This is a genomic window from Klebsiella sp. PL-2018 (assembly GCF_019048985.1).
Lineage (GTDB): Bacteria > Pseudomonadota > Gammaproteobacteria > Enterobacterales > Enterobacteriaceae > Klebsiella > Klebsiella michiganensis.
The window spans coordinates 5,622,748-5,825,435 of record NZ_CP077673.1; the positions used below are offsets into that span (position 1 = coordinate 5,622,748).

Genomic DNA, 202,688 nt, shown 5'->3' on the forward strand with positions numbered 1-202,688 from the left:
GGGCGTAACGAGCAAAGCGCTCGGCATCAGGACGATGAGCCTGTTCCAGCGGGAGCTGAGGAAGTAGATCGGAAAACGCGATATTTTGATGCAACGCCAGCTGGGCCAGCCGCGCCGCGCCAAGCGCCGGGCCGACGTCACCGCCGGTGCGGAAATCCAGCTGCTGGCCGCTAATATCCGCCAGCATTTGCCGCCAGTAGGCGCTGCGCGCGCCGCCGCCGATAAGCGTGACGCTCTCGGGCTTCACGCCGCAGGCGTGAACCACATCCATACCGTCCGCCAGCGCATAACCGACGCCCTCCAGCACCGCCCGCGCCAGTTCCGCCGGACCATGTTGATGAGTCAGGCCGAAAAAGACGCCTTTGGCCTGCGGATTATTGTGCGGCGTACGTTCACCGGAGAGGTAGGGCAGGAACCAGACCGGATCGGCATCGTCGTTCGCCGCTTCCGCCGCCGCAATCAGCGCCGGAACCGTGCCGAGGCCGGTTAATGTCGCCGCCCAATCGAGGCAGGAAGCTGCGCTCAGCATGACCGACATCAGATGCCAGCGCCCGGGCAGCGCGTGGCAGAAACTGTGTACGGCGCTTTCCGGCTTGCTAAGAAAGCCGTCGCTGACGGCAAAGTAGACGCCGGAGGTCCCCAGCGACAGCATCGCCTGGCCCGCATCCGCCATGCCAACACCCACCGCCCCCGCCGCGTTGTCGCCGCCGCCGGCTACCACCAGCGCTTCCGGCATATTCCACGACTGCGCGACGGCCGGGCGCAGCGAACCCGTCACTTCACATCCTTCGAACAGCGCCGGCATGTTATCGCGGCTCAGACCGCAGGCGGCGAGCATCTCATCGCTCCAGTCGCGGCGCGCCACGTCCATCCACATCGTTCCGGCGGCATCGGACATATCGCTGGCAAACTCACCGGTCATGCGCAAACGTAAATAATCTTTTGGCAGCAGGACTTTATCGACCTGTTTGAAGATCTCAGGCTCGTGACGTTGTACCCACAGCAGCTTCGGCGCGGTAAATCCCGGCATCATCAGGTTGCCGGTTATCTGCCGCGAACGGCTGACGTTCGCTTCCAGCAGCGCGCACTCTTCACCGCAGCGGCCATCATTCCATAAAATCGCCGGGCGCAGGACGCGCTGTTGCTTATCCAGCAGCGTCGCGCCGTGCATCTGGCCCGCAATACCTAACGCTTTGACTTCGCGCAGCGAGTGCTGCGCGCCCAGCGCTTTCATCGCGCGGTCCGTCGCCAGCCACCAGTGCTCAGGATCTTGTTCAGACCATAAAGGGTGCGGACGCGACACGTTGAGCTTTTCGGTATGCGAAGCCACGACCTCGCCCTGCTCGTTGAGCAGAATAGCCTTGACGCCCGAGGTGCCCAGATCAATCCCGATATACATACAGCCTCTCCTTACTGACGCGCCACGGCTAAGCGTGGCGCGAATAAAGCATCGGTTATCGTCAATGCCCGGGCTCGCCGGGCATCATCGCCCTCATTAGCGATCAAAGAGGTAACGGTTAACCACGTTTTCCAGCAGTTCCTGATGGCCGCTCTGGTGCTCCGGCGCCAGGTTATGCTGAGTGGCATACTGGGCAATGTCCGCCAGGTTCATCTGGCCTTTCAGGATCTGCTGACCCAGCTCGCCGTTCCAGCCGGCATAGCGCCTGGCGACGCGTTTATCCAGCTCGCCGTCTTCAATCATACGAGCAGCGACTTTTAACGCCAGCGCCATGGTGTCCATCGCGCCAATGTGGCCGTAGAACAGGTCGTATTTGTCGGTGCTCTGACGACGCACTTTAGCATCAAAGTTCAGGCCGCCGGTGGTGAAGCCGCCCGCTTTCAGGATTTCGTACATCACCAGCGCATTCTCTTCAACGCTGTTCGGGAACTGGTCGGTATCCCAGCCCAGCTGCGGGTCGCCGCGGTTAGCATCAACGGAACCAAACAGGCCCAGAGCAATGGCGGTCGCAATTTCGTGGTGGAAAGTGTGGCCGGCCAGCGTCGCGTGGTTCGCTTCGATGTTCAGTTTGATCTCTTTTTCCAGGCCGAACTGTTTCAGGAAGCCATAGACGGTAGACGCGTCGTAATCGTACTGATGCTTGGTTGGCTCCTGCGGTTTAGGTTCAATCAGCAGCGTGCCCTGGAAGCCGATTTTATGTTTATGCTCCACGACCAGCTGCATAAAGCGGCCAATCTGCTCGCGCTCCTGGCGCAGGTCGGTATTGAGCAGAGTTTCATAGCCTTCGCGGCCGCCCCACAGGACGTAGTTTTCCCCGCCGAGTTTGTGGGTCGCATCCATCGCGGTCACCACCTGAGTGGCCGCCCAGCTGAACACTTCCGGATCCGGGTTGGTTGCCGCACCGGCACCGTAACGCGGGTTCGTAAAGCAGTTTGCCGTACCCCACAGCAGCTTGACGCCACTCTGCTGCTGTTTTTCCGCCAGCACATCCACCATCTGCGCGAAGTTATTGGCATACTCTTTCAACGACGCCCCTTCCGGAGAAACGTCAACGTCGTGGAAGCAGTAGTACGGTACGTTCAGTTTGTGGAAAAACTCAAACGCGACATCGGCTTTGCGTTTCGCCATTTCCAGCGCTTCGCCCGGCTGCTGCCACGGGCGGTTAAAGGAGCCCACGCCGAACATATCAGCGCCGTTCCAGCAGAAGGTGTGCCAGTAGCAGGCCGCAAAGCGCAGGTGTTCTTCCATCCGTTTGCCCAGGACCAGCTCATCCGGATTGTAATGACGGAAAGCCAGTGGGTTAGCGGATTTCGGGCCTTCATAACGAACGCGATCGAGCTGATCAAAATAGGTCTGCATAATGAACTCCATATTCAGGGATGCGGCGAGTAATAAGTCATAAGCCAATATAGAATTCTCTTTTTAGTTTCCTCAATTACGTTATTTCACACTGTGATTGAGAGAATCCACAAACGTGCGCCAGGTCGCAAAAACAATAGAACAACGCCCTCACTTCGCTGCTTACGCCACGAGAGATCAATGAAATACGATGAGAACTAATTATTAAAGTACGATCGCGGTCATAAATTAACAAATAAACAAAATTTCATAACGGCAAAATAAGCATAGATAATTGCCAGCGCTCCTTTCCGCGTTAAAAATCTGCTACGTATCAGGCCGTTTATTTTTATCGTTCGTCTTATCCTGCACTTTACAAAAAAGGTGTTATTATTATGAAGATAAAGAACCTTTGCCTAACGCTCTGTGCTTCACTCCTCCTCACCAGCCTGTCGGGCATTGCGAAAGAAGTCAAAATTGGCATGGCGATTGACGACCTGCGCCTTGAGCGCTGGCAAAAAGATCGCGATATTTTTGTCAATAAAGCTGAATCATTAGGTGCAAAAGTATTCGTCCAGTCAGCCAATGGCAACGAAGAAACGCAAATGTCGCAAATCGAAAATATGATTAATCGCGGCGTCGACGTTCTGGTTATTATTCCCTATAACGGTCAGGTGCTGAGTAATGTGATAAAAGAGGCTAAACAGGAGGGAATTAAAGTTCTCGCCTACGATCGTCTCATCAATAATGCCGACATTGATTTCTATATTTCGTTTAATAATGAGAAAGTTGGCGAAATGCAGGCGCAAAGCCTGGTCAATAAAGTGCCTCAGGGCAACTATTTCTTAATGGGCGGCTCGCCGGTAGACAATAACGCCAAGCTTTTCCGCGCCGGCCAAATGAAAGTTCTTAAGCCCTATATTGATGAAGGAAAAATTAAGGTCGTCGGCGATCAGTGGGTCGACGGATGGCTGCCAGAAAATGCGCTGAAGATTATGGAAAACGCCCTGACCGCCAACAATAACAAAATTGATGCGGTCGTCGCCTCTAACGATGCCACCGCCGGCGGCGCCATTCAGGCGTTAAGTGCCCAGGGGCTCGCAGGCAAAGTGGCGATTTCCGGCCAGGATGCCGACCTCGCCGGCGTGAAGCGCATTATCGCTGGCACTCAGACGATGACCGTTTACAAACCGATCGCTGACCTTGCCACCACCGCAGCAGAGATCGCCGTCGAACTGGGCAACGATAAACAGCCGAAGGCCGACGCCACGCTCAACAACGGCCTCAAAGATGTGCCTTCCCGGCTGCTGACGCCCATTGAGGTCAATAAAGACAACATTGACCAGACGGTGATCAAAGACGGTTTCCACAAAAAAAGCGAGCTGTAATCTCTGACGCCCTCTCCCGGGGGCGTTGCCCCATCCAGCCGGATATCGCTTATGTGGAGTCTCTATGTCCTGGTTACTCGAAATGAAAAACATTACTAAAACCTTCGGTACGGTGAAGGCGATTGATAATGTCAGTCTGCGGCTTAACGCCGGAGAAGTGGTCTCGCTGTGCGGCGAAAACGGCTCCGGTAAATCCACGCTCATGAAGGTCCTTTGCGGAATATATCCGCACGGTAGCTATGAGGGAGAGATTATTTTTTCCGGGGAAACGTTGCGGCCGGGCCATATACGCGATACCGAGCGCAAAGGGATTGCCATCATTCATCAGGAGCTGGCGCTGGTAAAACATCTGACCGTTCTGGAGAATATTTTTCTCGGCGCGGAGATCTCCCGCCACGGTCTGCTGGATTACGAAACCATGACCTTACGCTGCGAAAAGCTGCTGGCCCAGGTCAATTTAGCCATATCACCCGATACCCGCGTCGGCGATTTGGGCCTTGGCCAGCAGCAGCTGGTCGAAATAGCAAAAGCGCTGAATAAACAGGTACGGTTGTTAATTCTCGACGAACCCACCGCCTCGTTAACGGAACAGGAGACGGCAATTCTGCTGAATATTATTCGCGATCTGCAAAATCACGGTATTGCCTGTATTTACATTTCCCACAAGCTCAATGAAGTCAAAGCCATCTCCGACACCATCTGCGTGATCCGCGATGGGCAGCATATCGGTACCCGTAACGCTGACGGCATGAACGAAGATGACATTATCACCATGATGGTCGGCCGCGAGCTTACCGCCCTCTATCCGAGCGAAGCCCACAGCTGCGGCGAGGAAATCCTGCGGGTGGAAAACCTGACGGCCTGGCACCCGGTGAATCGCCATATTAAGCGGGTCAATGACGTCTCCTTTTCGCTGCGGCGCGGTGAAATACTGGGGATCGCCGGGCTGGTCGGCGCGGGCCGTACCGAAGCGGTCCAGTGCCTGTTCGGCGTCTGGCCGGGCCGCTGGCAGGGAAAAATCTTTATTGATGGCCAGCAGGTGACGATTCACAGCTGTCAGCAGGCTATTGCGCAGGGCATCGCCATGGTACCGGAAGACAGAAAGAAAGACGGTATTGTGCCGGTCATGGCGGTGGGTAAAAACATCACCCTCGCCGCGTTAAACCAGTTTACCGGTCCGCTGAGCAGCCTTGACGATGCCGGAGAGCAGCACTGTATTCAGCAATCCATCCAGCGTTTGAAGATCAAAACCTCATCGCCGGAGCTGGCGATCGGTCGCCTGAGCGGCGGCAATCAGCAAAAGGCGATCCTCGCCCGCTGCCTGCTGCTGAACCCGCGCATTCTGATACTCGATGAGCCCACCCGCGGCATCGACATCGGCGCCAAGTACGAAATCTACAAGCTGATTAATCAGCTGGTGCAGCAGGGGATCGCCGTCATTGTCATTTCATCCGAACTACCCGAAGTGCTGGGGCTAAGCGACCGGGTGCTGGTGATGCATGAAGGTAAATTGAAGGCTAATTTGATCAACCAGGGCCTGACCCAGGAACAGGTGATGGAAGCCGCACTGAGGAGCGAACGCCATGTCGAAGAACACGTCGTCTGAAATGAAACTCACCCCACCTGCCGCTGGCGCGCTATCGGGGCTGAAGGGGATGAACCTCCAGGTATTCGTGATGATCGCCGCTATCGTGGCCATTATGCTGTTTTTCACCTGGACCACCGAAGGCGCTTATCTGAGCGCGCGTAATATCTCCAACCTGCTGCGCCAGACCGCCATTACCGGCATTCTCGCGGTCGGCATGGTGTTTGTGATTATTTCCGCCGAGATCGATCTCTCCGTCGGCTCAATGATGGGGCTGCTCGGCGGCGCAGCGGCAATATTTGATGTCTGGCTGGGCTGGCCGCTACCGCTGACCATTGTGGTCACCCTGGCGCTTGGCCTGCTGCTGGGGGCCTGGAACGGTTGGTGGGTTGCCTATCGTAAAGTCCCCTCGTTTATCGTGACGCTCGCCGGCATGCTGGCATTTCGCGGTATTTTGATAGGCATTACCAACGGGACCACCGTCTCTCCCACCAGCCCGGCGATGTCGCAAATCGGCCAGAGCTATCTGCCTGATGGCATTGGCTTTGGTATCGGCGTGGCGGGCATGGCGGCCTTTATCATCTGGCAGTGGCGCGGCCGTATGCGACGTCAGGCTCTCGGCCTCTCCACGCCCGCCTCCGCTTCAGCCGTTGGCCGCCAGACGATTACCGCCGTTATTGTGCTGGGCGCCATCTGGCTGTTAAACGACTATCGCGGCGTCCCGACGCCGGTACTGATTCTCACCGCGCTGCTGCTGGCGGGCATGTTTATGGCCACCCGTACCGCGTTTGGGCGCCGCATCTACGCCATCGGCGGCAACCTGGAGGCCGCGCGTCTATCCGGCATCAGCGTGGAACGCACCAAGCTGGCGGTGTTCGCCATTAATGGCCTGATGGTGGCGATTGCCGGGTTGATTCTCAGCTCGCGTCTTGGCGCCGGTTCCCCTTCCGCCGGCAACATCGCCGAACTGGACGCCATCGCCGCCTGCGTGATCGGCGGTACCAGCCTCGCCGGCGGCGTCGGCAGCGTCGCGGGCGCGGTCATGGGCGCTTTTATCATGTCCGCGCTGGACAACGGCATGAGCATGATGGACGTCGCCACCTTCTGGCAGTACATCGTTAAAGGGGTCATTTTATTGCTCGCGGTATGGATGGATTCCGCCACGAAACGCCGAAGCTGAGGGCTGTGAAAAAAAATGCCCGAATTATTTGCGCTACCGCCAAACTTAGGCACAAGTAGCTTGAAAAAATCCGGGCATTGGCCGGTATTGTATGGCCTGCAAGAGAGACCAGGAACAACACTATGTTTGAAAAGCGTCACCGTATTACGCTGTTATTCAATGCCAACAAAGCCTACGATCGCCAGGTCGTTGAGGGCGTCGGCGAATATTTACAAGCATCGCAACTGGAATGGGATATCTTCATTGAGGAAGATTTTCGGGCACGAATTGAAAACATCAAAGAGTGGTTAGGCGACGGCGTTATTGCCGATTACGACGACCCGGAAATTGAAAACCTGCTGATCGACGTGAATGTTCCGATTGTCGGCGTCGGCGGCTCCTTCCACCGCCCGGAGTGCTATCCGCCGGTTCACTATATCGCCACCGACAACGCCGCGCTGGTTGAGAGCGCCTTCCTGCATCTGAAGGAAAAAGGCATTAACCGCTTCGCCTTTTACGGCCTGCCCGCTTCCAGCTGTAAAGGCTGGGCCGCCGAGCGCGAACACGCGTTTTGCCAGCTGGTCGCCAGAGAGAAATATCGCGGCGTGGTCTATCAGGGGCTCGAGACGGCGCCGGAAAACTGGCAGCACGCGCAAAACCGCCTCGCCGACTGGCTGCAAACCCTGCCGCCGCAAACCGGCATCATCGCCGTTACCGACGCCCGCGCGCGCCACGTATTACAGGCCTGCGAGCGGCTGCATATCCCCGTCCCGGAAAAGCTGTGCGTTATCGGCATAGATAACGAAGAGCTTACCCGCTACCTGTCGCGCGTGGCGCTCTCCTCCGTTGCGCAGGGCACCCGTCAGATGGGCTACCAGGCGGCAAAGCTGCTGCATCGCCTGCTGGAGAATGAAGAGCTGCCGCTTCAGCGTCAGCTTATCCCGCCGATGCGCGTGGTAGAACGCCGCTCCACCGACTACCGTTCGCTCACTGATCCTTCGGTCATTCAGGCGATGCACTATATCCGTAACCACGCCTGTAAAGGGATTAAAGTTGAGCAGGTGCTGGACGCCGTGGGGATTTCCCGCTCGAATCTGGAAAAGCGCTTCAAAGAGGAAGTCGGCGAAACCATTCATACGGTGATCCACAGCGAGAAGCTGGAAAAAGCGCGCAGTCTGCTGGTATCAACCACCCTATCGATTAACGAAATCTCCCAGATGTGCGGCTATCCATCGCTGCAGTATTTCTATTCGGTGTTTAAGAAAGAGTACGACGTGACGCCGAAGGAGTACCGCGACCGGCACAGCGAAGTCATGATGTAGCGCGCAAAGAAAAATGCCCGGGCTTACGCACCGGGCATCAATGATGACATGTAAGAGCAATTACATGTGCGCGGCTATCAACCGCTGGTTATCCTGATACATCGCGAAGAGATAGTTGTTATAGCTCGACCCTTTGGTCGAATAGCCCTTCAGCTTATGAATCATCGTGCTGGCGGTCACTTCCTGATCGGCTTTACGCAGCTGCGCACGCGATTTACGGAACGACGAGTAGGCCGGATGCGTATTCAGATTTCGGACATAGGCCTGAACGGACTCTTCCACCGAATCAAACTGGGAGTAGCCCTTCACCGCACCGCGGCAGTTTCCACCGCCACACTTCATACCAAATAAATTGTTGTTCACCCGCGCCAGCTTTGACGTTCCCCAGCCGCTTTCCGCCGCTGCCATGGTAGCGACCATGCTATTCGGGATAATGTCGACGCGCTCAAGCAGCGAGTTCCATGGAATATGGCGAGTATTGCCGGACCACTTCACTTTATAACGAGAGGCGATCTCTTTCAGCCGCGTACGCTCGCTCGGCGACCAGCGCGCATCGTACTGCTTGGAAACAAGCCAGTTACGATCGGCGGTAATCACCTGATTCTGTTTCGTAATGTAAGGCATTACCGTCCGGAGAAACGCTTTTTTCCTTGGTGTCCCGGAAGGGTATTTTCGCAAATCAGGAAGTGAACTGCTCTTTACACTATTGCGAGAATACTCTTGTTTACTGCTTACCTTGCTTACTTTAACGGTGTTTTTCTTCTTAACTATTGGGGCTTTATGACTCGTTGTTGCTGTGTGTGTTGTTGCCAGCACACTACCTGAAAATATGCAGGTAAGTAACATGAGTATCGCGGCCCCATATCGTCGAATGGGAGTCGATATCATTAGGTCTCCTGGTCGGATGCAATCATTCCAACGCCTTGTTTTTCACAAAAAATCGATAGTTGAATCGCGAATAGTATCAAAAATACCCAGATGACGCACCCACAGAAATAGTCCAATTCCGAAAAGCTGTCATCTGAAATCGGTTTCCGCCCCATGACAACAGTACAAAAATGCGACAACCCTCGCATTTTTTGCTTGTTTTTTGAACGCGATCACTCACCCTTTTTCATCCTCCCTGGAAAAGCGCCGGTGGGATGAGTTCATTAGACAGCCAGACGCGCAAACTGAACAAAAAACCGCACACAGGACTCCGGAATGAAACTCGCTGCGCTTGCGTCGCTGCTGTTGCCTGGGATGGCCTTCGCCGCCTGGACTACCGCAGATTTCCCCGCCTTTACCGAAGAAGGCACCGGCAGATTTATCAGTCAAAACGAGGTAGCAAAGGGTACGCGCCCTCTGCGGATTAATTTTGACCAACAGTGCTGGCAGCCTGCCGGTGCGATCAAGCTCTACCAGATGCTGTCTATGGAGCCTTGCCGCGATCCGGCGCCGCAGTGGCGCGTATTCCGCGATGGCCGCTATACCCTGGAAGTCGATACCCGTTCAGGTACGCCAACCATGATGGTCTCTCTGGAGGAGAAACAGACCGCCGCCGCCGCGCCGCAGATGAAGCAGTGTCCGAAATGGGATGGCAAGCCGCTTACCATTGACGTCAGCAAATCCTTCGCCGAAGGCAGTAAAGTTCGCGATTTCTACAGCGGTAATATCGCGACCGTCAGCGGCGGTAAAGTTACCCTCCAGCCGGCGTTTAACAGCAATGGTCTGCTGCTGCTTGAACGCGCGGAAACGGAAGCCGCCGCGCCGTTCAACTGGCATAACGCCACCGTCTATTTCGTGCTGACCGATCGCTTTGTCAACGGCAACCCGGCCAACGACAATAGCTATGGCCGCCACAAAGACGGCATGCAGGAAATTGGCACCTTCCACGGCGGCGACCTGCAGGGCCTGACCAGCAAACTGGATTACATCCAGCAGCTCGGCGTTAACGCGCTCTGGATCAGTTCGCCGCTGGAACAAATCCACGGCTGGGTCGGCGGCGGTACGAAAGGCGATTTCCCGCACTACGCCTATCACGGCTATTACACCCAGGACTGGACGAAGCTGGACGCCAATATGGGAACGGAAGACGATCTGCGCCGCCTCGTCGATGAGGCCCACAAGCGCGGGATCCGCATTCTGTTCGACGTGGTGATGAACCATACCGGCTACGCGACCCTGGCCGATATGCAGGAGTTTCAGTTTGGCTCGCTGTACATCCAGGGTGATGAGCTGAAAAAGACCCTCGGAGAGCGCTGGACCGACTGGAAGCCCCGCGCGGGACAAAGCTGGCACAGCTTTAACGACTACATTAACTTCAGCGACAAAGCCGGTTGGGAAAAATGGTGGGGTAAAAAGTGGATCCGCACCGATATTGGCGATTACGACAACCCTGGATTTGATGACCTGACGATGTCGCTGGCTTTCCTGCCGGATCTGAAAACCGAATCCACGGCGCCATCCGGCCTGCCAAACATCTATCGCCATAAGCCGGATACCGCGGCCAAAGCGATCCCCGGCTATACGCCGCGCGATTATCTGACCCACTGGCTGAGCCAATGGGTGCGCGACTACGGCATCGACGGCTTCCGCGTCGATACCGCCAAGCACGTCGAGCAGGCCGCCTGGCTGCAGTTAAAAACCCAGGCCACTGAAGCGCTGGCGGAATGGAAAAAAGCCAATCCGGATAAAGCGCTGGATAACGCGCCGTTCTGGATGACCGGCGAGGCCTGGGGCCACGGCGTGATGCAGAGCGACTACTATCGCCACGGTTTTGACGCAATGCTGAATTTTGATTATCAGGATCAGGCTGCGAAAGCGACAAGCTGCCTGGCGAATATCGACCTGACCTGGCAACATATGGCAGAGAAGCTTCAGGATTTCAATGTGTTAAGCTATCTTTCCTCGCACGATACCAGCCTGTTCCGCGAAGGCGGCAGCACGGCGGCGGAATTGCTGCTGCTCGCGCCTGGCGCAGTGCAGATCTTCTACGGCGATGAATCCTCGCGGCCGTTCGGCCCGACCGGCTCCGATCCGCTGCAGGGGACGCGCTCAGATATGAACTGGCAGGACGTCAACGGCAAAGCCGCGCGCAGCGTGACCCACTGGGAGAAACTGGGCCAGTTCCGCGCCCGTCATCCGGCGATTGGCATGGGTAAACAAACCACCCTATCGATGGCGAAAGGCTACGGCTTTATTCGCGAGACCGGCGATGACAAAGTGATGGTGGTATGGGCAGGTCAGCAGTAGCCTTCTGACCCAAGGCTCCCCTGACACTCGGGGGAGCCGCTTCAGAACAAAAATCCAAAATATCTTCCTTTAGCAGCATAAAAACAAAATATCTCACTGATACCTCGATTTGCACCCTGTCTGCGCTGGCGTTATGGTTACCCACTTTCCTGGAATACCGACAGACTAATCGCGATGACATTTTCACTTTTTGGCGACAAATTTACCCGTCATTCGGGCATCACCCGCTTGATGGAAGACCTCAATGACGGCCTACGTACCCCGGGCGCCATCATGCTGGGCGGCGGCAATCCCGCGCAGATTCCGGAAATGAATGATTACTTCCATAGCCTGCTGGCCGACATGCTGAACAGCGGCAAAGCCCTTGATGCGCTTTGTAATTATGACGGTCCTCAGGGTAAAAGCGAGCTGCTGGCCCTGCTGGCGCAGATGCTGCGTGATGAACTGGGTTGGGAGATCGAACCACAGAATATTGCACTGACAAACGGCAGTCAGAGCGCGTTTTTCTACTTGTTTAACCTCTTCGCAGGCCGTCGCGCGGATGGAACCACCCGTAAAGTGCTGTTTCCGTTGACGCCCGAGTACATCGGCTACGCCGATGCCGGCCTTGAAGAAGATCTGTTTGTCGCCACTCGCCCGAACATTGAGCTGCTGCCGGAAGGCCAGTTTAAATACCACGTGGATTTCGAACATTTGCAGGTCACGGACGAGACGGGAATGATCTGCGTTTCCCGCCCCACCAACCCGACGGGCAACGTGATCACCGACGATGAGCTGATCAAGCTGGATGCGCTGGCCAACCAGCACGGCATCCCGTTGGTGATTGATAACGCCTACGGCGTTCCGTTCCCGGGGATTATTTTCAGCGACGCCAGGCCGCTGTGGAATCCGAATATCGTGCTGTGCATGAGCCTCTCCAAGCTGGGCCTGCCGGGTAGCCGCTGCGGGATTATCATCGCTAACGAAAAAATCATCACCGCCATCAGCAATATGAACGGCATTATCAGCCTCGCCCCCGGCGGAATGGGGCCGGCCATGATGTGCGAGATGATTAAACGCAACGATCTTCTGCGCCTGTCGGAAACGGTGATTAAGCCGTTCTACTACCAGCGCGTTCAGGAGACTATCGCCATTATTCGCCGCTATTTGCCGGAAGATCGCTGCCTGATTCATAAACCGGAAGGCGCGATTTTTCTCTGGCTATGGTTTAAGGATCTGCCGATTTCTACCGAGCTGCTGTACCAGCGCCTGAAAAAGCGCGGCGTTCTGATGGTGCCGGGCGACTATTTCTTCCCTGGCCTGGATAAGCCGTGGCCGCACACGCATCAGTGCATGCGCATGAACTATGTGCCGGACCCGGAGAAGATTGAAGCAGGCGTGAAGATTCTCGCCGAAGAAGTTGAACGCGCATGGGGTGAACAGGGCGCGTAAACGGGCGCCAGAATCCTGAATAATCCAGATATATTCCCGGCTCGCGCTGCGCTCAGCCGGGCTACAGGCTTCAAGCGTTCTGCGGACAGACAGCCCGGACAAGGCGCGCCAGCGCCGCCTCCGGGAACACGCCGTAAGAAGGCATCATCGCTACATCGCCAGCGCCATCCGCTGGCGACGTTCAGCGGCTATTCTCTCCAGCTCCATCGGTTCGATGCAGCGCAGCGCCTGCGTCGGGCATGCCGCCACGCAGGCCGGGCCTTCTTCCCGATGGCTGCACAAATCGCACTTCAGCGCCTGTACGCCCTCCTCCACCCGCATCACCGTCATCGCGCCATAGGGGCACGCCACCATGCAGCTTTTGCAGCCGATACAGCGGCGCTGATCCACGCGCCAGACCGAATTTTCCCGGCGGATAGCGCCCTCGGGGCAGACGTTGGCGCAGGGCGCATCTTCACACTGGCGGCAAAGCGTCGCCGTCGAGAGTTCGTCATTTTTCACCACGCGGATCCGCGGCGCAAAGCGCATGGCGGAAACGCCAGAACAGTCCTGGTCCCGCTGATGGGATACCACGCAGGCGACTTCACAGGTACGGCAGCCGATGCACTTTTGCGCATCCGCGATAATAAACCGGTTCATCCTTGCTCCACTGGGGATAAAAATGCAGAGTGCCAGAAAAAACCGCTTCCGCGCCTTGATCCTGAATGGAGTCAGCGGCGTTTTCTCTCAGATGCCCGGGACAATTTGGTCATCTGCCTTACCCTTCCCGCACGGAAAAGCCCAGTTCGCGGGAAATCGCCTCTGCCGTATCGCGCAGCGGCTTGAGTAAATTCTTCTCTCCTACCTGCTTGAGGCGCGATGTTGATAAGGAGATAGAAATGGCATAAGGCACGCGTCCATGAATATCGAAAACCGGGACCGCCAGGCAGGACACGCCCAACTCGTTCTCTTCCCTGTCCATCGCCATATTACGCTCGCGGATCTGCGCCAGCTCATCATGCATCGCAGGTAAGCCTGTAATGGTATTCCGGGTCAGCGGCTGAATAATATCCTGGTGTGAATTCCAGTAGCTCTCAACGTAGTCAGGATGGCCAAACGCCATATAAATCTTGCCCATTGCCGAGCAGTACAGCGGCATATGCTGGCCAATATAGGCGCGCGTACGCAGCATGCCGGTGGTCGGCTCCAGCTTATAAATCAGGATAGCGTGGTCATCTTCACGGCTAGAGAAGTTCACCGTCTCGCCGGTGGCCAGGTTGAGCGCCTCAAGATGCGGCGCCGCGACGTGGATGATATTGAGCGACGACAAAGCCTTTTGGCCAACGGCGATAAACTTTGTCGTCAGACGATAGCTCCCCGCCGCCGGGGCTGGCGTCACGTAGCCGCAGGATTGCAGCCCCTGCAATAAGCGATGAACGGTGCTTTTGTTCAGGCCCGCCAGTTCCGACAGATGCGCCAGCGGGCATCCGTTTGGGTAATTACTCAGGATCTCAATCAGCATCAACCCACGAAAAAGGCTCTGGCTTCCGGCAGGCCTCTCTTTGTCTTGCGTTACATCGCTCTCTTTTGTGCCCATCGTTTCCGCTCCCCGTTTTTGTCGCGTTCAGATGGTAGCGCAAAGTGTGTTTCAGTTCACGATCTGAACCAAAAAAACACAACTTTATGATTTTTATGATTTTTAAAAATAACGCTGCCCGTTGATCTGATAAAAATTGATCGCTATATTTGAAATCAGATTTCGTATAGTGAAATTTAGAGATAAAAAAGCGATCAACTCTGACCAGGGAAACAGGAATGAAAGTAACGTTTGAGCAGTTAAAAGAGGCATTCAATCGAGTACTGCTGGCGCGGGGTATCGCCGCAGAAACCGCCGATGCCTGCGCAGAAATGTTTGCCCGCACCACCGAATCCGGCGTCTATTCTCACGGCGTGAACCGCTTTCCTCGCTTCATCCAGCAGCTGGACAACGGCGACATCATCCCCGAGGCTAAACCGCAGCGGGTGACCAGCCTCGGCGCCATCGAGCAGTGGGATGCCCAGCGCTCCATCGGCAACCTGACGGCGAAAAAGATGATGGACCGGGCCATCGAACTGGCTTCCGATCACGGTATCGGCCTGGTGGCGTTACGTAACGCCAACCACTGGATGCGCGGCGGCAGCTATGGCTGGCAGGCGGCGGAAAAAGGCTACATCGGCATCTGCTGGACCAACTCCATCGCCGTTATGCCGCCATGGGGCGCTAAGGAGTGCCGTATCGGTACCAATCCGCTGATCGTCGCCATTCCGTCAACGCCGATCACCATGGTGGATATGTCGATGTCGATGTTCTCCTACGGCATGCTGGAAGTTAACCGCCTTGCCGGCCGCGAGCTGCCCGTGGACGGCGGATTCGACGATGAAGGTCATTTGACCAAAGAACCGGGGGTTATCGAGAAAAACCGCCGTATTTTGCCGATGGGCTACTGGAAAGGTTCCGGCCTGTCGATCGTGCTGGATATGATTGCCACCCTGCTTTCCAACGGCTCTTCCGTTGCCGAAGTGACTCAGGAAAACAGCGATGAATATGGCGTTTCGCAGATCTTCATCGCCATAGAAGTGGATAAGCTGATCGATGGCGCAACCCGCGACGCCAAGCTGCAGCGAATTATGGATTTCATCACCACCGCCGAACGCGCCGATGAAAATGTGGCGGTCCGCCTGCCCGGCCATGAATTTACCCGACTGCTGGATGAAAACCGCCGCAACGGTATTACCGTCGATGACAGCGTATGGGCCAAAATTCAGGCGCTGTAAGGAGCTCACCCATGATTTTTGGCCATATTGCTCAACCGAATCCGTGTCGTCTGCCCGCGGCCATTGAACAGGCGCTTGATTTCCTGCGCACGACGGATTTTCACGCGCTGGAACCCGGCGTCGTGGAAATCGACGGCAAGAACATCTTCGCGCAGGTTATTGACTTAACCACCCGCGATGCCGCTGACAATCGTCCGGAGGTTCACCGTCGCTATCTGGATATCCAGTTTCTGGCGTGGGGTGAAGAAAAAATCGGTATCGCCATTGATGCCGGCAATAATCAAATCAGCGAATCGTTGTTAGAACAGCGCGATATTATTTTCTATCACGACAGCGAACATGAATCGTTCTTTGAAATGACGCCAGGCAACTATGCGATATTTTTCCCGCAAGATGTGCATCGTCCTGGATGTAATAAAACTGTAGCCACCCCGATCCGCAAAATAGTCGTTAAGGTCGCTATTTCAGTTTTATAATAAGGAGCACAAAATGAATTCGAATAATACCGGTTACATTATCGGTGCGTACCCCTGTGCACCCTCATTTCACCAAAAGAGTGAAGAGGAAGAGACGGAATTCTGGCGGCAGCTCTCCGACACCCCGGATATTCGCGGGCTGGAGCAACCCTGCCTTGAACATCTTCATCCGCTCGGCGACGAGTGGTTATTGCGCCATACCCCGGGACACTGGCAGATTGTCGTTACCGCCATCATGGAAACCATGCGCCGCCGCGGTGAAAACGGCGGCTTTGGGCTGGCATCCAGCAACGAAGAGCAGCGCAAAGCCTGCGTGGAGTACTATCGTCACCTGCAGCAGAAGATCGCTAAAATCAATGGTAAGACCGCCGGAAAGGTCATTGCCCTTGAGCTTCACGCCGCCCCGCTGGCGGGCAATGCCAACGTGGATCAGGCTACCGATGCCTTTGCCCGTTCATTAAAAGAGATTACCCGCTGGGACTGGTCCTGCGAGCTGGTGCTGGAGCACTGCGACGCGATGACCGGCACCGCGCCGCGCAAAGGATTTTTGCCGTTAGAAAACGTGCTGGAAGCCATTGCCGACTACGACATCAGCATCTGTATCAACTGGGCGCGCTCTGCCATTGAAGGGCGGAATACCGTTCTACCGCTCACCCATACGCAGCAGGCAAAACGGGCAGGGAAGCTCGGCGCGCTGATGTTTTCCGGCACGACGCAAACCGGCGAGTACGGCGAATGGCAGGATTTACACGCGCCGTTCGCGCCTTTCTGCCCGCAGAGCCTGATGACCACCGACCACGCTCGTGAATTATTTGCCTGCGCAGGAGCCGATCCCCTGCAATTCTCAGGTATCAAATTACTGGAAATCACTGCCAGCGCAAACGTTGACCATCGCATCGCGATATTACGCGACGGCATCTCAGCGCTAAAACAAGCACAATAATAATAACCACCTTCATCGCCAGAATATTTTTTAATATTACGAGACTATAAAGATGAATATAACCTCTAACTCTACACCCAAAGATATACCGCGCCAGCGCTGGTTAAGAATTATTCCCCCAATACTGATCACCTGTATTATTCCTTATATGGACCGGGTCAATATTGCCTTTGCCATGCCCGGCGGCATGGACGCCGACTTAGGTATTTCCGCCACCATGGCGGGGCTGGCGGGCGGTATTTTCTTTATCGGTTATCTATTTTTACAGGTTCCCGGCGGGAAAATTGCCGTTCACGGCAGCGGTAAGAAATTTATCGGCTGGTCGCTGGTCGCCTGGGCGGTTATCTCCGTGCTGACGGGGTTAATTACCAATCAGTACCAGCTGCTGGCCCTGCGCTTCTTACTAGGCGTGGCGGAAGGCGGCATGCTGCCGGTCGTTCTCACCATGATCAGTAACTGGTTCCCTGATGCGGAACGCGGTCGCGCCAACGCGATTGTCATTATGTTCGTGCCGATTGCCGGGATTATCACCGCCCCGCTCTCAGGCTGGATTATCACGGTTCTCGACTGGCGCTGGCTGTTTATTATCGAAGGTTTGCTCTCGCTGGTTGTTTTGGTTCTGTGGACCTACACCATCTATGACCGGCCGCAGGAAGCGCGCTGGATCTCTAAAGCAGAGCAGAACTATCTGGTCGAGACGCTGGCCGCAGAGCAACGGGCCATTGCCGGCACCGAGGTGAAAAACGCCTCTCTGAGCGCCGTTCTCTCCGACAAAACCATGTGGCAGCTTATCGCCCTGAACTTCTTCTACCAGACCGGCATTTACGGCTACACCCTGTGGCTGCCCACCATTCTGAAAGAATTAACCCACAGCAGCATGGGGCAGGTCGGGATGCTCGCCATTCTGCCGTACGTCGGCGCCATTGCCGGGATGTTCCTGTTCTCTTCTCTTTCAGACCGAACCGGTAAACGCAAGCTGTTCGTCTGCCTGCCGCTGATTGGCTTCGCTCTGTGCATGTTCCTGTCGGTGGCGCTGAAAAATCAAATATGGCTCTCCTATGCCGCGCTGGTCGGCTGCGGATTCTTCCTGCAATCGGCGGCTGGCGTGTTCTGGACCATCCCGGCACGTCTGTTCAGCGCTGAAATGGCGGGCGGCGCGCGCGGGGTTATCAACGCGCTTGGCAACCTCGGCGGATTTTGTGGCCCTTATGCGGTCGGGGTTCTGATCACGCTGTACAGCAAAGACGCCGGCGTTTATTGCCTGGCGATCTCCCTGGCGCTGGCCGCGCTGATGGCGCTACTGCTGCCGGCGAAATGCGATGCCGGTGCTGCGCCGGTAAAGACGATAAACCCACATAAACGCACTGCGTAAAATCGAGCCCGGCGGCGCTGCGCCTGCCGGGTCTGCGAAATATGCCGGGTCCTCCCGGCAAGAATGAGATGCGAAAGATGAGCAAGAAACAGGCCTTCTGGCTGGGTATTGATTGTGGCGGCACGTATCTGAAAGCCGGTTTATATGATGCCGAAGGTCATGAACATGGCATTGTGCGGCAAGCGCTACAGACGATGTCGCCCCTGCCGGGTTACGCCGAACGCGACATGCATCAGCTCTGGCAACACTGCGCGGCAACCATTGCCGGACTATTACAACGGGCAGGGGTATCCGGTGAACAGATTAAAGGCGTGGGCATCTCCGCTCAGGGTAAGGGTCTCTTTCTCCTCGATAAGCAGGATCGGCCGCTGGGTAACGCCATCCTCTCGTCCGATCGTCGGGCGCTGAATATCGTTCAGCGCTGGCAGCGAGACCGAATTCCCGAACGGCTCTATCCCGTTACCCGCCAGACGCTATGGACCGGGCATCCGGCTTCTCTGCTGCGCTGGGTCAAAGAGAATGACCCCCAGCGCTACGCGCAAATTGGCTGCGTGATGATGGGGCATGACTATCTGCGCTGGTGCTTAACCGGCGTGAAAGGCTGCGAGGAGAGCAACATCTCCGAGTCCAACCTCTACAACATGTTCACGGGCCAGTACGACCCGTGTCTGACCCAATGGCTGGGGATCGGCGAAGTGGATAGCGCGCTGCCCCCCGTTGTAGGGTCAGCCGAAATATGCGGGGAGATCACCGCTCAGGCAGCCGCTTTAACCGGTCTGGCGGCGGGTACTCCCGTCGTTGGCGGCCTGTTTGACGTGGTCTCCACCGCCCTTTGCGCCGGGATTGAGGATGAGTCGACCCTCAATGCGGTGATGGGGACCTGGGCCGTCACCAGCGGTATCGCTCACGGTCTGCGCGAACATGAGGCCCACCCTTACGTCTATGGCCGCTACGTCAATGACGGCCAGTATATCGTTCACGAAGCCAGCCCGACCTCATCCGGCAACCTCGAATGGTTTACCGCTCAGTGGGGCGATCTCTCGTTTGATGAGATCAATCAGGCCGTAGACAGTTTGCCGAAAGCCGGGAGCGAGCTGTTTTTTCTGCCGTTTCTCTACGGCAGCAACGCCGGGCTGGAGATGACCTGCGGCTTTTACGGCATGCAGGCGCTGCATACCCGCGCGCACCTGCTGCAGGCGGTTTATGAAGGCGTGGTATTCAGCCATATGACCCATCTCAACCGTATGCGCGAACGCTTTACAAGCGTTCAGGCCCTGCGCGTCACCGGCGGCCCGGCGCACTCCGACGTCTGGATGCAAATGCTGGCGGACGTCAGCGGCTTACGCGTTGAACTGCCGCAGGTGGAAGAGACCGGCTGCTTTGGCGCTGCCCTCGCGGCGCGCGTCGGCACTGGCGTATACCGCAGCTTTAGCGAAGCCCGGCGCGCCCGGCAGCACCCGGTACGCACGCTGCTGCCCGATATGACCGCCCACGCGCGCTATCAGCGCAAATACCGCCACTACCAGGATTTGATTGAAGCACTACAGGGCTATCACGCCCGTATTAAGGAGCACGCATTATGAGCCGACCATTACTGCAGCTGGCGCTGGACCACACCAGCCTTCAGGCTGCGCAGCGCGATGTCGCCCTGCTACAGGATCACGTTGATATCGTGGAGGCGGGGACCATCCTCTGTTTGACCGAGGGGCTTAACGCAGTTACAGCCCTGCGCGCCCAGTGTCCGCAGAAGATCATCGTCGCCGACTGGAAAGTCGCCGACGCCGGTGAAACCCTGGCGCAGCAGGCCTTTGGCGCTGGCGCCAACTGGATGACCATCATCTGCGCTGCGCCGCTCGCTACGGTCGAGAAAGGCCACGCCGTGGCCCAGGCCTGCGGCGGTGAAATTCAGATGGAGCTGTTCGGCAACTGGACGCTGGATGACGCCCGCGCCTGGTACCGTACCGGCGTCCATCAGGCGATTTACCATCGCGGACGCGATGCCCAGGCCAGCGGGCAGCAGTGGGGGGAGGCGGATCTGGCGCGCATGAAAGCGCTCTCCGACATTGGCCTTGAGCTATCGATCACCGGCGGGATTACCCCGGCCGATCTACCGCTGTTCAAGGATATCAACGTCAAAGCGTTTATTGCCGGGCGCGCGCTGGCAGGCGCTGCCCATCCGGCACGGGTTGCCGCCGAATTCCACGCGCAAATCGACGCTATCTGGGGAGAACAGCATGCGTAACCACCCGTTAGGTATTTATGAAAAAGCGCTGGCGAAGGATCTCAGCTGGCCTGAACGGCTGGTGCTGGCCAAAAGCTGCGGTTTTGATTTTGTCGAAATGTCGGTGGACGAGACCGACGAACGCCTTTCGCGCCTGGAGTGGACATCGGCCCAGCGGGCATCTCTGGTGAGCGCGATGCTGGAAACCGGCGTCGCTATTCCCTCAATGTGCCTGTCCGCCCATCGCCGTTTCCCCTTTGGCAGCCGCGACGAGGCGGTACGCGAGCGGGCGCGGGAGATTATGACTAAAGCCATCCGCCTGGCGCGCGATCTGGGGATTCGTACTATTCAGCTGGCGGGTTACGATGTCTATTACGAAGAGCACGATGAAGGCACCCGGCAGCGTTTTGCCGAAGGGCTGGCCTGGGCGGTAGAACAGGCCGCCGCCGCGCAGGTGATGCTGGCGGTGGAGATCATGGACACCGCCTTTATGAACTCCATCAGCAAATGGAAAAAGTGGGACGAGAGGCTTTCGTCACCGTGGTTTACCGTCTATCCGGACGTCGGCAACCTCAGCGCCTGGGGGAACGACGTCACCGCCGAGCTGAAACTGGGTATCGATCGTATCGCCGCCATCCACCTGAAGGACACGCTGCCCGTGACCGACGATAGCCCGGGCCAGTTCCGCGACGTGCCGTTCGGTGAAGGATGCGTTGATTTTGTCGGCATCTTTAAGACGCTGCATGAGCTGAACTACCGCGGTTCGTTTCTGATTGAGATGTGGACGGAGAAGGCCAGCGAACCGGTGCTGGAGATTATCCAGGCCCGGCGCTGGATTGAATCACGGATGCAGGAAGGAGGTTTCACATGTTAGAGCAACTGAAAGCCGAGGTGCTGGCGGCAAACCTGGCGCTCCCGGCGCACCGGCTGGTCACCTTTACCTGGGGCAACGTCAGCGCGGTGGATGAAACGCGCCGTCTGATGGTCATTAAGCCCTCCGGCGTCGAATATGAGGTGATGACCGCCGACGATATGGTGGTCGTAGAGATCGCCAGCGGTAAGATCGTTGAAGGCGCTAAAAAACCCTCTTCGGATACGCCAACGCATCTGGCCCTTTATCGTCGCTATCCGCAGATCGGCGGGATCGTGCATACCCACTCCCGCCATGCGACGATCTGGTCGCAGGCCGGTCTCGATCTCCCCGCCTGGGGCACCACCCACGCCGACTATTTTTATGGCGCCATCCCCTGCACCCGGCCGATGACCGTTGAGGAGATTAACGGGGAGTATGAGTATCAGACCGGCGAAGTGATTATCAAAACCTTTGAACAGCGCGGTCTGGATCCGGCGCAAATCCCGGCGGTATTAGTCCATTCGCACGGCCCGTTTGCCTGGGGTAAAGATGCGGCCGACGCCGTACATAACGCCGTGGTACTTGAAGAGTGCGCCTATATGGGCCTGTTCTCGCGCCAGCTGGCGCCACAGCTGGCGGATATGCAGTCTGAACTGCTCGATAAACACTACCTGCGTAAACACGGCGCGAATGCCTATTACGGGCAAAACTAACACCGCGGGACTCCCGGATGGCGGCTAACGCCTTATCCGGGCTACCGGCGGTCTGCGGTCTCGTAGCCCGGGCAGGCGCTTTGCGCCGCCCCCGGGGGAAGCGTGCAGGATGTTGCAGAACTTTCCCGGAGGCGATGCTGCGCATCTGTCCGGGCTACGCGTCCCCGGCGGTCTGCAGTCCCGTAGCCCGGGCAGGCGCTTTGCGCCGCCCCCGGGGGAAGCGTGCAGGATGTTGCAGAATTTTCCCGGAGGCGATGCTGCGCATCTGTCCGGGCTACGCATCCCCGGCGGGAAAACCCATCAACCCTACGCCGAATTAATATGTTCCTTGCAGTAACGACGCTTCCACGCCGCGGGCGTCAGGCTGGTATGCTTACGGAAAATCTTGCGAAAATAGCCGACATCGTTAAATCCGCATTTCATCGCCACCTCGGTGAGCGACAGGGAATCGCTGATAAGCAGCTTTTCCGCCGCCCTCACCCGCTGACGGTGCAGCGCTTCGGTTAAGGTCAGCCGGAAAACATGGCGATAAATCCGCCCCAGATAATCGGCGTTGCAGTGCAGCTCCTGCGCCAGCGTGGATGCGGAAAGGGGCAAATGAAACCGGGTACGAATGATTTGCTGCGCTCTCCACACCAGCGCATTGCCGGGGCTGTCGGCGGGCTGTTCGCCCGCTGCCGCCGAAACTTGCTGCAGAATCAGCAGCAGGATCAGCTCCAGCGCCACGCTACGATGAATATTTTCCTGCTCGCGTAAGAATTGGCGGAACAACGAAATAATATACTGCGGCTCGCTGACGCGCGTGTGCTGCGGAATCGACAGCAGCGCCTCAGGCAGCGAAACGTTTTCGCCTGAGGTCACTTCAAAATGCAGCCAGTAGAATTTTAAATCTGCCGGAAATTGCCCGATTCCGACGTGTAAACGCCGCGGCCAGAGCAATAAACTTTCCCCGGCGTTGACGCTAAAAATCTCGTTGTTTTCGCGGATCGTTAATGTTCCTTTTTCCACAAAGATTATTTCCCAGGAGTGAAGCTGACGAGCCGGATGGCTGCCGATGCCTCGGGAAATAAACAATCCACCATTTTGCACCTTAATCGGAAGTGACATGGACAATTCAAGCATAGACATTCAATATTCCGCTTTTAATAGCATTAATAACCCCTGTCACCTTTGATTATTCACGATAAAATAGTTGTCTGCTGGATCAAAATCACATTTTTACCATCAGGTCGGAATCGTCCTCTTTTTATACTTTTTCCTTCCCTTGTTGCCCCCAACATTTAGTGCAGAATAAATAACGTAATTTGCAAATAACACAATTAAAGCCCGCACTTCAGCGGGATATTATTCGCACATCATCTCCGGGAGTTATTTATGACTTCGGCTCCGATTACCACAACTGATTTGGCACAGCGTGCCCAGGACGACAAATTATCCCTTCGGGAAAAAATAGGCTACGGATTGGGCGACGCGGGCGGGACGGTGATTACCTGCCTGATCATGAACTTTTTAACTTTTTTCTATACCGATGTCTTCGGCCTGACGCCCGCGCTGGTCGGGACCCTGTTTCTGGCCCTGCGCGTTTTCGACGCCGTTTCCGACCCGATTATGGGCGTGCTGGCCGACCGTACCCAGAGCCGCTGGGGACGCTTTCGTCCCTGGCAGCTGTGGATTGCCGTGCCGATCGGCGTTATCGGCGTCCTGACGTTTACCGTGCCCGACGCCAGCATGGGGGTAAAAATCGCCTGGGCGTTCGGCACCTATCTGCTGCTGTCGGTGAGCTACACCGCGATAAACGTCCCCTACTGCGCGCTGATCAACACGATGACCACGCGTCATAGCGAGGTTATCTCGTGCCAGGCATGGCGCTTTGTCCTGTGCGGCGTGGCGGGATTCTTAGTCTCCGTTGGGCTGCCGTGGATGGTAAAAGCGCTCGGCCAGGGCGATACCGCACAGGGGTATCAGTACGGCGTCGGCGTACTCTGCGCCATCGCGGTAGCGATGTTCCTGTGCTGCTTCTTCTGGGTTCGCGAACGCGTCTCGCTGGATGTCATGGGGAAATTTACCCTGCGCGAGCACATCGCCGGGCTGCGTAAAAACGACCAGCTGCTGCTGATGCTGGTGATGTCATTTCTGCTCATCAACGTCTTCAATATCCGCGGCGGCGGCTACATGTACTTCATCACCTACGTGCTGGGCGGCTCTACCGGCTACACCTCGCTATTCTTCACCATGGTAACCTTCGCCTCGATTGCGGGCTCCGTCATCATCAACCTGCTCTCGCGCCGCTTTGATACCGTTAAACTCTACTACTACACCAACCTGGTGCTGGCCGCGCTGGCCGTGGCGATGTGGTTTTTGCCAACCGGGCAGGCGTACCAGATCCTGTGGCTGGTCGTCATTCTCGGCAACGGCATTATTCTCGGCTTTACCCTGCCGCTGCACTTTTCGCTGATGGCCTTCTCCGACGACTACGGCGAATGGAAAACCGGCGTGCGTTCTTCCGGGATGAACTTCGCCTTTAACCTGTTCTTTATCAAGCTGGCGTGGGCCTCCAGCGCCGGCATTATCAGCCTCGTGTTTATCTACGTGGCCTATCAGCCGGGCGTGGAAAACCAAACGGCATCATCACTGGCGGGTATCGCCTCCATGGAGACCCTGCTGCCCGCCCTGTTCCATCTGCTGCTGGCCCTTTCCATTCGCGCCTGCAAGCTCAACAATCCGATGATGGCGCGCATCGCCAGCGATCTGCGTACGCGTCATGTTCAGCCTTAAGGAGTCCGCCATGTCTGTTATGGAAGTCGATCTGCACAAACTGAAAATCAACGACCCGTTCCTCGGCCAGTACCAGCAGCTGGTGCGCGATGTGGTGATCCCTTATCAGTGGGATGCGCTTAACGACCGTATCGAGGAGGCGGACCCGAGCCATGCGATAGAGAACTTCCGCATCGCCGCCGGGCGACAGGAGGGCGAATTCTACGGCATGGTCTTTCAGGACAGCGACGTGGCGAAATGGCTGGAGGCGGTGGCCTGGTCGCTGTGTCAGAAGCCGGACGCCGGGCTGGAAAAAACCGCCGATGAGGTGATTGAACTGGTCGCGGCCGCCCAGTGTGAAGATGGCTATCTGAATACATATTTCACGGTCAAAGCGCCAGAGGAGCGCTGGACCAACCTCGCCGAATGCCACGAACTGTACTGCGCCGGGCACATGATTGAAGCGGGTGTCGCCTTCTTCCAGGCCACCGGCAAACGTCGTCTGCTGGATGTCGTCTGCCGCCTCGCCGACCACATCGATAGCGTGTTTGGCCCCGGAGATAACCAGCTGCACGGCTACCCTGGCCATCCGGAAATCGAGCTGGCGTTAATGCGCCTGTATGACGTCACTCAGGAGCCGCGCTATATCGCGCTGGTGAAGTACTTCGTTGAGGCGCGCGGAACGCAGCCGCATTTTTACGATATCGAATATGAGAAGCGCGGCAAAACCTCCTACTGGAACACCTACGGTCCGGCGTGGATGGTGATGGATAAACCCTACAGCCAGGCGCATCAGCCGATTTCCGAACAACCGGTCGCCATCGGCCACGCGGTGCGTTTCGTCTATCTGATGACCGGCGTTGCCCACCTCGCCCGTTTAAGTCAGGACGAGGGCAAGCGCCGGGATTGCCTGCGCCTGTGGAAAAATATGGCCCGGCGTCAGCTGTATATCACCGGCGGAATCGGTTCGCAGAGCAGCGGGGAGGCCTTCAGCAGCGACTATGACCTGCCAAACGACACGGTCTATGCCGAAAGCTGTGCTTCCATTGGCCTGATGATGTTTGCCCGCCGGATGCTGGAGATGGAAGCCGACAGCCAATATGCCGACGTGATGGAGCGCGCGCTGTATAACACCGTGCTGGGTGGAATGGCGCTCGACGGCAAGCACTTCTTCTACGTCAATCCGCTGGAAGTGCATCCAAAATCCTCAAAATTCAACCATATTTACGATCACGTTAAGCCCGTCCGTCAGCGCTGGTTCGGCTGCGCCTGCTGTCCGCCGAATATCGCACGGGTGCTGACCTCGCTGGGGCACTATATCTACACGCCGCACGGCGACGTCCTGTACATCAACCTGTATGTCGGCAACAGCGTGGAGATCCCGGTGGGCAATGAGGCGCTACGCCTGCGCATCAGCGGCAACTATCCGTGGCAGGAACAGGTGAAGATAGTCATCGATTCATCTTCACCGGTTAATCATACCCTGGCGCTGCGTCTGCCGGACTGGTGCGATAAGCCGCAGGTCACGCTCAACGGCGCGCCGGTTACGCAGGACGTGCGCAAAGGGTATCTGCACATCAGCCATCTCTGGCAGGAGGGCGACACGCTACAGTTAACCCTGCCGATGCCGGTGCGCCGCATTTACGGTAACCCGCTGGTGCGCCACCAGGCAGGCCAGGTCGCCGTCCAGCGCGGTCCGCTGGTTTACTGCCTGGAGCAGGCGGATAACGGCGAGCAATTGCATAACCTGCAGCTGCCGCGCGACGCCCGGTTTAGCACTGTCGAAGGCAAAGGGATTTTTGCCCGCAAGATACTTCTCCAGGCGCCGGGCTATAAGCAAACGGCGGAAGATGCCGAAAACCAGGCCCTATGGCACTATGACCGCGCGCCGTCCTCCCGTCAGCCGCAAGTATTAACCTTTATTCCGTGGTTTAGCTGGGCCAACCGCGGCGAAGGCGAGATGCGCATCTGGGTGAACGAAGCGGAAGCGTAAATGTGAGTGTGAGCATTCCCCGGTGGCGCTGCGCTTACCGGGGCTACAAGGTTTGTGCGTTATCGTAGCCCGGGTAAGGCGTTCACGCCGCGACCCGGGACTACCTGCTTATGCTAAAGGAACAATGCCTTATCGCGCAGAATATGATCGTTGCCGCGACGGCGGGTAAAACCGATGCGGTCGAAATATTCGAGGATCTGAATCGCCAGCTTGCGCCCGACGTTCAGCGTATCGCGGAAATCCGCCGCGCAGGTTGAGCCCCTTTCCAGATCCAGATCGCGGATCATTTTGGCAAACGCCACAATCCGATCGTTGCGATAGTAGCGATCTTTCACGATCGCGGTAATCATCCCCTGCTGCGCCGCCTGGCGTAATACCGCCCGCATTAACGACTCTTCTACGTTGGCTTCCCGCGCCAGATCGCGCACCCACCATGGCTCATCGGCAAACAGCCCGGCAACCCGCTGCCAGATGGCCTGCTGCTCGTCGGTAAAGCCCGCTTTATGCTCCGGCAGATGCAGCCAGCCGTGGTGGCTGTGAACAATGCCGCTTTCGCGCATCTGTTCAATCAACAGCAGTACCAGCGCTTCATCTTCCATCGGCAGCGCAATACGCCGCAGGCGTTCGCGGCCCGGTCCTGGCTCATCGCGATGCTGATCGTGATAGCGCGCCAGGGCATCGAGCAGCTTCCGCTGCCAGCGCGCGGCGAGCGGGGCGCTCAGCAGGCTATTTCCCGCCTGCAGATAGTCAGGGCGGTGAATCAGCGCGTTGAGGCCATCGCGGCTGAGCTGACGCGCCCAGGCGAAATCATCGAGGCGCACCGCATCGCGCTGAAGGTGAATATCCAGCGCCTGGACGTCATCGCCCTGCGCGGCGGCCAGCGCGTGCAGCCACTGTAAATACTCCGGCTTACGCTTGCCCCGGCGCGGCGGATTGAGGGTCACCACTCGCGCACCGGCCAGCGTCAGGCGCGCGGAAATATCACGCAGCACCAGACGGTCGTTATCCGCCAGCCGCAGCGGCGTATCGAGAACCAGCTCCGCCAGCGCGCCTTCGAGCAGCGACACGCGGCCGGTAATATGGCTGGCGGCGTGGTGGATATGCAGCGGCTGCCACTGGCTAAGCGGCGTATGGCACTGCAGTTCAACGATGACCCGCTCAGAGGCTTCCGGCGGCGGTACCGCCAGCAGCCAGTCGCCGCGGTTGAGCTCCTCTTTTTGCGCATCGCCGGCAATATTCAGGGCAATGCGCTGGCCGGCCCAGGCCTGCTCAACCGGCTGATTCTGCGCGTGCAAACCGCGCACGCGCATCGGTTTATCCACGCCGGTCAGCCACAGCGTATCGCCAACGTTGACCTCGCCGGATAACGCGGTCCCGGTAACCACCAGCCCCGCGCCTTTGACGGTAAATGCCCGGTCGATGGCCAGGCGAAAGCGCTGATGCTGCGGGTGTGCGCGCGCGGAGAGCTGCAGGAGATGCTCGCGCAGCTCGGCGATGCCCCGTCCTTCCGTCGCCGCGACGGCAAACAGGGTCGCGCCGGTAAAGCCGAACTCCGCCAGCACCGCGTCGATTTCCGCCTCCACCTCCTCAATCCGCGCCGCTTCTACGCGGTCCGCTTTGGTCAGCGCCACGGTTAGCGTTGGCTGCCCGGTAAGCTGGAGGATCGCCAGATGTTCGCGGGTTTGCGCCATCACGCCATCATCGCAGGCCACCACCAGCAGCGCGTGATCGATACCGCCGACGCCGGCCAGCATATTGGACAAAAACTTTTCGTGGCCGGGAACGTCGATAAAACCCAGCACCCGCCCATCGGGCTGCGGCCAGTAGGCGTAGCCGAGGTCGATAGTCATCCCGCGCGCTTTCTCTTCCGGCAGGCGATCGGCGTTGATACCGGTAATCGCCTGCAGCAGCGTGGTTTTGCCGTGGTCAACGTGTCCGGCGGTGGCAATAATCATCTCAATAACATCTCCATAAACCGGGATTCATCCTCAAGACAGCGCAGGTCCAGCCACAGGCGGCCATCGTAGATCCTGCCAATAACCGGCACGGGCAACTGACGCCAGCGTGCCGCCAGAGCTTCCAGCCGACTGCCGCGCCCATCGCGCGGAGTCAACGTCAACGCCGCGCTGGGCAAGCGGTCCACCGGCAGCGAGCCGCTGCCGATCTGCGACAGGCATGGCTCGACCCGCAGGTCAAAATCAGCATAATGTGCAGCCAGCGCGGCCCGCATGCGCTCGCCCTGCAGGCGGATCTCGTCCGCCTGGCGAGTCAGCAGACGCAGGGTCGGCAGTTCAGCGGCCAGCTTTTCCGGATGCAGATAGAGGCGCAGCGTGGCCTCCAGCGCCGCGAGGGTCATTTTATCCGCCCGCAGGGCGCGCTTAAGCGGATGGCTCTGCAAACGCGCGATCAGCGCTTTTTTACCGACGATAATTCCCGCCTGCGGGCCGCCCAGCAGTTTATCGCCGGAGAAGCTCACCAGGCTGACGCCGGCGGCAATCATCTCCTGCGGCATCGGCTCTTTCGGCAGGCCGTACTGGCTTAAATCCACCAGCGAGCCGCTGCCGAGATCGGCCACCACCGGGATATTGAGTTCGCGGCCAATCTCCGCCAGCGCCGCTTCATCGACCGCTTTAGTAAAGCCCTCAATACTGTAGTTGCTGGTGTGCACCTTCATCAGCAGGCCGGTATTGTCATTCACCGCCTGACGATAATCTTTCGCATGGGTGCGGTTGGTGGTCCCGACTTCATGCAGAACGCAGCCCGCCTGGCGCATCACGTCGGGAATACGAAACGCGCCGCCGATCTCCACCAGCTCGCCGCGCGACACCACCACCTCACTGCCGCCGGCGGTTGCCGCCAGCATCAGCAGCACCGCCGCCGCGTTATTGTTGACGATACAGGCGTCTTCCGCGCCGGTGATCTGGCAAAGCAGGTCGGCCAGCGCGCGATCGCGGTGGCCGCGTCCGGCATCGTCAAGATCGTATTCCAGCGTCACCGGCGCGCGCATCGCCTGGGTCACCGCCTCTACCGCCGCTTCCGCCTGAATCGCCCGCCCAAGGTTGGTGTGCAGCACGGTACCGGTCAGGTTGAACACCGGGCACAGCGCGCTCTGCTGTCGCTGCGTCAAACGACGCGAGGTCTCCATTAGCCATGCTTCGCACCAGTCCGGCAGCGTCTGGTTCAGGCGGATGTATTCCCGCGCCTCGTCCAGCATCTGACGCAGCTGCGCTACCGTCTGGGCGTGACCGTATTGCATCAACAGCGGTGAAAATGCGGGGTCGCGGAGTAAACGGTCGATGGCCGGAAGCCGGGTATAAAGCGCACGAATTTCGCTAGTCATGAATGAACCTATTTTCCCCCCTCCCGACGGGAGAGGGAGTCAACAAATGAGCAGCAATTGTAATGCCTCCGCGCAAAAACTGTTACCTGTCTGGGTCAACTCACCGGCGGTTCAGTGCGCGCAAAGCTGGCGCGTTGAAAGAGAGAATCCACCAGGCGCACCAGCTTCGGTCGGGTGGCGCACCAGCCCGGCGCGACGCGGCGGAAATTGAGATAAGCAATGGCGCAGGCTGCGGAAATGGTTGCCAGATTAACCTCATCAGGACGTAATGTCCCGTCACTGGCATACCCTTCCAGCGCATCAAGCCCGCGCGCAATTTTTTCACGCTGGCGCAGCAGTTCGCTTTCCGACTGCTGGGCCGCCGGGCGCGTTTTCTCCCGTACCAGCGTTTGCGCAGCCTCCATCACGCCATCAGCAAGCGCTTCAATTTGACGCAATTTCAGCGCAGCCTTCGGCGCCGCAGGCAGCATATCCGGCGCGATGCCGAGCAGCTCCAGATATTGCGCAATAATGGGCGAGTCGTACCAGCATTCACCGTCGTCGGTGACCAGCGCGGGGACTTTTCCCAGCGGATTGTACTGCGCCACGCCGTTGGTCTCGTGGTAAGGGAATTCGTTGACGAACTCGAAGGGAATCGCTTTTTCCAGCAGTATGACGGAAATTTTGCGCACAAAGGGACTGGTGTAGCTGCCGATCAGTTTCATTGCCTGCTCCTTTCGCCAACAAAGTAGTAAGTATGGCGCAGGCGCAGGCAAATAGCAGAGAGAGAAATCACCTCATGCCGGACCGACCCCGCTAATGGTCCAGATAGAGATAGTGCATCCAGCTGGTCATCCGCAGCAGCACCTTGCGCATCACCGAAACGTGGGTGAAATGATCGGAGTAGACCGCCACCTGGGCGTAAATGCCGTCAGGCAGGGCGTCTACGGCGGCATCGGGCTCCAGCTCAATGGTCGCCAGCACGCCGTCGGTGCCCGGCGTCACCGTCAGCGCCTGCAGCGTGCCCTGCGCCTGGTATGTTCCCCCCGGTACGACTGGCAGGATGCTCACCAGCTTGCCGCGAAAGACCTGTCCCGGCAGCGCGTTGAACACCGCTTCAGCATCGTCGCCCTTCTCCAGCCTGAGCAGCGAATTTTGCCGGAACTGCGCCACAATCAGCCGTTTTTGCTGGGGGATAAAGACCATCACCGGACGCAGCGGCAGCGAGGCGGCATAGGTCCCAGGACGAATTAACACCTGGGTGATATAGCCATCGCTAGGCGCGCGCACGGTCGTCTGATCGAGGTTATATTTCGCCTCCGCCAGCTGCGCGCGCAGGCTTACCACCTGCGACTGTTCGCCGTTTATCATGCTGTCGAGCTGGCTCTGAATTTGCGCCTGCTCCGCTACCGATCCTTTCACCATCGCATCCTGGGCGAGGTAGTTTTGCCGGGCATTATCGATATCGCTTTCCGAAAACGGATTGACCCGCGCCTGGCTTCCTTTCAGGTAGCGCTGATAATCCTTATACAGACGGTCGCGCTCCGCCGAAACGCGCGTGGTGTTGGCCTGAGCCTCAGAAAGCTGGGCTTTAAGGGTATTGATACTGTGCAGCGCGGTAACAAGGTCGGCCTGTAGCCGGTCCACCCGCGCCTGATATCGCACCGGATCGATGGTAAACAGCACCTCGCCCTTTTTAACCCGTTGATTTGCTTTATCAGTGACGCTGCTGACCACCCCGGTAACCTGCGGCGTAATAGGAATAGAAATAACCGCTTTTTGCGCGGTAAAGGTATACGGATGGTTGTAGTTCATTAATAAGATAAGCGCGCTAACAATAAATACGCCGCCCAGCGCCGCGGTGGGAACCGTCCATTTATTTACCGGAATCTTAAATATTTTAAATATCGACCAGGCAATCGCCACATAGGTCAAAATAATCAGCAGATCCATGAGTTATTTCTCCACCGAAGGAGGTTGAGCTGACGGTCTGAGACCGGTTATTTGCTGCTCGAGCGCGATAACCCGCTGGCGCAGTTCGCTGATGTCGTTCCCCTCTTCCGCCGCCTCAGACGGCGTCTCGTCCCGCCGATGCTGCATGCCCCAGCCGCGTTCTGGCCGGTAAAGCGTGGCCCAGATCCATAAAAACGGCCAGATGACGTGCAGCGTAAAAAGGCTCACCCAGCCCGCGACGTGAATCGCATCGGCATGCGGGTGATTACGTTTCTTCGCGATCAGGTAAGGAATATCATGGAGAATGATGATTCCATAAAAAATCACCAGAAATACAAAGATCAGAACGCCGAGCGCAAAATAATTGAGAAACATAATTTCCTCGGATTTACGCTAATTATTTTCAGGATGTGTGCCGGGCCGGATGAAAAAAAGGGCCGACAAAATGAGCATAATTCACCCGTATCATTTTCGCCATTGACGACTAAAATGTTCTTTAAGCGATTGCGTTACTGAGTGACGTATCAGCAAGCGGAACGCGGCATAACTTGCGCGAGATCACACCGGGCTAAATCCTGGTGAAAATATTTTGTGATGAACATCACAAACAAATAACAAAACGTCAAAGTAAATTTGTGATTTTCATCACATAAAAATGCATTATCCCCCCTTAAAACCCGGTCTGTTGTTTTTTTACACATCCATTTTGTGATGGAGATCACTACAAAAGACCGTCATCGCCCTATATTCATGTGATCCAAATCACATAAAAATCCACCGACTGGACAGCTTAACGATTCAGTGCCAGATTTCGCACTATCACTCAGGGCCCGGCTACCTCTGCCGCCTTATTAACAACAAGCCTCGGGCTTTCAGCCTGCCGATAGCAAAAACAGAAGAAGGGGTGTTTTATGTCATCCGATATCAAGATCAAAGTGCAAAGCTTTGGTCGTTTCCTCAGCAATATGGTGATGCCAAATATCGGCGCGTTTATCGCGTGGGGTATTATCACTGCACTATTCATTCCGACAGGATGGTTACCGAACGAAACGCTGGCGAAGCTGGTCGGTCCGATGATCACCTATCTGCTGCCGCTGCTGATCGGTTATACCGGCGGTAAGCTGGTTGGCGGCGAGCGCGGCGGCGTGGTCGGCGCGATTACCACCATGGGCGTTATCGTCGGCGCAGATATGCCGATGTTCCTCGGCTCCATGATCGCCGGTCCGCTGGGCGGCTGGGCAATTAAAAAATTCGACGTCTGGGTAGACGGTAAGATCAAATCCGGTTTTGAGATGCTGGTGAATAACTTCTCCGCGGGCATCATCGGTATGATCCTCGCCATTCTGGCGTTCCTCGGCATTGGCCCGGCGGTTGAAGTCCTGTCGAAAATTCTGGCCGCAGGCGTTAACTTCATGGTGGCGCACGAGATGCTGCCGCTGGCCTCTATCTTTGTTGAACCGGCGAAAATCCTGTTCCTCAACAACGCCATTAACCACGGTATTTTCTCGCCGCTGGGTATTCAGCAATCCCACGAGCTGGGCAAATCCATCTTCTTCCTGATTGAAGCTAACCCGGGTCCGGGGATGGGCGTCCTGCTGGCGTATATGTTCTTCGGCCGCGGCAGCGCGAAACAGTCTGCAGGCGGTGCGGCAATCATCCACTTCCTCGGCGGTATTCACGAGATTTACTTCCCGTACGTGCTGATGAACCCGCGTCTGATTCTGGCCGTTATCCTCGGTGGGATGACCGGCGTATTCACCCTGACTATCCTCAACGGCGGGCTGGTCTCTCCGGCTTCTCCGGGTTCTATCCTCGCCGTGCTGGCGATGACGCCGAAAGGCGCTTACTTTGCTAACATCGCGGCGATTATTGCGGCGATGGCCGTCTCCTTCGTGGTCGCAGCCGTGCTGCTGAAAACCAGCAAAGTTAAAGAAGAAGATGATATCGAAGCCGCGACCCGTCGCATGCAGGATATGAAAGCGCAGTCCAAAGGCGGCGCCACGCCGCTGGCCGCTGGCGATGTCGCGAACGACCTGAGCCACGTGCGTAAAATCATCGTCGCCTGCGACGCAGGTATGGGCTCCAGCGCGATGGGCGCAGGCGTGCTGCGTAAAAAAGTGCAGGATGCCGGGCTGAGCAACATCTCCGTGACTAACAGTGCGATCAACAACCTGCCGCCGGATGTTGACCTGGTCATCACCCACCGCGACCTGACCGAGCGTGCGATGCGTCAGGTGCCGCAGGCGCAGCATATTTCGCTGACCAACTTCCTCGACAGCGGCCTGTACACCAGCCTGACCGAACGTCTGGTTTCGGCGCAGCGCCACACGGATAACGAAGAGAAAGTCCGCGACAGCCTGAAAGACAGCTTTGATGCGTCTGACACCAATCTGTTCAAACTCGGCGCGGAAAACATCTTCCTCGGTCGTAAAGCGGCGACCAAAGAAGAAGCGATTCTGTTTGCCGGCGAGCAGCTGGTGAAAGGCGGCTACGTTGAGCCGGAATACGTCCAGGCGATGCTGGATCGTGAAAAGCTGACCTCCACCTATCTGGGTGAGTCCATCGCGGTCCCGCACGGCACTATCGAAGCCAAAGATCGCGTTCTGAAAACCGGCATCGTCTTCTGCCAATACCCGGAAGGCGTACGCTTCGGCGAAGAAGAGGACGAGGTGGCTCGCCTGGTTATCGGTATTGCCGCGCGTAATAACGAACATATCCAGGTGATTACCAGCCTGACCAACGCCCTGGACGATGAATCGGTCATTGAGCGTCTGGCAAAAACCACCAGCGTTGAAGAAGTTCTGACGCTGCTGAAAGCGTAATCCGTCACCCGGCGGTGCGCCGGGCAACGCCCCCCTCTCTCCTTACGCGTGGGGAGAGAGGGTTGGGGTGAGGGAAACGCCTGACCCCAGCCCTCTCAGGTAAAAACATTAATTGAAGGTTAATACTATGAAAGCATTACATTTTGGCGCAGGTAATATCGGTCGTGGCTTTATCGGCAAACTGCTGGCGGACGCGGGGATACAGCTGACGTTTGCGGATGTAAATCAGGTCGTGCTCGATGCCCTGAATGCCCGTCATAGCTACCAGGTTCACGTGGTCGGCGAGAATGAGCAGGTCGATACCGTTTCCGGCGTTGACGCCGTCAGCAGCATCGGCGACGAAGTTGTAGAGCTGATTGCCAGCGTGGATCTGCTGACCACCGCCGTCGGCCCGGTCGTGCTGGAACGCATCGCCCCGGCGATTGCCAAAGGCCTGGCCAAACGTAAGGCGCAGGGGATTACCGCCCCGCTGAATATCATCGCCTGCGAGAACATGGTCCGCGGCACCACCCAGCTGAAGGGTCACGTTTTTAACGCCCTCGCCGAAGAAGACAAAGCCTGGGTTGAAGCCAACGTCGGCTTCGTTGATTCCGCCGTTGACCGCATCGTTCCGCCGTCGGCTTCCGCCACTCACGATCCGCTGGAAGTCACCGTGGAAACCTTCAGCGAGTGGATTGTCGATAAGACCCAGTTCAAAGGCGAACTGCCGAACATCCCAGGTATGGAATTAACCGATAACCTGATGGCATTTGTCGAACGTAAGCTATTCACCTTAAACACCGGACATGCTATAACCGCCTACCTCGGAAAACTGGCGGGTCATCAGACGATTCGCGACGCGATTCTTGATGAGCACATTCGCGCCGTGGTCAAAGGCGCCATGGAAGAGAGCGGCGCGGTGCTGATCAAACGCTATGCCTTTGATGCGCAAAAGCACGCCGCTTACATCCAGAAAATTATCGGTCGTTTTGAGAACCCGTATCTGAAGGATGACGTTGAGCGCGTTGGCCGCCAGCCGCTGCGCAAACTGAGCGCGGGCGACCGCTTAATTAAGCCGCTGCTCGGTACGCTAGAATACGGCCTGCCGCACCGCAATCTGGTGAAAGGGATCGCCGCTGCCATGCACTTCCGCAGCGAAGAAGACCCGCAGGCGCAGGAACTGGCGGCGCTGATTGCCGAGAAAGGCCCACAGGCCGCGCTGGCGCAGATTTCGGGTCTGGACGCAGCAAGCGAGGTGGTGGCGGAAGCCGTTAACGACTATAACGCCACCAAATGAGGCAAGACCTGGCGCGGTCCGAACCGCGCCCATTACTCATGTCAGATATGCAGGCAATAATGGAAGAAACACAGGCATTTGAAAACCGTGTGCTTGAACGTCTGAATGCTGGCAAAACCGTAAGAAGCTTCCTGATCGCCACCGTTGAACTGCTGACGGAAGCGGTCAATATTCTGGTGCTTCAGGTATTCCGTAAAGACGACTACGCGGTGAAATACGCAGTGGAGCCGTTGCTGGACGGCGACGGGCCGCTTGGCGATCTTTCTGTACGCCTGAAGCTGATTTACGGCCTTGGGGTGATTAGCCGCGCCGAATATGAAGACGCTGAACTGCTGATGGCCCTGCGCGAAGAGCTGAATCACGACGGTAATGAGTATAGCTTTACCGACGATGAGATCCTCGGACCGTTCGGCGAGCTGCACTGCGTCGCCGCCCTGCCGCCCACGCCGCAATTTGATGAGAGCGATGCTGAACTGCTGGCAATGCAAAAGCTGCGCTACCAGCAGGTCGTACGTTCCACAATGATGCTATCTCTGACCGAGCTGATTTCTAAAATCAGCTTAAAAAAAGCCTTTCAAAAATCAACGCTCTGATTCTGGCTCTTGCTGGTCGCACGTCGGCCGATAAAGCTGACGATAATACTCAAGACGCCGCAGAAATAGCGCTTCTTTATCTGCCGGGATATCCGGCGGTATATGCTGCAAACGCGGAGATTTTTTTAGATATTCCATAAAAGCCTGACTTGAAGCCATAAAATCTACGGCTTTATCAATAATGCGCGGTACGCTGTCGCCTATTTTCGCCATCACGCTCTCCTCTTTTGGGGGAATGATCCTATTAAGGATTAGCCAAAAACAGGGTTTCAGATGAGGAAAACGTGCTGAATGGCCGTCAGGCTTCACAGAAATGAATATTCGCCAACTCTGGGTTAAAATAATTTTTATGTTCAATAAGTTATAATATGCCGCTGCGGTTGTTATGAGCAAAAAACGGCGACGTTTTGATAAATAACTACCCACAACCCAAGCGACAGCACATACTATAGTCTGATAACGCCCCTTTCTTAATAGATTAAGCCACCATGAAAGAAGTCGAAAAAAACGAAATTAAACGTCTGAGCGATCGTCTCGACGCTATCCACCACCAGCAGGCCGACCTGTCCCTGGTCGACGCCGCAGAAAAATACGCCGAGCTGGAAAAAGAGAAAGCCACCATTGAGACGGAACTCGTTCGCCTGCGTGAGGTTCAGGGCCAGAAGCTGAGCAAAGAAGCGCAAAAGCTGATGAGCATGCCGCATCGCCGCGCCATCACCAAAAAAGAGCAGGCCGATATGGGTAAGCTCAAGAAAAGCGTACGCGGTCTGGTTGTTGTCCACCCGATGACCGCGCTGGGCCGCGAAATGGGCCTCAAAGAGATGACCGGCTTCTCAAAAACCGCGTTCTGATATCTTCATCCCGTGAATCTCCCGGCTCGCGCTACGCTTAGCCGGGCTACGGGTTCACAGCCCTCTGCGAGAGGGTAGCCCGGACAGATGCGCAGCATCGCCTCCGGGACAGGCTCTGTTTCAAACGTCATTCCCCACTAATTGGCCCTACCAATGTTTTCTTAAATCGTCCAATGGTTCACATATCCATCATTTTTCGTCACAGACACATTGCTCATCAATAACATTTGATTAACCATTCGTTGTCGTTAATCCTACAATCGCAATTTGGCTGGGCCAATTTTACAAATGATGTGACCTGCTAAGAGCGCAAGACTCAGCACGGCATCATAACGGCCCGATGGAGACCTGCATGAACCTCTGGCAACAAAATTACGATCCGGCCGGCAACATCTGGCTATCGAGTCTTATCGCATCGCTACCGATTCTGTTTTTCTTTTTTGCCCTGATAAAGCTCAAGCTGAAAGGGTACGTTGCCGCGACCTGGACCGTGCTCATTGCGCTCTCCGTCGCTCTGCTGTTCTACAAAATGCCGGTTGACCACGCGCTGGCCTCCGTCATCTACGGCTTCTTCTACGGCCTGTGGCCAATCGCGTGGATTATTATCGCTGCGGTCTTCGTCTATAAAATCTCGGTGAAAACCGGGCAGTTCGACATTATCCGCTCATCGATTTTGTCGATTACCCCGGATCAGCGTCTGCAAATGCTGATTGTCGGTTTCTCCTTCGGCGCGTTCCTCGAAGGGGCCGCCGGTTTTGGCGCGCCGGTCGCCATCACCGCAGCGCTGCTAGTGGGGCTCGGCTTTAACCCGCTGTATGCGGCGGGCCTGTGTCTGATCGTTAACACCGCGCCGGTCGCATTTGGCGCGATGGGCATTCCGATTCTGGTCGCCGGACAGGTGACGGGCCTCGACAGCTTCGAAATCGGCCAGATGGTTGGCCGTCAGCTGCCGTTCCTGACCATCATCGTCCTGTTCTGGATCATGGCGATTATGGACGGCTGGCGCGGCATTAAAGAGACCTGGCCTGCGGTCATGGTCGCCGGCGGCTCCTTTGCTATCGCTCAGTACCTCAGCTCTAACTTCCTCGGTCCGGAGCTGCCGGACATTATCTCTTCGCTGGTATCGCTGGTCTGTCTGACGCTGTTCCTCAAACGCTGGCAGCCGGTACGCATCTTCCGCTTCGGCGATATGGGCGCATCGCAGGTCGATATGAACCTGGCCCGCACGCATTACACGCCGGGACAGGTGATTCGCGCCTGGTCGCCGTTCCTGTTTCTGACCGCGACGGTGACCCTGTGGAGCGTGCCGCCGTTCAAAGCGCTCTTCGCCCCGGGCGGCGCGATGTACGATTTTGTGATTAATATTTCCGTGCCGTTCCTCGACAAAATGGTGGCCCGCATGCCGCCGGTGGTCAACGAAGCCACGCCTTACGCCGCGGTCTATAAGTTTGACTGGCTCTCCGCCACCGGCACCGCCATCCTGTTCGCCGCGCTGCTTTCCATCGTCTGGCTGCGCATGAAGCCAAAAGACGCGATCTCGACCTTTGGCAGCACGCTGAAAGAGCTGGCGCTGCCGATTTACTCCATCGGCATGGTGCTGGCGTTCGCCTTTATTTCCAACTATTCCGGTCTATCCTCAACGCTGGCGCTTGCGCTGGCGCACACCGGTCATGCGTTTACCTTCTTCTCGCCGTTCCTCGGCTGGCTGGGGGTATTTCTGACCGGTTCGGATACCTCGTCTAACGCGCTGTTTGCCGCGCTGCAGGCTACGGCGGCCCAGCAGATTGGCGTCTCCGATATCCTGCTGGTCGCAGCGAACACCACCGGCGGCGTGACCGGGAAAATGATCTCTCCGCAGTCTATCGCCATCGCCTGTGCGGCAGTCGGTCTGGTAGGTAAGGAGTCCGATCTGTTCCGTTTTACCGTCAAACACAGCCTGATTTTCACCTGTATGGTCGGCGTTATCACCACGCTGCAGGCGTATGTCTTAACCTGGATGATCCCGTGATAGTGATGCCAAAACGCCTTGCCGACGACGTCGCCCGTCGCGTGCGGGCGCTGATTGAAGAACAAAAGCTGGAGGCGGGCATGCGATTGCCCGCCGAACGTCAGCTGGCGGCGCAGCTGGGCGTATCGCGCAATTCGCTGCGCGAAGCGCTGGCGATGCTGGTCAACGAAGGGGTGCTGCTCAGCCGTCGCGGCGGCGGCACCTTTGTTCGCTGGCAGCACGAAGCGTGGTCGGAGCAAAACATCGTTCAACCGCTGAAGACGCTGCTCTCCGACGACCCCGATTACAGCTTTGATATCCTCGAAGCCCGTCACGCCATCGAAGCCAGTACCGCCTGGCATGCGGCGATGCGGGCAACCGATGCCGAAAAAGAGAAAATCCGCCTCTGCTTTGAAGCCACCCAAAGCGAAGACCCTGACCTGGCCTCGCAGGCCGATGTCCGCTTCCATCTGGCGATCGCCGAAGCGTCGCACAACGTGGTGCTGCTACAAACCATGCGCGGTTTTTTTGACCTTTTACAGTCCTCAGTCAAGGAGAGCCGCCAGCGGATGTATCTCGTCCCGCCGGTCTTCGCTCGCCTGACCGAACAGCACCAGGCGGTCATGGAGGCGATTATCGCCGGTGACCCGGAAGGTGCCAGACAGGCGATGATGGCCCATTTGGGCTTTGTTCACGCCACCATCAAACGCTTTGATGAAGACCAGGCCCGCCAGGCGCGAATTACCCGCCTGCCCGGTGACCATAACGAAAATTCCAGGGAGAACTTGTGATGATTATTTCCGCCGCCAGCGACTACCGCGCCGCCGCACAGCGTATCCTGCCACCGTTCCTGTTCCACTATATCGACGGCGGCGCTTACGCCGAGCACACCCTGCGCCGCAACGTTGAGGACCTGTCCGACGTCGCGCTCCGCCAGCGCATTCTGCGCAATATGTCGGACCTGAGCCTGGAAACCACCTTATTCAACGAGAAGCTGGCGATGCCAACGGCGCTGGCGCCGGTGGGGCTGTGTGGGATGTACGCCCGCCGCGGTGAAGTGCAGGCCGCCGGCGCGGCGGATGAAAAAGGTATTCCGTTTACCCTCTCTACCGTTTCCGTCTGTCCGATTGAAGAGGTCGCCCCGACCATTAAGCGCCCGATGTGGTTCCAGCTGTACGTCCTGCGCGACCGCGGTTTTATGCGTAATGCGCTGGAGCGGGCGAAGGCGGCGGGCTGTTCAACGCTGGTCTTTACCGTCGATATGCCGACCCCCGGCGCGCGCTATCGCGATGCTCACTCCGGGATGAGCGGCCCGAACGCGGCAATGCGCCGCTACTGGCAGGCGGTGACCCATCCGCAGTGGGCATGGGACGTCGGGTTAAACGGCCGTCCGCACGATTTGGGCAACATCTCCGCCTACCTCGGCAAGCCGACCGGTCTGGAGGATTATATCGGCTGGCTGGCGAATAACTTCGATCCTTCGATTTCCTGGAAAGACCTTGAGTGGATCCGCGACTTTTGGGACGGCCCGATGGTGATCAAGGGGATCCTCGATCCGGAAGACGCCCGCGATGCGGTGCGCTTCGGCGCTGACGGGATCGTGGTTTCCAACCACGGCGGCCGCCAGCTCGACGGCGTGCTCTCTTCCGCTCGCGCCCTGCCCGCGATTGCCGACGCGGTTAAAGGCGATATCACAATTCTTGCCGACAGCGGTATTCGCAACGGCCTTGATGTGGTGCGGATGATTGCCCTCGGCGCCGATAGCGTGCTGCTGGGCCGCGCTTATCTGTATGCGCTGGCCACGCACGGCAAACAGGGCGTCGCCAATCTGCTGAACCTGATAGAGAAAGAGATGAAGGTGGCGATGACGCTGACCGGCGCGAAAACCATCGGCGAAATCAGCCGTGAATCTTTAGTCCAGAACGCCGATGCGCTGCGGACCTTTGATGCGATCAAAGCAGGAAACGCGGCGGTTATCCCTGACCCTCTCCCACAGGGAGAGGGAACCGTCCGGCAGGCGGGTTAACGTCCTCATCAGGCCATCCGGCTCACAGGCCGGCGCCGGTTTTCTCCCGCTCTCTTTCCGGGAGAGGAGCAGGGTGAGGGTTAACCAAATATCTGCTATTCTGCCCCCCGCAATTAAGGGGGCAGCATGCTTAACATCGTCTTATTCGAACCAGAAATCCCGCCAAATACCGGGAATATCATCCGCCTGTGCGCCAACACCGGCTTCAATCTGCATATTATCGAACCCATGGGTTTTGCCTGGGACGATAAGCGTCTTCGTCGCGCAGGTCTGGATTACCACGAGTTTGCTGCCGTCCAGCGCCATGGTGATTACGCCGCCTTTATTGAAAGCGCAAAGCCGCAGCGCCTGTTCGCCCTGACGACCAAAGGCACGCCGGCGCACAGCGCGGTAAGCTATCAGGACGGCGATTTTCTGCTGTTTGGCCCGGAAACCCGCGGACTGCCGGGCAGCATTCTTGATGCTCTGCCGGCAGAACAAAAAATCCGTATTCCGATGATGCCGGACAGCCGCAGCATGAACCTGTCAAATGCGGTGTCGGTGGTGGTCTATGAAGCCTGGCGCCAGCTGGGCTATCCCGGCGCGGTGCTGCGCAGCTGAGCTCGCTTTCTCCCGGAGGCGGCGCGTAGCGCCTGTCCGGGCTACCAGACAGCGCTCGGTTTTGTAGCCCGGACAGATGCGCAGCATCGCCTCCGGGAAATCAATCAAATACCGTCGCCGTACTCGAAGGTATGGTGTATGCCGTTAAAGTGCTGATCCATATCCATCGCGGGCTTATCGCTCTCCGGCTTGCCCACAATGCGGGCGGGAACGCCTGCGGCGGTAGTATGCGGCGGCACCGGCTGTAGCACCACCGAACCCGCGCCGATTTTTGCCCCGCGTCCAACTTCGATATTGCCGAGGATTTTCGCCCCGGCGCCAATCATCACCCCTTCGCGAATTTTCGGATGACGATCGCCGCTGGTTTTACCGGTACCGCCCAGGGTCACGGATTGCAGAATCGATACGTCGTCTTCAATCACCGCCGTTTCGCCGACGACGATGCCGGTGGCGTGGTCCAGCATGATCCCGCGGCCAATCTTCGCCGCCGGGTGGATATCCACCTGGAACGATACGGAAACCTGATTTTGCAGGAAGATCGCCAGCGCCCGACGCCCCTGATTCCACAGCCAGTGGCCGATACGATAGGCCTGCAGCGCGTGGAATCCTTTCAGATAGAGCAGCGGGGTGGAGTATTTATCCACCGCCGGGTCGCGCGTTCGCACCGCCTGAATATCGCAGGCGGCGGAGGCAATCATTTCCGGGTCGGCGGCGTAGGCCTCTTCCACCACTTCACGAATCGCGATGGCGGGCATGATCGGAGAAGCCAGTTTATTCGCCAGCATATAGCTCAGGGCGCTGCCGAGATTTTCGTGCTTGAGTAGCGTGGCGTGGTAAAAACTGGCGAGCATTGGCTCACAGTCAGCTAAAGCCCGAGCTTCGGCTTTAATATTATTCCAGACGATATCCAGTTCTTCACACGGCATTGCTGACTCCAGACGATATAATAATGACCGGCCAGTTCTTTGCTGGCCGGGTCATTCAGGTGATCCAGGTTCCATCGCAGTTAGTTGCTACGCTCGTCCTTGCGTGCACGACCTAATAAGGTCAATGCTGCCTCGCGCGCAATTTTTCCGCAATACAATACCTGATAAATTTCCTCGGTTATTGGCATTTCGACGCCTAAACGCTGCGCCAGAACGCGAACCTCTTTGGTATTGCGATAGCCTTCAACCACCTGGCCAATCTTCTCCTGCGCGCTTTGCACATCCATGCCCTGACCGAGCATCATGCCGAAGCGGCGGTTACGCGACTGGTTATCGGTGCAGGTGAGCACCAGATCGCCTAAGCCCGCCATCCCCATAAAGGTCTCCGGATCGGCGCCCAGGGCCTCCCCGAGGCGCGACATCTCAACCAGCCCGCGGGTAATCAGCGCGGTACGCGCGTTGGCGCCAAAGCCAATGCCGTCAGACATGCCGGCGCCGATAGCGATGACGTTTTTCACCGCCCCGCCGAGCTGCACGCCGATAAAGTCCGGGTTGATATAGACGCGGAAGCTCTTGCCGCAGTGCAGCAGGCTTTGCAAATCGTCAGCGAACTGCGGATCCGTCGACGCCAGCGAGATCGCCGTCGGCAGGCCTGCCGCCAGCTCTTTCGCGAAGGTCGGGCCGGAAATCACCGCCAGGGGGATAGCGTCGCCCAGCGCTTCACGGGCCACGTCCTGCAGCAGGCGCCCGGTTTCCGCTTCCAGACCTTTCGTCGCCCATACCAGGCGAGCGTCGGGGCGCATCAGCGGTTTAATCTGCCGCAGCACCTGGCCGAAAACGTGGCTCGGCACGACGACGAGGATATCGCGGCTGGCCGCCAGCGCGGTCGCCAGATCGCTTTCCAGATGCAGCGTGTCGGGGAAAGGAACGTCAGGAAGAAATGCGGCGTTGCAGCGGTCGTGCTGCAGCGTCGCAATATGTTTCGGGTCATGGCCCCACAGCACAACGTGGTGGCCATTTCTTGCCAGGGTGATGGCAAGAGCGGTGCCGTAAGAGCCGGCACCGATCACAGTCATTGCAGCGTTAAGCGCGTTCATCAGGCATCCTGATGTTGTTCAGCACCTTCGCCAGCCTGCTGCTGCAGATAGTTCATAAACAGCGCATCGAAGTTCACTGGCGCAAGGTTCAGTTGCGGGAAGGTGCCGCGGGAAACCAGGCTGGTGATGCACTCACGCGCGTACGGGAACAGAATGTTCGGGCAGTATGCGCCGAGGCAGTGCGCCATCTGGGTGCCGTCGATGCCTTCGATGGAGAAAATACCGCCCTGCTGTACTTCGCACAGGAATGCGGTTTCTTCGCCCAGAGAGGCGGTTACGGTCACGCGCAGCACCACTTCATACACGCCTTCAGCCAGCTGGCTGGAAGCGGTATCCAGATCAAGTTTAACTTCCGGCTGCCAATCTTTCTGGAAAACTTGCGGCGCGTTCGGCGCTTCAAAAGAAATATCTTTGGTGTAGATGCGCTGAATCTGGAAAGTCATTTCGGTGCTGTTTTGTTCTGACATAGTAAAACCCTTTCGTGTTGTCCTTAAGTACGCCCGTCCAATGGGGATGAGCGCAAAAATTAGCGCAGGAGGGGATCGAGTCCACCACGTGAATCAAGCGCGTACAAGTCGTCACAGCCGCCAATGTGCTGCGCATCAATAAAAATCTGCGGAACCGTCGTTCGACCGCTGCGCTGAATCATCTCTTCACGCTTCGCAGCATCGCCATCGATAGGCAACTCGTTGAACGTCACGCCCTTGCTGTTCAGCAGCGCTTTTGCACGTACGCAGAACGGGCAGGTCGCTTTGGTATAGATATCAATATTGGCCATGACTTCACTCCTGTTTTTACCCCCGAGAGTTTTACGCCGCAGGCGTTGTTTTCCCGCTGACGAATAGCCGCCGCAGGGAAAACCGCGCTACGCCATAAAGACGCGGGTAAATTATTTACCGCGTACCAGCGGAAGGTTCTCGCCGCTCCAGCCAGCGATGCCTTCTTTCAGTACGAAGACCTTTTCAAAACCGGCTTTGTTCAGCGCGCTGGCGGGTTCTTGCGCCTGCATACCTGAGCCGTCTACCACTATAATGGGTTGTGCTTTGTGCTTTTCCAACTCGCCGACGTTATTTGCTTTGATATCGCTCGGCAGCAGGTTAATAGAACCCGCAATGTGGCCTTTACGGAAATCGTCACGCTGACGCAGATCGACAACCACGGCATCTTCTTTGTTGATCAGGCGCGTCGCTTCACCGCGGGTGATGACTTTAACTTTCGACATCAGCCCTTTAAAGGTGGTGAACAGCACCGCCACCAGCAGCGCGACCCACGCGATGCTCAGGACGGGGTGACGGCTGATGAATTGCATAATTTCTTGCATGGGGGGTTACAACTCCCGACTAAGTGATAAAAAAACCAGGGAAGGAGTATACCTGTGCATTGCGGCAAATACAGCCAGTGAGCGCGATGTAATGTATTTTCTGCGGCCCGTCACGAAAAAAAACCGCTCTCGCCGCGGCAATGCGCTCTGGCCGCCCTCTTTCTTTGATCTTTTACGGTGATTTGATCGATTCAGCTGTAGTAAAATTACGCAAATTTTCTGTCTTTGAGCATGAGGTTGTCGCAATGTCGGTTTCTAAAAAACCTATGGTACTGGTGATTCTGGATGGCTATGGCTACCGTGAAGACCAGCAGGATAACGCTATTTACAGCGCCAAAACCCCTGTTATGGACGCACTGTGGGCGAAACGTCCGCATACCCTGATTGATGCTTCAGGCCTGGAAGTCGGTCTGCCGGATCGTCAAATGGGCAACTCCGAAGTGGGCCACGTCAACCTCGGCGCGGGCCGTATCGTGTATCAGGATCTCACCCGCCTGGACGTTGAAATCAAAGAACGTACCTTCTTCGCCAACCCGGTACTGACCGGCGCGGTCGATAAAGCCGTTGCCGCAGGCAAAGCCGTGCATATTATGGGCCTGATGTCTCCGGGCGGCGTCCACAGCCACGAAGACCACATCATGGCGATGGTTGAGCTGGCAGCCGAACGCGGCGCGGATAAAATCTATCTGCACGCCTTCCTCGACGGCCGCGATACTCCGCCGCGCAGCGCTGAAAAGACGCTGGCGAAATTCGAAGACAAATTTGCCGCGCTGGGCAAAGGCCGCGTCGCCTCGATCGTTGGCCGCTACTACGCCATGGACCGCGACAACCGTTGGGACCGCGTTGAGCAGGCTTACGATCTGATGACCCTGGCAAAAGGCGAGTTCCAGGCCGATACCGCCGTTGCGGGCCTGCAGGCCGCTTATGCGCGCGATGAAAACGATGAGTTCGTGAAAGCGACCGTTATTCGCGCTGAAGGCCAGGCCGATGCGGCGATGGAAGACGGCGATACGCTGATTTTCATGAACTTCCGCGCCGACCGCGCGCGCGAAATTACCCGCGCCTTCGTTAACGCCGATTTCGACGGCTTCGCCCGTAAGAAAGTGGTGAACCTCGATTTCGTCATGCTGACCGAGTACGCCGCGGACATTAAAGTTGCCTGCGCTTATCCGCCGGCATCTCTGGTAAACACCTTCGGCGAATGGATGGCGAAGAACGACAAAACCCAGCTGCGCATCTCCGAAACTGAAAAATACGCTCACGTAACCTTCTTCTTCAACGGCGGCGTTGAAGAGCCGTTCAAAGGCGAAGAGCGCATTCTGATCAATTCACCGAAGGTCGCCACCTACGATCTGCAGCCGGAAATGAGCTCCGCTGAGCTGACCGAAAAACTGGTTGCCGCCATCAAGGGCGGTCAGTTCGACACCATCATCTGTAACTACCCGAATGGCGATATGGTTGGCCACACCGGCGTAATGGAAGCCGCCGTTAAAGCGGTCGAAGCGCTGGATCACTGCATCGACCAGGTGAGCAAAGCCGTTGAATCCGTTGGCGGACAGCTGCTGATCACCGCAGACCACGGCAACGCCGAGCAGATGCGCGATCCGGCAACCGGACAGGCGCACACCGCGCACACCAACCTGCCGGTTCCGCTGATTTACGTTGGCGATAAAAACGTCAAAGCGGTCAACGGCGGCAAACTTTCCGACATCGCGCCGACCATGCTGACGCTGATGGGAATGGAAATCCCGCAAGAGATGACTGGCAAGCCGCTGTTCATCGTGGAATAATCCTTCCCCATGAGGGGAAAGGCGACGTATTCAACTACATGGATCGCAACGGCAGTTCGATCCGTCTTTTACGCCAGCGCGCTTAGCGCTGGCGTATTGCTGTGCGCCGCATCTGCTCACGCCGACGATCGCGACCAGCTTAAATCCATTCAGGCCGATATCGCCGCTAAACAGCGGGCGATTAAGCAGCAGCAGCAGCAACGCGCTTCCCTGGTCGCCCAGCTAAAAGCGCAGGAGGAGGCCATCTCCGCCGCCGCGCGCAAGCTGCGCGAAACCCAGGAAACGCTGAACCAGCTGAATAAGCAGATCGACGAAATGAACGCCGCGCTGGCCAAGCTGGAGCGTCAGCGCGCCTCGCAGGAGCGTAACCTTTCCGCGCAGCTCGACGCCGCGTTTCGTCAGGGGCCCCATACCGGCATCCAGATGATCCTCAGCGGCGAAGAGGGGCAGCGTAATCAGCGCCTGCAGGCCTACTTTGGCTATCTGAACCAGGCGCGCCAGGAAACCATCGCCCAGCTGAAGAAAACCCGCGAAGACGTGGCGGTGCAAAAATCGATGCTGGAAGAGAAACAGAGCCAGCAGCAAACCCTGGTGTACGAACAGCGCGCCCAGCAGAGCAAGCTGGAGCAGGCGCGCAACGAGCGTAAAAAGACCCTCGCCAGCCTGGAATCCTCCATTCAGCAAGGCCAGCAGCAGCTCAGCGAGATGCGGGCTAACGAATCACGCCTGCGCGGCCGCATCGCCCAGGCGGCGGCGGCGGCCAAAGCGCGGGCGGATCGCGAAGCCCGAGAAGCGCAGGATGTGCGCGATCGCCAGCAGGAAGCCTCGCGTAAAGGCACCACCTACAAACCTACCGAAAGCGAACGCTCGCTGATGTCCCGCACCGGCGGACTTGGCTCACCGCGCGGCCAGGCATTCTGGCCGGTTCGCGGCTCAATTCTCCATCGCTATGGCGAACAGCTGCAAGGTGAACTACGTTGGAAGGGGATGGTTATCGCTGCGTCTGAAGGCACCGAGGTCAAAGCCGTTGCCGATGGTCGGGTTATTCTCGCCGACTGGCTGCAGGGCTATGGCCTGGTGGTGGTCGTTGAACACGGCAATGGCGACATGAGTCTTTACGGCTATAACCAAAGCGCGCTGGTCAGCGTCGGCACTCAGGTCCGGGCGGGCCAGCCGATCGCTCTCGTAGGCAGCAGCGGCGGTCAGGGCCGTCCGTCGCTCTATTTCGAAATTCGCCGCCAGGGTCAGGCGGTCAATCCACAGCCGTGGTTGGGAAGATAAGTTTTGCTTCAATTTCGCAGAATTGCACTCGCGGTAACCGGTACGCTGGTTATGGCGTCCCCGGTATTTGCCGGCAAACTCTCCATTGTTATCGACGACTTTGGCTATCGTCCACAAACGGAAAACCAGGTGCTGGCGCTGCCAGCGACGATCTCCGTTGCCGTCCTTCCTAATGCGCCCCACGCCCGAGAAATGGCGACCAAAGCGCATAATCTCGGCCACGAGGTGCTCATCCACCTGCCAATGGCGCCGCTCAGCAAACAGCCGCTGGAAAAAGACACCCTCCGCCCGGATATGAACAGCAGCGAGATAGAGCGCATTATCCGCGAAGCTTACGGTAAGGTTCCGTACGCCGTGGGGCTGAATAACCATATGGGCAGCGCCATGACGTCGAATCTCTTCGGCATGCAGAAGGTGATGCAGGCGCTCGAGCGCTACAATCTCTACTTCCTCGATAGCGTCACCATCGGCAATACCCAGGCCATGCGCGCGGCGCAGGGCACCGGCGTAAAGGTGATTAAGCGTAAGGTTTTCCTCGACGATACCCAAAACGAAGCGGATATCCGCTATCAGTTCAACCGCGCTATCGCTTTGGCGCGGCGCAACGGCTCCGCCATTGCTATCGGCCACCCGCACCCGACGACGGTGCGCGTGCTGCAGCAGATGGTGTATAACCTGCCGCCGGATATCACTCTGGTTCGCCCGAGCAGCCTGCTCAACGAGCCGCAGGTGGATACCTCAACGCCGAACACCGCGCCGCCGTCCGTTCAGCCGCCGCGCAATCCGTTTCGCGGCGTGAAACAGTGCAAATCTAAGCGTCCGCCGGAGCCGGTCAACGCCAGCCGCTTCTTTACCATTCTGAGCGAAAGCATCACTCAGAGCACGCTGGTGCAGTATTACCAGCTGAAGTGGCAGGGCTGGGATAAGCCTACCAACTAAATCATCCGGGAGTCCGTGTGCTTATCCGCCGCGGATTCCGGCTTGTCCTGATGGGCATACCAGGCTTTAAAGTATTTAAGAAAGCTGTAAAAGGTCGCGTAAAGCCCGGTGACCACGCCAACCTTGCCCTTTCGCCACGCTCCGCTGAACAGATACCACTTAAAGAAAGCGCCAATCGCGCTGATCGCTCCGCGCGCAAGAGACGGCCTGATTTTCTGGTGTTTAACCAGCCGCGTGGTGTAGCTATTGAGCTTACTAAACACTTCATGCAGGGAGTAGAAGGTATCGTGGCGCACGAATCCCGGTAGCCGGGCAGAGTGCGTAAAGCCAACCACCTGATCGTCTACCGGCCGATCGTTGAACCTGGCGACGGAGCGGTTAAACAAGCGAACCGGGAAATCCGGCGATGATACCGGATAAATGGTGCGCACCTCTTCACCCAGCACGAACCAGTAGCGCGGCAGACGCCATGCGCAGGCGGGGTCCGGCTCATCGCCGGCCTTGAGCGCCAGAATTGCCGCCACCACCTCGTCGTCAAGGATCTCATCGCTGTCCACACACAGCACCCAGTCGTGGCGGGCCAGAGAGGTCGCATAATTCATCTGCGTACCGTGAGCGGTATAAGGATGATGGTGAACGGAGAGACCGAACTGTTGGCAAATCTGCAGCGTAGCATCCGTACTGCCTGAATCGACGACGATAAATTCATCAGCCACCCTGAGCAGCGGCGGTAACACCTCCCGTAATAAGCGGGATGAATTACAGGTCAATAAGCATACAGAAAGTTTAAGCATAATCTTTATAGGGTTAAACCATGGTTAAACTGACTGTATAAACGAATAGGCGAGAAAGCGATTTAGAAAAAGTGCGGAGTGGATTAAGTATCACAAAATTGTAGGATAACTCTCAAAAAAGCGCCCGTGGGCGCTTTTTTACCATCCTGACCGGGGCGGAATTAATCCCAGCTGAGAATGACTTTGCCAGACTGGCCGGAGCGCATCGCGTCAAAGCCCTGCTGGAAATCATCAATGCCAAAGCGGTGGGTGATGATCGGCGACAGATCGAGCCCGGACTGGATGAGCGCGGCCATCTTGTACCAGGTTTCGAACATTTCGCGACCATAAATCCCTTTGATAAACAGCCCCTTGAAAATCACCTTGGTCCAGTCGATAGACATATCCGACGGCGGAATACCCAGCATGGCAATACGCCCGCCGTGGTTCATGGTATCGAGCATGGTGCGGAACGCCGGCGGCGCGCCGGACATCTCCAGACCCACGTCGAAACCCTCGGTCATGCCCAGCTCGGCCATCACATCGTTAAGGTTCTCTTTCGCCACGTTCACCGCCCGGGTGACGCCCATTTTGCGCGCCAGCTCCAGTCGATATTCGTTAACGTCGGTAATCACGACGTTGCGCGCGCCAACGTGTTTCGCCACCGCGGCGGCCATCACGCCGATCGGGCCGGCGCCGGAAACCAGCACATCTTCACCGACGAGGTCGAATGAAAGCGCGGTATGCACGGCGTTGCCAAACGGATCGAAAATCGACGCCAGATCGTCAGAGATATTGTCGGGGATTTTAAAGGCGTTAAACGCCGGGATCACCAGATATTCGGCAAAACAGCCCGGACGGTTGACGCCGACGCCCGTCGTATTGCGGCACAGATGCGTACGCCCGGCGCGGCAGTTACGGCAGTGGCCGCAGGTGATATGCCCTTCGCCGGAAACGCGGTCGCCCAGCTTAAAGCCGCGAACTTCCTGACCGATACCCACCACTTCGCCGACGTATTCATGCCCCACCACCATCGGAACCGGAATGGTCTTTTGCGACCACTCGTCCCAGTTGTAGATATGCACGTCGGTACCGCAAATCGCGGTCTTGCGAATTTTAATCAGCAGATCGTTGTGGCCGACTTCCGGTTCCGGTACGTCGGTCATCCAGATGCCTTCTTCCGCCTTCAGTTTGGATAACGCTTTCATCTCACACCCTCAGGCAATGACGCCCAGTTGTTTACCGATGCGGGTAAAGGCTTCCACCGCACGTTCAATTTGTTCAGGGGTATGCGCCGCAGACATCTGGGTACGGATACGCGCCTGGCCTTTTGGTACCACCGGGTAGAAGAATCCGGTGACGTAAATACCTTCTTTTTGCAGCTCGCGCGCGAACTGCTGCGCCACGGTGGCTTCACCGAGCATCACCGGGATAATGGCGTGATCGGCGCCCGCAAGGGTAAACCCTGCCGCGGTCATTTTTTCACGGAACAGGCGCGCGTTAGCCCACAGACGATCGCGCAGCTCGCTGCCCGCTTCCACCATCTCCAGCACTTTGATGGAGGCGGCGACAATCGCCGGCGCCAGCGAGTTGGAGAACAGATACGGACGCGAGCGCTGGCGCAGCCACTCGACGACTTCTTTACGCGCGGCGGTATAGCCGCCGGACGCGCCGCCCAGCGCTTTACCCAGCGTACCGGTGATAATGTCGACGCGGCCCATCACGTCGCAGTACTCATGGGAGCCGCGGCCGTTTTCACCCACAAAACCCACGGCGTGCGAATCATCGACCATCACCAGCGCGTCGTACTTATCCGCCAGATCGCAGACGCCCTTCAGGTTGGCGATCACCCCGTCCATGGAGAACACGCCGTCGGTGGCGATCAGCACATGGCGCGCGCCGGCTTCACGCGCCTCGTTCAGACGGGCTTCCAGCTCCTGCATATCGTTGTTGGCATAGCGGAAGCGCTTCGCTTTACACAGGCGCACGCCGTCGATGATCGACGCGTGGTTCAGGGCATCGGAGATAATCGCGTCCTCTGCGCCGAGCAGGGTTTCAAACAGGCCGCCGTTGGCGTCGAAGCAGGAGGAGTACAGAATCGCATCTTCCATACCGAGAAAATCGGCCAGCTTCTTCTCAAGCGCTTTGTGGCTGTCCTGGGTACCGCAGATAAAGCGCACGGAGGCCATGCCGAAGCCGTGGCTGTCCATCCCGCTTTTCGCGGCGGCAATCAGTTCCGGGTGGTTCGCGAGGCCGAGATAGTTATTGGCGCAGAAGTTAATGACCTGGCTGCCGCCGACGGTGATATCCGCCTGCTGCGCCGAAGTGATGATCCGTTCTTCTTTAAACAACCCTTCCGCACGCGCGGTATCCAGGTCATTGGTTAACTGTTTGTAGAAATCCCCACGCATTGCAACTCTCCAGATTCGGCAAAATTTGGCACATATTACCTAAAGCTATACGCTGATACGAGATGATGCATTACTGCATGAATTATTTGCAGCATAAATCACGAGTCCCTCTCTACCTTATCGGCGAATGGCTGAAGCCTTTCCGATGTAGTGATATGATAGGAGTATTCATGTCCGGATTGTCTCTGGACTACCAACTTCAAAGGTTACAGTTATGATCATCGTTACCGGCGGCGCAGGCTTTATCGGCAGCAATATCGTTAAGGCGCTGAATGACCAGGGTATTACCGACATTCTGGTCGTAGATAATCTGAAAGACGGGACCAAATTCATCAATCTGGTGGATTTGAACATTGCCGACTACATGGATAAAGAAGACTTTCTGATCCAGATTATGGCGGGCGAAGAGTTCGGCGATATCGACGCTATTTTCCATGAAGGCGCCTGCTCTTCCACCACGGAGTGGGACGGCAAGTACATGATGGATAACAACTATCAGTATTCCAAAGAGGTACTGCACTACTGTCTGGAGCGTGAAATCCCGTTCCTGTACGCCTCTTCCGCAGCGACCTACGGCGGCCGCACCAGCGACTTTATTGAATCCCGCGAATACGAGCAGCCGCTCAACGTTTACGGCTACTCCAAGTTTCTGTTTGATGAATACGTCCGTCAGATCCTGCCGGAAGCGAACTCGCAGATTGTCGGCTTCCGCTATTTCAACGTCTACGGGCCGCGCGAAGGCCATAAAGGCAGCATGGCCAGCGTCGCTTTCCATCTGAACACCCAGCTGAATAATGGCGAAAGTCCGAAATTGTTCGAAGGCAGCGACGGCTTCAAGCGCGACTTCGTCTACGTCGGCGACGTCGCGGCGGTGAACCTGTGGTTCTGGGAAAACGGCGTTTCCGGCATCTTTAACCTCGGCACCGGGCGCGCGGAGTCTTTCCAGGCCGTTGCAGACGCAACGCTGGCTTATCACCAGAAAGGCAGCATCGAGTACATTCCATTCCCGGATAAACTCAAAGGCCGCTATCAGGCGTTTACCCAGGCGGATCTGACTAACCTGCGCGCAGCGGGCTACGATAAACCGTTTAAGACCGTTGCCGAAGGCGTAACGGAATATATGGCCTGGCTCAATCGCGACAATCATGCGAATTCATAAAATCATTCGAGCGGTATCAAGGCGGCAACTCAGTGATTCTCCGGGAGCTGACTAAAGTCAGTGACCGGAGGGAACGCAGGCAGCCAACGCAGAGACAGCTTGAAGGATGGAATGAATGAAAATATTGGTGGTTGGCCCGTCATGGGTGGGCGACATGATGATGTCGCAAAGTCTTTACCGTACGCTCAGGGCGCGCTATCCCCAGGCGATAATCGACGTGATGGCGCCCGCATGGTGCCGTCCGCTGCTATCGCGCATGCCGGAAGTCAACGAAGCGATCCCGATGCCGCTCGGCCACGGCGCACTGGAAATCGGTGAACGGCGTAAGCTTGGGCACAGCCTGCGCGAACGTCGCTACGATCGCGCTTTCGTGCTGCCCAACTCGTTTAAATCGGCCCTCGTGCCGTTCTTTGCGGGAATACCGCATCGCACAGGCTGGCTCGGCGAAATGCGCTACGGCCTGCTGAACGACGCCCGTAAGCTGGATAAAGACGCCTGGCCGCTGATGGTCGAACGCTACGTCGGTCTGGCCTACGACAAAGGCGTGATGCGCTGCGCGAAAGATCTGCCGCAGCCGCTTCTCTGGCCGCAGCTGCAGGTGCATGAAGGCGAAAAATCGCAGGCCTGCAGCGCGTTTAATCTCTCAGCCGAGCGCCCGATTATCGGCTTCTGCCCCGGCGCAGAGTTCGGCCCGGCAAAACGCTGGCCGCACTATCACTACGCCGAGCTGGCGAAACAGCTGATCGACGAAGGCTTTCAGATCGTACTGTTTGGCTCCGCGAAAGACCACGAAGCGGGCAATGAAATCCTCGCCGCGCTCACGACCGAACAGCAGGCATGGTGCCGCAATCTGGCCGGCGAAACCCAGCTTGAGCAGGCCGTTATTCTGATCGCCGCCTGTAAAGCGGTGGTCAGCAACGATTCCGGCCTGATGCACGTCGCCGCGGCGCTGGACCGTCCGCTGGTGGCGCTCTACGGGCCCAGCAGCCCGGACTTCACTCCACCGCTATCGCACAAAGCGCGCGTGATCCGCCTGATCAGCGGCTACCACAAAGTGCGTAAAGGCGACGCCGCCGAAGGCTATCATCAGAGTTTGATCGACATTACGCCGCAGCGCGTACTGGAAGAATTAAACGACCTGCTGCTGGAAAAAACGGAACAAGAGGAAGCCTGACGGATGCGGGTACTGATCGTAAAAACCTCGTCCATGGGCGACGTGCTGCACACGCTGCCCGCGCTGAGCGACGCCGCGCTGGCCTTTCCCGGCATTCGTTTCGACTGGGTGGTTGAAGAAGGCTTCGCGCAGATCCCTTCCTGGCATGAGAGCGTCGACCGGGTCATCCCGGTGGCGATTCGCCGCTGGCGCAAGGCGTGGTTTTCCGCGCCGATCAAAGCCGAGCGCAAGGCGTTCCGCGAGGCCGTGCGCGCGGAAAAGTACGACGCTATCATCGATGCCCAGGGGCTGGTGAAGAGCGCCGCTCTGGTCACCCGACTGGCCCGCGGCGTGAAGCACGGTATGGACTGGCAGACCGCCCGCGAGCCGCTGGCGAGCCTGTTTTACAACCGTCGTCACCATATCGCTAAACAGCAGCACGCCGTTGAGCGCACCCGCGAGCTGTTCGCGAAAAGCCTCGGCTACGCGAAGCCGGAAACCCAGGGCGACTACGCGATCGCCCGCCATTTTTTGCGTCAGGCTGACCCGTCCGCTGCGCCGTATCTGGTGTTCCTCCACGCCACGACGCGCGATGATAAACACTGGCCGGAAGAGAACTGGCGGGCGCTTATCGCCCTGCTTGCCGACAGCGGCGTACGCATCAAACTGCCGTGGGGCGCCCCCCATGAAGAGGCGCGGGCCGGACGCCTGGCGGAAGGGCACGATTTTGTCGACGTCCTGCCGCGCATGAGCCTGGAGCAGGTAGCCCAGGTGCTGGCCGGCGCGCGCGGGGTCGTTTCCGTCGACACGGGGCTGAGCCATCTCACCGCCGCGCTCGATAAACCGAACTTCACGCTGTACGGCCCGACCGATCCGGGGCTGATTGGCGGCTACGGTAAAAATCAGCACGTGGTGCGCCCGGAAAGCGGCAGCAGCACGGGCGATATTCCCGCGTCCCGGGTTCGGCAACTGTTGAAATCTCAGGAACTGGCTTAATGGGTTCATTATTTAAGCAGATCTATCGCTACACGCATCGACGCGCCTTTCGCCATAACGAAAATCTCTGGCCGTTTACCCATATCACGCGCGCGGCGAGCGGCGAAATCCGCACCCTGAAATACAAAGGGAAAGCGGTTCCGCTGGTCAATCTCAGCGAACTGAAGGATAGCGCTCAGGGCGAGGTGCTGCTGACCGCCACCGGCCCCTCTACGCGCCGCATCGATTTTACGCTGCTGCCGAAAAGTATTCCGGTGATGGGGGTGAACGGCGCCTGGCATCTCTCTGATAAAATTAAATTTTCGCTCTATACCATCGTGGATATGGAGTTTTACGATAAAAAACCGGACGTGATCCATTCGGTGATTAGCCAGGCTGACATTGTGCTCTTCACCACCATGCACGGTATCGCCAAAATCCTCGACCGCCACGGCGCAGAGCTTCGCTGTCGTTTGGCATTAATTGAAGACGCCTGTTATAAAATTTATCAGCCTAAAGTCGCCAAAAACGCGATACAGCAGGCCTGGCGCGGCGTCCCCGCGCTACGCTTTCATCCGCAAAGGCAGGATATTTGCTTTAGCACCGACATTCGTCACGGCATTTTCGATGCCGGAACCGTGGTCTACTGGGCACTGCAAATTCTGATGTGGCTGGGATTTAAAACCATTCTGATAAGCGGGCTGGATATGAGTAATTTCAACCAGCCGCGATTCTACGAAACGGAACAGGATAAACTCCCCTCCTGGCTGGCAAATAAGGTGGATGACCTGGTCATGCCGTCCTTTTCGCACGCTGCCAACGTGCTGCAACAAAACCATATTCGGGTCGTCAACTTCTCGTTAGAAAGCGCGGTTCCGGAAACGATTTTCGAAAAGGTTTCTTTTGATGAGTACTTTAAAAATAAGTAATTACGCCAGACAGGGCTACACCGTTTTCTTCACTTTGTTTCTGTTTTTTAGCGCTATTTTCTGCGTATCAACCCGGACAAATAACCTCCTTCATTTATCTATTTTGCTCTTTTTGCTTTCACTGCTTAACAAAGACAACCGTCAGGCAATAGCGGAAAGCATCCGCCAGCGGTGGCCGGTTTATAGCCTGCTGGTGGTATTCTGCGTGTACTATGCGCTGAGCAATATTTGGGGGCAGACGCCGCAGCATATCGATTCCCCTCTGACCCATGGCACCTATTTAATTTTCTATCTTCTGCTGCTGACAACGCTACTTGGCCATCCCCGGACCCGACATCTGGCGCTGCTGAGCGTCGTGGCCGGGATCACGGTGCTCTCCGTCTGGACGATGGCGATCGACTTCACGCTGGTCCTCAAGGAACGCCTGGTTTCGCCGGAGAATCCCGGCCCGACCAACGTGATCGACCTGGCGGGCTATTGCGGTATCGGCATCCTTATTTGCGCGATGCTGCTGAAGGAGAAAGGCAGCCACCTGCTGTATGTGCCGATGGCCATCATGCTGGTGATGCTGTTTCTGACCCAAAGCCGCGGCCCGATTATCGCGCTGCTGGTGGCGTTTATTTGCACCCTGCACCTGCACGTCTTTACCCGCCGCAACCTTCTGATTGTCGCCGCGTTAGCGTTGGTTCTGGGCGCGCTTTTCTTCTTTACGCCAACGGGAGACCTGCTGCTGGCGCGCTTTGAAGAGCTGGGCACCCAAAGCGGATTGCGCTTGAGTATCTGGCACCATACGGTACAGGAAGTGGCCAGCCAGCCGTGGCTGGGTCGGGGCTTTGACTACGAGCTGAACTTTACCAACTACAGCGGCGAGCATATCACTACCACCCACAGCGTCTATCTTGGTGCTCTGTTGAAAGGCGGCATAATCGGCCTGGCGCTGCTGCTGGCGGTGATTGCCGGAGGGTTATGGCATGCATGGCGTAAACAGCAGGATGGCCGCTACGGGCTGGCGATTTTTATCTATGCGCTGATTTTTATGGCCTCGCAGGGCATGTTTATCATCAGCAACCCTCGCGAAAGCTGGCCGCTGTTTTGGCTGCCGCTGGGCATCGCGCTGAGCGGCAGCCTGAAGGCGAAACGCTAAGAGAAGGGCCCGCAGCGGGCCCTTTTTTATGCCTGCTGGCGAGCGGCGATCAGGGCATCCACCTGCGCTTTGATGACCGGCCAGACCGCGTCAATGGTCATGTCGGCGACGTTAGTCTCTTCGCAGACAATTTGTCTGGCCTTGTCATAACCCGGCGCCCAAATGGTATAGCCCGGCAAACCGGTATCTTTGAGTTTACGTTTGTTGTAAACCGCCACCATGGGCTTGTCGAACGCGCGAGCAATATGCACGATGGCGGTATCCGCCGTAATCACCAGATCGCAGTGGCGAACAATCTCAACCGCTGAATTAATATTGCTATCTGGCAGATGCAGCGCCGTTTCCAGATTAAGCTGACGAATTTTCTCGCTATGCCCGACCATCACGACGCTGATTTTATAAGGGAGCGTATATAAGCGTTCAATCAGAGCAGAAACCTGATGACGGCAAAAGTCTTTATCCGTTGAGGCGGTAAACGGGTTTATGGCAATACAGAGCTGACTCCCCTTGTGCTGAGCCAGCAGTGTTTTGACTCTTTCCCGCTCAAAAGCATCGCCGGGCAGATGATAGTGGTAATGAGGGTGTTCTATACCAAATAGCCTGGCGACGGCTTTATAGCGCGCGGAAATATGGCTGCTGCTGTCCAGAAAAGGGATGGAGTGATCGTAAAGCTTATATTCTTGTTTATTAAAACCGATAACGCAGCCAGGGCGTAAATCAGCCAGCAGTTTAAAACGCTCGTAGGTTTTCACGTCATCAAAATCAACGACCGCGTCAAATCCTGCCGCACGCAGTGCGTTTAACGGCATCCGCGGCTGATATAAATAAACCTGCTCAAGAAAATCCGCACCGGCAAGCATCTGCTTACAAACCGGCCCGGTAAGAACCGAAACCTTATAGCCCCGGTCAGCTAAAAGCTTTGCGCAGCCGGTCGTTACGACCATATCCCCAACTTTGTCATCCAGGCGCAATAATAAAACATGCTGAATCTTCGCGGAATTAAAGGGCTGGCGTGCGCTTTTATTTCTGTAACGATAGTTAATTAAATTAAACTTAATTTCGCGGAAGAAGGCATTTTTCTTCCGCGTAAACTGCTTCACGATACGCATACGGTACCTGGTTGTGATCTTTTATCGCTGTGTGAGTTTCTGTTGGTAGTACTCCGCCAACGTCATTCCCTTCACCTGCGGCGCCAGCCAGCTGAAAAAAGCGTCCAGATCGGCATATAAGCGCTCGATATCCTGCTCGTTTTTAAACGTTGGGCTGCCGCCGGGCATGTACTCTGAAGAGTGGAGCATATATTCGACGTAGTCATTACCCTGAGTCAACGTTTGTTCGACCACTTTTTTCATCGTCTCAACGTTGCCGCCCATCGGACGCAGCCAGTGTACCGACGGCGAGCGTACTTTGCCGCGCAGGCGATCGTAGCCCTGCTTCAGGCTATTCATCCACGCGGAATGCTTGTACTGAATGCTCATCGGCACTTCCAGCAGCGATGATTGCCCTTCACGACGGATATCATTCTCGTCAAGAAAATAGGCGTGCTGCGGGAAATGACGGTAATCGGTACCGCCGTCGCCCTGCGGCGCGCCTTTCGCCGTCTTCCAGTTCACCCTCGGGGTAACCGAGCAATCCACCAGATAGCCATACTCCACCAGCAGACGCGCGTAGCGCTCGTCAAACGCCCAGCGCCCGGCGCGATGGCTGACCATTTTGGTCTGGAAGGTGTCCTCCAGCAGACGGGTCATATAGTCGACTTTTGCCCGCATCGCCGCATCGCTGTACTCGATCAAATACGGTTTATGTCGCCAGTCGTCATCGGTGAGCGGATCGGTCGGCGGGCTGTTCCACGCGTGGAGATGCATACCGATTTCCGCGGTTCCCCGGGCGATCGCATCTTTGGCAAATTCGATATAAACCGGGTCGATGGCCATTTCATAGTTGGTCAACCAGACCGGTTTAAAACCATACTTTTCGCAAAGCTGCTGAAAACGCGGTAGATAGCGCGCATTCTCGGTGGTGATGCTGTCATGTTTTTGCCAGAGGTTATCACCCTCTGTATCAATCGTGATGAGAAATGCGGGTTTGTGCACGAAAACGTCCTCAGGCCATACGTATCGGGTCATGGTAGAGCAAGACAAGGCTTCTCTCAATCTATCTGATCCCCTAGAATCGGAGCCCTGCCCCTGAATGAAGAATAGAGAATGACGCCTGAAACCCGCACTTCCGGCCGCGTGAACCCGGCGCGAATCCTGGTTATTAAGCTTCGCCATCATGGCGATATGTTATTGATAACGCCGCTTATTCACGCGCTTAAGCAGCAATATCCCGCCGCCAGCGTGGATGTGCTGCTTTATGAAGAAACCCGGGATATGCTCGCAGCGAATACGGATATCCGCCACATTTACGGCATTGACCGGCGCTGGAAAAAACAGGGCGCCGGCCATCAGCTGAAGATGGAGTGGCGGCTGATTCGCACGCTCCGCCAGCAGCGCTACGATATGGTGCTCAATCTTGCCGATCAGTGGCCCAGCGCGATCATCACCAAACTGACCGGGGCGGCCATCCGTATCGGCTTTGACTTTCCGAAGCGTCGCCACCCGGCCTGGCGTTTTTGCCATACCGCCCTCGCCTCAACCGAGCGGCATAACCAGCTGCATACCGTGCAGCAGAATCTGTCGATTCTGGCGCCGCTTGGGCTGGATATTGCTGACGCGCCGGCGACGATGGGCTACAGCGAGCAGGACTGGCGCGCCAGCCGCGCGCTGCTGCCGGCAGGATTTCAGGATAACTATATCGTCATTCAGCCAACCTCCCGCTGGTTCTTTAAGTGCTGGCGCGAAGGGCGGATGAGCGCCCTGATAAACGCGCTTTCTGAAGCAGGCTACCCGGTCGTGCTGACCTCCGGCCCTGACGCCAGAGAGAAGCAGATGATCGACACCATTATGGCGGGCTGCCCCAATGCTCGCCTGCACTCCCTCGCCGGGCTGCTCACCCTGCGCCAGCTGGCGTCCGTCATCGACCATGCCCGCCTGTTTATCGGCGTCGACTCCGTGCCGATGCATATGGCCGCCGCGCTCGGTACGCCGCTGGTGGCGCTATTCGGCCCCTCCAAGCTCACCTTCTGGCGTCCATGGCAGGCGCAGGGCGAGGTGATTTGGGCGGGTGATTTCGGAGCGATTCCCGATCCTGACGACATTGATACCAACACCAACGAACGCTTTCTCGATTTAATCCCCACCGACGCGGTTATCGCGGCGGCGAAAAAGGTACTGGCATGAGTAAATTCAGGCTGGCTCTGGTACGCCAGAAGTATCGCCCGGACGGCGGCGCGGAGCGCTTTGTCTCCCGCGCGCTGGAAGCCCTCGACGACAGCGATCTTGAACTGAACGTCATCACCCGCGAATGGCAGGGGCCGGTGAAGCCCGAGTGGAACATCCACATCTGCAATCCGCGCAAATGGGGGCGGATCAGCCGCGAGCGAGGATTTGCCGACGCCGCCCGCCAGCTGTGGCAGCGCGAAGCCTTCGATCTGGTGCAAAGCCACGAGCGTATCCCCGGCTGCGACCTGTACCGCGCCGGAGACGGCGTGCACCGCCGCTGGCTGCAGCAGCGCTCGCGCATTTTGCCCGGCTGGAAAAGCCGTCTGCTGTTTGCCGACCGCTACCATCGCTATGTGATGCAGGCCGAGCGCAACATGTACCAGGACTCGCACCTGCGCGGCGTTATCTGCAACGCGGAGATGATTAAACGCGAGATTATTGAAGACTTCGGCCTGCCGGCGGAAAAAATCCACGTCATCTATAACGCCATTGATAACCAGCGTTTTCTGCCGCCGACGGAAGAAGCCTTTGTCGCGCTGCGCGCTAAATGGAATCTGCCGATCCAGGCGACCTGCCTGATCTACGTCGGCTCCGGCTTTGAGCGCAAGGGGCTGGATGCGGCGATCCGCGCCATCGCGCCGACCAACCGCTACCTGCTGGTGGTGGGCAAAGATAAAGAGCAGGGCCGCTATCAGCAGCTGGCGAAAACGCTGAACTGCGAGGAGCGGGTGCGCTTCTTCGGCATGCAGTCGGAAACCCTGCCGTTCTATCAGATGGCCGACGGCCTGCTGCTGCCGACGCTGTACGATCCGTTTCCCAACGTCATTCTCGAAGCGATGGCCTGCGGCCTGCCGGTGATTACGACTACCGGCTGCGGCGGCGCGGAGTTTATTGTTCAGGGCAGCAATGGCTACGTTTGCGATGCGCTGGATATCCCGGCCCTGCAGGAGTCGGTTAGCGCCCTTCCCGCCCGGGCGTTAGGCTCTGCGCAAGGCGAACGCGCCCGCGAGCGCATCATGACCTGCACCAGCGAACGTCTCTCGGCGCAGCTGCTCTCCCTCTATCAGGATTTGGTGAAATAACGATGCGCATACTGTTTGTTATCGACGGCCTGCCCGGCGGCGGCGCGGAAAAAGTCGTGCTAACGCTGGCAGCGCATTTTCTTAGCCAGGGTGAACAGGTATCACTTTTTTCCCTGCGCGACGTCTGCGATTATCCGCTGCCGGAAGGGCTGGATTATCAGGTCATCGCCGATCGCTGCCGCAAGCCGTGGCGCAAGCTGACGGAGCTGTCCCGGCGCGCGCGCCAGCTTGATGCGGCAATCGAGAAGGCAGAACAGCAGGGCCGTTTCGATCTGGTGCTCTCGAATCTGCATAAAACCGACCGCATTGTCTCCCGCAGCCGCCTGCTGAACGGGCGCAACGTCTGGTTTTGCCTGCACGGCGTGTTCTCCGCGTCCTATCTCGGACACCGCAGCGGTTTTGACCGCTGGCTGAAACAGCAGAAAATCGGGCGCGTTTACCAGGGACGCAACGTCGTCGCCGTCTCCGATGCGGTAGGTCAAGACCTGGTCGAGCAGTTCGCTATTCGCCCGGCCCAGTTGAAAACCATCTATAACCCGTTTGATATCCCCGCTCTGCGCGCCGCGGCTGAAGAGCCCAGCCAGCGCCCCGACGGCGACTATATTATCCACGTGGGCCGCTTTCATCCCGGTAAACGCCACGACCGCCTGATTGAGGCCTATGCGCAAAGCGGTATCGATGCGCCGCTGGTGCTGCTGGGGCAGGGAAAACCGGAACAAGAACAGCGCCTGCGCCAGCTGGCGCAGCAGCTACAGGTTGCCGATCGCGTCCTGTTTAAGGGCTTCCAGAAAAACCCGCTGCCGTGGATTAAAGGCGCGCGGATGCTGGTCCTCAGCTCCGATAGCGAAGGCTTTGGCAACGTGGTGGTTGAGGCGCTGCTGCTGGATACGCCGGTCGCCAGCACCCGCTGCCCGGGCGGCGTGACCGAGATCCTCACCGGCGAGCTGTCGCGTGGCCTGGCGGATCTCAACAGCCCGGCGCTGGCTGAGACGATGCAAAGCATTTACTATAGCCCGCCGGCCATCGACGCAGCGGCGCTGGAGAAGTTCAGCGTGGCATCGATTTGTCAGCAGTATCGTCAGCTGCGCAGCGCCTGACGCCGTTATTCAACCAGGATCGAATGAGTTATGAGTCAAACGCCTTTACTAAGCATCGTAGCCGCCGTCTATAACGGCGAAAAATTCCTTGCGCAATTCTTTGAGTGCCTTGAGCAACAGCAGCTGGAAAGCTATGAACTGATCCTGGTGAACGACGGGTCGACGGACGACAGCCTTGCGGTTATCGACCAGTGGAAAGACCGCCTGCAAAACGTGCTCGTGCTGGAGCAGGAAAACCAGGGCGTGTCGGTGGCGCGCAATACCGGCCTCGCCGCGGCGACGGGTAAGTACCTGACCTTCCCGGATATCGACGATAAGCTTTACCCGGGCATGTACCGTACGCTTCTGGAGATGGCGGAAAAGGGCAATCTAGACGTCGCCACCTGCAACGGCCGCTACGTCTACGAGACGAAAAAAGATATCCATCCTATTTTTCCGCTGGACCGGCTGCAGTCGACCGGCGTTTTGCCCGGCCACGTCTGGTTAAAGCAGGCGCTGGATTCTCGTAAGTTCCTGCATGTCACCTGGCTGAATATCTACCGCCGGGAGTTTATCGCGAGCCACCGCTTCCACTTTGAGCCTGGCCTGCGCCATCAGGATATTCCCTGGACCACCGAAGTGCTGCTGGCGGCAGAACGCGTGCAGTACACCAGCGAACAGTTCTACGATTACTATATTCACTCGGAATCGGTGTCGCATAAGCCGGACAACGACGACACGCTGATGCGTTCAGCGCGCCACTATATGAAGATTCTTGAGATGCTGGACGCCATCAACCAGCGCTATCCGGACAAGGTTCGCGATATTTCCGCCTGCCGCTGGCAGATCGCCAAAGAGGGGCTGGGAATTATTCATACCTTCGATAGCATGAAAGATGAGTCAAAAAAGCATATTATCATTAAAGAGTTCTTTGACCGCGGTATCTGGCGCCTGATCTGGAAAAACGCCCGTACGTTCCGTCTACGCTGGCGTCTTGGACGCCGCTATCTGCGCATCAAGCGCTATCGCGACGCGGCTTAATACAGAATCCCTTAGTTTCCGCCAAAGAGATAGCTTTACGCGGGTTAAATGCTTAGAATTTGCCCGCAAAAACATAAATACGGATAAATCGCTTGGAATTGCTTTATACCGCCCTACTTTACCTCATTCAGCCGCTGGTGTGGCTGCGACTGCTGTTACGCAGCCGTAAGGCCCCTGCCTATCGTAAACGCTGGAAGGAACGTTATGGCTTCTGCCAGAACAAGGTAGAACCGGGTGGCATCCTGCTGCATTCCGTTTCCGTAGGTGAAACGCTGGCGGCAATTCCGCTGGTGCGCGCGCTACGCCACCGTTACCCCTATCTGCCGATCACCGTCACCACCATGACGCCAACCGGCTCTGAACGCGCTATGTCCGCTTTCGGCAAAGACGTGCATCACGTCTATCTGCCTTACGATCTGCCCGGCGCGATGAACCGCTTCTTCAATACCGTTCAGCCGAAGCTGGTTATCGTCATGGAAACCGAACTGTGGCCGAACATGGTCGCCACGCTGCACAAGCGTAAAATCCCGCTGGTAATCGCCAACGCCCGCCTCTCCGAACGCTCGGCGAAAGGCTATGCCAAACTGGGGAAATTTATGCGTCGGCTGCTGAGCCGCATTACCCTTATCGCCGCGCAGAATGAAGAAGACGCCAGCCGCTTTATCGCTCTTGGCCTGAAACGCAATCAGCTGGCGGTCACCGGCAGCCTGAAGTTTGATATTTCGGTCACGCCGGAGCTGGCGGCTCGCGCCATCACCCTGCGCCGCCAGTGGGCGCCGCACCGCCAGGTATGGATTGCCACCAGCACCCACGACGGCGAAGAACAAATTATTCTTCAGGCGCATAAGCAGCTGCTGGAGCGTTTCCCCAACCTGCTGCTGATCCTTGTCCCGCGCCATCCGGAGCGCTTCGGCGACGCCCGCGAGATGGTACAGAAAGCGGGAATGAGCTACACCCTGCGCAGCACCGGCGAAATCCCGTCGAACAGTACCCAGGTGGTGATTGGCGATACCATGGGCGAGCTGATGCTGCTGTACGGTATTGCCGACCTCGCGTTTGTCGGCGGTAGCCTGGTGGAGCGCGGCGGCCATAACCCGCTGGAGCCCGCCGCCCATGCGATACCGGTACTGATGGGTCCGCACACGTTCAACTTCAAAGATATCTGCGCCAAGCTGCAGCAGGACGATGGACTGATTACCGTCACTGACGCCGACTCGCTGGTAACGCAGGTGTCTAACCTGCTGACCGATGAAGATTACCGTCTGTGGTACGGTCGCCATGCGGTGGAAGTTCTGCACCAAAACCAGGGCGCGCTCTCCCGTCTGCTACAGTTATTGCAACCCTATCTGCCGCAGCGGAGCCACTAATGTCGCCTCGACTCTCGGTCGTGATGATCGCCAAAAACGCGGCGGATCTGCTGCCTGATTGTCTGGCGTCGGTAAGCTGGGCCGATGAGATAGTGCTGCTGGATTCCGGCAGCAGCGACAACACCGTCGAACTCGCCCGCAGCCAGGGCGTTCAGGTGCATGTCGATCGCGACTGGCAGGGCTACGGTATTCAGCGCCAGCGCGCCCAGGCCTACGCCACCGGCGACTACGTGCTGATGATCGATACCGACGAGCGCGTCACTCCGGAGCTTGCGCAGTCTATCCGCAGCGTGCTGGCCGCGCCGCAAACCGGCGCGATATACAGCATCGCCCGGCGCAACTATTTCCTTGGCCGCTTTATGCGCCACAGCGGCTGGTACCCCGACCGCGTGATGCGCCTGTACGAACGCGACCGTTACCGCTATAACGATAATCTGGTCCACGAATCTCTCGACGCCCAGGGCGCGCGGGTTATCGAACTCGCGGGCGACCTGCTGCATCTGACCTGCCGTGATTTCTCCGGCTTTCAGCAAAAGCAGCTGGCCTACGCCGCCGCCTGGGCGCAGGAGCGCCATCAGAGAGGCAAAAAGACCTCGCTGGCCGCTATCTTCGGCCATACGCTGGGCGCCTTTGTGAAAACGCTGCTGCTGCGCGGGGGCATTCTGGATGGGAAACAAGGTTGGCTGCTGGCGGTGGTCAACGCGCAATACACGTTTAATAAATACACCGAGCTGTGGGCCCTGAGCCGCGGCCACTCGGAGAAAGTGTCATTATGAGCACAAAAGCGATCTATCCGGGAACCTTCGACCCTATCACCAACGGCCATATCGATATCGTCACCCGCGCGGCCAGCATGTTCGATAAGGTGCTGCTGGCTATCGCCGCCAGCCCGAGCAAAAAGCCGATGTTCACTCTCGACGAGCGCATCGCGCTGGCCACCCAGGCAACGGCGCATCTGGTCAACGTTGAGGTTATTGGCTTCAGCGATTTAATGGCCAATTTTGCCCGCGCGCAGCAGGCGAATATTTTAATTCGCGGCCTGCGGGCGGTGGCGGATTTTGAATATGAGATGCAGCTGGCGCATATGAACCGTCATTTGATGCCGACGCTGGAGAGCGTGTTTCTGATGCCGTGCAAAGAGTGGTCGTTTATCTCCTCTTCGCTGGTGAAAGAAGTGGCGCGCCACCAGGGCGATGTCTCTCACTTTCTGCCGGCAAACGTTCACCAGGCGCTGCTGAGGAAGCTGTAATCCTGCGCCATCGGGGCTCTTCCCGCAGGCGATGCTGCGCATCTGTCCGGGCTACCGGACCAAGCGCAGCCCTGTAGCCCGGCTAAGCGCAGCGCAAGCCGGGTTCACGGCAACACCCGCACTTTACTTCTGGCACTGGCGACAATAAAACGTCGCCCGCTGGGCGTGTTTACTGCCGATAACCGGCGTCCCGCAAATGCGGCACGGCTCGCCCTTACGGCCATACACCTGCAGCTCCTGGGCAAAGTAGCCCGGTTTACCGTCGCTTTGCAGGAAATCTTTCAGCGTCGTCCCGCCCTGTTCGATGGATCGCAGCAGGACCAGCTTAATCACTTTCACCAGCTGCTCGCACTCCTCGCGCGACAGCGAAGAAGCCAGCCTGTCGGGGTGAATGCCCGCCGAAAAGAGCGATTCGCTGGCGTAGATATTGCCCACCCCGACCACCAGCTTGTTATCCATTAGCCAGGGCTTAATCGCGGTTTTTTTCTTCGCGCACTTCGCCTGCAGATAATCGGCGTTGAACTCATCGCTCAGCGGCTCCGGCCCCAGATGCGCCAGCACCGGATGCCCCTCCAGCGTTTTGGTCCACAGCCAGGCGCCAAAACGACGCGGGTCGGTATAGCGCAGCACCTTGCCGTTACTCATCACCAGGTCCACGTGATCGTGTTTTTCCGCGGGCAGCTCTTCGCTCAGGATACGCAGGCTTCCCGACATCCCAAGGTGGACGATAATCCAGCCGTCGGGCAGTTCCAGCAGCAGATATTTAGCGCGGCGGCGTACGCTGAGCACCGGAACGTCGCTCAGACGATAGATCTCTTCAGAAACGGGCCAGCGCAGGCGCCCGTTGCGCACAACGGCGTGCAGGATGGTGGCTCCCACCAGGTGCGGCTCAATGCCGCGGCGGCTGGTTTCTACTTCAGGTAATTCAGGCATTCTTTTCTCGAACAAAAACGGCAGGATGCACTATCTTACCGCGTTCAGCGACGAGGTTCAGGGCAATTATTGTTCAGCATGCTCTTCCGCCTGGCGCAGGGGGTAAACGTTCGCCAGCGCCAACGGTGTAGACGGTAGCGTAGTCTTGATAACAAAAAACCCCGCCGAGGCGGGGTTTTTCTTTACAAGGAATCTAAAATTATTTGATTTTAGCTTCTTTGTATAAAACGTGCTGACGGACAACTGGATCGAACTTTTTCAGTTCCAGTTTTTCCGGCTTAGTACGTTTGTTCTTCGTGGTGGTATAGAAGTGACCAGTACCAGCAGAAGAAACCAGCTTGATTTTCTCACGAATACCTTTAGCCATGACTTATTTCCTCTAAGTACTTAGTACTTTTCGCCACGGGCACGCAGTTCGGACAGAACTGTATCGATGCCTTTCTTATCAATAACACGCATACCTTTAGCAGATACGCGCAGGGTGACAAAACGCTTCTCGCTCTCAACCCAGAAACGGTGAGAGTGCAGGTTCGGCAGGAAACGGCGTTTAGTCGCGTTCAGTGCGTGGGAACGGTTGTTACCGGTCACCGGACGCTTGCCAGTAACTTGGCAGACTCGGGACATGTCTATTCTCCAAAAATCAAATTAGCTCGAGCTTCGTATGGGGTATTGGCGCCTCGTCAGGCTTTACAGCCCGGTCATCGCAGTTCTAAGCGAACTCTCGATTGCCAGGCCCAAATGCCAAACCCGAGATTCTCAAAGGTGGCGTAGTATACGCTGACTCGGCGATGTGCTCAAGTCCCGAACAGACAAAGATCCCGATGGATCGCGCGATCGGGGCTAAATCCAGCCGCGTTCAGCAAAAGATACGTACGCTCCGCGGCCAATAACAAGGTGATCCAGCACACGTATATCCATGAATCGACAACATTTTATCACTCTTTCGGTAATCAACCTGTCGGCCTTGCTCGGCTCAGGACTACCGGATGGATGATTATGTGCCAGGATCACCGCGGCGGCGTTCACTTTGATGGCTTCGCGTACGATTTCTCGCGGATGCACCTCAACGTGGCTAAGAGTACCAGAAAAAAGGCGGCTATGTTTCAATACCCGGTTCTGATTATCTAAAAAGATCACCATGAAGATCTCACGCTCTTCGTCGGCCAGCTGGCTTTGCAGAAATTCCCGCGTCATCGACGGGGTAACCAGCGAGGGTTCTTCCGTCATTCGCAGGCTAAAATAGCGTCGCGCCAGTTCAGCAATCCCTTTTAGCTGCGCATATTTCGCCAGACCAATGCCTTCCACCTCTGCAAACTGCGACTCCTCCGCCGATAGCAGGCCGTACAGCGAGCCAAAACGCTGTAGCAGCTCCCGCGAAAATGTCATCACGTCCTGCGTGCGGGTACCGGTACGTAAAAATAGCGCCAACAGCTCAATATCCGACAAAACTTCGATACCGTAGCGCTGCATCTTTTCCCTCGGCATGAGGGATTCTTGTATTTCCATCGCGGCATCTCCTTCCCACTGCGCGCTATCCTGGCACAGCCTTTTTGCGCCGCCGAGACGCAAGTTTTATCCCTGCGTAGCGCCTCGCAAAGTGTATCTGCGCGAGGCACACGATGCCGTCAGGATTGTGATAAGATGCGCGAATTCTGGTGTACCGCAACAGGAAAAAATCATGATGAGTCTGGCTGGTAAAAAGATCGTTCTTGGCGTGAGCGGCGGCATTGCTGCCTATAAAACGCCGGAACTGGTGCGCCGCCTGCGTGACCGCGGCGCGGATGTCCGCGTCGCCATGACGGAAGCCGCAAAAGCCTTCATTACGCCATTAAGTCTACAGGCGGTATCCGGTTATCCGGTTTCCGACAGCCTGCTCGACCCGGCCGCCGAAGCGGCGATGGGCCATATTGAGCTGGGGAAATGGGCCGACCTGGTCATTCTTGCCCCCGCCACCGCCGACCTAATCGCTCGCGTCGCGGCAGGGATGGCCAACGATCTCGTTTCGACGATTTGTCTCGCTACGCCGTCGCCGGTCGCCGTCGTGCCCGCCATGAATCAGCAGATGTATCGCGCCGCCGCCACCCAGCATAATCTGGACGTCATTGCCGCCCGCGGTCTGCTGGTCTGGGGCCCGGACAGCGGCAGCCAGGCCTGCGGCGATGTTGGCCCGGGGCGGATGCTGGACCCGCTGACCATTGTGGATATGGCCGCGCAGCATTTCTCGCCTGTCAAAGATTTGCAACATCTGAACATCATGATTACCGCGGGCCCCACCCGCGAGCCGCTGGATCCGGTGCGTTATATCACCAATCACAGTTCTGGTAAGATGGGCTTCGCGATTGCCGCCGCCGCCGCGCGCCGCGGGGCTAACGTCACGCTGGTGAGCGGCCCGGTTTCGCTGCCTACGCCGCCGTTTGTACACAGAATTGATGTCACCACCGCGCTGGAAATGGAAGCCGCGGTGCAAAACAGCGCGCCTCAGCAGCATATTTTTATTGGCTGTGCGGCGGTCGCTGACTACCGTGCGGTCGCCATCGCCGAAGAAAAAATCAAAAAAACAAGGTGATGAATTAACCCTGAAAATGGTTAAAAATCCGGATATCGTCGCAGGGGTCGCCGCGCTTAAGGCCAACCGCCCTTACGTCGTTGGGTTTGCCGCCGAAACAAATAATGTGGAAGAATACGCACGGCAAAAGCGAGCCCGCAAAAATCTTGATCTGATTTGCGCCAATGATGTTTCTCAGCCAAATCAGGGATTTAACAGCGACAGCAATGCATTACACCTTTTCTGGCAGGAGGGAGATAAGCGCTTACCACTTGAGCGCAAGGAACTCCTGGGCCAATTATTACTCGACGAGATCGTTACCCGTTATGATGAAAAAAATCGACGTTAAGATTCTGGACCCGCGTGTTGGTCAGCAATTTCCGCTGCCGACCTATGCCACCTCCGGCTCCGCCGGACTTGACCTGCGAGCCTGTCTCGATGACGCCGTAGAGCTGGCTCCTGGCGCAACGACCCTCGTGCCAACCGGTCTGGCGATTCACATTGCCGATCCCTCTCTGGCGGCGGTGATTCTCCCGCGCTCCGGACTGGGCCATAAGCACGGCGTCGTATTGGGTAACCTGGTCGGTCTGATTGATTCTGACTATCAGGGCCAGCTGATGGTTTCCGTCTGGAACCGCAGCCAGCAGAGCTTCAGCATCGAACCCGGCGAGCGTATCGCGCAAATGGTGTTTGTGCCCGTTGTGCAGGCAGAATTTAACCTGGTGGAAGATTTTGACGCCACCGATCGCGGCGAAGGCGGCTTCGGTCACTCAGGGCGTCAATAAGCCCGGCGATAGACAAAACTCTTTCGGGGCGCTGCCGGCAAAAGGGCTGCCTGAAGGATGAAGTGGAACCAGCATCGCAAAGCGCACTAATGCAATAACATCACCGCAGGCAACAGCTTGCGGTCGCTTTGTGGGTGCCTGCCTGACAAGTGCTTTTTTTCAGGGGTATTTTAAAACATGGCAGAAAAACAAACTGCGAAAAGGAATCGTCGCGAAGAAATACTTCAATCTCTGGCGCTAATGCTTGAATCCAGCGATGGAAGTCAGCGCATTACCACAGCGAAACTGGCGGCGTCCGTTGGCGTATCCGAAGCGGCTCTGTATCGGCACTTCCCGAGCAAGACCCGCATGTTTGACAGCCTGATTGAATTTATCGAAGACAGCCTGATTACGCGCATCAATTTGATTTTAAAAGATGAAAAAGACACCTCAGCGCGCCTGCGTCTGATTGTGCTGTTGATTCTTGGGTTTGGCGAGCGTAATCCTGGGCTGACAAGAATTCTGACCGGCCATGCGCTGATGTTTGAACAGGACCGTCTTCAGGACCGCATCAATCAGCTGTTCGAGCGCATTGAAGTTCAGCTGCGTCAGGTGTTGCGTGAAAAGAAAATGCGCGAAGGCGAAGGCTATACCGTCGATGAAGCCCTGCTGGCCAGCCAGCTATTGGCATTCTGCGAAGGGATGCTATCGCGCTTTGTGCGCAGCGAGTTTAAATATCGCCCGACGGACGATTTTGACGCCCGCTGGCCGCTGGTCGCCGCCCAGCTGAAATAATTCTCGCCGGTCTCTGTGCAGCCCGAAGGGCTGCATCTCTTCCCGCAGGAATGCCCGGCATTATCCGCATTGATACCCAGGCGCTCTTCTCGCCGCGGCTGGCCGTTTTGCCGGCAATCGCCCCGACAGACCGTTGCCTGCCGGGCAGATGTTTATACGCCGTACGCTTCGCGATAGGCGCGAACGGCAGTCAGGTGTTCAGCCATTTCCGGCTTCTCTTCCAGATAGCTAATCAGGTCTTTCAGCGTCACGATGGAAATTACTTTACAGCCGTAGTCGCGCTCAACTTCCTGAATCGCGGAGATTTCGCCGCGTCCGCGTTCCTGACGATCCAGAGAGATCAGTACGCCGGCCAGCTCAGCGCCGTTGGCCTGAATAATTTCCATCGATTCCCGAATCGCGGTGCCTGCGGTAATAACATCATCCACCAGCATAACGCGGCCCTGCAGCGCGCTCCCCACCAGATTTCCGCCCTCGCCGTGAGTCTTCGCCTCTTTGCGGTTAAAGCAGTAAGGCAGATCGCGGTCATGATGTTCCGCCAGCGCGACCGCCGTGGTCGTGGCGATAGGGATGCCTTTATAGGCCGGGCCGAACAGCAGGTCAAAATTAATCCCGGAATCCACCAGCGCTTCGGCGTAAAAACGGCCTAACAGAGCCAGATCGCGCCCGGTATTAAACAGGCCGGCGTTGAAGAAATAGGGGCTCTTGCGCCCGGATTTCAGCGTAAACTCGCCAAACTTAAGTACCTGCTTGTTAAGCGCAAACTCAATAAACTGGCGCTGATACGGTTTCATGGATTCGCTCCTCATCTTACTTTTCTACGGACAAAAAAAAGGCGACTTCTCAGTCGCCTTAAAAACTAGTTTTGCAACGCCGCTTTCTGCGTCGTGACAATGGATTCGATACCCCCCCGGGCCAATGCCAGCAGGGTGAGGAGTTCTTCATGGGTGAACGGCTCGCCTTCCGCAGTACCCTGCACCTCAATGATGCGGCCATCTTCAGTCATCACCACGTTCATATCGGTTTCCGCCGCGGAATCTTCAACGTATTCCAGATCGCAAATCGCTTCGCCATTCACGATGCCTACGGAGACCGCCGCCACCATTCCTTTCATCGGGTTGGTTTTCAGCTTACCGGCCGCGACCAGCTTATTCAGCGCATCGGCCAGCGCCACGCAGGCTCCGGTGATAGACGCGGTACGGGTGCCGCCGTCTGCCTGCAGCACATCGCAGTCCAGAGTGATGGTGAACTCACCCAGCGCTTTCAGGTCAACCGCCGCGCGCAGCGCACGCGCGATCAGGCGCTGGATTTCCATGGTGCGTCCGCCCTGCTTACCTTTTGCGGCTTCACGCGCGTTACGCGTGTGGGTAGAACGCGGCAGCATGCCGTATTCGGCGGTGATCCACCCCTGGCCCTGGCCTTTCAGAAAGCGCGGCACGCCTTCATCAATAGAAGCGGTGCACAATACTTTCGTGTCACCAAATTCGACCAGCACGGAGCCTTCTGCGTGTTTTGTGTAGTTACGGGTCAGGGTTACTGGGCGCACTTGATTAGCGCTACGGCCTGCTGGACGCATGATGTTCTCCGGCTTGAAACGAATGTGGCTGCGCATTATACGGATAATGCGCGCTTATTCCTATCCTGATAAGGCCTCGAAAGCTATAATCCACCCCACTCTCCTTTAAAAACAGGAACGTCTATGATCCGCAGTATGACCGCCTACGCCCGGCGTGAAATCAAGGGTGAATGGGGTAGCGCCGCGTGGGAACTGCGCTCGGTAAACCAACGATATCTGGAAACCTACTTCCGCCTGCCGGAGCAGTTCCGTAGCCTGGAGCCCGTGGTGCGTGAACGTATTCGCTCCCGTCTGACCCGCGGTAAAGTCGAATGTACCCTGCGTTTTGAGCAGGACCCGAGCGCGCAGGGTGAGCTGATCCTTAACGAAAAACTGGCAAAGCAGCTGGTTAACGCCGCCAACTGGGTCAAAATGCAGAGCGACGAAGGCGAAATCAATCCGGTAGATATTCTGCGCTGGCCTGGCGTGATGTCGGCCCATGAACAGGATCTGGACGCCATTGCCGCCGAAATTCTGGGCGCGTTAAACGGTGCGCTGGATGACTTTATCGTCGCCCGCGAAACCGAAGGCCAGGCGCTGAAAGCGCTGATCGAACAGCGTCTCGACGGCGTAACGGCCGAGGTGGCTAAAGTACGTGCCCATATGCCGGAAATTTTGCAGTGGCAGCGCGAGCGTCTGGTTGCCAAGCTGGAAGATGCGGAAGTGCAACTGGAAAACAACCGCCTCGAGCAGGAGCTGGTGCTGATGGCGCAGCGTATAGACGTCGCCGAAGAGCTGGATCGTCTGGAAGCGCACGTGAAAGAGACGTGGAATATCCTGAAGAAGAAAGAAGCGGTCGGTCGCCGCCTCGACTTTATGATGCAGGAGTTCAACCGCGAGTCGAACACCCTGGCGTCTAAATCAATCAATGCCGAAGTGACGAACTCCGCCATTGAGCTGAAGGTGCTGATCGAACAAATGCGCGAGCAGATCCAGAACATCGAGTAACGGTTTTTCGCTCGCCAACCCACGCACGGACAAAAGGCCATGGTAAATCATGGCCTTTTATTTTCGCTGCGTTTCAGAAGGCGTAGTTCTTATCCAATATCCGGCAGGTTAAAAATGCCCCTGCGGCGCACAGCAGCGTGGGGGCCAGATAGCTGTGATCCATGTGGGTGAACTCCATCACCAGCGCGACCGCCGTTAGCGGCATCTGCATGGATGCGGCGAGAAACGCCGCCGCGCCGACGAGAGCAAAACTGCCGTAATCTCCGCCGGGAAGCAGCTGTTGCCAGAGCATACACAGCAGCAGGCTGGTCAGGCCGCCGACCGCCAGCCCCGGCGTCAGCAGGCCGCCCTCCGCGCCGCCGCGCAGCACCGCCAGAATCACCACCATTTTCAGCGCCAGCAGCATCGCCGCCCTGGGGAAACCCAGTTCATCGCTGAGAGCCAGCTGCATAGGCCCTTTACCGTTTCCCGGAAGCTGGGGGAAATAGAGGCTGAGGGCGGCAAGCAGGGAAAACGCCAGCAGACAGAAAACCGGCATCTGCCAGTTGCTTCGAACGTGCGAGCGAGCCGTGCTGGTCGCTTTGCGAAAGAGCCAGGCCCCGGCGCCAAGAATGGGGCCGGCGATAATCGCCCACCAGAGAAATGAATGCGGCAGGATGTCGGAAGTAAAATGGTATTGCGATTCCTCGCCTAACCCGAGCGTTGCCGTCCACGCGGCAATCGCCGAGGTGATAATCGCCGCCAGCGTTTTTTCCCAGCTAAACGACAGCAGCATTACCTCAAGGCTGAATAACGCACCGGCCAGCGGAACGTTATACACCGCCGCCAGGCCCGCACCGGCGCCGCAGGCAACCAGCGTTCGGGTTTCATCCGCCAGCAGTCCCAGCTTACGCGCCACCATCCCTGCCCCCAGCGCGCCCATTTCCCGCGGAGCCACTTCGCGGCCAAGCGGAGAGCCCAGCGCCACGGTGACGATCTGCAACAGGGCATGAATCGTTGTAGTACCCGCAGGCATTGCCACCGAAGGATTTGCCACCGCTGACGCTATTGAGACTCGCTTCTGCCCATAGCGCCCAAGGAGCCACCAGCCGAATCCTGCGATGGCTCCCCCCGCGACGATTGCCGAGAGGCGACGAGGCCAGGATGAATCCGTGACGCCCTGTAGAAATGACTCCGCGCTCACGATCTGCCCGGGGCTGTAGCCAAAGGCCAGGTGCTGAATCGCGTGTAAAATCAGCGCCAGAACCATGCCTGAGATGCCGGCAAGCAGCCCCGTCAGCACAACGGCAATCAGGCGGGTGAGATAGTTTTTATTGCCAGCTGCTGCAGTCATTTTCTCAGGCCCTGAAGGAGGAAAATAAAAGGATAAAGGTCGAGAGTTAAACAACAGGTATTCATCGCGTTTTCAATATCGATACGCATCGACGGCTTTCACATTACTTTTTATAATCACTAAAAATGAATAAATGACAAAGGAACCGTTAAATTCAGCCGATTTAAACCTATCATGCATTAGTTTAATCAGGTTAAATTCATTCGCTTTAGAAAATCTCAATCGTGATCTTGCGCACAAATCGTTAACCTTCCGCCATCACCGTGGGGGATTTATGCTGCTTCATATTCTTTATCTGATTGGGATTACTGCGGAAGCCATGACCGGCGCGCTGGCTGCCGGGCGCCGCCGTATGGATACGTTTGGCGTCATTATCATTGCCACCGCGACGGCCCTCGGAGGCGGTTCAGTGCGCGATATTCTGCTCGGCCACTATCCTCTGGGCTGGGTGCAGCACCCCGAGTACGTCATTATTGTCGCCATTGCTGCGGTCCTGACCACGATTGCCGCGCCGGTGATGCCGCATCTGCGCCGTCTGTTTCTGGTGCTTGATGCGCTCGGCCTGATCGTGTTCTCTATCATTGGCGCCCAGATCGCGCTGGATATGGGCCAGGGCCCGGTCATCGCCTCCATTGCCGCCGTCATCACCGGCGTTTTTGGCGGCGTGCTGCGCGATATGTTCTGCAAGCGTATCCCGCTGGTGTTCCAGAAAGAGCTTTACGCCGGGGTGTCATTCGCCGCCGCGATTTTATACATCGCGCTTCAGCATTACGTCAGCAACCACGATGTGGTGGTGATCTCTACCCTGCTGTTCGGCTTTACCGCCCGCATGCTGGCGCTGCGCTGGAAGCTGGGCCTGCCGGTATTTAACTACAACCATAGCGCACATTAATGCTTTCAGAATCCCGGAACGCGTTGCCCGCTTAGCCACTTCGCCAGTGCGGCAACATCCGGGTGATGTAAGAGCGTCACCAGCTGCCGCGCTCTTTCCGCCCCGATCCCCGGCAGGCGCCGCCACTGCTCTTCGTTTCGCTCCTGCATCCGTCGCCAGTCATCCTCCTTCAGCCGGGCAAACGCCGTCTTCGGTATAGGGACTCCCATCGCCTGGATCCAGCGCAGAAAAGGCCGTTCGCGCGCAAGATTGAACTGGTGCCACAGCCTCTGCCCGCGCAGCGTCGAGACCCCCGGTATGGCTTGCAGCCGCTCCGGCGTAAACGCCAGCCATGAAAAGAGATGCTCCATGCTGCGCGCGTCATGCAGGGACCGCCATAGCGCTTCTCCCGCGCCGTCAATATCGAGAACCGATCGGGATGAGAGCCAGACCAGCCGCGAAAGAAACTGTTCCGCACACTCGGGCGTGGCAAAATAGCAGGTTAAAGCATTGAAACGCGCCGCCGGTGGCTGGGGTTTATTACGCTGAGCCGTGCGCCAGACGACCGAATCGATGCGCGGTATCCCCTGCCCGGCAAGGCTGATTTGCAGCTGGTCGCCAATACCGATATCCAGATTGTACCAGCGGGATACCGAACCGACGCTCACCCGCTGCACGCGCTTATCGTCCAGCATCTGCGGCTCCAGATGCGCCACCACGGCTATTTTACCACTGCGCCCGATGCTAAAGCTGATACGGCGAACCTCCATGACGCGTGAGGCGGGCGGGTATTTCCAGGCGATAACCCAATCGCCCTGACCCGGAACCCAGAAGCGCCCGGGAGATGCTTTTTCCCGCCGCACCACAACGCCATCGCTGGCAAAAGGCAGCGGTGAAGTGAACCAGCGCTGGCGCCACTGTTCAACCTGCTGCGCATCCGCGACAGGGTGCGAAAAAAGCGCGCTGTAAATAAAGCCGCCCTGCCGCAGCAGCGCCAGCCGCTGTTTCATATCCTGCGGCCCATCGGGCCATGCCCAGATAAAGAGACCCAGCTGATTAAGATCCGCCGCAGCCTGCTGGCGCATCATCATGCCGGCAACTTTTGCCCGCGCGTTCATGCCGCCCATCTGCTTTTGCACGTGCCCCTCGCGGAGCAGGAACAGCTCACCCTGTAGAACGCTATTCGCCAGTACGCCGTCAGAGACTTTAGGCACGGAGGGGATCTGCAAGACCCTGGCCGTCCAGTCTTCCCCGGCCAGGCCATTACCCCGGCTTATCGCCTGGGTCAGACGCCCCTGCCGATACACGAGCGTGACCGCGACGCCATCGACTTTAGGCTGTACCCACAGGCCGGATTGACCGCGCATCCAGCGCGCCACGTCGGCTTGATTTGCCAGTTTACGCACGCCGGTGTGCGCCACCGGATGTCTGGCCTCCCCTTTTAGGGGAGGAGACGCATCGTGAGCGGGAGCCTCGCCGGTGAAGCAGCGCCGCCAGTACGCCAGCCGCTCCGCAAGCTGGTCATAGATCTCATCGCTTACCGTACTGCTCCCCTGCTGCCAGTAGGCGTTTTTCCATTCCGTTATCTGCTGGCTGAGACGTTCAATCTCCCGATCGGCCCTGGCCTGCGGCCACGCAGGGCAGGCTGCCTGCCCGTATCCCACCAGCATCCACAGCACCAGCGCCCAGACTCCATTTTGCATCGCGATGCCCTCCTGTTTTCTCGTCGGCGATTGTGCCGCAGGCGTATTTTCGTCCGCGAGGAGGGATTTTTAACGCTGCGAGCAGGCATCCAGGTTTTCTGCATTGTTTCTGCAACGCCCGGAGAAATCAGGGAAACGGCAAGCAAAATGAAAGAAAGAACGCAAAAAGTGTGACAGGGACTGCGTCACGCGGTGCCGCCGTGTATAATAGGCTCGTATGTAAGCTCTATTTCGACCACCACATACAAAAGACACTCATGGCTCAAGGCACGCTTTATATTGTTTCCGCCCCTAGCGGCGCGGGTAAATCCAGCCTGATTCAGGCTTTATTAAAAACCCAACCGTTGTACGACTCTCAGGTTTCTGTTTCGCATACCACGCGCGCTCCGCGCCCGGGTGAAGTGCACGGTGAACACTATTTCTTTGTGAATCACGACGAATTCAGGACGATGATTGGCGAAGACGCTTTTCTTGAACATGCAGAAGTCTTTGGCAACTATTACGGCACCTCGCGCGAAGCTATCGAGCAGGTACTGGCGACCGGCGTCGACGTCTTCCTCGATATCGACTGGCAGGGCGCGCAGCAAATCCGCAACAGAATGCCCGGCGCGCGCAGCATTTTTATCCTGCCGCCGTCAAAAGATGAGCTTGATCGTCGCCTGCGCGGCCGCGGTCAGGACAGCGAAGAGGTTATCGCAAAACGTATGGCGCAGGCAGTTGCAGAAATGAGCCATTACGCGGAGTATGATTACCTGATTGTGAATGATGATTTTGATACCGCGCTGAGCGATCTGAAAATTATTATTCGCGCCGAACGTCTGCGCATGAGCCGCCAAAAGCAGCGACATGGCGCTTTAATCACCAAACTGTTGGCAGACTGAACCCACATTCAGTATCATGCCCAGTCATTTCTTCACCTGTGGAGCATTTTAAGTATGGCACGCGTAACTGTTCAGGACGCTGTAGAGAAAATTGGTAACCGTTTTGACCTGGTACTGGTCGCCGCGCGTCGCGCTCGTCAGATGCAGGTAGGCGGAAAGGATCCGCTGGTACCGGAAGAAAACGATAAAACTACCGTTATCGCACTGCGCGAAATCGAAGAAGGTCTGATCAACAACAAGATCCTCGACGTTCGTGAGCGCCAGGAACAGCAAGAGCAGGAAGCCGCTGAATTACAAGCCGTTACCGCTATTGCTGAAGGTCGTCGTTAATCACACTGCGGGTCGCCCTTGTATCTGTTTGAAAGCCTGAATCAGCTGATTCAAAACTACCTGCCCGAAGAGCAAATTAAACGTCTTCGGCAGGCTTATCTCGTTGCACGTGACGCTCACGAGGGCCAGACACGTTCAAGCGGTGAACCCTATATCACGCACCCGGTAGCGGTAGCCTGTATCCTGGCCGAGATGAAACTCGACCATGAAACGCTGATGGCCGCTCTGCTGCACGACGTGATAGAAGATACCCCCGCCACCTACCAGGACATGGAGCAGCTTTTCGGTAAAAGCGTTGCTGAACTGGTAGAGGGGGTGTCAAAACTTGATAAGCTTAAGTTTCGCGACAAGAAAGAGGCCCAGGCTGAAAACTTTCGCAAAATGATTATGGCGATGGTGCAGGATATCCGCGTCATCCTTATCAAGCTCGCTGACCGCACCCATAACATGCGCACGCTGGGCTCATTGCGCCCGGACAAGCGCCGCCGCATCGCCCGCGAAACGCTGGAAATCTACAGCCCTCTGGCGCACCGTTTAGGTATCCATCACATCAAAACCGAGCTCGAAGAGCTGGGCTTTGAGGCGCTGTATCCTAACCGCTACCGCGTCATTAAAGAGGTGGTTAAAGCGGCGCGCGGCAACCGTAAAGAGATGATTCAAAAGATCCTCTCCGAAATCGAAGGGCGCCTGCAGGAAGCGGGAATTCCCTGTCGCGTTAGCGGTCGCGAAAAGCATTTGTACTCCATCTACTGCAAGATGGTGCTCAAAGAGCAGCGCTTTCACTCGATTATGGATATCTACGCTTTCCGCGTGATTGTCCATGATTCCGACACCTGCTACCGCGTGCTTGGCCAGATGCACAGCCTTTATAAGCCGCGCCCGGGTCGCGTCAAAGACTATATTGCCATTCCAAAGGCGAACGGCTATCAATCTTTGCACACCTCGATGATCGGCCCGCACGGCGTCCCGGTTGAGGTACAAATTCGTACCGAAGACATGGACCAGATGGCGGAAATGGGGGTGGCGGCTCACTGGGCTTATAAAGAGCACGGCGGCGAGAGCAGCACCACGGCGCAAATCCGCGCCCAGCGCTGGATGCAGAGCCTGCTGGAGCTCCAGCAGAGCGCCGGTAGTTCATTTGAATTTATTGAGAGCGTGAAATCCGATCTGTTCCCGGATGAGATTTACGTTTTCACCCCGGAAGGGCGCATTGTCGAACTGCCCGCTGGCGCGACGCCGGTGGATTTCGCCTACGCGGTGCATACCGACATCGGCCATGCCTGCGTCGGCGCCCGCGTCGACCGCCAGCCGTATCCGCTGTCGCAGTCGCTCTCCAGCGGCCAGACGGTGGAAATCATCACCGCGCCGGGCGCACGTCCGAACGCCGCATGGCTGAACTTTGTCGTCAGCTCGAAAGCGCGCGCCAAAATTCGCCAGCTGCTGAAAAACCTTAAGCGCGACGACTCCGTAAGCCTCGGGCGCCGCCTGCTCAATCACGCCCTCGGCGGTAGCCGCAAGCTGGCCGAGATCCCGCCCGAGAACATTCAGCGTGAACTTGAACGCATGAAGCTGACCACGCTTGACGATCTGCTGGCCGAAATCGGCCTCGGCAACGCCATGAGCGTCGTGGTAGCAAAAAACCTGCAGCAGGGTGAAACCACCGCCGTGCCTGTACAGCCAGCGCCTGTCGGCCATAATCATCTGCCGATTAAAGGCGCGGATGGCGTGCTGATCACCTTCGCCAAATGCTGCCGTCCGATCCCCGGTGACCCGATTATCGCGCACGTCAGCCCGGGCAAAGGCCTGGTTATTCACCATGAGTCCTGTCGTAACATTCGCGGCTATCAGAAAGAGCCGGAGAAATTTATGGCGGTCGAGTGGGACAAAGAGACGGCGCAGGAATTTATCACCGAAATCAAGGTGGATATGTTCAACCATCAGGGTGCCCTGGCGAATCTTACCGCGGCGATCAACACCGCTTCTTCCAACATTCAAAGCCTGAATACGGAAGAGAAAGATGGCCGCGTTTACAGCGCCTTTATTCGCCTTACCGCGCGCGACCGCGTGCATCTGGCGAATATCATGCGCAAAATTCGCGTCATGCCGGATGTAATAAAAGTCACCCGTAACCGAAACTAGCTCTTCCACAAAATCATTCGAATTGCGTCAAGGCGGCAAGCGAATGACAAATCTGCCGGGAGCAGATTTGAACGCTGCTTACAGCGGCCCGGTAAGGGGCAAGGCCCAGGAATGGGCCGCGTAATCCGCAGCGATTAAAGAGTCATTCGAAGGATGGAAGTATCATGAATTTACAGCGTTATGCGCGTATCTGCGAGATGCTCGCCAGGCGCCAGCCTGACCTGACAGTTTGCATGGAGCAGGTCCATAAGCCTCATAACGTCTCTGCGGTCATTCGTACCGCAGACGCCGTTGGCGTGCATGAAGTGCACGCCATCTGGCCCGGTAGCCGTATGCGTACCATGGCCTCCGCGGCCGCCGGCAGCAATAGCTGGGTGCAGGTCAAAACCCACCGTACTATTGGCGAGGCTGTCACGCATTTAAAAGGCCAGGGCATGCAGATCCTGGCGACCCATCTCTCTGATAACGCCGTCGATTTCCGTGAAATCGACTATACCCGTCCCACCTGTATCCTGATGGGGCAGGAGAAAACCGGCATTACGCAGGAAGCGTTAGACCTGGCGGACCAGGACATCATCATTCCGATGGTTGGCATGGTGCAGTCGCTGAACGTTTCCGTCGCCTCAGCGCTTATCCTCTACGAAGCCCAGCGCCAGCGGCAGAACGCCGGCATGTACCGGCGCGAGAACAGTATGCTGCCGGAAGAAGACCAGCAGCGCCTGCTGTTTGAAGGCGGCTATCCGGTGCTGGCGAAGGTCGCTAAACGCAAGGGACTTCCCTACCCCCACGTCAACGAGCAGGGCGAAGTCGAAGCCGATGCCGCGTGGTGGGCCACCATGCAGGCGGCGAAGTAAACATGCAGGGCCGTCTGCTGGATGCGGTGCCGCTCAATTCCCTGACGGGCGTTGGCGCGGCCCAGAGCAGTAAGCTGGCAAAAATCGGCCTGCATACGGTACAGGATCTGCTTCTGCACCTGCCGCTGCGCTACGAAGACCGCACCCATCTGTATCACATCGGCGAACTGCTGCCCGGCGTTTACGCCACCGTTGAAGGCGAAGTCCTCAACTGCAACATCACTTTCGGCGGCCGCCGGATGATGACCTGCCAGATAAGCGACGGCTCCGGCATCCTCACTATGCGCTTTTTTAACTTCAGCGCGGCGATGAAAAATAGCCTGGCAACCGGGCGCCGCGTGCTGGCCTACGGTGAGGCGAAGCGCGGTAAGCACGGAGCGGAGATGATCCATCCGGAATATCGGGTTCAGGGCGACATGAGTACCCCTGATTTACAGGAAACGCTGACCCCGGTATATCCCACCACCGAAGGCATCAAGCAGGCTACGCTGCGTAAGCTCACCGACCAGGCGCTGGAGCTGCTTGAAACCTGCGCGATCGCCGAGCTGCTGCCGCCTGAGCTGGCGCAGGGGATGATGAGCCTGCCGGACGCCTTGCGCACGCTGCATCGTCCGCCGCCCACGTTACAGCTTAGCGAGCTGGAAAGCGGCAAACATCCGGCTCAGCGGCGCTTAATCCTGGAAGAGCTGCTGGCGCATAACCTCAGCATGCTGGCGCTGCGGGCAGGCGCCCAGCGCTACCACGCCCTCGCGCTCAGCGCTAACGACACGCTAAAAGATAAGCTGCTGGCCTCCCTCCCCTTTACGCCGACCGGCGCGCAGGCGCGCGTCACGGCTGAAATCGAACGCGATATGGCGCTGGACGTGCCGATGATGCGTCTGGTGCAGGGGGACGTGGGCTCCGGTAAAACCCTGGTCGCCGCGCTTGCCGCCCTGCGCGCCATCGCCCACGGCAAACAGGTAGCGCTGATGGCGCCGACCGAGCTGCTGGCTGAACAGCACGCCAATAACTTCCGCAGCTGGTTCGAACCGCTGGGCGTTGAGGTGGGCTGGCTGGCGGGCAAACAAAAAGGCAAAGCGCGCCTGGCGCAGCAGGAGGCTATCGCCAGCGGACAGGTACAGATGATTGTCGGCACCCACGCCATCTTTCAGGAGCAGGTCCAGTTTAACGGCCTCGCGTTGGTGATTATCGACGAGCAGCACCGTTTTGGCGTCCATCAGCGGCTGGCGCTGTGGGAGAAAGGGCAACAGCAGGGATTTCACCCGCACCAGCTGATTATGACCGCCACGCCGATTCCGCGCACCCTGGCGATGACCGCCTATGCCGACCTCGACACCTCGGTCATCGATGAACTGCCGCCGGGCCGAACGCCGGTTACGACGGTGGCCATTCCGGATACGCGACGCAGCGATATTATTGACCGCGTACGTCACGCCTGCACTCACGAAGGTCGCCAGGCCTACTGGGTTTGTACGCTGATTGAAGAGTCGGATCTGCTGGAAGCTCAGGCGGCGGAAGCCACCTGGGAAGAGCTGAAGCTCGCGCTGCCGGAGCTGAATATCGGCCTGGTGCACGGGCGTATGAAATCCGCCGAGAAGCAGGCGGTAATGAGCGCGTTCAAGCAGGGCGAGCTGCATCTGCTGGTCGCCACCACGGTGATTGAAGTCGGCGTGGACGTGCCCAACTCTAGCCTGATGATCATCGAAAACCCGGAGCGTCTGGGGCTGGCGCAGCTGCACCAGCTCCGAGGGCGCGTCGGGCGCGGTGCGGTAGCCTCCCACTGCGTGCTGCTCTATAAATCGCCGCTGTCAAAAACCGCCCAGAAGCGCCTGCAGGTTCTGCGCGATAGCAATGACGGTTTCGTCATCGCCCAAAAAGACCTGGAAATTCGCGGCCCCGGCGAGCTGCTCGGCACCCGTCAGACCGGCAACGCTGAATTTAAAGTCGCGGACTTATTGCGCGATCAGGCCATGATCCCGGAAGTTCAGCGCATCGCCCGCCATATTCACGAACGCTATCCCCAGCAGGCACAGGCGCTGATAGAGCGCTGGATGCCGGAAACCGAACGCTATTCCAACGCGTAGCGCGAACGTCATCTCGCCACGCTGCGCATAATTTTTATTCAGATGAGTGGATTATGAAACGAGAACTGGCCATCGAATTTTCGCGCGTCACCGAAGCCGCCGCGCTGGCAGGCTACAAATGGTTAGGCCGCGGTGATAAAAATACCGCCGACGGCGCCGCCGTCAACGCCATGCGCATTATGCTCAACCTGATCAACATCGACGGCACTATCGTGATTGGCGAAGGCGAAATCGACGAAGCGCCGATGCTGTACATTGGCGAGCGCGTCGGTACCGGCCACGGCGATGCGGTAGATATCGCCGTCGATCCCATTGAAGGCACCCGCATGACGGCGATGGGCCAGGCGAACGCGCTGGCGGTCATGGCGGTAGGCGATAAGGGCTGTTTCCTGAATGCGCCAGATATGTACATGGAAAAGCTGATTGTCGGCCCGGGAGCGAAGGGCACCATCGATCTGAACCTGCCGCTGGCGGAGAACCTGCATAACATCGCCCGCGCGCTGAATAAGCCGCTGAGTGAATTAACGGTCACCATCTTAGCCAAGCCGCGCCATGACGACGTCATTGTTGAGCTGCAAAAGCTGGGCGTGCGCGTGTTCGCCATCCCCGACGGCGACGTTGCCGCCTCTATTCTGACCTGCATGCCGGACAGCGAAGTTGACGTCATGTACGGTATCGGCGGCGCGCCGGAAGGCGTCGTTTCCGCTGCGGTGATCCGCGCGCTGGACGGCGATATGAACGGCCGTCTGCTGGCGCGTCACCACGTGAAGGGCGACAGCGAAGAGAACCGCCGCATCGGCGAAAACGAGCTGGCACGCTGTCAGGCGATGGGCATTGAAGCAGGCAAAGTGCTGCGCCTGGACGATATGGCGCGCAGCGACAACGTGGTTTTCTCGGCAACCGGCATCACCAAGGGCGATCTGCTGGACGGTATCACCCGTAAAGGCAATATGGCCACCACCGAAACCCTGCTGATCCGCGGTAAATCCCGCACTATCCGCCGTATTCAATCGATTCATTATCTCGATCGCAAAGACCCGGATATTCAGCTGCACATCCTGTAAAAACATTTGATCAATAGAGCTTTCCAGCCTTTTCGGGCTGGAAATCTGCTCTCGTCGCGGTGAAGATACGTTAACAGGATTGAGAGGAGAGTCGCTATGGCAAACTGGGTTACGGGCAAAGTGGTAAAAGTACAGAACTGGACTGATGCACTGTTTAGCCTCACCGTTCACGCGCCGGTTGCGCCCTTCACCGCTGGGCAGTTTGCCAAACTGGGGCTGGACGTAGACGGAGAACGCGTGCAGCGCGCCTATTCCTACGTCAACGCCCCCAGCAACCCCGATCTTGAGTTCTATCTGGTGACGGTTCCGGAGGGCAAGCTCAGCCCGCGGCTGGCGGCTCTGAAGCCGGGCGATGAAGTCCAGGTGGTCAGCGAAGCCGCCGGTTTCTTCGTGCTGGAAGAGGTGCCGGATTGCGACACCCTATGGATGCTCGCCACCGGCACGGCGATTGGCCCGTACCTGTCAATTCTGGAAGAAGGGAAGGACCTGGATCGCTTTAAAAACCTGGTACTGGTGCACGCCGCGCGCTATGCCGCCGACCTCAGCTATCTGCCGCAGATGCAGGCGCTGGAAGCGCGCTATGCGGGCAAACTGCGCATCCAGTCGGTCGTGAGCCGGGAAACCGCGCCGGGCATGCTCACGGGACGTATCCCGTTCCTGATTGAAACCGGCGCGCTGGAAGAGGCCGTCGGCCTGCCGATGAACGCCGAGAGCAGCCACGTCATGCTGTGCGGTAACCCGCAGATGGTGCGCGACACCCAGCAGCTGCTGAAAGAGACCCGGCAGATGAGCAAGCACCTGCGTCGCCGGCCGGGTCATATGACCGCCGAACACTACTGGTAATCAGGATTCCGCTTTCCAGCGCACGTCCAGCGTCTCTTTACCAAACTTATTCGCGCCCTGGGTACCGACAAACGCGCCCAGGTCGATCAGCATCATGACGATAATCAACGTCGGTATAAACCGCCCGACGCCCCACTGCCAGACCCCAGGCAGCATCGACCAGTTGCCCGCCAGCAGCATCCACGCCAGAATCATCAGCAGCGCCCAGAGCCCGGATTTACCCCGATCGTGCAGGCGTTTAATGGTCACCGCCGCCGTCGGCCACAGCAGGCACACCAGAATAAAAGCCGCCGTCTGTAAATTGAGAAGGTTACTACCGGCCAGCGTGAACAGCGCGCTCATGGTCATTATCCAGATAGCGATCCAGATCCAGAAGTCGCGACGTCCAATCCGCCCTTTAATTGAGAATAGCCACTGCTGTAGGGTCATGTTTTATTCCTTATCATCATCACCGACGTAGTTTACCCTGAAGGCGTGACTTTTTGACAAGCGTGACGGTTCTCGTTTTAATCGTCAGCAGATAAAAAAAGGGAAGATGGGCATGAAGAAGTGGGCAACCTTATGTTTAATTGGGCTGGCGGCATTATCCGTCGGCCAAAAAGCGTTGTCCGCCGAGTCAGACGCCAGCGCTACGGCGCCCTATCTTCTCTCCGGCGCGCCGGCCTTTGATATTTCCATCAGCGAGTTTCGGGAAAAATTCAACAACGATAACCCGAAGCTATCGCTCAATGAATTTCGCGCCGTCGCCGCCAGCAAAGACCAGGCAAACCTGACCCGCGCCGCCACGAAGATCAATGAGAACCTTTACGCGTCGACCGCGCTTGAACGCGGCACGCTCAAAATTAAATCGATGCAGATCACCTGGCTACCGATTCAGGGGCCGCAGCAGAAAGCGGCGAAAGCGAGAGCCCAGGAGTATATGAGCGCCGTGATGCGCGCGTTCGTACCCACGCTCAGCCTGACGCAAAGCCAGCAGAAGCTGCAGAAACTGCTGACCGCCGGAAAAGGCAAACGTTACTTCTCCGAAACGGAAGGTGCTGTGCGCTATGTGGTGGCGGACAACGGCGAAAAGGGGCTGACCTTCGCTGTTGAACCGATTAAGCTGGCGCTATCTGAAACGCTGGAAAACAACAATAAATGACAAAAAGCAAAGCCTTTCCAGTGATGAATCTCTATACTGTTTCACAGACCATGCTGCCCGCGGGGGCGGCTATATTCCTTAATTCGCTTTAAAGCGTGGAGAATAAAAATGCGACATCCTTTAGTGATGGGTAACTGGAAACTGAACGGCAGCCGCCACATGGTAAACGAACTGGTCGCGAACCTGCGTACCGAACTGGCTGGCGTAACCGGCTGTGCAGTTGCCATTGCTCCGCCTGAGATGTACATCGACCTGGCTAAACAAGCCGCTGCGGGCAGCCACATTCACCTGGGCGCGCAGAACGTTGACCTGAACCTGTCCGGCGCGTTCACTGGCGAAACCTCTGCCGAAATGCTGAAAGACATCGGCGCTGAATACATCATCATCGGCCACTCCGAGCGCCGTACCTACCACAAAGAGTCCGACGAGTTTATCGCCAGGAAATTCGCGGTACTGAAAGAGCAGGGTCTGATCCCGGTTCTGTGCATCGGTGAAACCGAAGCGGAAAACGAAGCGGGCAAAACGGAAGAAGTGTGCGCGCGTCAGATCGACGCCGTTCTGAAAACCCAGGGCGCGGCGGCGTTCGAAGGCGCAGTTATCGCTTATGAACCCGTATGGGCGATCGGTACCGGCAAATCCGCTACCCCGGCTCAGGCTCAGGCTGTACACAAATTCATTCGCGACCACATCGCTAAAGCTGATGCGAAAGTGGCTGAACAAGTGATCATCCAGTACGGCGGTTCCGTTAACGCGGGCAACGCAGCAGAGCTGTTCACCCAGCCGGACATCGACGGCGCGCTGGTTGGCGGCGCATCCCTGAAAGCTGACGCTTTCGCGGTGATCGTTAAAGCAGCAGAAGCCGCGAAAAAAGCGTAATTCGCTTTAAGGCCTTTCCCCGGTCGCACTTTGCAACCGGGGTTATCGCCCGGTTGCCCGGCCAGGTTCCGGGAAAATCACCGAGCGGTGCAGCCTACAGTTTCCCCAACGCCTGATACCACAGGTAGTCCAGCGGCAGCAGAATCAAATAGCTTACCGCCGCCAGCGCAATACACAGCAGCATTCCCGCCCTTGCAGGCACTTTCCCCAGCCCCATTGCCACCACAATCGGTGATGCCTGATACGGCAGCAGCGGCGTGGAGTATCCCAGCACCTGAATCATAATCACGCTCAGCAGCGGGAAGCCGGTCGCATCGGAGAAGCTCTGCGCGAAGGTGGTATACAGCGCCGGTACGCCGTTAGCGGTCATGATAAAGTTCAGCGCGCTGGTAATGCCGGTCAATGCGAGAAAGCTGGTGAACGGACTCTCTTTATCCAGCGGCATAATCTGCAGCAGGGCATTCCCCACCACGCCGCCGATACCGGTTTGCGTCACGGTGATAGCCAGCCCTAAAATCCCGGCGACGTAAATACAGGTGCGGATATTCACGCCGCTGGAAAACTCCTCGCCGCTGATAAAACCGACCCGCGGCAGCAGCGTTATCACCGCCGCCGCCAGCCCCGTCCAGGCCGGCCCCACGCCGTGCCAGCTCTCCGTCACCCAGAGCGTCAGCACCACCACCAGCAGCCACGCCAGGCGCTTCTCATCGCGGCTCATCGGCGGCAGCGGCGTCATGTCGCGCGGCGGGTGCGGTTTTCCGGGAAATAGCCAGCATATCAAGGCGATCAGCACAGCCCCTTTGAGCCAGCCGAGCACCGGCGTATGCAGCAGTAAATAGGGAAGATAATTCAAATGGATACCATACGATCCCTCCGCCGCGCCGCTCATCACCAGATTCGGGACGTTGGCGGGCAGGATGGTGGCAGACAGCTGGAAGGTCCCGAACCCCACTGCCAGTGCCAGGCCAAACCACGGGCGCGTCCCCTCTTCAATGCCGGCACGCCTGGCCATTGCCGCCACAATCGGCATCAGCAGCGCGATACGCCCCATATTGGACGGCATCACAAACGCCAGCGCATAGCTGAGCAGCACCACGCTGCCGACCATCAGCGGCCAGGAGTCGGTCAGCCGCGACGAGAGCGACCGGGCCGCCCTGTCCGCCAGCCCGGTTTTGCGTATGGCGATCCCCAGCACAAATCCGCTGAACACCAGCCAGAACGCCGATGAGGCAAAGCCGCCGAAAATGACCTCCGGCGGCGCGATTTTGGCGATCATCGCTGCGGCAAAAAACAGCAGCGCAGTCATAAACTCCGGCAGTAGCGAAGTCGCCCAGAGGAGAATAGTGATGCCGACGATGATAGAAGGAAGGAACAGAGGGTGGGACAACCAGAGCGACATACCTGTCTCCTGTCGATTTTTTCAGCAAGAATACGACGGACGATAAGACAGGTAAACGCCAGATATGGTGGGGTTATTGCAGGATTGCGCAGCTGTGATCCTGAATCTCTTCCGCCGATGCGCGATTAAGCGTTAGCAGGTTACGCTCGGTCGCCAGCAGCACCAGTGAGCCATCGCTCTGCTTTGCCATCGCCAGCGCAAAACGGCCCATATGTTCACGCGCTTCCGGCACCTCTTCGGCCAGCATCAGGAACGGGCTGCGCTGCGCCAGCTCCGTTTCAGTGACCCGACGCGCCAGATATTCGTGGCCCAGTAGTCCACCGGGCAGCAGCAACCAGCGGCTGCTGATAGCGGGTGCGTCCTTGTCCAGCTGGGTACGGACATCGGGACGCAGGCAGGAGATATGGATATGGAAATGATTTTGCGTGCGTCCGCTGCGCGAGTTGATGGTCAAGGAGACCGCGTCATCCGATACGGCGGAACCACGATGCTGGCTCATGATTTCGCGCCCCTGCCAGGCCTGCCAGAAGAAGTTCGGCGTCAGGGGATTAAGCAGCAGCGGACTTTCGGTGCCGTTAATACGGTAAGTCGGCATCAGCAGATACTGCAGCGGGCCATTGCGGTCTTTAAACAGCACATAGCCGCCCTTGAGGTTCACTTCCGCACAGGGCGCGGGATTCTGGTGCTGCTGTTGATTGGGGACGCACTGTTGCAGAACAATTTTGCGCAACGCATCAGGGTTGCCGGAATGAAGCCAGTAGTAGCCGCCGGCTATCGCCGCCACAACGACCACCAGCAGCGCTAATAAAAGGTATCGTACTCTTCGCATTATTTTTTCCTGTCTCAGCCAGAAACGGAAGAGTAACGCAGTTTGATGACCAAATGAAAACAGGAAGAGGTTCGGTGTGTTTTCCCGGAGGCGGCGCTACCAGACTTCTCAGCCCCGGGTCGCGGCTTACGCCTGTCCGGGCGACAAGAGTTGTATCCCCGCTAAGCGCAGCGCAAGCGGGGATAAGGGGAGGCTATTTAACGCTGGTTGATCTGGTCGAAGGTGCCGCCGTTGGAAAAGTGCTCTTTCTGCGCTTTCGTCCAGCCGCCAAACACGTCATCGATGGTGAACAGCTTCAGTTTCGGGAACTCATTCGCGTATTTTTTCGCTATCTCAGGATCGCGCGGACGATAGAAGTTCTTCGCCGCAATCTCCTGGCCTTCCGGCGAGTAGAGGTACTTCAGATACGCTTCCGCCACCTGGCGAGTGCCCTTCTTGTCGACCACTTTATCCACCACGGAAACCGTCGGCTCGGCGAGAATCGATTCGCTCGGGGTCACGATCTCAAATTTGTCTTTACCCAGTTCGTTGGTCGCCAGCAGGGCTTCGTTTTCCCAGGCAATCAGCACATCGCCGATCCCACGTTCCACGAAGGTGTTGGTCGCGCCACGGGCGCCGGAATCCAGTACTTCGACGTTCTTAAACAGCGCTTTTACGAACTCTTGCGCCTTCGCCTGATCGCCATTGTTCTGGTGCAGGGCATAGCCCCATGCCGCCAGATAGTTCCAGCGCGCGCCGCCGGAGCTTTTCGGGTTCGGGGTAATCACCGACACGCCCGGTTTAATCAGGTCGTTCCAGTCGTGAATCTGCTTCGGGTTGCCTTTGCGTACGAGGAACACGATGGTTGAGGTATACGGCGCGGAGTTATCCGGCAGACGCTTCAGCCAGTTTTTGTCGATTCGGCCACGCTCGGCAATCGCATCGACGTCATAGGCCAGCGCAAGGGTCACCACGTCGGCTTCAATGCCGTTGATCACCGAGGTCGCCTGTTTGCCGGAGCCGCCGTGGGACTGACGAATCACCACGTTGTCGCCGGTTTCTTGTTTCCAGTGCGCGCTAAAGGCTTTGTTGTACTGTTCGTACAGCTCGCGCGTTGGATCGTAAGAAACGTTTAATAGTTGAATGTCTTTTGCCAGAACGCTGGCGGATGCCAGCAACAGAGTTAACCCCACGCCCCACTTATTCATCGCACCGCTCTCTTTATGTAGTGTTGTGATGGATTAAGCGTGCCAGAAAGCGGACTGATGATTAAAGAATAAAAAAAGATTGGCTATAACTTGTGAGTATATAGAGCGGGGGAGAGTTTGCCCCCTCCCGAACGGGAGGGGGCGGGAAGCATCAGACTTCTTCCATGCGGCCCAGCAGCGCCTGCAGACGATCCTGCCAGCCCTGCTGCTGTTCTTTCAGCTGACCGTTTTCACGCTCAAGCTCTTCACGGCTGTGCTGCGCGCTCTGTACTTCCTGCGCCAGCGTGTTGTTCTTCTCTTTCAGCTCTTCGATTTCCATCTGTAACAGAGTGATGGTATCAATCGCCTGCTGAACTTTAGATTCTAATTTCTCAAACACTTCTAATGACATCGTCATACCTCTCCTGAACTTGCAAGGCGTTGATAGAAACCGTCCGTTTCGTATACGCGTTGACGCCTTAACGAAAATTAGCGCACTACAGTGGTGATGTAGTCGATTGTATGAAGCCCCGCCTCCCCTGTCCAGCGACAACCCGCGTAGATTGCGGTTTGCAACACTTTTCAGCCTTTACCTGGTCCGTTCGCCGCTTTTACCCGGTACTTTTTCGTAATTGTTAATCAACACGTAAAAAAATGTGCGGTGAAACGCTCCCGCAAAAGGCCGAACACGCGTTTATGGCGCGAAAACGCTCATTTTCTTGACGTGGTACACACATTTGAATTTCGATATTTCTCGTTTTTGTTCGTTAACGATAAATTAACACTATGCCTACATGGCAGCGTGGTCGCCTGCGACCTTCACACATACAATAATCATCACTACGCTTCAGGATTCGATTATGAGCCAAACATCAACACTAAAAGGCCAGTGCATCGCAGAGTTCCTCGGTACCGGGTTGTTGATCTTTTTCGGCGTTGGGTGCGTCGCTGCGCTTAAGGTCGCGGGAGCCAGCTTCGGTCAGTGGGAAATCAGCATCATCTGGGGTCTGGGCGTCGCCATGGCGATTTACCTGACCGCAGGGGTTTCCGGTGCGCACCTTAACCCGGCGGTCACCATCGCGCTGTGGCTGTTCGCCTGCTTTGACGGTCGTAAAGTTGTTCCATTTATCGTTGCGCAATTCGCTGGCGCCTTTTGCGCTGCGGCTTTAGTTTACGGGCTTTATTACAATCTTTTCTTCGATTTCGAACATACCCACAATATGGTGCGCGGTAGCGTCGAAAGTCTCGAGCTGGCAGGCATTTTCTCCACCTATCCGAATCCGCATATCAATTTTGTGCAGGCCTTCGCGGTAGAAATGGTGATTACCGCTATCCTGATGGGCGTCATTCTGGCGCTGACCGACGATGGTAACGGCGTGCCGCGTGGCCCGCTGGCGCCGCTGCTGATTGGTCTGCTGATCGCCGTCATCGGCGCATCCATGGGCCCGCTGACCGGCTTCGCCATGAACCCGGCGCGTGATATCGGACCGAAAGCCTTCGCCTGGCTGGCAGGCTGGGGCAACGTCGCCTTCACCGGCGGCAAAGATATTCCTTATTTCCTGGTGCCGCTGTGTGCGCCAATCGTCGGTGCTGCGCTGGGCGCATTCTGCTACCGCAAGCTGATTGGCCGCCACCTGCCTTGCGACACCTGCGTCGTCGAAGAGAAAGAAGCCGCATCCCCCTCTACGACGCAACACAAAGCTTCGCTGTAATCTGACTACGGGACTCATACTATGACCGACAAAAAATATATCGTAGCGCTCGACCAGGGCACCACCAGCTCCCGCGCCGTGGTAATGGATCACGATGCCAATATCGTCAGCGTTTCTCAGCGAGAATTCGAACAAATTTATCCGCGTCCAGGCTGGGTTGAACACGACCCGATGGAGATCTGGGCATCGCAAAGCTCTACGCTGGTCGAAGTGCTGGCAAAAGCCGATATCAGCTCCGATGAAATCGCGGCGATCGGCATCACCAACCAGCGTGAAACCGCCATCGTGTGGGAGCGCGAAACCGGGAAGCCGATTTATAACGCCATCGTCTGGCAGTGCCGCCGTACCGCCGAGATCTGCGAACAGCTCAAGCGCGACGGCATGGAAGAGTACATCCGCAAGGCCACCGGCCTGGTGGTTGACCCCTACTTCTCCGGCACCAAAGTGAAGTGGATCCTCGACCACGTCGAAGGCGCGCGCGAACGCGCTAAACGCGGCGAGCTGCTGTTCGGTACCGTAGACACCTGGCTTATCTGGAAAATGACCCAGGGACGCGTTCACGTAACCGACTACACTAACGCCTCGCGTACCATGCTGTTTAATATCCACGAGTTGGACTGGGACGACAAAATGCTCGATGCGCTGGATATCCCGCGCGCCATGCTGCCGGAAGTGCGCAAGTCGTCCGAAGTGTACGGCCAGACCAACATCGGCGGTAAAGGCGGGACGCGTATTCCGATCGCCGGTATCGCCGGCGACCAGCAGGCTGCGCTGTTCGGCCAGCTGTGCGTGAAAGAGGGGATGGCGAAAAACACCTACGGTACCGGCTGCTTTATGCTGATGAATACCGGCGAGAAAGCGGTGACGTCAACGCACGGCCTGCTGACGACTATCGCCTGCGGCCCGCGCGGTGAGGTGAACTATGCGCTGGAAGGCGCGGTGTTTATGGCGGGCGCCTCTATTCAGTGGCTGCGCGATGAGATGAAGCTGATTAGCGACGCGTTCGATTCCGAATATTTCGCCACCAAAGTGAAGGATACCAACGGCGTGTACGTCGTTCCGGCGTTTACCGGCCTCGGCGCCCCGTACTGGGACCCGTATGCCCGCGGCGCGATCTTCGGCCTGACCCGCGGCGTGAACTCCAACCATATTATTCGCGCCACCCTGGAGTCGATTGCCTATCAGACGCGCGACGTGCTGGAAGCGATGCAGGCTGACTCCGGGATCCGTCTGCACGCCCTGCGCGTTGACGGCGGCGCGGTCGCCAACAACTTCCTGATGCAGTTCCAGTCCGATATTCTCGGCACCCGCGTGGAACGCCCGGAAGTCCGCGAAGTCACCGCGCTGGGCGCAGCCTATCTGGCCGGTCTGGCGGTCGGTTTCTGGCAAAACCTGGATGAACTGCAGGAGAAAGCGGTCATCGAACGCGAGTTCCGTCCGGGGATTGAAACCACCGAGCGTAACTATCGCTACAGCGGCTGGAAGAAAGCGGTAAAACGCGCGCTGGCGTGGGAAGAGCACGACGAAGCGTAAGATGGGGGAAGTATTCCCGGCTGGCGGCGTAAACGCCTTAGCCGGGCTACCGCCCGCAGACCGCACAACCCCGTAGCCCGGCTAAGCGCAGCACGAGCCGGGGAGAAACCGCGTCGATATATGAATCCCGGGGTATCCCCGGGTTGCGGCGTAAACGCCTTACCCGGGCTACACAGCCCGCAGACCGCACAACCCCGTAGCCCGGCTAAGCGCAGCGCGAGCCGGGGGGAAACCGCGTCGATGTATAAATCCCGGAGTATCCCCGGGTTGCGGCGTAAACGCCTTACCCGGGCTACCGCCCGCAGACCGCACAACCCCGTAGCCCGGCTAAGCGCAGCGCGAGCCGGGGGGAAACCGCGTCGATGTATAAATCCCGGAGTATCCCCGGGTTGCGGCGTAAACGCCTTACCCGGGCTACCGCCCGCAGACCACAACCCCGTAGCCCGGCTAAGCGCAGCGCGAGCCGGGGGGAAACCGCGTCGATATATATATCCCGGGGTATCCCCGGGTTGCGGCGTAAACGCCTTACCCGGGCTACCGCCCGCAGACTGCACACCCCGTAGCCCGGCTAAGCGCAGCGCGAGCCGGGGGGCAACCGCGTCGATGTATAAATCCCGGGGTATCCCCGGGTTGCGGCGTAAACGCCTTAGCCGGGCTACACAGCCCGCAGACCGCACAACCCTGTAGCGCATCGCCTCCGGTTTTTTATCAGCCAAATACCGGCAGCAGCAGATAGAGCTTAATCACCAGCGCGTTAACGATATCGATAAAGAACGCGCCCACCATCGGCACCACCAGAAACGCCATGTGCGACGGACCGAAACGGTCGGTAATCGCCTGCATGTTGGCAATCGCCGTCGGCGTCGCGCCGAGGCCGAAACCACAGTGGCCGGCTGCCAGCACCGCGGCATCGTAGTTTTTTCCCATCATCCGGTAGGTCACAAACACCGCATACAGCGCCATAGCCACTGCCTGAACCGCCAGAATAATAATCATCGGCAGCGCCAGCGACGCCAGCTCCCACAGCTTCAGGCTCATCAGGGCCATCGCCAGGAACAGCGACAGACTGACGTTACCCAGCACCGACACCGCGCGGTCGAACACGCGGTACAGGCCCAGCGCCGACAGGCTATTGCTCAGGATCACGCCGATAAACAGCACGCAAACGAAGGTGGGCAGTTCAAATACGGTTCCCGCCAGCAGTTGCGCAACGATCTTCCCTACCGTCAAACAGATGGCGATCAGCGCGATGCTCTCAATCAGCACCAGCGATGTGATCATGCGCCCCATATCCGGCTTTTCAAACGCGGTCGGCGCGAGCTGATCGTCCGGCGTACCGTCCGGGGAGGAAGAGTGCTTAACCAGATAGCGCGCCACCGGTCCGCCGATCAGGCCGCCCAGGACGAGGCCGAAGGTTGCGCAAGCCATGGCCACTTCGGTAGCGTTGGCAAAGCCATAGCGTTCAACAAACAATTTACTCCACGCCGCGCCGGTACCGTGGCCGCCGGAAAGGGTAATCGAACCGGCCAGCAGCCCCATCAGCGGGTCGAGGCCAAGCAGCTTCGCCATGCCGATTCCGAGCGCGTTTTGCAGCAGCAGCAGCCCCACCACCACAATCAGGAACGTCCCCAGCACTTTGCCGCCGGAGCGCAGGCTGGCGAGGTTGGCGTTCAGGCCGATAGTGGCAAAGAAAGCCAGCATCAGCGGATCTTTGAGGCTCATATCGAAATCGATTTCGATATCCATGCTTTTCTTTAATACCAGCAGCGCCAGCGCGACCAGCAGGCCGCCCGCAACGGGTTCAGGAATGGTGTATTTCTTCAGGAAAGGGACGGTTTGAACGAGTTTTCTACCCAGTAGCAACACGAGTGTTGCGGCAACGAGCGTCGATAAGGTATCGAGATGAAACATAAAAAAGAGCTCCTTATAGGCGCATGATCCATTCACACGCGACGGTATTCCCGGTGTCGATTGCTTCTCATCATGAGTAATCGGGAAGGGATTTTAAGCAGAAGTACGGAAAAAAGGACAGGAAAAGATATTTTGTAGGGATAATGATGCGATCAAGCATACAAAATGTTAATAAATATTTGACACTTATTCCCTGCTTAAATATTTGCCGCTAAAGAGTGGCAAACGTTTGCTTTTGGTCTACAGTCCGATAAAATCCCCGCTTTGCCACCTTTGGGATTGTTGTGATGTCCGTTAACACCGCAGAATCAGAAAATGCGCAACCGGTTGCGCATAAGCAAACCAGCGAATTAATCTACCGCCTTGAAGACCGCCCGCCGCTACCGCAAACCCTGTTCGCCGCTTTCCAGCACCTGCTGGCGATGTTTGTCGCGGTCATCACTCCGGCGCTGTTAATTTGCCAGGCTCTGGGCCTTCCGGCTCAGGATACGCAACACATCATCAGCATGTCCCTGTTCGCCTCCGGCGTGGCCTCCATCATTCAAATTAAAGCCTGGGGCCCGGTGGGGTCTGGTCTGCTCTCGATTCAGGGCACCAGTTTTAACTTCGTCGCGCCGCTGATTATGGGCGGGACCGCCTTGAAAACCGGCGGCGCCGATGTTCCGACCATGATGGCCGCGCTGTTCGGCACCCTGATGCTGGCCAGCTGCACAGAGATGGTTCTCTCCCGCGTTCTGCATCTCGCCCGCCGCATTATTACCCCGCTGGTCTCCGGTGTGGTGGTGATGATTATCGGCCTGTCGCTGATTCAGGTTGGCCTGACCTCCATCGGCGGCGGCTATGCCGCCATGGCCGACCATACCTTCGGCGCGCCAAAAAACCTGCTGCTGGCAGGGATCGTGCTGGCGCTGATTATTATCCTTAACCGCCAGCGCAACCCGTACCTGCGCATCGCTTCGCTGGTTATCGCGATGGCGGCCGGCTACCTGGCGGCATGGCTACTCGATATGCTGCCGGCCAATACCGCGCCGACGGAAAGCAGCCTGATTATGGTACCCACGCCGCTGTACTACGGGCTGGGCATCGACTGGAATCTGCTGCTGCCGCTGATGCTGGTGTTTATGATTACCTCGCTGGAAACCATCGGCGATATTACCGCCACCTCTGACGTCTCCGAGCAGCCGGTTTCCGGCCCGCTATATATGAAGCGTCTGAAGGGCGGCGTGCTGGCCAACGGTCTGAACTCGTTTGTTTCGGCGGTATTCAACACCTTCCCGAACTCCTGCTTTGGCCAGAACAACGGCGTGATACAGCTGACCGGCGTCGCCAGCCGCTATGTCGGTTTCGTGGTCGCGCTGATGCTGATCGTACTCGGTCTGTTCCCGGCGGTAAGCGGCTTCGTGCAGCATATTCCTGAGCCGGTGCTCGGCGGCGCGACGCTGGTGATGTTCGGCACCATTGCCGCCTCCGGCGTGCGTATCGTCTCCCGCGAGCCGCTGAACCGCCGCGCGATCCTGATTATCGCCCTGTCGCTGGCCGTCGGCCTCGGCGTTTCCCAGCAGCCGCTGATCCTGCAATTCGCCCCTGACTGGCTGAAGAATCTGCTCTCCTCCGGCATCGCTGCTGGCGGCATCACGGCGATTATTCTGAATCTGATTTTCCCGCCAGAGAAAAACTGATCCTTTCTGACGCTCCGGCCACGCGATGCTGGCCGGAGCGTCAGCATCATCAACCTCACATCATCTCATTACACAATTCCTGTCTTGAGGATTGCGCATAATTCGGGCATAACAGCCTTATGTGCCTCGCTCAGGATCGAAGACCATGAAATTTCTCAGAAAGCTGATTCTCTGGCTGCTGATTGCCCTGCTGGTGGTGATTATTGCCGCTTACTTCCTGCTGCAAACCCAGTGGGGCGGGCGCCAGGCCAGCGCCTGGCTAAGCGACGGTACCGGCTGGAAGGTCTCTTTCAACAAGATGGACCATAATTTCTCCTCGCCACTGTACCTGCAGCTGCAAAACGTCACCCTCGGACGCGACGGCAAACCCGCCACGCTGGTGGCGCAAACGGTGGATATCGGGTTTAGCAGCCGCCAGTTTAGCGACCCGCTGCATGCAGACGAAATCGTCCTCAGCGACGGCACGCTGAACTTCTCCCCTTCTTCCGCGGCGCTGCCATTCGCCGCCGACCGTCTCCAGTTGCGCAATATGGCGTTCAATAGCCCGGAGAGCGACTGGGATCTGAGCGCGCAGCGCGTCACCGGCGGCGTCAGCCCGTGGGCGCCGGAAGCGGGCAACGTGCTCGGCAAGAAAACGCAGATTCAGATGAGCGCCGGGTCGATGACGCTCAACGGTATTGAAGCCAGCAACGTGCTGATTCAGGGGAATATTGATAACGGCGAAGTGTCCCTCTCGACCATTGGCGCGGACGTCGCCCGCGGTACGCTCACCGGCACGGCGAAACGCAGCGCCGACGGCGGCTGGCAGGTCGATAATTTGCGGCTCAACGAGATTCGCCTGCAAAGCGATAAATCACTCGCCGACTTTTTCGCGCCTCTGACCACCCTGCCGTCACTACAGATTGGTCGCCTTGATGTGACCGACGCCAGCCTGCAGGGGCCTGACTGGGCGATCGCCGGCCTCGATCTTAACCTGCGCAACCTCACCCTGAGCCGCGGCGACTGGCAAAGCCAGGAGGGTACGCTGTCGATGAACGCTAACGAATTTATTTACGGCTCGCTGCACTTCCTCGACCCGATCCTTAACGCCGGATTCTCGCCGCAGGGCATCGCGCTGCGCCAGTTCACCTCACGCTGGGAGGGCGGGATGGTGCGCACGTCCGGCAACTGGCTGCGCGCCGGCCATGCGCTGGTGTTGGATGACGCGGCGTTCGCCGGGCTGGAATATACGCTGCCAACCAACTGGAAGCAGCTGTGGATGGCGCCGCTGCCCGACTGGCTGCAAAGCCTGACGCTGAGAAAGTTCAGCGCCAGCCGCAACCTGATTATCGATATTGAACCGGCGTTCCCGTGGCAAATCACCGCGCTCGACGGCTACGGCGGCGAGCTGCAGCTGGTGAAAAACCGCAGCTGGGGCGTGTGGAGCGGTAGCGCGACGCTGAACGCCGCCGCCGCGACCTTTAATCGTATTGATGTCCGCCGCCCGTCGCTGAAGCTGAGCGCCAATGCCTCCACGGTGAACGTTAACGAGCTCAGCGCCTTTACCGAGCGAGGGATCCTGCAAGCCACCGCGGCGGTGTCGCAGCTCCCGCAGCGCCTGGTCAACCTGAGCCTCAACGGTCGCGGCGTGCCGCTGAATATTTTGCAGGCCTGGGGATGGCCCGCGCTACCGGTTTCCGGCGACGGTAACCTTCAGCTGACGGCGACCGGCAGCGTGCTGGCGGATGCGCCGCTGAAGCCGACCGTCAACGGCCAGCTGAGCGCGATAAATATGGAGAAACAGCAGGTGGCGCAGGTGATGCGCAACGGGGAGGTCACCAGCACCCAGCACCCTTCCGCGCCGGCGACAACGACTCCCTGACTTCTCCTCTCCCTCTCCCCCCACGGGAGAGGGGCCTGTTCCATTCGCGAAACCTGTTGCCATTAAGCGGCTGTTTGTACCTATTTCCCGCAACCTGTTCCTTTCAAATAGCGGACTTGCTATAACAAAAATACTGGAAGTTAAAAAAATAATTAAAGTCCCTGAACCTACAAAAATAAAGGAACGACCATGTCTGTAATACGTCAACGTATTCTGGAGAATATGCAAAAATTCTCCAGAGCAATGATCGGTGCAGTATTGTTCTTGCCGGTCATCGGCTTAATTTTGGCACTCAGTTCAGTCTTAACCAACCCAACATTAATTTCGGAGACCAGCTTTTTACACCAGCTCGGACAACTGCTCGGCGATACCTTCTGGCCTTTATTCGGCAATCTGGGATTACTTTTTTGCGTCGGCATCAGCTATGGCCTGGCAAAAGATAAAAAAACCGAAGTGGCGCTGGTGTCGGTGATGTGTTTTATCATGTTTCTTGGCGCCAACCACTCGTGGCTGGAGCATACCCACGGACTCGCGGAAAAAATTAACGGCGAATATTACGGTACCGGGCAGACTCAGCTACTGGGGTTTGTGGTAGTCGATATGGGGGTCTTCCTCGGGATTATTCTCGGCTGCACCATCGCCTGGGTGCATAACAAAGTGTCGACGATTGAACTGCCCGGCGCGCTCTCCATGTACGGCGGAGCCAAGCTGACGCTGGTGGCGATGACCCCGGTCGTCATTTTCTACGCCATCGCCTTTACCTGGATCTGGCCGTTTATGACCCACGGCATTGCGGCGCTGACCGGCTTTATGAAAAACGCCGGCGTGGCGGGGGTCTTCGTCTACGGCTTCTTTGAAAAATTCCTCATCCCCACCGGCCTGCACCACTTCGTCTGGTCGCCGTTCCAGCTCACGCAAATCGGCGGTACGCTGAACGTCGACGGCCAGGTCGTCTCCGGCACCCAGGCGATTTTCCTCGCCTATATGCGCCACCCGGATTTAACCCCGGTGATGAACGAGGCGCTGCGTTTCTCGCAGCAGGGGATGACCACTATCTTCGGCCTGGCCGGCGCCTCGCTGGCGTTCTACCACACGGCGAAACCGGAGAAAAAAATGATGGCCAAAGCGATTCTGCTACCGGCTATTATCACCTCTATGCTCACCGGCATCACCGAGCCGATTGAGTTTACCTTCCTGTTCGTTTCGCCGCTGCTGTGGGTGATCCACGCCACGTTAACCGCGGCCTCGCAGGCGATTTGCGACATCTTTACCGTGCGTCCCTGGGGCGCTTCCGGGCTGATTGAGTTCCTGATTTACAACCTGCCGCTGCCGGTCTCCCTGACCCGCTGGCCCGGCTACGTGCTTATCGGGATTGGTCAGTTCGCCGTCTACTACGTAATCTTCCGCACGCTGGTCGTTAAGTTGAATCTTAAAACCCCGGGTCGTGAAGACGATGAAAACGTGAAGTTATATAGCAAGGCTGATTACCGAAAAAAAATGGGCGAACCGCAGTCGGTCACCAACGAAATTATTAATGGTCTGGGTGGTAAAGAGAACATTATTTCCGTCGACAACTGTTTTACCCGCCTGCGCGTCTCTATTCATAATATGGATCTGGTTGACGATGCGATATTAAAAAGCACCGGCGCAAACGGCGTAGTACGAAATCGAAATGAAGTTCAGGTTATTTACGGCGTCAAAGTGGGACAGGTTCGTTCCCGGGTTGATAGCTGGCTAGCAGAAAATTAATTGGGAGTGATTTATGAAATTAACCGTATTAGGCGGGGGCGGCGTTCGCTCTGCATTTCTGGCGAAATCTCTGGCATATAACGCGCACCGCATTGGTTTAACGGAAGTGGTCTTTCTCGACAGCTCCGCGGAGAATCTGACAATATTCGGCGAGATCGCCCGCTATGTGTTTAATGCCATTCGCCCGGATATTCATTTCAGCGTAACCAGCGACCCGGTGCCGGCGCTAAAAAATAGCCACTATGTGATAACCACCCTGCGGGTGGGCGGCGATGAGAGCCGGATCCGCGACGAGCGTATCGCCCTGGCGCACAACACGCTGGGCCAGGAGACCACCGGCGCGGGCGGTTTCGCCATGGCGATGCGTTCCATTCCGGCGATTCTTCACTACTGCCGCCTGATTGAAGAGCACGCCGCCGAAGATGCCATTCTGTTTAACTTCACCAACCCGTCAGGGCTGGTCACCGAGGCGATTATCAAATCCGGCTTTAAGCGTCGGGTGTACGGCATCTGCGATGCCCCGTCGGAGCTGATTCGCGAGCTGCCCGAGATCCTCGGCTGCGACGAGCGCGATCTCGGCGTCGAGTGCTACGGGCTGAACCACTTCTCCTGGTTTACCCATTTCACCGTGCGCGGCGAGGATGTCACCGAGCGCCTGATCGCCAGCCCGGACCTGTATCGCAAGACGGCGATGCAGTACTTTTCGCCGGAGCTGGTTCAGCTATGCGATAAGCAGCTGCTTAATGAATATCTTTACTACTACTACTATCGCGAAGTGGCTTTGAAAGCGATTCAGAACGCGCCGGAAACCCGCGGCGAGCAGATTGCGCGCATCAATCACGATATGCGCGAAGCGCTGCTGACCGTTGATGTCAAAGCCAACCCGGAAGCGGCGTTTACCATCTGGATGAAGCACTATCTGCGCCGGGAAAATAGCTATATGCAGAACGAGTCGCAGCAGGAAAAATTCCATACCCGCGAGCCGTTGACCTTAAAGCAATTTATCGAGGAGCCGGATACCGGCGGCTACGCGGGCGTGGCGCTGGATATTCTGGAGGCAGTGAACAGCACCACCACCAAGCGCATCGTGGTATCGATGCCCAACAACGGCACGCTGGACTTCCTGCGCCCGGATGATGTGATTGAGATCAGCTGCGACCTGAGCAAAGAGGGCCTGAAGCCGGTGACGCCGAAGCATGTGCCGACGGCGCAGAAAAACATGATCGCCAGCGTGAAAGAGTATGAGCGGCTGGCGGTGGCGGCCATTCTGCAGCGCGATAAATCGCTGGCGGTACGGGCGCTGATGGCGCATCCGCTGGTCGGCTCTTATTCGCTGGCAAAAACGCTGGTTGAAGCCTATCTCGACGATAAGCAGTTCGCCGACTGGCAATAAACGCCCGGTGAAATCCCCCGGATGGCGGCTAACGCGTTATCCGGGGAATGTGCCGGGCCTGAGACATCTACTCTGTTTCACCCCGGTGGCGCTGCGCTGACCGGGCTACGGATTCACCGCCGTCTGCGGATCGGTAGCCCGGACAGGCGCGTCGCGCCGCCTCCGGGAAATGTACCGGGCTGAGATATCTGCGCCGTTTCATCCCGGTGGCGCTGCGCTGACCGGGCTACGGGTTCATCGCCGACTGAGGGTCGGTAGCCCGGACAGGCGCCTCAGGCGCCGCCTCCGGGGATCCCCGTCTGCACAAACCACATCTTCAGCAGCCGCTCAAAGCCGAGTATGCAGTAGCCAAAAAAGGGGGTACTCCAGTAAATATCATCATCGAACTTCTGCGGATCATGGATGATAAACGCCGTATCCGCCGCCTGCGCCAGCGGGCTTTGATAATCGCCGGTAAAGCAGACCAGGTTAATCTCTTTCCCTTCCAGCGCCTTCACCCAGTTCAGCGCCGAACTGCTGCGTCCGGATTTGGAAATAATCCAGATCGAATCAAATTTGGCGGCGTTCTTCTGCTCGAGGATTTCGTAATCCGGCCACAGCGCCAGGCTGGCATCCACCCCGGTCACCAAAAATTTATTATAAATATACTGGGCGATCAGCTGCGAAAAGCCGCTGCCGTGAATCAAAATGCGGTGATGTTGCAGGCTTTCCAGCAACGGCGTTATCCGCTCCACCGGCTGAATGCTCATGTAATCGATGTCGTTGGTCACATCGAGTTTGGGCATAGTGATATTGAATTTAATAAAATAGACCAGCTCCAGCCAGCCGCTGAATTTCAGCTTCTTCGCCAGGCGTACCAGCGAAGAGGGATTGCTATAACAGTGCTCCGCCACGGCGCGGATCCCTTCGCGAACGCATTGCTCAGGATCGTTCTGAATAAAACGCAGCACGGTCATTTCCGTTTTGCTTAGCTTAACGTCACGAAAGATGTTTTCTAAATCCATACCGGGCTCCTCTCAGCGCTAAACTACGCTATCACCCGGCGGCGCTGGCGTCTGTGGCATCAATCACCAGAATGAAATGAACGTTACTTTTTTAGACAAAATGGAATAAAAAAACCCTCCGGTAAGGAGGGTGGTGGATTCGACAACGTCTATCTCTTTTCAGCGCCCGTATTCACTGCACAATAACCATTTTTTCGGTTCATCTTCCTGAATCATCGGGAAGCGGCCGCTATCTTCCAGAAAACGGTTGTCGCGCTTATCATCGTTCACCATCGAAATTTCCCAGCCCATCACCAGCGCGTTTTCAGCCCAAAAACGGTGGTACAGCGTGGGCGGCAGGCAAACGCCCTGCCCGGGGTTAAGAACCAGGGTTTCTCCCGGTTTCAGCGTGCGCTGGCGGCCATCAACCGCGACGCTCACGCTGCGCTGCATATCCAGCCGTTCATCTTCTGTCGCCCATGCCAGCTGCAGACAGAGCCGGCCGCCGCCGCGGTTCAGAATATCTTCCATTTTGTGATAATGAAAATGCCAGGGGGTTTGCTGATCCTGCTGAATCTGCAACATCTTCTCGGCGTAGGGCTTGGGATAACGCGAATCGCCCGGCGCGCCGTTACGCAGGGTCAACAGCGTCAGTCCGGTTTCCTGAAAACGGCCGCTGCCAAAATCGGTAATATCCCAGCCAAGCTGTAGATCCCAAACTTCTCGCCACTCTTCAGTCCGCTTTTTCACCCAGATATCGGCGGTAAAACAGGCAAACTCGGGTAAGCAAATGCGAAAGGACTCGGCGATAGCATGCGCTTTATCAATCGCGTAGTTAATCTGTGAACGTTTCATTTTCGACTCCGCTTCGGACGGCCAGCCAGGCGGCGCCGCGCATGCCGCTACTGTCACCATGTCGGGCAGGCACGATGGGGGTGGTGAAGTGGTCGGTAAACACCAGCGGGGCGACATCCGCCTCCAGGTCGTTCACCAGCAGCGCTACGTTAGACAGACCGCCGCCGAGAACAATCACGCCGGGATCGATAAGATTCACCACCGTCGCCAGCGTCCGCGCCAGCTGCTGGCGAAAGCGCAGCACCTGCTCGCAGGCGGCGTGCTCGCCCTCCAGCGCCCGGGCGATAATAGCCTGACTGCTGAGCGCCTGCCGGGTCATCAAACGATAGCGCGCGCTCAGCCCGGTGCCGGAAATAAAGGACTCGACGCAGTTATATTTTCCGCAGTAGCAGCGCTCGGGCGGCCCATCGTTGACCTCCTGATATCCCGGCAGCGTGATATGCCCGCACTCCGCCGCAATCCCTGACGCGCCGGGGAAAATCTGGCGATTAAGCGCAATACCTCCCCCGCATCCGGTCCCCAGCGTCATGCCAAATACCAGCGAATAATCGGCACCTGCGCCATCGCAGGCTTCTGATAAGGCGAAACAGTTGCCATCGTTCGCCAGCACAACCGGCTGGCCCAGGCGCTGCTCAAGCTCATCCTGTAAGCGGCAGCCGTTGATGACCTGAATATTGGCATTGCGGCTCTTGCCGGTCTGCGGGGAGATACTCCCCGGCAGGGCGATACCGATAGCCAAAGGCTGAGCCAGCTCATCCCCAATCGCGGTGATTAACGCCACCAGCGTCGCGATAAACTGCTGCCGGGTCTGTTTTCGCGTTTCAACGCGAAAACGCCTCCATTCATGGCCTTGTTCATCCATCACTACGGCGGCGATTTTGCTCCCGCCGATATCCAGCCCCAAATACTTCATACCGGCCTCCTTATTCATAGCGAGGCAGGTTTCCCCGCCCCGCCGGGGGATTAGTACAGGCTGGCCTTGCCGGTAGAGCCAAAGAGCTTCATTTTGTGGCGAATCACCTTCCGCGCGGCGTTAATCGGTTCCGGATAAATGACATTCGGATCCCACCATGTCTCTTTTGTCAGAATTTCGCGCACTTTCTGGAAATAGGCATATTTCATATCGCTGGAAATATTGATTTTGCCGACGCCAAGCGTAACGGATTCCGCAATTTCCGCATCCGGATTAGCCGAGCCGCCGTGCAGCACCAGCGGAATCGACAGACGCCCGGCGATATCGCGCAGAATGTGCATCTGCAGCTCCGGCTGCATCCCCTTCGGATAGATACCGTGCGCGGTGCCAATCGCTACCGCCAGCGTATCCACGCCGGTACGGGCGACAAAATCTTCCGCCTGCGCCGGGTCGGTATAGGTGACTTCTGACACGCCGCCTTCCACAGAAGTTCCGGTCTGGCCGATGGTCCCCAGCTCACCTTCGACCGACACCCCCACCGCGTGCGCCAGCCGCACCACTTCGCGGGTCAGGGCCACGTTTTCTTCATAAGGCAGCAGCGAACCATCGATCATGACCGAGGTGAAGCCACACTGAATGGCGCGCAGAACATGTTCCACCGAGGCGCCATGATCCAGATGCAGGGTGAAAGGCACGCGGCTGCGCTGGGTGATATCCCGCACGTAGCTAAAAAACGCGTCGCCAACAAAATCATGCTCGCTGGGGTGAATGGAAATAATCGCCGGCGTATTTGTCGCTTCCGCCTCTTCCACCACGGCGCGAATAAAACAGCTATCCGCCACGTTAAATGCGCCGATAGCAAAACCATGTTCACGGGTGGGTTTAAGTAATTCGTGCATTGAAACTAACATCGTTATTCTCCAGTTTCAGGGTGTGGTAAGCCCTGCCAGGGCATACGGGCGCCGGCATGGAAGGCCTTACTGAGATTTAATCAGGCTTTGTTGATTGAGCCGGATGCGTGTAAATAGGGAACGATGGCGTCAGCGCTGGCCTGCTCCATCACCGATAGCGCATCGGCCAGCTCAATGGTGCTGTCGTGGCACAGGGTGTGCAGCAGCGCCGCTTTCCCCGCTTCAAATACCGCCGCCCCAACGTTGATTTTTGCGACCCCGAATTCCGGGCAACGTTGCAGCTGCTCGAACGGCGTACCGCTCCCGCCGTGCAGCGCCAGCGGCACGGATGACGCGCGCTGTATCTGCGCCAGGCGGTCGAAATCGAGCTTCGGTTTTACGCCGGGGGCGTACATACCGTGGGCGGTTCCCACGGAGACCGCCAGCAGATCAATCCCGGTCTGTTCGATAAAGGGAGGGACGTCCTGCGGCTGGGTCATTAAATCGGCATTGCTGGCCTGGTCGTAGCGCGGCGCATCCGCCAGGTGCCCCAGTTCGCCCTCCACGCACAGCCCAACGCTGGCGGCCAGTTCAGCGACCTCTCGGGTCTGGCGGATGTTCTCCGCCAGCGCGAACGCCGAAGCATCGATCATTAACCCGCTAAATCCGGCGCGGAAAGCCTGACGTATTTTTATCGGCTCTTTGCCGTGATCGAGACTTAACGTCACGGGTACGCTCGCCTCCTCCGCCAGTACCCTGACTACCGCCGCCGCCGTCGTCGCCGGAAAGTGCGACAGATGCCCCTGATACAGGTTGAGAATAATCGGCGCGCGATGTTTTTCCGCCACGCGCACCGCCGCGCGTGCGCTTTCCAGGTTCATGCAGTTAATCGCCAGCAGGGCATACCGTTCACGCCAGGCTTTGATCACCATACTTTTCATATCGGCAAACATAGGGCCTCCGTTTATTCGAGGGTAAAGGTGATTTCGTCGTCTTTGACCTTTTGGTCGTTCAGCTCATCAAACTCTTCATCGCGCTCGGTTACCGGCTTTTTCCACAGCGAGAGCATCACACCGCAAATCACGGTGCCAATCGCCAGAGAGAGGCAGAACAGCAGGGGATGCGTAAAGAGCGGCACCACAAACATTCCACCGTGCGGCACCGGACTCTCCACGCCCCAGGTCATGATCAGGCCACCGGCCACCGCTGACGCCACCACGCAGGATCCCACGACGCGCAGCAGATCGCGGGCGGCGATGGGGATCACCCCTTCGGTGATCATGCAGATCCCCATCGGGAACGCGGCCTTCAGGGCTTCGCGTTCGGCACGGGTATATTTATGGCGGGTCAGCAGGAACGAGAGGGTGATGCCGAACGGCGGGATTATCGAACCCACAAACTTCACCGCTTCCGGGCCGTAAACGCCGCTGACCAGCAGACCATCGGCAAACAGCGACATGGTTTTATTCACCGGACCGCCGAAGTCGAAGGTCGCCATGGCGCCAAGGATGGCGCCCAGCAGGAAACGCGAGCCGCCCTGCATCGACTCCAGCATGTGAATCAGCGCGTCCTGCAGCCAGGCAATGGGCTTGCCGATCAGGGTCATCATCAGCAAACCGCTAATGATGGTGCTTAATACCGGCAGCACCATAATCGGCATCAGCCCCTGCATCGACTTCGGCAGCCGAATATAGTGTTTTAGCGCCAGTACCGTGTAGCCCACGAGGAAGCCGCCCAGCATGCCGCCAATAAAACCGGTATGAATTTGCCCGCAGACAAAACCCACGATCAAACCCGGAGCGAATCCAGGACGATCGGCAATGGAGTAAGCGATAGCTGCGCAGATCAAGGGCACAATCAGCCCCATTCCCCAGCCGCCGATTTGGTTTAACATCCACGGAATAGTGCCGGTTTTCTCGCCAACGTTCGTCCCGCCAAGGACTTGTCCCAGCGCGATACAGATCCCGGCGGCGACGATCAGCGGTATCATCCATGAAATACCGGTTAATAAATGCTTCTTAATTTCCTGTGAGACGGGAGTTTTATTCTCACTCATGGTAGATCCCTCCAGATTAAGGATCAGGCATTCGCTAAGGATTTTTCGACCTTTTCGATAAACTGAATCGGCGACTTAATCACGACTTCCGTTTTTACTCTGACAATCCGTTTATTTTTAAAACGCTCTTCGCCTTTAATTTTCACATCAATGGCAAGAATAACGACATCCGCAGCGTCAATATCTTCCGCCGCCAGTTCATTTTCAGTACCAATGGTTCCCTGGGTTTCGACTTTGACATTGTGGCCCAGCGCTTTCGCGCCTTTAATCAGCTTCTCACGTGCAATATAAGTATGAGCAATACCTGCGGTACAGGCAGCAACACAGACAATATTCATCTCGGACTCCGCTAGTTATTGTTAGTAAATGTCCGACTCGGCATATTGGTTAAACAGATCAATAATCCTCTGCGGACTGGTTTCTTTGAGCAGTTGTTCAATAATGTCATCATCCGCCAGCGCTCCGGCGACCTGGGACAACAGGCGAATATGGGTGGTATTTTGATCTTCCAGACGAACGGCAAATAAAATAATGCAGCGTACCTGGCTGCCGTCCAGCGTTTCCCAGGCGATATCCTGCCGGGTGCGACCAATGGCAAGGGTGGTATTAACAACGGCGGACGACTTTCCATGCGGGATCGCAATATGATTTTCAAACCCCGTTGAGCCTTCCGACTCACGCTGCCAGACATCGTGAATAAAGGTTTCTCGACAGCTTATCGCCCCGTCTTTTTGTAATAAGTCGGTTAACTCCTCGATGGCTTCCGCTTTATTCGTAGCGTGCATATCTAACAAAACGCGTTTGGTGTTTAAAATCCTGGTTATGTCCATATTCTTTACCTCATGGATATAAAACTTCATTATCTACAGCAGATATTGCCGCGCGATGTAATTTGTCGGTAACGATTTTTTCCGTAACCCGCCGGATATCGGCATCATTAAAAAATGCGCTAACATAGACTACCGGCAAAGCTATTTCCGGCAGATTGATCGTCGAAATAACCAGTTCAATCTTGTCCTGCGGCTGAAGGGTATGCAGGCTGCTTGCCGAAACCACGCCGACGATGGTCCAGTCAGGAAACGCTCTTAACACTCTACTTTTCAACAGGTGAGATGTGCCGATTCCGGTAGAACAAACCAGCAGAACGCGCTTGCTGGCGACCTGTCTTTCCATCGCCGCCTGGAAATGAACGGTGAGATAGCCAATCTCGTCGTCGGAAACCGCACGCTCGCCCCAGCGGCTAAAAACCTGATTGACCGCCCGCTGGGTGAGCGGCCACACGTCCGTCAGCTCGCCCTTGATATCCTCAAGCAGAGGGTTACGAATATGAATCCGAAAATTAAGGCGGTTAATGAGCGGCTTGATATGAATGAGCAGACCATCGTATAACGCGCGATCGGCGGTTAAATCGAGATCAATCATGGTGGAAAAAGCGCTAATCAGACGATCGGTAATTTGTCGGGCCTCATCGCTAGAATGCATATAGCGCACCATGCTGACATCATCTCGCTCTTCCACCACAACGCCAGAGGAGATGATGTACTGATAAATAAACCAGACTTCATCTTCCGGCAGCGAATGGTCAATACGGTGTTCAATTTTTCGCAGCATATTCTGGGCAACGCTAAATATCGTCTCATCAAAAATCTGCTGCCCCTGTTCACGCCGCGGTAAGGCATTCCCACGGGTAATGCGATACATCATAATGAGGATATGGGTAAAAATATTCACATAATACGGTTCGCCTAATGACCAGCACAGCTTGCGCTCCATTTCCTGTAATAATGACTGAACAAATAAAACGTCATCCTCACCAAAATAATGCACCAGCGCTTTATAGCTTCCTGAGTCCAGCCGGGAATGGATAATACAGCCGGGCTCATTATGATTAATCACCCCATTAATTAATGACGCCATCGCCTGGCGGACGCTGTTTTCGCTGCCTTCAATATGCGTCCCGCTCTGGCTACGAATCAGCGTTAAGCCGAGCGGAGCAATCCATGACTCAATAATTTTCAGATCATTAACGATAGATGCACTACTGATAAAATAACGCTCAGAGAGCTTATTAATTGATGTCTCCCGCGGAGTCTCACTTAAGAGCTGCGAAGCAATTTTCACGCGCCGGGAGTTATTCATCATGACATCGCTGTCCTCCCCCTCGTTACTGAGTAATTGGTCTAATTGCAGCAGATCCGTGACATTATCAGCGATCAGCATCACGCCGGTACCTGAGCGTTTGTCGATAGTCATTTTCCACTCAGATAACCACTGTTCTAAAAAGCGTAAATCACGCTGAACCGTTTTTTCTGACACATTTAAATATTCAGCAATTTTCAGCAGCGTAACGTATTCTCTGCGGGGCAGGAGAAATTTCAATAATCTGTTCTGTCGTGAGGTAATCATTTGCATTATTTACCCTTATTGCATACCAGATTAATGTCTGGAGGCCAGCGCGATACCACGCGAGCGCTACATAAATCATTGAGGATAAATATAAGTAGCAGAGGCGTAAACAACAATACTAAATTTTGTCCAGACATCCGGACAGAAATAAAACGAAGAGAGGGATTAAGGAATAATTATAATTCAGATCACATTTCAGGAAGAAATATACGTGATAGCGATCTCAATTCACCATAAGAATATACCCGGGAATAGTTAACCGCCTTTAGCCTGACAGCATTCCCGGAGGCGGCGCTTGACGCGCCTTGTCCGGGCTACGGCGTGCAGACGGCAGGAAACCTGTAGCCCGGCTAAGCGCAGCGCGAGCCGGGAAGCAGCAGCGCCGATGCATCAGGTTCGGCACCTTCTCCCCGGAGGCGGCGCTTGACGCGCCTTGTCCGGGCTACGGCGTGCAGACGGCTGGAAACCTGTAGCCCGACTAAGCGCAGCGCGAGCCGGGAAGCAGCTGCGCTGATGCATCAGGTTTGGCACCTTCCCCGGAGGCGGCGCTTGACGCGCCTTGTCCGGGCTACGGCGTGCAGACGGCTGGAAACCTGTAGCCCGGCTAAGCACAGCGCGAGCCGGGAAGCAGCTGCGCTGATGCATCAGGTTTGGCACCTTCCCCGGAGGCGGCGCTTGACGCGCCTTGTCCGGGCTACGGCGTGCAGACGGCTGGAAACCTGTAGCCCGGCTAAGCGCAGCGCGAGCCGGGAAGCAGCAGCGCTGATGCAGCAGGTTCGGCACCTTCCCCGGAGGCGGCGCTTGACGCGCCTTGTCCGGGCTACAAAGCGCTTACAGCGTAATCGTCAACGCATTGCTCTGCGCGGTCACCACCACGCCCAGCTCGCTACCCGCCTGAGTCCCGCCCTGCACGCCCGCCACCTGCTGGATGTTGCGCAGGCACAGCGTCCAGCCGCTGGCCTCGCCGTCACCGCTGACGGTGATGACGTTGCCCTGGCGTTTCGCCGTCAGGGTAAAGACCACCGACCCGTCCGCGGCCGGCACCTGACAGACGGCTTCGCGACCATCGTCGAGGCTAAACAGCTGGAAGGCGGTACCTTCGTTCCACGCGTAGTCTGGCTTCTGATCATTGTTTCCCAGCGCCAGCAGAGTGTTGTCACGCACGTACACCGGCAGGCTCAGCACATCGTGATTCTGCTTATGCCAGCGGCTACCCTGCGCTTCGTCGTTGTGCCACAGATGGGTCCAGCGGCCTTCCGGCAGCCAGAACTGGACGTCTCCCGCTTCGCTAAACACCGGCGCCACCAGCACGGAATCCCCCAGCATGTACTGCCGATCCAGATAGTCGCAGGCCGGGTCGTGCGGGAACTCCAGCATCATCGAACGCAGCATCGGCGTACCGAACTCATTGGCCAGCGCCGCCTGACGGTACAGATACGGCATCATGCGGCATTTCAGCTGCGTGAAGTGGCGCACCACGTCGCAGGACTCGTCATCGTAGGCCCACGGCACGCGATAGGATTTGCTGCCGTGCAGACGGCTGTGGCTCGACAGCAGGCCGAAGGCGCACCAGCGCTTGTAGACGTGGGCGGGCGCGGTGTTTTCGAAGCCGCCGATATCGTGGCTCCAGAACCCAAAGCCGGACATGCCGATCGACAGGCCGCCGCGCAGGCTTTCCGCCATCGATTCATAGTTGGCGTAGCAGTCGCCGCCCCAGTGCACCGGGAACTGCTGTGCGCCCACCGAGGCGGAGCGCGCGAACAGCACCGCTTCTTTCTCGCCGACGGTCTCTTTCAGTACGTTCCACACCAGCTCGTTATAGATGAAGGCGTAGTGGTTGTGCATTTTTTGCGGATCGGAACCATCAAACCACTGCACGTCGGTCGGGATACGCTCGCCGAAGTCCGTCTTGAAGCAGTCAACGCCCATCGCCACCAGGCCTTTCAGCTTGTCGGCATACCATTGGCAGGCTTGCGGATTAGTGAAGTCATAAATCGCCAGGCCCGGCTGCCATTTATCCCACTGCCACAGCGAACCGTCCGGGCGTTTCAGCAGATAGCCTTTCTCCTGCAGCTCTTTAAACACCGGCGAACGCTGGCCGATATACGGGTTAATCCACACGCAGACCTTCAGCCCTTTCTCTTTCAGGCGCTTAATCATACCTTCCGGGTCAGGGAAGGTCACCGGATCCCATTCAAAATCGCACCACTGGAAAGCCTTCATCCAGAAGCAGTCAAAGTGGAACACGTGCAGCGGCAGGTTGCGCTCCGCCATGCCGTCGATAAAGCTGTTAACCGTCGCTTCATCGTAGTTGGTAGTGAACGAGGTGGTCAGCCACAGGCCGAAAGACCAGGCCGGCGGCAGCGCCGGACGCCCGGTAAACAGGGTATAGCGGTTCAGCACCTCTTTCGGGGTCGGGCCGTCGATAACGAAGTACTCCAGGTATTCACCTTCGACGCTGAACTGCACCTTAGAGACTTTCTCGGAGCCGATTTCGAAAGAGACGCGCTCAGGATGATTCACCAGCACGCCGTAGCCGCGGTTGGTCAGATAGAACGGGATATTTTTGTACGACTGTTCGGTGCTGGTGCCGCCGTCTTCGTTCCAGGTGTCGACCGTCTGGCCGTTGCGCACCAGCGCGGTAAAGCGCTCGCCGAGGCCGTAAACGGTGTCGCCGACGCCGAGATCCAGGCGCTCAAACATATAGTTACGATTCGTTTTGGTATCCTGCACGTAGCCGTCGTTTTTCAGCTGGCTACCGGTAATCCGCACGCCGTCGCGCAGGAAATCCAGCGACCAGAAGTCGCCTTTCGTGACGCGCGCGGTCAAATTGCCGCTCTTCAGCTCGGCATACTCAGCGCCGTTGTTAATCTCCACCTTGACGTCTTTCAGCACGTTCAGCGGATAGTGTGGGCCGTTGTTCAGCGCGCCCTGGAAGTGCTCCATACGTACGCCAATCACGCCTTCCTGCGGAGAGAAGAAGCGCACGGTAAATAGCGGAACGTCCAACTGGGCGGCACGCTCGCGCACTTCGCGCGACGCGACGTAGACCACCATGTCGTTGCCCTGTTGCTCAACCTCGTACACCTGTACAGGTTGGATCAGATTGAGCCCTGGTTGAATAAGCCAGTTTCCATCACTGATTTTCATGAATAGCTTCCTCTTAGTTTTGCAATTCTTTGCCTGTCGGCGCTGAAGTGAAGTCGTGTTCGTTGCGGCGCGCGCCCTGAGCCAGCTCCGCCATCATCTTTTTCAGGAACGGGGTTTTCAGGGTGTAGTAGCGTTTCGCGATAACCGCGCTCAGCAGATAACAGACCGCCGGAGCGAGGGTGAACAATGAGATGATGATGGTGATAGTGGCGCTGTTCTGGGTTTTGGCCGCGGCATCGTAACCGCCGCCCGCCAGCATCCAGCCAATCAGCGCGCCGCCCAGCGCCAGGCCCAGCTTGAGCACGAACAGGGTGCCCGCAAAGCTGATGCCGGTCAGGCGTTTGCCGTTACACCATTCGCCGTAGTCGACGGTGTCGGACATCATCACCCACTGAATCGGCGTCACCAGCTGGTGCAGCACGCCAATCACGAAGATAAAGGCGAACATGGTGATTTCGGCGTCCATCGGCACGAAGAACATCACCACGCTCAGCGCCGCCAGCAGGGCGTTAGTCCACCAGAAGACGCTGACTTTGCATTTCCAGTCGGTGAGCGGCTTCGCCAGCGCCGAGCCAATCAGGTTGCCGACGCAGTAGGTGGTGAGGAAGGCGGTGAACAGACCCGCGGACCCCATGATCCAGGTGGTGTAATACATCATCGCGCCGCCGCGAACGCAGACCGCGAGGATGTTGAGGATGGTCAGCAGACCAACGACACGCCACTGATCGTTGCGCCAGATATCGCGCAGGTCTTCCCGCATTGAGGTAGAGCTCGGCGGCGCTTCGACGCGCTCTTTGGTGGTGAAGAAGCAAAACGCCAGCATCAGGAAAGCGATCGCCGACAGCACCGCGATGCCGCCCTGAAAGCCAAAGGCTTTGTCTTCGCCGCCGATAAAGTTCACCAGCGGCATCATCAGGACGGTGGAGAGCATGCCGCCCGCCGTCGCCAGCACAAAGCGCCAGGACTGCAGGGAGATACGCTGCGTTGGGTTGTCGGTGATGACCCCGCCCAGCGCGCAGTACGGGATGTTGACCACGGTGTAGAGCAGGGTCAGCAGCGTGTAGGTGACCGCGGCGTAAATCAGCTTGCCGTTATGACTCAGGTCCGGCGAGCTGTAGGCCAGCACGCAGACGAGGCCGAACGGAATCGCGCCGAACAGGATCCACGGGCGGAATTTTCCCCAGCGGCTGCGGGTACGGTCGGCCAGCAGCCCCATGCAGGGGTCGGATATCGCATCCAGCGCGCGGGCCAGCAGGAACATGGTACCGACATAGCCTGCAGGAATACCAAAGATATCGGTATAGAAAAACATCATATACAACATGACGTTATCAAAAATGATATGGCTTGCGGCATCGCCCATGCCGTAGCCAATCTTCTCTTTGACGGACAAAATATGATCTTTCATCGCACACTCTTCTCTCAGCGCTGCCGCGGGTTGGTACCGGTTACATGCTTTGTAACCCATCCGCGCAGTAAGATGAATTGCGATATCTCATAATCAAATTACGTTTCTTGTTTTATGTGATCCCGGTAGCCTGAAAGAGTGTATAAAAGTGTAAGCCACGGATTTTGCAAGGAATTGTTTAAGAAGGTTCTGTAAAGTCCAGTTTTAACAGTAAAAAAGTGCGTTTGGGTATGTGGTTAATGCAGGAAAGTAGCTATAATGCGCCCCGCCTCCATGTAGCAATCGAGGCGCGGAAGATCGTCATCTCCGGTGAGGTGGCTGGACTTCAAATCCAGTTGGGGCCGCCAGCGGTCCCGGGCAGGTTCAACTCCTGTGATCTTCCGCCAGTTCAATCATTTTTATCCATGTGAACTTATCCAGAAAATCAGCCTTTCGGTTCAATACCTTTCGCTTTTAGCGCGCTTCTCGCCAGTTCTTTAAACCAGCTCGCGAGACTCACCCCCTCTTCCGCTGCAACAGCATCCAGCTGCTCCTTTAATGCCGGATCAATGCGCATTTTGAACTGCGGAGACTGGCCGCCGCCCTTTGGTTTTTTTTCGCGCGCTATGATTGACATGAGGCCACCTATCCAACTAATCTTAACATATAGGAGGCCACCTAAAAGCCTCTTGTACAAACAACGCTCCGATGTGCGGGAACACAGTCGGAGCGTCTAACCACACCAACTATCAAGGAGTTGATTATGGTTGATTCGCATTCTACCCCAGACTTTGCCGTTTCCGGAACCGAGCGTCACCTGATTGTGGGATATCGCCCGCAAGGTCGGGACACCAGTACACCAAGTCTTACCCTTTCCGGCAAGTGGTTACGCGCAGCGGGGTTCGATACCGGAAAGCGCTTCACGGTTAAGGTAATGGATGGCTGTATTGTTCTGCTGCCGCAGAGCGATAAGGAACAAATGCTTAAAGCGGAGCTACTGCAAATTCAGCAATCCTTTAAAAGCGTCAACAATACGCTTCATCTCGTCTGACGCCCGGAAATCTTCGTCTTCTGGATAGCCGCTGCCAAATGACGCCGGGTTAATATTCCGTCTAATGAAATTTATGCTCTTCTGACATACTATGCGAGCCAAAGCAGGTTAACCCGGAGGCTATATGGCAAATAAACATTTAACTTCGCCCCCAATAGGTGAATTCGTTATGTTTGCCAGCGGTGATGGGAAAGTACGTGTTGAATGCCGCTTTGAAAGCGATACGCTTTGTCTCCCTCAGGCATCCATCGCAAATCTTTATCAAATCACTCCCCAGGCAGTTACACAGCACATTAAAGCGATCTATGAAGAAGAAGAACTTGATCAAAACGCAACCTGTAAGTCTTACTTACAAGTTCAACAGGAAGGTCGTCGCCAGGTAAGCCGCAACCGGCTTCACTACAGCCTGCAAGTCATCCTTGCCGTTGGCTATCGTTTTTCATGCGGATTCTCCGCCAGCAGGCGAGAGCATAGCGCGGCGTTCTCACGCACATAGCGCTCGTATCCATCGCGCTGAATATATTGGCGAATATTTAAAATCTGCTCGCAAAATTCGCTATCGAGATCGATAAGCCGGTAGCTCATCGCCTGCGCCAGCAGCGCTCCAACCGTGCTTTTCCCCACCCCGCCAGGGCCAATCAGAAATAGCGTATTCATCTTTATTCCTCGCGTCCGTGTGAAAGCATTATGTCAGCAGAATACGCCAAATAATGCCGCGATCGCGGCGGTTTTTTGTTCGCTTCCATCTCCCCAGCCAATCATTTCCATCCAATGTTTGCGTTATTCCCTTCACCTTTAAATCCTTACACTAACGGGATAACGTGGCTTAGAAAGGAGACCAATGATGACACCCGAACTCGAACACAGCTTCTCTATCACCATTCAGGTCGACAAACCGGTCATCGTCTCCCGCAGCCCGCAGAGCGGGAAACGTCAGCTGATCCCAATCCTCAGCGGAACCGTACGCGGTGAGCTTAACGGCCACGTCTTACCCGGCGGCGTCGACAGCCAGATCGTCGAGCCTGACGGCACCTGCCGCCTCTCCGCCCGCTATGCATTACACGTGGAAGAAGGCACGGTATACATCGAAAACAACGGCATTCGCCGCCTACCCGAAGAGTACAAAGAACGTCTTTTCGGCGACGATATGCGATTTTTTAGCGATATTCCGCCGGAAGCTATCTATTTTCGTACCGTACCGACTTTTGAAGTGGATGCGCCTGCGCTGCGCTGGCTCACCACCTCGCTGTTTATCTGTTCCGGCGGCCGCACGCAGGACGGCGTGATGCTCGATTTTTATCGCGTCCGCTGATTTTCACTTTTTCAATATAACTGTTATCGCCGTCGGGCCATTTTTCCCCCGCGTGCCGCGGTCTATCCTCAATACATTCAAACGATGAACCTTATTCAAAACCGGAGAGTGTATGAAAGCGATCGCCATTACCCGCGCGGCGGCAGAAGGCAGCAATATTCCTTTTTTAACCGACATCGAGCTGCCGCAGCCGGTTGCCGAGGGGCATGACCTGCTGGTTGAAGTGAAGGCTATTTCCGTCAACCCGGTGGATACCAAAGTCCGCGCCGGTTTTAACGCCGATACCCCGCGCGTGCTGGGCTGGGACGCGGTGGGCGTGGTGAAAGCCGTCGGCAGCGCGGTGACGCTGTTCGCCGCGGGAGATGAAGTGTGGTACGCCGGCGCGCTGGGCCGTCCGGGCAGCAACAGCGAGTTTCAGTTAGTGGATGAGCGCATCGTCGCCCGCAAACCGCGTTCGCTGGATAATGCCGCCGCCGCCGCGCTGCCGCTCACCGCCATTACCGCCTGGGAGCTGCTGTTCCACCGTCCTGGCGTAGAGGAAGGCGGCAACGCGGGTGACACGCTGCTGATCGTCGGCGCGGCGGGCGGCGTCGGTTCGATACTGACCCAGCTCGCCAGCAAGCTCACCGGTATGACGGTCATTGGCACCGCCTCGCGCCCGGAAAGCCAGAAATGGGTACGGGAAGCGGGCGCGCATCATGTTATCGATCACAGCAAACCGCTCGCCGAAGAGCTGGCGCGGATTGGCGTCAAAGCGGTGACCCACGTCGCCAGCCTGACCAATACCGACCAGCACTATCCGCAGCTGATCGCCGCTCTCGCACCGCAGGGCAAGCTGGCGCTGATCGACGATCCGCAAACCCTCGACGTGGTGCCGCTGAAGGCGAAAAGCATCTCCCTGCATTGGGAATTTATGTTTACCCGCTCGATGTTCGACACGCCGGACATGATCGCCCAGCATCAGCTGCTGACCCGCGTGGCGGCGCTGATTGACGACAACACCATTAAGACCACCCTCGGCGAGCACTACGGCGCCATCACCGCCGCCAACCTGCAAAAAGCGCACGCGCAGCTGGAAACCGGGCGTTCGGTGGGCAAAATCGTGCTGGAGGGCTTTTAAGATGAGCGGCGAGGCGATTTCACTTCTCGCGGTGCTGACGGCGAAACCGGGCCACAGCGACGCGCTGCGTCAGGCCCTGCGGGCGCTGCTGCTGCCGACGCGTCAGGAGCCAGGCAACCTCGATTACGCCCTGTTTCAGCTGCGCGATGCGCCGGATACGTTCTATATGCGCGAATCCTGGCGCAATCAGGAAGCGCTGGACGCGCATATCGCCCTGCCGCACTTCCAGGATTTTATTGCGCAGATGGATAGCCTGCTTGCCGGGCCGCTGCGGCTGGATTATCTGACGCCCGTCGCGCCCTGATATTTTCTGCACTCCGTTTGCGGGGGGAGCCCATCTTTAACCCTTTGAGCTCTCCCCCACCCATCGCGCCTCAACCAGGCTACGCTTGATCCTGCCGCTCAAAAAACGCTCTCCCCCTCCGTTTTATTCAACGCCGTTATGTAGAAGAGGTTTTGCTATGCAGATCAACGCTATTGGAACGAACTCGGCCAGCCAGCCGTTGGGGTCTATGGCCATCACCCGCCGCGAGCCGGGGCCGGACGATGTGCAGATCGCCATTGATTATTGCGGCGTCTGCCACTCGGATGTACACCAGGCCCGCTCCGAGTGGGCAGGGACGCTCTATCCCTGCGTGCCGGGCCATGAAATCGTCGGCCGGGTGACCGCCGTAGGCAGCCGGGTCTCCGGCCACGCCGTTGGCGATCTGGTGGGCGTCGGCTGTATGGTCGACAGCTGTAAAGAGTGCGAGGAGTGCCGGGACGGGCTGGAAAACTATTGCGATCGTATGGTGCTCACCTATAACGGCCCGACGCAGGACGCGCCCGGCCACACGCTCGGCGGTTACTCCCAGCAGATCGTTGTGCATCAGCGCTATGTGCTGCGCATATCCCATCCCAAAGAGCAGCTGGCCGCCGTCGCGCCGCTGCTGTGCGCGGGCATCACAACTTACTCGCCGCTACGCCACTGGAACGTCGGACCGGGCAAAAAAGTCGGCATCGTGGGCATTGGCGGGCTGGGGCATATGGGCATCAAGTTGGCCCACGCCATGGGCGCCCACGTGGTGGCCTTTACCACCTCGGAGTCCAAGCGTGACGCGGCGCGGGAGCTGGGCGCGGACGAAGTGGTGGTCTCGCGCAACGAAAACGAAATGGCCGCCCACCTGAAGAGCTTCGACTTCATACTCAACACCGTGGCGGCGCCGCATAACCTCGATGCCTTCACCACCCTGCTCAAACGCGACGGCACCATGACGCTGGTGGGCGCGCCCGCCACGCCGCATCCCTCGCCGGAAGTGTTTAATCTAATCTTCCGCCGCCGGTCAATTGCCGGGTCGATGATCGGCGGCATTCCGGAAACCCAGGAGATGCTCGATTTCTGCGCCGAGCACGGCATCGTCGCCGATATAGAGCTGATTCGCGGCGACCAGATTAACGAGGCCTGGGAGCGGATGATTAAAGGCGACGTGAAATACCGCTTCGTCATCGACAGCGCCACGCTCGGCGGCTAAGCCCCGCGGCGAAAGGTGCGCCGCCACTCCGCCGGGCTGACGCCAAAGCGCGCTTTAAACTGCTGGCGCCAGGTTACGGCGGAGCGATAGCCCACTTCCTCCGCCACCTGCCCGACCGGTAAATCCCCGGCCTCCAGCAGGATCTGGCTGCGCCGCAGGCGCTCGGCGGCCAGCCAGTCGGCAATGCCCATGCCGGTCGCTTTGGCGAAATGGCGGGTCAGGGTCCGGCGGCTCATCGCCGCGACCTGCGCCAGCGAGTCGAGATTATGCGGTTCGCGGATGTGCTGCTGGAGATACTCAAGCAGGCCGTTTATCCGCGCGTCGCGGGTGTTTTTCGGTACCGGCTGGGCGATAAACTGCGCCTGGCCGCCCTCACGGTGCGGCGGGACGATCATCCGCCGGGCGATCTGATTGGCGACAAGGCTGCCAAAACGCTGGCGAATGAGATACAGGCAGCAGTCGAGCGCCGCCGCGGTGCCCGCCGAGGTGATAATCCCCTCATCGTCAACGTACAGCGCGTTGATATCCAGCCGCACCTGTGGAAACAGGCACTGAAAATCCTGCTCAAACTCCCAGTGGGTCGCCGCGCGCCTGTCGTCCAGCAGCCCGGCGTAGCCGAGTACAAACGCCCCGAGGCACAGGCCGACGATCTGCGCGCCGTTATTGCGCGCGCGAACCAGGCCGTCAAGCAGCGGCTGCGGTGGGCGCTGATTCACCGCCCCCCAGTAAGGCACCACCACGATATCCGCCTGCGCCAGGAGGGAAAAATCGCCGCTGGCGTTCAGCGCGAAGCCGTCGCGGGCGCTGAGCAGCCCCGGCCGTTCGGCGCAAATATGCAGGTTAAAGCGTTTGGTTTCCGAGACCGTATCGCCAAACAGCATACAGGGCACCGAGTAGTGAAACGGGCTAAACCCGTCCACCGCCACAATCGCCACTTCCGTGAGTTTCATCGCCCACTCCGCTTCTAAAAGACCATGCTTTCCCCATCCTGCGGGATGCTGACCGCTTCGGCAATCTGATTGTCAGCCACGTACTGGCGCAGCTCATCGCGGCTCAGCAGACAGTGGTTCACCGCGTCCATATGGCTGGCGACGATTTTGGCTTCCGGCAGGACGAAGTGCGCCTTCAGCACATCCTCTTTGCCCATGATGATCGGCCCAAAACCGATGACGTGCGCATACCCGGCATTCAGCACCACCACGTCAGGGCGCAGCCTGAGCATGTCGGCTTCCACTGCATCGCGCCAGATAGTGTCCCCCACCAGCCATAGGGTTTTCTCCTGCGGATGGCGCAGCACCACGCCGCAGGCTTCGCCCAGGCGCTCGGCCATTGCCGGCACCGCATAAGTGCGGTCGCTGCCGTGCTGGCCCGAGGTCGTTTTCACCAGCGCAACGTCAGCAAACGCGCTGTCCTCAGAGAGCAGACGAATATCGCAAAAGCCCTGGCCGCGCAGCAGCTGTCCGTCGGCATCATGCTGGACATAAACCGGCAGGGTTTTGGGGATCGCGGCGATCGCCGCCTCGTCCCAGTGATCCTGATGAGTGTGGGTGACGATAACCGCATCCACGTCAACGATCGTTTCGATGGAAAAAGGCAGTTCCACCAGCGGGTTACGCAACTCGCTGCGCGCGGTACCGGCAAAGCCCGCCCAGGCGCCCTTGGCTGAAAGCATCGGGTCAATCAGAAACTTTTTACCCGCATATTCAATAAGCTGGGTAGCATTACGCACATGGGTGATTTTCATGATGTTCATTCCTCTTCGCGGTTATCTGCTGAACATCGTACGTCCCACAAGCCTGGCGCAATATGGGCGTTTGGGCAATGAACGATGAAATCGGGCCAATCTGCGACGGTTGCCATCGGCTCCCGGCTATGGTGTGCTGAACGCTCAACTTTGAGGAACAGTGGCTACGATGAAAAAGAAACTCACCTCCGCCGATATGCACGATGTCGAGGTTCTGGCAGACACCCCATGGTTCAGCATGCGCAAGGTCGGAATTGATATGGCCCCCGGCGATCGGCGGGATTTTTACTCCATTCACTATCCTCGCCCGGCGGTGGGGATTGTGGCGATGCAGGATGACAAAGTGCTGCTGATTCGCCACTACCGTTACCTGATCGATCGGGTGGTGTGGGCGATTCCTTCCGGCGGCGTCGATGAAGGCGAAGACCCGCGCGCGGCGGCCCTGCGCGAGCTGCGGGAAGAGACCGGCTGGCAGGCGCAGCGCGCCGACGAAATTATCCGCTATAACCCCTCCTACGGCAGCAGCGACCAGCTGTTTATTACCTGGCTGGCCCACGATTTGACTTGGGTGGGAATGGATGAAGATCAGGATGAAGTGATGGAAACGGGCTGGTTTACCCTCGAAGAGATAGGCCAGCTGATCGCCCGCGGCGAGATGCCGGACGGGCTATCGCTGGTGCCGCTGCTGCATCTGATGGCGCAGCGGCGCACCGGTTTAGCGTAGCGGCTTCAGCATCCGCCAGCGGAACCACAGCTGAGCGACGAGGATCAGCAGGCCGCCGATAATTTTCTGCAGCGGTAGCTGTTCGCCGTACCACAGCGCGGCGGCAATCACCGTGAGCAGCGGTTCCAGCACCATAATAATCGCCGCGCTGGCGACCGCCGCGTACTTCTGCCCCTTCATTTGCAGGCCGAAGCGCAGGCTGGTGGCGATAACGATGCTGGCGAGCAGCCAGCCGAAGGTCGGCAGGGTAAACGGCTGAGTCCAGCTTTCAACGGCGGCGGAGATCCCCAGTCCGACAATGCCGGTAATGCCGAGCTGCACGGTGGTCAGCGGTATCAGCGGCACCTCGCGGGCGCTTTTGCTGGTGTAGCAAAACCAGATCGATTGCACCAGCGCGGTCAACAGGAACCAGCCCTGGCTGGGGTGAAACGCAATCGGCATATGCAGGCTGAGCAATCCGAGGCCGACAATGGCGATCGGCAGGCACTCCCAGTAGGCCCGCGCCGGCCGCGCCTTCATCATCACCCATGCGGTAAGCGGCACGAACAGCATCGACAGGCTCATGATAAACGCCCCTTCGCCCAGCGATGGGGTCGTTGATACCGAGTAGATCCACAGGCACAGGTTTAGCGCAAACCACAGGCCGCTGATAATCATGCGCGGCCACTGCTGCCTCTCGACGCGAAGGCCGCGGCAGAAAGGCAGCAGCAGCAGCGCGGCGAAGAAAAAGCGCAGGCCGAGGAAAGCGAAAACCGGCATGCCGGCAATCGCTTCCCGGGAAAAAATCCATCCGCAGGCGGCGATAACCGTCGCGGCTATGAGCAGCAAATCAGCCTGGCGTTGCCGGGTCATCGCCACGTCTCCTTGTGTGAGTGATTACCAGCCGGGCACCGCGCCGCCGTTAAAGATCGTCTCCGCCGCCTTCGCCACCTCTGGCGACTGGTAGGACTGGATAAACGCTTTGACGTTTTCCGCGTCTTTGTTGTCTTCGCGGGTCACGATGATGTTCACATAGGGCGAGTTTTTATCTTCAATAAAGATGCCGTCGCGTACAGGGGAGAGGCCGGTCTGCTGCAGGTAGGTAGTGCTTATGATCGCCACGTCGACCTTCGGGTCGTCGATGACGCGCGGCAGCTGTGCTCCTTCCAGCTCCATAATTTTCAGGTGATGCGGGTTGTCGATGATATCAACCGCCGTCGGCAGCAGGCCGGTGCCCGCTTTGAGGGTAATCAGCTTTTCCTGCTGGAGCAGAAGCAGCGCGCGGCCCAGGTTGGTCGGGTCGTTCGGAATGGCGATGGTCGCGCCGTCTTTCAGCTCGGCGACGGATTTTATTTTGCGCGAGTAGCCCGCCATCGGGAAGACGAAGGTGTTGCCCACCGCCACCAGGCGATAGTTGTGGGCTTTATTATCCTGTTCGAGGAACGGGCGGTGCTGAAAGACGTTGGCGTCCAGATCGCCGGCGTTGGTGGACTCATTCGGCAGCAGCGAGCCGCTAAAGCCCACCAGCTCCACGTCGAGGCCATATTTCTCTTTAGCCACTTTCTTCGCCACTTCCGCCACATCCTGTTCCGCGCCGTTAATCACGCCGACTTTAATGTGTTTCGCATCGCTGCCCTTCTGGTCGCAACCCGCCAGCAGCAGGCCCGCCAGCACCACGGCGGCGGCTGTCCGTAAACGCAATTTCATTGTTATCACCCCGTCAGTCCATAGAAATCGTTATTATTTTTTCGTCTGAAACTATAACGACTTTGTGCTGGGGTTTTAAACGCAAAAACCGCAACCGGAAATAAAATCATCTTCCCCCTTTCTCCCGGGGGCGGCGCGATGCGCCTGCCCGGGCTACGGGCTCACCGTCGGCTGCGATCGAGTAGCCCGGACAGGTGCGCAGCGCCGCCTCCGGGGATCTCTTCAACGGTGAGGCTCGTTCCGCAGAACGGCGCCTTACAGCCCCAGCTCGCTCAATCCCGGGTGATCGTCCGGGCGACGGCCCTGGGGCCAGTGAAACAGACGCTCGCTCTCCGTAATGGGCAGATCGTTGATGCAGGCGTAGCGCGTCTGCATCAGGCCGTGCCGATCAAATTCCCAGTTCTCGTTGCCGTATGAACGAAACCAGTTGCCGCTGTCGTCGTGCCACTCATAGGCAAAGCGTACCGCAATACGGTTATCGCTCCACGCCCACAGCTCCTTAATCAGCCGGTACTCCTGCTCTTTACGCCATTTCCGCTGCAGGAAGTCGATAATCTGCGTTCTGCCGTGAACAAATTCGCTGCGGTTACGCCATTCGCTCTCGACGGTATAGGCCAGCGCGACCTTAGCGGCATCGCGGCTGTTCCAGCCATCTTCAGCGGCACGGACTTTTTGTGCGGCGCTCTCGCGGGTGAACGGCGGCAGAGGCGGACGTTGTTCGGTCATCATGAATCTCCTGTATGAATACCCTTCATACTTCAAGTTGCTTATGTGTTGGCTACACTCGTTCACCCCAGTCACATAGTTATCTATGCTCCTGGGGACTCACTCCCTTGCCGCCTTTAAGCAACTCGAATTATTTTGGGTATATAAGCTGCTGCAGGCGCTGATTTTCCCGCTCCAGTTCGTCAATACGCTGTTGCAGCGTCTGGCTATACTCCGCCACCTGCCGGGCGGTGTAGCGGGGGGTAATATGCTGCGGGCAGTTCCAGTCAAAAGCCTGTAAGTGGAAACGGTAGATGCGCTCAATCCGGGCCCGATAGTTCTCCGGCGCGACCTGCGCCAGCAGCTGCGGGTCGGCATCCACCGCCACAACCTCTACGGTGGCGTAGATTTTCAGCCTGGCACGGCGCGGGTAATCCATCAAAAACAGACAGGCCCGATCGCTGCCGCGCAGGTTGCCGGTGGTGATGTACTGGCGATTACCGGAAAAATCCGCCATCGCCAGGGTGGTTTCATCCAGCAGATGCAAAAAGCCCACCGGGCCGCCGCGATGCTGAATATAGGGCCAGCCGGTTTGCGAAAGGGTAGCCAGATAGAAGCTGTCGCGGGTGGCAATCATCGCCTCCTCGCTGGCGCCGAAGCGCTCACCCCGGCGCTGGCGATGCGGCGACTGCCATAGCTCATCGCTGCCCATTTCATGCTGGACATCCATCACGTCCGGCGTCATGGCGATATCAAGAAATTCTGCTGGCATAGGTCCTCCCGATGCGTTGCGGCGTAACTCATCATGGACTGTGCTGACAGAAAAGATAATAGTGGCAATATGACAATCATCTTTCCATAAAACGGGATAATTATGGACCGACTCAGCGCGATGGCGCTGCTGGTGAAAGTGGCCGAACTCGGCAGCATGTCGGCTGCGGCGCGGGCGCTGAATATGCCCCTGACCACCGTTAGCCGCCAGATTGGCGAACTGGAAAATACCCTCGGCGTGCGCCTGATGATCCGCACCACCCGCAAGCTGACGCTGACCGATGCCGGCGTCGATTATGTCGCCGCCGCGCGGCGCATTCTCGAAGAGGTGGAGAACGCCGAGCGCCAGGCGGCGGGCGAATATCAGGAGCCAAAAGGCGAACTGGTTCTCTCAGCCCCAACCATGTTCGGTCGTCAGCATGTTTTGCCGGTGGTGACGGATTTTCTCGCCCGCTACCCGCAGATTCGCGTCCGTTTACTGCTTAGCGACCGCAACGCCGATCTGGTGGGCGATCATATTGATTTAGCGGTGCGTATCGGCACGCTGCCGGACAGCGGGATGGTGGCCACCCGGCTGGGCGAGATGCGCATTGTGACCTGCGCGCACCCGGCTTTGCTGGAAAAACACGGCATACCCGAACGCCCGCGCGAGCTGGCCGCGCTACCGATCATTCGTATTGAATCGCCGATGCCTTATCGCGGCTGGCGCTTTAACGCCGAAGAGGCGGAGGACCGGCTGGTGGCGCTGCAGCCGGTGCTGTCGCTGACCACGCCGGAGAGCGCCGCCGACGCCGCCCGCCTGGGGGCCGGCGTGGCGCGCCTGCTGCATTACCAGGCGATCGACGGCCTGGCCCGCGGCGAGCTGAAGCTGCTCCTGCAGGCGATGGAACCAGAGCCTGCACCGGTGCACCTGCTGTACACCTCGCGGGATCTGGCTCCGCTTAAGCTGCGTAAATTTATCGATTTCGCCGCGCCGGCTCTGCGTCGGGCGCTGCTGCGTATTGCCGCCGCCGTCTAGCGTGTGCCGGTTTTCAGCGGCGCTTCTTTCAGTAGCCAGGAGAGGGCAAACGCCACCGCCATAATGCAGGCCGCCATCAGAAACGCCGCATGGATAGCGGACCCGAAGGCATCCAGATAATCGAGGCGGATCTCCGCCGGCAGGTTCTGTACCGCCGCCGGGTTCAGCGTCCTCGGCAGCTGCGCGCCTTCCGGCAGCAGGCGCTGGAGATTGCTTTGCAGCACGTGAGTAAACACCGCCCCAAACAGCGCCACGCCGATGGAACCGCCAATCGATCGAAACAGCGTGACCCCGGAGGTCGCCACGCCGTACATCTGCGCGGGCATCGCGTTCTGTACCGCCAGCACCAGCACCTGCATCACCAGCCCCAGGCCCGCCCCCAGCACGCCGGTAAACAGGTACAGCTGCCACATCGCGGAGTGGATGGTGATGCGCGTCAGCAGCACCATGCCGACGACCCCCAGCAGGGTGCCGATAATCGGAAATACGCGATACTTGCCGGTGCGGCTGATAATGCGCCCGCTGACGATCGAGGTCAGCAGCAGGCCGCCCATCAGCGGGATCAGCTGCAGGCCCGCCTCGGTCGGCGTCGCCTCTTTGACCACCTGCAAATAGAGGGGCAGGAAGGTCACCGAGCCGAACAGCGCCATGCCGATAACAAAGCCAATCAGGCTGCACAGCAAAAAGCTGCGGTTGCGGAATAAGGAGAGCGGAATAATCGGCTCGCTGGCCAGCCGCTCTTCATGAATAAAGCCGACGATCCCGACCAGGCCAAACGCCAGGATGCACCACAGCTGCGGGTCGCTCCACGCGCGGACGCTGCCGCCCTCTGAGGTAAACAGGATGATGCACAGCAGCGCCATGCTGAGGTAAATCGCCCCCAGCCAGTCGATCTGGTGCTGGCTGCGCTTGTTGCTGCTGTGAAAAACCGCACCGATCACCAGCAGCGCAAACAGCCCCAGCGGCAGGTTGATGTAAAAAATCCAGCGCCAGGAGGCGTGCTGCACCAGGAAGCCGCCGATTAACGGCCCGATTACCGTCGCCAGGCCAAAGACGCCGCCGAACAGACCCTGATAGCGGCCGCGATTCGCCGGCGGGATGACGTCAGCCACCGCCGCCATGCTGATCACCATCAGGCCGCCGCCGCCCAGCCCCTGCAGGCCGCGCATCAGCACCAGCTGGGTCATATTTTGCGCCAGCCCGCAGAGGGCGGAACCGGCAAGAAACAGCACAATCGCCACCTGCAGAACGATTTTGCGGCCGAACAGATCGCCGAATTTGCCGTACAGCGGCACCGCGATGGTCGAACTGAGGATGTAGGCGGTGACCACCCAGGAGAGCTTATCCAGCCCGCCGAGCTCGCCGACGATGGTCGGCAGCGCGGTGGAAACGATAGTCTGATCCAGCGCCGAGAGCAGCATCACCAGCAGCAGGGCGCTGAAGAGCAGGCGGATCGAGGGCACCGCCGGTTGGCTGGCGATTTCAGATGTCATAGCATCACTCGCTTGAAATTAATTAAATGCATAATTAATATTTAGGGAAATGATGAATCTGGTCAAGGGATCGCCACAGGATGTCAGCACAAAAAGACAACGAAGCCCCGCGTCGTCCCGGTCGCCCGCGCGGGCAGAAATCCGGCTCCGCCAACCGCGAACAGCTGATGGATATTGCCCTGGCGCTGTTTGCGCGCCACGGGATCGCCCGCATTTCGCTGAACGCCATCGCCAAAGAGGCGGGGGTAACGCCCGCGATGCTGCACTACTATTTCAGCTCGCGCGAAGCGCTGGTGGAAAAGCTGGTCGAAGAGCGCTTTATGCCGCTACGCAGCGAGATCGGACAAATTTTTGTCGCGCACGGCGACGATCCGGTCACCGCTTTTACGCTGCTTATTGAAACCCTGGCGGCCATGGCGGAGAAAAACGCGTGGTTCGCGCCGCTGTGGATGCAGGAGATCATCGGCGAGATGCCTGTGCTGCGCCAGCATATGCACGCGCGTTTTGGCGATGAGAAGTACCACAAGATGCTGGAGACGGTGCGCCGCTGGCAGAGGGAGGGCAAGCTTAATCCGGCGCTCTCCCCGGAGCTGCTGTTTACCACCCTGATAAGCCTGGTGCTGGTGCCGTTTTCCCGCACCCACACCGATCCGCGGTTGCAATCGGTAGACCGGAAGATGATTGTCAGCCACGCCCTGGCCTTGATAGGCCGGGGGATCGGCGGCTAATTCCCCCGGCTCGCGCTGCGCTTAGCCGGGCTACAGGTTCACAGCCGTCTGCAATCCGGGGAATACAATCCGGTTCACAACCGCCTGCGATCGGGTAGCCCGGATAAGGCGACAGCCGCCATCCGGGGGATTCAATCCGCTTCACAGCCGCCTGCGTTCGGGTAGCCCGGATAAGGCGACAGCCGCCATCCGGGGGATTCAATCCGCTTCACAGCCGCCTGCGTTCGGGTAGCCCGGATAAGGCGACAGCCGCCATCCGGGGGATTCAATCCGCTTCACAGCCGCCTGCGATCGGGTAGCCCGGATAAGGCGACAGCCGCCATCCGGAGGATTCAATCCGCTTCACAGCCGCCTGCGTTCGGGTAGCCCGGACAGGCGCACAGCGCCGCCTCCGGGAGGGTCTCCTGAGGCCCGGCTTACAATACTTTCGACAAATAATGGCGCTGCATGCCCACGTGCGGAAAATCCGGCAGCGACATCTGCAGCTGATAGCCCAGCTTCTGATAAAACGGCAGCGCCTGAAAGCTGAACGTATCCACCAGCACGTGGCTGCAGCCGCGCGCCCGCGCCTGGTTTTCCGCTTCATGCATCAGCTCGCTGCCAAGGCCGCTGCCGCGCGAGGCTTCGCTGACCCACAGATAGTCAATACACAGCCAGCTGCCCTTGCGTTTGCCGATCAACCCGCCGCGCATCGCGCCAGCGTCATCGCGTGAATAAACGCCCAGCTCGCCGAACTGAGCCGGGTCCAGAAAGCGCAGATTGTATTCCCGTAGCCCCGCCAGCAGCTCTTCTTGATCGGCGGGATTAATGTTCTCTGTTATTATTAATGTCATTGATTATCTCCATCTTTTATTTTTCACAGACCATTCACCACCCTACTTTCACAAAATATCCTTTTTTTCTCCATTATTTCCTGACTAAATTCCCTGCACTAAATTTTGTGTAAAAAACCTTCCCATCATTCGGTACAGACGTATAATGGGGAAAAATGAGAACGATCATTCTCAAAACCAAAAACCATGGAGAACCCCACAAGTAATGCCCTGTAGCAGGCGTTATCGCTCGGTTCAGAGCCTGTAACCGCCGTCTGATGCCGTATTCGCCGCACGGGAAAATCTCGGAAAAACCGCTTAATCAATAGCGGTATTCACCGAGTTATTTACTGCAAACAGGAATATTTATTTCCCATTGGGTTATTTGTGCTTGCCCGGAGATGCATCATCGCCCGGCCCATCACCCCGCCAGTGAATTTGCGGGGCGGACGTCGTTCATCCTGAGAAAATATAATGAAATATACTTTAGCCCCCATCGCAGCAGCATTATTTCTCCTTAGCGGGTGCGATAATGCGCAAAACGCTTCCCCGCAGCAGATGACGCAGGAAGTGGGTGTCGTTACCCTGCACGGCCAGCCTGTCCCTGTGGTGAGCAGCCTGACCGGACGCACCACCGCCTCGCTTAGCGCCGAAGTGCGCCCGCAGGTCGGCGGGATCGTGCAAAAACGCCTGTTTACCGAGGGCGATATGGTCAAAGCCGGACAGGCGCTGTACCAAATCGACCCGTCAAGCTATCGCGCGACGTTTAACGAAGCCGCCGCATCGCTAAAACAGGCCCAGGCGCTGGTCATCGCCGATTGCCAAAAAGCCCAGCGCTACGCGGTGCTGGTCAAAGATAACGGCGTCTCCCGTCAGGACGCCGATGACGCGATAGCGACCTGTAACCAGGATAAGGCCAGCGTCGAGTCGAAAAAAGCGGCGCTGGAAAGCGCGCGCATTAACCTGAACTGGACCACCGTGACCGCACCGATTGCCGGGCGCATCGGGATCTCTTCCGTCACGCCGGGCGCGCTGGTGTCCGCCGATCAGGATACCGCGCTGGCGACGATCCGCGGCCTGGATACGATGTACGTCGATCTCACCCGATCCAGCGTCGATCTGCTGCGCCTGCGTAAGCAAAGCCTGGCGAGCAACAGCGATACCCTTAACGTCACCCTGACTCTTGAAGATGGCAGCACCTACAGCGAAAAAGGTCGCCTGGCGCTGACCGAAGTGGCGGTGGATGAATCGACCGGCTCGGTCACGCTGCGCGCGGTCTTTCCCAATCCGCAGCACGTGCTGCTGCCGGGGATGTTCGTTCGCGCCCGTATAGACGAAGGCATCATGAACGATGCGATCCTCGCCCCGCAGCAGGGCATCACCCGCGATGCCAAAGGCGATGCCACCGCGCTGGTGGTTGACGCTAATAACAAGGTTGAACAGCGCAGCGTGGAAACCGGCGAAACCTACGGCGACAAATGGCTTATCGTAAACGGCCTGAAGAGCGGCGACAGGTTGATTGTCGAAGGGACCGGCAAAGTGGCGCCGGGCCAGCAGGTCAAAGCCGCCGAAGTCAAAAATGACGGAGGCAACGCCTGATGTTCTCCCGTTTCTTCGTGCGACGCCCGGTCTTCGCCTGGGTTATCGCCATTCTGATTATGCTCGCCGGGATTCTGGCTATCCGCACCCTGCCGGTCGCCCAGTATCCTGACGTCGCCCCGCCGGCGATAAAAATCTCCGCCACCTACACCGGGGCCTCTGCGGAAACCCTGGAAAACAGCGTCACCCAGGTTATTGAGCAGCAGCTCACCGGACTGGACAACCTGCTCTACTTTACATCCACCAGCAGCTCCGACGGCTCGGTCAGCATTACCGTCACCTTTGAGCAGGGTACCGATCCGGATACCGCCCAGGTTCAGGTGCAGAACAAAGTGCAGCAGGCGGAATCCCGTCTGCCGAGCGAAGTTCAGCAGTCCGGCGTAACGGTGGAGAAATCGCAGAGCAGCTTCCTGCTGATCCTCGCGGTGTATGACAAAAACAACAAAGCCACCAGTTCCGACATCTCCGACTGGCTGGTCAGCAACATGCAGGATCCGATGGCGCGTATTGAAGGCGTCGGCAGCCTGCAGGTGTTCGGCGCCGAATACGCCATGCGCATCTGGATGGACCCGACCAAACTGGCCTCCTATTCGCTGATGCCATCCGATGTGCAATCGGCCATTGAGGCGCAGAACGTGCAGGTGTCCGCCGGTAAAATCGGCGCGCTACCCGCCTCCAACGCGCAGCAGCTGACCGCCACCGTGCGTGCCCAGTCGCGGCTGCAAACCGTCGCCCAGTTCAAAGATATTATCGTCAAGAGCAAGAGCGACGGTTCGGTGGTGCACCTGAGCGACGTCGCCCGCGTTGAGATGGGCAGCGAAGATTACACCGCCTCCGCCAATCTCAACGGCCATCCGGCTGCCGGGATCGCGGTGATGATGGCGCCGGGCGCTAACGCCCTGAATACCGCGACGTTGGTGAAAAACAAGATTGCCGAGTTCCAGCGTCAGATGCCGCAGGGTTACGATATCGCCTACCCGAAAGACAGCACCGAGTTCATCAAAATTTCGGTGGAGGATGTGATTCAGACGCTGTTCGAGGCGATTATCCTCGTGGTCTGCGTGATGTATCTGTTCCTGCAAAACTTCCGCGCCACGCTGATCCCGGCGGTGGCGGTTCCGGTCGTGCTGCTGGGCACCTTCGGCGTGCTGGCGCTGTTCGGCTACTCCATCAACACCCTGACGCTGTTTGCGATGGTGCTGGCGATAGGCCTGCTGGTGGATGACGCCATCGTGGTGGTGGAAAACGTCGAGCGTATCATGCGCGACGAGGGGCTGCCCGCCCGCGAAGCCACCGAAAAATCGATGGGCGAAATCTCCGGCGCGCTGATCGCCATTGCCCTGGTGCTCTCGGCAGTGTTCCTGCCGATGGCCTTCTTCGGCGGCTCAACCGGGGTGATTTATCGCCAGTTCTCGGTGACCATTATCTCGGCGATGATGCTCTCCGTGGTAGTCGCCTTAACCTTAACCCCGGCGCTGTGCGGCGCGCTGCTGAGCCATTCTAAACCGCATACCAAAGGCTTCTTCGGCGCCTTTAACCGCCTGTGGGGACGCACCGAGCAGGGCTATCAGCATCGTGTTGTTGGCGGCCTGCGCCGCTCGGCGATGATGATGGGCGCTTTTGTCCTGATTTGCGGCGGCATGGCGCTGGCGATGTGGAAACTGCCGGGCAGCTTCCTGCCGACGGAGGATCAGGGCGAAATCATGGTCCAGTACACGCTGCCCGCCGGGGCGACGGCGGTACGTACCGCCGAGGTTCGCCGCCAGGTCACCGACTGGTTCCTGACGAAAGAGAAAGCCAATACCGACGTGATCTTTACCGTCGACGGCTTTAGCTTTAGCGGCAGCGGACAAAACGCCGGGATGGCCTTCGTGTCGCTGAAAAACTGGTCCGAACGTAAAGGCGAAGAAAATACCGCTCAGGCCATCGCCCTGCGCGCCACCAAAGAGCTCGGCGGCATTCGCGACGCCACCCTGTTCGCCATGACCCCGCCGTCGGTAGATGGCCTGGGGCAGAGCAACGGCTTCACCTTCGAACTGATGGCCAGCGGCGGCACCGATCGCGATAGCCTGATGAAAATGCGCAGCCAGCTGCTGGCCGCGGCGAATCAAAGTACCGAGCTGCAGTCGGTACGCGCCAACGATCTGCCGCAAATGCCGCAGCTGCAGGTGGATATCGATAATAACAAAGCCGTGTCGCTCGGGCTGTCGTTAAGCGATGTCACCGATACCCTTTCCAGCGCCTGGGGGGGGACCTACGTTAACGACTTTATCGATCGCGGTCGCGTGAAGAAGGTCTATATCCAGGGCGAAAGCGACGCCCGCGCCGTGCCGTCCGACCTCGGTAAATGGTTTGTGCGCGGCAGCGACGACAGCATGACGCCGTTCTCCGCCTTCGCCACCACCCGCTGGCAATACGGTCCGGAAAGCCTGGTGCGCTACAACGGTTCCGCCGCCTTTGAAATCCAGGGTGAGAACGCCAGCGGCTTCAGCTCCGGCGCGGCAATGGACAAGATGGAGGCCTTAGCCAATAACCTGCCCGCCGGTACCACCTGGGCGTGGAGCGGCATGTCGCTGCAGGAAAAACTCGCCAGCGGCCAGGCGATGAGCCTCTACGCTATCTCGATTCTGGTGGTCTTCCTGTGCCTCGCGGCGCTGTATGAGAGCTGGTCGGTACCGTTCTCGGTGATCATGGTGATCCCGCTTGGGCTGCTCGGCGCGGCGCTGGCGGCGTGGATGCGCGGTCTGAGCAATGACGTTTACTTCCAGGTGGCGCTATTAACCACCATCGGCCTGTCGTCGAAGAACGCCATTCTGATCGTCGAATTCGCTGAATCGGCGGTGGAAGAGGGCTACTCCCTGTCGCGTGCCGCCATGCGCGCCGCGCAGACCCGTCTACGCCCTATTGTGATGACCTCGCTGGCGTTTATTGCCGGGGTGCTGCCGCTGGCGATCGCCACCGGAGCCGGGGCCAATAGCCGCGTGGCGATCGGTACCGGGATTATCGGCGGCACCCTGACCGCAACGCTGCTGGCGGTGTTCTTCGTGCCGCTGTTCTTTGTGCTGGTGAAACGTTTCTTCACCCGCCATCGTTCTTCTCAGGAGTAAGTTATGTTTCGTTTTACCTTAGTTTTTGTTGCGCTCCTGACGGCGGGCTGCGTCTCTCTCGACCCGCACTATGAACGTCCGGCCGCGCCTGTCCCGGCGACCCTGCCGGGTAGCCACGGCGAGGCAACCGCGGTAGTCAGCGACTGGCAGCAGGTAGTGAATGACGCTCGCCTCAAAAAAGTGGTGAACATCGCCTTGACCAGCAACCGCGACGTGCAGAAAGCGCTGGCCGATATTGAAGCCGCGCGCGCCCAGTTTGGCGAAACCCGCGCCTCGCTGTTTCCGACCCTCGACGCCGAGCTGAGCCATACCCGCAGTAAAACGGTGGCCAGCGGCCTCACCTCGTCAGCGGAAGCCGACGGCGCGGTTTCCAGCTTCGAGCTGGATCTGTTTGGCAAGAACCAAAGCCTGACGCGCGCGGCGCGGGAAACCTGGCTTGCCAGCGAATTCACCGCCCAGAATACGCGTCTGACGATGATCGCCGATCTGACCACCGCATGGATAACGCTCGCCGCGGACAACAGCAATCTGGCGCTGGCGCAGGACACCATGGCCAGCGCGGAGAACTCGCGCCGCATCGTCACCCGCCAGATGGAAGTCGGCACCGCCTCGGCAGGCGACCTGAGCGATGCCGAAAGCGTTTATCAGCAGGCGCGCGCCAGCGTCGCCAGCTACCGCACGCTGGTGGCGCAGGATAAAAACGCGCTCAACCTGCTGGCCGGAGAAACCGTGCCGGATAGCCTGCTGCCCGGCACGCTGGAAAGCCTTGGCGATCGGAGTATCTCCCTGGTGCCGGCGGGCGTCTCTTCATCGGTACTACTGCGCCGCCCGGATATCCAGGAAGCGGAGCATAATCTGAAGAGCGCTAACGCCGATATCGGCGCGGCGCGGGCCAATTTCTTCCCGTCCATCTCGCTGACCGCCAGCGCCGGGGTCGGCAGCGACTCGCTCTCGTCGCTGTTCAGCCACGGCATGCAGGTGTGGTCATTCGCGCCGTCCATCAGCCTGCCGCTGTTTACCGGCGGCAGCAACCTGGCGCAGCTGCGCTATGCTGAAGCGGAGAAAAAGGGGCTGATCGCCACCTATGAGAAGACGATTCAGAGCGCCTTTAAGGATGTCGCCGACGCGCTGGCGCGCCGGGAAACGCTCAGCGAACAGCTGGACGCGCAGAATAAATACGTCGCGGCGGAGCAGAAATCGTTGAATATCGCGATGAAGAGCTATCAGGCCGGGGTCGGAGATTATCTGTCGGTGCTGACCGCCCAGCGAACGCTGTGGTCGGCGCAGGCCACGCTTATCTCCCTCCAGCAAACGGATCTGGAAAACCGCATTACCCTCTGGCAGTCGCTGGGAGGCGGCGCCAGCTAACGCTTTTGCCGGGCGGCAACGCCCGGTTTGATGACAAGGAGCCCGTTGATATGTCCCGAATTTCCCTCTCCTGGGTCGTGGTTCTCGGTTTGCTCAGCGCCATTGGGCCGCTGTGTACCGACTTCTATCTGCCCGCGCTACCGGAAATCACCCAGCAGCTCAGCGCCACCGGCACGCAGACCCAGCTTTCGCTGACCGCGGCGCTGATTGGCCTCGGCCTTGGACAGCTGTTTTTTGGCCCGCTGAGCGACCGCATTGGCCGTAAAAAGCCGCTGGCGCTCTCCCTGCTGCTGTTTATCTTCTCCTCGGCGATGTGCGCGATAACCTACGATATCCATATGCTGATCGCCTGGCGCTTTCTGCAGGGCTTCGCCGGCGCGGGCGGTTCGGTGCTGTCGCGTTCCATCGCCCGCGACAGGTATCAGGGTACGCTGCTGACCCAGTTTTTCGCCCTGCTGATGACCGTTAACGGCATTGCGCCGGTGCTTTCACCGGTACTCGGCGGCTGGATCATCACCGCCTTCGACTGGCGTATCCTGTTCTGGGCGATGGCGGCGATCGGCGTTGTCTTGCTGCTGCTCAGCCTGACGGTGCTGCACGAAACGCTGCCGGCCAAAAGCGCCGCCTCGGCTACGCGGCAGCAGGCTGATGCGCCGGTGCTGAAAAACCACCGCTTTATGCGCTACTGCCTGATTCAGGCCTTTATGATGGCAGGGCTGTTTTCGTATATCGGCTCGTCTTCGTTCGTTATCCAGAGCGAATATGCCATGAGCGCGATGCAGTTCAGCCTGCTGTTCGGCCTTAACGGTATCGGGCTGATTATCGCGGCGCTGATCTTTTCCCGCCTGGCGCGCCGCTTCAGCGCCGAAGCCCTGCTGCGCGGCGGCCAGCTGCTGGCGGTGGCGTTTGCCGCCATCACCCTGCTCTTCGCCTGGCTACCGCAGCCGACGCTGGCGCTGGTCGGCCTGTTTTTTACCGTTTCCATGATGAGCGGTATCAGTACCGTTGCCGGCTCGGAAGCGATGAACGCCATTCACGCCCGCCAGTCCGGCACCGCTTCCGCCCTGATGGGCACGCTGATGTTTGTGTTCGGCGGTATTGCCGCGCCGCTGGCCGGTCTCGGCGGCGAAACGATGCTCAAAATGAGCTTCGCGATGACCCTTTGCTATCTGGCCGCGCTGCTGATTGGCCTGAAAAAGCCGCGCCCCATCGCATAACCTCCTCAGGGGTAATAAAATATTCCAATTATATTACCCCTATTTTTCCCGCCAGTACTGTAATCTCCTATTATTCCTTCAACACCAATCGTGATAACCTTCACAGGAAAGGAATAATTAATTCCTTATACTGCCCGCCACCGTGAATAAAGAGGTTCCTATGAGTATCGACCTGAGCAAACTGCTGACCGAGCGCCGCAACGCCAATAGCGCCAACATTGATATCCTCACCACCGAAGAGATGCTGACGGTGATTAACCAGGAAGACCAGCAGGTGGCTCACGCCATCACCCCCTATCTGCCGCAAATTGCCCAGGTGGTGGATAAGGTCGCGGCGGCGCTGCAGGCGGGTGGTCGACTGATTTACATTGGCGCGGGCACTTCCGGGCGTCTGGGGATCCTTGATGCCAGCGAGTGTCCGCCGACCTTCGGCACCCGCCCGGAGCAGGTGGTGGGCATTATCGCGGGCGGCCATAAAGCCATACTGAGCGCCGTAGAGAACGTCGAAGACAACAAAGCGCAAGGGGCGATGGACCTGCAGAACCTGAACTTTAGCAGCCGCGACGTGCTAGTCGGCCTGGCCGCCAGCGGACGCACGCCGTACGTCATCGGCGCGATGGAGTATGCCCACAGCCAGAACGCTTTTGTCGCCATCGTCAGCTGTAACCCGCACGGCGAAATGGCCCAGCTGGCGGACGTCGCCATTACGCCGGTCGTGGGTCCGGAAGTGGTGACCGGCTCAACGCGCCTGAAGGCGGGCACAGCGCAGAAGCTGGTGCTGAATATGATTTCTACCGGGGCGATGATCCGCATCGGCAAGGTCTACAGCAATCTGATGGTGGACGTGGAAGCGACCAACGCCAAGCTTATCGAGCGCCAGGTGTCCATCGTCATGGAAGCGACCGAATGCGATCGCGCAACCGCCCAGAGCGCGCTGGAAGCCTGCGATCGCCACTGCAAAACGGCGATTGTGATGGTGCTGGCTGATTTAAGCGCCGCGGATGCCCAGGCGCTGCTGGCAAAAAATAATGGCTATATCCGCAAGGCGCTGAGCCACTCCTGACCGCTGACTCACGGGTAATCTGCAATGGCAAAAATAAATAAAGAGATGATAGCGCGGATCCTGCAGCACGTTGGCGGAGCCGGGAACGTCGCGCAGGCGGGCAACTGTATGACCCGGCTGCGCCTGACCCTGCGCGATGAATCACGGGCCGATAGCGCCGCCATCCGCCAGATTGACGGCGTAATGGGGGTGATCGTTAGCGATGAACAGTTCCAGGTCGTCCTTGGGCCCGGCAAGGCGCAAAGCGCGGCGGAAATGATGAATGCGTTACTGGAAGAGGCCCCGGCGGATGCGCCATCGCTGGCCGATGTCGCCGCCGAAAAGAAACAGGCGCTGAAGAGCAAGCAAACCAGCGGTATTCAAAAATTCCTCGCGAAATTCGCCACCATCTTCACCCCGCTCATTCCCGGCTTTATCGCCGTCGGCCTGCTGTTGGGGTTCGCGACCCTGGCGGAGCAGATATTTGTCCTCGAAAACGCGCATCCGAACGCGACATTGATGGCGCTGATCGGCTACATGAAGGTGTTCAGCAAAGGGATGTTTACCTTCCTGAGCATCCTGATCGGCTATAACGCCCAGAAAGCCTTCGGCGGCTCCGGGGTCAACGGGGCCATCATCGCTGCGCTGTTTGTTCTCGGCTATAACCCGGAAGCCACCAGCGGCTTCTATTCCGGGATTTCCACCTTCTTCGGCCACGGTATTGACCCGCGCGGCAATATTATCGGCGTGCTTATCGCCGCGATTATCGGCGCGTGGGTGGAACGACAGGTACGCCGCATCATGCCTGCCAACCTCGATATGATCCTCACCTCGGCGGTGACGCTGCTGATCATGGGCGCGATCACCTTTACCGTCATTATGCCTATCGGCGGCTGGCTGTTCACCGGGATGTCATGGCTGTTTCTGCACCTTAACGGTAACCCGTTCGGCTCTGCGGTACTGGCCGGCCTGTTCCTGCTGGCGGTGATGTTCGGCGTCCATCAGGGCTTCGTGCCGGTCTATTTCGCGCTGGTGGATGCGCAGGGGTTTAACTCGCTGTTTCCGATTCTGGCCATGGCTGGGGCCGGACAGGTTGGTGCGGCGCTGGCGCTGTTCTGGCGGGCGAAGCACGGTTCTCTGCTGCGCACGCAGATTAAAGGGGCGATTATTCCCGGCTTTCTCGGCATCGGCGAACCGCTGATTTACGGCGTGACGCTACCGCGCATGAAGCCCTTTATCACCGCCTGCCTCGGCGGCGCCTGCGGCGGTTTCTTCCTCGGGCTCATCGCCTGGATGGGGCTACCGGTCGGCCTGAATACGGTATTTGGCCCGTCCGGGCTGGTGGCGCTGCCGCTGATGACCTCCGGCAGCGGGATCTACGCCGGAATGGCGGTGTATGCCGCCGGGCTGGCGGTCTCTTACCTGTGCGGCTTCGCCCTGACCTGGCTGTTCGGCAGTAAAAACGTTGATTTGAGCTAAGAGGCGCGTCCGGCGCATAAAAATTGAATCTTTTTTAACCCGCCGAATGGCGGGTTTATTTATTTCTGTGTAATCTACACGTGTAGATTACACAGGAGATTCCCTATGCCAGCCGCAAAACGCAATAAGCAGAACGTCAGCGTGACACTGGACCCAGGCCTGGTTAAACAGGCTCGTGAGGTCGGCATCAATCTGTCTCTAACGTTGACTAACGCTCTAAAAAGCGAAATCCACAGCCTCGAAATAGCCCGCTGGCAAAAAGAAAATGCACAGGCAATCGACTACCTCAATAATTTAACTGAGGAAAATGGACTTCTCTCTGATGAATACAGGACGTTCTAAATATGCAGTATTACGTTTATAAGAATACAGGTCGAATTGCTGCGTATCCTTACCTCCTTGATGTACAGAGTGACATTATCGGCAAGCGCAATACTCGGGTCGTGATTCCACTGTTTCCACTGAAAAACTATAAAGGTCCACGCGCCGATCGTTTAACACCGCTTGTCACCGTAGAAGGGGAAGAATACGTCGTGATGACTCACGAACTCGCCAGCATCCCACATCGTGTTCTGGGTGAAGAAGTTTGTAATCTGAATCACCAGCGCGAAGTCGTTAAAGCTTCAATGGATTTTCTTTTCGACGGGATCTAACTCGCTACAAGCTTACGCGTCAGATCGCCAAACCCAACGATCTTCCGCCGCAAGGGGCACGCAAATACTCCGACTACCCTTTCCTGCCCCGCTTCCCGCGCGTACTCATGCTATGATACTGCTTTCGCGCTATTTTCACCTGAGGGAAAGATGGGCTCCAGCAAAAAAGGGATGCTGAACGTACTGATCGCCGCCGTGCTGTGGGGCAGCTCGGGCGTCTGCGCGCAATATATTATGCAGCAAAGCCAGATGTCATCGCCGTTTCTGACCATGACGCGCCTGCTGTTCGCCGGCCTGATCCTTCTGATGCTCTCGTTCTTCCACGGCGATAAGATTTTCCGCGTCCTGCAAAACCGCAAAGACGCCGCCAGCCTGCTGATCTTTTCGCTGTTCGGCGCGCTTACCGTGCAGTACACCTTTCTGATGACTATCGAGCAATCCAACGCCGCCACCGCGACGGTGCTGCAGTTTCTGTCGCCGACGATTATCGTCGCCTGGTTTGCCATCGCCCGCAAAACGCGCCCCAGCCCGCTGGTGCTCGCGGCCATCGCCACCTCGCTGGCGGGCACTTTCCTGCTGGTGACCCACGGCAACCCGACGACGCTGTCGATTTCCCCCACGGCGCTGTTCTGGGGGATTGCTTCGGCGTTTGCCGCCGCTTTTTATACGACTTATCCTTCGACGCTGATTGCCCGCTACGGCACGCTGCCGATTGTCGGCTGGAGCATGCTGCTCGGCGGCGCGATGCTGCTGCCGTTCTACGCCGGACAGGGCAACCATTTTGTGGTGACCGGCGGCCTGCTGCTGGCCTTTTTCTACCTGGTGGTAATCGGCACCTCGCTGACCTTCAGCCTCTACCTGAACGGCGCGCAGAAGATTGGCGGCGCGAAGGCGGGGATCCTCAGCTGCGCTGAGCCGCTGAGTAGCGCCCTGCTCTCCCTGCTGCTGCTCGGCATCACTTTTACTCTCCCGGACTGGCTGGGCACGCTGCTGATTCTCTCATCGGTGGTGCTGATCGCCATGGATTCGCGGCGGCGGGTTAAAACGGCCTGACGATTATCGGCCAGGAGAGGCTGCGACCTGAGTTTGCAGCATCTTCAGGTCGTCATCCGACAGCTCGCAAGCCACCTGCACCAGCTCGCGCTCAAACCCCTGCTCCAGAAGTGAACGGGCAATACGCAACGCTTCTTCTTGTCTACCCTCTTGTTTACCTTCTAACTTGCCCTCCAACTTGCCTTCTTGTCTCCCTTCCTGCCGTAGCCTTTCCGCAATCGTCATGAGTACCTCCTTATGTTGAGGAACGCGCCGCTCGACCTCGTGAAGAAATTCACCAAAATGAGGCGCATCGCCGCACTGCAGCATGTAATTAAACAGCGCTTTCAGCTGGCTGTCATTAGCGCAACCTTTAACCAACAGCCCGGCTAATCGCTCCACCAGGCCAAGTAAATCGCGCTGGCGAATATGCTTTTGAATCAGCTCCAGCAGCGCCACGCGCCGGTGCTGCATAATGTCGTCATCCGGCACCACCGTAATATCCACCAGTGGGAAAGCGGCGGCATAAAGTCGTCGCGCCGTCTGCGTATCAGTAAACGCATCCAGCCAGCAAAGCGAGAAGGGATAGGGACTTTTCGCGCCGTGATAAAACAGCATCGGCACCACCAGCGGCAACGTTTTATGCCCGGCATCCAGATGACGCTGCATCGCCGCCAGCGCGTAGCGCATCAGCCTGAATGCCATATGCGCATCCGGCGTGCTCTGATGTTCAATCACCACATAGATATAGCCGTCACCGTCGCGGGTTTTCAGCGACCACAGCACGTCGGAGTAGCTGGCGCGCAAATCGGCCTCAATAAAGCTGCCGGACTCCAGCTTGAGCGTTTGCAGATTACACAGCTGGCGCAGCGAAGCGGGCAGATGAATGTCGATAAAATCCCTGGCGCACTCGGGATGCGATAAAAACTGTTTAAAAACCGCATCGTGCGGCGTCGAGGGGGTTCCTTTTTGCGTCATGGTCCGCCATCCCTGAAACGTAATGGCTGGAATATATCCGGCCCAAAAAGCGCAAACACCTGCGCATCAACGGCTTTGCTTGCCGGTACGAAAGATAAATTTCAGCGGCTGAAACAGACTCATTCTTATGGAAACCAGCGCGCAAAATGTTGGTTCAGGAATGCGTCTATAGTTAGAGGAACCCTTTAATAAAAATAAGGATATCCGTGATGAAGAGAATGAGTTTTGCGCTTTCGCTGGCAGCCAGCCTGATGTTCTCCAGCGTGGCGACAGCCGCACCGCTCTCCGGGCTGAAGTTTGAACAGCAAAAGCAGCAGATAGTGAAGGATGTGAGGAAAAATTGCCCTGCCAGCAGCGCGCTGGATGATACGCAGTTTGCTAACCGCGTGCTGGAATCAGCGGAAAATAAGACCGCCGTACAAAGCGCGACGCGGGCGCTGGATAAAAACAATAGCGCCGCTTATCAGAAGGCCATTAGCGGCATTCAGTGCCCAACGCCCTAGTACCGGGCGCGGAGGCGTCGCCATTAGCGGTTCGGAATGATCAAATCTCCACGCAGCGGGCTGCTAGCGAGCATTTGCGTCTTCTCGGTCAGCCAGTTGACTATCTGGCTGGCCATCGCGTCCATGGAATATTCAATCGCTGGAATCGTCGGAATACCGGGCAGCTGTAACGAGCCCGCCAGGCTGAACACCATGACTTTTTCCGGTACCGCGCGATTAAACGCCTGGAGCTGCGGCACCACCAGCTGCGCCTGCTGCTCGTTGGCAACCAATAACGCATTAAAATTCAGGGTGGTTGCGTTGTTCACCAGCTCCTGAACCGCCACGGACGGCGAATGGCTGTCAAGAAAAACCAGGTTGCGATTGAACGGCAGAAAATTCTTTTCCAGCGCGTGCTTGTAGCCCAGCAGAACCTGGTCAGCAAAGCCGTTAGCCTGAGGATGAATCAGCGCAATCTGCCGCCGCCCCTGGCTTATCAGATAGTTGCAGGCCGTTTCCGCCGCAAAGGCGTGGTCAAACTGAATGCTATTCGTTGCGTCACTTTCCAGGCAGTCAATCAGCACTACGTCGGGCCGGTCGATATTGAGCGGAAACCGCGCGCCGATGATTAACACATTATCGCAGAGGCCGCAGGTCAACTCTTCCAGCGAATGGAGCACTCTGCCGCGGCTGTTGGCAAAACGCAGCAGCAGGTGCATCTGGTGCTGGCTGAGCTGTTTTTCCAGCGCGTAGAGATAGCTGGTGGTTTGATTAATGTTGTCCTGGGCGCAAATGACGCCGATGCAGCCGGTGGTCTGACTCAGCAAAGATTGCGCGATCATATTCGGCCGGTAGTTAAGCGCTTCCGCCGCCTGCAATACCGCCTGTCGGCTGGCTTCCTTTACGCCGCGCGAACCACTCAACACCCGAGAGACTGTGGCTTTAGATACCCCAGCTAACCGTGATACATCGTTGATTGTAGACATTATTTTCCCCTGACAGGGCCAGTCCGATCCCTGTAAATCCTTAAACCTGAATCGCTTCAATAATAACCAGCGGCAGTATATCCGTTTCCCTTTTTATTTGGAAACCGATTTTCCGTTTCATGGAAAATCGTAGCAAAAACTAGGAAAATTTGTGAGCCAAATCTAATTAACACGTCCTTTGACTGACAGATCTTGACGGTTATCACAGTTCTGTTTTTTATAAATGGAAACCGGTTTCCGTCTGATATCAAATCATCCACGCAATAACTTTTTACATTTTGAGGACGATCGTCGATGTACAAGATTATGCTGTGCTGCTCTGCCGGAATGTCCACCAGCCTGTTGGTCAGAAAGATGGTTGATGCCGCGAAGGAACGTAACCTGCCGGTGCAGATTGACGCCTACGGAGTTTCCGAATTTGACATGCAGTTTCCGCAATACCAGGTGGTGCTTCTTGGACCACAGGTGAAATACATGCTGAAAAACTTAGCTGAGAAAGCCGCTCCCCTGAATATTCCGGTCCAGCCGATTAACGCCATGGATTACGGAATGCAGCGGGGAGACAACGTCCTGGATTATGCCCTGTCGCTGATTGAAGCGCATTAAGAGGTGTGCAAATGAGTTCTCTGTATCAGTCCATGATTGCCGCGATCGAGCAATCAATTACCCCGCTGGCAGGACGCCTTGGGCAGCAGAAATACGTTATCGCGATTCGCGATGGTTTCACTGCCGCATTGCCGTTTATGATCATCGGCTCATTCATGCTGGTATTTATCTTTCCGCCTTTTTCCCCGGATACCACTAACGGTTTCGCCCGCGGCTGGCTGGACTTCTCCCAGCAGTATCGCGAACAGCTGATGCTGCCGTTTAACCTCAGCATGGGCGTGATGACGTTCTTTATTTCGGTAGGGATCGGCGCCAGCCTGGGACGCCAGTTCCAGCTCGACCCGGTGATGTCCGGTCTGCTGGCGTTTATGGCTTTCTTACTGGTTGCCGCGCCGTACGCCGATGGCAAAATCTCCACCCAGTACCTCTCTGGTCAGGGTATTTTTACCGCCTTGATCACCGCCATCTATTCCACTCGCGTTTACGCCTGGCTAAAGCAGAACAACATTACGATTCGCCTGCCGAAAGAAGTGCCGACCGGCGTTGCGCGTTCGTTTGAAATCCTTATCCCGGTGCTGGTGGTGATCGCGACCCTGCATCCGCTGAATCTGTTTATCGAAGCGCAGACCGGTATGATCCTGCCGCAGGCGATTATGCATCTGCTGGAGCCTCTGGTTTCCGCCTCTGACTCCCTGCCGGCGATCCTGCTTTCCGTCCTGATGTGCCAGATCTTCTGGTTCGCCGGGATCCACGGCTCGCTGATCGTGACCGGCATTATGAACCCCTTCTGGATGGCCAACCTGTCGGCGAACCAGGCAGCGCTGGCGGCCGGTGCGGCTCTGCCGCATGTCTATCTGCAGGGTTTCTGGGACCACTACCTGCTGATTGGCGGCGTCGGCTCCACGCTTCCGCTGGCGTTCCTGCTGCTGCGTAGCCGCGTCACCCACCTGCGCACCATTGGCAAAATGGGTATCGTACCGAGCTTCTTTAATATCAATGAACCGATTCTGTTCGGCGCGCCGATTATCATGAACCCGATGATGTTTATCCCGTTCGTCTTTGTGCCGATGATTAACGCCGTTCTGGCTTACGGGGCGACGCGCCTCGGCTGGCTCAGCCAGGTCGTTTCGCTGACGCCGTGGACGACGCCGGCGCCTATCGGCGCATCATGGGCTGCAAACTGGACGCTAAGCCCGGTGGTGATGTGTTTAATTTGCATGGTGATGTCGGCGGTAATCTACCTGCCCTTCCTGCGCGCCTATGAACGTTCGTTAATGAAAACTGAAGTTGAAAAAGCAAAAGCCGCAGTGCCGGTTGCCGAAACGGTCAGCCAATAATTAATCTCTATATTTAATATTATATTTAAAATGACGGCATAAATAATGTGGAAAAGGGACTTTCACTGCATTATTTAAAGAATAAAGTTAATGACCTCAGGATCTATCATGATTGAATTAGAAGAAGCGGTAATGGAAATTATCGTTAATGCGGGCCAGTCACGCTCATTATGTTTTGAAGCGCTCCATTGCGCCCGCAACGGTAATATAGATGAAGCGCGCTTGCTTCTGAATGAAGCCGATGGCTACGCCCGCCGGGCGCACCAGATGCAGACCCGGCTTATCGAGCAGGACGCTGGCGAAGCGCGCCAGCCGATGACGTTAATTATGGTCCATGCTCAGGATCACTTAATGAATTCACTGCTCGCCCGTGAATTTTCGGAAGAGTTAATTCATTTATACCAGCGTTAATTTATATCAATATTTAGCAACTGTACCCGAACTAAATATACCAGCTTATCCTGGCGGGATAGCTATTATCTAAATATATCCGTCATATTTCAAGCTGCATGTACGTTGGCTGCGCTCGCTTACCCGAATCACTTACCAAAGTAAGCTCATCGGGATTCACTCCCTTGCCGCCTTCCTGCAACTCGAACTATTTAGGATATATATAAATTATTAAAAGCGAGATAATGATGAAAACTGTAAAAATGCTGCCATTAACCATGGCGGTCGTCGCCGCGCTGTGCCCAATTTCCGTATTCGCACAAGAATTTACTCAGGAACAGATCGACGCCATTGTGGCGAAAGCCGTCGATAAAGCCCTGGCCGAACGCCAGGCGAAAATCGACGCCGCGGCTGATAAAAAAGTGGATGTTATCACCAACCCGCAGACCACCGCGGCCACGCCGGATATGGCGATCCCCTTCGGCCTGAAGTTCAGCGGCTACGCCCGCTACGGCGCGCAGTTCCAGACCGGCGATCAGAAGTTTGTCGGCGTGGATGGCTCCTATAACGGCGCTTCGGCGATCGGCCGTTTAGGCAACGAAGGCAACGGCGGCGAATTCCAGATAACCAAAGCCTTCAAGAGCAGTAAAGGCGCTATCTGGGATATCAACGTCATGTTTGACCACTGGAGCGATGAAGTTAACCTGAAAAAAGCCTACGTCGGCGTCACCAACGTGCTGGAGTCTAACCCCAACGCCTATCTCTGGGCCGGCCGCGACTTCCATCAGCGCCCGCAACAGGGGATCAACGACTACTTCTGGATGAACCACGACGGCCAGGGCGCCGGGGTGAAGAACTTTGATATCGGCGGCGTGCAGTTTGACGTGGCGGGAGTGTCGCAGGTGGAGTCCTGTAGCCCGGAAGTGATGGCCGACGAGGCCAACCCGTCGCGCATCACCTGTACCGGCGGCTCCGGTACCGGCGATAACGGCCACTACGCCCTGACCACCAAAACCCACAACATCAAGGCCGGGCCGATCGACGTTGAGGTTTACGCCAACTACGGTTTCGATTCGAAAGCGGTGGACAGCGACGAACGTCTCGACGCCTGGCAGGGCGGGCTGGTGCTGAGCCACACCAACGACAGCGGCGTCAATAAAGTGATCCTGCGCTACTCCGACAACTCGGATAACAGCGTCTACAACAAAACCGATGACCTGACCGCGATTTACGCCAGCTTTGAAGGGCTGCATAAATTCACCCGGCAGGCGCAGATCGAATATCTGCTGGCCTTCCACGACTATGACAACGGCAAGGACAACACCGATAACCGTAAAAACTACGGCGCCATTGTCCGTCCGATGTACTTCTGGAACGATGTGCACTCCACCTGGCTGGAAGCGTGCTACCAGCGCGTCGATTACGACCAGGGCGGCGATAACCACGGCTGGAAGCTGACGCTGTCGCAGAACATCGCCATCGGTATGGGGCCGGAGTTCCGCCCGATGCTGCGCTTCTACGTGACCGGCGGCCAGGTGGATAACAAGCGCACCGCGAAGGTCAATGGCACCAAAGACGAACAGCTGGATTCGCTGAACGTCGGCGGCATGTTTGAGGCGTGGTTCTAAGAGAGTGAAACCATCCCGGGTCGCGGCGTCAGAGCCCGATCCGGGAACGTCTTCCCGGAGGCCACGCTGTACGCCTGTCCGTACAGGGCCACCTCCCGTGGTGCTGTTGGGACACCGGGCTAAGTTGCGTTCATATATCCGGCTGCTCATCTGATATCGTCGTATCGGGCCATGATGTGTTCTGCGCACCGGTTTCCTTTTATGTTAGCGGTTTTGCTTCGCAGGACCTTCGGACAGGCCGGATTTTACGGTATCGTTTACGGAGCATCGCTTAACCGAAGACCCGTGAACCATGGCAATCTTCTCCGCGACTCAGCACAGCCCATGCGATTCGCACATTCTTGCTCGCCAGTGCTACCGGAGGATAACGCGCACACTTCCGACCTGTTAGAAAAAATATGACCAGCCCCAGCCGTAAAATCATCTTCAAAGCTTGTAACCGCGAAAAATGCCCCTATTTCATGGCGAAATGACCACGTGATTTTAACCATGGAGGAAACTGCCGATGTCACCCCGTACACACCGCCAGCTCATCAGCGTTGAAGTGATGTGGCCTGCTCAAACGCTACCGCTTCCCCTGCAACAGGTAGTAGAAGCCTTGAATCAGGGTGAAACACCCGATCAAATTATCATCCGTATCAAGTAGGCAGCCTGACGGCTGCGACTTGTTATGGCCTTCGGCGACTGTTATAACTTCAGCTCCCACTTCTTCTGTGAAATGATTATGCTTCCCCGCTTCGCCGATATCTTTCAGCAAGGCAACCGCTGGCTTAGCTGGTTTCACAAACAGCCTGAAGGTTCTGTTCGTCCCGCTGTCATTGAGGCCGTCACTAAAATCATGGCCTGCGGCACCACGCTCATGGGATACACCTGCTGGCGCTGTCCTGACCCCGGATGTGGCCACTCAAAAAAGTCTGCTTCCGCTGTAAAAGCCGCTCCTGCCCCCACTGCGGCGTAAAAGCAGGCGAAGTCTGGATACAGTATCTTCTCGCCCTGGTGCCCGACGGTGAATGGCAGCATATCACCTTCACTGTCCCCTGTGACTTCTGGCCCCTGATATACCATAACCGCTGGCTGCTCGCCGAAATGAGCCGCCTCGCGGCCGATGTTATCCTGGAAACCGGCCGACGCGGCGACTTTCTGCCGGGCTGCTTCAGCGTCATCCATACCTGGGGGCGCGACCAGCAGTGGCATCCGCATATTCACCTTTCCACAACGGCCGGCGGGATTACTGACACCAGTACCTGGAAGAAAGTGCAGTTTTACGCCCGTAACGTGATGCCGATGTGGCGCTGGCGTATCACTGACCTGCTGCGCCGGGAATTCTGGCGGCTGGAGATACCGGCAACCCTGGCTGCAGAAAGTCGCTGCAGGCAGGACTGGAATCGCTTTCTGGACCGGCACTACAGAAGAAAATGGAATGTGCGGGTGTCGAAGGTGATGGACAACGCCACGCACGTGGCGATGTACTTCGGGGCTTACCTTAAGAAGCCCCCGGTGTCGATGAGCCGGCTGGAGCACTACGCCGGGCGGGATGATATTATCATGCGCTACCGCAGTCACCGGACAAAGCAGGAGGAGACGCTGACGCTGAGCGGGGATGAGTTTATGGAACGCTTTTCCTGGCATGTGCCGGAGAAACGGTTCCGGATGGTGCGGTATTACGGTTTTCTGAGTCCGTCAAAGCGGGCCGTGCTGGAAGTCGTGTATCTGTTAACAGAGACGCAGCGTAAAACGGCGCGGAAGGTGACATGGCGGGGGCTGTACCAGCGGCTGCTGAAAGTGGACCCACTGGCGTGCATTTTGTGCGGGAAGATAATGTGTTTCGGCGGGCTGAAACGGGGGCAGCGGCTTGCGGAACTGATGGCCCGGCATGAGCAGCTGGCGCAGATGAAAATGTGCGGTTAGGCGCGGATGCAGGGAAGATCCGTCCACAGCGCAGGGAAAGTTTAAAAGACGGTCAGTTAATCGATATCACCGATAAATGAGCGATTACTGATTGAAGCAAACAATCACCAGACCTCCGTCAGCGCTGGCCGGGAGTCAAAAATGGTGGTTGTTTGTTGTTCAGTTTCAGGTTTTAATTCCTATCAATGAACATAATAAGCGCGAATTTAGTGGCGCAGGTACGGGAACTGGCTGGAAAACATTTAATATCGGACTGAATTGCGACCAAAATGCTCGGATTAATGTGCGCATTGATGCTACGGCAGACAGCGACGCAGGCGTACCCGGCATTATAAAACTCGACAGCGATCCAGCAAATGCCAGCGGTGTTGGCGTTCAGCTCTGGTATCGCAATGAAAACAGCCCGGTGCAGTTTGGTCAGGATCGCTATTACTGGACCTCATCAACGGGCGGCAACGAAATTATTCAGCTGCAGGCGAGATATTACCAGACGACACAGGGCGTAACGGCCGGGAAAGCGAATGCAACGGCGACATTCACATTGACCTATAAATAAATCATCGGGGTCATGATATGAAAGAAATTTTATGTTTCCTGGCACTGGTAGTGTCACCGGCCGCCTGCGCCAGTTGTTCATTTTACAGTGGTGTTTCCGGGGAAGTAACGGGCTATTTGAACTTTGGTAATATAGTTATTCAGCGTGATGTACCGGTCGGCAGCATACTTGCGACAGCAGTAACAGGGGCTTATAACAACAATAACCCCATCGCAGGATGCACCCGGGAGGCCTGGACCGCACGCTGGGAGATGACGAAATGGGGGACGCTGAGCGGATATGGCAGCAACGTTTATAAGACCAATCTACCCGGCGTCGGCCTATGGCTAAGCTCCACGGTTTCGGGAAGAATATTGCCCTTCGAGGGTCGTTACCCATACAACGCCAGCGGCTCATGGGCGACGCTTCCCGGTGACGGTATCAAAGGAGAGCTTATCAAAATCGGGAATATTACCAGCGGCACTTTAGCTAATGGCATGCTGGCGCGTGCTTCGGTGGTGAACAAATTTTATTTTGCCAATATCACGCTGAATGGGACGAATACCGTCACTGCTGCCGCTTGCACGGTGACGGCATCAAGTGTGAATGTCCCACTGGGCGACTACGGCAAAGGGGTATTTACCCGGCAGGGAACAACCACTGCCTGGCATCCATTCAATATCGATCTTGTGTGTGATAAAAGCTCCAGTATTAATGTACAGTTTAATGCCGCCCAGGACCCCTCAAATATTGCCGGGGTTATGAAGCTGGATAACGCTGGCAGCAGCGATACGGCCACCGGTATAGGGATCCAGCTTTGGTACGTACCCAACGGAGGTAGGCCAGTACAGTTTGGTCAGCAAAGTCACTACTACACATCACCTTATGGTGGTCGCGAAAGGCTGCAAATGCAGGCTCGCTACTACCAGGTGGCACAGAAAGTTACTCCGGGTAAGGCTAATGCCACGGCAACATTTACACTGTCATATAAATAGAGCGCCAGTGTTTGTGTGAATAAGAATATGTGTCGCTTTCTGGCATATCTCAATGAGATTTTACGGAGGATCTTATTATGTCGACGAATGGACTACGTAGCTTATGTGTTGTTTTGCTAATTATGGTTTTTTTCTGGTCCTTCTTTGTTTGGGGAATAATTCTGCTATTTTAAAGAACAGAATGTTGTTTTATTATCTGGTATTAGATTGATATATAGCCTATAAGCCTGTATTCAGTAAATATCAATATCGGTTCTCTGAATTCTCACGTACTACTGAAATAACTATTATTTCACACATATTCGTTCATTAATACATTCGCTCCGATGGATTGTGACTCAATGCTTTCCGCCGCCTGAGCCCCCACTGGCTTAGGCGGTTTGCAAAAGGAGCCGGAGATTACCTCTGGCTCATCCGGCGGGCGATGCGTTCAAGCTTAATCATCAGCAGCAGCGTGACGCCCACCAGCACGATGGTCAGCGCCGAACCATCGGCAATATTGCCGCGATCGGTCAGGCTAAAAATCGTCACCGGCAGCGTTGTCCAGCCCGGCGGGTAGATCATCACCGTCGCGCCCAGCTCCCCCATCGATAGCGACAGGCTTAACGCCAGTGCCGAAATCATCCATGGCGTCATCAGCGGCAGCGTGACGTGGCGCAGACGATACCACGGCGATGCCCCGAGGCTGGAGGCGACGTTTTCAATATCGGCGGAAATCCGCGCCAGACCGGTGGAAACGTTGCTGAAGGTAAACGCGGAAATCAGCACGAAGTGCGCCGCCAGAACGATCCAAAAGGTGCCGTTCATCTGCAACGGTCCCTGGCTGAAGGCCACCAGAATGCCAAGACCCACAGAAACGGATGGGATGGCGCTTGGCAGATAGAACATCAGCCCAAGGTATTTTTGCAGCTTCGCACCGTACTGCCGCAGGGACAGCGCAGCCCACATGCCGCACAGCAGAGCGAACAAGCTGGCGCAAAACCCGACCATCAGACTGGAAAAGAGCGCATCCCACGCGGCGCCGCGAAACGCGTTAACAAAGTGTCCGAGGGTAAAGCCGGACGGCAGCAGGCCGTTCCACTGCTGGCTCAGGCTGGACATCAAAATCACCGCCAGCGGCAGGAAGAAAAACCCGGCAAACAGCGTCACCGCCAGCGCTCCCGCCGCCGTACGGCCTTTACGCGACCAAATCAACATCGTTATCTCCTCACGCCGGTACGCGCGGCGGCCAGCCGATAGAGCATAAACAGCCCCAGCGACAGCAGAATATTAATCAGCGCAATCATGCAGGCGACGCTGTAGTCCGACTCGAGAATAGCCTTGCTGTAGACCATCATCGGTAGAGTATTTACCCCTTTGGCGCCGATAAACAGCACGATGCCGAACTCGTTGGTGGTCAACAGCAGACACAGGCTGCCGCCCGCCATTAGCGCCGGCAGCACCGCCGGAAAAATCACCTGGCCGATAACCCGCAGCGGATGCGCGCCGAGGATGCTCGCCGCTTCAAGCTGGCTTTTATCAATCTGCCGCAGCCCGGCCATCAGCGGGCGCATCACCAGAGGGGTGAAGACGGTCATTTCCGCCAGTATGACTCCCTTAATCGAATAGAGAAAATCCACCGGCGGCAGTTCAAAAGCAAACAGCGACATCAGCGTCCCGTTCAGCAGACCGGCGGAGCCGTAAATAAAGGTGAAAGCCAGGGTGATGAGAAAGGTCGGCAGCGCAATAAAGGTATCAATTATCCGGCTAATCAGCTGGCTACCGGGAAACGGGATAAACACCAGAATCAGCGCCAGTACGCTGCCGAGCAGCAGGCAGCCTGATGTCGCGATAACCGCGATTTGCAAGGTATTGAGCAATGCGCTGAGAAAGCGCCGGGACTCCACCACCTGCCAGAAGGTTTCGAGGCCCAGATGACCCTCGGTATCGCGCAGCGCCTGTTCGCCGATGAGCAGCAGCGGGTAGAAAAACAGGGTCGCCAGCACCAGCAGCGGCGGCAGCAGCCACAGTAAGGGCCGCAGATGAACAGAGCGACGCGGGAGCGTTAAGATCTGCGACATTATGACACCTCAATCAGGACCGCATCGTTGGGTTCAAAATAGAGCGCCAGCCTGTCGCCCGCACGCGGCAGCGGGTTCACGTGGGTCATCACGATACGCACCGCCTCCCCCGCCACGTCGCATAGCAGATGGGTCAAATCGCCCTGCCAGTGCACGGAGGTCAGGATGGCGTTCAGCCGGTTGCTGGTGGCCGATCGCGGCGCGAGACTCATATGCTGCGGGCGAATACAGAGCAGCTTATTGTTGCCATGCTGGCCGCCGCGGCTGAACGCGGCGATCAATCCGCCGCCGCAGCTGACGCTGACCAGGCCAGGTCCCGCGGTATCTGTCAGCGCCGTCGCCTGCAGGATATTGGCACGTCCGAGAAACTCAGCGCTAAAACGATTAGGCGGATAGTGGTAAAGCTGATGGGTTTCGCCGTGGGCAATGAGCGAGCCGTCTTTCATGATGCCAATCTTGTCCGCCAGGGTCAGGGCTTCAGTCTGATCGTGGGTGACGTAGAGAATGGTCAGCTCCGGCAGTTCGCGGTGCAGACGTGCAATTTCCTCCACCATGTTGTGACGGATTTGCGCATCCAGCGCCGAGAGCGGCTCATCAAGCAGCAATACCCGCGGACGCACGGCGATGGCGCGGGCAATCGCGACGCGCTGCTGCTGGCCGCCGGAAAGCTGGTGCGGATAGCGGCTGGCGTAATCCGCCATGCCGACGATTTTCAGGGCTTCCTGAACCCGTTCAGCGATCTGCGCTTTGGGCTGTTTCTGCGCCCGCAGGCCGAAGGCGACGTTATCTTCTACTTTCATGTGCGGAAACAGGGCGTAGTTTTGAACCACCATACCAAGGCCGCGTTGATACGGCGGCAGATGGGTGATATCCGTGTCGCCAAGCAAAATTCGACCACCGGCAGGCTGCACAAAACCGGCTATCGCCCGCAGCACCGTGGTTTTCCCGGAGCCCGAAGGGCCGATCAGCGCCAGCACCTCACCGGGTTCAATGGTTAATGTCAGCGGCTTCAGCACCACGTTGCCGTGATAAGAAACGCGCAGCGCGTCGAGAGTAATTCCGGACGTCCCCGCCAGCGACGGGGTGGGGGCAACGGTCGTTTTCATTAACATCACGCTTACTCGCTGTCCGTCACTTTATGCCAGCGGGCAATATCCGCCGACAGCGAAACCGCAACGTCGTCCCAGTTGGGTTCCCAGCTTTTCACGCCGTTAAGCGCCGCTTTCGCCGCTTTAAAGTTAGCGTCTTCCGGCGTCACGTCGCTGCGCACCGGCAGGCCCCAGGAGAGCGCGCTGACGCTGGACTGAGCGGATTTATCGAGCAGGAAGTTAATCAGCTTTTTACCGTTTTCGCCGTTCGGACCGTTCTGCACCAGGCCGATGGTATAGGGCAGCGCCAGCGCGCTGCGTTCGCCTTGCGCGTCCGCTGGCCAGAAGATTTGCACATTCGGATTACGCGCCATCTGCGACAGGTTCATTTGCAGATCGCCGTTAGCGATGTACAGCTCGCCTTTATTGACCAGCGCGGTCAACTTACCGGTGGAAGCAGACGGACCAACGTTATTGGCCTGGAGCTTACCGAGATAATCGAACCCCGCCTCTTTGCTCCCCATGCTGTGAAACGCCTGTAGCATGACCGCCGTACCGTCACCCGCCTGCCCCGGCGTCGAGTACTGCAGTTTGTTCCTGAAGCGGCTATCGAGCAGATCCTGCCAGCTGGCCGGTGCGGTTTTCAGCAGCTTACTGTTATAGATAAAGGTCAGATAGTTATTCACCAGCGGCGAGTAGCGGTCGTGTACGCCCGGGATCCGGGCGCTGTCCTGCGGCTGAAATTCGGCCAACAGCTGTTCTTTCGCGGCACGCTGGATAAACGGCGGCACCGTCACCAGCACATCGGCCTGAGGGTTGGTGCGCTCTTTTGCCAGGCGTTCAACAATCGCCCCGGAACCGCCTTCCACGTACTGCACCTTGATGCCCGTTGCTTTGGTGAAAGTGGCGAACTGGTGCTGGTACCAGCTGTTATCACCATCGTGCAGGCCGTCAGCGGAGTAAACCGTGACGATGCCATCTGCCCAGACCGGAGAGCTGGTCAGCGCGAACAGGGACAGCAGGGCAAGTCGGGAGAGTTTCATCGTATATGCCTCATCGGGTAGTTAGTCATTCTGGTGTAGACCAGATTGTTTTTCACGCTACCCGGGGTTTATGACAAAACGATGAATGAAGTGTGGCGAAAGGATGACGCCGGAGCAGAAGACTCCCTCCCGGAGGCGGCGCTTGACGCGCCTGTCCGGGCTACTCGTCCGCAGTCAGCGGTAAACCCGTAGCCCGGTCAGCGCAGCGCCACCGGGACGCCCGGCGCACACGCATTCAATACCTGGGCTTATCCCGGAGGCGGCGCTTGACGCGCCTGTCCGGGCTACCCGTCCGCAGACGGCGGTGAACCCGTAGCCCGGGTAAGGCGCCAGCCGCAACCCGGGAAAACGCTCGGGCAGGACCAATAAAATCAATGGGTATCGACTTCAATACGCAGGCTGTCGTGGCGCCAGTACTCGATATCGTAATCGAGAATTCGCCCGTGCTGATCGTAGTTGAGGCGGCGCAAGAGCAGCGCCGGCCGCCCTTCCATCACCCCCAGGGCTTCCGCGGCCTGGGGCGGCATTGAGGTGGGCCAGAACGACAGATGCATACTGGTATATATCAGGTCATAGTGGGTCTGATAAATTTCGGTCAGGCTGCCGTTTAAATCATGGCGCAGCAGTTCCGGAACCCTGGCCGGCAGGCAGTGATTTTCACAGTAGCAGATTGCCCGCCCGTCAGCATGGCGCAGTCGGGTGAGCAGGTAGATCTGGTCGAACGGCTGCAGCGCCAGCGGCGCCATAACGTCCAGCGGAACGGCGGCCAGACGACCGTCGAGCAGCACCGTTTTCGGCTCCCGCCCCTGTTCCAGGCACAGCTTGTGGAAGTTGGTATTCTGCGTCGGATCCAACCACAAGCGCTCCGGCGTAACAAACCAGCCGCGGCGGTCGGCGCGATAAATCACGCCGCTGGACTCAAGCTGCGCCAGGCTCTCACGCACCGTAATACGCGTGGTGTTGAACAGCGCGCACAGCTCGCGCTCGGACGGCAGCTTATCGCCGCTCTTCAACGCGCCGTTTTGAATACGCGCCTGAAGCTGCGCCTTGATCAGCAGATACTGTGGCGTCTCGCCAGAGGGTGATTTCATGTTCGCTCGCGGCCAAATTTGATGCGCTCATTATACATAACCAGATGAATTTTTTGTTGCAGCGCTACTTTCCCTTTGACCTTTTCGGGGCACGATCGTCATTATAAAAAACATCTGGTATAGACCAAATGGTGAAAACAATGACTTCGCGTAATTATCTGCTGCTGACGCCCGGACCGCTAACCACTTCCCGTACGGTAAAAGAGGCGATGCTGTTCGATAGCTGTACCTGGGACGACGACTACAATCTCGGCGTCGTTCAGGTCATTCGCCAACGGCTGGTGGAACTGGCGACGCCCGCTAACGGCTACACCTCAGTGCTGCTGCAAGGCAGCGGCAGCTACGCGGTTGAAGCGGTGCTCGGTAGCGCGATCGGCGCGCAGGGGAAAGTGCTGATTATCAGCAACGGCGCCTACGGCGCGCGCATGATCGAGATGGCGAAACTGATGTGCATTGCGCACCATCCCTACGACTGCGGCGAAGTGGCGCGGCCGGACGCGGCGGCGATCGAACGGATCCTGCAAACCGACCCGGCGATCACCCATATCGCCATGGTGCATAGCGAAACCACGACCGGCATGCTCAACCCGATCGAAGAGGTCGCCGCGCTGGCGAAACGTTACGACAAACGCTACATCGTCGATGCCATGAGCAGCTTCGGCGGCATTCCCATGGACGTCGCCGCCCTGAATATCGATTATCTGATCAGCTCCGCCAACAAATGCATTCAGGGTGTGCCGGGCTTTGCCTTCGTCATTGCCCGGGAGGCGGAACTGGCAAACTGCCAGGGCCGCTCGCGCTCGCTGTCGCTGGATCTGTACGCCCAGTGGCGCTGCATGGAGGATAACCACGGCAAGTGGCGCTTCACCTCACCGACCCATACCGTGCTGGCCTTTGCCCAGGCGCTGAAGGAGCTGGCGGAGGAAGGCGGCGTGCGCGCACGTCATCAGCGTTACAGCACGAACCAGCGGCGTCTGGTGGCGGGAATGCGTACGCTAGGCTTTCAGCCGCTGCTCGACGATAGCCTGCACTCGCCGATCATCACCGCGTTTTACTCCCCGGATGCGCCGCAGTATCGCTTTAAGGATTTCTACCAGCGGCTTAAAGTGCAGGGTTTCGTGATCTATCCGGGCAAGGTGTCGCAAAGCGACTGCTTCCGTATCGGCAACATCGGCGAAGTGTACGACGCCGACATCACCGCCCTGCTGGCGGCCATCAAAAACGCCATGTACTGGCAATGCTAAGGAACCGTCATGAACCGTATTAACGCCGTTATTCTTGATTGGGCAGGCACCACCGTCGACTTTGGCTCCTTCGCGCCGACGCAGATTTTCGTTGAGGCCTTCCGTCAGGCTTTTGCCGTGGAGATTACGCTCGAAGAAGCCAGGGTGCCGATGGGTCTCGGCAAATGGCAGCATATTGAAGCGCTGGGGAAACTGCCCGCCGTGGACGCCCGCTGGCAGGCGAAGTTTGGCCGGGCGATGAACGCTGCCGATATCGACGCGATCTATGCTGCTTTTATGCCGCTGCAGATTGCCAAAGTTGTCGATTTTTCTGCGCCGATCGCCGGGGTTGTCGACACCATTGCCGCGCTGCGCGCCGAAGGCATAAAAATTGGCTCCTGTTCCGGCTATCCGCGTCCGGTGATGGAAAAGCTGGCGCCGGCCGCCGCCGCGCAGGGCTATGCGCCTGACCACTGGGTGGCGACGGACGACCTCGCCGTCGGGGGGCGGCCAGGCCCGTGGATGGCGTTACAGAACGTCATTGTCCTCGGCATCGACTCGGTAGCCCACTGCGTCAAGGTTGATGATTCCGCTCCCGGCATTACCGAAGGATTAAACGCCGGAATGTGGAGCGTGGGTCTGGCGGTTTCCGGTAACGAATTCGGCGCCAGCTGGGAGGAATATCAGCAGATGAGCGCCGAAGAGATCGCCGCCCGCCGCGAGCACGCCGCCGGGAAGCTGTACGCCGCCGGGGCGCACTATGTGGTAGATACGCTGGCGGATTTGCCGGGCGTGATTGCCGACATCAACCGTCGTCTGGCGCAGGGCGAACGCCCGTAGTTTTATTGACGATTCGCCTGACTGCGGCCCCATTACACTCGTACTTTCGTCGCCACCAGCAGGCCGGTCAGCAGCATCAACGTACCGGAGAGGACCAGCGGCGAGAGCAGACCAAGGTGATCCAGCGCCACGCCGCCAACCGCGGCGCCGCAGGTGTTGGCCAGCTGGATCACCGCCACCTGAATCGACCCGGCTTTCTCCGCCTGATCGGACAGGGAGCGGGTGATCCACGTTGACCAGCCAACCGGTATCAACGCGAAGGCAAAGCCCCAGATAACGGCAACCGTCGACGCCACGATTTTACTCTCCCCCCACAGTACCAGCACCGCCGCGCTGATGGCCAGCACCACCGGGGCAACCGCCAGCGCCGCTTTCACCGATCTTTTGAGCAGTATCGAAGAGAGCGAGGTGCCGACGAAGCTGGCGATGCCGAAGCTCAACAGCACCAGCGTCAGGCCGTCAACGTCAAAGCCCGCCAGAGTCATATACACCGGGCGAATATAGGTAAAGAAGGCGAACTGGCCGGCGAAGGCCATAAAAATGGCGCACATCCCGGCCATCACGCCGGGGCGCTTTAGCAGGCCGAACATATTTTGCTGCGCCGAGGTCGACTCGCCCGGCAGAGACGGCAGCGCCTTCAGCACCCAAATCGTACAGACCACCCCCATCACCGCGGCGCCGTTAAAGACGTTACGCCAGCCGATAATCCCACCGAGAAAGCTGCCCAGCGGCGCGGCGATCACCAGCGCTATCGATACCGCGCCAAAAATAACCGACAGGGCTTTGGGCACCACGCGCATCGGCACCAGCCGCATGGTGAGCGACGCCGACATAGCCCAAAAGCCGCCCAGCGCCAGCCCGAGGCAGGCGCGGCCGAGCAGCAATAACGCAAAGCTGTTAGCAAAAGAGACCAGCAGGCAGGAAAGGGTCAGCAGAACCGAAAACAGAATCACCACGTAGCGGCGATCGGTACTGCGGATAATCGAGGTGATAAACAGGCTGGCAAACATCGCCACGAACGCCGTGGTGGTGACCGACTGTCCGGCAACCCCTTCGGAGATGCCTAAATCCTGCGCCATCGGCGTGAGCAGGCTTACCGGCAGGAACTCAACGGTAATCAGGCAGGCCACGCAGAAGGCCACCGCAAAAACCGCCGACCAGTTGGGTCGCGCCGACTGATGAGCCTGTGGCGTAGAGGCATTCGAAGGAGTCATAAGTTACCTGCATGGTTGAACACGGGGAAGCCGCGCAGTGTAACATTTTAAATGTGACGAATTTAACGTTTTGACAACTTTTCAGGCCTTGCAAAGCTCCTGCGTAGCTGCTCGCATAACCGGAAAATCACGTTCTTAGGTATTTCAGAACAGTAAGAGGAAGAAATAACATAGCACTTGGTGCTATATTTATGGTTACAGGATGTCAGCCAATGCGTGTTTTTAAAACGAAATGGTTTACCAGGGAAGCCCGGGCCCATGCGATTGATGATGGCGAACTCTGCAAAGCGATTGAAGCCACTCTCCAGGGAAAAGCAGATAACCTTGGTGGCGGTGTTTACAAAAAACGCCTCAATAAAAATCGCGATCGCGCAATTATTCTGGCAAAGGGCGCTGAGCATTGGTTTTACACATTTTTATACGCCAAACAGGATATCGCCAATATCGATAACCGAGAACTCGCGGCGTTCCGTGAGTTAGCCAGGCATTATTCCCTTCTCAGCGAGGAGAAAATGGCGGCATTGGTTAAGAGAAAAGAATTGGTGGAGATTTGTCATGACTGCAAAAACTAAATTCAAAAGCCCCGCCTTTGAAGCTATCCATAGCGCTGCAGCAGGTTTATACAGTGTTGATGCGATCGCGCAGGAGACAATGCGCAGCTTTGATGAAACATGCATCAGCCGCGTAAGCGATTTCCAACCTGGTGAAATTAAGGCTCTACGTGACCAACTCAACGTCAGTCAGCCGGTTTTTGCCCGCTATCTGAACACCAGCGTTTCCACAGTCCAAAAATGGGAAAGCGGGGCAAAACGCCCCGGTGGGCTGGCACTGAAATTACTCACCATCGTGCAAAAACATGGGTTAGAGGTACTGGCATGATGGCTTTGTTGCGATGACTTATGCACCGGTGGCCTCATCGGCGTGACGTTTAACGAAGCCAACAGTGCACCGGAAAGTGATATCAGTGCAGCCAGTGGACGCCATCCTCCGGCAAAAACAGCGCGTTATAGCGCTCCTGCAAAGCGTGCAGGTCGCTCACTTCCGGCTCCAGCTCGCGAAGAAAACCTTGTGCCAGGCGGATTTGCGCTTCGGTAATCGGCGCCGCGAGGCGGGACTTTTTCATCAGCCGATACCAGTAATGCAGGTTCTGCTCGCTGCCGTCGACGATAGCGACCTGCCAGACCAGCAGCACCTGCGCGGCATTTTGCAAATGTGCTTCATTCGGCCGCTCCAGGTAGCGCAGATACTCGTTGCCGGCGGTTTTTCCCAGCTGATCGATCATCGATTCCAGCGGTACCGGCGTAATGCCTAATCGTTCGCTCAGACGGCGAATCGCACGGCGTGAATCAGAGGTAAGTACCCGAAATCCCACAACAAATACCACTATCAGCGTGGCCAGTCCTAACCAGATCATGCATCCTCTCATTCAATCGCAGCCCCACTATCATAATGGGAAATTGCCCGCTGTCGACAGCCGGACGTACCAGAATGTGACTTATCGCGACACCGTATCGCTATCATCAAACCGCCCGGCAAGAGGCATAAAAAAGCCCGGCGCAGGGGCCGGGCAACGTGACTCACACCCAATGACTCAGGCAGTCTGCAACGTTTGCGTCTTTTTCTGACGGCGGATTTTACGTTCTTCAAATACCGCGACGATGGCCATCAGGCAGATGCAGCCAATCGCCGCCGCATCCAGCGCCGCAAAGGTGCCCGCCCAGCCGGTGAGGCCGAAAATCGGCGTACCGTCGGCAATCATCCCGAGGCCCAGCTTGGCGAAGCTGTCGCCGATCAGATAGGCGAAGGTGCCCTTGATCCCGTCGGCAGCACCAATCGCCTTTTTCGGCACGAAACCTACCGCGGCAACGCCGATCAGCAGCTGCGGGCCAAACACCAGGAAGCCCAGCGCAAACAGCGAGGCGAGATAAACGTACTGGTTACTGGCGTGCTGATAAACCCCCAGCGTGGCGATAATCAGCGCCAGCGCAATGCAGGCCACCAGAGCGCGACGACCGTTTGCCAGATCCGACAGCCAGCCCCACAGCAGCGTGCCGACCAGCGCGCCCACTTCAAACAGGGTAAAGCCCTGAATCGCCACCTCTTTGGAGAGCTTCAGCTCCTGGAAAGCGTAAACGGTGGACCACTGGTCGATACCGATGCGCACCACGTACAGGAAGATATTGGAGAAGCACAGCAGCCAGATGACTTTGTTCTTCAGTACGTACTCGACGAAGATCTGCCATTTGGTCATGGCGTTCTCTTCCGTCTCTTTATCCTCTTCGCTGATCTCTTCGCCAAACAGCTCTTCGGCGTTACCGAGACCGTAGGATTCCGGGGAGTCGCTGCCGAAGCGCAGGCCGATAAAACCGACGATCAGCGCGATAATCGACGGGAAGATAAACATCCCGATCACGTGGCCGTCGAACAGGTAGTTGGCGCCAAACAGCGCTACGCCCGCCGCGCCGGCGCCGCCGAGGTTGTGAGAAATATTCCAGAAGCCGAGGAAGGTGCCGCGCTTACGGCGAGGCGTCCACTTGGTAATAGTCGAATAGCTGCATGAGCCGCCGGTGCTCTGGAAAAAGCCGCTCAGAGCGTAGAAGGCGATCATCAGGAACAGGCTGGTCGACCCTGCACCCATGCTGGCGCTGAAGCCAAGCATACAGATGGCCGAAAGGATCAGCATAAACGGTAGAAACTGCTTGGTGTTCTTACCGTCTGCGTAGTAAGAAACCAGCGTTTTACCCACGCCGTAGGTGATTGAGAATCCGAGACCGATCATCCCCAGCTGCGTCATGCTCAACCCGTAGGTGGAGATCATGTCGTTCTGCGCGATGTTAAAGTTTTTGCGGATCAGGTACATGGTCAGATAGCCGATGAAAACCACCAGATACGACTGCATGAACGGTTTGAACCACATTTTGCGCCGCGCTTCGAGCGGCAGGTCCAGGGTTGGCTTACGCACCTGGTTTAAGAAGGCCAGCATGATTGGGTGACTCCTGAGCTGATTTAGTACCTGCGAATGGCAGGCATTGTAAAAATCAGCCGGGAGACTCGCCTGAGACAGCGTCCAGGCGAAACCGGGAAAATTTCTTAGTTTTACGCCCTTCGGCGAAGAAAGGTGAAGTGGGTCACGCTTCTCGCGGCGCCTGGGCGTTTAAAAACGGCAGCAGCAGCAGGGCGGAAATACCGGCGGCAATGGCGATAACCACGAAAAAACCGCTCCAGTGCCAGATTTCCATCACCTGCGCCAGCGGCCAGCCGGAGAGCGATGCGCCAAGATAGGCAAACAGGCCAACAAAGCCGGTTGCCGCCCCCGCCGCCTCTTTGTGCGAGCACTCCGCCGCCGCCATGCCGATCAGCATCTGTGGGCCAAAAACGAAAAAGCCGGTCGTGAAGAAGCAGGCCGCCTGCATCACGTAGCTGGCGAACGGCATCAGCCAGAGGCCGCCCACCGACAGCAAAATACCGGCGGCGAAAATCAGGTTCATCGGCCCGCGGTTGCCGTTAAACAGTTTATCCGAGCCCCAGCCCGCCACCAGCGCGCCGATAAAGCCGCCCACCTCGAACATGGTGACCGCCGAATTCGCCGTGACCAGATCGACGCCGAGCGTTTCCGACATATACAGGTTGCCCCAGTCGTTAATCGCCGCGCGCACCACGTACACCAGCACGTAGCACAGCGAGAGCAGCCAGATATAGGGATTCAGCAGCACGTATTTGGTGAGGATCTCTTTACGGGTCAGGCCAGCCCCTTCCTGCTGCTGGGCAATCTCCAGTTCATCGTGCCGCCAGTCGCCTACGGCGGGCAGCCCTACCGCCTGCGGCCGGTCGCGCAGCCGCCAGCAGAGAAACAGCCCGGCGAGGATCGCCAGCATGCCGGCAATCATCATCCCCGTTCGCCAACCGTAGTGCAGCGCCGCCGCGCCAACCACCATCGGGATCAGCGCCCCGCCGACGTTATGCGCCGTATTCCACAGCGCCCACCAGCCGCCGCGTTCGGTGCGCGAATACCAGGTCGTCAGCAAACGGGCGCACACCGGCGAGCCCCAGCCCTGGAAGAAGGCGTTCAGCGCCCACAGCAGCGCGAAGGCCCACAGCGAAGTGGAAAAGCCAAACAGAATATTCACCACGCCGGTAGCGACCAAACCGATGCCCATAAAATAGCGGGCGTTAGAGCGGTCGCTGACGATACCGGAGAAAAATTTCGACAGCCCGTAGGTGATGTAGAACAGCGTTGCCAGCAGGCCGATATCGCTGCGCGTCAGCACGTTGCTGGCGAGGATTTCCGGCACGGCGGCGTTAAAGCTTTTACGCGTAAAATAAAACAGCGCATAGCCCAGCCAGATGGTCAGCAGAATATGCCGACGCCAGTAGCGGTAGCGCGCGTCCAGCGCCGGTTTGTCGGTAATCGGCGGAGCAGCGGGCGGGGATTTCAAAAAGGCAAACATCGTCGCTCCTCAGGCGTAGCGCAGCGGCAGGCTGACGCAAACGCGGGTGCCGTGGGTGCAGGAGATGGTTAAGGTGCCGCCCAGCGCGCTGACGCGCTCGCGCATGCCGGTCAGGCCGAAGCCCTGCTGACCGGAGCCCGGCGGCAGGCCGCAGCCGTCGTCCTCCAGCACCAGCATCAGCCGCTGCTCCTGCTGCCAGCCCTGCAGCGTGACGGCGCTGGCGCTGGCGTGTTTGACGATATTATTCAGCCCTTCCTGGCAGACGCGGAACAGGGTGACGCGCTGGTTTTCGCTCAGCAGCGACTCATCAATACGCCACGCCAGATGGCTGACCATACCGCGGTCCTCCAGCTCCATTTCGCGCATCAGCGAACGCACCGCCTGTTCAAGCGTCAGATCGTCCAGCTGGCGCGGGCGCAGGCGGCCCAGCAGGCGGCGCACCGAATCATAGACGCCGAGCGAAAGCTGCTCAATCAGCTGGCCGCTCTGCCTGACGCTGGCGCTGTTGGGCGCCAGACGCTGGACGATCCCCGCCTGAGTACGGATGGCGGTGATGGTCTGGCCGATATCATCGTGCAGCTCGCGGGCCACCTCGCGGCGCACGCTCTCTTCGGTTTCCAGCAGGCGTTCCGCCAGCCGCTGGTTACGCACCAGCTCGTTTTGCAGCGACTGATTCAGCTCGCGCAGCCGCTGAATGCCAGCGCCCAGCAGCAGGCCCGTCAGGCTTTGCGCCAGCAGCGAAAGCAGCAAATCCACCGGATGATCGTGCCAGCTCTGGCTGGCAATCAGCGCGATGGCGTTCATCAGGGTCGCGATCAGCGCGCCCTGCCAGCCGTAGTGCCAGGCCAGGGCGATAATCGGCAGCGCCAGGCAGAAGGGCGTAAATCGCGAGAGCTCGGCGGGCAGCCCCAGCTGGAGCCAGAGGCTGACGCTGAACAGCAGCAGATACCAGATAAGATGCCGCCCGCGCCAGTTTACCGGCTGCGAGACCAGCGATGGCCCCAGCGGCCGCCAGACGGTACTGGTAAGGTAGTGCCAGATAACCAGGCAGGTAGGCGCCAGCGTCAGGCCGCCGGTCAGGGTCAGCAGCAGCGCGTTCAGCCCCTCCTTGCCTTCCGGCAGCCACGGCAGCGACTGAAGCAGCGCAGCGGCGATCAGCGCCCCTCCCTGGCGCAGCAGGGTGAGCCAGTCACGCTGCTGGCGATAGCGCGAAATCAGCGCCACCGGCAGCAGGGTCAACAGACTTCCGGTCATCAATATTATCGGGTGCGCCAGCGCCACTTCCTGCGTCAGCCAGAAGATCAGCAGCCACTCAGCGCCCAGCAGAACCGGCCAGTAGCCGCGCGGACACTGCAGCATCAGGCCAAGACGCAGGCCAAAGGGGAAAAGCAGCACCGCAAGATCGGCACGCTCCACCAGGTGCAGGCTGATGCTCCACAGGCAAAACCACGCGGCGGAAAAGATAAAGCAACAGCCGATAACCGAGAGCAGCCGGGAGAGAAAGGCGTTCATTGCCAACTATCGAACATGCGGCGCGCCAGCTCGACGTCGTTGCTGACGCCCAGCTTTTCCAGCAGATTGGCGCGATGAACGTGCACGGTTTTTGGCGACAGGCCCAGCTCGGCGGCAATCTCTTTTACCGCCATCCCCTGCGCCAGCTTTTCCGCCACCTCGCGTTCGCGTTTGGTGAGCGAGTCCCGTCGCCCGGCCGCCAGCTTCATGGCGATATCCGGCGTCAGGTAGCAGCCGCCGGCCGCCACGGTGCGGACGGCGGCGATCAGCTCATCCGGGCTGCAGCGCTTGGAGAGAAAGCCGCGCGCGCCGGCGTTCAGCGCCTGCTCCACCAGCGCCGGGCTGTCGTGCACCGACAGCATCACGATCGCCATCCCTTTCGGTAGCTGGCTTAACAGCTCAAGCCCGGAGATATCCGGCATCGAGATATCGCAGATACAGACCTGCACGCCGCGGCCGGGCAGCCCCGCCAGCGCTTCGCGCCCGGAACCGAATTCGGCGACGACCTGAAAATCGGCTTCCAGCCCCAGCAGCTGGGCAAAGCCGGAGCGGACGATAAGATGATCGTCAATAAGGGCGATTGTGGTCATGGCGATTCCTGGGGAGGATAAAAAACGCGCTTACCTTAACGGTATAAACGTCATCCTTCAAGCTGCCTCTGTTCCCCCCAGTCACTGACTTCAGTCAGCTCCCGGGGGATTCTCAGACTTGCCGCCCTGATGCGGCTTGAGTGATTTTGTTTATCGCGCGCAGCGGTCCAAGCCGCGAGCGATTATTCGAAGAACACCGCGATTTTGCTGAACATGGAGGGATCGGACTGATTGCGCACCACCTTCTCAACGTCTTCCAGCTTTTCGATCTGGCTAATCATCTGCCCGAGGCGCTGATCGTCGTTGACCAGTAGCCAGATGCGGCTCTGGTTGCTGTCCGGGATCGGCAGACAAAGAATGCCTTCCACGTTAAATGCGCGGCGGGCAAACAGGCCGCAAACGTGGGTCATCACGCCAGGGTGGTTGCGCACGGTGAGCTGTAGAATAACGTTTTCATGAGTCGCTTGTTGCATGGCTTATTCCCCCACCATTTCAGTATTGGCCGCACCCGGCGGTACCATCGGATACACTTTTTCTTCGGCATCGATACGCACGTGGATCAGCGCCGGACCCGGGCGGTCGATAATCGCCTGCAGCGCCGCCTGCGGATCGGCTTCGTTATTTAAATCACAGGTTTGCAGACCAAAACCGGCGGCGATCTGCATAAAGTTGACCATGCCAGGATAGGTCGCGGCGAACACGCCCTGCTTATAGAACAGGCTCTGCTGCTGGTGAACCAGCCCCAGCGCTTCGTTATTCATCAGGATGATTTTTACGTCCAGCTGATTTTCCGCCGCGGTAGCCATTTCCTGAATGTTCATCATCAGGCTGCCATCGCCGGAGAAGCAGATGACCTTGCGCTGCGGGTTAGCCAGCGCCGCGCCTACCGCGGCAGGCAGACCAAAGCCCATGGTGCCGAGGCCGCCGGAGGTCAGCCACTGGCGCGGACGGTTGAGCGGATACGCCTGTGCGACCCACATCTGGTGCTGGCCGACGTCGGTAGTCACGATTGCCTCATCGTCAACGCAGGCGGCAACGGCGTTAATCAGGCCATAGTGGGTAAGCGGGTCTTGCTCCTGCGGAATGGTGCAGGGGAACTCCCGCTGCAGATCGGCCACCAGCTGCAGCCATTCGCTGCGCGGCTGCGCCTCGACCTGCGGGATCAGCTGCGCCAGCACTTCGCCAACATCGCCCTGAATCGCCACGTGAGGCTGTTTGATTTTACCCAGCTCAGAGCGGTCGATATCAACGTGGATAATTTTCGCGTTCGGGCAGAACTGCTCGGTTTTACCAATCGCCCGGTCATCAAAACGGGCGCCTAAAACAACCAATAAATCAGCCTCTTGCAAAATAAAATTGGTACTGCGCGCGCCGTGCATCCCCAGCATGCCCAGCGACAGCGGATGCGCTTTCGGCAGCATCCCCAGCGCCATCAGGGTCTGGGTGGTTGGCAGGTTGGCTTTTTCCGCCAGCTGGCGAATCTGCTCAGGGGCGTTGATGACCCCACCACCCAGATAGAGCACCGGACGCTGCGCGGCGTTAATCATCGCCGCCGCTTCGCGCACGCTGGCGCTATCGAATTCCGGGGCTGCCATGCGGGCGCCGGGTTCCGGCAGGGCGTCGAGCTCAATGGTCGCGGCCTGAACATCCTTAGGAATATCTATCCACACCGGCCCTGGTCGCCCGGACTGCGCGATGCGAAACGCGTCGCTTATCACCTGCGGCAGCTCAGCAATGTTGCGTACCAGATAGTTATGTTTCGTGATGGGGATAGAGATACCGTAGGTGTCGACTTCCTGGAAAGCGTCGGTGCCGATCATTGAGGCCGGAACCTGGCCGGTAATGCACACCAGCGGAATCGAATCCAGACGGGCGTCGGCGATAGCGGTGATCAGGTTAGTGGCTCCCGGGCCGCTACAGGCCATACACACCGCCGGTTTGCCCTCGGTGCGCGCCATACCCTGGGCAATAAACCCCGCGCCCTGCTCGTGACGCGCCAGAATATGGCGGATCTGCGTGCTTTGGCTTAACGCATCGTAAATCGGAAGGATGGAGCCGCCCGGAATGCCGCTGACCGTGGTGATCCCCTGACGCTCCAGTAAATGAACGACTAACTGTGCGCCAGTGAAGCGCATTTTTTGTGATGTTGTGCCCGAACTTGCCATGCTCCAGTCCTTTTATTCTGGGCCGACTTACCGGGGGGCATGAAACGAAAAACCCCGCTCGGTTTGCGCCGGCGGGGTTTGGAATTCGTGTTGTTCCGGACCCTACGGCGCGTTGCCGACGACGACCACCACAGACACGACGACCACCGCGGCAGGCGCGGTTAGTAGTAGGGTCGAAGTCAGCGTGGTAGCGTTCATGAGGGACCTGTTGTCTCAAAAAGGGAATGAATTTATACAAACACAGCTTTTGTCATTTCACAATGGATTTATTTTCAACCAGGAGAAACTGCGCGGAAGATCACATTAATTTGCGGCGGGATAAAAACAAAAAACCCCGCCGCGGCGAGGTTTTCTGTTCGGTGTTTTTACGGTTGGTAGCCGCAAGCACACTGTATTACGTCAACGAAAAAAGTATACGCGATCGGGGAAGAAGGCGCAATTTTCACGACGGTTTTTGCTGATTTAGAGTATGGATCGCGTATACAAATTTGTCCAAAAAATACTGTTCATATATACAGTATTCATTCTATACTGAGGGGGTACGCAGGGGGAATCTGGGGCCGCACTTTTACCGGCGCAAAAAAGTCCTGGCTGAAACGGGTGGTGCCGTCAGCGCCTTAACCCCAGAAGAGCACACTGTGTTACGTCAACAAATACCCCGAATTATTGAGTCCGCCACCGGCAGGTGGCGCCTGAATATGACGGGTATACCCTGGCTGGCAACAGGCGGCGGAAAGGTACGCCAGCCGGTTGTGCTCCTGAACCAGAGGAGACGCGTATGGGCGGAGTGGATATCGTTGTTCTGATCCTGAAACTCATGGTTGCCGTGTTGCAACTACTTGATGCAGTCCTGAAGCAGTTCCGCTGATTCAGGTTCAAGTCGCACCTGAGAGGGGCGGGAAACCGCCCCTCTACAGGCTAACCTGACGGAGAAAAATTATGGCACCGTTGTTGATCGCCGCTATCACCCCGGACGAACCCGGTTTTTCGGCACTCCGCGCCGAAAGCCTGGCGCAAAACCTGAACATGCTGCGTCGCCTGGCGGAGAACTGGCAGAACGGGGAAAACCGTTTTAACGCGCCGGGAGAAAAGCTGCTGGGGGCTTTTGCGCACGGGCAGCTGGTCGGCGTGTGCGGGCTTAACATCGATCCTTTTAGCCAGCAGCCGCGGGCTGGTCGCATCCGCCATTTGTATATCGCCGAGCGCCATCGTCGGCAGGGGATCGGGCATCAGCTGCTGGTCTCGGTTATCACCCACTCCGGCAGCAGCTTTGATTTTCTCAACACCCATGCGCCGTCAACGGCCTGGTCGTTTTATGAAAATCTGGGATTTCGCCCGATATATGATGAACCCCGGGTCACCCATCGTCTGTTCTGTTCGCTCTAGCCGCCGCTGGCTGCTGAAGAGTGCGCATGTTACAGTCCGTTGACGATTTATTCCCCAGCGCCAGGCCGCAATGACCATTACCGTATTCTGTATTTTGCTGTTCGCCGCCCTGCTTCACGCCAGCTGGAACGCTATCGTTAAAGCCAGCGGCGATAAAATGTACGCAGCGGTAGGCGTTAGCGGCTCTGCCTCGCTCATCGCCCTGGTTCTACTCCCTTTTGCCCCCCAACCCACGCTCGCCAGCGTGCCGTTTCTTGCCGTCTCCTGCGCGCTACAGGTGGTGTATACGGTGCTGGTGGCAAAAACCTATCAGGTCTCGGATATGAGCCAGACCTATCCGCTGATGCGCGGGACCGCCCCGCTACTGGTGGCGATAATCAGCGTCGCCTTTCTTGGCGACACTCTCTCCCCGCTGGCGTGGCTGGGCATCGGCGTCATCTGCCTGGCGATTCTGGCGATGGCCTTTAACGGGCGCGCCAGTTCGAGCCAGGGTATCGTACTGGCGCTGATCAACGCCTGCTTCATTGCGGGCTACACGCTGGTTGACGGAACCGGTGTGCGGCTTTCAGAAACCGCGCTGGGCTATACCCTGTGGACCTTTTTTATGAACGGCTTCTGTCTGCTGGGCTGGGCGATGATTGCCCGACGCCCGCAGGCCAGCCGCTATCTGCGCCAGCACTGGAAGAAAGGCATGGTCGGCGGCGTCGGTACCATGGGCTCCTATGGCCTGGCGCTGTGGGCAATGACCCAGGCACCGCTGGCGGTGGTGGCCGCCCTGCGCGAAACCTCGATTCTTTTTGGCGCAGTTATCGCGTTTATCCTGTTGAAAGAGAAGGTAGTTCCATTGCGCATCGCCGCCGCCTGCGGCATTGCCGCCGGGGCGATTCTGCTGCGGCTGTCGTAATCCACACATGGCAACATTAGTTGCCGATTGTTGTTTACAAAACCTGCCTGAACATCCCCGACAATCCCCCCTTACAGGGTTGTTCTGTCATTTTTATGTGGTAGATTCCTCCATCGTTTAGCGGGTGTGCCAGTCACATATTCTTCATATCCAACTTTATACAAAGTATTCATCGACATGAAACGGCATAAGAACTTCAATTTGTTGTTGATGCTGGTGCTGCTGGTGGCCGTAGGCCAGATGGCGCAGACCATTTATATTCCGGCGATTGCCGATATGGCGATATCGCTCAACGTTCGCGAAGGCGCGGTGCAGAGCGTAATGGCCGCTTATCTGCTGACCTACGGCGTCTCGCAGCTTTTCTACGGCCCGCTCTCCGATCGCGTTGGCCGCCGCCCGGTGATCCTGGTGGGAATGTCCATTTTTATGCTGGCGACGCTGGTTGCCATTACCACCCATAGCCTGCCGGTGCTGATTGCCGCCAGCGCAATGCAGGGGATGGGTACCGGCGTCGGCGGCGTGATGGCGCGAACCCTGCCGCGCGATCTGTATGAAGGGGCGCAGCTCAGGCACGCCAATAGCCTGCTGAATATGGGGATTCTGGTTAGCCCGCTGCTGGCGCCGCTGATTGGCGGCATTCTCGATACCTTATGGAACTGGCGGGCCTGCTTCGTATTTCTGCTGGTACTTTGCGCTGGTGTCACCTTCAGCATGGCGCGCTGGATGCCGGAAACCCGGCCCACCGGCGCGCCGCGTACCCGGCTCATCACCAACTATAAAACGCTGTTCGGTACCGGCGCGTTCAACTGCTATCTGCTGATGCTGATCGGCGGCCTGGCGGGCATTGCCGTATTCGAAGCCTGTTCCGGCGTGCTGATGGGCGCGGTACTGGGTCTGAGCAGTATGTCGGTCAGCATTCTGTTTATTCTGCCGATCCCGGCGGCGTTCTTTGGCGCCTGGTTTGCCGGCCGGCCGAACAAACGCTTCCCGACGCTGATGTGGCAGTCGGTGATTTGCTGCCTGCTGGCGGGGGTGCTGATGTGGATCCCTGGCCTGCTGGGCGTGATGACCGTCTGGACCCTGCTGGTTCCCGCCGCGCTGTTCTTTTTTGGCGCGGGGATGCTGTTCCCGCTGGCAACCAGCGGCGCGATGGAGCCCTTCCCGTTCCTCGCCGGCACCGCCGGGGCGCTGGTGGGCGGGCTGCAGAATATCGGTTCCGGCGTGCTGGCGTGGCTGTCGGCGATGATGCCGCAAACCGGTCAGGGCAGCCTCGGCCTGCTGATGATGCTGATGGGATTGCTGATTCTGCTGTGCTGGCTGCCGCTGGCGTCGCGCTTTCATCAACACCAGCAGCCGGTTTAAGGCTTCATTGCGGGTTCCCCGGGTCGCGACGCGGGGCGTCTTACCCGGGCTACAAAATGACGGACGCCGATGAACCCGTAGCCCGGCTAAGCGCAGCGCAAGCCGGGAAGCGGTGGCGAATTATCAGCCCCGGCATATTTCCCGGAGGCGGCGCCTGACGCGCCTGTCCGGGCTACCGGCCCGCAAACGGAGGTAAACCCGTAGCCCGGTCAGCGCAGCGCCACCGGGATGAAACTAAGCCGGTCATCATAATTGCGCCTGACTCTGCAGCCAGTGGATAAAGGCGTCAATTTTCGGCCACTGACGGCCGGCAGGGTCGTCACGTAGTAGTGCTGATGGCACTTCAGGGTCATCTCGCCGAACGGTACGATCAGCTCGCCGCTCTCCAGGCGCTTTTGCACCAGCCGCTTACGCCCCATCGCCACGCCAACGTGATTCATCGCGGCAATCACCGCTAAATCCGAACGATCGAAGCCAATACCCGACGATTGCGGCAAATCTACGCAAAATGTCTGCGCCCAGCTGAACCACTCATCGGTGCCGGAATCGTTGCTCCACGCCTGACGATCGTGCAGCAGCGTACAGTGACGAAGATTGCCGGGGTTCTGCTGTAGCTGATGCTGGCGCGCGTAATCCGCCGTGCAGACCGGTACGATGGCCTCATCCATCAGAAAATGGTGGCTCAGCTGCGAGGAAGGCGCATCATCGAAGTAGATTGCCAGATCGATGCCCGCGCGCTGCATATTGACGTTATCGTTGCCGGTCAGCACGGTAAGCGAGATCGACGGATAGCGGCGGGTAAAATCGCCGAGCGCGGGAACCAGCCAGCACTGGGCGATGGACGGGCGCGAATAGACCGTTAACGTCCCCGACAGCTCCTGGTTTTTAATATCCAGAATTTCCTGGTTCAGGCTATCCAGCGAGGACTTCAGCGCCCAGAACACCCGCTTACCTTCATGCGTCAGCTCTACTTTGCGGTGCGAGCGCACAAACAGCTGGATCCCCAGCTCTTCTTCCAGCTGATTGATACGGTGGCTCACCGCGCTGGGCGTCAGCGACAGCTCCTCCGCCGCCAGCGCAAACGACTCATGCCGGGCGGCGACTTCAAAGGTATACAGCTTCGATAGCTGCCAGCCGTTAAGCAGGCGAGTGCCTAACTCTTTTAGCGTCTCCATCTCTTACTCCTTCACTATTCCCCGCCGAGTGTAAGAAATTTTTCGCGCCAGCTGCGCGTTAAAGATGAATAAAAGTGATGCATAGCACACATAACAGACAATTTTAGAGCAAAATCACCTTTTTGATTCAATCTAATTCACCTGAAGGGCCGTTTATATCGTTTGTCAGCGCGTGCCGTTTTTCTGTTCAATACCCATAGATTATTCACAGGCGAGGTGGGGTATGGAATCTCAGATCTGGGTTGTGAGCACGCTGCTGATCAGCATCGTGTTGATTGTATTAACTATCGTCAAACTGAAGTTTCACCCGTTTCTGGCGCTACTGCTGGCAAGCTTTTTCGTCGGCGCCATGATGGGCATGAGCCCGCTGGATATGGTTAACGCCATTGAGAGCGGGATTGGCGGCACGCTGGGCTTCCTTGCGGCGGTGATTGGGCTGGGAACGATTCTCGGCAAAATGATGGAGGTCTCCGGCGCAGCGGAACGTATCGGCCTGACGCTCCAGCGCTGCCGCTGGCTGTCCGCTGACGTCATAATGGTGCTGGTGGGCCTGATTTGCGGGATCACCCTGTTCGTTGAAGTGGGCGTGGTGCTGCTGATTCCGCTGGCGTTTTCCATTGCCAAAAAGACCAACACGTCGCTGCTGAAGCTGGCCATCCCGCTGTGTACGGCGCTGATGGCGGTGCACTGCGTGGTGCCGCCGCATCCGGCTGCGCTGTTCGTCGCCAACAAGCTGGGCGCGGATATCGGAACGGTGATCGTTTACGGTCTGCTGGTGGGCCTGCTGGCCTCGCTGGTCGGCGGCCCGCTGTTCCTGCGGCTGCTCGGCAACCGCCTGCCGTTTAAAGCGGTGCCGGCTGAGTTTGCCAACCTCGAAGTGCGCAAAGAAGAGACCCTGCCGTCGCTGGGCGCAACCCTGTTTACGGTGCTGCTGCCGATCGGCCTGATGCTGGTCAAAACCATCGCCGAACTAAATATGACCAAAGGCGGCACGCTGTATATGCTGCTGGAGTTTATCGGCAACCCGATCACCGCCATGTTTATCGCGGTCTTTGTGGCCTACTACGTGCTGGGTATCCGCCAGAATATGGGCATGAGCACCCTGCTGACGCATACGGAAAACTGTTTCGGTTCTATCGCCAATATCCTGCTGATTATCGGCGCAGGCGGGGCCTTTAACGCCATTCTGAAAACCAGCGGCCTGGCCGATACGCTGGCGGTGATTCTGTCGAACCTCGATATGCACCCGATTCTGCTGGCCTGGCTGGTGGCGCTGATTCTGCATGCCGCCGTCGGTTCCGCCACCGTCGCCATGATGGGCGCAACCGCCATCGTCGCGCCGATGCTGCCGCTCTATCCCGGCGTGAGCCCTGAAATCATCGCTATCGCCATCGGCTCCGGCGCGATTGGCTGCACTATCGTGACGGATTCCCTGTTCTGGCTGGTTAAGCAGTACTGCGGGGCAAGCCTTAACGAAACGTTCAAATACTATACCACGGCGACCTTTATCGCTTCGCTGCTTGCACTGGCCGGTACATTCCTGCTTTCTTTCATCATCTGAGCGCAAAGAGACGTAATATGAAAAACGCTGACATGACCACTTTACTCGCCCAGTTTCCTCTACTGGAGGAGCTGATAGCCCTGAAAGAAACCACCTGGTTTAACCCGTCAACGACGTCGCTGGCGGAGGGGTTACCCTACGTTGGCCTGACGACAGAAGACGTTCAGGATGCCCACGCCCGCCTCGATCGTTTTGCGCCCTATCTGGCGGAAGCCTTTCCGGAAACCGCCGCCACCGGCGGTATTATCGAATCCGAGCTGGTGGCCATCCCGGCAATGAAGGCCCGGCTGGAAAAAACCTTTCGTCAGCCCATTGCTGGCGATCTGCTGCTGAAGAAAGACAGCCACCTGCCGATTTCCGGCTCGATTAAGGCCCGCGGCGGCATTTATGAAGTCCTGACCCACGCGGAAAAACTGGCGATCGACGCGGGATTGTTAAACACAGCCGACGACTACCGCAAGCTGCTGACCCCCGAGTTCAGGACGTTCTTCAGCCAGTACAGCATCGCCGTTGGCTCCACCGGCAACCTGGGGATGTCGATTGGCATAATGAGCGCGCGCATCGGCTTCAAGGTGACGGTCCATATGTCCGCCGACGCCAGAGCGTGGAAAAAGGCCAAACTGCGCAGCCACGGCGTGACGGTGGTGGAGTACGAAGAGGATTACGGCGTGGCGGTTGAGCAGGGGCGTAAAGCCGCCGAGTCCGACCCGAACTGCTTCTTTATCGATGATGAGAACTCGCGCACCCTGTTCCTCGGCTACTCCGTGGCCGGCGAGCGGCTAAAAGCGCAGTTTGCCCGCGAAGGGCGCGTGGTGGACGCCAGTCATCCGCTGTTTGTTTATCTGCCGTGCGGCGTTGGCGGCGGCCCCGGAGGCGTGGCGTTTGGCCTGAAGCTGGCGTTTGGCGATAACGTCCACTGCTTCTTCGCCGAACCGACCCACTCCCCTTGCATGCTGCTGGGGGTTTATACCGGCCTGCATGACCAGATTTCGGTTCAGGATCTGGGAATTGATAATCTAACCGCCGCGGACGGTCTGGCGGTAGGCCGCGCTTCCGGTTTCGTTGGCAGGGCAATGGAGCGCCTGCTGGATGGGTTCTACTCTCTCGATGACCAGACAATGTACGACATGCTGGGTTGGTTAGCCGAGGAAGAAGGTATTCGCCTGGAGCCGTCCGCGCTGGCCGGCATGGCCGGGCCGCAGCGGGTCTGCGCCAGCCAGGCGTATCAGCAGATGCACGGTTTCACCGCCGGGCAGATGCGCAATGCGACCCACCTTGTGTGGGCAACCGGCGGCGGCATGGTGCCGGAAGAGGAGATGGCGCAGTATCTGGCAAAAGGACGGTAAACCTCCCGTCAGGTCAACGCGATGGCGACGAAGCTTCTTTCGTCGCCATTTTTTAGCGCAGCAGATGCATAAGCTCAACCGGCGAACGGTGCTGATTGAGTAGATCGCGCAGAACGCGCATATAGGGGGCGCTCCAGCTATAAAACTGCCGGTAACCCTCGCATAGCGCATTGGAGCCATCCTCCAGACGCAGCTGCGGGCAGCCCCCACCGCATAATCTTAGCCAGGCGCAGCCCGCGCAGGCAGGCCCCGGCGGATTGTTGGCATACTGCACCGACTCGCCGCGCCAGGCGCGCAGCGTGGCCTCAAACAGCGGCACGACGATGCGGTTAGCATCTTCTTTAACCCAAATCGCAAACACCGCGCAGAGGAAATCCCCCCACAGCCGGGCGTCGGAAGGTTGCAGATGGGGAATAAACTTGATGGCCACGGCTCCCTGAGCGCTCAGCTGATAGTAGACACGCTCGGGGCGTTGGCACGCCTGACGATCGATAATGACTTCCTGTACCGGAAGATCGCTCGCCAGCGATTTGCAGTTACCGCAGTGCCGATCGTCACCGTAATCGGCCTGACATCCTGTCATGTCATATCCTTAATAAACAAAATCACCTGTCGTATATGGGTTACAGCAAACAACAATGACAGGGAAAGTACTGCGAATGCGATCAAAAATTTGTCACGAACCGCCTGCGGCTGAGCAAAATCGCTTTGCTCAACGTTCATCAGATTGCGGCTGCGGGTATAGCGCCAGAGGATAAGGGCGGCGAACGGCAATATGCACAGCGAAATCCAGAATGCGATCCCCGCCTGATGCCAGTGGTGCTTAATCGCCAGCGCCAGCAGCGCGCCATAGCCTAAAAGGGTGCGAAACCAGGCCAGCGACGTACGCTCCGGCTGCAGGCCCGGATCGCTCTCGCGACGCGCCCGGCGATTATCCGGCATAGAGCACCAGCGCCATCACCACCACGATGACGAGGGTCAGCAGAATACTGATCAGCAGCAGCGTGCGGGTGTAGGGAAGATCCTGTTTCAGCCGCATCGCCTTTTCGTTGCTCAGCCAGCGTATATAGCCGTAAATCGCCAGACCGCCGGCAAACAGGCACAGCAGCAGCGCCAGAATTTCGCGAATCAGCGGCGTAGCGAAATCCGGCGCCAGCTGGTCCAGGCCGACGCCACCGGCTAAAAAGCCAAGCGAAGTGCGGATCCACGCCAGAAAGGTACGTTCATTCGCCAGCGAGAAGCGGTAATCCGGCGCTTCACCAAGGCGGGATATTTTCATCATGACTCCTTGATGGATTCCCGGTTGCGTAAAATACCGCCGATTCTACCTGACTGCCAAAGCGGAGGGCATTAATAATCGCCCCGTTTCAGAGGAAGCTCAGGCCTGATAACCGTATAAAGTCGGGCTATCAGGCCGATAAATGAATAACCGGCACCCTGTGGCTGCCGGTCAGCAGGATTAATGCAGTTCCGGCCAGTACGCTTTATTGGCCGCAATCAGCTCATCAAGAATCGCTTTCGCAACGGATGCGCTCGGCACGGTTTTCGACAGCGCAATGGCCTGCCACAGCTTGTGATAAGAGCGCTGTTCCCAGGCATCCACCACCAGTTTTTCCACCGCAACCTGCTGGCTCATCATCCCTTTCTGGAAGTGGGGAATATCGCCTACCGTCAACGGCTCCGGTCCGTTGTGGCCAACCAGGCACGGAATTTCCACCATCGCATCGGCGTCAAAGTTATGAATCGCCCCGTTGTTTGGCACAATTAGCAGCATGCGTTCCTGAGTATTAAAGGCAATCGCCGCCGCCAGATCGACGATGTAGGACGCGTGTTCGTCAATTTCCAGATCGCCTGCGGACGAGTGGCCCGCAGCAATAATGGCCCGGCAGGCGCTAAAGACGTTTTTCTCACGGTGATCCATCACCTCGTTAGCGCGGGTGCGTTCCGGATTGGAGTGCGCCACGACGTAGTCCGGGAACAGATAATACTTAAGGTAAGTATTCGGCATCGTATCCGGATCCAGCGCCTGCACGTCCTTCGCCTTGGCGAAGGTGTCGTTCCAGCTCGCCTCGGTATGGGGATCGTTTGATGGCGGAACATAGCCGAATTTCGCCACATGTTCGCGCAGTTTCGGCATCAGATCGTTACCCTGCAGATCTTCAATCGAGGTCCACCAGCCGAAGTGGTTCAGCCCATAGTAGCGCACGCGCATCTGCTTGCGGTCCTTGAGGCCGACGATTTGCGCCATCCGCCCTTCGATACCGATCGGCATATCGCAAATGTTGAGAATTCTGGCGTTCGGACGCAGGCGACGGGTCGCTTCCGCCACAATGGCCGCCGGGTTGGAGTAGTTCAGCATCCAGGCGTTCGGCGAATATTTTTCCATATAGTCCACCAGCTCCAGGACGCCGCCGATGGAGCGCATACCGTAGGCGATACCGCCAGGGCCGCAGGTTTCCTGCCCCAGCACGCCGTGGCGCAGCGGAATTTTTTCATCTTTTTCACGCATCGGGTATTTGCCCACGCGGATATGCGCCATCACGAAATCAACGTCGGTAAAGGCCGCCTGCGGGTCGGTGGTATAGCTGAATTCAATCTCCGGCGCCTGCTCTTTGAGGATCACTTTGCACGCCTCGGCGATGGTCTCCTGACGCGCGCCGTCGTTGTCGTAAAATTTCAGCGACCGCAGCGGGAAGCGATCCTGGTTCGCTAACAGCATCAGCACGATGCCCGGGGTGAAGGTACTGCCGCCGCCTGCGATAACAACTGAGAATTTTTTCATGATACTGCCTCCGTCATGGTGGTTTGTTCGGTCTGTAGAGAATCTTTGATGAGGGTTTCCAGCTGGTCGCGGACCTGAGGGACGTGCAGGCCGACGATGACCTGAATTCCGTTGCCGCGGCGGACTACGCCGTGGGCGCCCAGCGCTTTAAAGACGTCGTCGCTTTGCGTCTTCGCCATATCGACCAGCGCGATGCGCAGCCGGGTGGCGCAGTTATTAATGCTTTCGATATTGCCCGCTCCGCCCAGCGCCTGCAGGAAGCCGGCGGCCTGGCCCAGTTTGGTATCCGCAGCCCCCGCGGCGCTGGTTTTGCCGCGCGCGGCCTGATAATCCGCTTTGCTATAGAGCTTAATTTCACTCTCTTCGCGGCCCGGCGTTTTCAGGGTCAGGCGCAGAATCAACGTGCGGAAGATGACGAAGTAGAGCGCGGTGAAGCACACGCCAACGCCTATCTGGATAAACATCATTGAGGCATGGTTGTGGAACATGGGGATCCAGTTTTGCGGCAGAAACTGGTCGAGCAGGCCGCCGCCAAAGTTGCCTACCACGCCGCAGATATACATCACCGTCGCCATAGTGGCCGCCAGCACCGCATGGACGGCAAACAGCAGCGGCGAGATAAACAGGAAGGTGAACTCTAACGGCTCGGTTATTCCCACCAGTACGGCGGTCAAGGTGGCGGGAATCAGCAGACCGGCGACTTTCACGCGATTTTCCGGCGCGGCGGTGTAGTAGAGCGCCAGCGCGATACCCACGGAACCAAAGACCTTCGAGTTACCGTGCAGCGCGAATCCGCCTTCCGGGAAGAGAGTTTTCAGCGCCTCGGTACTCTGGCTGAACTCATGTAAATGCTGCGCCCAGTAAACCTGAATACCGCTTTCCACTACCGCCGGGCCGAAAATAAACGGTCCGTAGACAAAGTGATGTAAACCGGTCGGGATCAGAATGCGCTCGAGGAAAATATAGACCCAGACCCCCAGCGCCCCGGCCGAGCGTAAGAAGGCCTGCAGCGATTCAATGCCCATCTGCACTTTTGGCCAGCCCAGCAAGGTCAGCCAGGCGCAGGGGATCATCGCCAGGAAGGCGACAATCACCACAAACGAGGAGCCCTGGAAAATCCCCAGAAACACCGGCAGCGGTTTATCGAAGTAGCGGTTATGCAGGGCGGTCACCAGTCCGGAGATAACGATCGCGCCGATAATGCTGGTATCGAGCGTTTTAATCCCGGCCATCATCGTCAGGCCGCTGCCTGGCGTCGGCTCCACGGAAAAATCGACGCCGAAGAAGTGGCCCCAGGTCATCCCCATGGCGTTGATGAAGTAGTTCCAGGTGAGGAAGCTGACCAGTACCGCCAGGCAGGCCCGGCCCTGGGCCTGCCTCGCCAGGCCGATCGGCAGACCGACGGCGAAAATCAGCGGCATATTACGAAAGACGGTCCAGCCGCCCTCTTCAACAATGTGAACGATCTGAGCAAATAAACTATCGGGTGCTGTGAGCGCTTCCCCGACGAACATCGGGTTGCGCAGCATAATGGCGATACCCACCACGATCCCGGCGAAAGGAAAGAGTAAAACCGGGGTAAACATGGCGCCGCCAAAGCGTTGTATTTGACTGAGCATTTGAAAATCCTCATATAACAACTCATAGGGTGAGTGGCCTTATCCATACCCGACATGCTTCACGTACCGCGGTGAATGATTCAGGGTAATTATTTGTACTGGCCTGAAACGAGAATAGAAATTTGCCCGGTCGACAACATGCGGAGCCGTTACGATTCGTGATCGCTTTCATGGTTTTAATTGCGCCAATGTTGTCTACTTTTTAAGTAAAAATTAGACATTCTGAATTGCGCTGATTACGCCTCTGTAACGAAGCGTATTTATCCATATGTATTAACTCTATTTTTAAAGCTAATAATCCGTGCATCATCGTTTTCAATTGAGTGAATAGAGGTCTACTGGTGATCTACAAATCCATCGCCGACAGATTACGTTTGCGCCTCAACTCCTCCGATTTCGAAGTCGGCAGCCCGCTTCCCGGGGAAAAAAAGCTGGCGGAAGAGTTCGGCGTCGCGCGCATGACTATCCGCAAAGCCATCGATCTGCTGGTCACCTGGGGACTGGTGGTGCGTCGGCACGGCTCCGGCACCTACGTCGCCCGCAAAGACCTGCATCATGAAACCAGCAATCTGACCGGGCTGGCCGAGGTGCTGCGCAAGCAGGGTAAAGAGGTGGTCAGCCGGGTATTGGTTTTCGAGGTGATGCCCGCCCCACCGGCTATCGCCAGCCTGCTGCGGATACAAATTGATGAACGGATCTACTTCTCGCGCCGGGTGCGCTATGTCGATGGCAAGCCGCTAATGCTGGAGGACAGCTATATGCCGGTGAAGCTGTTTCGCAATCTGTCGCTGGTGCATCTAGAAGGGTCGAAGTTCGATTACATCGAGAAGGAGTGTGGCATAACCATTAGCGGCAACTATGAAACGCTGTCGCCGGTGCTGGCGGACAGGCAGCTGGCGCAGTCGATGAACGTGCCGGAGCAGACGCCGCTGCTGCGTATAACCTCCCTTTCCTACAGCGACAGCGGCGAGTTTCTTAACTATTCGGTGATGTTCCGTAACGCCAGCGAGTATCAGGTGGACTACCACCTGCGGCGCGTCCAGGCGGAGAATCCGTTAACCTATCCCCCAGAACAGCACCGCCAGTAGCTGCGGCGTAATAATACGTAAGAACATGACCAGCGGATAAACGGTCGCGTAAGAGAGCGCCGCCGCGCCGCTGGTGGCATGCAGATTGTTGGCAAAGGCCAGCGCGGGCGGGTCGGTCATTGAACCGGCCAGCATCCCGCACAGGGTCAGGTAGTTCATCTTCGCCAGCATCCGCGCCAGAATACCGACAGCCAGCAGTGGGATAGCGGTGATAAAGATGCCGTAGACAATCCAGCTCATGCCATCACCGTCAATCAGCGTCGCCACAAAATCGCCGCCGGATTTCAGGCCAACCACCGCGAGAAACAGCACAATGCCCAGCTCGCGCAGCGCAAGGTTAGCGCTGGGCGGCATAAACCAGTAGAGCTTACCGATGCTGCCGATACGCCCGAGGATCAGCGCCATAATCAGCGGCCCCCCTGCCAGGCCCAGCTTCAGCGCCGCCGGGAACCCCGGAATAAACAGCGGAATGGAGCCCAGCAGCACGCCCAGGCCAATACCGATAAATACCGGCAGCATCTGCACCTGCTGCAGTTTTTGCTGGGCGTTGCCCAGCTCGGCGGCCACCGCGTCAATCGCCTCCGGACGGCCGACGAGGTTAAGAATATCGCCGAACTGCAGGCTGGCATGGCTGCTGGCGACCAGCTCAACCCCGGCGCGATTGAGTCGCGAGATCACCACGTCATAGCGCTGCTTAAAGTGCAGATCGCGTATGCGTTTACCCAATACTTTTTCGTTAGTGACCACCACGCGCTCGACTTTCAGATCGGTACCGCGCGTGGAGAGCGAAGTGGAAACCTCCTTACCAATCACCAGCTGGGCATTGTGTAAACCCTCCGGTCGCCCGACCAGGTGCAGCAGGTCCCCAAGCTGAATCAGGGTATTCGGCGCGGGCACCATTAGCATCTCCTCACGCTTGAGGCGCGAGCAGATCAGCTTGTCGCTGTTAAGCATCGGCACATCCTGAATCGCCATATTGTTCAGGTTGGGGTTTTCGACCCGCACGTTGATGGTCTGAAGATGCGCGTGGCCGTTGCCGCTGATCTCGTCAAACTGCTGGGCTTCTTTCTCGACGTTGATGCGGAAAAACAGTCGCACCAGCCACATGGTCAGCAAAATGCCGCAGATGCCAAACGGATAGGCCATGGCGTAGCTCATCCCCATCTGATCGACGGTATCAAGCGGTACGCCAAGGTCGCGCAGGATCTGCTGCCCGGCCCCCAGCGCAGGCGTGTTGGTTACCGCGCCGGAGAAGATGCCGAGCACCACGGGAAGAGGGATATCGAACAGTTTATGCAGGACCGCGGTGACCAGGCCGCCGAGAATGACGATCAGAATAGCGAAGAGGTTCAGCCGCAGGCCGGAGACGCGCAGCGAGGCGAAGAAGCCCGGCCCCACCTGGATACCGATGGTATACACGAAGAGAATCAGGCCAAATTCCTGAATAAAGTGCAGCATAGGGCTGCTGAGCGTAATGCCCGCCTGGTCCACAAAGTGGCCGACGATAATACCGCCAAACAGCACGCCTCCGATACCGAAGCCGACACCGCGCACTTTTACATTGCCGATCCACAATCCGACGACCGCCACCAGCGCCAATACGCTAACGGTCAATGCTATATCACTCATCGTCTCTTCCCTGTGTATAACATTACTCACAATGAGGATTATGACCGGTACTCACCAGGCTGTATGCCGCCTGGCGCACAATAATCACGGGATCAGCCAACGACCATTTTGTTGAACACAGCAAGAAAGGACAAAGTAATGCGTATCACGCACAAAAAAGCCCCGAACATCGGGGCTTTATAGGTGGTTAGCTTAATTAGCTATCTAACGCGGGGCGCTCGCTGATGGCGATGCGCTGCGGTGCGATCTGTTCCGGCTCGTTGCGGGTCAAATCGATATGCAGCAGGCCGTTGGTAAAGGTTGCCCCGGAGACTTCCATATTTTCGGCGAGCGTGAAGCTCAGGCTAAACGCCTGGTTAACCAGCCCCTGATGCAGCCATTTGGTCTCTTTTTCCGGCTGCTGCGGCGCGCCTTTTACCGTCAGGCGCGTGCCTTCAAGCTGGATATCCAAATCTTCCTGACGGAAACCGGCCAGCGCAAGGGTAATGCGATAGTGGTTGTCGTCGCTTTTTTCGATGTTATAGGGCGGGAAGGTCTGGCTTTCACCGGCGGTTTGTAGCGCGTTGGCAAGTTTGTCAAAACCGATCCATTGACGCAGCAGCGGGGATAAATCGTAGTTACGCATAGTCTTTCTCCTTCTAAGAAGCGAGTGGATATCTGCAAATCCTGTGGATTCGCCTTTGCCCCCTGACGGCGGGCAGTTTTTTGAATGAATACCGGGCCGCCTTCGCGGCCCAACAAATTAGTTGATCTCGATACGGCGCGGCTTATTCGCTTCAGGAATAACTCGCTCAAGGTCGATATACAGCAGACCGTTTACCAGGTTGGCGCCGCGAATATGAATATTTTCCGCAAGCTGGAATTTACGCTCAAAATTGCGTTCAGCGATGCCCTGATACAGGTAAGTGCGCTCTTTCTGCTCGGCGGCATGGGCGCCTTTTACGATAAGCAGATTATCCTGCGCGGTAATTTCCAGTTCGCTCTCGGCAAAACCGGCAACGGCAATCGCGATGCGGTAGTTGTTCTCGTCTACTAACTCAACGTTGTACGGAGGATAGCCGCCATTACTCTGGCTTTGATTATTTTCTAACAGATTGAAAAGGCGGTCGAAACCAATAGCAGAACGATACAGCGGGGAGAGATCGAAATTACGCATAATACATAGCTCCTGAAATCAGCGAGAATTATCTGACCTTCCATCATGGACAGGCCGTTATTACCCGGAATACCCATTCGGCGTATTCTCCGGGAGACACATTCCTAAAATGGGTATATCCATGGCCTTTTCAAGGGGAAATGGGCAATTTTTTTTGCAGTTTGCGGTCTATTGCTTAGACTGGAGGGACAGCACAAAAGGCAAAGTGCGACGCCTGCCACAGTGCGGCGCAATGGCACTATGCATCCATGGAATGGCCCGATATAACCGATATGTACGCCATTCTTCAGGCCGCGGCTCTGTTGGCTGCGCCCTGCATGATTTTGTACATAGAAGGTTCTATCAACGCCCGTAACGATGACGGAAAAATGATGAAAAACGGTCTGTTAAAGCTGGTCCTGTTTAGCGGGATGATAAGTTTAGGCGGTTGCTCCAGCGTGATGTCACATACCGGCGGTAAGGAAGGAACCTATCCGGGAACGCGCGCCAGCGCGCAAATGCTGGGAGATAGCGATGCCAACTGGGGTACGAAATCCCTGGTGGCGCTGGATATGCCGCTCACGGCCGTTATGGACACGCTGCTGCTACCGTGGGATATGTTCCGCACCGATAGCTCGGTTAAATCGCGCGTGGAAAAGAGCGAAAAAGAGACGCTGGCGACCAACGCAGTGATCCCGCCAGCGCCAATGCCGAACCCCTGATTTAGCGCGCCGTTGCGGTTACCCACAGCTGGCGGTAACCGTCCACCTCTTCCATCCAGGCAAGCTGTTTGCCGTCTGGCGAAAAGACGACCGCGTCGGCCGAAGGCGGATTGGCATGCTCATCGGTCAAAAAGTCGATTTCCCCGCTCCGCGCATCACAAAGCGCGATGCGGTTTTCCAGCACAAAGCCCAGCCATTTTCCTGACGGATGCCAGTTAAACGCCGACTGGATATCGGATCGGTTGTGGGTCAGCTGCCGCAGCTTGCCTCCCTGCGCCGAGATAAGCCACATTTGCACCACGCCGGCCTCGTCGCGCATCAGAAAAGCGATGTCCGTTGCCGAGGGATTAGCGCGCACCCAATGACGCGGCGTATTCACCTGTCCCGGGTAACGGCGTTGGTGGGTAAACGTTAAGCGACGCTGAACAACGCCGGCAGGGGGAGCCGGCATCGTGGTTTCCGTTCCTGCCAATGGCGCATCGCCAGACTGCTTCCAGCCCTGTTCGCTCTCCGGCAGCTCGACAATAAATAGCTCCGGCACTTTGTCGCCATTTACCGCCAGCGTATCGCCAATAAACGCCAGCGCCCGGTTGCCCACCCAGCCCTCTTCATAGGCGCGATTAATCTCGTCGCTGCCCGGCGCGGGGGTCGGCGTTGTGCGGCTGACCAGCACGCACCAGTGGCTGCCGCCGTATTCTCGTGGATGATCCCCACGCGGTACTACCGGGCCATAGGGAACCGCCACGCCAACGTTGCGCAAATCCAGCGCCGGATCGCGTTCATGCAGCACGTGGTCGTTATAGGTAAAGCTGACAAATTCGCCGTTCGGGCTGAAGACATGCACATGGCTGCCGCCGCGCAGCGCGCCGGGAGTATAGGGAGCGGAAATATCCATCGCATCGAGGTTGTGCGTTTCGCCCTGCCAGGAGACCACGCCGCGACGATGGTGGAAATCGTAATGCCAGCGCTCGTCAGGGTTTTCCGGGCCGTGGATAAAGACATATTTATCTATCGATGGATGAACGGTCACCACGCCAACGTACACGCCCTGTCCGGCACGGTAGAGGATCTCAACCTCTCCCGTCTCGACATTCACCCGCTCGATGGTTTCGCAGGTAAATGAGGCGCCAGAGGGACGAACGTCAAAGACCAGCCACCGGCTGTCCGCCGTCCAGGCGCGCGTGTTGGTAAGTTGATGATGACGGGGAGCAAAGGTGACTTGTTTCATAAACATACCCTGATGCGAGACTTTCGCATCAGGGTATCGTATCGGAAAGAATTAGCCTACTCGTTTGACATCCCCCACCAGCAGGATGTAAGAGAGCGCGCCCACCAGCGCAATAACGGAAATATAAACCAGCGCAGGAGCAAAACCATAGTCCTGGGCCAGATAACCCACCACCAGCGGAACGGTGATACCGCCCAGCCCGCCGACGAAATTAAACATTCCACCGGTCAACCCGATAAGCCGCATCGGCGCAAGCGAAGAGACCAGCGACCAGGTAATGGAGGCGAAGCCGTTACCGAAGAAGGCCAGCGCCATCAGGACCATAATCCACACCGGATCGTTGGTATAGTTTGCGCCCATGATGCAGGTCGAGATCAGCAGGCCGCAGATAATCGGGGTTTTACGCGCGGCGCCTAATGAGAAACCTTTTCTCACCAGCCTGTCCGCCAGCCAGCCGGAGAGCAGCACGCCAACAAAGGCGGCAAGGAACGGAACTGTGGTCATAAAGCCCGCTTTCAGCGCCGTAATCCCCTTTTCCTGGGTCAGATAGTTGGGGAACCAGGTCAGGAAGAACCACAGCGTCGAGGTCACGGCAAACTGCCCAAGATAAACGCCAATCAGTTTGCGATGGAATACCAGCTTCCAGTCGGCTTTGGTCAGCGGCTGCCGCGCCTCTTTTTTAACGGGCGCATCGCCGTCCACCAGACCACCGCCGTCGCGAATATAATCCAGCTCGGCTTTGCTGATGCTTTTCGTCAGACGCGGCGGCTGATAAACCTTAATCCAAATCAGTGACCATACGATCCCGATAGCGCCGGTAACGATAAATACCCAGTGCCAGCTCAGCATTTCCTGAATCCAGATTAATAGCGGGGTCAGGAATGCCAGCCCGACAAACTGGCCTGAGGTGTAAAAACCGACGGCTGATGCGCGCTCGTGCTCCGGAAACCAGCTGGTCACCATGCGATTATTGGTGGGAAACGCCGGCGCTTCAAATATCCCGGTAATCGCGCGCAGGCCAATCAACGACATTAGCCCCGTGGCAAATCCCTGCAGTAGCGTCGCCACCGACCAGCCAAAAATAGCGATAAAGTAGGTCAGCCTTGAGCCCACGCGGTCAAGGAACCAACCGCCGGGAATCTGGCAAAGCGTATACAGCCACGCGAAGGCGGAAAATACATATCCCATTTCCGCTTTGGTAATACCAAACTCTTCCTGAATATGCGCCGATGCCACGGCAAGGTTGGCGCGATCAACATAACAAATCACCACGGTAATAAAGATCATAATCAGCGTCAAATAACGACGACGCCCGGGTTTTGCAGCTGTAACTGAAATATCCATCGCAATCTGTCTCCAGATTTTGGGCATAGCGAGGCCGCTCACCATGCCCGGTAATTTACAGAGGGTGTGTTTAAAATTTATATTTTTGCTTACGAATGCTCTAAATAGTTCACGTTGCAGGAAGGCGGCAAGATTGCAAATCCCCGGGAGCTTACATTAGTAAGTGACCGGGGTGCGGCAATCGCAGCCAACGCACCTGTGGCGTGAAATATGAAGAGCATTTACCATTCCGCGACGCTACCATCCTCATGCCGCCACAACGGATTACGCCAGTCCGGCGCATTCTGACTTAATTCAATGACCCGCGCTTCATCGATTTCTACGCCAAGCCCGGGCTTCATTAATGGTTTAAAGAAACCGCCTTCCATATTGAAGTCGTCTTTATTTTTCACAAAGTCGAGTAATTCCGCGCCCTTGTTATAGTGAATGCCCATGCTTTGCTCCTGGAAGACGGCGTTATAGGAGACAAAATCGACGTGCAGGCAGGCGGCAAGCGCAACAGGCCCCAGCGGGCAGTGCGGCGCCAGCGCCACGTCGTAGGCTTCGGCCATTCCGGCGATTTTATAGCACTCGGTAATACCGCCCGCGTGCGACAGATCGGGTTGGAGAATGGCCAGCCCACCGGCTTCCAGCACGCGTTTAAACTCGAAGCGCGAGAACATGCGTTCGCCCGCCGCGATAGGAATCGAGGTTTGCGCCGCCAGCCGCGGATAATATTCCGCCTGCTCGGCAAGAACCGGCTCTTCAATAAACAGCGGGCGATATTGCTCCAGCTCTTTAATCAGCACCTTCGCCATTGGCGCGCTAACGCGGCCGTGAAAATCGAGACCGAACTCAATTTCATTGCCGAACGCTTCGCGAATTTGCGCGACGGTATTCACCGCCGCATCCACCGCGCGAGAATTATCGATCAGCCCCAGCTCTTCGCAGCCGTTTAATTTGAAGGTATCAAAACCAATACCGCGCAGCTTCTTGATGCCATCAATCACCTCTGCCGGACGGTCGCCGCCAACCCAGCTGTAGGCTTTGATTTTGTCACGCACCAGGCCGCCCATTAGCTGCCAGACCGGCGCGTTCAGCACTTTGCCTTTAATATCCCACAGCGCCTGGTCGATACCGGCGATGGCGCTCATTAAAATCGGGCCGCCGCGGTAAAAGCCCGCGCGGTACATCACCTGCCACAGGTCGTTAATCCGCGCCGGATCCTGGCCTATGAGATATTCGCCGAGCTCATGCACCGCCGCCTCTACGGTGCGCGCGCGCCCTTCAATCACGGGCTCGCCCCAGCCAACCACGCCTTCGTCGGTTTCAATTTTTAGAAACATCCAGCGCGGGGGTAAACGATACGTGGTGAGTTTGGTTATTTTCATTGCACTGCCTCTCGATACGCTTTAACAAATGCTGCCGCCTGCCGTTGGGTACGCTCTACGGATTGGCCAGCGCGATAGAGATCGCTGCCCAGCCCGGCACCGGTACAGCCTGCTTTTATCCACTGCGCCAGATTTTCCGGCGTCACGCCGCCCACCGCAAAAACGGGCACCTCCGGCGGCAAAACGGCCTTTAGCGCTTTGATGTAGTCAGGGCCAAAAGCCGAAGATGGGAAGACTTTCAACGCCTGAGCCCCGGCGTCCAGCGCGGCGAACGCTTCCGTCGCCGTCGCGCATCCGGGACAAACCGTCATGCCGTAGCTCACCGCACGGCGAATGACCTCGGGCTGAATATTGGGCGTGACGATAAGCCTGCAGCCCATTCGGGCAAGCTGGTCCACCCGCTCTGCATTAAGCACGGTGCCCGCGCCAATCAGCGCCTTATCACCATAAGCCTCAACAACGGCGGGAATACTCTTTTCCCACTGCGGTGAGTTGAGCGGAATTTCAACGGCGTCGAAGCCGGCGTCGATCGCCGCCCCCACGTGCGCCAGCGCCTCTTCCGGCGTAATCCCGCGCAGGATAGCGATAAGCGGTAAGTTAGTTTGCCACTGCATGGATGATGCTCCTTATTCCTGTCTGAAATGCGTTGTCGCCCGACACCACGGTGGTCTGACGGCCAATGGCGCTCAGTGCCTGCTGATAGCGGTTCGCCAGCGTCTCGCCGGCGACAATGGTGACCTGCTGGTCGCGAAAGCGTTGGCTCAGGGTGGCGACTTCCGCGCCAATCAGCAGTCCCGACAGAAACTCGCCGACATGCGCGCGCGGCAGCGAACCCAGCACGTGTGAAGCGCGAACTTCAAAAAGCTGCGGCAGGATGTCTGGCGAATGCAGGCCGCGCTCAAGCCCGGCGTTAAACGCGTCAGGAGCGGAGACCTGCTCCGGTAACCCGGCGCCGACCAGCGAGTGGCGCAGCAGCAGGTGGTGAAGTTCGCCGGTCATCACCGTGCGAAAGTCGTTAATTTGTTGGCGGTCTGCCTGCACCCATTTGCAGTGGGTGCCGGGCATCACGTAGACGGAAGAAGGGGCTATCGCCCGCGCGCCGAGGAGCTGAGTCTCTTCGCCGCGCATCACATTATGGTTATCGTCGCGAGAGACGCTGAGTCCGGGAATAATCCAGACGTTGTCGCTAACGGCAGTTAATTGTTCACCAATGGCGGAGAAATGAACGGGAACCGGCAAGTAGGGTACCGCCTGCCAGCCGACGTTACTGCCGACCATTCCTGCCATCACCGCCGGGGTCGCGCCGTCGCGCCAGCCCCGGGTTATTTCGCTAAACACCGCGGCGGGGGAGTGTCCGTTCAGACGCGTGACGCCTGCTTCCGATTGCCTGCTCTCCAGACACCGTTCGCCCTGATAGAGCCAGGCGCGCAGGTTGGTCGATCCCCAGTCAATTGCGATGTAGCGAGATGTCATGTGATTTCCTTTAACCTTCGTGTCGAGCTGGCGATCATGGTGAGCGCCGCCTGCTCCGCCGCTTCGCTGTCCTGATGCCGGATGGCGTCAAACAGCGCCTTATGTTCCTGGAGCGTTTTCGGCATGTTGGCCTCATCGCCCATCCACGTTCTTTCAAATACCGCCCGCTGTAGCGAGCTGATCGCCACGTTGAGCTGCTGCAGAACCGGGTTATGCACCGACTGCAGCACCGCCTCGTGATAGCGAATATCCGCTTCGTTAAACGCTTCCCTGTCCTGGTTATTGGCGATCATGTCGTTGAGCGCTTCTTCTATTTGCGCCAGGTCGCTCGACGTCGCGCGCTCTGCCGCCCAGCGGGCGATCGCGGGTTCAACCAGGTTACGTACCTCGCTCATCGCGCTAATCAGCCGCGGGTCGTAATCACTCTCCAGCACCCACTGTAAAACGTCGGTGTCGAGATAATTCCACTGGTTGCGCGGGGTAACGAACGCGCCGCGATAGCGCTTCATTTCAATCAGCCGTTTAGCCATCAACGAACGGAACACTTCGCGAATGATATTGCGCGAGGTGGCAAACTCCTCACACAGGTCGGCTTCAGCGGGCAGCGCAGAGCCGGGAACGTATTTGCCGCTGACAATCTGCTTGCCCAGCGTGATGACGATGCGATCGGTTTTATTGAGAGTCATGGAAAGTCCTTGTGCTCTGGATGTCTCTCTACTTTACCGCGACAGGCGGTTTTAACCGCAACTTTGTAGTACTAACGTGATGTCACTCGTCATCGCCATGGACACAATGTAGTACAACACAAACATGTTGTACTACAATTTAGATCACAAAAACGACAATTTGGTTTGGAGATTTTGCGGCGGGTTAAACTCAGGGCATAAAAAAACCCGCGATAAACGCGGGTTTTTCAGAAAGAGATTTTTAGTTTAAGACATATTTTTCAATAGCATATGCCACACCGTCTTCCAGATTGGATTTGGTGATAAAGTTTGCCGCTTCTTTGACGGCCGGAATCGCGTTATCCATCGCCACGCCGACGCCAGCGTATTCAATCATCGCGATGTCGTTTTCCTGATCGCCAATCGCCATCACCTCTTCCGGCTGGATGCCCAGCGCATCGGCCAGCGATTTCACGCCGGTACCTTTGGTGACGCGTTTATCAAGAATTTCAAGGAAGTACGGCGCGCTTTTCAGCACGGTGTACTTCTCTTTCACTTCAGCCGGAATGCGGGCGATAGCCTTGTCCAGAATCGCCGGCTCATCGATCATCATCACTTTCAGCAGCTGGATATTCGGATCCATCTTTTCGGCTTCGCAGAAGACCAGCGGGATCGTCGCCACGTAGGATTCATGTACCGTGTAATAGCTCACATCGCGGTTCGCGGTATACAGGGTGTTACGATCGAGCGCGTGGAAGTGGGAGCCGACATCGCGGGCCAGCTGTTCCAGATAGCGGTAGTCGTCGTAGCCCAGCGCGGTTTGCGCAACGGTACTGCCGTCGCTCGCCTTCTGCACTAAAGCACCGTTATAGGTGATGCAGTAATCTCCAGGCTGCTCCATATGCAGTTCTTTCAGATAGCTGTGCACGCCAGCGTAAGGACGGCCGGTGGTCAACACCACGTTGACGCCGCGTTCACGGGCTGCGGCAATCGCGGTTTTCACCGCAGGAGAGATAGTATGGTCAGGCAGCAGCAGCGTGCCGTCCATATCGATTGCAATCAGTTTAATAGCCATGAAATCCCCGGGTAAGATGAGTCCTTACTCATGCTAACGCGATTAAGCCCACAAAAATAGAGCTACATTGCGCAGCAGAACCCCCCCTTTTAGGCAAGATCCGGGGAACGGGGTCTTACTCGCGGGTGAGCACGATTTTGCCAAACGCACCGCGATCGAGGTGTTCAAGTAGGCAGCCTGACGGCTGCGACTTGTTATGGCCTTCGGCGACTGTTATAACTTCAGCTCCCACTTCTTCTGTGAAATGATTATGCTTCCCCGCTTCGCCGATATCTTTCAGCAAGGCAACCGCTGGCTTAGCTGGTTTCACAAACAGCCTGAAGGTTCTGTTCGTCCCGCTGTCATTGAGGCCGTCACTAAAATCATGGCCTGCGGCACCACGCTCATGGGATACACCTGCTGGCGCTGTCCTGACCCCGGATGTGGCCACTCAAAAAAGTCTGCTTCCGCTGTAAAAGCCGCTCCTGCCCCCACTGCGGCGTAAAAGCAGGCGAAGTCTGGATACAGTATCTTCTCGCCCTGGTGCCCGACGGTGAATGGCAGCATATCACCTTCACTGTCCCCTGTGACTTCTGGCCCCTGATATACCATAACCGCTGGCTGCTCGCCGAAATGAGCCGCCTCGCGGCCGATGTTATCCTGGAAACCGGCCGACGCGGCGACTTTCTGCCGGGCTGCTTCAGCGTCATCCATACCTGGGGGCGCGACCAGCAGTGGCATCCGCATATTCACCTTTCCACAACGGCCGGCGGGATTACTGACACCAGTACCTGGAAGAAAGTGCAGTTTTACGCCCGTAACGTGATGCCGATGTGGCGCTGGCGTATCACTGACCTGCTGCGCCGGGAATTCTGGCGGCTGGAGATACCGGCAACCCTGGCTGCAGAAAGTCGCTGCAGGCAGGACTGGAATCGCTTTCTGGACCGGCACTACAGAAGAAAATGGAATGTGCGGGTGTCGAAGGTGATGGACAACGCCACGCACGTGGCGATGTACTTCGGGGCTTACCTTAAGAAGCCCCCGGTGTCGATGAGCCGGCTGGAGCACTACGCCGGGCGGGATGATATTATCATGCGCTACCGCAGTCACCGGACAAAGCAGGAGGAGACGCTGACGCTGAGCGGGGATGAGTTTATGGAACGCTTTTCCTGGCATGTGCCGGAGAAACGGTTCCGGATGGTGCGGTATTACGGTTTTCTGAGTCCGTCAAAGCGGGCCGTGCTGGAAGTCGTGTATCTGTTAACAGAGACGCAGCGTAAAACGGCGCGGAAGGTGACATGGCGGGGGCTGTACCAGCGGCTGCTGAAAGTGGACCCACTGGCGTGCATTTTGTGCGGGAAGATAATGTGTTTCGGCGGGCTGAAACGGGGGCAGCGGCTTGCGGAACTGATGGCCCGGCATGAGCAGCTGGCGCAGATGAAAATGTGCGGTTAGGCGCGGATGCAGGGAAGATCCGTCCACAGCGCAGGGAAAGTTTAAAAGACGGTCAGTTAATCGATATCACCGATAAATGAGCGATTACTGATTGAAGCAAACAATCACCAGACCTCCGTCAGCGCTGGCCGGGAGTCAAAAATGGTGGTTGTTTGTTGTTCAGTTTCAGGTTTTAATTCCTATCAATCAAGCGCCTGTGCAAGCTGGTCAAAGCGGTAACGGTGCTCAATCACCGGTTTCAGCCTGGTCACGTCAACGGCGCGGACAAAATCTTCCAGTGCGCGACGGTGCCCCACGCCAATACCTTGAATCACCGGGGATTTCAGCAACAGTTCGCCCGCGGGCAGCGAGATTTCACTGCCGGCCAGCACGCCGATGACCGAAATACGCCCATGAACCGCCACGGCGCGCAGGGAATGCCTCAGGTTCTCCCCGCCAACGGTTTCAATGATGTGGTCGATGCCGCGATTGTTCGTCAGTTCGTATATCCCTTCAGCCCAGTCGCCTTTAAGCCGGTTGATGCCATAATCGGCGCCGAGTTGTTTGGCCCGCGCCAGTTTTTCATCGCTCCCGGACGTGACAAAAACCTCTGCCCCCTGCGCTTTGGCAATTTGCAAAGCGAATATCGCCACACCGCCCGTGCCCTGCACCAGTACCGATTGCCCGGCGCGTAAATGACCGCGCTCCACCAGCGCGAACCATGCGGTAAGCCCGGCGCACGGTAACGTGCTGGCCTCTGCGTCATCCAGGGTTTCCGGGGCGGCCACCAGCCCGTTTTCATTCACAATCACGTACTCAGACAGCATGCCCTGGAAGTAACCGCCGGTCGTTTTATAGGGCAAAGTGCGGGCGTCCGCTGTTGGCCTACCGTCGATCCACTCCGGGAAAAAGGTCGAGATGACGCGAGCGCCGGGTGTGAAACGCGTGACGCCCTCGCCCGTGCTTTCCACCACTCCCGCCATATCGGACGCCGGCGTAAACGGGAAGGAAAGCGCAATCGGCATGGTGCCTTCAATGACCATTTTATCGCGATAGTTGAGCGCAACGGCGTTCACCCGTACGCAGACTTCACCCGGCCCTGGCTGCGGAACAGGCGCCTGGATGAGTTTGAGGTTGTCGCGCCCGAGGGCGTCCATGGACCAGCGTTGCATTGTCTCAGTCATTTTTTCTCTCCTGCCATTAAATAAGCTTCAGGAGCGACAGTCTACCGTTGACTCAGGGTCGCCAGTGGCGATAAGTTTTCCCATTATTGATGAAAGAAAAGATACAATCCATGACCGATACGCTGAAGGATATTCCGGTTTTTGTGGCCGCCGTTGAGGCTGGGAGTTTTGCTCAGGCCGCAATCCGTTTGCATTTGTCGCGTTCGGCGGTAGGAAAGAGCATCGCTCGCCTTGAGGAGCGACTGGGGGTACGTCTGTTTCAACGAACGACCCGCAGCCAGAGCCTGACCGACAACGGCGCCCTTTTTTATGAACACTGCCTGCGCGCGCTGGAGGAAATTCGGGGCGCAGAATCGCTGCTGGAAACGGGGAAACAGCAGGTCAGTGGCCGCCTGCGCGTGGCCATGCCGGTGCTGTTTGGCCGCCAGTGCGTCGCCCCGCTGCTGATCGCGCTGGCGCAGGAACATCCAGGCCTTGAGCTGGAGATGTCATTCAGCGATCGCGTGGTGGATCTCGTCGAGGAAGGGTTTGATATGGCGGTGCGTAACGGCACGCTTCAGGACAGCAGCGTTCTGGTCGCCAGAAGGCTGGGAGAACACCGCATGGTGCTGTGCGCCGCGCCGGATTATCTGCTGAAGAAGGGCACGCCGCAAAGCGTTGATGATTTACTCCATCATGCGGCCATTAACTATCTGCAGGCCGGCAGAGTGCTCTCCTGGCAGCTTATGGATAGCGAAGGTGCCTCGCACACCTTCACTCCCCGTTCATCGCTCAATATGGATGATTTGCAGGCGATCTGCGATGCTGCGCTGGCCGGACACGGCATTGCATGGCTGCCCTGCTGGATGGTCAGCAAAGAAATTCATCAGGGAAAACTCGTTCCGCTGTTAAAGCAGGCGCCGGATGTGCGCTTCGACGTTCACGCGGTCTGGCAACAGACGCCGCATCTACCGCTGAGGGTGAGAATTGCCGTCGATACGCTCGCCAGCCGTTTACCGTCCATAATGTCGCTGGACAGGCCTGCGCCCACAAAAAAGCCGCGCTAAACGCGCGGCCTGAGTATGGCGGTGTACGACGATTAAATATCGATGTTTGCCGCTTTGAGGGCGTTCTCTTCGATAAAGGCGCGACGCGGTTCAACGGCGTCCCCCATCAGGGTCGTGAACAGCTGGTCAGCGGCAATCGCGTCCTTGACGGTCACGCGCAGCATGCGGCGGCTGTCCGGATCCATGGTAGTTTCCCACAGCTGATCCGGGTTCATCTCACCAAGACCTTTATAGCGCTGGATAGAGAGTCCGCGACGGGACTCTTTCACCAGCCAGTCCAGCGCCTGTTCGAAGCTGGCCACCGGCTGACGACGTTCGCCGCGCTCAATAAAGGCATCGTCTTCAATCAGACCGCGCAGCGTTTCGCCCAGCGCGCAGATACGGTGGTATTCCGGCCCGGTGACAAACTCGTGATCCAGCGGGTAGTCGGTATCCACGCCGTGGGTACGCACGCGAACGATCGGCTCAAACTGCTGCAGCTCGGCGTTCTCGCGGACATCAAATTTCCACTGGCTGCCGTGCTGCTCTTTCTCGTTCAGCTCGCTCACCAGGGCGTTGATCCAGCGCGTTACGGTCTGCTCGTTCGCCAGGTCGGCCTCCGCCAGCGTCGGCTGATAGATAAGCTCTTTCAGCAGGGCTTTAGGATAACGACGTTCCATACGCGTAATCATTTTCTGCGTGGCGTTATACTCGGCAACCAGTCTCTCCAGCGGCTCGCCGGCTAAGGCCGGCGCGTTGGCGTTGGTATGCAAAGTGGCGCCATCCAGCGCGATGGAGATTTGGTACTGATCCATCGCTTCGTCGTCTTTAATGTACTGTTCCTGCTTGCCTTTCTTCACTTTGTAAAGCGGCGGCTGGGCAATGTAGACGTGTCCGCGCTCAACGATTTCCGGCATCTGGCGATAGAAGAAGGTCAGCAGCAGCGTACGAATGTGCGAGCCGTCGACGTCCGCATCGGTCATGATGATGATGCTGTGGTAGCGCAGTTTGTCCGGGTTGTACTCATCGCGGCCAATGCCGCAGCCCAGCGCGGTAATCAGCGTCGCCACTTCCTGAGACGCGAGCATTTTGTCAAAGCGCGCTTTCTCAACGTTAAGGATTTTACCTTTCAGCGGCAGAATCGCCTGGTTCTTACGGTTACGCCCCTGTTTCGCAGAGCCGCCCGCAGAGTCCCCTTCCACTAAGTACAGTTCAGAGTGCGCGGGGTCGCGTTCCTGACAGTCCGCCAGCTTGCCCGGCAGGCCAGCCAGATCCAGCGCGCCTTTACGGCGAGTCATTTCACGCGCGCGACGTGCGGCTTCGCGCGCGCGCGCCGCGTCGATGATTTTACCGACCACGATTTTGGCGTCAGACGGGTTTTCCAGCAGGTATTCGTTCAGCAGTTCGTTCATCTGCTGTTCGACCGCCGATTTCACCTCGGAAGAGACCAGCTTGTCTTTGGTCTGCGAGGAGAATTTCGGATCCGGCACCTTCACGGAGACCACGGCAATCAGGCCTTCACGGGCATCGTCGCCGGTGGCGCTGACTTTCGCTTTTTTGCTATAGCCTTCTTTATCCATGTAGGCGTTCAGGGTACGGGTCATTGCCGCACGGAAGCCTGCAAGGTGGGTACCGCCGTCGCGCTGCGGAATGTTGTTGGTAAAGCAGTAGATGTTTTCCTGGAAACCATCGTTCCACTGCAGCGCAACTTCAACGCCGATGCCGTCTTTTTCGGTGGAGAAATAGAAGATATTCGGGTGGATCGGCGTTTTGTTTTTGTTCAGATATTCGACGAACGCTTTGATACCGCCTTCGTAGTGGAAATGATCTTCTTTACCGTCGCGCTTGTCGCGCAGGCGAATCGACACCCCGGAGTTCAGGAACGACAGCTCGCGCAGGCGTTTTGCCAGAATCTCGTATTCGAATTCGACCACGTTGGTAAAAGTTTCGTAGCTCGGCCAGAAACGAACCATGGTGCCGGTTTTTTCGGTTTCGCCGGTAACCGCCAGCGGCGCCTGCGGCACGCCGTGGGCATAAATCTGACGGTGAATTTTGTTATCGCGCTGAATGACCAGCTCCAGCTTCTGCGACAGGGCGTTAACAACGGAAACGCCTACGCCATGCAGACCACCGGAAACTTTATACGAGTTATCATCGAATTTACCGCCCGCGTGCAGAACGGTCATGATCACTTCCGCCGCCGACACGCCCTCTTCCGGGTGAATACCGGTCGGAATACCGCGGCCGTCATCCTGTACGGAGACGGAGTTGTCGCTGTGGATAGTAACAACGATGTCTTTACAGTAACCTGCGAGCGCTTCGTCGATAGCGTTATCCACAACCTCGAATACCATGTGGTGCAGACCGGTGCCGTCATCCGTGTCGCCGATATACATACCCGGGCGCTTACGCACCGCATCCAGCCCTTTCAGGACTTTGATACTGGAGGAGTCATAAGAATTCGACATCAACGTTTCTCGCTCATTTTATCTTAGGTTAATCCGCTATTTTACCCTTTTCCACGGTAAACATCTTCGAATTTTCGTCCGACATGTCCATAACGTGTTCAGCGCTAATGGCGCTGACGAAAACCTGCGACTGCGTGGCTTTTAAGCGGCTGGCCAGCAGCCCGCGCCGCGCGTCGTCAAGTTCCGAGGCAAAATCATCTATCAGGTACAGGCAGCGCCGCCCGCTTTCACGGGTCAGAAACTCGCCTTGCGCCAGTCGTAGGGCGCACATCAGCAGCTTAAGCTGCCCGCGTGACAATGTATCCTCTACCGGCGCGCCGTCGGCACGAATGCGGAAATCCGCTTTGTGCGGGCCGTGGGCGGTATAGGTTAGCATGCGGTCGCGTTCGAAATTTCGCTCCAGCACCTCGGCATAATCCGTTTCTTTCTCCCAGCCGCGCTGGAAAGAGAAGGTGAGAGCAAACTCCGGTAAAAACTGCCGACAGGTATCCGCCATGTCTTCGACGATAGCGGCACTGTATTCGGCCCGCCAGCGGCTGATTTGCTCCGCCAGCGGTATCAGCTCCAGATCCCAGGGCCGCAGCTGCGCATAGCGGCTGACCTGACGCAGCGCGGCGTTGCGCTGCTTCACCAGGCGCTTCAGGTTGCTCCAGGCGGTAAAGAATCCGGCTTCGTTGTGGAAGCATCCCCAGTCAAGGAACGCTCTTCTGTATTTGGGGCCGCCGTTGAGTAAAGTAAACCCCTCGGGCGTAATCAGCTGCATCGGCATCAGGTGCGCCAGCTCCGCCACTTTATGCCCGTCGGTACCATCGATACGCACCTTGCTGTCGCCCTGCTTATCTTTTGTCAGGCCGATAGATACTTCTCGCTCTTCGCCCTGCAGGCGACCGTGCAGGACAAAGGACTCCTGCTCGTGACGAATCACGCGGCCAATCTGCAAACTACGAAACGCCCGACCGTGGCCAAGCGTGTAGATAGCTTCAAGCACGCTGGTTTTGCCGCTGCCGTTGGCGCCAACCAGGAAGTTAAAGCCGGGGGATAAGGCGAGATCCGCATTTTCAATATTGCGGAAGTCTTTGATTAGAAGTCGGGATAGCGACATATCAGCTCGTCATCATTCAAGGGGCGTGGGTGTCGCAGCCAGTTCGTCTACCGCCAGCGCGCAGAAAGCGGAGCGTACACGAAGTACGTGAGCATTTCGAGCACTGCCGGAAGGCGAAATGGCAAGTAAACCAGCCCCTTTGCAGATTCTACAATCGCATAGGCATGACGACATAGGCTGCGGATTGAGAAGCCGCATCCTCAATCTGCACGCTCGACACGGAATCGGTCAGCAGGATACGCACATTCTCGCACTTCAGCGCGTTAAGCACATCCAGTACATAGCTGACGTTAAAGCCGATTTCCATCTCAGTCCCGGCATAGGTGACGTCCAGAATCTCTTCCGCTTCTTCCTGTTCCGGGTTATTGGCGGTGATTTTCAGCTGATTTTCACTGACGTAAAGGCGCACGCCGCGGAATTTTTCGTTAGAAAGAATCGCCGCGCGGGCAAAGGCCTGCTTGAGAATATCGCAGCCGGCGTCCAGGTGCTTATCCGGATTTTTCGGTAGTACGCGGCGATAGTCAGGGAAACGACCATCCACCAGCTTTGAAGTGAAGATAAAGTCGCCAACGTGAGCGCGGATATTGTTGCTGCCGATCTGCACGCGCAGCGGGGTATCGCCGCCGTCGAGCATACGCATCAGCTCAATCACACCTTTACGCGGTACGATCACCGAATGATTGGGCAGGGACTCTTCCAGCGGCATCGAGCAAACCGCCAGGCGGTGGCCGTCGGTCGCCACGGTGCGCAGTTCGCTGCCTTCGGTTTCAAACAGCATGCCGTTCAAGTAATAGCGAACGTCCTGGTGAGCCATCGAAAACTGCGTCGCCTCGATCAGGCGCTTCATGGTCGCCTGCGGCAGGGTAAATTCAACTTCGCTCTGCCAGTCATCAAGGTTGGGGAAATCCGCTGCAGGCAGCGTAGAGAGCGAGAAGCGGCTGCGACCGGAACGCACCAGCATACGCTCGCCTTCCAGCTGTACCGCAATCTCCGCGCCTTCAGGCAGGCCGCGGCAGATATCAAAAAATTTACGCGCCGGAACGGTTGTTGCTCCCGCTTCGTGCGGCTGAATCAGCGCAACGCGCGCGACCATTTCCATTTCCAGATCGGTACCGGTCAGCGACAGCGCGCCATCGGTAACCTGAAGGAGCAGGTTGCCAAGAATCGGTAGCGTCGGACGACCACCTAAAGGACCGCTCACCTGTTGCAGCGGTTTTAATAAATGTTCACGTTCTACGGTAAATTTCATAGCG

The 202,688-nt window shown here is 57.5% G+C and carries 189 protein-coding genes, 1 tRNA gene, 5 pseudogenes and 1 other annotated feature (1 of these 196 running past the window's edge); of the genes and pseudogenes, 100 read left to right on the forward strand and 95 right to left on the reverse strand.

Annotation, left to right across the window (positions count from 1 at the left end; translation table 11 throughout):
* A protein-coding gene (gene xylB / locus MKleb_RS26540; RefSeq protein ID WP_025106784.1) for a xylulokinase crosses the window boundary here: on the reverse strand, nucleotides 1-1,399 show its 5' portion. It extends 56 nt beyond the left edge of the window; 1,399 of the gene's 1,455 nt are visible here — the first part of the coding sequence; it begins with the start codon at nucleotides 1,397-1,399; the stop codon falls past the left edge of the window.
* 96 nt (nucleotides 1,400-1,495) lie between these two features.
* Nucleotides 1,496-2,818 carry a xylose isomerase gene (gene xylA, locus MKleb_RS26545; protein WP_025106783.1) on the reverse strand — a complete coding sequence of 441 codons (1,323 nt, stop codon included), beginning with the start codon at nucleotides 2,816-2,818 and terminating at the stop codon, nucleotides 1,496-1,498.
* Nucleotides 2,819-3,192: 374 nt separating this feature from the next.
* On the opposite strand from xylA, the gene xylF reads away from it, so the two are divergent.
* The 4 genes from xylF (at nucleotide 3,193) to xylR (ending at nucleotide 8,251) form a co-directional block, all read left to right on the forward strand.
* Complete coding sequence (xylF, locus tag MKleb_RS26550) at nucleotides 3,193-4,185, forward strand: D-xylose ABC transporter substrate-binding protein (RefSeq protein ID WP_014227205.1); 993 nt, start codon at nucleotides 3,193-3,195, stop codon at nucleotides 4,183-4,185.
* Between the two features lie 64 nt (nucleotides 4,186-4,249).
* Nucleotides 4,250-5,791: a xylose ABC transporter ATP-binding protein gene (locus MKleb_RS26555; protein ID WP_004855381.1), complete on the forward strand. Its 1,542-nt coding sequence runs from the start codon at nucleotides 4,250-4,252 to the stop codon at nucleotides 5,789-5,791.
* Nucleotides 5,769-6,950 (forward strand): xylose ABC transporter permease XylH, encoded by a 1,182-nt coding sequence (gene xylH, locus MKleb_RS26560; protein WP_025106782.1) that lies wholly within the window; start codon nucleotides 5,769-5,771, stop codon nucleotides 6,948-6,950. Before MKleb_RS26555 ends, xylH begins: the two co-directional genes overlap by 23 nt.
* A gap of 122 nt (nucleotides 6,951-7,072) precedes the next feature.
* A complete protein-coding gene (gene xylR / locus MKleb_RS26565) occupies nucleotides 7,073-8,251 on the forward strand; it encodes a D-xylose utilization transcriptional activator XylR (RefSeq protein WP_004126484.1) in 1,179 nt (392 codons plus the stop codon).
* A 60-nt stretch (nucleotides 8,252-8,311) separates the two neighbouring features.
* Here the strand turns inward: xylR and MKleb_RS26570 are convergent, their stop codons facing one another.
* Nucleotides 8,312-9,139 (reverse strand): protein bax, encoded by an 828-nt coding sequence (locus MKleb_RS26570; RefSeq protein ID WP_071998083.1) that lies wholly within the window; start codon nucleotides 9,137-9,139, stop codon nucleotides 8,312-8,314.
* Nucleotides 9,140-9,454: 315 nt separating this feature from the next.
* Between MKleb_RS26570 and MKleb_RS26575 the strand changes: the two genes are divergently transcribed.
* The gene (locus MKleb_RS26575; RefSeq protein ID WP_025106781.1) at nucleotides 9,455-11,485 is read left to right on the forward strand and encodes an alpha-amylase; all 2,031 of its coding nucleotides are present in this window, start codon (nucleotides 9,455-9,457) and stop codon (nucleotides 11,483-11,485) included.
* A gap of 174 nt (nucleotides 11,486-11,659) precedes the next feature.
* Nucleotides 11,660-12,916, forward strand: coding sequence for a valine--pyruvate transaminase (gene avtA / locus MKleb_RS26580; RefSeq protein ID WP_025106780.1), 1,257 nt, complete (start codon nucleotides 11,660-11,662; stop codon nucleotides 12,914-12,916).
* Between the two features lie 150 nt (nucleotides 12,917-13,066).
* On the opposite strand, the gene MKleb_RS26585 is transcribed toward avtA, so the two are convergent.
* Nucleotides 13,067-13,555 (reverse strand): 4Fe-4S dicluster domain-containing protein, encoded by a 489-nt coding sequence (locus tag MKleb_RS26585; protein ID WP_025106779.1) that lies wholly within the window; start codon nucleotides 13,553-13,555, stop codon nucleotides 13,067-13,069.
* Between the two features lie 118 nt (nucleotides 13,556-13,673).
* A complete protein-coding gene (gene yiaJ, locus MKleb_RS26590; protein WP_014839765.1) occupies nucleotides 13,674-14,492 on the reverse strand; it encodes an IclR family transcriptional regulator YiaJ in 819 nt (272 codons plus the stop codon).
* Between the two features lie 218 nt (nucleotides 14,493-14,710).
* On the opposite strand from yiaJ, the gene yiaK reads away from it, so the two are divergent.
* The 8 genes from yiaK to araD all read left to right on the forward strand — a co-directional run bounded on the left by yiaK (nucleotide 14,711) and on the right by araD (nucleotide 22,287).
* Nucleotides 14,711-15,709 (forward strand): 3-dehydro-L-gulonate 2-dehydrogenase, encoded by a 999-nt coding sequence (yiaK, locus tag MKleb_RS26595; RefSeq protein ID WP_014839766.1) that lies wholly within the window; start codon nucleotides 14,711-14,713, stop codon nucleotides 15,707-15,709.
* Nucleotides 15,710-15,720: 11 nt separating this feature from the next.
* On the forward strand, nucleotides 15,721-16,185 hold the full coding sequence (locus tag MKleb_RS26600; protein ID WP_025106778.1) for a YhcH/YjgK/YiaL family protein: 465 nt from the start codon (nucleotides 15,721-15,723) through the stop codon (nucleotides 16,183-16,185).
* A gap of 13 nt (nucleotides 16,186-16,198) precedes the next feature.
* On the forward strand, nucleotides 16,199-17,128 hold the full coding sequence (locus MKleb_RS26605) for a DUF4862 family protein (RefSeq protein WP_025106777.1): 930 nt from the start codon (nucleotides 16,199-16,201) through the stop codon (nucleotides 17,126-17,128).
* Nucleotides 17,129-17,180: 52 nt separating this feature from the next.
* The gene (locus MKleb_RS26610) at nucleotides 17,181-18,500 is read left to right on the forward strand and encodes an MFS transporter (protein ID WP_217076366.1); all 1,320 of its coding nucleotides are present in this window, start codon (nucleotides 17,181-17,183) and stop codon (nucleotides 18,498-18,500) included.
* A gap of 77 nt (nucleotides 18,501-18,577) precedes the next feature.
* Nucleotides 18,578-20,083: an FGGY-family carbohydrate kinase gene (locus tag MKleb_RS26615; protein ID WP_025106776.1), complete on the forward strand. Its 1,506-nt coding sequence runs from the start codon at nucleotides 18,578-18,580 to the stop codon at nucleotides 20,081-20,083.
* Nucleotides 20,080-20,742, forward strand: coding sequence for a 3-keto-L-gulonate-6-phosphate decarboxylase UlaD (gene ulaD / locus MKleb_RS26620; RefSeq protein ID WP_025106775.1), 663 nt, complete (start codon nucleotides 20,080-20,082; stop codon nucleotides 20,740-20,742). Before MKleb_RS26615 ends, ulaD begins: the two co-directional genes overlap by 4 nt.
* Complete coding sequence (locus MKleb_RS26625; protein ID WP_009653713.1) at nucleotides 20,735-21,595, forward strand: L-ribulose-5-phosphate 3-epimerase; 861 nt, start codon at nucleotides 20,735-20,737, stop codon at nucleotides 21,593-21,595. Before ulaD ends, MKleb_RS26625 begins: the two co-directional genes overlap by 8 nt.
* Nucleotides 21,589-22,287 (forward strand): L-ribulose-5-phosphate 4-epimerase, encoded by a 699-nt coding sequence (araD, locus tag MKleb_RS26630; RefSeq protein ID WP_025106774.1) that lies wholly within the window; start codon nucleotides 21,589-21,591, stop codon nucleotides 22,285-22,287. Before MKleb_RS26625 ends, araD begins: the two co-directional genes overlap by 7 nt.
* 306 nt (nucleotides 22,288-22,593) lie before the next feature.
* On the opposite strand, the gene MKleb_RS26635 is transcribed toward araD, so the two are convergent.
* Entirely contained in the window at nucleotides 22,594-23,409 is an 816-nt protein-coding gene (locus MKleb_RS26635; RefSeq protein ID WP_025106773.1) for a helix-turn-helix domain-containing protein, read from the reverse strand.
* A 252-nt stretch (nucleotides 23,410-23,661) separates the two neighbouring features.
* Between MKleb_RS26635 and MKleb_RS26640 the strand changes: the two genes are divergently transcribed.
* Together MKleb_RS26640 and MKleb_RS26645 are read left to right on the forward strand one after the other, a co-directional pair.
* Nucleotides 23,662-25,062: an MFS transporter gene (locus MKleb_RS26640; protein WP_025106772.1), complete on the forward strand. Its 1,401-nt coding sequence runs from the start codon at nucleotides 23,662-23,664 to the stop codon at nucleotides 25,060-25,062.
* A gap of 10 nt (nucleotides 25,063-25,072) precedes the next feature.
* On the forward strand, nucleotides 25,073-27,034 hold the full coding sequence (locus MKleb_RS26645) for a glycoside hydrolase family 127 protein (RefSeq protein ID WP_217076368.1): 1,962 nt from the start codon (nucleotides 25,073-25,075) through the stop codon (nucleotides 27,032-27,034).
* Between the two features lie 113 nt (nucleotides 27,035-27,147).
* On the opposite strand, the gene selB is transcribed toward MKleb_RS26645, so the two are convergent.
* The 5 genes from selB to MKleb_RS26670 form a co-directional block, all read right to left on the reverse strand.
* Nucleotides 27,148-28,989, reverse strand: a complete 1,842-nt coding sequence (gene selB / locus MKleb_RS26650) for a selenocysteine-specific translation elongation factor (RefSeq protein WP_014227224.1) — start codon at nucleotides 28,987-28,989, stop codon at nucleotides 27,148-27,150.
* Entirely contained in the window at nucleotides 28,986-30,374 is a 1,389-nt protein-coding gene (gene selA, locus MKleb_RS26655; RefSeq protein ID WP_108703553.1) for an L-seryl-tRNA(Sec) selenium transferase, read from the reverse strand. Before selA ends, selB begins: the two co-directional genes overlap by 4 nt.
* A gap of 95 nt (nucleotides 30,375-30,469) precedes the next feature.
* Entirely contained in the window at nucleotides 30,470-31,078 is a 609-nt protein-coding gene (locus tag MKleb_RS26660) for a glutathione S-transferase (protein ID WP_014227226.1), read from the reverse strand.
* A gap of 91 nt (nucleotides 31,079-31,169) precedes the next feature.
* Nucleotides 31,170-32,306: an HlyD family secretion protein gene (locus tag MKleb_RS26665; RefSeq protein WP_004855442.1), complete on the reverse strand. Its 1,137-nt coding sequence runs from the start codon at nucleotides 32,304-32,306 to the stop codon at nucleotides 31,170-31,172.
* A 3-nt stretch (nucleotides 32,307-32,309) separates the two neighbouring features.
* Nucleotides 32,310-32,681: a DUF3302 domain-containing protein gene (locus MKleb_RS26670; RefSeq protein ID WP_217076369.1), complete on the reverse strand. Its 372-nt coding sequence runs from the start codon at nucleotides 32,679-32,681 to the stop codon at nucleotides 32,310-32,312.
* A gap of 536 nt (nucleotides 32,682-33,217) precedes the next feature.
* Between MKleb_RS26670 and mtlA the strand changes: the two genes are divergently transcribed.
* The 3 genes from mtlA to mtlR all read left to right on the forward strand — a co-directional run bounded on the left by mtlA (nucleotide 33,218) and on the right by mtlR (nucleotide 36,997).
* Nucleotides 33,218-35,128: a PTS mannitol transporter subunit IICBA gene (mtlA, locus tag MKleb_RS26675; RefSeq protein WP_004855446.1), complete on the forward strand. Its 1,911-nt coding sequence runs from the start codon at nucleotides 33,218-33,220 to the stop codon at nucleotides 35,126-35,128.
* 127 nt (nucleotides 35,129-35,255) lie between these two features.
* A complete protein-coding gene (gene mtlD, locus MKleb_RS26680) occupies nucleotides 35,256-36,404 on the forward strand; it encodes a mannitol-1-phosphate 5-dehydrogenase (protein ID WP_025106769.1) in 1,149 nt (382 codons plus the stop codon).
* Complete coding sequence (mtlR, locus tag MKleb_RS26685; RefSeq protein WP_014227228.1) at nucleotides 36,401-36,997, forward strand: mannitol operon repressor MtlR; 597 nt, start codon at nucleotides 36,401-36,403, stop codon at nucleotides 36,995-36,997. The genes mtlD and mtlR overlap by 4 nt, the downstream gene beginning before the upstream one ends.
* On the opposite strand, the gene MKleb_RS26690 is transcribed toward mtlR, so the two are convergent.
* On the reverse strand, nucleotides 36,986-37,210 hold the full coding sequence (locus MKleb_RS26690) for a hypothetical protein (protein ID WP_004855451.1): 225 nt from the start codon (nucleotides 37,208-37,210) through the stop codon (nucleotides 36,986-36,988). The genes mtlR and MKleb_RS26690 overlap by 12 nt on opposite strands.
* 275 nt (nucleotides 37,211-37,485) lie before the next feature.
* Between MKleb_RS26690 and MKleb_RS26695 the strand changes: the two genes are divergently transcribed.
* The 5 genes from MKleb_RS26695 to trmL all read left to right on the forward strand — a co-directional run bounded on the left by MKleb_RS26695 (nucleotide 37,486) and on the right by trmL (nucleotide 42,461).
* Nucleotides 37,486-37,848, forward strand: coding sequence for a YibL family ribosome-associated protein (locus MKleb_RS26695; RefSeq protein ID WP_014227229.1), 363 nt, complete (start codon nucleotides 37,486-37,488; stop codon nucleotides 37,846-37,848).
* Nucleotides 37,849-38,200: 352 nt separating this feature from the next.
* Nucleotides 38,201-39,856 carry an L-lactate permease gene (gene lldP, locus MKleb_RS26700; RefSeq protein ID WP_025106768.1) on the forward strand — a complete coding sequence of 552 codons (1,656 nt, stop codon included), beginning with the start codon at nucleotides 38,201-38,203 and terminating at the stop codon, nucleotides 39,854-39,856.
* Nucleotides 39,853-40,626: a transcriptional regulator LldR gene (lldR, locus tag MKleb_RS26705; RefSeq protein WP_014227231.1), complete on the forward strand. Its 774-nt coding sequence runs from the start codon at nucleotides 39,853-39,855 to the stop codon at nucleotides 40,624-40,626. The genes lldP and lldR overlap by 4 nt, the downstream gene beginning before the upstream one ends.
* The gene (gene lldD, locus MKleb_RS26710) at nucleotides 40,626-41,861 is read left to right on the forward strand and encodes an FMN-dependent L-lactate dehydrogenase LldD (protein WP_025106767.1); all 1,236 of its coding nucleotides are present in this window, start codon (nucleotides 40,626-40,628) and stop codon (nucleotides 41,859-41,861) included. Before lldR ends, lldD begins: the two co-directional genes overlap by 1 nt.
* Nucleotides 41,862-41,987: 126 nt before the next feature.
* Nucleotides 41,988-42,461 (forward strand): tRNA (uridine(34)/cytosine(34)/5-carboxymethylaminomethyluridine(34)-2'-O)-methyltransferase TrmL, encoded by a 474-nt coding sequence (gene trmL, locus MKleb_RS26715; protein WP_014227233.1) that lies wholly within the window; start codon nucleotides 41,988-41,990, stop codon nucleotides 42,459-42,461.
* 104 nt (nucleotides 42,462-42,565) lie between these two features.
* Here the strand turns inward: trmL and cysE are convergent, their stop codons facing one another.
* The 5 genes from cysE to MKleb_RS26740 all read right to left on the reverse strand — a co-directional run bounded on the left by cysE (nucleotide 42,566) and on the right by MKleb_RS26740 (nucleotide 45,805).
* Nucleotides 42,566-43,387: a serine O-acetyltransferase gene (gene cysE / locus MKleb_RS26720; RefSeq protein ID WP_004106845.1), complete on the reverse strand. Its 822-nt coding sequence runs from the start codon at nucleotides 43,385-43,387 to the stop codon at nucleotides 42,566-42,568.
* 80 nt (nucleotides 43,388-43,467) lie between these two features.
* Nucleotides 43,468-44,484, reverse strand: coding sequence for an NAD(P)H-dependent glycerol-3-phosphate dehydrogenase (gene gpsA, locus MKleb_RS26725; protein WP_004855462.1), 1,017 nt, complete (start codon nucleotides 44,482-44,484; stop codon nucleotides 43,468-43,470).
* Nucleotides 44,484-44,951, reverse strand: a complete 468-nt coding sequence (secB, locus tag MKleb_RS26730) for a protein-export chaperone SecB (RefSeq protein ID WP_004106849.1) — start codon at nucleotides 44,949-44,951, stop codon at nucleotides 44,484-44,486. Before secB ends, gpsA begins: the two co-directional genes overlap by 1 nt.
* Nucleotides 44,952-45,010: 59 nt before the next feature.
* Nucleotides 45,011-45,262, reverse strand: coding sequence for a glutaredoxin 3 (gene grxC, locus MKleb_RS26735; RefSeq protein WP_004106850.1), 252 nt, complete (start codon nucleotides 45,260-45,262; stop codon nucleotides 45,011-45,013).
* 111 nt (nucleotides 45,263-45,373) lie between these two features.
* Nucleotides 45,374-45,805 carry a rhodanese-like domain-containing protein gene (locus MKleb_RS26740; protein ID WP_004126582.1) on the reverse strand — a complete coding sequence of 144 codons (432 nt, stop codon included), beginning with the start codon at nucleotides 45,803-45,805 and terminating at the stop codon, nucleotides 45,374-45,376.
* Nucleotides 45,806-46,050: 245 nt separating this feature from the next.
* On the opposite strand from MKleb_RS26740, the gene gpmM reads away from it, so the two are divergent.
* Genes gpmM through MKleb_RS26755 form a run of 3 tightly spaced genes read left to right on the forward strand, consistent with a single transcriptional unit; the run spans nucleotide 46,051 to nucleotide 49,815 of the window.
* A complete protein-coding gene (gpmM, locus tag MKleb_RS26745; protein WP_025107807.1) occupies nucleotides 46,051-47,595 on the forward strand; it encodes a 2,3-bisphosphoglycerate-independent phosphoglycerate mutase in 1,545 nt (514 codons plus the stop codon).
* Between the two features lie 9 nt (nucleotides 47,596-47,604).
* The gene (gene envC / locus MKleb_RS26750; protein WP_217076370.1) at nucleotides 47,605-48,876 is read left to right on the forward strand and encodes a murein hydrolase activator EnvC; all 1,272 of its coding nucleotides are present in this window, start codon (nucleotides 47,605-47,607) and stop codon (nucleotides 48,874-48,876) included.
* A gap of 3 nt (nucleotides 48,877-48,879) precedes the next feature.
* Nucleotides 48,880-49,815 carry a divergent polysaccharide deacetylase family protein gene (locus tag MKleb_RS26755; RefSeq protein WP_025107809.1) on the forward strand — a complete coding sequence of 312 codons (936 nt, stop codon included), beginning with the start codon at nucleotides 48,880-48,882 and terminating at the stop codon, nucleotides 49,813-49,815.
* Here MKleb_RS26755 and MKleb_RS26760 read toward each other — a convergent pair.
* From MKleb_RS26760 to kbl, 3 genes are all read right to left on the reverse strand, one after another.
* Nucleotides 49,812-50,609, reverse strand: a complete 798-nt coding sequence (locus tag MKleb_RS26760; protein WP_025107810.1) for a glycosyltransferase family 2 protein — start codon at nucleotides 50,607-50,609, stop codon at nucleotides 49,812-49,814. The two genes, MKleb_RS26755 and MKleb_RS26760, sit on opposite strands and share 4 nt — an antisense overlap.
* Before the next feature lie 161 nt (nucleotides 50,610-50,770).
* Nucleotides 50,771-51,796 carry an L-threonine 3-dehydrogenase gene (gene tdh, locus MKleb_RS26765; RefSeq protein WP_004855475.1) on the reverse strand — a complete coding sequence of 342 codons (1,026 nt, stop codon included), beginning with the start codon at nucleotides 51,794-51,796 and terminating at the stop codon, nucleotides 50,771-50,773.
* 9 nt (nucleotides 51,797-51,805) lie between these two features.
* The gene (kbl, locus tag MKleb_RS26770; RefSeq protein WP_217076371.1) at nucleotides 51,806-52,999 is read right to left on the reverse strand and encodes a glycine C-acetyltransferase; all 1,194 of its coding nucleotides are present in this window, start codon (nucleotides 52,997-52,999) and stop codon (nucleotides 51,806-51,808) included.
* Nucleotides 53,000-53,213: 214 nt separating this feature from the next.
* Between kbl and rfaD the strand changes: the two genes are divergently transcribed.
* The 5 genes from rfaD to MKleb_RS26795 all read left to right on the forward strand — a co-directional run bounded on the left by rfaD (nucleotide 53,214) and on the right by MKleb_RS26795 (nucleotide 58,359).
* Nucleotides 53,214-54,158 carry an ADP-glyceromanno-heptose 6-epimerase gene (gene rfaD / locus MKleb_RS26775; protein WP_014227239.1) on the forward strand — a complete coding sequence of 315 codons (945 nt, stop codon included), beginning with the start codon at nucleotides 53,214-53,216 and terminating at the stop codon, nucleotides 54,156-54,158.
* Between the two features lie 115 nt (nucleotides 54,159-54,273).
* A complete protein-coding gene (gene rfaF, locus MKleb_RS26780; RefSeq protein ID WP_014227240.1) occupies nucleotides 54,274-55,332 on the forward strand; it encodes an ADP-heptose--LPS heptosyltransferase RfaF in 1,059 nt (352 codons plus the stop codon).
* A 3-nt stretch (nucleotides 55,333-55,335) separates the two neighbouring features.
* Nucleotides 55,336-56,307, forward strand: a complete 972-nt coding sequence (gene rfaC, locus MKleb_RS26785) for a lipopolysaccharide heptosyltransferase RfaC (RefSeq protein ID WP_025107811.1) — start codon at nucleotides 55,336-55,338, stop codon at nucleotides 56,305-56,307.
* Nucleotides 56,307-57,215 carry a sugar glycosyltransferase gene (locus MKleb_RS26790; RefSeq protein ID WP_025107812.1) on the forward strand — a complete coding sequence of 303 codons (909 nt, stop codon included), beginning with the start codon at nucleotides 56,307-56,309 and terminating at the stop codon, nucleotides 57,213-57,215. The genes rfaC and MKleb_RS26790 overlap by 1 nt, the downstream gene beginning before the upstream one ends.
* The gene (locus MKleb_RS26795) at nucleotides 57,193-58,359 is read left to right on the forward strand and encodes an O-antigen ligase family protein (RefSeq protein WP_025107813.1); all 1,167 of its coding nucleotides are present in this window, start codon (nucleotides 57,193-57,195) and stop codon (nucleotides 58,357-58,359) included. Before MKleb_RS26790 ends, MKleb_RS26795 begins: the two co-directional genes overlap by 23 nt.
* Before the next feature lie 26 nt (nucleotides 58,360-58,385).
* On the opposite strand, the gene MKleb_RS26800 is transcribed toward MKleb_RS26795, so the two are convergent.
* Nucleotides 58,386-59,468, reverse strand: a complete 1,083-nt coding sequence (locus MKleb_RS26800) for a glycosyltransferase family 9 protein (protein ID WP_025107814.1) — start codon at nucleotides 59,466-59,468, stop codon at nucleotides 58,386-58,388.
* Nucleotides 59,469-59,489: 21 nt separating this feature from the next.
* Nucleotides 59,490-60,452, reverse strand: a complete 963-nt coding sequence (locus MKleb_RS26805) for a polysaccharide deacetylase family protein (protein ID WP_004855488.1) — start codon at nucleotides 60,450-60,452, stop codon at nucleotides 59,490-59,492.
* A 111-nt stretch (nucleotides 60,453-60,563) separates the two neighbouring features.
* Here MKleb_RS26805 and rfaQ point away from each other — a divergent pair, with 111 nt between their 5' ends.
* The 7 genes from rfaQ to coaD all read left to right on the forward strand — a co-directional run bounded on the left by rfaQ (nucleotide 60,564) and on the right by coaD (nucleotide 67,497).
* Nucleotides 60,564-61,640, forward strand: a complete 1,077-nt coding sequence (gene rfaQ / locus MKleb_RS26810; RefSeq protein ID WP_025107815.1) for a putative lipopolysaccharide heptosyltransferase III — start codon at nucleotides 60,564-60,566, stop codon at nucleotides 61,638-61,640.
* Nucleotides 61,637-62,764 (forward strand): glycosyltransferase family 4 protein, encoded by a 1,128-nt coding sequence (locus tag MKleb_RS26815; protein ID WP_025107816.1) that lies wholly within the window; start codon nucleotides 61,637-61,639, stop codon nucleotides 62,762-62,764. Before rfaQ ends, MKleb_RS26815 begins: the two co-directional genes overlap by 4 nt.
* Before the next feature lie 2 nt (nucleotides 62,765-62,766).
* A complete protein-coding gene (locus MKleb_RS26820; RefSeq protein ID WP_025107817.1) occupies nucleotides 62,767-63,861 on the forward strand; it encodes a glycosyltransferase in 1,095 nt (364 codons plus the stop codon).
* A 30-nt stretch (nucleotides 63,862-63,891) separates the two neighbouring features.
* Nucleotides 63,892-64,881: a glycosyltransferase gene (locus MKleb_RS26825; RefSeq protein ID WP_014839791.1), complete on the forward strand. Its 990-nt coding sequence runs from the start codon at nucleotides 63,892-63,894 to the stop codon at nucleotides 64,879-64,881.
* A gap of 92 nt (nucleotides 64,882-64,973) precedes the next feature.
* Nucleotides 64,974-66,248: a lipid IV(A) 3-deoxy-D-manno-octulosonic acid transferase gene (waaA, locus tag MKleb_RS26830; RefSeq protein WP_014227249.1), complete on the forward strand. Its 1,275-nt coding sequence runs from the start codon at nucleotides 64,974-64,976 to the stop codon at nucleotides 66,246-66,248.
* Entirely contained in the window at nucleotides 66,248-67,024 is a 777-nt protein-coding gene (locus MKleb_RS26835) for a glycosyltransferase family 2 protein (RefSeq protein ID WP_025107818.1), read from the forward strand. Before waaA ends, MKleb_RS26835 begins: the two co-directional genes overlap by 1 nt.
* Complete coding sequence (coaD, locus tag MKleb_RS26840) at nucleotides 67,021-67,497, forward strand: pantetheine-phosphate adenylyltransferase (protein WP_025107819.1); 477 nt, start codon at nucleotides 67,021-67,023, stop codon at nucleotides 67,495-67,497. The genes MKleb_RS26835 and coaD overlap by 4 nt, the downstream gene beginning before the upstream one ends.
* Nucleotides 67,498-67,620: 123 nt before the next feature.
* Here coaD and mutM read toward each other — a convergent pair whose 3' ends face one another.
* The 4 genes from mutM to radC all read right to left on the reverse strand — a co-directional run bounded on the left by mutM (nucleotide 67,621) and on the right by radC (nucleotide 69,936).
* Complete coding sequence (mutM, locus tag MKleb_RS26845; RefSeq protein WP_025107820.1) at nucleotides 67,621-68,430, reverse strand: bifunctional DNA-formamidopyrimidine glycosylase/DNA-(apurinic or apyrimidinic site) lyase; 810 nt, start codon at nucleotides 68,428-68,430, stop codon at nucleotides 67,621-67,623.
* A 199-nt stretch (nucleotides 68,431-68,629) separates the two neighbouring features.
* Nucleotides 68,630-68,797, reverse strand: a complete 168-nt coding sequence (gene rpmG / locus MKleb_RS26850; RefSeq protein WP_003024094.1) for a 50S ribosomal protein L33 — start codon at nucleotides 68,795-68,797, stop codon at nucleotides 68,630-68,632.
* 20 nt (nucleotides 68,798-68,817) lie between these two features.
* Entirely contained in the window at nucleotides 68,818-69,054 is a 237-nt protein-coding gene (gene rpmB, locus MKleb_RS26855) for a 50S ribosomal protein L28 (protein WP_002436699.1), read from the reverse strand.
* Between the two features lie 216 nt (nucleotides 69,055-69,270).
* Nucleotides 69,271-69,936 carry a RadC family protein gene (gene radC / locus MKleb_RS26860; RefSeq protein WP_004126657.1) on the reverse strand — a complete coding sequence of 222 codons (666 nt, stop codon included), beginning with the start codon at nucleotides 69,934-69,936 and terminating at the stop codon, nucleotides 69,271-69,273.
* A gap of 175 nt (nucleotides 69,937-70,111) precedes the next feature.
* Between radC and coaBC the strand changes: the two are divergent.
* The 3 genes and pseudogenes from coaBC to slmA all read left to right on the forward strand — a co-directional run bounded on the left by coaBC (nucleotide 70,112) and on the right by slmA (nucleotide 72,534).
* Nucleotides 70,112-71,324 (forward strand): annotated as a pseudogene (gene coaBC, locus MKleb_RS26865) (bifunctional phosphopantothenoylcysteine decarboxylase/phosphopantothenate--cysteine ligase CoaBC).
* On the forward strand, nucleotides 71,302-71,760 hold the full coding sequence (gene dut, locus MKleb_RS26870) for a dUTP diphosphatase (protein ID WP_004855506.1): 459 nt from the start codon (nucleotides 71,302-71,304) through the stop codon (nucleotides 71,758-71,760). Before coaBC ends, dut begins: the two are co-directional and overlap by 23 nt.
* A 177-nt stretch (nucleotides 71,761-71,937) precedes the next feature.
* Nucleotides 71,938-72,534: a nucleoid occlusion factor SlmA gene (gene slmA, locus MKleb_RS26875; protein ID WP_004855507.1), complete on the forward strand. Its 597-nt coding sequence runs from the start codon at nucleotides 71,938-71,940 to the stop codon at nucleotides 72,532-72,534.
* Nucleotides 72,535-72,686: 152 nt separating this feature from the next.
* On the opposite strand, the gene pyrE is transcribed toward slmA, so the two are convergent.
* Together pyrE and rph are read right to left on the reverse strand one after the other, a co-directional pair.
* Entirely contained in the window at nucleotides 72,687-73,328 is a 642-nt protein-coding gene (pyrE, locus tag MKleb_RS26880) for an orotate phosphoribosyltransferase (protein ID WP_025107821.1), read from the reverse strand.
* A 65-nt stretch (nucleotides 73,329-73,393) separates the two neighbouring features.
* A complete protein-coding gene (rph, locus tag MKleb_RS26885; protein ID WP_004106921.1) occupies nucleotides 73,394-74,110 on the reverse strand; it encodes a ribonuclease PH in 717 nt (238 codons plus the stop codon).
* A 123-nt stretch (nucleotides 74,111-74,233) separates the two neighbouring features.
* Here rph and MKleb_RS26890 point away from each other — a divergent pair, with 123 nt between their 5' ends.
* Nucleotides 74,234-75,097 (forward strand): YicC/YloC family endoribonuclease, encoded by an 864-nt coding sequence (locus MKleb_RS26890; RefSeq protein ID WP_004126669.1) that lies wholly within the window; start codon nucleotides 74,234-74,236, stop codon nucleotides 75,095-75,097.
* A gap of 73 nt (nucleotides 75,098-75,170) precedes the next feature.
* Here the strand turns inward: MKleb_RS26890 and MKleb_RS26895 are convergent, their stop codons facing one another.
* On the reverse strand, nucleotides 75,171-76,430 hold the full coding sequence (locus MKleb_RS26895; protein WP_025107822.1) for a chloride channel protein: 1,260 nt from the start codon (nucleotides 76,428-76,430) through the stop codon (nucleotides 75,171-75,173).
* 274 nt (nucleotides 76,431-76,704) lie between these two features.
* Between MKleb_RS26895 and MKleb_RS26900 the strand changes: the two genes are divergently transcribed.
* A complete protein-coding gene (locus MKleb_RS26900; protein ID WP_014227255.1) occupies nucleotides 76,705-77,322 on the forward strand; it encodes a trimeric intracellular cation channel family protein in 618 nt (205 codons plus the stop codon).
* A 5-nt stretch (nucleotides 77,323-77,327) separates the two neighbouring features.
* Here the strand turns inward: MKleb_RS26900 and ligB are convergent, their stop codons facing one another.
* Nucleotides 77,328-79,004, reverse strand: coding sequence for an NAD-dependent DNA ligase LigB (ligB, locus tag MKleb_RS26905; RefSeq protein WP_025107823.1), 1,677 nt, complete (start codon nucleotides 79,002-79,004; stop codon nucleotides 77,328-77,330).
* A 257-nt stretch (nucleotides 79,005-79,261) separates the two neighbouring features.
* Between ligB and gmk the strand changes: the two genes are divergently transcribed.
* The 7 genes from gmk to fpr all read left to right on the forward strand — a co-directional run bounded on the left by gmk (nucleotide 79,262) and on the right by fpr (nucleotide 87,199).
* Nucleotides 79,262-79,885: a guanylate kinase gene (gene gmk / locus MKleb_RS26910; RefSeq protein ID WP_004106926.1), complete on the forward strand. Its 624-nt coding sequence runs from the start codon at nucleotides 79,262-79,264 to the stop codon at nucleotides 79,883-79,885.
* Nucleotides 79,886-79,939: 54 nt separating this feature from the next.
* Nucleotides 79,940-80,215, forward strand: a complete 276-nt coding sequence (gene rpoZ, locus MKleb_RS26915) for a DNA-directed RNA polymerase subunit omega (protein ID WP_004106927.1) — start codon at nucleotides 79,940-79,942, stop codon at nucleotides 80,213-80,215.
* Nucleotides 80,216-80,233: 18 nt separating this feature from the next.
* A complete protein-coding gene (gene spoT / locus MKleb_RS26920) occupies nucleotides 80,234-82,354 on the forward strand; it encodes a bifunctional GTP diphosphokinase/guanosine-3',5'-bis pyrophosphate 3'-pyrophosphohydrolase (RefSeq protein ID WP_004855514.1) in 2,121 nt (706 codons plus the stop codon).
* A gap of 164 nt (nucleotides 82,355-82,518) precedes the next feature.
* On the forward strand, nucleotides 82,519-83,208 hold the full coding sequence (gene trmH, locus MKleb_RS26925) for a tRNA (guanosine(18)-2'-O)-methyltransferase TrmH (protein ID WP_025107824.1): 690 nt from the start codon (nucleotides 82,519-82,521) through the stop codon (nucleotides 83,206-83,208).
* 2 nt (nucleotides 83,209-83,210) lie between these two features.
* Entirely contained in the window at nucleotides 83,211-85,292 is a 2,082-nt protein-coding gene (gene recG / locus MKleb_RS26930) for an ATP-dependent DNA helicase RecG (protein WP_025107825.1), read from the forward strand.
* Between the two features lie 53 nt (nucleotides 85,293-85,345).
* Nucleotides 85,346-86,356 (forward strand): class II fructose-bisphosphatase, encoded by a 1,011-nt coding sequence (glpX, locus tag MKleb_RS26935; protein WP_014227259.1) that lies wholly within the window; start codon nucleotides 85,346-85,348, stop codon nucleotides 86,354-86,356.
* Between the two features lie 96 nt (nucleotides 86,357-86,452).
* A complete protein-coding gene (gene fpr, locus MKleb_RS26940; RefSeq protein WP_014227260.1) occupies nucleotides 86,453-87,199 on the forward strand; it encodes a ferredoxin--NADP(+) reductase in 747 nt (248 codons plus the stop codon).
* Here fpr and MKleb_RS26945 read toward each other — a convergent pair whose 3' ends face one another.
* Nucleotides 87,200-87,628: a DUF805 domain-containing protein gene (locus tag MKleb_RS26945; protein WP_004126694.1), complete on the reverse strand. Its 429-nt coding sequence runs from the start codon at nucleotides 87,626-87,628 to the stop codon at nucleotides 87,200-87,202.
* 112 nt (nucleotides 87,629-87,740) lie between these two features.
* On the opposite strand from MKleb_RS26945, the gene MKleb_RS26950 reads away from it, so the two are divergent.
* Both MKleb_RS26950 and tpiA read left to right on the forward strand, forming a co-directional pair.
* Entirely contained in the window at nucleotides 87,741-88,340 is a 600-nt protein-coding gene (locus MKleb_RS26950) for a DUF1454 family protein (RefSeq protein ID WP_004855520.1), read from the forward strand.
* A gap of 108 nt (nucleotides 88,341-88,448) precedes the next feature.
* Nucleotides 88,449-89,216 (forward strand): triose-phosphate isomerase, encoded by a 768-nt coding sequence (tpiA, locus tag MKleb_RS26955; protein WP_004855521.1) that lies wholly within the window; start codon nucleotides 88,449-88,451, stop codon nucleotides 89,214-89,216.
* 94 nt (nucleotides 89,217-89,310) lie between these two features.
* Here tpiA and MKleb_RS26960 read toward each other — a convergent pair whose 3' ends face one another.
* The 4 genes from MKleb_RS26960 to zapB all read right to left on the reverse strand — a co-directional run bounded on the left by MKleb_RS26960 (nucleotide 89,311) and on the right by zapB (nucleotide 93,028).
* Nucleotides 89,311-90,615: an SLC13 family permease gene (locus tag MKleb_RS26960; protein ID WP_014227261.1), complete on the reverse strand. Its 1,305-nt coding sequence runs from the start codon at nucleotides 90,613-90,615 to the stop codon at nucleotides 89,311-89,313.
* A 73-nt stretch (nucleotides 90,616-90,688) separates the two neighbouring features.
* The gene (locus MKleb_RS26965; protein WP_025107827.1) at nucleotides 90,689-91,444 is read right to left on the reverse strand and encodes a CDP-diacylglycerol diphosphatase; all 756 of its coding nucleotides are present in this window, start codon (nucleotides 91,442-91,444) and stop codon (nucleotides 90,689-90,691) included.
* Between the two features lie 197 nt (nucleotides 91,445-91,641).
* A complete protein-coding gene (locus MKleb_RS26970) occupies nucleotides 91,642-92,631 on the reverse strand; it encodes a sulfate ABC transporter substrate-binding protein (protein ID WP_004126718.1) in 990 nt (329 codons plus the stop codon).
* 151 nt (nucleotides 92,632-92,782) lie between these two features.
* Nucleotides 92,783-93,028: a septal ring assembly protein ZapB gene (gene zapB / locus MKleb_RS26975; protein ID WP_009652751.1), complete on the reverse strand. Its 246-nt coding sequence runs from the start codon at nucleotides 93,026-93,028 to the stop codon at nucleotides 92,783-92,785.
* A 442-nt stretch (nucleotides 93,029-93,470) separates the two neighbouring features.
* Between zapB and MKleb_RS26980 the strand changes: the two genes are divergently transcribed.
* The gene (locus tag MKleb_RS26980) at nucleotides 93,471-94,322 is read left to right on the forward strand and encodes an MIP/aquaporin family protein (protein WP_004855525.1); all 852 of its coding nucleotides are present in this window, start codon (nucleotides 93,471-93,473) and stop codon (nucleotides 94,320-94,322) included.
* 21 nt (nucleotides 94,323-94,343) lie between these two features.
* Nucleotides 94,344-95,855, forward strand: a complete 1,512-nt coding sequence (glpK, locus tag MKleb_RS26985) for a glycerol kinase GlpK (protein ID WP_004126722.1) — start codon at nucleotides 94,344-94,346, stop codon at nucleotides 95,853-95,855.
* A 708-nt stretch (nucleotides 95,856-96,563) separates the two neighbouring features.
* On the opposite strand, the gene gltS is transcribed toward glpK, so the two are convergent.
* Nucleotides 96,564-97,766 carry a sodium/glutamate symporter gene (gene gltS / locus MKleb_RS26990; protein WP_014227262.1) on the reverse strand — a complete coding sequence of 401 codons (1,203 nt, stop codon included), beginning with the start codon at nucleotides 97,764-97,766 and terminating at the stop codon, nucleotides 96,564-96,566.
* A gap of 287 nt (nucleotides 97,767-98,053) precedes the next feature.
* Between gltS and MKleb_RS26995 the strand changes: the two genes are divergently transcribed.
* From MKleb_RS26995 to MKleb_RS27010, 4 genes are all read left to right on the forward strand, one after another.
* Nucleotides 98,054-99,445 (forward strand): nucleobase:cation symporter-2 family protein, encoded by a 1,392-nt coding sequence (locus tag MKleb_RS26995; RefSeq protein ID WP_004855527.1) that lies wholly within the window; start codon nucleotides 98,054-98,056, stop codon nucleotides 99,443-99,445.
* 145 nt (nucleotides 99,446-99,590) lie between these two features.
* Nucleotides 99,591-101,306 (forward strand): AsmA family protein, encoded by a 1,716-nt coding sequence (locus MKleb_RS27000; protein WP_025107616.1) that lies wholly within the window; start codon nucleotides 99,591-99,593, stop codon nucleotides 101,304-101,306.
* Between the two features lie 189 nt (nucleotides 101,307-101,495).
* Nucleotides 101,496-103,055 (forward strand): PTS transporter subunit EIIC, encoded by a 1,560-nt coding sequence (locus MKleb_RS27005; RefSeq protein ID WP_025107615.1) that lies wholly within the window; start codon nucleotides 101,496-101,498, stop codon nucleotides 103,053-103,055.
* 13 nt (nucleotides 103,056-103,068) lie between these two features.
* Nucleotides 103,069-104,448, forward strand: a complete 1,380-nt coding sequence (locus tag MKleb_RS27010) for a family 4 glycosyl hydrolase (RefSeq protein WP_014227265.1) — start codon at nucleotides 103,069-103,071, stop codon at nucleotides 104,446-104,448.
* Nucleotides 104,449-104,720: 272 nt separating this feature from the next.
* Here the strand turns inward: MKleb_RS27010 and MKleb_RS27015 are convergent, their stop codons facing one another.
* The 11 genes from MKleb_RS27015 to MKleb_RS27065 all read right to left on the reverse strand — a co-directional run bounded on the left by MKleb_RS27015 (nucleotide 104,721) and on the right by MKleb_RS27065 (nucleotide 117,109).
* Entirely contained in the window at nucleotides 104,721-105,452 is a 732-nt protein-coding gene (locus MKleb_RS27015) for a MurR/RpiR family transcriptional regulator (RefSeq protein ID WP_217076372.1), read from the reverse strand.
* A gap of 159 nt (nucleotides 105,453-105,611) precedes the next feature.
* Nucleotides 105,612-106,286 (reverse strand): D-lyxose/D-mannose family sugar isomerase, encoded by a 675-nt coding sequence (locus MKleb_RS27020; protein WP_025107613.1) that lies wholly within the window; start codon nucleotides 106,284-106,286, stop codon nucleotides 105,612-105,614.
* Complete coding sequence (locus MKleb_RS27025; RefSeq protein ID WP_025107612.1) at nucleotides 106,267-107,199, reverse strand: ROK family protein; 933 nt, start codon at nucleotides 107,197-107,199, stop codon at nucleotides 106,267-106,269. The genes MKleb_RS27020 and MKleb_RS27025 overlap by 20 nt, the downstream gene beginning before the upstream one ends.
* A gap of 50 nt (nucleotides 107,200-107,249) precedes the next feature.
* Nucleotides 107,250-108,110, reverse strand: a complete 861-nt coding sequence (locus MKleb_RS27030; protein WP_004855534.1) for a ketose-bisphosphate aldolase — start codon at nucleotides 108,108-108,110, stop codon at nucleotides 107,250-107,252.
* An 80-nt stretch (nucleotides 108,111-108,190) separates the two neighbouring features.
* Nucleotides 108,191-109,042, reverse strand: a complete 852-nt coding sequence (locus MKleb_RS27035; RefSeq protein ID WP_025107611.1) for a class II fructose-bisphosphate aldolase — start codon at nucleotides 109,040-109,042, stop codon at nucleotides 108,191-108,193.
* 11 nt (nucleotides 109,043-109,053) lie between these two features.
* Nucleotides 109,054-110,145: a PTS fructose transporter subunit IIC gene (locus tag MKleb_RS27040; protein WP_025107610.1), complete on the reverse strand. Its 1,092-nt coding sequence runs from the start codon at nucleotides 110,143-110,145 to the stop codon at nucleotides 109,054-109,056.
* A 23-nt stretch (nucleotides 110,146-110,168) separates the two neighbouring features.
* The gene (locus tag MKleb_RS27045; RefSeq protein WP_004126741.1) at nucleotides 110,169-110,483 is read right to left on the reverse strand and encodes a PTS fructose transporter subunit IIB; all 315 of its coding nucleotides are present in this window, start codon (nucleotides 110,481-110,483) and stop codon (nucleotides 110,169-110,171) included.
* A 21-nt stretch (nucleotides 110,484-110,504) separates the two neighbouring features.
* Nucleotides 110,505-110,975, reverse strand: coding sequence for a PTS sugar transporter subunit IIA (locus MKleb_RS27050; RefSeq protein ID WP_025107609.1), 471 nt, complete (start codon nucleotides 110,973-110,975; stop codon nucleotides 110,505-110,507).
* 10 nt (nucleotides 110,976-110,985) lie between these two features.
* A complete protein-coding gene (locus MKleb_RS27055; RefSeq protein WP_025107608.1) occupies nucleotides 110,986-112,557 on the reverse strand; it encodes a BglG family transcription antiterminator in 1,572 nt (523 codons plus the stop codon).
* Between the two features lie 825 nt (nucleotides 112,558-113,382).
* Nucleotides 113,383-115,701, reverse strand: coding sequence for an alpha-xylosidase (gene yicI / locus MKleb_RS27060; protein ID WP_025107607.1), 2,319 nt, complete (start codon nucleotides 115,699-115,701; stop codon nucleotides 113,383-113,385).
* Nucleotides 115,702-115,714: 13 nt separating this feature from the next.
* Complete coding sequence (locus tag MKleb_RS27065; RefSeq protein ID WP_025107606.1) at nucleotides 115,715-117,109, reverse strand: glycoside-pentoside-hexuronide family transporter; 1,395 nt, start codon at nucleotides 117,107-117,109, stop codon at nucleotides 115,715-115,717.
* A gap of 291 nt (nucleotides 117,110-117,400) precedes the next feature.
* Here MKleb_RS27065 and MKleb_RS27070 point away from each other — a divergent pair.
* Nucleotides 117,401-117,495 (forward strand) — tRNA-Sec (locus MKleb_RS27070).
* 38 nt (nucleotides 117,496-117,533) lie between these two features.
* Here the strand turns inward: MKleb_RS27070 and MKleb_RS27075 are convergent.
* Nucleotides 117,534-117,725: a toxin-antitoxin system HicB family antitoxin gene (locus tag MKleb_RS27075; protein ID WP_004855540.1), complete on the reverse strand. Its 192-nt coding sequence runs from the start codon at nucleotides 117,723-117,725 to the stop codon at nucleotides 117,534-117,536.
* Between the two features lie 126 nt (nucleotides 117,726-117,851).
* Here MKleb_RS27075 and MKleb_RS27080 point away from each other — a divergent pair, with 126 nt between their 5' ends.
* A complete protein-coding gene (locus MKleb_RS27080; RefSeq protein WP_025107605.1) occupies nucleotides 117,852-118,139 on the forward strand; it encodes a SymE family type I addiction module toxin in 288 nt (95 codons plus the stop codon).
* Nucleotides 118,140-118,263: 124 nt separating this feature from the next.
* Nucleotides 118,264-118,575, forward strand: a pseudogene (locus MKleb_RS27085) (virulence protein); the annotation flags it as partial.
* Here the strand turns inward: MKleb_RS27085 and MKleb_RS27090 are convergent.
* Nucleotides 118,569-118,796 (reverse strand): shikimate kinase, encoded by a 228-nt coding sequence (locus MKleb_RS27090; protein ID WP_025107603.1) that lies wholly within the window; start codon nucleotides 118,794-118,796, stop codon nucleotides 118,569-118,571. The pseudogene MKleb_RS27085 and the gene MKleb_RS27090 sit on opposite strands and share 7 nt — an antisense overlap.
* A 187-nt stretch (nucleotides 118,797-118,983) precedes the next feature.
* Between MKleb_RS27090 and MKleb_RS27095 the strand changes: the two genes are divergently transcribed.
* The 4 genes from MKleb_RS27095 to MKleb_RS27110 all read left to right on the forward strand — a co-directional run bounded on the left by MKleb_RS27095 (nucleotide 118,984) and on the right by MKleb_RS27110 (nucleotide 122,082).
* The gene (locus MKleb_RS27095; protein ID WP_014227279.1) at nucleotides 118,984-119,451 is read left to right on the forward strand and encodes a DUF3237 domain-containing protein; all 468 of its coding nucleotides are present in this window, start codon (nucleotides 118,984-118,986) and stop codon (nucleotides 119,449-119,451) included.
* A 112-nt stretch (nucleotides 119,452-119,563) separates the two neighbouring features.
* Nucleotides 119,564-120,571 (forward strand): zinc-binding alcohol dehydrogenase family protein, encoded by a 1,008-nt coding sequence (locus MKleb_RS27100; RefSeq protein ID WP_217076373.1) that lies wholly within the window; start codon nucleotides 119,564-119,566, stop codon nucleotides 120,569-120,571.
* A gap of 1 nt (nucleotide 120,572) precedes the next feature.
* Complete coding sequence (locus MKleb_RS27105) at nucleotides 120,573-120,875, forward strand: putative quinol monooxygenase (protein ID WP_014839815.1); 303 nt, start codon at nucleotides 120,573-120,575, stop codon at nucleotides 120,873-120,875.
* Between the two features lie 157 nt (nucleotides 120,876-121,032).
* The gene (locus tag MKleb_RS27110; protein WP_025107600.1) at nucleotides 121,033-122,082 is read left to right on the forward strand and encodes an NAD(P)-dependent alcohol dehydrogenase; all 1,050 of its coding nucleotides are present in this window, start codon (nucleotides 121,033-121,035) and stop codon (nucleotides 122,080-122,082) included.
* Here MKleb_RS27110 and MKleb_RS27115 read toward each other — a convergent pair.
* The gene (locus tag MKleb_RS27115; protein WP_025107599.1) at nucleotides 122,079-123,032 is read right to left on the reverse strand and encodes a GlxA family transcriptional regulator; all 954 of its coding nucleotides are present in this window, start codon (nucleotides 123,030-123,032) and stop codon (nucleotides 122,079-122,081) included. The genes MKleb_RS27110 and MKleb_RS27115 overlap by 4 nt on opposite strands.
* A gap of 14 nt (nucleotides 123,033-123,046) precedes the next feature.
* On the reverse strand, nucleotides 123,047-123,826 hold the full coding sequence (locus MKleb_RS27120; RefSeq protein ID WP_025107598.1) for an MBL fold metallo-hydrolase: 780 nt from the start codon (nucleotides 123,824-123,826) through the stop codon (nucleotides 123,047-123,049).
* A 169-nt stretch (nucleotides 123,827-123,995) separates the two neighbouring features.
* Here MKleb_RS27120 and MKleb_RS27125 point away from each other — a divergent pair, with 169 nt between their 5' ends.
* Complete coding sequence (locus MKleb_RS27125) at nucleotides 123,996-124,550, forward strand: NUDIX hydrolase (protein WP_025107597.1); 555 nt, start codon at nucleotides 123,996-123,998, stop codon at nucleotides 124,548-124,550.
* Here MKleb_RS27125 and MKleb_RS27130 read toward each other — a convergent pair.
* The 4 genes from MKleb_RS27130 to MKleb_RS27145 all read right to left on the reverse strand — a co-directional run bounded on the left by MKleb_RS27130 (nucleotide 124,542) and on the right by MKleb_RS27145 (nucleotide 127,713).
* Nucleotides 124,542-125,402, reverse strand: coding sequence for a DMT family transporter (locus tag MKleb_RS27130; RefSeq protein ID WP_025107596.1), 861 nt, complete (start codon nucleotides 125,400-125,402; stop codon nucleotides 124,542-124,544). The genes MKleb_RS27125 and MKleb_RS27130 overlap by 9 nt on opposite strands.
* Nucleotides 125,403-125,426: 24 nt before the next feature.
* Complete coding sequence (nlpA, locus tag MKleb_RS27135; RefSeq protein WP_025107595.1) at nucleotides 125,427-126,236, reverse strand: lipoprotein NlpA; 810 nt, start codon at nucleotides 126,234-126,236, stop codon at nucleotides 125,427-125,429.
* A 255-nt stretch (nucleotides 126,237-126,491) separates the two neighbouring features.
* On the reverse strand, nucleotides 126,492-126,962 hold the full coding sequence (locus MKleb_RS27140; protein WP_025107594.1) for a nuclear transport factor 2 family protein: 471 nt from the start codon (nucleotides 126,960-126,962) through the stop codon (nucleotides 126,492-126,494).
* A gap of 130 nt (nucleotides 126,963-127,092) precedes the next feature.
* Nucleotides 127,093-127,713: a pyridoxamine 5'-phosphate oxidase family protein gene (locus MKleb_RS27145; protein ID WP_025107593.1), complete on the reverse strand. Its 621-nt coding sequence runs from the start codon at nucleotides 127,711-127,713 to the stop codon at nucleotides 127,093-127,095.
* Between the two features lie 102 nt (nucleotides 127,714-127,815).
* On the opposite strand from MKleb_RS27145, the gene MKleb_RS27150 reads away from it, so the two are divergent.
* Complete coding sequence (locus MKleb_RS27150) at nucleotides 127,816-128,730, forward strand: LysR family transcriptional regulator (RefSeq protein ID WP_014227289.1); 915 nt, start codon at nucleotides 127,816-127,818, stop codon at nucleotides 128,728-128,730.
* On the opposite strand, the gene MKleb_RS27155 is transcribed toward MKleb_RS27150, so the two are convergent.
* Nucleotides 128,727-130,223: an MDR family MFS transporter gene (locus tag MKleb_RS27155; protein ID WP_025107592.1), complete on the reverse strand. Its 1,497-nt coding sequence runs from the start codon at nucleotides 130,221-130,223 to the stop codon at nucleotides 128,727-128,729. The two genes, MKleb_RS27150 and MKleb_RS27155, sit on opposite strands and share 4 nt — an antisense overlap.
* A gap of 80 nt (nucleotides 130,224-130,303) precedes the next feature.
* On the opposite strand from MKleb_RS27155, the gene MKleb_RS27160 reads away from it, so the two are divergent.
* Nucleotides 130,304-130,951, forward strand: a complete 648-nt coding sequence (locus tag MKleb_RS27160) for a TetR/AcrR family transcriptional regulator (RefSeq protein WP_025107591.1) — start codon at nucleotides 130,304-130,306, stop codon at nucleotides 130,949-130,951.
* Nucleotides 130,952-131,367: 416 nt separating this feature from the next.
* On the opposite strand, the gene MKleb_RS27165 is transcribed toward MKleb_RS27160, so the two are convergent.
* A complete protein-coding gene (locus MKleb_RS27165; RefSeq protein WP_025107590.1) occupies nucleotides 131,368-131,784 on the reverse strand; it encodes a GNAT family N-acetyltransferase in 417 nt (138 codons plus the stop codon).
* Between the two features lie 453 nt (nucleotides 131,785-132,237).
* Between MKleb_RS27165 and MKleb_RS27170 the strand changes: the two genes are divergently transcribed.
* From MKleb_RS27170 to MKleb_RS27210, 9 genes are all read left to right on the forward strand, one after another.
* Nucleotides 132,238-133,362, forward strand: coding sequence for an efflux RND transporter periplasmic adaptor subunit (locus MKleb_RS27170; RefSeq protein WP_014227293.1), 1,125 nt, complete (start codon nucleotides 132,238-132,240; stop codon nucleotides 133,360-133,362).
* Nucleotides 133,362-136,469: a multidrug efflux RND transporter permease subunit EefB gene (gene eefB, locus MKleb_RS27175; RefSeq protein ID WP_025107589.1), complete on the forward strand. Its 3,108-nt coding sequence runs from the start codon at nucleotides 133,362-133,364 to the stop codon at nucleotides 136,467-136,469. Before MKleb_RS27170 ends, eefB begins: the two co-directional genes overlap by 1 nt.
* Nucleotides 136,470-136,472: 3 nt before the next feature.
* Nucleotides 136,473-137,837, forward strand: coding sequence for an efflux transporter outer membrane subunit (locus tag MKleb_RS27180; RefSeq protein ID WP_217076375.1), 1,365 nt, complete (start codon nucleotides 136,473-136,475; stop codon nucleotides 137,835-137,837).
* A 50-nt stretch (nucleotides 137,838-137,887) separates the two neighbouring features.
* Nucleotides 137,888-139,054, forward strand: coding sequence for a multidrug effflux MFS transporter (locus MKleb_RS27185; RefSeq protein ID WP_025107588.1), 1,167 nt, complete (start codon nucleotides 137,888-137,890; stop codon nucleotides 139,052-139,054).
* Nucleotides 139,055-139,214: 160 nt separating this feature from the next.
* Nucleotides 139,215-140,117: an N-acetylmuramic acid 6-phosphate etherase gene (gene murQ / locus MKleb_RS27190; protein ID WP_009654080.1), complete on the forward strand. Its 903-nt coding sequence runs from the start codon at nucleotides 139,215-139,217 to the stop codon at nucleotides 140,115-140,117.
* Nucleotides 140,118-140,141: 24 nt separating this feature from the next.
* Nucleotides 140,142-141,575 carry a PTS N-acetylmuramic acid transporter subunit IIBC gene (gene murP, locus MKleb_RS27195; protein WP_025107587.1) on the forward strand — a complete coding sequence of 478 codons (1,434 nt, stop codon included), beginning with the start codon at nucleotides 140,142-140,144 and terminating at the stop codon, nucleotides 141,573-141,575.
* Nucleotides 141,576-141,680: 105 nt separating this feature from the next.
* Nucleotides 141,681-141,917, forward strand: a complete 237-nt coding sequence (locus MKleb_RS27200; RefSeq protein ID WP_014227298.1) for a type II toxin-antitoxin system CcdA family antitoxin — start codon at nucleotides 141,681-141,683, stop codon at nucleotides 141,915-141,917.
* Between the two features lie 2 nt (nucleotides 141,918-141,919).
* Nucleotides 141,920-142,228: a CcdB family protein gene (locus MKleb_RS27205; RefSeq protein ID WP_014227299.1), complete on the forward strand. Its 309-nt coding sequence runs from the start codon at nucleotides 141,920-141,922 to the stop codon at nucleotides 142,226-142,228.
* A 150-nt stretch (nucleotides 142,229-142,378) separates the two neighbouring features.
* Nucleotides 142,379-143,281 (forward strand): EamA family transporter, encoded by a 903-nt coding sequence (locus tag MKleb_RS27210; RefSeq protein ID WP_014227300.1) that lies wholly within the window; start codon nucleotides 142,379-142,381, stop codon nucleotides 143,279-143,281.
* A 3-nt stretch (nucleotides 143,282-143,284) separates the two neighbouring features.
* On the opposite strand, the gene MKleb_RS27215 is transcribed toward MKleb_RS27210, so the two are convergent.
* Nucleotides 143,285-144,238: an Rpn family recombination-promoting nuclease/putative transposase gene (locus MKleb_RS27215; RefSeq protein WP_025107586.1), complete on the reverse strand. Its 954-nt coding sequence runs from the start codon at nucleotides 144,236-144,238 to the stop codon at nucleotides 143,285-143,287.
* A gap of 209 nt (nucleotides 144,239-144,447) precedes the next feature.
* On the opposite strand from MKleb_RS27215, the gene MKleb_RS27220 reads away from it, so the two are divergent.
* Nucleotides 144,448-144,741, forward strand: coding sequence for a YicS family protein (locus MKleb_RS27220; RefSeq protein WP_014227302.1), 294 nt, complete (start codon nucleotides 144,448-144,450; stop codon nucleotides 144,739-144,741).
* A 23-nt stretch (nucleotides 144,742-144,764) separates the two neighbouring features.
* Here the strand turns inward: MKleb_RS27220 and MKleb_RS27225 are convergent, their stop codons facing one another.
* The gene (locus tag MKleb_RS27225; RefSeq protein WP_025107585.1) at nucleotides 144,765-145,706 is read right to left on the reverse strand and encodes a LacI family DNA-binding transcriptional regulator; all 942 of its coding nucleotides are present in this window, start codon (nucleotides 145,704-145,706) and stop codon (nucleotides 144,765-144,767) included.
* Between the two features lie 294 nt (nucleotides 145,707-146,000).
* On the opposite strand from MKleb_RS27225, the gene MKleb_RS27230 reads away from it, so the two are divergent.
* The 4 genes from MKleb_RS27230 to MKleb_RS27245 all read left to right on the forward strand — a co-directional run bounded on the left by MKleb_RS27230 (nucleotide 146,001) and on the right by MKleb_RS27245 (nucleotide 149,667).
* Nucleotides 146,001-146,312: a PTS sugar transporter subunit IIB gene (locus MKleb_RS27230; RefSeq protein ID WP_014227304.1), complete on the forward strand. Its 312-nt coding sequence runs from the start codon at nucleotides 146,001-146,003 to the stop codon at nucleotides 146,310-146,312.
* Between the two features lie 11 nt (nucleotides 146,313-146,323).
* A complete protein-coding gene (locus tag MKleb_RS27235) occupies nucleotides 146,324-147,649 on the forward strand; it encodes a PTS sugar transporter subunit IIC (protein ID WP_014227305.1) in 1,326 nt (441 codons plus the stop codon).
* Nucleotides 147,650-147,757: 108 nt separating this feature from the next.
* Nucleotides 147,758-148,060 carry a PTS lactose/cellobiose transporter subunit IIA gene (locus MKleb_RS27240; protein ID WP_217076377.1) on the forward strand — a complete coding sequence of 101 codons (303 nt, stop codon included), beginning with the start codon at nucleotides 147,758-147,760 and terminating at the stop codon, nucleotides 148,058-148,060.
* Between the two features lie 227 nt (nucleotides 148,061-148,287).
* Entirely contained in the window at nucleotides 148,288-149,667 is a 1,380-nt protein-coding gene (locus tag MKleb_RS27245) for a carbohydrate porin (protein WP_217076783.1), read from the forward strand.
* A 565-nt stretch (nucleotides 149,668-150,232) separates the two neighbouring features.
* Here the strand turns inward: MKleb_RS27245 and MKleb_RS27250 are convergent.
* A complete protein-coding gene (locus MKleb_RS27250) occupies nucleotides 150,233-150,451 on the reverse strand; it encodes a hypothetical protein (protein WP_217076784.1) in 219 nt (72 codons plus the stop codon).
* On the opposite strand from MKleb_RS27250, the pseudogene MKleb_RS27255 reads away from it, so the two are divergent.
* The 3 genes and pseudogenes from MKleb_RS27255 to MKleb_RS27265 all read left to right on the forward strand — a co-directional run bounded on the left by MKleb_RS27255 (nucleotide 150,392) and on the right by MKleb_RS27265 (nucleotide 153,105).
* Nucleotides 150,392-151,575: pseudogene (locus tag MKleb_RS27255) on the forward strand (IS91 family transposase). The gene MKleb_RS27250 and the pseudogene MKleb_RS27255 sit on opposite strands and share 60 nt — an antisense overlap.
* A 91-nt stretch (nucleotides 151,576-151,666) precedes the next feature.
* Nucleotides 151,667-152,131, forward strand: a complete 465-nt coding sequence (locus MKleb_RS27260) for a fimbrial protein (protein ID WP_228740771.1) — start codon at nucleotides 151,667-151,669, stop codon at nucleotides 152,129-152,131.
* A gap of 17 nt (nucleotides 152,132-152,148) precedes the next feature.
* Nucleotides 152,149-153,105 (forward strand): fimbrial protein, encoded by a 957-nt coding sequence (locus MKleb_RS27265; protein WP_217076379.1) that lies wholly within the window; start codon nucleotides 152,149-152,151, stop codon nucleotides 153,103-153,105.
* Nucleotides 153,106-153,504: 399 nt separating this feature from the next.
* Here MKleb_RS27265 and phnV read toward each other — a convergent pair whose 3' ends face one another.
* From phnV to phnR, 5 genes are all read right to left on the reverse strand, one after another.
* Entirely contained in the window at nucleotides 153,505-154,302 is a 798-nt protein-coding gene (gene phnV, locus MKleb_RS27270) for a 2-aminoethylphosphonate ABC transport system, membrane component PhnV (RefSeq protein WP_025107577.1), read from the reverse strand.
* Nucleotides 154,303-154,304: 2 nt separating this feature from the next.
* Entirely contained in the window at nucleotides 154,305-155,165 is an 861-nt protein-coding gene (gene phnU / locus MKleb_RS27275) for a 2-aminoethylphosphonate ABC transporter permease subunit (RefSeq protein ID WP_025107576.1), read from the reverse strand.
* Nucleotides 155,165-156,277, reverse strand: a complete 1,113-nt coding sequence (phnT, locus tag MKleb_RS27280) for a 2-aminoethylphosphonate ABC transport system ATP-binding subunit PhnT (RefSeq protein WP_014227307.1) — start codon at nucleotides 156,275-156,277, stop codon at nucleotides 155,165-155,167. Before phnT ends, phnU begins: the two co-directional genes overlap by 1 nt.
* Nucleotides 156,278-156,282: 5 nt before the next feature.
* Nucleotides 156,283-157,296, reverse strand: a complete 1,014-nt coding sequence (gene phnS / locus MKleb_RS27285) for a 2-aminoethylphosphonate ABC transporter substrate-binding protein (protein ID WP_025107575.1) — start codon at nucleotides 157,294-157,296, stop codon at nucleotides 156,283-156,285.
* A 371-nt stretch (nucleotides 157,297-157,667) separates the two neighbouring features.
* On the reverse strand, nucleotides 157,668-158,387 hold the full coding sequence (gene phnR / locus MKleb_RS27290) for a phosphonate utilization transcriptional regulator PhnR (protein ID WP_009653851.1): 720 nt from the start codon (nucleotides 158,385-158,387) through the stop codon (nucleotides 157,668-157,670).
* A gap of 140 nt (nucleotides 158,388-158,527) precedes the next feature.
* On the opposite strand from phnR, the gene phnW reads away from it, so the two are divergent.
* Together phnW and phnX are read left to right on the forward strand one after the other, a co-directional pair.
* Complete coding sequence (gene phnW, locus MKleb_RS27295; RefSeq protein WP_025107574.1) at nucleotides 158,528-159,631, forward strand: 2-aminoethylphosphonate--pyruvate transaminase; 1,104 nt, start codon at nucleotides 158,528-158,530, stop codon at nucleotides 159,629-159,631.
* Between the two features lie 9 nt (nucleotides 159,632-159,640).
* Entirely contained in the window at nucleotides 159,641-160,450 is an 810-nt protein-coding gene (gene phnX, locus MKleb_RS27300; protein ID WP_004855618.1) for a phosphonoacetaldehyde hydrolase, read from the forward strand.
* 32 nt (nucleotides 160,451-160,482) lie between these two features.
* Here phnX and nepI read toward each other — a convergent pair whose 3' ends face one another.
* Entirely contained in the window at nucleotides 160,483-161,664 is a 1,182-nt protein-coding gene (gene nepI / locus MKleb_RS27305) for a purine ribonucleoside efflux pump NepI (protein ID WP_025107573.1), read from the reverse strand.
* 212 nt (nucleotides 161,665-161,876) lie between these two features.
* Between nepI and MKleb_RS27310 the strand changes: the two genes are divergently transcribed.
* Nucleotides 161,877-162,236 carry a type II toxin-antitoxin system RelE/ParE family toxin gene (locus MKleb_RS27310; protein WP_025107572.1) on the forward strand — a complete coding sequence of 120 codons (360 nt, stop codon included), beginning with the start codon at nucleotides 161,877-161,879 and terminating at the stop codon, nucleotides 162,234-162,236.
* Nucleotides 162,220-162,543 carry a helix-turn-helix domain-containing protein gene (locus MKleb_RS27315; RefSeq protein WP_004126838.1) on the forward strand — a complete coding sequence of 108 codons (324 nt, stop codon included), beginning with the start codon at nucleotides 162,220-162,222 and terminating at the stop codon, nucleotides 162,541-162,543. The genes MKleb_RS27310 and MKleb_RS27315 overlap by 17 nt, the downstream gene beginning before the upstream one ends.
* 82 nt (nucleotides 162,544-162,625) lie before the next feature.
* Here MKleb_RS27315 and MKleb_RS27320 read toward each other — a convergent pair whose 3' ends face one another.
* From MKleb_RS27320 to ivbL, 8 genes are all read right to left on the reverse strand, one after another.
* The gene (locus MKleb_RS27320) at nucleotides 162,626-163,078 is read right to left on the reverse strand and encodes a DUF1198 domain-containing protein (RefSeq protein ID WP_025107571.1); all 453 of its coding nucleotides are present in this window, start codon (nucleotides 163,076-163,078) and stop codon (nucleotides 162,626-162,628) included.
* 177 nt (nucleotides 163,079-163,255) lie between these two features.
* Nucleotides 163,256-164,647, reverse strand: a complete 1,392-nt coding sequence (gene uhpT, locus MKleb_RS27325; protein WP_004107098.1) for a hexose-6-phosphate:phosphate antiporter — start codon at nucleotides 164,645-164,647, stop codon at nucleotides 163,256-163,258.
* 145 nt (nucleotides 164,648-164,792) lie between these two features.
* Complete coding sequence (locus MKleb_RS27330) at nucleotides 164,793-166,112, reverse strand: MFS transporter (protein ID WP_014227316.1); 1,320 nt, start codon at nucleotides 166,110-166,112, stop codon at nucleotides 164,793-164,795.
* Between the two features lie 9 nt (nucleotides 166,113-166,121).
* On the reverse strand, nucleotides 166,122-167,603 hold the full coding sequence (gene uhpB, locus MKleb_RS27335) for a signal transduction histidine-protein kinase/phosphatase UhpB (protein ID WP_162557350.1): 1,482 nt from the start codon (nucleotides 167,601-167,603) through the stop codon (nucleotides 166,122-166,124).
* 17 nt (nucleotides 167,604-167,620) lie between these two features.
* Nucleotides 167,621-168,214 carry a transcriptional regulator UhpA gene (gene uhpA / locus MKleb_RS27340; protein ID WP_217076380.1) on the reverse strand — a complete coding sequence of 198 codons (594 nt, stop codon included), beginning with the start codon at nucleotides 168,212-168,214 and terminating at the stop codon, nucleotides 167,621-167,623.
* A gap of 182 nt (nucleotides 168,215-168,396) precedes the next feature.
* On the reverse strand, nucleotides 168,397-168,687 hold the full coding sequence (gene ilvN / locus MKleb_RS27345; protein ID WP_004855635.1) for an acetolactate synthase small subunit: 291 nt from the start codon (nucleotides 168,685-168,687) through the stop codon (nucleotides 168,397-168,399).
* Nucleotides 168,688-168,690: 3 nt separating this feature from the next.
* Nucleotides 168,691-170,379: an acetolactate synthase large subunit gene (ilvB, locus tag MKleb_RS27350; RefSeq protein ID WP_025107569.1), complete on the reverse strand. Its 1,689-nt coding sequence runs from the start codon at nucleotides 170,377-170,379 to the stop codon at nucleotides 168,691-168,693.
* 102 nt (nucleotides 170,380-170,481) lie between these two features.
* Nucleotides 170,482-170,577 carry an ilvB operon leader peptide IvbL gene (gene ivbL, locus MKleb_RS27355; RefSeq protein ID WP_004107123.1) on the reverse strand — a complete coding sequence of 32 codons (96 nt, stop codon included), beginning with the start codon at nucleotides 170,575-170,577 and terminating at the stop codon, nucleotides 170,482-170,484.
* A 580-nt stretch (nucleotides 170,578-171,157) separates the two neighbouring features.
* Here ivbL and tisB point away from each other — a divergent pair.
* The 4 genes from tisB to emrD all read left to right on the forward strand — a co-directional run bounded on the left by tisB (nucleotide 171,158) and on the right by emrD (nucleotide 174,031).
* Nucleotides 171,158-171,247 (forward strand): type I toxin-antitoxin system toxin TisB, encoded by a 90-nt coding sequence (tisB, locus tag MKleb_RS27360; protein ID WP_004107126.1) that lies wholly within the window; start codon nucleotides 171,158-171,160, stop codon nucleotides 171,245-171,247.
* Between the two features lie 71 nt (nucleotides 171,248-171,318).
* Nucleotides 171,319-171,765, forward strand: a complete 447-nt coding sequence (locus MKleb_RS27365) for a GNAT family N-acetyltransferase (RefSeq protein WP_004855646.1) — start codon at nucleotides 171,319-171,321, stop codon at nucleotides 171,763-171,765.
* A 70-nt stretch (nucleotides 171,766-171,835) separates the two neighbouring features.
* Nucleotides 171,836-172,669: a DMT family transporter gene (locus tag MKleb_RS27370; RefSeq protein WP_014227319.1), complete on the forward strand. Its 834-nt coding sequence runs from the start codon at nucleotides 171,836-171,838 to the stop codon at nucleotides 172,667-172,669.
* Nucleotides 172,670-172,846: 177 nt separating this feature from the next.
* Nucleotides 172,847-174,031 carry a multidrug efflux MFS transporter EmrD gene (gene emrD, locus MKleb_RS27375; protein WP_004855651.1) on the forward strand — a complete coding sequence of 395 codons (1,185 nt, stop codon included), beginning with the start codon at nucleotides 172,847-172,849 and terminating at the stop codon, nucleotides 174,029-174,031.
* 246 nt (nucleotides 174,032-174,277) lie between these two features.
* Here the strand turns inward: emrD and dsdC are convergent.
* A pseudogene (gene dsdC, locus MKleb_RS27380) lies at nucleotides 174,278-175,206 on the reverse strand (DNA-binding transcriptional regulator DsdC).
* A 223-nt stretch (nucleotides 175,207-175,429) separates the two neighbouring features.
* On the opposite strand from dsdC, the gene dsdX reads away from it, so the two are divergent.
* Together dsdX and dsdA are read left to right on the forward strand one after the other, a co-directional pair.
* Nucleotides 175,430-176,767, forward strand: coding sequence for a D-serine transporter DsdX (dsdX, locus tag MKleb_RS27385; protein WP_004116631.1), 1,338 nt, complete (start codon nucleotides 175,430-175,432; stop codon nucleotides 176,765-176,767).
* 17 nt (nucleotides 176,768-176,784) lie between these two features.
* Entirely contained in the window at nucleotides 176,785-178,113 is a 1,329-nt protein-coding gene (gene dsdA, locus MKleb_RS27390) for a D-serine ammonia-lyase (RefSeq protein WP_014227321.1), read from the forward strand.
* 52 nt (nucleotides 178,114-178,165) lie between these two features.
* Here the strand turns inward: dsdA and MKleb_RS27395 are convergent, their stop codons facing one another.
* From MKleb_RS27395 to MKleb_RS27415, 5 genes are all read right to left on the reverse strand, one after another.
* On the reverse strand, nucleotides 178,166-178,696 hold the full coding sequence (locus MKleb_RS27395) for a radical SAM protein (RefSeq protein ID WP_033837098.1): 531 nt from the start codon (nucleotides 178,694-178,696) through the stop codon (nucleotides 178,166-178,168).
* The gene (locus MKleb_RS27400) at nucleotides 178,693-179,055 is read right to left on the reverse strand and encodes a DUF202 domain-containing protein (protein WP_014227322.1); all 363 of its coding nucleotides are present in this window, start codon (nucleotides 179,053-179,055) and stop codon (nucleotides 178,693-178,695) included. The genes MKleb_RS27395 and MKleb_RS27400 overlap by 4 nt, the downstream gene beginning before the upstream one ends.
* Nucleotides 179,045-179,392 carry a YidH family protein gene (locus MKleb_RS27405; RefSeq protein WP_004855665.1) on the reverse strand — a complete coding sequence of 116 codons (348 nt, stop codon included), beginning with the start codon at nucleotides 179,390-179,392 and terminating at the stop codon, nucleotides 179,045-179,047. Before MKleb_RS27405 ends, MKleb_RS27400 begins: the two co-directional genes overlap by 11 nt.
* 180 nt (nucleotides 179,393-179,572) lie before the next feature.
* Nucleotides 179,573-180,895, reverse strand: coding sequence for a 6-phospho-alpha-glucosidase (locus MKleb_RS27410; protein ID WP_025107566.1), 1,323 nt, complete (start codon nucleotides 180,893-180,895; stop codon nucleotides 179,573-179,575).
* Nucleotides 180,892-182,514 carry an alpha-glucoside-specific PTS transporter subunit IIBC gene (locus MKleb_RS27415; RefSeq protein ID WP_025107565.1) on the reverse strand — a complete coding sequence of 541 codons (1,623 nt, stop codon included), beginning with the start codon at nucleotides 182,512-182,514 and terminating at the stop codon, nucleotides 180,892-180,894. The genes MKleb_RS27410 and MKleb_RS27415 overlap by 4 nt, the downstream gene beginning before the upstream one ends.
* 341 nt (nucleotides 182,515-182,855) lie before the next feature.
* Here MKleb_RS27415 and MKleb_RS27420 point away from each other — a divergent pair, with 341 nt between their 5' ends.
* Entirely contained in the window at nucleotides 182,856-183,602 is a 747-nt protein-coding gene (locus tag MKleb_RS27420; protein ID WP_014227323.1) for a GntR family transcriptional regulator, read from the forward strand.
* On the opposite strand, the gene MKleb_RS27425 is transcribed toward MKleb_RS27420, so the two are convergent.
* The 3 genes from MKleb_RS27425 to ibpA form a co-directional block, all read right to left on the reverse strand.
* Nucleotides 183,570-185,231, reverse strand: coding sequence for a putative transporter (locus MKleb_RS27425; RefSeq protein WP_217076381.1), 1,662 nt, complete (start codon nucleotides 185,229-185,231; stop codon nucleotides 183,570-183,572). The two genes, MKleb_RS27420 and MKleb_RS27425, sit on opposite strands and share 33 nt — an antisense overlap.
* Nucleotides 185,232-185,427: 196 nt before the next feature.
* A complete protein-coding gene (ibpB, locus tag MKleb_RS27430; RefSeq protein ID WP_004126915.1) occupies nucleotides 185,428-185,856 on the reverse strand; it encodes a small heat shock chaperone IbpB in 429 nt (142 codons plus the stop codon).
* 117 nt (nucleotides 185,857-185,973) lie between these two features.
* Nucleotides 185,974-186,387: a small heat shock chaperone IbpA gene (gene ibpA / locus MKleb_RS27435; protein WP_004126917.1), complete on the reverse strand. Its 414-nt coding sequence runs from the start codon at nucleotides 186,385-186,387 to the stop codon at nucleotides 185,974-185,976.
* Nucleotides 186,381-186,455 (reverse strand) — a sequence feature (ROSE (Repression Of Heat Shock gene Expression) occurs in the 5'-region of heat shock genes and acts as an RNA thermometer to modulate expression.). It overlaps the preceding gene by 7 nt.
* 300 nt (nucleotides 186,456-186,755) lie before the next feature.
* Here ibpA and MKleb_RS27440 point away from each other — a divergent pair.
* Nucleotides 186,756-187,088 (forward strand): YceK/YidQ family lipoprotein, encoded by a 333-nt coding sequence (locus MKleb_RS27440; protein ID WP_025107564.1) that lies wholly within the window; start codon nucleotides 186,756-186,758, stop codon nucleotides 187,086-187,088.
* A gap of 1 nt (nucleotide 187,089) precedes the next feature.
* On the opposite strand, the gene MKleb_RS27445 is transcribed toward MKleb_RS27440, so the two are convergent.
* The 8 genes from MKleb_RS27445 to MKleb_RS27480 all read right to left on the reverse strand — a co-directional run bounded on the left by MKleb_RS27445 (nucleotide 187,090) and on the right by MKleb_RS27480 (nucleotide 194,553).
* Nucleotides 187,090-188,316, reverse strand: coding sequence for a DUF3748 domain-containing protein (locus tag MKleb_RS27445; protein WP_217076383.1), 1,227 nt, complete (start codon nucleotides 188,314-188,316; stop codon nucleotides 187,090-187,092).
* 51 nt (nucleotides 188,317-188,367) lie between these two features.
* A complete protein-coding gene (locus tag MKleb_RS27450; protein WP_071846050.1) occupies nucleotides 188,368-189,705 on the reverse strand; it encodes an MFS transporter in 1,338 nt (445 codons plus the stop codon).
* 176 nt (nucleotides 189,706-189,881) lie between these two features.
* Complete coding sequence (dgoD, locus tag MKleb_RS27455) at nucleotides 189,882-191,030, reverse strand: galactonate dehydratase (protein WP_025107562.1); 1,149 nt, start codon at nucleotides 191,028-191,030, stop codon at nucleotides 189,882-189,884.
* Nucleotides 191,027-191,644 (reverse strand): 2-dehydro-3-deoxy-6-phosphogalactonate aldolase, encoded by a 618-nt coding sequence (locus MKleb_RS27460; RefSeq protein WP_014227330.1) that lies wholly within the window; start codon nucleotides 191,642-191,644, stop codon nucleotides 191,027-191,029. The genes dgoD and MKleb_RS27460 overlap by 4 nt, the downstream gene beginning before the upstream one ends.
* Nucleotides 191,628-192,503, reverse strand: a complete 876-nt coding sequence (locus MKleb_RS27465) for a 2-dehydro-3-deoxygalactonokinase (RefSeq protein ID WP_025107561.1) — start codon at nucleotides 192,501-192,503, stop codon at nucleotides 191,628-191,630. Before MKleb_RS27465 ends, MKleb_RS27460 begins: the two co-directional genes overlap by 17 nt.
* The gene (gene dgoR / locus MKleb_RS27470; protein WP_014227332.1) at nucleotides 192,500-193,189 is read right to left on the reverse strand and encodes a D-galactonate utilization transcriptional regulator DgoR; all 690 of its coding nucleotides are present in this window, start codon (nucleotides 193,187-193,189) and stop codon (nucleotides 192,500-192,502) included. Before dgoR ends, MKleb_RS27465 begins: the two co-directional genes overlap by 4 nt.
* 241 nt (nucleotides 193,190-193,430) lie before the next feature.
* Entirely contained in the window at nucleotides 193,431-194,243 is an 813-nt protein-coding gene (gene yidA, locus MKleb_RS27475; protein WP_004855697.1) for a sugar-phosphatase, read from the reverse strand.
* Between the two features lie 115 nt (nucleotides 194,244-194,358).
* On the reverse strand, nucleotides 194,359-194,553 hold the full coding sequence (locus MKleb_RS27480) for a hypothetical protein (RefSeq protein WP_217076785.1): 195 nt from the start codon (nucleotides 194,551-194,553) through the stop codon (nucleotides 194,359-194,361).
* On the opposite strand from MKleb_RS27480, the pseudogene MKleb_RS27485 reads away from it, so the two are divergent.
* A pseudogene (locus MKleb_RS27485) lies at nucleotides 194,494-195,677 on the forward strand (IS91 family transposase). The gene MKleb_RS27480 and the pseudogene MKleb_RS27485 sit on opposite strands and share 60 nt — an antisense overlap.
* A gap of 182 nt (nucleotides 195,678-195,859) precedes the next feature.
* Here the strand turns inward: MKleb_RS27485 and MKleb_RS27490 are convergent.
* Nucleotides 195,860-196,840, reverse strand: coding sequence for a zinc-dependent alcohol dehydrogenase family protein (locus tag MKleb_RS27490; RefSeq protein ID WP_217076385.1), 981 nt, complete (start codon nucleotides 196,838-196,840; stop codon nucleotides 195,860-195,862).
* A gap of 110 nt (nucleotides 196,841-196,950) precedes the next feature.
* Between MKleb_RS27490 and MKleb_RS27495 the strand changes: the two genes are divergently transcribed.
* Nucleotides 196,951-197,886, forward strand: a complete 936-nt coding sequence (locus tag MKleb_RS27495) for a LysR family transcriptional regulator (protein ID WP_025107559.1) — start codon at nucleotides 196,951-196,953, stop codon at nucleotides 197,884-197,886.
* A 32-nt stretch (nucleotides 197,887-197,918) separates the two neighbouring features.
* Here MKleb_RS27495 and gyrB read toward each other — a convergent pair whose 3' ends face one another.
* The 3 genes from gyrB to dnaN form a co-directional block, all read right to left on the reverse strand.
* Nucleotides 197,919-200,333 (reverse strand): DNA topoisomerase (ATP-hydrolyzing) subunit B, encoded by a 2,415-nt coding sequence (gene gyrB / locus MKleb_RS27500; RefSeq protein WP_004126944.1) that lies wholly within the window; start codon nucleotides 200,331-200,333, stop codon nucleotides 197,919-197,921.
* 28 nt (nucleotides 200,334-200,361) lie between these two features.
* Nucleotides 200,362-201,435: a DNA replication/repair protein RecF gene (recF, locus tag MKleb_RS27505; protein ID WP_004126948.1), complete on the reverse strand. Its 1,074-nt coding sequence runs from the start codon at nucleotides 201,433-201,435 to the stop codon at nucleotides 200,362-200,364.
* Between the two features lie 148 nt (nucleotides 201,436-201,583).
* On the reverse strand, nucleotides 201,584-202,684 hold the full coding sequence (gene dnaN / locus MKleb_RS27510) for a DNA polymerase III subunit beta (RefSeq protein WP_004107206.1): 1,101 nt from the start codon (nucleotides 202,682-202,684) through the stop codon (nucleotides 201,584-201,586).
* Nucleotides 202,685-202,688 lie beyond the last annotated feature (4 nt).

What these genes read in the sequence shown, in the direction of transcription:
- MKleb_RS26970 (WP_004126718.1), bottom strand. Translation starts at nt 92,631, where the DNA reads ATGAATAAGTGGGGCGTGGGGTTAACTCTGTTGCTGGCATCCGCCAGC.
- rpmG (WP_003024094.1), bottom strand. Translation starts at nt 68,797, where the DNA reads ATGGCTAAAGGTATTCGTGAGAAAATCAAGCTGGTTTCTTCTGCTGGT.
- trmH (WP_025107824.1), top strand. Translation starts at nt 82,519, where the DNA reads ATGAATTTACAGCGTTATGCGCGTATCTGCGAGATGCTCGCCAGGCGC.
- lldP (WP_025106768.1), top strand. Translation starts at nt 38,201, where the DNA reads ATGAACCTCTGGCAACAAAATTACGATCCGGCCGGCAACATCTGGCTA.
- MKleb_RS26800 (WP_025107814.1), bottom strand. Translation starts at nt 59,468, where the DNA reads ATGCGTATCGTGAAGCAGTTTACGCGGAAGAAAAATGCCTTCTTCCGC.
- MKleb_RS27495 (WP_025107559.1), top strand. Translation starts at nt 196,951, where the DNA reads ATGACCGATACGCTGAAGGATATTCCGGTTTTTGTGGCCGCCGTTGAG.
- MKleb_RS27245 (WP_217076783.1), top strand. Translation starts at nt 148,288, where the DNA reads ATGAAAACTGTAAAAATGCTGCCATTAACCATGGCGGTCGTCGCCGCG.
- emrD (WP_004855651.1), top strand. Translation starts at nt 172,847, where the DNA reads ATGAAACGGCATAAGAACTTCAATTTGTTGTTGATGCTGGTGCTGCTG.
- MKleb_RS27010 (WP_014227265.1), top strand. Translation starts at nt 103,069, where the DNA reads ATGAAATTAACCGTATTAGGCGGGGGCGGCGTTCGCTCTGCATTTCTG.
- ulaD (WP_025106775.1), top strand. Translation starts at nt 20,080, where the DNA reads ATGAGCCGACCATTACTGCAGCTGGCGCTGGACCACACCAGCCTTCAG.
- phnT (WP_014227307.1), bottom strand. Translation starts at nt 156,277, where the DNA reads ATGTTAATGAAAACGACCGTTGCCCCCACCCCGTCGCTGGCGGGGACG.
- ibpB (WP_004126915.1), bottom strand. Translation starts at nt 185,856, where the DNA reads ATGCGTAACTACGATTTATCCCCGCTGCTGCGTCAATGGATCGGTTTT.
- MKleb_RS27180 (WP_217076375.1), top strand. Translation starts at nt 136,473, where the DNA reads ATGTTTCGTTTTACCTTAGTTTTTGTTGCGCTCCTGACGGCGGGCTGC.
- MKleb_RS27235 (WP_014227305.1), top strand. Translation starts at nt 146,324, where the DNA reads ATGAGTTCTCTGTATCAGTCCATGATTGCCGCGATCGAGCAATCAATT.
- MKleb_RS27240 (WP_217076377.1), top strand. Translation starts at nt 147,758, where the DNA reads ATGATTGAATTAGAAGAAGCGGTAATGGAAATTATCGTTAATGCGGGC.
- radC (WP_004126657.1), bottom strand. Translation starts at nt 69,936, where the DNA reads ATGGAAATACAAGAATCCCTCATGCCGAGGGAAAAGATGCAGCGCTAC.
- phnV (WP_025107577.1), bottom strand. Translation starts at nt 154,302, where the DNA reads ATGTTGATTTGGTCGCGTAAAGGCCGTACGGCGGCGGGAGCGCTGGCG.
- MKleb_RS27055 (WP_025107608.1), bottom strand. Translation starts at nt 112,557, where the DNA reads ATGCAAATGATTACCTCACGACAGAACAGATTATTGAAATTTCTCCTG.
- MKleb_RS27095 (WP_014227279.1), top strand. Translation starts at nt 118,984, where the DNA reads ATGACACCCGAACTCGAACACAGCTTCTCTATCACCATTCAGGTCGAC.
- MKleb_RS27100 (WP_217076373.1), top strand. Translation starts at nt 119,564, where the DNA reads ATGAAAGCGATCGCCATTACCCGCGCGGCGGCAGAAGGCAGCAATATT.
- MKleb_RS27065 (WP_025107606.1), bottom strand. Translation starts at nt 117,109, where the DNA reads ATGAAAGATCATATTTTGTCCGTCAAAGAGAAGATTGGCTACGGCATG.
- rfaD (WP_014227239.1), top strand. Translation starts at nt 53,214, where the DNA reads ATGATCATCGTTACCGGCGGCGCAGGCTTTATCGGCAGCAATATCGTT.
- nlpA (WP_025107595.1), bottom strand. Translation starts at nt 126,236, where the DNA reads ATGAAATTGCGTTTACGGACAGCCGCCGCCGTGGTGCTGGCGGGCCTG.
- MKleb_RS27310 (WP_025107572.1), top strand. Translation starts at nt 161,877, where the DNA reads ATGCGTGTTTTTAAAACGAAATGGTTTACCAGGGAAGCCCGGGCCCAT.
- dsdX (WP_004116631.1), top strand. Translation starts at nt 175,430, where the DNA reads ATGGAATCTCAGATCTGGGTTGTGAGCACGCTGCTGATCAGCATCGTG.
- MKleb_RS26960 (WP_014227261.1), bottom strand. Translation starts at nt 90,615, where the DNA reads ATGTCGCTCTGGTTGTCCCACCCTCTGTTCCTTCCTTCTATCATCGTC.
- MKleb_RS27130 (WP_025107596.1), bottom strand. Translation starts at nt 125,402, where the DNA reads ATGACCCGGCAACGCCAGGCTGATTTGCTGCTCATAGCCGCGACGGTT.
- nepI (WP_025107573.1), bottom strand. Translation starts at nt 161,664, where the DNA reads ATGACTCCTTCGAATGCCTCTACGCCACAGGCTCATCAGTCGGCGCGA.
- MKleb_RS26610 (WP_217076366.1), top strand. Translation starts at nt 17,181, where the DNA reads ATGAATATAACCTCTAACTCTACACCCAAAGATATACCGCGCCAGCGC.
- MKleb_RS27425 (WP_217076381.1), bottom strand. Translation starts at nt 185,231, where the DNA reads ATGAGTGATATAGCATTGACCGTTAGCGTATTGGCGCTGGTGGCGGTC.
- MKleb_RS26790 (WP_025107812.1), top strand. Translation starts at nt 56,307, where the DNA reads ATGGGTTCATTATTTAAGCAGATCTATCGCTACACGCATCGACGCGCC.
- MKleb_RS27215 (WP_025107586.1), bottom strand. Translation starts at nt 144,238, where the DNA reads ATGACGCAAAAAGGAACCCCCTCGACGCCGCACGATGCGGTTTTTAAA.
- MKleb_RS27185 (WP_025107588.1), top strand. Translation starts at nt 137,888, where the DNA reads ATGTCCCGAATTTCCCTCTCCTGGGTCGTGGTTCTCGGTTTGCTCAGC.
- MKleb_RS26640 (WP_025106772.1), top strand. Translation starts at nt 23,662, where the DNA reads ATGACTTCGGCTCCGATTACCACAACTGATTTGGCACAGCGTGCCCAG.
- MKleb_RS26835 (WP_025107818.1), top strand. Translation starts at nt 66,248, where the DNA reads ATGTCGCCTCGACTCTCGGTCGTGATGATCGCCAAAAACGCGGCGGAT.
- xylH (WP_025106782.1), top strand. Translation starts at nt 5,769, where the DNA reads ATGTCGAAGAACACGTCGTCTGAAATGAAACTCACCCCACCTGCCGCT.
- xylA (WP_025106783.1), bottom strand. Translation starts at nt 2,818, where the DNA reads ATGCAGACCTATTTTGATCAGCTCGATCGCGTTCGTTATGAAGGCCCG.
- MKleb_RS26965 (WP_025107827.1), bottom strand. Translation starts at nt 91,444, where the DNA reads ATGCGAAGAGTACGATACCTTTTATTAGCGCTGCTGGTGGTCGTTGTG.
- tdh (WP_004855475.1), bottom strand. Translation starts at nt 51,796, where the DNA reads ATGAAAGCGTTATCCAAACTGAAGGCGGAAGAAGGCATCTGGATGACC.
- rfaC (WP_025107811.1), top strand. Translation starts at nt 55,336, where the DNA reads ATGCGGGTACTGATCGTAAAAACCTCGTCCATGGGCGACGTGCTGCAC.
- murP (WP_025107587.1), top strand. Translation starts at nt 140,142, where the DNA reads ATGGCAAAAATAAATAAAGAGATGATAGCGCGGATCCTGCAGCACGTT.
- MKleb_RS27200 (WP_014227298.1), top strand. Translation starts at nt 141,681, where the DNA reads ATGCCAGCCGCAAAACGCAATAAGCAGAACGTCAGCGTGACACTGGAC.
- MKleb_RS27460 (WP_014227330.1), bottom strand. Translation starts at nt 191,644, where the DNA reads ATGCAGTGGCAAACTAACTTACCGCTTATCGCTATCCTGCGCGGGATT.
- MKleb_RS27370 (WP_014227319.1), top strand. Translation starts at nt 171,836, where the DNA reads ATGACCATTACCGTATTCTGTATTTTGCTGTTCGCCGCCCTGCTTCAC.
- yiaK (WP_014839766.1), top strand. Translation starts at nt 14,711, where the DNA reads ATGAAAGTAACGTTTGAGCAGTTAAAAGAGGCATTCAATCGAGTACTG.
- cysE (WP_004106845.1), bottom strand. Translation starts at nt 43,387, where the DNA reads ATGCCGTGTGAAGAACTGGATATCGTCTGGAATAATATTAAAGCCGAA.
- MKleb_RS26605 (WP_025106777.1), top strand. Translation starts at nt 16,199, where the DNA reads ATGAATTCGAATAATACCGGTTACATTATCGGTGCGTACCCCTGTGCA.
- MKleb_RS27080 (WP_025107605.1), top strand. Translation starts at nt 117,852, where the DNA reads ATGGTTGATTCGCATTCTACCCCAGACTTTGCCGTTTCCGGAACCGAG.
- phnR (WP_009653851.1), bottom strand. Translation starts at nt 158,387, where the DNA reads ATGAAATCACCCTCTGGCGAGACGCCACAGTATCTGCTGATCAAGGCG.
- MKleb_RS27225 (WP_025107585.1), bottom strand. Translation starts at nt 145,706, where the DNA reads ATGTCTACAATCAACGATGTATCACGGTTAGCTGGGGTATCTAAAGCC.
- mutM (WP_025107820.1), bottom strand. Translation starts at nt 68,430, where the DNA reads ATGCCTGAATTACCTGAAGTAGAAACCAGCCGCCGCGGCATTGAGCCG.
- MKleb_RS26645 (WP_217076368.1), top strand. Translation starts at nt 25,073, where the DNA reads ATGTCTGTTATGGAAGTCGATCTGCACAAACTGAAAATCAACGACCCG.
- MKleb_RS27170 (WP_014227293.1), top strand. Translation starts at nt 132,238, where the DNA reads ATGAAATATACTTTAGCCCCCATCGCAGCAGCATTATTTCTCCTTAGC.
- gpsA (WP_004855462.1), bottom strand. Translation starts at nt 44,484, where the DNA reads ATGAACGCGCTTAACGCTGCAATGACTGTGATCGGTGCCGGCTCTTAC.
- MKleb_RS27105 (WP_014839815.1), top strand. Translation starts at nt 120,573, where the DNA reads ATGAGCGGCGAGGCGATTTCACTTCTCGCGGTGCTGACGGCGAAACCG.
- MKleb_RS27050 (WP_025107609.1), bottom strand. Translation starts at nt 110,975, where the DNA reads ATGGACATAACCAGGATTTTAAACACCAAACGCGTTTTGTTAGATATG.
- rph (WP_004106921.1), bottom strand. Translation starts at nt 74,110, where the DNA reads ATGCGTCCAGCAGGCCGTAGCGCTAATCAAGTGCGCCCAGTAACCCTG.
- gyrB (WP_004126944.1), bottom strand. Translation starts at nt 200,333, where the DNA reads ATGTCGAATTCTTATGACTCCTCCAGTATCAAAGTCCTGAAAGGGCTG.
- ibpA (WP_004126917.1), bottom strand. Translation starts at nt 186,387, where the DNA reads ATGCGTAATTTCGATCTCTCCCCGCTGTATCGTTCTGCTATTGGTTTC.
- MKleb_RS27395 (WP_033837098.1), bottom strand. Translation starts at nt 178,696, where the DNA reads ATGACAGGATGTCAGGCCGATTACGGTGACGATCGGCACTGCGGTAAC.
- pyrE (WP_025107821.1), bottom strand. Translation starts at nt 73,328, where the DNA reads ATGAAACCGTATCAGCGCCAGTTTATTGAGTTTGCGCTTAACAAGCAG.
- MKleb_RS26695 (WP_014227229.1), top strand. Translation starts at nt 37,486, where the DNA reads ATGAAAGAAGTCGAAAAAAACGAAATTAAACGTCTGAGCGATCGTCTC.
- MKleb_RS26555 (WP_004855381.1), top strand. Translation starts at nt 4,250, where the DNA reads ATGTCCTGGTTACTCGAAATGAAAAACATTACTAAAACCTTCGGTACG.
- MKleb_RS27030 (WP_004855534.1), bottom strand. Translation starts at nt 108,110, where the DNA reads ATGTTAGTTTCAATGCACGAATTACTTAAACCCACCCGTGAACATGGT.
- gltS (WP_014227262.1), bottom strand. Translation starts at nt 97,766, where the DNA reads ATGTTTCATCTCGATACCTTATCGACGCTCGTTGCCGCAACACTCGTG.
- mtlA (WP_004855446.1), top strand. Translation starts at nt 33,218, where the DNA reads ATGTCATCCGATATCAAGATCAAAGTGCAAAGCTTTGGTCGTTTCCTC.
- MKleb_RS27075 (WP_004855540.1), bottom strand. Translation starts at nt 117,725, where the DNA reads ATGTCAATCATAGCGCGCGAAAAAAAACCAAAGGGCGGCGGCCAGTCT.
- MKleb_RS27205 (WP_014227299.1), top strand. Translation starts at nt 141,920, where the DNA reads ATGCAGTATTACGTTTATAAGAATACAGGTCGAATTGCTGCGTATCCT.
- secB (WP_004106849.1), bottom strand. Translation starts at nt 44,951, where the DNA reads ATGTCAGAACAAAACAGCACCGAAATGACTTTCCAGATTCAGCGCATC.
- phnS (WP_025107575.1), bottom strand. Translation starts at nt 157,296, where the DNA reads ATGAAACTCTCCCGACTTGCCCTGCTGTCCCTGTTCGCGCTGACCAGC.
- MKleb_RS26690 (WP_004855451.1), bottom strand. Translation starts at nt 37,210, where the DNA reads ATGGCGAAAATAGGCGACAGCGTACCGCGCATTATTGATAAAGCCGTA.
- fpr (WP_014227260.1), top strand. Translation starts at nt 86,453, where the DNA reads ATGGCAAACTGGGTTACGGGCAAAGTGGTAAAAGTACAGAACTGGACT.
- MKleb_RS27005 (WP_025107615.1), top strand. Translation starts at nt 101,496, where the DNA reads ATGTCTGTAATACGTCAACGTATTCTGGAGAATATGCAAAAATTCTCC.
- grxC (WP_004106850.1), bottom strand. Translation starts at nt 45,262, where the DNA reads ATGGCCAATATTGATATCTATACCAAAGCGACCTGCCCGTTCTGCGTA.
- dnaN (WP_004107206.1), bottom strand. Translation starts at nt 202,684, where the DNA reads ATGAAATTTACCGTAGAACGTGAACATTTATTAAAACCGCTGCAACAG.
- MKleb_RS27320 (WP_025107571.1), bottom strand. Translation starts at nt 163,078, where the DNA reads ATGATCTGGTTAGGACTGGCCACGCTGATAGTGGTATTTGTTGTGGGA.
- MKleb_RS27445 (WP_217076383.1), bottom strand. Translation starts at nt 188,316, where the DNA reads ATGAAACAAGTCACCTTTGCTCCCCGTCATCATCAACTTACCAACACG.
- MKleb_RS27155 (WP_025107592.1), bottom strand. Translation starts at nt 130,223, where the DNA reads ATGACATCTGAAATCGCCAGCCAACCGGCGGTGCCCTCGATCCGCCTG.
- xylR (WP_004126484.1), top strand. Translation starts at nt 7,073, where the DNA reads ATGTTTGAAAAGCGTCACCGTATTACGCTGTTATTCAATGCCAACAAA.
- ligB (WP_025107823.1), bottom strand. Translation starts at nt 79,004, where the DNA reads ATGCAAAATGGAGTCTGGGCGCTGGTGCTGTGGATGCTGGTGGGATAC.
- MKleb_RS27120 (WP_025107598.1), bottom strand. Translation starts at nt 123,826, where the DNA reads ATGAAAATCACCCATGTGCGTAATGCTACCCAGCTTATTGAATATGCG.
- MKleb_RS27125 (WP_025107597.1), top strand. Translation starts at nt 123,996, where the DNA reads ATGAAAAAGAAACTCACCTCCGCCGATATGCACGATGTCGAGGTTCTG.
- MKleb_RS27365 (WP_004855646.1), top strand. Translation starts at nt 171,319, where the DNA reads ATGGCACCGTTGTTGATCGCCGCTATCACCCCGGACGAACCCGGTTTT.
- yidA (WP_004855697.1), bottom strand. Translation starts at nt 194,243, where the DNA reads ATGGCTATTAAACTGATTGCAATCGATATGGACGGCACGCTGCTGCTG.
- MKleb_RS26995 (WP_004855527.1), top strand. Translation starts at nt 98,054, where the DNA reads ATGTCCGTTAACACCGCAGAATCAGAAAATGCGCAACCGGTTGCGCAT.
- yicI (WP_025107607.1), bottom strand. Translation starts at nt 115,701, where the DNA reads ATGAAAATCAGTGATGGAAACTGGCTTATTCAACCAGGGCTCAATCTG.
- MKleb_RS27410 (WP_025107566.1), bottom strand. Translation starts at nt 180,895, where the DNA reads ATGAAAAAATTCTCAGTTGTTATCGCAGGCGGCGGCAGTACCTTCACC.
- mtlD (WP_025106769.1), top strand. Translation starts at nt 35,256, where the DNA reads ATGAAAGCATTACATTTTGGCGCAGGTAATATCGGTCGTGGCTTTATC.
- murQ (WP_009654080.1), top strand. Translation starts at nt 139,215, where the DNA reads ATGAGTATCGACCTGAGCAAACTGCTGACCGAGCGCCGCAACGCCAAT.
- MKleb_RS26625 (WP_009653713.1), top strand. Translation starts at nt 20,735, where the DNA reads ATGCGTAACCACCCGTTAGGTATTTATGAAAAAGCGCTGGCGAAGGAT.
- MKleb_RS26600 (WP_025106778.1), top strand. Translation starts at nt 15,721, where the DNA reads ATGATTTTTGGCCATATTGCTCAACCGAATCCGTGTCGTCTGCCCGCG.
- MKleb_RS26900 (WP_014227255.1), top strand. Translation starts at nt 76,705, where the DNA reads ATGCTGCTTCATATTCTTTATCTGATTGGGATTACTGCGGAAGCCATG.
- avtA (WP_025106780.1), top strand. Translation starts at nt 11,660, where the DNA reads ATGACATTTTCACTTTTTGGCGACAAATTTACCCGTCATTCGGGCATC.
- MKleb_RS27040 (WP_025107610.1), bottom strand. Translation starts at nt 110,145, where the DNA reads ATGAGTGAGAATAAAACTCCCGTCTCACAGGAAATTAAGAAGCATTTA.
- dgoR (WP_014227332.1), bottom strand. Translation starts at nt 193,189, where the DNA reads ATGACTCTCAATAAAACCGATCGCATCGTCATCACGCTGGGCAAGCAG.
- MKleb_RS26820 (WP_025107817.1), top strand. Translation starts at nt 62,767, where the DNA reads ATGCGCATACTGTTTGTTATCGACGGCCTGCCCGGCGGCGGCGCGGAA.
- tisB (WP_004107126.1), top strand. Translation starts at nt 171,158, where the DNA reads ATGGGCGGAGTGGATATCGTTGTTCTGATCCTGAAACTCATGGTTGCC.
- rpmB (WP_002436699.1), bottom strand. Translation starts at nt 69,054, where the DNA reads ATGTCCCGAGTCTGCCAAGTTACTGGCAAGCGTCCGGTGACCGGTAAC.
- MKleb_RS26570 (WP_071998083.1), bottom strand. Translation starts at nt 9,139, where the DNA reads ATGATATCGACTCCCATTCGACGATATGGGGCCGCGATACTCATGTTA.
- MKleb_RS27150 (WP_014227289.1), top strand. Translation starts at nt 127,816, where the DNA reads ATGGACCGACTCAGCGCGATGGCGCTGCTGGTGAAAGTGGCCGAACTC.
- eefB (WP_025107589.1), top strand. Translation starts at nt 133,362, where the DNA reads ATGTTCTCCCGTTTCTTCGTGCGACGCCCGGTCTTCGCCTGGGTTATC.
- MKleb_RS27110 (WP_025107600.1), top strand. Translation starts at nt 121,033, where the DNA reads ATGCAGATCAACGCTATTGGAACGAACTCGGCCAGCCAGCCGTTGGGG.
- MKleb_RS26635 (WP_025106773.1), bottom strand. Translation starts at nt 23,409, where the DNA reads ATGCTTGAATTGTCCATGTCACTTCCGATTAAGGTGCAAAATGGTGGA.
- MKleb_RS26760 (WP_025107810.1), bottom strand. Translation starts at nt 50,609, where the DNA reads ATGCTTAAACTTTCTGTATGCTTATTGACCTGTAATTCATCCCGCTTA.
- uhpA (WP_217076380.1), bottom strand. Translation starts at nt 168,214, where the DNA reads ATGACCACAATCGCCCTTATTGACGATCATCTTATCGTCCGCTCCGGC.
- MKleb_RS26945 (WP_004126694.1), bottom strand. Translation starts at nt 87,628, where the DNA reads ATGACCCTACAGCAGTGGCTATTCTCAATTAAAGGGCGGATTGGACGT.
- envC (WP_217076370.1), top strand. Translation starts at nt 47,605, where the DNA reads ATGAGGGGAAAGGCGACGTATTCAACTACATGGATCGCAACGGCAGTT.
- phnW (WP_025107574.1), top strand. Translation starts at nt 158,528, where the DNA reads ATGACTTCGCGTAATTATCTGCTGCTGACGCCCGGACCGCTAACCACT.
- MKleb_RS27210 (WP_014227300.1), top strand. Translation starts at nt 142,379, where the DNA reads ATGGGCTCCAGCAAAAAAGGGATGCTGAACGTACTGATCGCCGCCGTG.
- MKleb_RS27220 (WP_014227302.1), top strand. Translation starts at nt 144,448, where the DNA reads ATGAAGAGAATGAGTTTTGCGCTTTCGCTGGCAGCCAGCCTGATGTTC.
- selB (WP_014227224.1), bottom strand. Translation starts at nt 28,989, where the DNA reads ATGATTATTGCCACCGCCGGACACGTTGACCACGGCAAAACCACGCTG.
- recF (WP_004126948.1), bottom strand. Translation starts at nt 201,435, where the DNA reads ATGTCGCTATCCCGACTTCTAATCAAAGACTTCCGCAATATTGAAAAT.
- xylF (WP_014227205.1), top strand. Translation starts at nt 3,193, where the DNA reads ATGAAGATAAAGAACCTTTGCCTAACGCTCTGTGCTTCACTCCTCCTC.
- MKleb_RS27165 (WP_025107590.1), bottom strand. Translation starts at nt 131,784, where the DNA reads ATGACATTAATAATAACAGAGAACATTAATCCCGCCGATCAAGAAGAG.
- MKleb_RS26815 (WP_025107816.1), top strand. Translation starts at nt 61,637, where the DNA reads ATGAGTAAATTCAGGCTGGCTCTGGTACGCCAGAAGTATCGCCCGGAC.
- MKleb_RS26660 (WP_014227226.1), bottom strand. Translation starts at nt 31,078, where the DNA reads ATGAAACTGATCGGCAGCTACACCAGTCCCTTTGTGCGCAAAATTTCC.
- slmA (WP_004855507.1), top strand. Translation starts at nt 71,938, where the DNA reads ATGGCAGAAAAACAAACTGCGAAAAGGAATCGTCGCGAAGAAATACTT.
- MKleb_RS26895 (WP_025107822.1), bottom strand. Translation starts at nt 76,430, where the DNA reads ATGACTGCAGCAGCTGGCAATAAAAACTATCTCACCCGCCTGATTGCC.
- rpoZ (WP_004106927.1), top strand. Translation starts at nt 79,940, where the DNA reads ATGGCACGCGTAACTGTTCAGGACGCTGTAGAGAAAATTGGTAACCGT.
- MKleb_RS27045 (WP_004126741.1), bottom strand. Translation starts at nt 110,483, where the DNA reads ATGAATATTGTCTGTGTTGCTGCCTGTACCGCAGGTATTGCTCATACT.
- MKleb_RS26665 (WP_004855442.1), bottom strand. Translation starts at nt 32,306, where the DNA reads ATGGATCTGCTGATTATTTTGACCTATGTGGCGATTGCCTGGTCGATA.
- MKleb_RS27025 (WP_025107612.1), bottom strand. Translation starts at nt 107,199, where the DNA reads ATGAAGTATTTGGGGCTGGATATCGGCGGGAGCAAAATCGCCGCCGTA.
- MKleb_RS27035 (WP_025107611.1), bottom strand. Translation starts at nt 109,042, where the DNA reads ATGTTTGCCGATATGAAAAGTATGGTGATCAAAGCCTGGCGTGAACGG.
- MKleb_RS27415 (WP_025107565.1), bottom strand. Translation starts at nt 182,514, where the DNA reads ATGCTCAGTCAAATACAACGCTTTGGCGGCGCCATGTTTACCCCGGTT.
- MKleb_RS27465 (WP_025107561.1), bottom strand. Translation starts at nt 192,503, where the DNA reads ATGACATCTCGCTACATCGCAATTGACTGGGGATCGACCAACCTGCGC.
- phnU (WP_025107576.1), bottom strand. Translation starts at nt 155,165, where the DNA reads ATGTCGCAGATCTTAACGCTCCCGCGTCGCTCTGTTCATCTGCGGCCC.
- MKleb_RS27405 (WP_004855665.1), bottom strand. Translation starts at nt 179,392, where the DNA reads ATGAAAATATCCCGCCTTGGTGAAGCGCCGGATTACCGCTTCTCGCTG.
- coaD (WP_025107819.1), top strand. Translation starts at nt 67,021, where the DNA reads ATGAGCACAAAAGCGATCTATCCGGGAACCTTCGACCCTATCACCAAC.
- glpX (WP_014227259.1), top strand. Translation starts at nt 85,346, where the DNA reads ATGAAACGAGAACTGGCCATCGAATTTTCGCGCGTCACCGAAGCCGCC.
- MKleb_RS27490 (WP_217076385.1), bottom strand. Translation starts at nt 196,840, where the DNA reads ATGACTGAGACAATGCAACGCTGGTCCATGGACGCCCTCGGGCGCGAC.
- MKleb_RS27000 (WP_025107616.1), top strand. Translation starts at nt 99,591, where the DNA reads ATGAAATTTCTCAGAAAGCTGATTCTCTGGCTGCTGATTGCCCTGCTG.
- MKleb_RS26615 (WP_025106776.1), top strand. Translation starts at nt 18,578, where the DNA reads ATGAGCAAGAAACAGGCCTTCTGGCTGGGTATTGATTGTGGCGGCACG.
- MKleb_RS27230 (WP_014227304.1), top strand. Translation starts at nt 146,001, where the DNA reads ATGTACAAGATTATGCTGTGCTGCTCTGCCGGAATGTCCACCAGCCTG.
- dsdA (WP_014227321.1), top strand. Translation starts at nt 176,785, where the DNA reads ATGAAAAACGCTGACATGACCACTTTACTCGCCCAGTTTCCTCTACTG.
- uhpT (WP_004107098.1), bottom strand. Translation starts at nt 164,647, where the DNA reads ATGCTGGCCTTCTTAAACCAGGTGCGTAAGCCAACCCTGGACCTGCCG.
- rfaQ (WP_025107815.1), top strand. Translation starts at nt 60,564, where the DNA reads ATGACGCCTGAAACCCGCACTTCCGGCCGCGTGAACCCGGCGCGAATC.
- dgoD (WP_025107562.1), bottom strand. Translation starts at nt 191,030, where the DNA reads ATGAAAATAACCAAACTCACCACGTATCGTTTACCCCCGCGCTGGATG.
- MKleb_RS27450 (WP_071846050.1), bottom strand. Translation starts at nt 189,705, where the DNA reads ATGGTGAGCGGCCTCGCTATGCCCAAAATCTGGAGACAGATTGCGATG.
- MKleb_RS27020 (WP_025107613.1), bottom strand. Translation starts at nt 106,286, where the DNA reads ATGAAACGTTCACAGATTAACTACGCGATTGATAAAGCGCATGCTATC.
- MKleb_RS26585 (WP_025106779.1), bottom strand. Translation starts at nt 13,555, where the DNA reads ATGAACCGGTTTATTATCGCGGATGCGCAAAAGTGCATCGGCTGCCGT.
- glpK (WP_004126722.1), top strand. Translation starts at nt 94,344, where the DNA reads ATGACCGACAAAAAATATATCGTAGCGCTCGACCAGGGCACCACCAGC.
- MKleb_RS27140 (WP_025107594.1), bottom strand. Translation starts at nt 126,962, where the DNA reads ATGACCGAACAACGTCCGCCTCTGCCGCCGTTCACCCGCGAGAGCGCC.
- MKleb_RS26980 (WP_004855525.1), top strand. Translation starts at nt 93,471, where the DNA reads ATGAGCCAAACATCAACACTAAAAGGCCAGTGCATCGCAGAGTTCCTC.
- rfaF (WP_014227240.1), top strand. Translation starts at nt 54,274, where the DNA reads ATGAAAATATTGGTGGTTGGCCCGTCATGGGTGGGCGACATGATGATG.
- MKleb_RS26575 (WP_025106781.1), top strand. Translation starts at nt 9,455, where the DNA reads ATGAAACTCGCTGCGCTTGCGTCGCTGCTGTTGCCTGGGATGGCCTTC.
- ilvB (WP_025107569.1), bottom strand. Translation starts at nt 170,379, where the DNA reads ATGGCAAGTTCGGGCACAACATCACAAAAAATGCGCTTCACTGGCGCA.
- MKleb_RS27400 (WP_014227322.1), bottom strand. Translation starts at nt 179,055, where the DNA reads ATGCCGGATAATCGCCGGGCGCGTCGCGAGAGCGATCCGGGCCTGCAG.
- ilvN (WP_004855635.1), bottom strand. Translation starts at nt 168,687, where the DNA reads ATGCAACAAGCGACTCATGAAAACGTTATTCTACAGCTCACCGTGCGC.
- MKleb_RS27440 (WP_025107564.1), top strand. Translation starts at nt 186,756, where the DNA reads ATGATGAAAAACGGTCTGTTAAAGCTGGTCCTGTTTAGCGGGATGATA.
- MKleb_RS27115 (WP_025107599.1), bottom strand. Translation starts at nt 123,032, where the DNA reads ATGAAACTCACGGAAGTGGCGATTGTGGCGGTGGACGGGTTTAGCCCG.
- MKleb_RS27265 (WP_217076379.1), top strand. Translation starts at nt 152,149, where the DNA reads ATGAAAGAAATTTTATGTTTCCTGGCACTGGTAGTGTCACCGGCCGCC.
- dut (WP_004855506.1), top strand. Translation starts at nt 71,302, where the DNA reads ATGATGAAAAAAATCGACGTTAAGATTCTGGACCCGCGTGTTGGTCAG.
- MKleb_RS26890 (WP_004126669.1), top strand. Translation starts at nt 74,234, where the DNA reads ATGATCCGCAGTATGACCGCCTACGCCCGGCGTGAAATCAAGGGTGAA.
- tpiA (WP_004855521.1), top strand. Translation starts at nt 88,449, where the DNA reads ATGCGACATCCTTTAGTGATGGGTAACTGGAAACTGAACGGCAGCCGC.
- MKleb_RS27090 (WP_025107603.1), bottom strand. Translation starts at nt 118,796, where the DNA reads ATGAATACGCTATTTCTGATTGGCCCTGGCGGGGTGGGGAAAAGCACG.
- gmk (WP_004106926.1), top strand. Translation starts at nt 79,262, where the DNA reads ATGGCTCAAGGCACGCTTTATATTGTTTCCGCCCCTAGCGGCGCGGGT.
- MKleb_RS27015 (WP_217076372.1), bottom strand. Translation starts at nt 105,452, where the DNA reads ATGGATTTAGAAAACATCTTTCGTGACGTTAAGCTAAGCAAAACGGAA.
- MKleb_RS26795 (WP_025107813.1), top strand. Translation starts at nt 57,193, where the DNA reads ATGAGTACTTTAAAAATAAGTAATTACGCCAGACAGGGCTACACCGTT.
- lldD (WP_025106767.1), top strand. Translation starts at nt 40,626, where the DNA reads ATGATTATTTCCGCCGCCAGCGACTACCGCGCCGCCGCACAGCGTATC.
- MKleb_RS26825 (WP_014839791.1), top strand. Translation starts at nt 63,892, where the DNA reads ATGAGTCAAACGCCTTTACTAAGCATCGTAGCCGCCGTCTATAACGGC.
- phnX (WP_004855618.1), top strand. Translation starts at nt 159,641, where the DNA reads ATGAACCGTATTAACGCCGTTATTCTTGATTGGGCAGGCACCACCGTC.
- ivbL (WP_004107123.1), bottom strand. Translation starts at nt 170,577, where the DNA reads ATGAACGCTACCACGCTGACTTCGACCCTACTACTAACCGCGCCTGCC.
- MKleb_RS27315 (WP_004126838.1), top strand. Translation starts at nt 162,220, where the DNA reads ATGACTGCAAAAACTAAATTCAAAAGCCCCGCCTTTGAAGCTATCCAT.
- MKleb_RS26950 (WP_004855520.1), top strand. Translation starts at nt 87,741, where the DNA reads ATGAAGAAGTGGGCAACCTTATGTTTAATTGGGCTGGCGGCATTATCC.
- MKleb_RS26740 (WP_004126582.1), bottom strand. Translation starts at nt 45,805, where the DNA reads ATGCAAGAAATTATGCAATTCATCAGCCGTCACCCCGTCCTGAGCATC.
- MKleb_RS26670 (WP_217076369.1), bottom strand. Translation starts at nt 32,681, where the DNA reads ATGTTTCTCAATTATTTTGCGCTCGGCGTTCTGATCTTTGTATTTCTG.
- MKleb_RS27330 (WP_014227316.1), bottom strand. Translation starts at nt 166,112, where the DNA reads ATGTTTGCCTTTTTGAAATCCCCGCCCGCTGCTCCGCCGATTACCGAC.
- araD (WP_025106774.1), top strand. Translation starts at nt 21,589, where the DNA reads ATGTTAGAGCAACTGAAAGCCGAGGTGCTGGCGGCAAACCTGGCGCTC.
- selA (WP_108703553.1), bottom strand. Translation starts at nt 30,374, where the DNA reads ATGACTAGCGAAATTCGTGCGCTTTATACCCGGCTTCCGGCCATCGAC.
- MKleb_RS27160 (WP_025107591.1), top strand. Translation starts at nt 130,304, where the DNA reads ATGTCAGCACAAAAAGACAACGAAGCCCCGCGTCGTCCCGGTCGCCCG.
- gpmM (WP_025107807.1), top strand. Translation starts at nt 46,051, where the DNA reads ATGTCGGTTTCTAAAAAACCTATGGTACTGGTGATTCTGGATGGCTAT.
- trmL (WP_014227233.1), top strand. Translation starts at nt 41,988, where the DNA reads ATGCTTAACATCGTCTTATTCGAACCAGAAATCCCGCCAAATACCGGG.
- yiaJ (WP_014839765.1), bottom strand. Translation starts at nt 14,492, where the DNA reads ATGGGCACAAAAGAGAGCGATGTAACGCAAGACAAAGAGAGGCCTGCC.
- mtlR (WP_014227228.1), top strand. Translation starts at nt 36,401, where the DNA reads ATGAGGCAAGACCTGGCGCGGTCCGAACCGCGCCCATTACTCATGTCA.
- recG (WP_025107825.1), top strand. Translation starts at nt 83,211, where the DNA reads ATGCAGGGCCGTCTGCTGGATGCGGTGCCGCTCAATTCCCTGACGGGC.
- zapB (WP_009652751.1), bottom strand. Translation starts at nt 93,028, where the DNA reads ATGACGATGTCATTAGAAGTGTTTGAGAAATTAGAATCTAAAGTTCAG.
- MKleb_RS27145 (WP_025107593.1), bottom strand. Translation starts at nt 127,713, where the DNA reads ATGCCAGCAGAATTTCTTGATATCGCCATGACGCCGGACGTGATGGAT.
- kbl (WP_217076371.1), bottom strand. Translation starts at nt 52,999, where the DNA reads ATGCGTGGGGATTTCTACAAACAGTTAACCAATGACCTGGATACCGCG.